Raw genomic sequence first — 225215 nt, forward strand, 5'->3', positions numbered from 1 at the left:
GCGACCGATGGCGCCGCAGAAGCGGCGGAATTGCGCGTCGTTGCCCACGGTGACGATGACGTGACCGTCGCGGGTGGCGAAGTCCTGGTACGGGACGATGTTGGGGTGGGCGTTGCCCAGGCGCGCGGGTTCGCAGCCGCTGGCCAGGAAGTTCATGGCCTGGTTCGCCAGCGCGGCCACCTGCACGTCCAGCAGGGCCACGTCGACGTGCTGGCCCTCGCCCGTGCGGTCGCGATGCGCCAATGCCGCCTGGATGCCGGCGGTGGCGTACAGGCCGGTCAGGATGTCGGTCAGCGCCACGCCGACCTTCAAGGGGCCGGCGCCGGGCTGGCCATCGCCTCGGCCGGTGATGCTCATCAGGCCGCCCATGCCCTGGATCAGGAAGTCATAGCCCGGCCGGTTGGCATAGGGCCCGTCCTGGCCGAAGCCGGTGATGGAGCAATACACCAGCCCGGGATGGCTGCGCTTGAGCGTGTCATAGTCCAGGCCATAGGCCTGCAGACCGCCCACCTTGAAGTTCTCGATCAGCACGTCGCATTGCGCGGCCAGCGCCGCCACCAGCCGCTGGCCATCGGGCGTGGCGATGTCGACCGCCACGGACTTCTTGTTGCGGTTGGCGCCCGCGAAGTAAGCCGACTGCGCCACGTCGCCCCATTGCGGATCGCTGATCCATGGCGGGCCCCAGCCGCGCGTGTCGTCACCCTGGCCGGGCCGCTCGATCTTGATGACCTCCGCGCCCAGATCCGCGAGCAGCTGGCTGGCCCAGGGGCCCGCCAGCACGCGCGAAAGGTCCAGCACTCGCAAATGCGATAGTGCGCCCATCGTTCTGTCTCCCGTTGTCGCCGCGCCGTCGGCCGCGGCGCCTGAGACGCCGCCTCGGCGGCCGCCGTTATTGCAGCTCTACGCGGACCTGCATCGGCGCCTTCGTGCCCAGCCACACCTGTTGCGCCTGCTCCTTGATCTGGACGACGCGCTGCGCCACTTCTTCGGCGGTGATGGAACTGACCGGGTGCGCGATCACGACGGGCTCCAGCGCCTTCATGCCGATGGCCTGCCGCGTCAGCTCCGTCTCGCGGGCGAACTCGGTCGTGATGATCACTGCGCTGGGAACGCCCAGCCGCTCCAGCGCGATCGAGTCGCGCACGCAGGCCGAGCAGCAGGAGCCGCAATCGCCGATGGCGGTCAGCACCACGTCGTTCTCGGCCGCGATGCGCTCGATCAGCTCGGGCGCAGCATCCTTGGAGAAGCTGTGCTTGACGTAGTAGTTCACCTCGGCGAATTCGATGTCCTCGCCCAGGGCCGCCGCCGCGCCGCGCAGCAGCTTATTGGCGTTCCATTTGGAGTTGTCGAGGATGCCCAGCCGCAATCCGGCCAGGTCCTTCTTGCGCGCCGATACCGGCACATCTTCGAAGCGCAGCGCGCCGCGCGGGTCGTACACCGCGATTTTTTCCCCGTTGTTCATCAGCATTTCCAATCTCCTGGTTGTCGTATCCGGATGACGCGTCAGATGGCGCAGGCGCCGCTGGTGCAATCGCCGCTATCGGCGCTTGCTCCTTCGATCGACCGCAGCACCGGCGTGCTCATATGCCCCCAGCCGGGTATCAGCACGGAAAAGCGGCCGGCCTCGCCGCCCATCACGAACAGATGGATGTGGTCCGGGCTGTGCACGATGGGAATGCGGGTGTCGTCGTTGCGCTTGTAGTACTTGGGCAGGTTGCGGTTGTAGACCTTGCCGTAGCGGTGGCCATAGGCCAGGTCGATGAAGCGGTTGCCGTGATTGACGTACAGGTAGTTGCGCACGTCGGCGCGCGACCAGCCGTGCTTGCCGATGGTCTGCGCGTGTTCCAGGCCCAGCACCACCGCGATATGGCCGCCTAGCACCGCGCTGTTGGACGCGATGGTGCTCATGGCCGAACACATGGTGTCGAGGATGCCTTCGGGGTCGTTCGAGATGTGGTTGGTGACGCTGTGCGGGGCTTCGGCAGCCATCGCGAAGACGGTGGAGTCTTCGGCCTTGTAGCCGTGTTCCACGTGATACGGCGCCAGCGGACTTTGCAGTTCGTTTTCGCAGACGCAGTAGGTGTATTTGCCGGGGTGCCCCAGCGTGCTCTTGTCCAGGTCTCCCGGCCAGCCGCCGCCCACGTTGAGCATGATCAGGCGCAGCGCCCGGCCGATGGTGGCGTTGGCGCGATTGCCGGAGCCGAACGCGTTGACGCCGCCGTTCATGCCGATTTCGCGCGCTATCGGCCCGTTCACAACCAGCAGCGGCGCGGCCACGTGCGTGGTGGCTTGCACGCCATTCAGGTTGAAAGCCTGGTCGGTCACGGCCTTTACCGCTGCCAGCACCACCGGGGCGTACTCGGGCTTGCAGCCGGCCATCACCATGTTGATGGCCAGCACTTCGCGCGTCAGCTCGCCCCAACGCGGCGCCACCCGCGCTTCGACAAAGTGGGCATCGCCGCCCAGCCGGGCCACGATCTCGTCGATCTTCTCCTGGGTCGGCGGCACGACGGGCAACCCGTCGGTGAAGCCGCGCTCGTAGTAGTACTCCACCAGGTCCACGCCGGCCGGCACCATGTTTGCCGGCGATGCCTTCGCTTGCAGAACCGCACTCATCAGAATCTCCTCGTGGCTGTCGAATGACGTTACGAGGAGGATAGGAGTCCTTGCTTATTTATAACAAGGACAATCTATTTCGATAAATGATTGCGAAAAATGCATAAATGAATGGGGCGGGCGCGCGCTGCCGCTACACCTTCGGCCAATACGTCCCGAAGCTCCACAGATTGCCTTCCGGATCGCGGCAGGCGAACTCGCGGCTGCCGTAGGCGGTGTCATAAGGCGGGGTTTCGATGGTGGCGCCGCTAGCCTGGACCTGCGCGTGCAGGGCGTCCGGATCGTCCACGGCCAGGTACAGCGCGTCGGTGCGGCGTCCTTGCAGATCGCCGACCAGCTTGCCATGGGCGTCGTCGCGGTCCGGGCCCAGCATCAGGAGGGAGCTGCCGTAGGCCAGTTCCGCATGCTGCACAGTGCCGTCGTCGCGGTAGACGGCATGTTCGGTGAAGCCCACCACGCCGGTAAGCCAGCGGATCATCGCCTCCGCGTCGCGGCAGCGCAGGGTTGGAAACAGGCGGGGCGCCGCCTGTTCGGATGGCATTGAACTCATCATGGGTACTCCCGTGGATAAGCAGGAGCGCCCATGATGAACCCGCAGGCGGCGAGGCGGGTGACGATTTTGTTACGGCGCGCTTGGCTACTCGCCGATGGCGACCAGCTCGGCCCCTTCCGTCACCTGATCGCCCACGCCGTAGAACACTTCCGAGACCTTGCCGTCGGCGGGCGCGGAAATGGTGTGCTCCATCTTCATGGCTTCCATCACCAGCAGCGGCTGGCCCTTTTCCACGGTGTCGCCGGCCTTGACCGAGATCGAGATGATCTTGCCGGGCATGGGAGCCGTGAGGCCGCCGCCGTGTTCGCCCTGCGTGTCCTGGGAGTGCGCCAGCGGATCGTACAGGTCCAGCACGTGTACGCCGGCTTCGCCGAAGACGTGGGCGCGGTCGGCGTGCAGCACGACGGTGCCGGCGCTTTCATGGCCGTCCAGCGTGATGCGCAGGCCGTAGGCCAGGTTGGGGTTGGCGCTGGCGTGGGCGCGCCACAGGAAGGCTTGCGGACCCGCGCCGGAATCCAGCGTCCAGGCGCCGCCCTGGCGGGCGACGGTGACGCGGCGGGTTTCGCCGTTGTCGACCCATTGCAGATGCCGTTGATAGCGGTTGCCCAGGCGCCAGCCGTCGCGCGCGTCCCAGGGATCGGCAGGGTGCTTGCCGCTGGTGACGCCCGGCTGCGCCAGGCCTTGGCGCACCAGCACGGCGGCGCAGGCCAGGGCCAGCGTGGCAGGACTGGCGGCTTGGGGTTCGGGCAGCAGCGTGGCGCGCTGGCGTTCGATCAGGCCGGTGTCCAGGTCCGCCGCAGCGAAGGCGCTGTCCTGCATCAGGCGCGACAGGAAGGCCACGTTGGTCTGCACGCCCACGGCCTGCGTCTGGGCCAACGCTTGCAGCATGCGGGCGCGGGCCTGGTCGCGGTCGGCGCCGTGCACGATCAGCTTGGCGATCATGGGGTCGTAGAACGGCGTGATGGTGTCGCCCATGCGCACGCCGCCGTCGACCCGGATGTCGCCATTGGCGAACGCGGTGTGCGCAGGCAGGCCCAGGTAGGCCAGGGTGCCGATGGACGGCAGGAAGCCCTTCTCGGGGTTCTCTGCGTAGATGCGGGCCTCGATGGCGTGGCCCTGGATGCGCAGGTCTTCCTGGCGCGCCGGCAGCGGCTGGCCGGCGGCCACACGCAGCTGCCATTCGACCAGGTCGTGGCCGGTGATCATTTCGGTGACCGGGTGTTCGACCTGCAGGCGCGTGTTCATTTCCATGAAATAGAAACGGCCGTCGGGCTCGGCAATGAATTCCACCGTGCCCGCGCCCACGTAGCCCACGGCGCGCGCGGCGGCCACGGCGGCTTCGCCCATGGCGCGGCGGCGCTCTTCAGTCATGCCGGGGGCCGGGGCTTCCTCGATCACCTTCTGGTGGCGGCGCTGCACCGAGCAATCGCGTTCGAACAGGTAGACGCAGTTGCCATGCGTGTCGGCGAATACCTGGATTTCAATGTGGCGCGGCTTCTGCAGATAGCGTTCGATCAGCACGCGGTCGTCGCCAAAGCTGGACGCGGCTTCGCGTTGGCAGGACGCCAGCGCATCCAGAAACGCGCCCGACGATTCGACCACGCGCATGCCCTTGCCGCCGCCGCCGGCGCTGGCCTTGATCAGCACGGGGTAGCCGATGGCGTCGGCCTGGGTCTTGAGGAATTGCGGGTCCTGGTTGTCGCCGTGGTAACCCGGCACCAGCGGCACGCCGGCTTTTTCCATCAGCGACTTGGCGGCGGACTTGCTGCCCATGGCGGCGATGGCGGAGGCCGGCGGTCCGACGAAGGCGATGCCGGCCTTTTCGGCGGCTTCGGCGAAGGCTTCGTTTTCCGACAGGAAACCATAGCCGGGGTGGATGGCGCCCGCGCCGGTATCGCGCGCGGCTTGCAGGATGGCGTCGGCGCGCAGGTAGCTGGCACGCGGCTCCGAGCCGCCGATGTACACGGCCTGGTCGCAGGCGGCGACGTGGCGGGCGTTGGCGTCGGCGTCGGAATACACCGCCACGGTGCGGATGCCCATGCGGCGGGCGGTGGCGGCCACGCGGCAGGCGATTTCACCGCGGTTGGCAATCAGCAAAGTGTCGAACATGGATGTCATCCAGGCTGAAATTATTCTTGGGCTGCAATGGGGGCGGCTGTGCCGCCCTACATGCGGAACACGCCGAACTTGGTGTCCTCGATGGGCGCGTTCAAGGCTGCCGACAGCGCCAGCCCCAACACGCGCCGCGTGTCGGCCGGCGCGATGATACCGTCGTCCCACAGGCGCGCGGTGGCGTAGTAGGGATGGCCTTCGCGTTCGTACTGTTCGCGGATGGGCGTCTTGAAGGCGGTTTCCTCGTCGGCGGACCATTGGCCGCCGCGAGCCTCGATACCGTCGCGCTTGACCGTGGCCAAGACGCTGGCGGCCTGTTCGCCACCCATGACCGAGATGCGGGCGTTGGGCCACATGAACAGCATGCGCGGCGAATAGGCTCGGCCGCACATGCCGTAGTTGCCGGCGCCGAACGAGCCGCCGATCAGCACGGTGAACTTGGGCACGTTGGCGGTGGCCACCGCCGTCACCATCTTGGCGCCGTGGCGGGCGATGCCTTCGTTTTCGTACTTGCGGCCGACCATGAAGCCGGTGATGTTCTGCAGGAACACCAGCGGGATCTTGCGCTGCGCGCACAGTTCGATGAAGTGCGCGCCCTTTTGCGCGGACTCCGAGAACAGGATGCCGTTGTTGGCCACGATGCCTACGGGCATGCCTTGGATGTGTGCGAAGCCGGTGACCAGCGTGGGGCCGAAACGCGCCTTGAACTCGTCGAACTCGGAGCCGTCGACGATGCGCGCGATGACTTCGCGCACGTCATAGGGCTTGCGCGTGTCGGCAGGGATGATGCCATTCAGTTCGCTCGGGTCGTAGCGCGGCTCGCGTACCGGGATGGTGGCCAGCGGCTGCGGCTTCTTGCGGTTCAGGCGCGCGACGGCGTTGCGTGCCAGTTGCAGCGCGTGCATGTCGTTGGCGGCCAGATGGTCCACCACGCCGGACAGGCGCGTGTGCACGTCGCCGCCGCCCAGGTCTTCGGCGCTGACCTCTTCGCCGGTGGCGGCCTTTACCAGCGGCGGGCCGCCCAGGAAGATGGTGCCCTGGTTCTTGACGATGATGGACTCGTCGCTCATGGCGGGCACGTAGGCGCCGCCGGCGGTGCAGGAGCCCATCACTACGGCGATCTGCGAAATGCCTTGCGCGGACATTTGCGCCTGGTTGTAGAAGATGCGGCCGAAGTGTTCGCGGTCGGGGAATACCTCGTCCTGCTGCGGCAGGTTGGCGCCGCCCGAATCCACCAGGTAGACGCAGGGCAGATGGTTCTGCGCGGCGATTTCCTGCGCGCGCAGATGCTTCTTGACCGTCATCGGGTAGTAGGTGCCGCCCTTGACCGTGGCATCGTTGCAGACGATCACGCATTCAGTGCCGGCCACGCGGCCGATGCCGGTGATGACGCCGGCGCCGGGGGCTTCGCCGCCGTACATGCCGTGCGCCGCCATCGGCGACAGTTCCAGGAACGGCGTGCCCGGATCGATCAGGTGTTCAACGCGGTCGCGCGGCAGCAGCTTGCCGCGCGCCACGTGCTTGGCGCGCGCGGCTTCGCTGCCGCCCAGCGCGGTATGGGCCAGTTGCTGGTCCAGATCATCCAGCTGCGCCTGCATGGCCTGCGCATTGTCGGTGTAGTCCTGCGACCGCGGATTGATGCGGGATTCGATGATGGGCATGGGGTTCCACCCGTCCTGCTTGTTGGAAATTTGAAGGCGCTCGTGGAGCGGTTTGTCTCGCTGCCCGGTGGGCCGGGCATGCTTATAGGCTATCGGTATCGAAGAGGGATTTCGTTGCGCCTTTCCTGCACGGCGCGCGACCGACCCGTCGCGCTACGACGCCATGCAAAAAAGGCGCAGCGGAATCCATCGAAAGCCGGGAGGCCGAAGCCTCCCGGCGTTGCGTCAGATCATTTCAATCGCCATTGCCACGGCTTCGCCGCCGCCGATGCACAGCGTGGCCACGCCGCGCTTGCCGCCGGTCTTGCGCAGCGCGCCGACCAGGGTGGCCATCAGGCGGGCGCCGGACGCGCCGATCGGATGGCCCAGGGCGGTGGCGCCGCCGTGGATGTTGACCTTGTCATGCGGCAGCTTGAAGTCGGTCATGGCGGCCATGGTGACCACCGCGAAGGCTTCATTGATTTCGTACAGGTCCACGTCCTCGGCCTTCCAGCCGGTCTTGGCGAACAGGTTCTTCAGCGCGCCCACGGGGGCGGTGGTGAACCAGTTCGGCTCTTGCGAGTGCTGGCTGTGGGCGACGATGCGGGCCAGCGGCTTTACGCCTAGCTTTTCAGCGGTGGAGGCGCGCATCAGCACCATGGCGGCGGCGCCGTCGGAGATCGACGAGGAGTTGGCGGCGGTGACGGTGCCGTCCTTTTTGAAGGCGGGCTTGAGGGTGGGGATCTTTTCCGGCATGGCCTTGGTGGGGGCCTCGTCGGTGTCGATCACCGTGTCGCCCTTGCGGCCGGCGACCGTCACGGGGGCGATTTCCCACTTGAAGCTGCCGTCTTCGGACGCGGCGCGGGCGCGGCGCAGCGATTCCAGCGAGAACGCGTCCTGCTGTTCGCGGGTGAAGGAATATTTGGAGGCGCAGTCTTCGGCGAACACGCCCATGGCCTTGCCCTTGTCGTAGGCGTCTTCCAGGCCGTCCAGCGCCATGTGGTCATACACGGTGTTGTGGCCGTAGCGGTAGCCCTGGCGGCCCTTGAGCAGCAGGTAGGGAGCATTGCTCATGCTTTCCTGGCCGCCGGCGACGACGATGTTGGCGCTGCCCGCGGCCAGCAGGTCATGGCCGAACATGGCGGCTTTCAGGCCCGAACCGCAGACTTTGTGGATGGTGGTGCAAGCCACGCCCAGCGGCAGGCCCGCGCCCAGCGCGGCCTGGCGCGCCGGGGCCTGGCCCTGGCCGGCCTGCAGCACGTTGCCCATGATGACTTCTTCGACTTGCTCGGGCTTGATGCCGGCGCGTTCGACGGCGGCCTTGATGGCGATCGAGCCCAGCTCGTGCGCGGCCAGGCCGGACAAGGCGCCCAGCATGCCGCCCATGGGCGTGCGGGCAACGGAAACGATGACGATGGGATCTGACATGGCTAGCTCCTGTGAGGGTCGGGACAGCTCTGGGGTTACGAGGCCGCGTGGTCGCCTGGAGGGCATTCCGGACGCAGGCGTCTGTCCGTATCGTAAGGGAAAAATTCTTCAATCCGGCCTTGCGCTACATGGGTGCGGCAGGCCTGCCACCAGTCCGGTTCCAGCAGCTCGGCATGGTGACGCATGAAGGCGCCGCGCACGCGCGGGTCGCCCAGCAGGAAACGTCCGAATTCCTCGGGGAATACATCATTCGGACCAATGGCGTACCAGGGTTCGGACGCCAGTTCCGCCTCTTCGTTGGGGGCGGGCGGGATGCGCCGGAAATTCATTTCGGTCATGCGCTGGATTTCGTCGTAATCGTAGAAAACGACGCGGCCCAGGCGCGTGACGCCGAAGTTCTTGTACAGCATGTCCCCGGGGAAAATATTGGCCGCGGCCAGCTGGCGGATGGCATCCCCGTATTCGCGCACGGCCGGGTCCAGCAGCGCGTCCGAAGCCTGGCGCAGATAGATGTTCAAGGGCGTCATGCGCCGTTCGATGTAGACATGGCGGATGACCACCGTGTCGCCGGTTTCCTCTATCAGGCTGGGTACCAGCCGGCGCAGTTCTTCCAGCAGGGCCGGCGCGAAGCGCGCGCGCGGCAGCGCCACCTGCGAGTATTCCCAGGTGTCGGCCATGCGGCCGACGCGGTCGTGCAGCTTCACCATCTGGTACTTGCGGCGCACGGTGGCATGGTCCATGCCGTCCTTGTCGATGCGGTCCTTGATGAGCTTGAACACGTAGGGATAGGACGGCAGCGTGAACACGCACATCACCATGCCCTTGATGCCGGGGGCGATGTCGAAGGCGTCGCGCGAATGGGCCAGGTGATGCAGGAAGTCGCGGTAGAACAGCGTCTTGCCCTGCTTCTGCAGGCCGATCATGGTGTAGAGCTCGGCCTTGGGCTTGCGCGGCAGCAGGCTGGACAGGAAGTTCACCACCGCGGCCGGCGTTTCCATGTCCACCAGGAAGTAGGCGCGGGTGAAGCTGAACAGCGTGCTCAGGTCGTCCGCGCCCAGCAGCAGCGCGTCCAGCACGACCTGGCCCGCCGGGTTGCGCATCAGCGCCACCGCGAAGGGATACACCGTACCCTGGTTGATCAGGCGGCCGACGATGTAGGCGCCCTTGTTGCGGAAGAACAGCGAGCCCAGCGCGTGGATCTGGCAGTCGCTGGCGATGCGGCGGCCGACGTGGCGCGGCAGTGTCGCGCGCAGTTGCTTGACCGCGGCGCGCGCCAGCAGCCGCGTGTCGCGCGGCAGGTCTTCAAAGGGCAGCGCCAGACCGAAGTCCGCCACCATGCGGATCAGGCTTTTCTCCAGCCCGTCGGTGGCTGGGTAGTACACCCGGTACGAGGGGATGCTGCTGTCCAGGTAATCGGTGGCGATGGCCGGACGGACGAACAGGAAGGCGTTGTGGAAATAGTCGCGGTGCAGGATGCGGCAGGAGACCGAGTTGAAGAAGGTCTCGGCGCATTCGGGCTGGCGGTGCTCGCCCAGCAGTCCGACGAACTCCTGCTTGATCTGCTGCCAGAACGCGGTTTGCTCGTCGCTCAGGGTGGGGGCTGCGCTGCCATTGGCGCCTACCGCGCCTTCCGGGCGGCCGCGCAGCACGCCTTCCAGCTGGGTGGCGCATTCGCGCACCCGCATGTCGTAGTACTCGATGCGCTCGCGCGACAGGCGCTGGATGCCGTGCCAGTCGCCGGATTCGAACAGCGCCTTGGCACGCTGGGCGCTGTAGCGGAATAGCGCGTAGTGGCGGTCGAAGCCCGCCAGGATCAGCCGCGCGACGTCCAGCGGCGCAGGGCCCGGCGCGGGCGCCTGTTCGATGTGCTGGACGTCGGACATGCGGATCATGGAGGCGCGCTCAGGCGGTTTCGTTGAACAGTTCGCGGCCGATCAGCATGCGGCGGATTTCGCTGGTGCCGGCGCCGATCTCGTACAGCTTGGCGTCGCGCCACAGGCGGCCCACCGGGTATTCGTTGATGTAGCCGTTGCCGCCCAGGATCTGCACGCCCTCGCCCGCCATCCAGGTGGCTTTTTCGGCGGTGTACAGGATCAGCGCGGCGCAGTCCTTGCGTACCTGGCGCACGTGCTCGGCGCCCAGGCGGTCCAGGTTCTTGCCGACCTGGTAGCAGAAGGCGCGGCTGGCCTGCAACGTGGTGTACAGATCGGCGACCTTGCCCTGGATGAGTTGGAATTCGCCGATGGCCTGGCCGAACTGCTTGCGGTCATGGATATAGGGGACGACCACGTCCATCACGGCCTGCATGATGCCCACCGGGCCGCCGGACAGCACCGCGCGTTCGTAGTCCAGGCCGCTCATCAGCACCTTGACGCCGGCGTTGACCTGGCCCAGCACGTTCTCTTCGGGGATTTCGCAGTCCTGGAACACCAGTTCGCCGGTGTGGCTGCCGCGCATGCCCAGCTTGTCCAGCTTCTGCGCCACGGAAAAGCCCTTGAAACCCTTTTCGACCAGGAAGGCGGTGATGCCGCGCTGGTGGGCTTCGGGGTCGGTCTTGGCGTAGACCACCAGGGTGTCGGCGTCGGGGCCGTTGGTGATCCACATCTTGGTGCCGTTCAGCACGTAGCGGTCGCCCTTCTTGTCGGCGCGCAGCTTCATGCTGACCACGTCGGAACCGGCGCCCGGCTCGCTCATGGCCAGCGCGCCCACGTGTTCGCCGGAAATCAGCTTGGGCAGGTACTTGGCCTTCTGGGCCGCCGTGCCGTTGCGATTGATCTGGTTCACGCACAGGTTGGAGTGCGCGCCATAGGACAGGCCGACCGAGGCGCTGGCGCGGGAGATTTCCTCCATCACGATCATGTGGGCCAGATAGCCCATTTTTGCGCCGCCGTATTCCTCGTCGGCCGTCATGCCCAGCACGCCGAGCTCGCCGAATTTGCGCCAGAGGTCCATGGGGAACTGGTCGCTGCGGTCCACTTCTGCGGCGCGCGGCGCGATCTCGGTCTGCGCGAAATTGCGCACCGCGTCGCGCAGCATGTCCAGATCTTCGCCCAGGTCGAAGTTCAGGCCGGGAAGGTTCATCGCTGTCTCCGTGATAGTAGGTACTTACTATTTTGTGGGCGCCTGGCTCCGGCGCCGGATTGCCGCGCGTGGCTCATGATGCGCCGATCGGCCATCGCTAGGCAATGATGCACTGCAAATATTACGTTTACGTAAACGTAAATTGGAGTCGGGTTATCCCTAGGTAATTGCGTGTTACCGGGGGAGCGGCCCTGGGTAAGATTCCAGCCGATCCTTGAATCCTGAATTATTGCGATGGAGTTTGCCGTGCTCGAACTGACCAATCTGGACGAAATTGTGGCGCTGCGGCGCGACATCCACATGCATCCGGAGCTTTGCTACGAAGAGCACCGCACGGCCAAGGTGGTGGCGGACACGCTGCGCGGCTGGGGCATCGAGACCCACACCGGCATCGCCAAGACCGGGGTGGTCGGCGTGATCAAGCGCGGCGCGTCGGATCGCGCCATCATGCTGCGCGCCGACATGGATGCGCTGCCCATGCAGGAAGAGAACCAGTTCGACCATCGTTCGCGCCATGACGGCAAGATGCACGGCTGCGGGCACGACGGCCACACCGCCATGCTGCTGGCTGCCGCGCGCCACTTGCAGGCCGAGGGCGGCTTCGACGGCACGGTGTACCTGTGCTTCCAGCCAGCCGAGGAAGGCGGTGCCGGCGGCCGCGCCATGATCCAGGACGGCCTGTTCGAACGCTTTCCCTGCGAGGCTGTGTTCGGCATGCACAATTGGCCGGGGTTGGCCGCCGGGACCTTCGGCGTCTGTGCCGGCCCGATGATGGCGGCCGCCAACGGCTTCAAGATCACCGTGCGCGGCAAGGGCGGCCACGCCGCCGCGCCGCAGGATTGCAGCGATCCGGTGCCCGCGCTGTTCGCCATCGGCCAGTCCCTGCAGACCATCCTCACGCGCAGCAAGCGTCCGCTGGACGCCGCGGTGCTGTCGATCACCCAGGTGCAGGCCGGCGGCAGCGTGATCAACGTCATTCCCAATAGCGCCTGGCTGGGCGGCTCGGTGCGGGCCTACAGCACCGACGTGGTCGACCTGATCGAACGCCGCATGAACGAGATCGCCGGCAACATCGCGGCCGCGCACGGCTGCGAGGCCGACGTGTTCTTCGAGCGCCGCTACCCGGCGCTGGTGAACACCGTGGCCGAGACCGAGTTCTGCATGGAAGTCATGCGCGAGGTGGTGGGCCAGGACAAGGCATTGGTGATCGAGCCGGCCATGGCTTCCGAGGATTTTGCCTTCCTGCTGCAGGAAAAGCCTGGCTGCTACGTGTTCCTGGGCAACGGCGACGGCGAGCACCGCATGGCGGGCCATGGCCTGGGGCCTTGCATGCTGCACAACGCCAGCTATGACTTCAACGATTCCCTGATTCCGGCTGGCGCGTCGTACTGGGTACGCCTGGCGCAACGCTATCTGGCCTGATGTGCTTCATGCTTTCCGTTTTATCTGACGCAGTGCCACGCAACATTACTAGGACGATATGAAAAAGAAGACATTGCTGATCAAGGCCGCGGGGGCGGCCTTGGCAATCATGGCCAGCGGCGCAATGGCGCAGAGCTGGCCGGCCAAGCCCGTCACGCTGGTGGTGCCCTACACCGCCGGCGGCAGCGCCGACGCGATCGGACGCCGCCTGGGCGACGTGCTGCGCAAGGAAAGCAACGTAACCGTGATCGTCGAGAACAAGCCGGGCGCGGGCGCGTCCGTAGGCACCGACTTCGTGGCGCGCGCGCAGCCGGATGGCACCACCTTGCTGCTGGCCTCCACCAGCCCGCTGACGATCTTCCCGCATTTGGCCAAGACCAACTACGACCCGATGAAGGACCTGACGCCGGTGGCCAGCGTGGCCGTGGCGCCCGTCGCCATCGTCGCCACCAAGGCGCTGCCGGTGAAGGACTTCGCCGGCCTGATCGACTATGCCAAGTCGCACCCGGACGGCGTGCGCTACGGCACGCCGGGCCAGGGCACCGTGGCCCACATCGGCATGTCGGCCGTCACGGCCCAGACCGGCACCAAGATGTTGCACGTGCCCTACCGCGGCAACAGCCAGGCGCTGACCGACGGCCTGGGCGGCGTGGTCGAACTGCTGGTGGTCAACAGCGATGTGGTGCTGCCGCACGTTGCCAACGGCGCGCTCAAGCCCCTGGCCGTGATGGCGCCCGAACGCCTGGCCGCCTGGCCGGACGTGCCCACCATGGCCGAGCTGAAGATGCCGCAGGCGCAGTACTACTCGAACTTCGGCGTGTTCGCGCCCGCCAATCTGCCGGCCACGGTTGCGCAGCCGCTACAGGCCGCCTTGGCCAAGGCCGTCGCCAGCGCCGAGTTCCAGGACTTGCTGGCCAAGTCCTACCTGCAGCCGGGCACGGCCGTGGGTGACGCGTTCGCCAAGCAGGTGCAAGCGGAATTCGCGAACAATGCGCGGGTCATCAAGGAAGGCAATATCAAGGCTGAGTAAGCCTTGTCCAACAAGAAACGCGCGACCCTCTGGGGTACGCGCGTTTTTTTTAGCCGTCCCAAGGCCGCGGCGTTTCGCGGCGCCTTTCTTGGACGCGCCGCGGCCTACGCGCTGCGCGGTCCGAACATGATGACCAGCATGCCAGCCAGGCACAGGCCCACGCCCAGCCAGTCGCTCGTGCTGGGGCGCACGCCGTCCACGGCCCACAGCCACAGCAGCGCCATGCCGATGTACACGCCGCCATACGCCGCATAGACGCGGCCCGAAGCCGTGGGGTGCAGCGTCAGCAGCCAGGCAAACAGCGCCAGGCTGGCCGCCGCGGGCGCGAGCAGCCAGATGGAGTGGCCCTTGCGCAGCCACAGGTAAGGAAGATAGCAGCCGATGATCTCGGCCAGCGCCGTCAGGATGAACAGCGCAAGGGTTTGCAAAGCGCCCACGCCCACGTTCCTAGGGCTTCTGCGCGAGCAGATCGCGGCATTGCTGTTCCTGCTGCGAAATTTCGTGCAGGGTATCCTCGATGTCGCGGCGCTGCTGTTCCAGGGTGCTGCGGTGCTGTTCCAGTACGCTCAAGTATTGGCGCAGCTGGACCTCGGTGTCGCCCGGCCCGTCATACATGTCGATCAGGGTCAGGATCTCGGACAATTGCAGGCCCAGGCGCTTGCCGCGCAGGGCCAGCTTCAGGCGCGTGCGGTCGCGCGGCCCGAAGATGCGGTTGCGCCCTTCGCGCGCCGGGCTGACGATCCCCTGGTCTTCATAGAAGCGGATCGTGCGGGGCGTGACGTCGAACTCGCGGGAGAGCTCTGAGATAGTCCAGGTTGACGGGGACATGCGAGATATGGCAGTTTACGTAAACGTAAATTATGATGACTTGACCCGATCGTCAAGCGTGGAGGAGAGGCAATGAACCCGAACGAACAGAAACTGCAATATCCCTGGACTGATTTCCAGCCCGAACCCGGCCGTTCGCACGTGGTGGCGGAAGGGGTCAAATGGATCAGGATGCCTCTGCCGTTCGCGCTGGATCATATCAACCTCTGGCTGCTGCGCGACAACATCGACGGCCGCGACGGCTGGACCATCGTCGACTGCGGCATCACGCGAGATGAAGTGAAGACGTTGTGGGAACGCGTGTTCGAGACCGAACTGGAAGGCCTGCCGGTGCTGCGCGTCATCGTCACCCACATGCACCCCGACCACATCGGCCTGGCGCACTGGCTGTGCGAACGCTGGAGTGCTCCTTTGTGGATGACGATGACGGACTTCGTGGTGGCCTCGCTGTGGTCCTCGCGCCGCGGCGACGCGGGCGGCGGCCCGGGCGGCCAATCGGCGGTGGACCACTTCGCCCGCCACGGCCTGACCGACCTGGACGCGCAAGAGCAGATTCGGCAGCGCGCCAACTACTACCCCAATCTGGTGCCGGCCGTGCCCGCGCGCTATACCCGCATCATGCACGGCGATGACGTGCGCATCGGCGGGCGCGATTGGCGCGTGATCGTGGGCTATGGGCATGCGCCTGAGCACGCTTCGCTGTTTTCACCGGATCTCGGCGTGCTGATCTCGGGCGACATGGTGCTACCGCGCATTTCCACCAACGTCAGCGTGTTCGACTACGAGCCCGACGCCAATCCCCTGCCCCTGTACCTGCGTTCGCTGGATGGTTACGCCGACTTGCCCAGGGACACCTTGGTGCTGCCCTCGCACGGCCGGCCCTTCAAGGGCCTGCATGAGCGCATCGCGCAACAGCATGAACACCATCGCGACCGCCTGGCGGAAGTGCTGGAAGCTTGTGCCATCCAGCCGCAATCGACCACGGATATCGTGCCGGTGCTGTTCAAGCGCAAGCTGGACCTGCACCAGCTGACCTTCGCCATGGGCGAGGCGCTGGCGCACCTGCATGCGCTGTATTTCGAAGGCAAGCTCAAGCGCGCGCTGGGCGCGGACGGCATCGTGCGGTTCTCGGCCGTCTGAGCGTGGCAGGCAGAAAGGCGGCGCGCATGGGCCGCCGCGCCGCCTAACGCGTGGCCGTAGCCAACCGCACGGCCAGCCCGATGAACACCAACGCGGCAATCCGGTTCAGCCAGCGCTTGGCGGTCACCGAGCGCTGCAGCAGTTCACCGAACGCGCCCGAGAAGAACGCAATGGCGCCGAACACCAGCAGCGTGACGACCATGAAGACCGCGCCCAACTGCATGGTCTGCAAACCCACGGGACCCAGCGCCGGCGAGGTGAACTGCGGCAGGAAGGCGAAGAAGAACAGCAGCACCTTGGGGTTGGTCAGGTTCATCACGATGCCGCGGCGGTACAGCGCACCGGGCCGCATGGGTTCGGGCCGCTTGCCGGCTTCGGATTCGACCGGCGCGCGCAGGATCTGCCACGCCAGATAGGCCAGGTAGGCGGCGCCCGCCAGCTTGAGCACGGTGAAGGCCATGGGCGAGGCCGCAAACACGGCTGCCAGTCCCACGGCCACGGCGGCTGTATGCCCCAGCAGCCCCGTGCACAGCCCCAGCACCACGAACATGCCGGCCTTGCGGCCCCAGATGGCGGACTGCATCAGCACGAACAGATTGTCCGGCCCCGGAGTCAGGGCCAGCAGGACGGCAATGCCGAAGAATGCGATCAGGGTGTCGATGGGCAGCATGAGTGGTCGCCTGGAACGGTTCGGCCGGCTCTAGGCGGCCGGAAGTGGCATCATAAAGGCAAAGACGTGCCCATCATGCATGCCCCATGCGTCCCTTGCGGGACCAGCCGGGCCGACCAGGAGAGACAACCGCCATGCCCCCCACCGCCATGCCGCAATCCCCGGAACCCTTGCAGGGCGCCGATGCGCGCCCCGACGCCTCGCTCGAGGCGTGGCTGCAGGCCCGCCACAGCTGCCGCGCATTCCTGCCCGAGCCGGTGGCGCGCGGCACCATCGAACGCGTCCTGGCCCTGGCGCAGCGCACCGCCTCCTGGTGCAATTGTCAGCCCTGGCAGGTGACGATCACCGAAGGCGCGGGCACGGAACGCCTGCGCGGCGCGCTGCAACGCCGCGCGGAACAGTCTGGCTTCACGCCGGATTTTCCGTTTCCGCGCGAATACCAGGGCGAGTACCTGGCCCGACGGCGCGAATCGGGCTTCCAGCTGTATGGCGCGGTCGGCGTGGCGCGCGGCGACCGCGAGGCCTACCGGCGCCAGGAAATGCGCAATTTCCAGCTGTTCGACGCGCCGCACGTGGCCATCGTCACCACCGACGAGGCGCTGGGCGAATATGGCGCAATGGATTGCGGCGGCTATGTGGCCAATTTCCTGCTGGCAGCCCAGGCCAACGGCGTGGCCACGGTTGCCCAGGCATCCCTGGCCATGTACCCGGAAGTGCTGCGCGAGGAACTCGGCATCGCCGCGGACCGGCGCGTGGTCTGCGGCATTTCCTTCGGCTATGCGGATACGGCGCACCCCGCCAACAGCTACCGCACCAGCCGCGCCTCGCAGTCCGAAACCGTCACCTGGATCGGCGGATAGGGACAGGCCGCGCCTGGCCTGATATGGTTCATCCTGATCGCCTTTATTCCGCCCCTGTCCATACGCAAGCAGTCCACTGAAGATGCCCACCAAACACATCGATACGCTTCTGCAGCACGCAGGCACCGCCCCGTTCAACCCCGAAACCGGCACGGCGCCGGTGCCCCTGCCGCCGATGCGCGCCAGCACGGTGCGCTTCGAGAACCTCGCCGCGCTTGAAAAGGCTCAGCGCAGCAAGGCGGCAGGCGGCCGCGCCTCCACCTACGGACGCATGGGTATGGACACGCATGCGGCGCTGGAAGAGGTCTTCACCCAGCTCGAAGGCGGCACGCACTGCTACCTGGCGTCCTCGGGCCTGTCGGCCATGACCATGGTCATGATGGCGCTGTGCTCGGCCGGCGACCACGCGCTGATCTCGGATTGCGTCTATGGCCCGATGCGCGAGCTGGACGACGCGGTGCTCAAGCGTATGAACATCGAGATCACGTACTTCGCGGCCGGCGAGGACCTGGAAGAGTTGGTGCGTCCGACCACCAAGCTGTTGTACGTGGAGTCGCCCGGATCCCTGCTGTTCGAGATGCTGGACATGGGCGCCATGGCCGCCTTCGCGCAGCGTCGTGGCCTGGTGCTGGCCACCGACAATACCTGGGGCTCGGGCTACATCTACCGCCCGCTGACGCTGGGCGCGCAGGTGTCCGTCATTGCAGGCACCAAGTACGTGGGCGGACACTCCGACCTGATGCTGGGCGCCGTCGTCACCAATGACGAAGAGATCGCCCGCAAGCTCAACCGCACGCAGTACGCCATGGGTTATTCCATCAGCGCGGATGACGCCTGGCTGGCCCTGCGCGGCGTGCGCACCATGCCCATCCGCATGGCGCAGCATGCGCGCCACGCCTTGCAGGTGTGCGAATTCTTCAAGAGCCGTTCCGAGACGGTGCGCTTGTTCCACCCGGCCTGGCCGCAGGATCCCGGCCACGCGTTGTGGCAGCGCGATTGCACCGGCTCCAACGGCATGCTGTCCGTCGAACTGCGCCTGTCGCCGGCGGCGGCGCGCGTGTTCGTGGATTCGTTGACGCTGTTCGGCATCGGCTTTTCCTGGGGCGGCTACGAAAGCCTGGTGCAGCTGGTGTCGGGCAAGGACCTGTCCAAGCACCGCTATTGGGGCGAAGGCGACAACGCCCTGGTGCGCCTGCACATCGGCCTGGAATCGCCGGACGACATCATCGCCGACCTGACCCAGGCGCTGGAAAAGGCCGCGGCCGTCCAGGGCTGAGCTGCGCGAGGCGAGGCCGCCTCAGGCGGCCGTGCCGCGTATCCAGACGCCGATGCGCGCGGCGATGTCGTCGCTGTTGTCGTCCATCATGGGCATGTGCGAATTGCCGGCAATGCCCATGTCGGCCAGGCGCCAGGTCTGCACGCGGGCGCCCTGGCGCGCCAGCTCATCGGCATAGGCCTGTCCGGTGATGCACAGCTTTTCCCACAGCGGCGTGGCGTCCAGGTAGTCGCCATAGACGAACAGGAATGGCTTGTCCGCCACGGCCTGGGCCGCAACCTCGGGCGAGAAGCCCGAGGGTTCGATGCCGATGACGCCGCGCACCAGATCCGGCCGCGCATGCAGCGCGCGGTAGGCGACCTCGCCGCCATGGCTGTGCGCCATTACCAGGCACGGCCCGATGCGGTCCAGCACCGCGCAGAACCCCCTCAACGCCGCATCGTTATTGCCCAGCCAGCGCGGCACTGCATGGCGGATGAAGTCGTCGAACACGGCGACCGGAAAGCGCTGGCCCTCGAAAGCGCGCCGCGCCGCGTAGTCCTCGGCGCGCCCGAAGCGGAACAGCGTCCAGCTCTCTTCGGCATTGCGGATGATGGGCGGCTCGGGCCAGACTTCCTTGAACGGCGCCCAGCCCGCACGGCCGCGCTCGACGTTGTCCACGACATAGACCGCGTGGCCCTGGCGCAGGAAATGCTGCATCCAGCCCGGCCTTCCATCCGGCGTCTGTTCCCACATCGCGCCCGTCATGCCGCCGCCATGCAACAGCACGATGGGCAGCGGATGCGCGAGCCGCGCCGGGATGAAGTACTGCACGTAGGCCTGCTCGAAGTGGTACAGGCCGTTGGGGTCGTAGGCCAGCGACGCGCTCTGCGTGAACGCGATGTCGCGCTGTGGCTGGCCGTCGATGCGTACCTGCCGGCCACCCGCGTAAAAGCTGCCGAAGTCGGACAGGGTCACTGCCGCCGGGCTAACCGCTTGCGTCATGGTTTGACCAGCGGGCATTGGCTTTCCGACAAGGGCCAGGCCAGCGTGGCGCCGGGGATGTTGCGCACGATGTTGTAGTAGTCCCAGGGCGCCTTGGACTGCGCCGGCGTCTTGACCTGCGCCAGCATCATGTCGCGTACCACCAGGCCGTCCTCGCGGATACGCGCATTCAGGCTGAAGGGATCGTCGATGGGCAGCGATTTCATCTTGGCCATGACGGCATCGGCGTCCACCGTGCCGGCGGCCTTCACGGCTTGCAGGTAATGGCGCACCGATCCGTAGACGCCGGCCTGCAGGAAGGTGGGCGGACGCCCCACGCGGGCCTCGAACTTCTTGGCGAAGGCGCGCGTGCCGTCGTTCATGTCCCAGTAGGACGGAACCGTCAGATAGGTTTTCTGCGCGGCCTGCAGGCCCAGGCTGTGCACGTCCGTGATCAGCAGCAGCATGGCGGCCAGCTGCTGCGCGCCGCCGATGCCGAATTCCGCCGCCTGCTTGATGGCCGAGATGGTGTCGCCGCCCGCGTTGGCGATGGCGATGATCTGTGCCTTGGAGGCTTGCGCCTGCAACAGGAAGGACGCGAAATCCGAGGCGTTCAGCGGGTGGTAGACGGTGCCGACGACCTCGCCGCCGTTGGCCTTGACCACGGTTTCGGTGTCCGCCGCCAGCTGCTTGCCAAAGGCGTAGTCGGACGCCAGGATGAACCAGCGTTTGTTGCCTTCGTTGACCACCGCGGTCGCCGTCCCGCGCGAGAGCGCGTAGGTGGTGTAGGTCCATTGCACGCCGTAGGGCGAGCATTGTGCCTGGGTCAACGCGGTGGTGCCGGGGCTGGAGAACAGCACCAGCTTTTTCTTGTCGCGCGCGATGCCCTGCACCGCCAGCGCCACCGAGGAATTGGGCACGTCCACGATCACGTCCACGCCATCGGTGTCGTACCACTTGCGCGCCATGCTGCTGCCGATGTCGGGCCGATGCTGGTGGTCGCCCGATACCAGCGAAATGGGCTTGCCCAGTAGGGTGCCGCCCATTTCCTCGATGGCCAGGCGGGCGGCTTCGACCGAGCCCTTGCCGGTGGCGTCGGCGGTGACGCCCGCCATGTCCGTGAGTACGCCGATCTTCACGCCATCGGCTTCATTGGCCTGGGCCAGGCTGGCGGCCAGCGCCAGGCACAGGCCCAGCATCGCGCGGCTGCGCGGGAATCGCTGCTTCATTTGTCTTCCACCCGTTATGTGCCGCTATCGCGGCGAATTGTTGTGCGGAAAGTGTAGCGCGGGCCCGGGCGCCAACGGCAAAGAAAAACGCCCCGGCCTGGCGGCTCGGGGCGTTGCGTATTCTGGCTGAAAAGTATCAGTTGCGCGTCAGCGGGATCAGGCGGGTCACTTCCTTCAGTGCGCCTTCGTAGCTGTTGCCGGCCATGACGGGCGAGGTCATGAACTTGCCGCCGACAGCGAACGACGGGGTGCCGTCGATGCGGTAGGCCTCGGCCAGCTGGTTGGCGCGCTGCACCTGCGTCTGCACGCTGAACGAATCGAAGACCGAGTCGAACTTCTCGCGGTCCACGCCTTGGGTCGCGGCCCATTCACCCATCGCCTTCTTGTCGAACAGGCGCTTGTGTTCGCCGTGGATGGCGGCGAAAACCTTGGGGTGCAGGTCCGGGCGGTCCAGGGCCAGCAGCGTGTAGTAGAGCTGCTGCAGCGGCTTCATGCCGGCGTTGAAAGCGATCGGAACCTGCTTGAGCACCACGTCCGGCGGTGCGGTCTTGGCCCAGTCTTCAACCATGGGCTCCATGGCGGCGCAGTGCGGGCAGGTGTAGGCGAAGAATTCCAGGACCTCGATCTTGCCCGGGGTGTCCGACGGCAGCGGTGGATTGATGGCGATGGATTGCTGCGCGCCTTGCGCGTGGCTTGCCGGGCTGAAGAAAGCCGTGGCGGTCAGCGCGGCCGCGGCCAGGATGCGGATTATCTTGGGGGACAGCATGGATGAGAGGTTCCTGAGTAAAAAGTTACAGACAGGCCCGGGGCCGGATAAGTTCAATGCTGGCGGGCGCGGCGGCGCGCATTACTGGCGCACCACGGCGGTTTCGATCTTGTTCTCGCCCAGGCGGCCGCGGGCCCGGTTCATGTCGTCCAGGCGGGCAAAGGGACCCACCCTGACCCGGTTGATGGCCTTGCCGTTTACTTCGGCCTTTTGCACCGCCACCGGCAGGCCCAGCAGGATGATGCGGGCCTTGAGGGATTCCGCGTCGTTTTCACCACGGAATGCGCCGGCCTGCAGGTAGTACGTGCCGTTGGCCGCGGACGCGCTGGCGGCCGGCTTGGGAGCCGGCGCGGGCGCGGCCTTGGAGATCGGCGTGGGCGCCTGGCTGGGGGCGGCGGACGGCGCGGCGGAGGCTACGGCAGGCCCCTTGGAGGTGGGCAGGGTGGCAATCAGCGCGCCCAGGTCGTCCAGCTTGGCGGGGGTGTCGTCGCCCTTGGTGGGGGCGGGGCCCGTGGCCGGGCCGGTGGCCACGCCTGCGCCCGGCAGCGGCGCGGGCGCCGTGGCGGTCGGGCCGGTGGACGGGACGCCGGCGGCGCCGTCGCGGCCGTACAGGCCGGCGTTGGGGTCCGGCGCCTGGCGCGGATCCGGCAGCTTGCCATTGTCGCCCTGGCGGCTGGCCCGGTCGACGAAGGGTACGGGCGCCTTGGTGACGTAGAAGGCGACGACGGCGGCCACGATCAGGCCGAGGAGCAAGCCGGCCAGCGCGCCGTACAGGGTGCTGCCGCTTTCGCCGGAGGAACGGCGGGTGGTGGTTTTGCGCTTGGTTGCCATGAACCGATGTTACATCCGCTCGGGCGCCGACACGCCCATCAGCTCGAGGCCGTTGGCCAGCACCTGGCGCGTGGTCGAGGCCAGGCGCAGGCGGGCCAGTTTCAGGGCGGTGTCATCGATCAGCACGCGCTCGGCGCCGTACCAGGCGTGGAAGTCCGAGGCGCAGTCGCGCAGCCAGAAGGCGATATGGTGCGGCGACAGTTCCTGCGCCGCCAGCGCCACCACGTTGGGGAATTCGGCCAGGCGCTGCATCAGCGCGAATTCGGTCGGGGCGGTCAGCAGCGCGGCATCGGCCTGGGCCACGTCGGCGGCCGGCATGGCGGCATTGTTGATCACCGAGCAGATGCGGGCGTGCGCGTACTGGATGTAATAGACCGGGTTCTCGTCGCTCTTGGACAACGCCAGGTCCACGTCGAACACGAATTCGGTGTCGGCACGGCGCTGGATCAGGAAGTAGCGCACGGCGTCGCGGCCCACCCAGTCGATCAGGTCGCGCATGGTCACGTAGCTGCCGGCGCGCTTGGAGATCTTGACCTCTTCGCCGCCGCGCATGACCTTGACCATCTTGTGCAGCACGTAGGCCGGGTAGTCCTTGGGGATGCCCTCTTCCAGAGCCTGCAGGCCGGCGCGCACGCGCGCCACGGTGCCGTGGTGGTCGCTGCCCTGGATGTTCACGGCGCGATGGAAGCCCCGCTCCCATTTGGCCTTGTGGTAGGCCACGTCCGGCACGAAGTAGGTGTAGCCGCCTTCGCTTTTGCGCATGACGCGGTCTTTGTCGTCGCCCGTGCCCAGTTCGGTGGTGCGCAGCCACAGCGCGCCGCCTTCCTCGTAGGTATGGCCGCCGGCGACCAGCGCCTTGACGGTCGCTTCGACCCGGCCGGAGGTATAGAGCGAGCTTTCCAGGTAGTAGTTGTCGAACGCCAGGCCGAAGGCCTGCAGGTCCAGGTCCTGCTCGCGACGCAGGTAGGCCACGGCGAAGACGCGGATGTCGTCCAGATTGTCGACGTCGCCCGTGGCGATGACGTCCACGCCATCGGAGTGGACGGTCGCGCCGGCCTGGAAGTCACGCGCGATGTCGGCGATGTAGTCGCCCTTGTAGCCGTCGACGGGCCAGTCGGGCGATTCGGTCGTCAGGCCGCGGGCGCGGGCCTGCACGCTGATGGCCAGGTTGTGGATCTGGTTGCCGGCGTCGTTGTAATAGAACTCGCGGGTGACGTCCCAGCCGATGGCGTCGTACAGGCGGCAGAGGGCGTCGCCCAACGCGGCCTGGCGGGCATGGCCCACGTGCAGCGGACCGGTGGGGTTGGCCGACACGAACTCGACCAGGATCTTCTCGCCGCTGCGGGGCGAGCGGCCGAAGGCGGCGCCCTGCTCGGCCACGGCGGCGATGACGGCCTGGCGCGCGGCGGCGGTGATGCGCAGGTTGATGAAACCCGGCCCGGCGATTTCAGCGGACTCGATCAGGCCGGCGGCGCCGGGCTGCGCCATCAGGGCGTCGACGATGGCCTGGGCCAGTTCGCGCGGGTTGCGGCGGGCCGGCTTGGCCAGTTGCATGGCCACGTTGGTGGCGACGTCGCCGTGGGCGGCAACCTTGGGGCGCTCCAGCAGCACATTTGCCACGGCGTCGGGCAGGCTTTGCGCGACGGCGGCCTGGATCAGGGAGATAAGCTGTTTTTGTTGCTCGAGGAGCATGGGCGTCTGGAGAAGTTCTGAGTTAGTGACGGACGCGCCCGTACAGGCCGGGCCTGTCGGGCGGAGCGGACAGGGGGCGGCGTAGCCGGGCGGACCGCGCGCGCCGCATTCATGGCCGCGTCAGGTCCCGCTGTCACGGGAATCTCCTGAATCATAGCTTGATTTGGCCATTGGACCGGCCTGCGCCCAGGGCGGGAACCTTGCGCCGGAGGGTCTGGGGGGACGGATGGCGCCCGGCCATCGGACCTGCTGCCCCGGGCCAGTTGGCAGCCCCCGGGTGTTGCGGTAGTGTATGTAAGTAATCAATGTGGGAGACTGGAATATGCTGATCACCTTTCATTCCAAGGTCGTGGCCGAGGTTCTGATGCTGACCGACCATGCGGGCGCGCTGTTGCAGGCGGCCGGCAAGTCCTTCGGAGACAAGATCCCGGAGCGTGGCGTTTTCACCGTGGAACAGCTGGGACCCGCCATCAGCGGCATCGAGCGCGCCATCGACGACTATCAGAGTTCCCATGACAAGAGCGACGAAGAAGACGACGACAAGGCGCCTGCATCGCCCATGGCACGCATGGTGGGCCTGAAGGAACGCGCTTTCCCCCTGCTGGATATGATGCGCCAATCCCTGGCGGCAAATGCCGAAGTCACCTGGGAGGTGTCGCGCGGCTGGTAAGCCGGCAAGCCCAATGTCGCCGGGCGGACAATCTGCCCGGTGATTTTTGCCTACGCTTCTCGCCTGACGCCACCTTAAGGAATCACACCATGCGCAGCGATATCACCGTTGTTTTCGACTCCCGCCGTTCGGTCGACCTCTCGGCCAACGTCGAGCCCTCGCCGCAGCGCCAGAGCGACGCGCGCGACTGGTTCGACAGCGCCTGGGAAACGCTGGGCTGCGAGCCGCTGCGCCCCAGCGGCAAGGTCCTGCTGCTGGACAAGGTGCTGGGCGTGGCCGACGCGCTCGGCTATGACACCCTGTCCAGCGACGAAAAGGAGGCCCGCGAGTTCGCCGAGCACCTGGCGCTGGCGCTGGAGCGCCCGCGCATCACCGTGGACCTGCCGGGGTTGACGGTCGGCTATTGAGAAAGCCGCGGGCCCTTAGCGGATGCCCGCGCGCATGAACGACTGCACGAACTGGCGCTGGAACAGCAGGAAGGCGATCAGCAGCGGCGCAGCCGACATCAGCGTGGCGGCCGTGATGACCGACCAGTCGATGCCCTGGTCGGTCGACGAGAACACCTGCAGGCCCACCGTCAGCGGCCGCGATTCGACCGAGTTGGTGATGATCAGCGGCCACAGGAAGTTGTTCCAGTGGTGGCTGACCGACACCAGCCCGTAGGCCACGTAGATCGGCTTGGCCAGCGGCACATACACCTTCCACAGCACCTGTAGCGCGTTGGCGCCCTCCATGCGGGCGGCCTCTTCCAGTTCGCGCGGCACCGTCTTGAAGGTCTGGCGCAGCAGGAAAATGCCGAAGGCCGACGCGAAGTAAGGCAGGCCGATGGCGAACACCGTGTCGCGGATGCCCAGCTGGCTCATGGAGCGGTAGTTTTCCACCAGCAGCACGTCCGGCATGATCATCAGCTGCAGCAGCACCAGCATGAAGACGAAATCGCGGCCGCGGAACTCGAAGCGCGCGAAGGCGTAGCCGGCCAGCGTCGACAGCACCAGTTGCGCCGCCAGCACCATGGTGACCAGCAGGAAGGTGTTGAGGAAGTAGCGCGGGAACGGCGCGGCATTCCAGGCGCGCACGAAGTTGTCCAGCGTCAGCGGCGCGAACAGGTCGAAGCGGGTCGCGTAGGCGGGCGGGTGGAACGCCGCCCACATGGCATAGGCCAGGGGCAGGATCCACAGCAGGCCGAGCGCCCAGGCGCCCAGGGTATCGAGCTTGTCTTTCATTGATAGTGCGTCCTGCGGTCCAGCCAGCGGAACTTGATCAGCGCGGTCAGCGCCAGCACCACCAGCAACACGACGGTCAGCGTGGCGGCGTAAGCCGTGTCCCAGAAACTGAAACCCACCTGGTAGATGTAGTACAGCAGCAGCGTGCTGGCGTTATCCGGCCCGCCGCGGGTCATGACCACCACGTGGTCCACCAGCCGGAACGCGTTGATCAAGGCGTTGATCAGCACGAAGAGCGTGGTGGGCATCAGCAGCGGCCACAGGATGCGGCGGAAATACTGCCAGCGCGACGCGCCTTCCAGCATCGCGGCCTCGCGCAGCGACGGCGATACTGTTTGTAGCGCGGCCAGGTAGAAGATCATGAAGAAGCCGGCTTCCTTCCAGACCGTCACCAGCATCAGCGCGGGCAGCGCGGTCTCGCGGTTGCCTAGCCAGTTGGGGCCGGGCGAGCCGAACAGCTGCATCACCTGCGCGATCAGGCCGTACTGCGGCGTGTAGAAGAACAGCCAGATGTTGGCCACCGCCACCATGGGCAGCACCGTGGGCGTGAAGTAGGCCATGCGCAGGAAACCGCGCCCGCTCAGGTTGCGGTTGACCCATAGCGCCATGATCAGCGCGATGCCGATGGACGTGGGAATGGTACCCAGCGCGAACCACAGATTGTTCCAGAGCGACTGCCAGAACACCGGGTCATCGCGCATGACGGCGTAGTTGTCCAGCCCCACGAAGCGCGCGGGACGCGCGCCCTTGGGGGTAGAGAAAAAGCTGTGCCATAGCGTCGCCACCGCCGGGTAATGCGTGAAAGCGGCGAGCAGCACGATGGCTGGCAGCAATAGCAGCCAGCCATAAAGCGCGTTTAAAGAGCGGCTCATCGTGCTTGTCGGATTACTTGTAGGGACGCAGTATGCGGTCGGCCTCGCGCTGGGCGTCGGTCAAGGCCTGCTGCGGCGTCTTGGAGCCGGTCAGGGCGGCTTGCAGGGCGTCGTTCAGGGTCTTGGTGACGCGCTGGTTCTCATGCGTGGAGAACTCTGCCACGCTGACTTCCAGCTGGTCGCGCGCGACCGCGGCGGCCGGCACTTCCTGCGCGTACTTTTTCATTTTTTCGGTTTGCCAGGCGGCCGGGGTCACGGCCACGTAGCCCGTGGCGATGCTCCAGTCCGCGGCGCGTTCTGGCGTGGTGACCCATTGCGCGAACTTCAGCGCGGCCTGTTGCTGCGCCGGCGTGCCGCTCTTGAAGATATAGAAGTTGCCGCCGCCGGTGGGGCTGCCGCCGCGCTTTTGCTGCGGCATCATGGCCACGCCGAACGGGAAGTCGGCGTTCTTGCGGATGTTGGTCAGATTGCCCGTGGTGGTCCAGACGATGGCGGCCTTCTTTTCCAGGAAGTCCTTGGGCGTGGTGCCCCAATCGATCGTGCCGGTCGGCATGATCTTGTGCTTGGCTGACAGGTCGCGCCAGTACTGCGCGGCTTCCACCACGGCCGGCTTGTCCAGATAGACCTCATTGCCGGCTTCGTTCATCAGGATCGCGCCGTTGGGCGTGGTCAGCGCCTGGAACAGCCAGTAGGCGAATGCGCCGCCCGACGGGATCTCGATGCCCCACTGCGTGGTGTTGCCGGACGCGTCCTGCTTGGTCAGCTTCTTGCCGTACTCGACCAGTTCGGCCCAGGTCGCGGGCGCGCGCTCGGGGTCCAGCCCGGCGGCCTTGAACAGGTTCTTGTTGTAGTACATGACGATGGTCGAACGCTGGAACGGCACGCCCCAGGTATGGCCGCCGCTGCGGCTGTTCTGCATGAAGGCGTCATAGAAGCCGCCCAGCCATTTCTTGTCGGCGTCGCTCTTGGCTAGGCTGTCGATCGGCACGATGGCGTCCTCGTCGATCAGCGTGAACATATCGGTGGACAGCAGCACCGCCAGTTGCGGCGGCGTGCCGCCCTTGAGCGCGGTCAGCGCCTTGGCGATCGAGTCCTGGTACGAACCGGCGTAGATCGGCTTGATCTTGATGTCGGGATTTTCCTTCTGGAAATCCGCCACCATGTCGTCGACGATCTTGGTGATCGGGCCGCCGACCGCGACGGGGTAATAGAACTCCACCTCGACGGGCTTGTTCTGCGCCTGCGCAGGCAGCGACAGGCAGGCGGCGGCCAGGCTGGCGGCCAGGGTTTTCAGTACGATGCGACGCATGTTGTTTTCCTTTCCTGTGTACGGGCCCTAGCGGCCGGCGGAGTTGATGACCGCCGAATCGGCGGCAAAGAAGTGCTGCTGGCCGTCCTGCCAGGACAGGCCCAGTGTTTCGCCCGCGCTGGCGCGCAGATGGCCGCCCACGCGCACGGCCACGCCGCTGGTGTCGCCCACGCGGCAAACCACGATGGAGTCCGCGCCGAAGTACTCCACGCTTTCCACCTTGGCCGCAATGCCGTTGGGGTCGATGCGGATGTGCTCCGGACGCACGCCCAGTTTCATGGCGCCCGCTGGGGCGCCGGCAATGGCGGGGCCATGCGTGCCGGCGATGACCGTGGCGCCCTGCAGGGAAGCCAAGCCGATCAGGTTCATGGGCGGCGTGCCGATGAAGCGCGCCGCAAATTCGGTGGCGGGCCGCGCATACAGTGCGTCCGGCGTGTCGTGCTGTTCGATCTTGCCGCCACGCAGCAGCACCACCTGGTCGGCCATGCTCATGGCCTCGGTCTGGTCGTGCGTGACGTAGACCATGGTGATGCCCAGGTCCTGTTGCAGGGCGCGGATCTCGCGGCGCATTTCATGGCGCAGCTGCGCGTCCAGGTTGGACAACGGTTCGTCCATCAGACAGACCGGGGCTTCGGAAATCACGGCGCGGCCCAATGCCACGCGCTGTTGCTGTCCGCCGGACAATTGCGAGGGCTTGCGGTCCAGCAGATGGCTCAGGCCCAGCAGGTCGGCCACGCGCTGCAGGCGACGGTCGTAGTCGCGGGCCGGCTCCTTGCGAACCTTGAGGCCGAACAAAATGTTCTCGCGCACCGACAGGTGCGGAAACAGCGCGTACGACTGGAACACCATCGAGATGCGGCGCTTGGCGGGCGGCAATTGGGTGACGTCGCGGTCGCCGATGTGGATGGTGCCCGAGGTCGGCGTGTCCAGCCCGGCGATCATGCGCAGCGTGGTGGACTTGCCGCAGCCGGACGGACCCAGCAGGACCGTGAAACTGCCGGCGGGAACCGTAAAGCTCACGCCATGGATCGCGGCGGCGTTGCCGTACTGTTTGGTGAGGTTATCCAGGACGATGGATGACATGCTGTCTCGAAGATCTAATAGTTAGATCCGCATTGTTGCCTGTTATGAAAACCTTTTCATTGTGCAGCGCAAACATGACGGATGTATGGCAGAACAAACTTTCGTAGTCTAGCTTTGGCCTCAGGCGAATGGGTACGGGCCGGGGTAATCCCCGATGACCGCATGATGCGTGACCAGGTTTTTCCCTTGCCACCAATGCAGCTGGTAGCCCGGCGGTTCCATGATGTACTGCAGCGTCGGCCGCGGTCCCAATTCCAGGGCGAGCTGGTGCGCGGTGCCCGGACAGGTGGAGGCGATGGTGCCGCCGAAGCGCTGGAAGATCGTGCGGTGCAGATGGCCGCAAAGCACGCGCTCCACGTTGGGAAAGCGCGCCACGATGCGTTCGAGTTCGGGCGCGCCGGCCAGCAGGCCGATGGCGTCCATGTGTTCGATGCCGGTCAGGAACGGCGGATGGTGCATCAGGACCAGCGTGGGCCGCTCGGGCTGTTCGGCCAAGCGCGCGGCCAGCCAGTCCAGGCGGTCCTGGCAGAGCTCGCCATGGCTTTTCATGGGCACCACCGTGTCCAGCGCCAGCATGCGCAGCGGATAGGTTTCGATGGCGTATTGGATGAACGGGCCCCCGCCTTGCAGGTAGCCGTGGTCCGGAAAGGCCGCGCGCAGCTGGGCGCGGTCGTCGTGGTTGCCGGGCAGCAGGAAGTAGGGAATCTCCAGCGCCTGCAGATGTTCGCGCAGCACCTGGTATTCGTGCGGGCGGCCCAGATCGGTCAGGTCGCCCGTGATCAGCACGCAGTCGGGGCGCGGGGTCAACGCGTTGAGCGCGCGCACCGCGGGCGCCAGGAAGGCCGCCGGATCGATGATGCCGTAGGCCTTGTCGCCGGGGGTGCGCATGTGCAGGTCGGTGATTTGTGCGATGAGCATGACGCGTGTACTGATGAAGGATTGTTGTAGGAAAGGGCCTTAGCGGCGCACCGGCGCGGCGGTGCCGCCGACCACGATGCAATGCGGCAGACGGTCGGAATGCGGCGGCTGGCCCTGGATCTGCGCCAGCAGGTTCGAGCAGGCGGTTTCGCCTATGCCGTCACTAGGCTGGGCCACGGTGGTCAGGGGCGGCGTCAGCAAGGCGCCGAAGCGCATGCCGTCGAATCCGCAAACCGAAATGTCGGCAGGCACGGACAGGCCCAGGCCCACCAGGTCCGCAATGACGGCGGTGGCCAGCAGGTCGTTGGAACAGAACAAGGCGGTGGGCGCCTGCTTGCCGCGCAGGGCGGCCTTCAGGGCGTCCAGATCGCTGCCCGTGTGCGAGCTCATGGAGATGTGCTGGATGGCGTCCAGGCCCAGGCGCTTGGCGCAGGCGCGCGCTCCTGTCAGCCGGCGGCGGGCGCGGTCCGAGGCGGTCAGCGGGCCCGTCACCAGGGCGATGCGGCGATGGCCCAGCGCGGCCAGGTGGGCCACCATGTCGCTGGCGGCCGCGCGATTGTCGACCGACGCGAAGGGATGGGCGCCGGACTCGTTGTAGACCAGCACGTAGGGAATGCCGGCGTGGTCCAGGTCGTCCAGCGTGGCGCTCTTGGCGGCGTCCGCGACCGTCAGGATCAGGCCATCGACCTGGTGGTCCATCAGGCCCTGGACCGCCGCGGATTCCACCGCCGGATCGTAGCCGGTGGCGGTCAGCATGACGCTGTAGCCCGATTCCCGCGCGCGCCGTTCCGCGCCTTCGAAGCACTCGGCGAACACGGGGTTGGATAGCGTGGGCAGTATCAGGCCGATGGTGCGCGTGCTGCCCGAGCGCAGGCTGCGGCCGACGCGATTGGGCCGGAAGCCCGCGCGTTTGGCGACGTTGCGGATATGCGCGAGCGTGTCGGGATGCACGATCTCGGGCTGGTTGAACGCGCGCGAAACCGTCGCCGGGGAAACCCCGGCCTTGCGGGCCACTTCAATGATGGAAAAGCGGGGCGACGAGCGCGAGGCCATGGCGGGATTGCTGCCGGGTTTTCTGAAAACGATTTCATCTTACTCGACAAATATGACCTTTGTATTGCACGGGTTTGCGCTATGCTGATGCCGACGCAACAACAAATCGCCATGGCGCGGCATGCGATTTTCCCGGGGAAAAACGGCTTTTTTCGGTGTTTATCCCAATTGACGCAGCGCGCACAATGGCAAGAGTCGGTCCATCCGGACTGTGCGGCAAGACGCCGTGCACAAGGCGGATCCTCGGTCAAAGGGGACCGGGTGCGTATTTTGCTGCCGCGCGAGACGCGCGGTACCGGTAAAGAGGAAAGGACCATGTCTACTGCCTTGAACAGACTTGGCGCGCTGGAAGCCGCGCGCAAGCTGCAACGGCGCGAATTGACCGCAGAGCAACTGGTGCGCGCCTGCTTTGCGCGCATCGAACAACGCGAAAGCACCATCCATGCGTGGACCGCGCTGCAAAAGCAGGCCGCGCTCGACCGCGCGCAGGCGTTGGACCGCGGCGCGCTGCAGGGCGTGTTGCATGGCTTGCCGATGGGCGTGAAAGACTTGTTCGACACCGTCGACCTGCCCACGCGTTACGGCTCGCCCATCTATGAACGTCACCATCCGGGCCTGGATGCGGCCTCGGTGGCGTTATGCCGGGGCGCGGGCGCAATCGTCGTCGGCAAGACCGTGACGACCGAATTCGCTACCTATCAGGCAGGCCCCACGCGCAACCCGCGCAACGAGGCCTACTCGCCTGGCGGCTCATCCAGCGGCTCGGCCGCGGCGGTGGCCGACGACATGGTGCCCTTCGCGTTGGGCACGCAGACCGCGGCCTCCATCATCCGCCCCGCGTCTTATTGCGGCATCGTGGGCTTCAAGCCGACCTTTGGCAGCATTTCCCGCGCCGGCGTCAAAAGCGTGGCGGAGTCGCTGGACACCATTGGCGGCTTTGCCCGTTCGGTGCCGGACGTGGCATTGTTTGCTTCGGTGCTGATGCGCGATCCCCGCATGCTAGACCTGGCGTACGACGGCAAGCCGCGCATCGGCATGTACCGCAGCCTGCAATGGCGGCATGCCCTGCCCGAAACCAAGGAAGCCTACGCGCAGGCAGCAGCCATCCTGTCGCGCGCCGGCGCCGTGGTCGAGGAAGTGCCGCTGCCGCCCGAGCATTGCGTCCTGGTGCAGCTGCATGCCGACATCATGGCATTTGAAGTCTCGCAGGCGCTGGCCTACGAGCGCCTGGAGCATGCGGCGCAGCTCAGCCCCAAGATCCAGGCCATCCTGGAGGCGGGCTCGCGGATCACTGCTGAAGAGCACCAGAAGAACCTGATGCGCGCCGCCGAATCCCGCGCGCGCGTGGATGCCTGGTTCGACAAGTACGATGTGCTGCTGGCGCCCAGCGCGAGCGGCGAGGCGCCGTTCGCCGACCTGGGCACGGGCGATCCGCAGTTCTCGCGCGCTTGGACGGTGTTCGGCCATCCCAGTCTGAGTCTGCCGTTCGCCACTGGCCCGCAAGGCCTGCCCGTTGGGCTGCAACTGGTCGGCGCGCGCTACAGCGACCACCGGACGCTGGCGATGGCGGCGTGGGTCCACCAGCGGCTGCTGGCCGCCACCGCGCCGGATATCGGCGCGTCCGACATGTGGCCGCGCGGCTGAGCGTCAGCCGCCCGCGCGCGGGCTGAAGCCGCGTTGGCGCGGCGGCGTTCAAAGAAAAAGCCAGCCCGGTAAGGCTGGCTTTTTTACGCCGGGTTGCGGATCACGCGGTCTCGGCGGTTTCCTTACGCCGGGTTGCGGATCACGCCGTTTCGGCCGTTTCTTGTTCGGTTGCCGCCACGGCGCCCGCATTGATATGGCGGTTGACGGCGCTCAGCACGGCCTGGAACGAGGCCGTCACGATGTCGCGGTCGATGCCCACGCCGAAGCCGGTGCTGGATTCGCCGACGCGCAATTCCACATAGGAAGCGGCGCGCGTGTCGGTGCCGGTGCCGATGGCGTGCTCGTGGTAGTCCATGATGCGCACGGGCACGTCCAGCGCGGCCACGAAGGCCGAGATGGCGCCATCGCCCTTGCCCGTCACGATGCGGCGCTCGCCGTTGTATTCGAGTTCGGCTTCGATGCTGAAATGCTGGCCTTCGCCGGCCGACGGATTGCCGTCGATGCGGTGGCGTACCAGCTTCCACGGCGATTTCTGTTCGAGGTATTCGCGGTTGAAGATCGTGTGCACGTCGTCAGCCGTGACTTCGCGGCCGGTCTCGTCGGTGACGCGCTGGATGGCGCGGCTGAATTCGATCTGAAGGCGGCGCGGCAACACCAGGCCATGTTCCTGTTCGAGCAGGTAGGACACGCCGCCCTTGCCCGATTGGCTATTCACGCGGATGACGGCGTCGTAGCTGCGGCCGAGGTCGGCCGGGTCGATCGGCAGGTACGGCACTTCCCAGACGGCGTCGGCTTGCTGCTGCGCGAAACCCTTCTTGATGGCGTCCTGGTGCGAGCCCGAGAATGCGGTGAAGACCAAGTCGCCCGCGTACGGATGGCGCGGGTGGACCGGCAATTGGTTGCAGTATTCGGCGCAGCGGCGCACTTCGTCGATGTCCGAGAAGTCCAGGCCCGGGTGCACGCCTTGCGTGTAGAGGTTCAAGGCCAAGGTGACGAGGTCGACGTTGCCGGTGCGCTCGCCGCTGCCGAAGAGGCAGCCTTCGATGCGGTCGGCGCCGGCCATTACGGCGAATTCGGCGGCGGCCACGGCGGTGCCGCGGTCATTGTGCGGGTGCACGCTGAGCACGATGCTGTCGCGGCGCGCCAGGTTCTTGTGCATCCATTCGATCTGGTCGGCGTACAGATTGGGGCTGGTGGCCTCGATGGTGGCGGGCAGGTTCAGCACCATCTTGCAATCGGGCGTGGGCTGCCATACGTCAGCCACGGCGTTGGAGACTTCCAGCGCGAATTCGGGTTCGGTGGTGCTGAAGACTTCGGGCGAGTACTGGTAGCGCCATTGCGTTTCCGGGTGCTGCGCCATGTACTGCTTCACCAGGCGCGTGCCGGTGGTGGCGATGTTCTTGATCTCGTCCTTGCTCATGTTGAACACGACCTTGCGGAACGCCGGTGCGCAGGCGTTGTACAGGTGGACGATGGCTTGCTTGGCGCCGGCGGCGGATTCCACCGTGCGGCTGATCAGGTCTTCGCGCGACTGCGTCAGCACGATGATGGTGACATCGTCCGGGATACGCTTCTCGTCGATGAGCTTGCGCACGAAATCGAAGTCGGTCTGCGAGGCGGACGGGAAGCCCACTTCGATTTCCTTGAAGCCGATCTTCACCAGCTGTTCAAAGAAGCGGACCTTGCGCTCCACGCTCATTGGTTCGATCAGCGCCTGGTTGCCGTCGCGCAAGTCCGTGCTCATCCAGATCGGCGCCTTGGTGATGCGGCGGCTGGGCCAGGTGCGTTCGGAAAAGTCGCGGGTAAAGGGCGCGAAGGGGACGTATTTGGTGGCGGGGTTGGCAAGCATCATTACTACACCTCGATCGGTTTCTTTTGAATCCCGGGAATGCTTCCCTGGGCGGCTACGCGACCGGATGGCGGTCTTGTGCCAGGATTTGCCGTGATTGACCGGCAGGATTCAGAGATAAAAGGGGGAAATCGCGTGTGGCAAGCGTGGTTGCCGAGCTACCACGGGGACACTAGGCCCGGCAACCGATCGGTAGGTATAGCGATAGCGCGTAGGAGGAGAAACGGGCGCGCAGGCCGGCAACCGGAGCGTCGTAGCGTCCGGTGGCAATCGCGAAGGGGGTGCGGTGAGCGGCCATAGGTTGCTAGTCAAACATATTTTCTTCGCCAGCGCAACTGAATGTGCTTTTGTATCGAGGCGGGTTGCGGGCTTGAGACAGCGTATTTTGCTGAAGAATATTCGGCAAAAATGGGGTTGGATAGGGGAAGGCCGGGTCGCGTTACAGCGTTGCCTGGCCGGCGAGGGACTGAAACAAACAGGCCGCCTGTCGGCGGCCTGCTATGGCAATGGTGAGGGGGGGGGGCTTACCGGGCCGGGCCGATGCGCGGTTCCACGTAGCGGTCGCTGCGTCCTTCACTGCGCGCTTCGTGGCGGACTTCGTCGCGCGGGTCGCGCGGCTTGCGGTCGGACGATTCAAGGACGCGGGCCTGCTCCGCGACCATCGCGATCTTGCTGGCGCGGTTGTGGCGGATTTCAGACAGGGAGCGGCGCAGGTCGCCCACCGTGAAGGGCTCCTGGCGGTCGCCCCAGGTCCAGCGCAGCACGCCCAGGGATTCCTCGGACAGGTTGGGCGCCAGGTCGGCCAGCACGCTGGTTTCGACGGGAGTGGCGCTGCCGGAGGCCAGGCTGGCGGACAGCCAGGCGCGCAGCGTGAAGAACACGATCAGGGTCCAGATGCCGGCCACCGCCCACCAGATGTAGGGGTTGACCTTCTGCACCATGTCCATGGTCGGTTGCCCCAGGGAGTGCAGGAACTCGTAGTTCATGGTGCGGCCGAAATTCAGTATCCAGTTGGCGGCCAGATACCAGATAACCACGGCGACGGCGATGACGATCGCGCGCACGATGAGGCGGGGAAGCGCCAGTTTGAGCAGGGTCTGGCCAATGAGGCGGCAGTCCTGGCGGACGCTTGCGGGCGAAGTCAGATTCATCATGCAAAATATTGTACCTATGACCCGTCCAATTTTAGAACTGCGACCTGGTCAGCATTTGACGCTGACGCCACAACTGCAGCAATCGATCCGATTGTTGCAGCTGTCCACGCTCGATCTCGAAGCCGAGATCTCGCAAGTGCTTGCGGAGAACCCGCTGCTGGAGCGGCAGGACGAAGCGCCGTCGGCCGAGACGCCGGCGGAGTCCGACCGCGAGTCCTCCGTGCAGGACGACGAACCCGCCGCCGAACGCGAGACCCCGGTGGACGAAATGCCGGGCTCGGGCGGGGTCTACCCCGACGAAGATTCCAGCCGGCCCGAGGCCGCAAGGCCGGACACGCTGCGCGAGCACCTGCTGGGCCAACTGATGCTGACGCGCGCTGCGCCGCGTGACGTCGCGTTGGCGGGCCTGCTGATCGACGAGCTGGACGAGAACGGCTACCTGGGATCGCCGCTGGAAGAAATCCTGGGCTGGTTGCCGGCCGAGCTGGAGCCGGACATCGACGAGCTGAAGGCGGCCCTGTCGCTGCTGCAATCGTTCGACCCGCCCGGCATTGGCGCCCGCGACATGGCCGAATGCCTGTTGTTGCAGCTGCGCAACCCCGATCTGGGCCAATTGCCCGAAGCGGCGGATGCCGCGGTGCTGGCCTGTGCGCGGCAGATCTGCGCGCAACACCTCGCGCTGCTGGCGACAGGCAACGCTGCGCGCCTGTGCGCGGCGGTGGGCTGCGACGACGCCACGTTCCGTTCGGCGCATTCCCTGATCCTGCGGCTGGAGCCGCGTCCGGGGCGCGCCTGGACCGTGCCCGCGGCCGACTACGCCGTGCCCGACGTCATCGTGCGCAAGGCCCGTGGCGGCTGGCAGGTCACCCTCAACAGCGCCGCCGTGCCCAAGCTGCAGATCAATGGGTTGTACGCCCAGATGTTGGGCAACCAGAAGGAGTCCGCGCATGCGGGGCTGCACTCGCAGTTGCAGCAGGCCCGCTGGATGATCCGCAACGTGGAGCAGCGCTTTGACACCATCCTGCGGGTGGCCCAGGCCATCGTGCAACACCAGACGGCTTTCTTCAGCCAAGGACCTGCCGCCATGCGGCCGCTCATCCTGAAGGACATCGCCGGCGAACTGGGCTTGCACGAATCCACTATTTCACGGGCCACAACGCAGAAGTACATGCTCACTCCGTTTGGCACATTGGAGCTCAAGCGCTTCTTCGGCACGGGCGTGTCGACGGACGGCGGGGATGCCACCTCGGCCACGGCGGTGCAGACCTTCATCCGCCAGATGGTGGCCGATGAGAACCGGGCCAAGCCTTTGTCCGACAGCCAGATCATGCAAAAGCTGGCCGATCAGGGGATAGTCATCGCCCGAAGGACGGTGGCAAAGTATCGAGAAGCGCTGCGGATTGCCCCGGCGGCGTTGCGCAAGGCGCAGGCGGCCGCCCGCTGATCGTACTTGAGTAATCAGGGACGGACTTGCGGAAATTCGTCCCTGATTTCAAAGACTTGCGTGACACTTTGGTTGCAAATTTATTTGCGCGCGGGACTTGCCAGTAGCGGAATAATTTTCGATAATTATTCTCATGTACATTTGCGTATGTAATGCCATCACCGAACGCCAAGTCCGCGCCAGCGTGGACGGGGGTGCGACGACGCTTTCCGACCTGCAATTCGAGCTGGGCGTGGCCACGTGCTGCGGCTGCTGTGCGGCCACCGCCGCCGAATACCTGCCGGGCGGCCGCTGCTCCAGCGTGTGCGACGTGCGCTCCATCGCCGTTCCGGTCAATCCTCCGGCCGCCCTGGTCGAATCGGGCGCGCCTGCTGCCAACAGCAGCTTCCCGATTCCCCTGGTCGCCATCGCCTGAGGGCAGTCGTCTCTTTCCGGCTCGCTGCCGTCATGCAGCGGGCCGCGTTGCTTCTTTCCCGCAAAATTCCCGGATAGCCATCGCCAGTTGGCGCGCGGGCTCGCGTACCGTGTCGGCCAGGCATAGCGCCAGTTCGGTCGGCGGCACCGGGGGCAGTTCCGCGTCGATAATCTGGTGGTCCGGCAGGAGGCAGCGCCGCTCCAGCAGCGCCACGCCCAATCCTCCCGTCAATGCCGCCTGCAAGCCCATCAGGTTCGGGCTTTCGTAGGCGATGCGCCAGTGGCGGCCGGCCGCTTCCAGGGCGTGGATGGCGCGGTTGCGGTAGATGCAGCCCTGCGGAAATGCGACCAGCGGCACGGGCTCAGCCAGCGGAACCTCCACCCCTGGGGCGCCGATCCAATGCAGTTGCTCGGGCCAGGCGGCCAACGCGGGGCCCGCGCCGGGCTCGCGCTTGAGCAGCGCCACGTCCAGGTCGCCCCGTTCCAGTGCGCGGGTGAGCGCGGAGGTCAGGTCGCAGCGGACCGATAGCCGCACGCCGGGGCGGGTCCGTGCAAACTCCGATACCAGGATGGTCAGCGTGTCGGCCGCGAAATCGTCCGGGATGCCTAGCCGGATTACGTCCACGCGCTTGCGCCCGCTGACCGCTTCCCGGACTTCGGTCGACAGGGCCAGCATCCGTCGCGCATAACCCAGCAGGCGTTCGCCGTCCTCGGTCAGCGAGACCTGACGGCCCTCGCGGATGAACAGGGCGCATTCCAAGGTTTCTTCCAGCTTGCGGATTTGCTGGCTGACGGTGGACTGGCTGCGATGCACGCGTTCGCCCGCAGCCGTGAAGCCGCCCGCATCCACGACGGAGACGAAGCTGTGCAAAAGGTCGAGGTCTGGCATCGGCGCCTCCAAGCATTCATTTTTTAAATACTTTCGATCCGAATAAAGAGTTTGTCAATGGATGGGGGCCCGCGCAGAATCCCTACATCCGCTGCATCCGCGGCTTGGCCGCCCCACTTTCGGATTCATCATGAAGGTCTCCTCGACTCTGTCTGCCGCCGCCCTGCCAGTCCAAGCCTCGCCAGGCATCAGTTGGGCGCCCATCGCGGCGTTCTGCTTTCTGTGGAGTTCGGCGTTCGCTGCGGCCAAGATCGCGGTGCGGGACTGCCCGCCGCTGACCTTGCTGACTATCCGCTTCCTGATTGCGGGGGCCTTGATGCTCGGACTTGCGGCGGCCAGCGGCGGCTGGAAAATGCCGGCGCGCCGCGACTTGATTGCGCTGATCCTGCTGGGAGCGCTGAACAATGCCCTGTACCTGGGCCTGAGCTGGTCGGGCATGACGACCGTGTCGTCCGCGTTCACTGCGGTGCTGATCAGTACCAACCCGCTGCTCATCGGCGTGCTGGCCGGGCCCGTGCTGGGCGAACGCCTGGGATGGCGCAAGCTGCTCGGGCTGTGCCTGGGATTGGCGGGCGTGGCGCTGGTGCTGCGCTCGCGGCTGACGGGCATGCAGGAGGATCTGCATGGCACGCTGCTGGTCACGGGAGGCCTGCTGGCGCTGGTCGCGGGCACGCTGCTCTACAAGCGCCTGAAGCCGTCCTCGGGCCTGTGGACCTCAACAGGCATACAGTCGCTGGCCGGCGCGATGGTCATGCTGCCCTTTGCATTGACGTACGAGAGTATCGGCGATGCGCACATGACGGCGAGCCTGTTCTGGAGCATGGCCTACATGATCGTCGCCGTGTCGATGGGCGGCTACTACCTATGGTTCATGATCCTGGGGCGCGCAAGCGCCACGGCGGCCAGCGCGCTGCACTTCCTGATGCCCCCGCTCGGGCTGCTGTTCGGATGGCTGGTGCTGGGCGAGCACGTGTCGTGGCTGGACCTGCTGGGTATCGTCCCCATCGCATTCGGCATCTGGCTGGCCACGCGGCGCGCCGATTAGCGTGCAACCGTGGCCGGGGTTGCCGATCCGCAACGAATCGACGCCGGCCGCTTGCCGGCGTGTTTCGTGCAGCCCGAGGGCGCGTAGCCGCATGTGATTGCGCGGCGTCGTCGGCGAATTCCGGTGCGCGGCGCGTCGTCAGGCCGCGCGGGTGTTGATGCAGGCATGCAAGGCATCACGCACGCATACTCATTCTCATTAGCTTGTCGCTTTCTTGTAGCGCTCCTAAAGCGGTTTACCAAATGCAGCGCAAGGCTAGGCGCGGCCCCGCGCCTGGTGGTAGTCTGCCGGGGTTGCGTACGCGCGGCATCGTGCGCTCCTTTGTCGCGATGCATCTGCGTCGCGCCTGACTGCAAGGAGTCCATCATGAAAGGCGACAAAACCGTCATCCAGTTTCTGAACAAGCAACTGACCAATGAACTGACGGCCATCAACCAGTATTTCCTGCATGCCCGCATGCTGAACCATTGGGGCTTCGATAAGCTGGGCAAGCACGAGTACGAAGAATCCATCGGCGAAATGAAGCATGCGGATCGTCTGATCGCGCGCATCTTCATGCTGGACGGCCTGCCCAACCTGCAAGACCTGCACAAGCTGCTGATCGGCGAAGACGTGCCGGAATTGCTGGCCTGTGACCTGAAGCTGGAGCAAGGCGCCCAGGCGACCGTGAAGGAAGCGATCGCGCATTGCGAATCGGTCCGCGACTATGTTTCGCGCGATCTGTTCCAGGACATCCTGGACGATACCGAAGAGCACATCGACTACCTGGAAACGCAGATCGACCTGATCGACAAGGTCGGCATCCAGAACTACCTGCAAAGCCAGATGTCCGTGCCGGAGTAATGTTCCGGTCATGAAAAATGGCGCCCCGCGGGGCGCCATTTTCTTTGGTACTGCCGGGCCTGCATCGCAGGCCCAGTTATTTACTGCGGACGGGCCGGACACTCGGCCATGGTGCCCCAGGCGCGGTTGGGACCGCAGTACTTGTTGCGCGCGGCCCAGGAGCACGAGGGGCGCTCGAAGAAACCTTGCGTGGCGCATTGCGCGAGCTCGCGCTTGAGCGCGTCCTGCCAGCCCAGGGCGCCGGGCGCTTGCGCGGTGTTCGGGGGCGGCGGAGGCGCCTGCACCATCTGCGGGGTGCCATAGCCGCCAGCCTGGACCTGGCCGCCGTTGATGGCCGTGGAGGTGCCCGGCGCTTGCAGGTCCAGCGTGCTGACGTCCGAGGCGCCCGAAGGCAGCGGCACGTGCGAGGCCGCCGCGATTTCGCGGGCCTGGTCCGGGCTGATGCGGTCGCGCGAGATCTTCACCGCGGGATCGCTGACGCTATCGAACAGCGAGACGGTGTTGACCTGCCATTCGCGGTCGGACGGCTTGTCGGGCACGCCCAAGGTGCCGTCGATGCGCGGTTGCGGGGGCTGGGCCACATAAGGACGGCCATTGGCGTCCAGTACGGGCTGCTGGGATGCCGAGGCATCCTGGCCAGGAGCAGGCGCGGCCACCGGCGCATGCGCCACCAGCCAATCACCCAGTTGAATTCCGCCCCAGGCCGACGCGCCAAGCGCGATCAGGAGCGTTGCGAATAAAAAACGCCAAGACATTGCTACCCTCATCTGCCGTGCGGAACCCGAACGGGTCTACGCTTTGTCTCCGAAAACCTTGCCGCCGTGCTCCCGCATGGCATGGAATTTCACATCGGGATACAGTTCCTCGGCCACGCGCAACTGCGCGGGAGAACCGATCAAAAACGCCGCCGCATCCACAACATCATAGGCGATATGGGCGGCATTGGCATCCATGAACTTGCGCAGCGCCTTGGGGTTTTCAGACGTAATCCAACGTGCCATTGTGTAGCGGGACGGCAGCATCCGGGCGTCCACGCCGTACTCGGTCTTCAGGCGATGGGCGACCACTTCGAACTGCAGCTGGCCGACCGCGCCCAGCAGCAGGGAGCCGCCGGCAGCCTCGGGACGGAACACCTGAATGGCGCCTTCCTCGCCCAATTGGGTGAGGCCGGTGCGCAGCTGCTTGGTGCGCAGCGGATCCTTCACTTCCACGGCCTGGAACAGCTCGGGGGCGAAGAACGGCAGGCCGGTGAACTGCAGCGTCTCGCCTTCGGTCAGCACGTCGCCCAGTTGCAGCACGCCGTGGTTGGGAATGCCGATGACGTCGCCGGCATAGGCCTCGTCCAGCAACTCGCGCCGCTGCGACAGGAACGACACCACGTTGTTGGGGCGCATTTCCTTGTTGGTGCGCGCGACTTTCAGGCGCATACCGCGCTCGAAGCGGCCGGAGCTGACGCGCACGAACGCGACGCGGTCGCGGTGCGCCGGATCCATGTTGGCCTGCACCTTGAACACCACGCCGGTGAACTTGGGTTCCACGGGCTGCACCAGGCGCTGCATGGAGACGCGCGGACCCGGAGGCGGCGCCTGTTCGACCAGCGCGTCCAGCACTTCCTGCACGCCGAAGTTGTTGATGGCGGAGCCGAAGAACACCGGCGTCTGCTTGCCGGCCAGGAACTGCTCGCGGTCGAAGGCAGGAGCGGCTTCATTGATGAGTTCGATCTCGCCGCTGGCCTGCTCGAAAGCCGAGCCGAAACGGCGGGCGATTTCGGGATTGCTCAAGCCTTCGATGAAGTCGTCCTTGTCCGAGCGGCGCTCCTGCCCGGGGCGGAACACGCGCATGCGGTCCTGGCGGATGTCGAACACCCCGCCGAAGGCCTTGCCCATGCCGACCGGCCACGAGAACGGCACGGCGTCCATGCCCAGGTGGCCTTCGATTTCGGACAGCAGTTCGAGCGGCTCGCGCACTTCGCGGTCCATCTTGTTGATGAACGTGATGATGGGCGTGTTGCGCGCGCGGCAGACCTGCAGCAGGCGGATGGTCTGCGGTTCGACGCCGTTGGCGGCGTCGATCACCATGAGGGCCGCGTCCACTGCCGTCAGCACCCGGTACGTGTCTTCGGAGAAGTCCGCGTGGCCCGGGGTGTCGAGCAGGTTGATGACGCAATCGCGGTATTCCATCTGCATCACCGAGGACGCCACGGAAATGCCGCGCTGCTTTTCGATTTCCATCCAGTCGGACGAGGCATGGCGCGAAGCCTTGCGCGCCTTGACGCTGCCGGCGATCTGGATCGCGCCTGCGAACAGCAACAGCTTTTCGGTCAGTGTCGTCTTGCCCGCGTCGGGGTGGGAAATGATGGCGAACGTACGGCGCCGCGCTACTTCGTGAGGGATGTTCATGATCGGAAGGATTTTACTTGGCGCCGCTTTTGGGCCCGGCGCGGTCCGGTATCGGGCATGAAAACGCGCGGGGCATGCGCCGTCGCCGGCGCATGCCCCGCGCATGGGATTCAGGAATGGCGGCGGAACGACGCCAGGAATACGCCAGCCAGGATGAACAGCGAGCCGAAGGTCCGGTTCATCCAGCGGATGTGCTTGGCGCTGCGAAGCAGGCGCAGCACGCGCGCCGCCAGCAGCGTGTACACGCCCATGGCCACCAGGTCGGTGAAGGCCAGCGTGGCGGCGATCGCTGCATATTGCTGCGTCAGCGGCAGCGCGGTATCCACGAACTGCGGCACCACGGCCAGCAGGAACACCGTGCCCTTGGGGTTCATGGTGTTGATCAGGAAGCCGCGCAGCACCAGTTCACGGATCGTGGCGGCCTTGGGGTCGCCGGAGTCCACCGTGACCGGCGCGGCATCCGTGCGGATCTGGCGCACGCCCAGATAGATCAGGTAGGCCACGCCCAGGTACTTGACTACGTTGAAGGCCATTTCGGACGTGGCCAGCACGGCGCCCAGGCCTACCGCCACCACCACGAACTGGAACAGGATGCCCATGATCAGGCCGGCCGTGTTCCAGTAGCCGCGCGCGAAGCCGTATTTCAGGCCGGAGGACATCGCCGAGATCGCTCCCGCGCCAGGCGAGAACGAAATGGCCGAGGAGGCCAGGAAGAACGTCAACCAGGTAGATAAGGGCATGGCGCGGGTCCGTGGGTGGCGGTTGCGGTGATATTACTTGCTCAGCAGCGCAGCGCGCGGCGCGCCCGAGGGGCGTCCGGAGCCGCCGTTGCCTGCGGGGCGGCCGGAGCCTTCCGGACGGCGATGGTTCTGCTGCGGGCGGCCCTCGTTGCGGCCGGCGTGGGCCGGATGGTCGGCAGGCTTGCCGTCGCGCGAGCCGTGGCTGGCGCGGCCTTCACCGCCAGCGCGGGCCGGAGCGGGAGCGCGGCCGCCTGCCGCGGCGCGCGGCTGGCCCTGGCCTTGTGCCGGACGCGAGCGGCCGCCATTGCCGTTGCCGCCACGGCCGCCATTGCGGCCGCCGCCGCCGCGCGGACTGCGGTTGTCTTCATCGCGTTCCTGGCGGTCGAAAGCCGCGGCGCTGGTGGCGGGCGGGGTCCAGCCTTCCACGGGCTTGCGCTCGATGGTCTTCTTGATCAGGCGCTCGATGTCCTTCAGCAGCTTGATTTCGCTGTTGTCGACCAGCGAGACCGCGGCGCCGGTGGCGCCAGCGCGGCCGGTGCGGCCGATGCGGTGCACGTAGTCTTCAGGCACATTGGGCAGTTCGAAGTTGACCACCTGGGGCAGCTGGTCGATGTCCAGGCCGCGGGCGGCGATGTCGGTCGCCACCAGCACCGTCACGGTGCTGTCCTTGAAGCCGGCCAGCGCGCGGGTGCGGGCCGATTGGCTCTTGTTGCCGTGGATGGCGGCGGCGGTCAGGCCGTCCTTGACCAGCTTTTCGGCCAGGCGGTTGGCGCCGTGCTTGGTGCGGGTGAACACCAGCACCTGGTGCCAGCCGCTTTCGCGGATGATGTGGCTGATGAGGTCGCGCTTGTGGTGCTGTTCCACCATGTGCACCGTCTGGGTGACCAGCTCGGTGGCGGTGTTGCGCGGGGTGACCGAGACTTCGCCCGGGTTGTTCAGCACGCCGCGCGCCAGGGTGCGGATCTCGTCGGAGAAGGTGGCCGAGAACAGCAGGTTCTGACGTTGCTTGGGCAGCAGCGCGAGGATCTTGCGGATGTCGCGGATGAAGCCCATGTCCAGCATGCGGTCGGCTTCATCCAGCACCAGGATCTCGACGCCGGACAGGTCCACGGTCTTCTGGCCGCAGTGGTCCAGCAGGCGGCCGGGGGTGGCCACCAGGATGTCCAGCGGCTTGCGCAGCGCGGAGATCTGGGGATTGATATTGACGCCGCCGAACATCACCATGGAGTTCAGCGGGGTGTACTTGCCGTAGGTCTGCACCGATTCTTCGACCTGCGCGGTCAATTCACGCGTCGGGGTCAGGATCAGGCAGCGCGGGCGGCCGGGCTTGCGCAGCTCGGGCTTTTTCTGCATCAGCAGGTGCAGGATGGGCAGCGTGAAGCCGGCGGTCTTGCCGGTGCCGGTCTGGGCGGCGGCGAGCAGGTCGCCACCCTTGAGAACCTGGGGAATGGCCTGGGCTTGAATGGGCGTGGGTGCGGTGTAGCCGGTTTCGGCAATGGCGCGCAACAGGGAATCAGCCAGCCCGAGGTCGGCAAAAGGGGTAGAGGTAGTCAAAACAACTCCAGCGGCAGCCCGTCGCTCAAGTTGAGAGACTCCAATCCAGGCGGACGAATAAAGGAGAAAGGGAAGCGCCCTGATGGGCGAAGCTTGGCAGCGAAGGGCCTAGCGGACGTGCGCAGATTGGCAAAACGCACTGGCGGATTGTAGCTGATGTGGCGTTGCAGCACCTGCTGGCCGGGACGGTTCTGTATCAATAAGCAACACATTGCAGCGCCTTTGCACTAAATAAGTGTTTTCCCTAGGCTGCAATCCCTATAATCCGTCCGCTTTCATCCATTTGAAGAATAAAGGATCGCAATGAAAAAATCGGCAATAGTGGGCGTAGTCGTCGCGCTGGGCGCAGTGTGGACCGGCACGGCTTGGTATACGGGCCAGAAGGCCGAGGCTTTCGTCAAGCAATCGATCGAGCAGGCCAACCTTGAACTGAAGAAGGTCGGCGAAAAATGGGGTGTGACCCCCGTAGTTGAGCTGGTTTCGTTCGAGCGCGGCGTGTTCACGTCCACCGAGCGCTATCGCGTGAAGGTCACCGAGCCCGCCGCCGATGGCAAGCCGGCCATCGAACACGAAATCGTGTTCGTCGAGCACCTGGATCATGGTCCTTTCCCGCTGTCGAACCTGAAGTCCGGTTCGTTCGCGCCGGCTATGGTTGCCAGCCGCTTCCAGCTGGAAGAGACGCCCCTGGTCAAGGAATGGTTCGCCGCCGCCAAGGGCGCGGTGCCGCTGTCCGGCGCCTATAGCGTCAGCTATGCCAAGAACATCACCGGCAACTTCGACATGGCTCCCGTCGAGTTCGCCAAGGACGCCAACAGCCTGAAGTTCTCGGGCATGAAGGGCGACGTGACCTACGCCACCGGCAGCAAGCACGGCACGGTCGCGCTGAAGGCCGACAGCCTGACGCTGGCAGGCGAGTCCGAAGAAAGCGACATCGTCAGCATGGCCATGACCGGCCTGACCCTGACCAGCGACATGACGCCGGCCTCGAACGACATGTACGTGGGCAGCCAGAAGGTCGCGCTCAAGAACTGGACCATCACGTCCAAGGAAAAGCCGCCGGTCCAGCTCAAGGACACCGCCATCACCGTCGACATGACCGAAGCCAACTCGCTCATGGGCGTGAAGATGGCCATGGATTTCGGCATGATCAACGTGCAGGAAAAGGACATGGCCGGCGTGAAGCTGGTGCTGGACGCGCAGAAGCTGGATTCGAAGGCCTTCAAGGCGCTGAACGACGTTTATGAAGCCGCTTCGCGCCGCATGATGCAGAGCAAGGGCGAAGAGCAGTCGCCCCAGTTCACGGACGAAGAAATGCAGGTCGTCAAGACCAACGTCGACTTGCTGCTGGCCGGCAACCCGACGCTGGCTGTGTCGCCGCTGGAAGTGCGTACCGCCAACGGCACGTCGACCTTCAACCTGGACCTGGACATGGCCAAGCCGGCATCGCTGGACGGCGAGTTTGCCGACACGCTGAAGCAGGCGATCCGCAAGCTCAACGCCAAGCTGGTGCTGTCCAAGGGCAACCTGAGCGACCTGATGGCCATCGAACCCCAGGTGCGCGGCGTGCCGGCCGAGCAGGCTCAGCAGACCGCCAAGGGCCAGGCTGAAATGGTCGGCACCATGGCTACCGCCATGGGCATGGCCAAGGTTGAAAACAACAACATCGTGACCTACCTGAACTACGCCGACGGCCAGGTCGACTTCAACGGCAAGAAGATGCCGGTTGAGCAGTTCCTGATGATGGTCATGAGCGGCGCGATGGGCGGCGCCCGCTAAGCCGGACGCATCAAGCTCATCCGCTAGCATCGAAGGCCGCCGCGCCCTGGGCGCGGCGGCCTTTTTCATTGCCGGCTTCGGGCTCGCGCGGCAGGCCCGTCGCGGTTCAGAGCGGCAAGGCGCCCGCCGCCACCTCGCCGTTGCGCAGCACGGCCACATGGAAGCGTTTGTCGGCCGCCTTCATGATGTCTTCGGTAGGGTCGCCCTGCACCAGCAGCAGATCGGCCACGTTGCCGTCAGCGATGGCGCCGTGCTGGTCCATGCCCATCAGGTCATGGCCGCGCGAGGTGCCAGCGATCAACGCATCCATGGGCGTCATGCCGAACTCCACCATGTAGGCGAGCTCCATGGCGTTCTCGCCGTGCAGGTTGAACGGCGTGCCGGCATCCGTGCCCAACGCGATGCGCCCGCCCGCCTTGTAGTACATCTGGAACGACTCGCGATGGCGCTGTTCCACCGCCCGTGCTTTCTCGACCGCGTAGGCGGGGATGCCGTTGTCGGCGTTGGCGACGATGTTGCGGACCGCGGCAATGGTCGGCACCAGATAGGTCTGGGCGTCCAGCATCTCGCGCAGGCACTCGTCATCCATGAAGATGCCGTGCTCGATCGAATCGATGCCGGCGCGCACGGCATTCAGGATGCCCAGCGTGCCTTGCGCATGGCTGGCGGTGCTCTTGCGGAAGCGCTTGGCCTCGTGCACGCCGGCCTTCATTTCGTCGAAGCTGTAGTGCGCGTCCATGGGGCTGACGCCCGGCGTCATGACGCCGCCGGTGGCCATGATCTTGACCAAGTCGCAGCCGGCATGAACCTGTTCGCGCACGGCCTTGACGACATCCTCGCAGCCGTCGGCGACGCGGCCGATGCGGTTGCCGTGGCCGCCCGTCATGCAGATGATGCGGCCCGAGGCCTTGATCGTGGGGCCCGGGAACACGCCGCGCGCGATGGCGTCGCGCACGCCGAATTCCAGATAGTCCTTGCCGCCGCAATCGCGCAGCGCGGTGACGCCGCCGCGCAGGCTGGCCTGGGCGTTCTCCAGCGCCGTCAGCGTGATCTGCGCCGGGCCCTGCTTGCTCAGTTGTGCGTTGGGGTCGGCGCCGCCGGTGTAGACCAGGTGGACGTGACAGTCGGCCAGGCTGGGCATCAGGGTCATGCCGTCGGTGCGCACGGTCGCGCCGGCGTAGCCGGAGAATTCGCCGGCCGGCGCCACGCGCGCCACGTGCCGGCCTTCGACCAGCACGCCGTGATTGGGCAGCAGCTTGCCCTTGCCGTCGAAAACCTGGCCACCTATGAACAGGGTCTGTCGTGTCGCCGTCATGTCTCGCTCCGGGTTGCGCCTGGCGCTACCCCGCCACATCCAGTCCCTCGCGGGACATGGATTGCAGGCGGGGCATGAGGCCAAGCAGGTGTTGGCTGTAGGGATGCTGCGGACGTTCGAAGAGGTCTTCGGTGTTGGCTACTTCCAGCAGTTCGCCGTAGCGCATCACGCCCACGCGGTCGCACATCTGGCGGATCACCGGCAGGTCATGGCTGATGAACAGCATGGTCAGCCCCAGTTCCTCTTGCAGGTCCTTCAGCAGGTTCAGGATCTGCGCCTGGATGGACACGTCCAGCGCCGAGGTCGGCTCGTCGCAGATCAGGAAGCGGGGGCGCGTGGCCAGCGCGCGCGCGATGCAGATGCGCTGGCGCTGTCCGCCCGAGAACTCGTGCGGAAAGCGCTCGGCGGCGCGGTCGCCCAGGCCGACCACGTCCAGCAGGTCAGCGACGATGCGGCGCGCTTCCGCCTCGCTGGCCGCCAGCTTGTGGAAGCGGATCGGCTCGGCCACGATGTCCAGCACCCGCATGCGCGGATTGAGCGAAGAGAACGGGTCCTGGAAGATCATTTGAATCTGCCGGCGGAACGGGTTCAGCTGCTTTTCGCCCTTGAGCGCGGTCAGGTCGGTGCCGCCGAAATTGACCGAGCCTTCGCTGGGCGTATAAAGGCCGGAGATCAGCCGCGCCACCGTGGACTTGCCGGAACCGGACTCGCCCACCAAGCCGAAGACTTCGCCTTCGCCGATGGAGAAATTGACGCGCTTGACGGCGTCCAGCGTGCGTTGGTTGCGCTTGAGCAGCGCGCTCTTCAGCACGAAGCGCATGCTCAAGTCGTTGACCTGCACCAGCGGGCCGCCGCTACGCGCGCCGAAGTCGCGGCGCTGTCCCAGCCAGTGCGTGGCCAGATCCAGCGGCTGCGTTGGCTTTTTCACGTCCTCGATGTAGGTCACCAGCGGAAAGCGCCGCAGCTTGATGTCGGGACGCGGCACCGCCGAGATCAGGCTGCGCGTGTAGGGATGGTCGGGGTCGCCCAGGATCTTGGAGGTGGGGCCCTGTTCAACCAGCTTGCCGTGGTACAGCACCGCCACGCGGTCCGTCACGTCGGCGATCACGCCCATGTCGTGCGTGATGATGATCATGCCTACCTGCTCTTCGCGGCACAGTTTCTTGAGCAGTTCCAGGATCTGCGCCTGGATCGACACGTCGAGCGCGGTGGTGGGTTCGTCGGCGATGATGACTTCGGGCTCGCAGCACAGCGCCAGCGCGATCACCACGCGTTGCCGCATGCCGCCGGAGAACTGGTGCGGGTACTGCTTGACGCGCAGTTCTGGCTGGTCGATGCCGACCTGCGCCAGCAATTGCACCGCGCGCTTCTGCGCCTCGGCGTGGGACAGGTCCAGGTGTACCTGCATGGTTTCCACCAGCTGGCTTTCCACCGTCTGCAGCGGGTCCAGCGAGGTCAGCGGATCCTGGAAGATCATGCCGATGCGGCGGCCGCGCACCTTGCGCTTCTGCGCCGGGTTCAGCGTGTCGATGCGTTCGCCGTTGAGCAGCACGGCGCCGCCGGCGAGCCGGCCGGGCGCTTCCAGCAGGCCGATCACGGCATTGCCTATGGTGGACTTGCCGGCGCCGGACTCGCCGACCACGCCCAGGATTTCGCCTTTTTCCAGGGATAGCGAGACGCCGTCCACGGCCACCAGCGTGCCGCGGCGGCTGGGGAATTCGATGCGGATGTCTTCGATGTTCAACAGGGCCATGGCATCCTCAGCGCAGCTTGGGGTTGAGTGCGTCGCGCAGCCAGTCGCCCAGCAGGTTGACCGACAGCACCAGCGCCACCAGCGCGATGCCGGGGAAGATAGAGATCCACCACATGCCCGAGAACAGGTAGCTGTTGCCGATGCGGATCAGCGTGCCCAGCGACGGCGCCGTGGGCGGCACGCCCACGCCCAGGAACGAGAGCGTGGCTTCGGTGATGATGGCGATGGCCAGGTGGATGGTGGCGATGACCAGCACCGGTCCCATCACGTTGGGCAGGATGTGGCGGCGCAGGATGGTGAACGGGCCAATGCCGATGAGGCGCGCCGCCTGCACGTATTCCTTGTTGCGCTCCACCAGCGTGGAGCCGCGCACGGTGCGGGCGTATTGCACCCAGCCGGAGATGCCGATGGCGAAGATCAGCACATACAGCGCGAGCTGGTCATGCATGTCGCGCGGCAGCAGGCCGCGCGCCACGCCGTCGATCAGCAGCGCCACCAGGATGGCCGGAAACGACAGCTGCACGTCGGCGATGCGCATGATGAAGCTGTCCACGCGGCCGCCGGCATAGCCGCTGATGAGGCCGAGCGTCACGCCCAGCACCATCGAGAACAGCACGGAAGCGAAGCCCACCAGCAATGACACGCGCGAGCCGTACAGCACCGCCGACAGGATGTCGCGGCCCTGGTCGTCGGTGCCCAGCAGGAAGTCGGGGCTGCCGCCCTCTTCCCAGGATGGCGGCGTGTTGGCGTCCATGATGCTCAGGGACGCCAGGTCGAAGGGGTTGTGCGGCGCGACCACGGGCGCGAACAGCGCGCCCAGCAGGATGGCCAGCGTGACGATCGCGGCGATGATGGCGCCGGGCGAACGCTTGAAGCTGTGCCAGAGGTCGCTGTCGGCCGCGCGGGCGAAGAAGGGAGCGATGCGAGCAATCATGATGAGTCCTTTACTTGCTCTGCACGCGCAGACGCGGGTCCACGGCGAAGTACAGCAGGTCCACGACCAGGTTGATGACCACGAACATGAAGGCGATCAGCACCAGGTAGGCCGCCATGACGGGAATGTCCACCATGCTGATGGCCTGGATGAACAGCAGACCCATGCCGGGCCACTGGAACACGGTTTCCGTGATGATGGCGAAGGCGATGATGGAGCCCAGTTGCAGCCCGGTAATCGTGATGACCGGCACCATGGTGTTCTTCAGCGCATGGCGGAAATTGATCAGCCGTTCCGGCAGGCCGCGGGCGCGCGCGAACTTGATGAAGTCGGCGCGCAGCACTTCCAGCATTTCGGCGCGCACCAGCCGCATGATCAGCGTCATCTGGAACAGCGCCAGCGTGATGGCGGGCATGATCAGCGCCAGCCAGCCTGATTTGGTAAGGAAGCCCGTGGTCCACCATCCCAGGCTGACCACGTCGCCGCGTCCGAAGCTGGGCAGCCATCGCAGCTGCACGCCGAAGAACAGGATGAGCAGGATGCCGATCAGGAAGGTGGGCAGCGAGATGCCGGCCAGGGAGATCGCCATGAAGGCCTTGGACAGCACGCCGTGGCGCTTGAGGGCGGTATAGATGCCCATGGGTATGCCCAGGGCCAGCGCCATCACGGCGGACACGAAGGACAGTTCCAGCGTGGCTGGCATGCGCTCTTCGAGCAGCTCGCTGACCGGCCGGCGATGGCGGTACGACATGCCGAAGTCGCCGCGCACGGCGTTGGCGACGAAGTGCGCGTACTGCACCACGAACGGGTCGTCCAGGCCCAGCTGTTCGCGCAGTTGCACGCGTTGTTCAGGGGTGGTGTCCTGGCCCACCATGCTGGCTATCGGGTCGCCCACATAGCGGAACATGGCGAACGCGATCAGCGCCACCGTCAACATCACCAGCACCGACTGGATAAGCCGTTGCGCAATAAAGGAAAGCATTATCGGGAGCCCTCGGTTTCAGATAACGCCGGGCCGCGTTTCCCGCGGATGGCGGGAACCGGGGCTGGGCCGGGCGCGCCCGGGCGGCATGCGCCGCCCGGGGCTCGCGCGTCGCTGGCCGCTTACGGCAGGACGACGTCGCGCAGGTCGAGCACGTCGTCGGCGCGCTGGATGACCTTGATGTTGTCCTTCACGCCCCAGGACATGGGTTGCTGATGCAGGGGCAGGTAGCCATAGTCGTTGCGCACGATCTCGAAGGCTTCCTTGATCATGGCGTTGCGCTTGGCCTGGTCGGTTTCGACGCCGATCTTGTCGGTGAGCTCGTCGACCTTCTTGTTGCAGTAGCCGCCCAGGTTGAACTGGCCCGCGGCCGTCTTGGCATTGCGGCAGGAGGTCAGGTTCAGCAGCGTGTTGTGCGCGTCGGTGGAGCTGGGCGTCCAGCCCAGCATGTACATGCTGGTCTGGTTGCCGGCCTGCAGCAGGATCTTGCCGAAGTACTTGGACTTGGTCTGGGCCAGCAGGTTGATCTTGATGCCTACGCGGGCCAACATGCCGGCCACGGCCTGGCAGACCTTTTCGTCGTTGACGTAACGGTCGTTCGGGCAGTCCATGGTGACCGTGAAGCCCTTGGGATAGCCAGCTTCGGCCAGCAGCTTCTTGGCGCGTTCGGGATCCGGCTTGTACGGCGCGCCGAAGGATTCGTCATAGCCGTTGATGGCGGTGGCGATGAGCGAGCCCAGCGGCTTGGCCGCGCCGCGCATGATCTTCTCGTTGATGGCCTTGGTGTCCACGGCCAGCACCACGGCTTCGCGTACCTTGGGATCCTTGAAGGGGTTCTTGCCCTTCACGTCCGAGAACAGCAGTTCGTCGCGGTCCTGGTCCATGCCGATGAAGATGGCGCGCGCTTCGGGCGCGGTCAGCGGCTTGACGCCCTTGGCGTCTTCGAGCCGCTTCCAGTCCTGCACGGGCACCGGCTGCACCAAGTCCATTTCGCCGGAGATCAGCGCGGCCACGCGTGTCGCTTCCTGCGTGATCGGCTGGAAGATGACCTCGTCGACGTTGGTCTTGATGTTCTTGTTCCAGTAGCCGTCGTAGCGCTTGAGCACGGTCTTCACGTCGGGCTGGCGCGAGGTCAGCATGAAGGGGCCGGTGCCGTTGGCGTTCAGGTTGGCGTAGTTGCCCTGGTTGTCGCCCTTGACGTTGGTGGCTTCGGTGGTCTTGTTCTTTTCCGACCACGACTTGCTCATGATGTACAGGAACACCCATTCGCGCGGCAGGATGGGGTTGGGCGTGGGCGTGATGACTTCGATGGTGTAGTCGTCCACCTTCTTGATGTCGGACGCCTTGGCGCCATAGCCCTTCATATCGGAGCCCGGGGTCAGGCTGCGCTTCCAGGAGAAGATGACGTCGTCGGCCGTGAACGGCGAGCCATCATGGAACTTCACGCCCTTGCGCAGTTTGAACACCCATTTGTTGGGTTCGGGGTTTTCCCAGCTTTCCGCCAGCAGCGGCGTCAGCTTCAGGTTGCCGTCGTAGCCGGCCAGCGTTTCGTAGATGTTGCCCTGGAAGCCCAGCGTGAACGTTTCGTTCAGGGCCATCGGATCCATGGACGTCGCATCGCCTTGGTAGGACCAGTGTAAGGTCTTGGCGGCCGCGCCGGCGCTGAATGCCAGAGAGGCGGCGACGGCAGCCGCGAGCGCAGCTTGCTTCAGGTGGGGAAAAGTACGCATAGCCCTCATGCTCCGTGTGGTGCGCGGATAGCGCGACAGAAGTGACAGGGCCCCGGCCCCATGGGGAACCGGGGCATGGCGTTGCTGCTTACGACGAAAGACGGATTGGGGTCTGGCGATACGCAGCGCGAACCGCGCGCGGGCCGCCTGTGTTGGCGCTGCCGGGAATCACTGCGCAGGACTTCGACTTCACGATAGACCCAACCCCTTGTGATTATCATGACGGGGACGGACCCGCGCCGATGCAGAACGAATGTTATAGATCCATTCGTTTAAGCGTCAATCGGTTTGGATTGGGGTTAGTACTTGCTTGCCGGCAGCGTGGAATGGTGCGTGCGGCGCAGGCGTGGGGTTCTGCGTTCAAGCGCCGGGAGGCGGCGCGTCGGCAAGGGTTTTCGCCAATTCGCGTACCACGCGCTTGCGGCGGTCGCTGTCTTCGTAGGGCGCGCCCAGGGCCGACCATTCGGGCCGGCTGCGGGCTTCCTTCAGCGCCTCGGGCAAGGGTCCCTTGCGCCAGGCGTCATCCTCCGGATGATCTAGCCTCAATGGCTCGCGCGCGGCGTGGCCGCGGCGCTCAAGCGCTTCGATCAGTTGCCGCTGGCGCAAGGCCAAAAGCCGCAGCACCGCGTCGTCGACGCTGATCTCGCGCCAGCCGCGCAGCTTGCCGGCCACGCGCTTGCCCAGCTTTTCCACGCCTTGCCACAGGCCGCCCGCGGCGGCGCCGATCAGCATGCCGGTGCCCAGGCTCAAGCCCGCGCTGAACAGGTCCACCGCCGCGCCGGCCATGGCGCCCGCGGCGGCGCCCATGCCTACCTGCACGCCCATGTCCTTTAGCGCCTGGGGATGGAACAGGTCCATGCCCCAGCGCTCGCCCTGCAGCGGCAGCGCGTCGTCGGTGAAATCGGCTGCGCGGAAGTTGTAGAGCGCCAGCAAGGCGTTGACGCAGGTCTGTTCGCGTTGGCGCACCTGGTCGCGCAGTTTGCTTGAGGCGGCCGTGAGAGCCGCTTCGTCGCTGGCGCTGGCGACGTGCAAGGCGGCTACGTCCACCAACAGGTCGGCCAGCAGTTCGTAGGCCGAGCCGCGACGCGTCCGACGCTGCTCGGCCAAGCTGGCGGACAGTCGGGCCAGCGCGGCGGCGTGGCGGTCCAGCAGCACGCCGAGCTTGGCGTAGAGTTGCTGCTCGCCATCCAGCGGCGGCGCGACGGTGTCGAACTCCACCACGGCATGCAGCCCCAGCCGCGCCATGGCGGCGCGCCATTCATCGGCGCGGTGCGCGGGTGCGTTGACGAAGTTCAGCACCGGCAGCAGGGGCCGGCCACAAGCGGCCAGGATGGCGAGTTCGTCGCGGTGCTTACCCAGCACCGGATCGCGCGCGTCGATGACGTACAGCGCGGCGTCGCAGTCCAGCATCTTGGCCAGCACGCGCGCCTCCTGCTCATAGCGGCCATGCGCGGCGGGCGTGTCGAGAAAGCGGCGGATGCGCGCGGGGCCGTCCAGGCGCTCTTGCGGGCTGTCCAGCTTTTCCAGGTACTCCAGCAGCGAGATGCTGTCTTCCATGCCTGGCGTGTCGAACCATTCCAGCACGGCCCGTCCTTCCAGCCGCAGGCGCGCGCCTTCGACGTGGCGGGTGGTGCCGGGGCTGTCGGCGACTTCGCCGAAGCGGGTGTCACGCGTCAGCGTGCGCAGCAGCGAGGTCTTGCCGGTGTTGGTGTGGCCGACCAGCGCGATCCTGATGATGTCTTCAGCCATGGCCGGACTCCAGCCACGAGAGCGGGGCAATGGGCGCTTGCAGCACCGCGTCGGCAGGCAGGCCGAGGGCAAGCAGGCGTTCGCGCCATAGCGGCGCGCGGGTGGCGGGGGCAACGGTGTCCGCATGCGGCGTGATCAGCCAGATGCGCGTCTGTTCCGCATGCGCGGCCAGTTCGGCGATCAGCGACAGCGTGCCGCGGTCGGGAGTCTGGCGCGCGTCGCAGGCGATCAGCAGACGCTTGGCGGCCTTGCCGGCCAATGCGTCCAGCACGCGGTTGCGTTCTTCGCGGTTGTCCAGATTGCCGGCCTGCTGGATGCCCGCGGGCATGTCCGCGGGCGGCCAGGCCAGGTCCGCCGGCAGTTCCAGTCCCAGCAGCACGGGCTGGCCGCCCAGGCCCGCGAGTGGCGGCGCGCCGACCCGGGGTTCGTGCAAGGGATCGACCGGGCGGTCTATGCCGGTGGACAGGGCGGGCGGTTCCAGGCGGTCGCGCAGAGCGGAGAAGCCGGGCAGCGCGGGATCGATGCGCAGGCCGCGCAAGGCGCGCAGCGAACCCGCCACGCACAGCGCGCCGGCCAGCAGACGGGGCAGGATGCCGTAGACCACCAGCACGCCGATCAGCCAGAGCGACCACTGCACCTGCGCTTCGGCGGGCAGGGCCTGGGCGCCGTCGCTGGCGCGGATCATGGCAGCGTCTGGCATCGGAAAGCCCAGTTGGGCCGGCAGCCAGCCCAGAGCCTGCGTCAGGCGCACGAAGGTGTCGGGCGCCAGCAAGGTGGTGGCCCAGATGAAGCGGTAGCTGGCGGTGGACAGCACGGCCAGCAGCACCGCCAACGCCGCGCACAAGGCAGTCAGCCACAGCAGATGGCTGATGCTGCCGAACAGCCAGCGCAAGGCGCCGGCGCGGGCCAGCAGGTTGAGGAAGGCCTGCGGCACCAGCGCGCTGTCGGGGCCGCGCGCCAGCTTGCGGGTGGCCCACAGCCAGACCCGTCCCAGTCCCGTGACGGAGGACGCCCGCAGCAGGAAACTGGCCAGCCAGAGCAGGAAGGTGAGCGCATGCAGGCCCAGCAAGGCGCCCAGTGCCCACAGCACGTTGACTGCGCGGGAGCCGTCGCCCAACGCGCCCAGCGCCGCGCCCGCGCCGGAAAGCGCGGCCAGCAGGAATAGCAAGGCCAGGATGGCGAGCGCGCTGCGGCGCCATGTTTCGACCAGGGAGACGAGGTTCTCGCGTTGTGCCAGCAACTCGGCGCGGGCCAGGATGCGTGACGGCAGATCGCCGTCCTGCTGGCGCACGCGGCGCACCGTGTCTGCGTCTTCCAGCGGCCCCCAATGCGCTTCACGCAGGCGGATCAATTCTGCCAGCCAGTGCGCGCGCACGGGGCCGGCGCCGAGGGGGGCAGCCGTGGGGGAGGAATCGCGAGAGGTCGTAGACGGCATCGCGTCGGGCGGCGGTACGGTCAGGCCCTGGGGGCGGTGGGCCATTGTAGACCGGGCGGGCCGCGAAACGGGGCCGCAGCGCTGCTCAGTGCCTGGTGCGCGCGCTGCGGTATTGTCCCGGCGTGACGCCGACGGCGTCGCGGAAGACCCGCGCCAGATGGCTGGCGTTGCCGAAGCCGCTGGCTTGGGCAATGCCGGCCAGATCGCCCTTGCCGGCCGCCAGCAGCTTGCGTGCGTGCGCCAGCCGCCGTGTCCGTACCCAGGCGTGCGGTGGTTCGCCGAAAGAGGTGTGGAACATGCGGGCGAAGTGGTAGGTGGAGAGCGCCGCCACGCCCGCCAGCTCGTCCAGCGTCAACGGTTCGGCCAGATGCGCGTCGACGTAGTCCATGATGCGCCGGCGCACCACGGGCGCCAGGCCGCCGCGCAGCGTTGCCGCAGGCTTGCGCGCCACGCCTTGGTTCAGCAGATGGTGCAGCACGGTCTCGGCCGCGCTGCTGGCCGCCAGCCGGTCGGCGGGCTGGTTCCAGTCGGTCTCCAGCAGTTGCCGGCATACGTCGATCAGCGAGTCGTCGTGGATGTACGTGCGGTCGCGCAGTTCCAGCGTGCGAGGCTCGCAGTCCAGCCGCATGACGGCTTCGCGGGCCAGGCGTTCCGGCGCGATGTAGAGATGCAGGAAGTGCACGGAGTCGTTCATGCTCCAGCGCGAGTAGTGCTCCGAGGGCAGCACGCAGAATTTGCCGGCGCCGCCGTGCAGCCGGTCCTGGCCCAGGCGGAACGACTTGTCGCCGCCGTGCAGATAGAGCGACAGGGTGTGATGGCCGGGGTTGTCGTAGCCCATGGTCTCGTGCGCGCTGCGCGACCATTGCGAGATGGCGATGCCCTCGCCCAGCGCAGCGGCCCGCCCCAGCGTCGCGGTGGAGCTCGCCAGGGTGCGGAAGACGGAGAAATCGGCTGGAGCCGAAGCGACGGTAGGCATATGAGTGGAATGCTACTGCGATCCCGCGCGCGCCGCGTGCGCGCGAAGAAGAAAACCGCAAGAACCGGCAATCCTCGCTGGCCGGGCGGGCGCAAACTGGATTCCTGGGCGGTTTTCCGGACCGCCGTTCCCTGTTTCGGCACCGCATCGTGAATCTTTTCCTGTATTTCCTCACTGTCGTCATCTGGGGCACTACCTGGATCGCCATCAAGCTGCAGCTGGGCGTGGTGGCCATACCCGTCTCGATCTTCTATCGGTTTGCGCTGGCGGGCCTGATCCTGTTCGCGGCCCTGGCTCTGACCCGCAAGCTGCAAAAAATGGACCGGCGCGGCCACTGGCTGTGCGTGGGCCAGGGCCTGTGCCTGTTCTGCCTGAACTTCCTGTGCTTCTATACGGCAACCCAATGGATCCCCAGCGGCCTGGTGTCGGTGGTGTTTTCGGCGGCCACGCTGTGGAACGCGCTGAATGCCCGCCTGTGGTTTGGCACCCGCGTCGCGCCGCGCGTGATGGCGGCCGGCGCCTTGGGTTTCTCGGGTCTGGTGCTGCTGTTCTGGCCGGAACTGGCCGGGCAGCAGGCCAGCCACGAAACCTTGCTGGGCCTGGGCTTCGCCTTGTTGGGCACGTTCTGTTTTTCCACCGGCAACATGCTGTCGTCGTTGCAGCAGCGCGCCGGCATCCGGCCCTTGACCGGCAATGCCTACAGCATGCTCTATGGCGCGGCCATCCTGCTGGCGGGTTGCGTGGCGGCGGGCCTGCCGTTCGAGTTCGATAGTTCCGCCTCGTACGTGGGCGCTCTGCTCTACCTGGCCATTCTCGGATCCGTGGTCGGGTTCACGGCCTATCTGACGCTGGTGGGGCGCATGGGGCCGGCTCGCGCCGCCTACTGCACGGTGCTGTTCCCGGTCGTGGCCCTGAGCGTGTCCACGTTTGCCGAAGGCTATCAGTGGACAGCGCCGGCCCTGCTGGGCCTGGCGCTGGTGATGTTGGGCAACTTGCTGGTCTTCACGAAGTGGACGCCCTTCGCGCGGCGCGCGGCGGCTTGAGCGCCGCCTGGAGCCCTGTGCAAGGCTGCTTGGGGTGAACAGGCCCTAGCGGGCCAGGGCGCGCAGCCCTTCCAGCAGGCGGTCGATTTCTTCGTCGTTGGTCAGATAGCTGACCGATGCCCGCGCAATCTGCGTCAGGCCGCGAGCCTCCATGTCCAGCGGGGTATAGGGCACGCCGTTGCTGCCGATGGTGATGCCCTGCGCCGCCATGGCGCGCTGCACCGATACCGCGTCCTGGCCGGCCAGGTTGAAGGACACCAGGCCAGAGCGTTCGTGGCCCTGGTCCAGCACGGTGATGCCGGGGATGGCTGCCAGTTCCGTCCGCAGGGCCCGGGCTGTGGCGTCAATGCGCGCGCGGATGGCCGGCAGACCGATGTCCAGCGCCTCCTGCAAGGCATTGGCCAGACCGCAGCGCAGCGCCAGTGAAGCCTCCGCCGATTCCAGGCGAGCGGCGTCCTGGCGCAGCACGGGCTCGCCGTCCGCGCCCAGGGGAGCGGAATGGGTGTCGACGAAGGCCGGCGTGAGCCGGTCCAGGAAGCCGCGCCGCACGTACAGCAGGCCGGTGCCGCGCGGGCCGCGCAGCGCCTTGCGCCCTGCCCCGCTCAGCACGTCGCAGCCGATCTGCGCCACGTCCACGGGCAACTGGCCGACCGCCTGCGCCGCATCCACGAAGTACGGGATGCGATGGCGGCGCGCCACGTTGCCGATGGCGGCGGCGGGATTGATCAGGCCGCCGTTGGCCGGCAGCCAGGTCAGCGCGATCAGGCGCACTCGTTCGTCCAGCATGGCCTCCAGCGCTTGCGCGTCGGTGCAGCCGCTATCGTCCGAAGGGATGACTTCCAGCGTGGCGCCGGCGCGCTGCGCCCTGAGCCGCATGGCGGCCAGGTTGCCGCCCCATTCGTGGCGGCCCACCAGAATGCGATCGCCGGGGCGCCACGGTTCCAGCGCCGCAAAAGCCGCGCCCCAGCCGGGCGAGTTGCCGCCCGTCAGCGCGATTTCGCTTGGGTCCGCGTTAAGCAGCCGGGCCGCCAGCGTGCGAGCGTTCTCAATCAGCTCGCGGGACCTCACGCCGGCTTCCATCGGCCCTTGAGTGGCTTCGCGTTGCAGGTGCGCGTGGATGGCCTGCAGCGTCGCCGCCGAGGGCAGCGACGCGCCGGCGTGATTGAAATGGACCGTGGTGTGGGCGCCGGGAGTCTGGGCGCGCAACGCTTCCACGACGCTGGGGGTCAAGGGGGCGGACATGGCGGCTCCGGCAGGGATCAGGCTTGCGTGAGCGCGATGACCGCTTCGACTTCGACTGCCACGCCCTGCGGCAGGGACGCCACGCCGACGGCGCTGCGCGCGTGACGGCCGGCATCGCCGAAGACCTCGACCATCAGGTCCGAGGCGCCGTTGGCGATGGCGCTTTGGCGGTTGAAGTCGGGCGTGCTGGCCACGAACACGCCCAGGCGCACGACGCGGGCCACGCGGTCCAGCTTGTCGCCGGTGGCGGCCGCGATCTGCGACAGCAGGCCCAACGCGGACAAGCGCGCCGCCTCTACGCCGTCGGCATCCGAAATCTGGTCGCCCAGGCGTCCCAGATAGGCTGCCTTGCCGTCCTTGCGGGAAATCTGGCCGGAGATATACAGCAGGTTGCCTTCCTGCACGAAAGGCACGTAGTTGGCGGCGGGCGCGGAAGCGGCTTCGAGGGTCAGGCCAAGTTCGGCTACGCGGCCGGAGATAGAACGGGTCATGAGGGACTCCTGAATGGGAAAAGAAGGGCAAGCCTCATGCTATCGGCCGCTGCCGACCCTGACCAATCAATTTTTGCGCAGTACACATGAGCAAAACTAATGCGTATCGCCCTGCGCCTGCGCTTCCTGCAACAGCCAATCAAGGAAGCGTTGCGCGGCCTCGCCCAGCGCGCCGCGCGGCGTCACGAACCACCAGCCGATGCGCGGCGCCTCCAGCGTAGTACCCGGCAGAGCATGCACCAGCGCCCCGCTGGCGAGCTGGGCGCTGATCAGGCGGTGGCGGCCCATCGCCATGCCTTGGCCGGCCAGCGCAGCCTCCACGACGATGTTGTAGTCATGCAGGCGCACGGGTTGCACGCCGCCCAGGTCCACGCCATGATGCCGCGCCCACGCGTCCCATTCGAAGGGATGGCGCGCATGCGAGGCCAGCAGCGGAAAGCGCAGCAGGTCTTGTGGCGTGCGCGGGCGCTTCCTGCCCGCGATCAGCGCGGGCGCGCAGACGACCGACAGCCGCTCCGCCATGATCAGCCGGGAGCGCACGCCAGGCCACACGCCGCGGCCGTAGCGGATGGCGACGTCGACCTCTCCGCCCGCCACGTCAGCCAAACCGATGTCGGGCTGCAATTGCAGATCGACGTCCGGATGGGCCGCGCCAAACACCGCCAGGCGCGGCGCCAGCCAGCGCGTGGCGAAAGACGCCAGCAATCCGACGCGCAGCGTCTGGCGCGGCGTTGCGGGCGCGCGGAGTTCGTCGGTGCCCTGGCGCAGCAGTTCGAAAGCCGCGTGCACGCGTTCGTAGTAGGCCTGTCCTGCCGCAGTCAACGCCACGGCGCGCGTACGCCGTTCGAACAACGCCACCCCCAACTCGGCTTCCAGGCGCTGGATATGGTGGCTGACGGCGCTTTGCGTCACGAAGAGTTCCTGCGCGGCCAGCGAAAAGCTCATGCGCCGCGCGGCGGCTTCGAAAGCGCGCAGGGAAACCAGGGCGGGCAGGGATCGCGCGGAACGCATGGAGACGTGGAAAACCGTGATGATGGAATGCGCATCATCGTACGCCGCGCGCCGCCCGGCAAATGGGCTGGATAGCCGCTTTCAAATGCAAAAGGCCCGCAAACAAGTTGCGGGCCCTTCAGTACTGCATTCTTTGGCTCCCCGAGCTGGGCTCGAACCAGCGACCTGCGGATTAACAGTCCGTCGCTCTACCGACTGAGCTATCGGGGAACAGGTAGAGGGGGCGAATTATGCACAAAAAAACGGAAGAATGCAAAACGGGGTGGGCGCGGGAGGTCGACGCGGCGAATATTTGCCTGTCTTACCAACGCGCGGGCGCATGCAGCGGGCATTTGCCGTACCAAAACGCAGTCCGGGTGGGGCAGTACCAACGGGGTCAGGCGGGAACCATTCCCTTCAGCGCCGACGGCGGGCCAGCGTCTTCAATGGCTCCTTGCCGGATACCCGTGCTGCCACTTGTAATGGCGCGCAACCCGTAGTCCGTGAGTATCAGTTCCCGAACCTGGATTACCGCGCCCGGCCTGGAAATGAGTCGGGATCCCTTGAAGAAGGCTTCAGGTTTCTTGCTGGCGGCAGTGGTCATATCAATACCTTTTGGTGACGAAGTCGCTGATGGCTTTGGCGCCGGCGCCTACGATCTCCGCGACATCGTTGCGTTCGAAAAGCGCACGGTCGCTCGAGTCCATATAAATCACGCCTACGGGATGCTGGCCTGAACGGTCCAGGACAGGCACCGCCATTGCCGAATAGCGCCCCGGCCCAAGCCGGCGGGCTTGGGTCGCCGTATAACCCCATTCAAGCACCAGCTCCGCACGGAGTTGATCTTCCGTTCGGTGCTGGCTGGACATGACCAGCGGTGTTTTGCTGCGGACGGCCCTGCCCGCGATGCCGGTGTGCACGGGAAAGGTCCGCCCTGCGCCCTCGCCGCCTGCGCCCGCGTAGTTGATGATCTGCTCGATTTCCCGCGGTTCATGAACGGGAGGAACGACACGGTGGAAGGTGGTGCGCAGGTCGGCTCCGCACTTGCGCTTGTTGCACCATTCGGCAAGCATGGTGTGCATTGTGGAAACCGCTGCACCCAGACCTTCGTGGACGACGTCCGGCCCGTCCATGTCGTCTTCGGCGCGTGCCACAGCCACGCGAACCAGCGCAGCCAGAATCAGCCAGACGCCAGTAGCCGCCGTCAGGCCGAACATCCATGATTCCAAGAGCGGTTCGCGCCAGCTCTTCACTGCGGCGGTTCCGGCAACGAGGATGGGCGGGCCGTTGAACAGGACTTCCCTGGGCCACCGCTTTTGCCAGAGGCGCTTTTGCCGCACGCCGGGGAGATGATTGATATGCATGGAACCGTGCCTTCTGGGCGGAACTTGGCGCGATTGTAGTCAGCGATTTCGCGTAAAGGCCTGGTTGCAGAGTCCGGCGGCGCGTTAATAGGACCAAGTGCCATGAGCGGGTTCAGAGCCGGGCGTTCAGGGCCGGATTCGGGCAATAAAAAACCCGCGCCGTCATAGCCGGTGCGGGTTTTTCAGATCGTCTCTGGACGGATCTGCATCTGGAATCTGGTGCCGGTGAAAGGAATCGAACCCTCGACCTTCTCATTACAAGTGAGCTGCTCTACCAACTGAGCTACACCGGCGCTGCGTGCCAGGCGCACGCGAAGGGCTGCATTGTAATGAAAAAAATGCAGACCTTGCGTGGAGGCCTTATTTGACGATGGTCAGGCGCGGACGCTTGGGTTCGTCGTCGTCTCCGCCGTCGTCGCCGGGGGCGGCGTCGGCGTCGGAGCCTTCGGGCGCGGCGGGGACCGTCGCACCCTGGGCGCCTGCTTCCGGCGGTTCGTAGGGCTGCACTTCGAAGCCCATGCCGGCGCCGGTTTCGCGCGCGTAGATGGCGCTGACGGCGCCCACGGGAACGTAGACGTTTTCGGTCACGCCGCTGAAGCGGGCCTGGAATTCGATGAATTCGTTGCCCAGCGTCAGGCGGTTGGTGGCCAGCGTGCCTACGTTCAGCGTGATCTGGCCGTCGCGCACATGGGCGACGGGCACCATGGTGTGCTCGTCGACCTGCACGGTGATGTAGGGCGTGTAGCCGTTATCGGTGCACCATTCGTGCAGCGCGCGGATCAGGTACGGTTTGGTCGAAGTTTCACCCATCACGCAACAGCCTTAGCGACGCATCACTTTTTCCGAAGGCGTCAGCGCTTCGATGTAGGCCGGACGCGAGAAGATGCGTTCGGCGTACTTTTGCAGCGGCGCCGCGTTCTTGGGCAGTTCGATGCCGTAGTGGTCCAGGCGCCACAGCAGCGGAGCCACGGCCACGTCGAGCATGGAGAATTCCTCGCCCAGCATGTACTTGTTCTTCAGCAGCATGGGGGCCAGCTGGGCCAGGCGGTCGCGGATGTTCTGGCGGGCGTTGGCCAGCTTCTTTTCGTCGGGCTTGGCGCTGCGGTCTTCCAGCGTCGAGACGTGAACGAACAGTTCCTTCTCGAAGTTGTAGAGGAACAGGCGGGTGCGGGCGCGCATGACCGGGTCGGCGGGCATCAGCTGCGGATGCGGGAAGCGCTCGTCGATGTACTCGTTGATGATGTTCGACTCGTACAGGACCAGGTCGCGTTCGACCAGAATGGGCACTTGACCGTACGGGTTCATCACCGAGATGTCTTCGGGCTTGTTGTACAGGTCGATGTCGCGGATCTCGAAATCCATGCCTTTCTCGAACAACACGAAGCGGCAGCGTTGCGAAAACGGACACGTGGTTCCGGAATAGAGCACCATCATGGCGGTAAGTCCTTTATTGAAAAACGAAAGGCCAGCGCCTTAATCTAGCAGGCGCTGGCCCCAATTGCCAGGCGGGATAGGCGTACAGCCCTATCCGCCAATTCCGTCCCTAATTGCAATCGGGGACGGATAAAACCTGGCGGGGCGTTGCGGTTAGCGCACGTGTTTCCAGTACGAGGCATTGAGGCGCCAGGTAACCAGGAAGAACAGCAGCAGGAACAACATGACACCGACGCCGAGACGGACGCGGAATGTCTGGACGGGTTCGGCCATCCAGGACATGAACGCGGTCAGGTCGGCGACGTCGTTGTCGTATGTTGCGACTTGGGCCGGGTTGGCGGCCTTAAATTTGGCATCGAAGGTGGCATGGCCGTGGTAGTTGGCTACCGGTTCGGCCTTGACCGTGGAAAAACCCTGTGCATCGTACACCGTGGTGACGCGTTCCCAGGTTTTGGGGGCGTCACCCTTGCTTTCGACCTCGTGCATGGCGACGGTCGTGAGCTCGCGCGGACCCTGCACTTCCCAGAGGGCGTGGGGCATGCCCACGGCCGGGAAGACCAGGTTGTTCCAGCCCGTGGCGCGCGACGTGTCGCGGTAGAAGGTGCGCAGGTAGGTGTAGATGTAGTCGGCGCCCGAGGGGCCGGCGTTCACGGATTTGGCGCGCGCGATCACGGACAAGTCCGGGGGCGTCGTGCCGAACCACTGCTTGGCATCCTTCGGGGTCATGGCGACGTTCATCATGTCGCCGACCTTTTCGCCGGTGAACAGCAGGCTTTCCTTGATCTGCTGGTCGGTCAGCCCGATGTCCTTGAGCTTGTTGTAGCGCATCGAGGACGCGCTATGGCAGTTCAGGCAGTAGTTGACGAACAGCTTGGCTCCGTTCTGCAGCGACGACATGTCGTTGACGCGGTACGGGGCCTTGTCCAGCGGGTAGCCGCCGCCGGCGGCGAGGGTAACGGTACACGTGAGCATCAAGGCCACGGCACCAATCAGCTTCTTGATCATGGTTAATCCGTTATCTGGTGGGCTCAGTGGGCGTGGAACGTGACGCGCTCGGGCACTTGCTTGAAAGTGCCCAGGCGGCTCCAGACCGGCATCAGGAAGAAGAATGCCAGGTACAGCAGCGTGCCGATTTGCGACGTGATGTTCAACGGCGGACTGGGCGGCTGCGTACCGATGTAGCCGAGCACCAGGAAGTTGACCATGAAGATGCCGTAGATCCATTTGTGCCAGGTCGGGCGGTAGCGGATCGACTTGACCGGGGAATGGTCCAGCCACGGCAGGAAGAACAGGATGACGACCGTGCCGCCCATGGCGACCACGCCCCAGAACTTGGCGTCGATCACGCGCAGCAGCACGGCCACGACGATCAGGATGCCAGGGACGGCGATGCGCATGAAGCCCTTCAGGTTGCTCTTGACGAGCAGCGCGATGGCGCCCAGCACGGAAGCGCCCGCCAGCACCCAGGTGAACTCGTCGGTGGTGGCGCGCAACATCGAGTAGAACGGCGTGAAGTACCAGACCGGGGCGATGTGCGGAGGCGTCTTCAGCGAGTCGGCAGGGATGAAGTTGTTGAACTCGAGGAAGTAGCCGCCCATTTCCGGCGCGAAGAACACGATGAACGCGAACACCAGCAGGAAGCCGGCCACGCCCATCAGGTCATGCACGGAGTAGAACGGGTGGAACGGGATGCCGTCCTTCGGGCGGCCGTACTTGTCCTTCGGGCCTTGCTTGATCTCGATGCCGTCCGGGTTGTTCGAGCCGACTTCGTGCAGCGCCACCAGGTGGGCCGCGACCAGGCCCACCAGCACCAGCGGGATGGCGATGACGTGGAAGGCGAAGAAGCGGTTCAGCGTGGCGTCCGACACGACATAGTCGCCGCGGATCCAGATGGACAGCTCAGGACCGATGAAGGGAATGGCCGCGAACAGGTTCACGATCACCTGCGCGCCCCAATAGGACATCTGGCCCCAGGGCAGCAGATAGCCGAAGAAGGCTTCCGCCATCAGACAGAGGAAGATCGCGACGCCGAAGATCCATACCAGTTCGCGCGGCTTGCGGTAGGAACCGTAAAGCAGCCCGCGCAGCATGTGCAGGTACACGACGACGAAGAACATCGACGCGCCGGTGGAGTGCATGTAGCGCACCAGCCAGCCCCAAGGGACTTCGCGCATGATGTATTCGACGGACTGGAACGCGCGTTCGGCGTCCGGCTTGTAGTGCATGACCAGGAAGATGCCGGTCACGATCTGCAGCACCAGCACCAGCAGGGCCAGTGAGCCAAAGAAGTACCAGAAGTTGAAATTCTTCGGTGCGTAGTACTCGGACAGATGGGCTTTCCAGGTGGAGGTCACCGGGAAGCGCCGGTCCAGCCAGCCCAACAGGCCTGTCGTCTCGACGGTTTTCTCGCCAGCCATGTAACGGCTCCTTCTCTAATACGTGGCGTATTTGTTTTACTTACGTAATTCGGGAAAAAAGCGCGACGCGAGCGTCAGGCCTTGTTGTCTTCATCGACGCCCACGATGATGCGGGTGTCGGTGAGATATTGGTACGGCGGGACTTCGAGGTTGTCGGGCGCGGGCTTGTTCTTGTAGACACGGCCAGCCAGATCGAACGTGGAGCCGTGGCAAGGACAGAGGAAACCGCCTTGCCAGTCGGCGCCCAAGCCACCGCCGCCGCCTGTTTCGAAGTGCGAGGTAGGCGAGCAGCCCAGATGGGTACAGATGCCGACGCAGACGAAGAGCTCGGGCTTGCGCGAACGGCCTTCGTTTTCGGCGTATTTGGGCGTGAAGCCGGGGCGTTTGGAGTCAGGATCGGCCAGCAAGGCGTCCTGGGTCTTCAGACCGGCGAGTTGTTCAGGAGACCGGTGGATGATCCAGACCGGCTTTCCGCGCCATTCAACCGTCTTCATGGTGCCGACGGGAATGTCGCCAATATCCACTTCTACGGGAGCTCCGGCCGCGCGGGCTTTTTCGGAGGGAGAAAACGTGCTCACAAGCGGCACTGCCGTTGCGACACCTGCTACGCCACCCACAGCACAGGCGGTGGTAACCCAGAAACGTCGCGAAGGATCAGGTGGCAGGTTGGGATCAACCGCACCGTCATCATCGTGCACCAGCGTATCCTGACTCATCTTCCTATCCTTGTTGATGCGCCCGCTCTACGAGTAGCATCACTTCTGCGGCATCGGCTTCGCGGGAATTTGTAACAACATAGCAACCGCGTATTATAGCGCCAGCCCACTCACGGGCGTATCACGAAGGGAGTGCTTTTATGAGCAAAGCGACTGGTTTCGTCAAAGAATTCCGAGATTTCGCTGTCAAAGGCAACGCAGTGGACCTGGCAGTCGGTGTCATCATCGGCGCGGCGTTCGGCAAGATCGTCGACTCGCTGGTCAAAGACATCGTCATGCCGCTGGTCAACTTCATACTCGGCGGCTCGGTCGATTTTTCGAACAAGTTCCTGGTTCTGTCGATGCCGGCCGGCTACAACGGCCCCATGACCTACGCCGACCTTACCAAGGCTGGCGCCAACGTTTTCGCGTGGGGCAACTTCGTCACGATCATCATCAACTTCGTGTTGCTGGCCTTCGTGATCTTCTGGATGGTCAAGGCCATCTACAAGGCCCGCGCCAAGGCCGAGGAAGCGCCGGCCGCACCGGCCGCGACGCCCGAAGATGTGGCGCTGCTGCGCGAAATCCGCGATCTGCTCAAGAAGCCCTGATCCGACACTGCCGCAGGTCCGGGATCCGCGCAGCAGCGGATCGCGGGCCGCGGCAGGCGGACGTTCCCGCCGGCGCATGCCGGCCCCCGCTGAACGATCCGCCGCTTGTTCTCTCCCCCGATAGCCCTATTCCGCAGCCATTTGCCGTTCGACCCGCCGCGCAAACATGGCGAAGCTCGCGCGCACGATGCTGGGCTTCAACAGGAAGTCGTGCGATTCGGCCGCCAGCGCGTCATTCACCGGTTTGACTTCGCCGTATGCGGCCGCGGCCTGCAGCTGATTGCGGGCCGCGCGTTCGATCAGCACCGACAGGTACAGCGCCTCCTCGACGCAGGAGCCAGCGGCCAGAAAGCCGTGGTTGGCCAGCAGGATGCAGCGCTTGTCGCCCAGCGCCGCTGAAATGATCTCGCCTTCCTGGTCGGCGATGGGCAGGCCGGGCCATTCCTTCAGGTGGGCGCAGTCGTTATGGAAGGGCGTTGCGTCCATGTGCGCGACGACCAGCGGCTGGCCCGTCATGGACAGCGTCGACACATACGGCGGGTGCGTGTGGATGATGCATTGCACGTCGGGACGCTGACGGTAGACCCAGAAGTGGAAGCGTACGGCGGGGTTGGGCGTGCCCGGGCCGTCGAGTACTTCCATGTTGTCGTTGATGCGGATGACCGAGGCCGGGACGATTTCGTCGAAGGCCTGGGCCATGGGCGTGGTCAGGAACGTGCCGTCTTCCTGGCGCACGGTGATCTGGCCCGCCAGGGTTTCCGAATGGCCTTCGCTGGCGAGAATGCGGCAGCTCAGGGCCACCTTTTCCTTCTCGCTCCAGTTCCCGAAGTCGAGCTTGTTCGCGGAGCGCGCAAAGAAGGCGTCGGCATGGGCTTGTTTTTCCAGCATGGGGTCTCCTTGGGATAATGGCTCAATTACACGCCCGCCGCTGCCGCCAGCGATTGACCGATCACGAACGAGGGTTGACTCAATGCGACAGGAAGGCAGGCGCTTTTCGGCCAGTGTTGGCCAGCCCGACAGAGTGTTCCCAGCATGCCACGCGCCAGCCAGACAGTGAATCCATCCGCCCGGCCCGCCTGTTCCGAGGCGGATCTCAATTTCGCGCCGCAGTTCCGCCCTTTCTATGCGCAGGAGATCGCGGGCTACGAGCGAGAGCTGGACAAGCTGGTCCTGCCAGGGGAGTTCCGGGCCTTGACCGAACAGCCCAGGCTGCAATTGCAGGCCTGTCGGTTGCGGGCAGGCGGGCTGGTGGTGAGCCTGGAATCCACGCCGATCAGCGTGCACCACCGCGCGGAGCACGCGGCCGACCTGGCGCATGCGGAGTTCCTGGCGAGCTTCGTGATCGCGGGGCACGGCGTCATCGTGCAGAACGAGGCCACGCTGCCGCTGGAACCCGGCGACATCATCTTCCGCACCACCGCGCTGCCTTCCGAAATCCGCATGTACACCGACTCGCGCATCGTGGTGGTCAAGGGGCCGCTGTCGCGCCTGCTGGGCGCGCACAGCCTGGCGATGTCGCAGTTCACGGCGCAGCGCGGCGTGGCCGCCTTGCCGATGGTGCAGACCGCGCATCGCTGCCTGCATCACGTGTTCTTCGACAAGGCGGAATCCAATCCCACCTCGTCGCTTTTTGCGGAGCAGGCGCTGCTTGCGCTGCTGGCTTCGATCTATACCAGCCAGGCCTTGGAGAAGATACCGGGCGATGCGCGCGCGCCCGCCGACAATTGGCAAGTGCTGGCCAGCTACATCGATGCCCACATCACCGATCCGGAGTTGTCGGTGCAGGCGGTGGCGGATGTGCTGCGCGTCACTACGCGCTGGGTGCACCGGCTGTTCAAGATGCGCTCGTTGCAATACACCAGCTACGTGCGCGAACGCCGCCTGCAGCTGGCCAGGGAAGCGCTGGAGGATCCGCGGCGCGCGCACGTCGAGGTCAAGGAGATTGCGGCGTCTTGCGGCTTTCAGCATGCCAGCCATTTCATCCGCCGTTTTCATGAACGCTTCGGCATGTCCCCCGCCCTGTACCGCAAGACGGCCAGAAGCGGCGACGGCGCATAGGTCCGTGCCGCCTGCTCGTGGCTGGTTGCGGCGTGTCAGCCGCGCCGCAAGTCCTGCGGCGTGGGCTTCATGAGAAACGCCGAGGTGCCCGCGACGATGCCGAGGAACGCCAGGTAGACGCCGACCGGAAGAATACTGTCGAACTTCTGCACCAGCGTGGCCGAGATCAGCGGCGCCAGGCCGCCGCCGATGGCCGCCGAGAACTGGACCCCGATGGACAGCCCGGAATAGCGCAGCTCCGCAGGGAACTGGGCGCTGTAGAGGCTGGATTGGGGCGCGATCATGATCGCGTAGTTGAAGGCCATGGCGACGAAAACGGCGAGGCTGTATGCCATCAGCGAGCCGCTGCCCACCGCGAGAAAGATCGGGATGGCCATGAGCCCCAGGAACATGCCGCCCCAGCCACAGACGCGGCGCGCGCCGATGCGGTCGGCCAGCACGCCGAACAGCGGAATGGTGAACATCAGCAGGCCGGCGCCGTAGAGCAAGGCGTGCAACGCGTCGGCCCGGCTGAAGCCCAGCTTCGAAACGGCATAGGACACGGAGAACACCAGGAAGGTGTAGATCAGGGTGACCTCGGCGATCTTGCAGCCTATGCAGAGCAGCAGCGACTTGCCGTGCTTGCGCAGCAGCTCGCCCAGGGGCATCTTGTCTTCCAGGGGCTGCCTGGCCAGCGCCTTTTCGCGCTTGACCTGTTCGAACTCCGGCGACTCGTCGATGCCGTGGCGGATGAACAGGCCGACGACGATGAGCACGGCGCTGGCCAGGAACGGCAGGCGCCAGCCCCAGGACAGGAAATCCGCTTCCGGCAGCCGCGTCACCAGCGCGAAGGAACCCACCGACAGCAGGATGCCCAGGGGCGCGCCCACCAGCGGCAGGCTGCCGAAGAACGCCTTCCACTTCGGTGGCGCGTGCTCGACAGCCATCAGCATGGCGCCGCCCATCTCGCCGCCGAACGACAGCCCCTGGCCGATGCGCAGCACCACCAGCAGCACCGCCGCCGAGATGCCGATCTGTTCATAGGTCGGCAGCAGTCCGATGAGCACGGTGCATATGCCCATCAGCAGCAGGCTCAGCGTCAGCATGGACTTGCGGCCGATGCGGTCGCCGAAATGGCCGAACAGGATGCCGCCGATGGGCCGCGCCAGCATGCCGCTGGCGAACGCGCCGAAGGCCGCCAGCGTGCCGGTTACCGGATCGAATTGCGGGAAGAATATCTTGTTGAATACCAACGCCGCGGCGGTGCCGTAGGCGAGGAAGTCGAACGCTTCCACGGCGGTGCCGATGACGGTCGCGACGGCGACCCGGAACAGGTTCGGTTTCTTGTGTGATTGGGTAATAGGCTGCGCGGCCTGTATGGCGTCCATGTGGTTCCCTCTTGTCTTGTAGTAATAGTTTTTGTGTTTGTGGTCGCGCGCGGGCTCAGGGGCCCGGCGGCACGTATCCCGGCAACTGCTGTATGCGTTTGCGCCATGCCTCGATGGCGGGATAGGCGGCCATGTCGATCGCGGCCTCCTCGGCCAGCGCCAGGTAGCCGTAGCAGGCAATGTCGGCCACGCTCGGCGCATCGCCGCCTGCCAGCCATGCGTTTTCCGCAAGGCGCTTGTCCAGGCGTTGCAGCACGCGGTCCGTGCGGGCTTGCATGCCGGGCACGTCGAGCAGCGCCTCGCTCACGCCCAGGTGGTGCGCGGCTTCGGCGTTGCTGACCACGCGCGTCAAGCGCAGCGGCTGCAGGCTGTTGGCGATTTCATTGGCGGATACCGATATCCAGGCGTGCATGGCGCCGATGCGCGCGGGCGGCGCGAGCCATTCGGGGGCATAGTGGTGCGCGAGGTGCAGCAGGATGGCGTGGCTGTCCCAGATGGCGGTGTCGCCATCGGTCAGCGCGGGGATCTGCTGGAAGGCGCTGATTTGCTCGAACTCCGCCGTCTGGTTCTTGCGGGCCAGCACGTCGATGAATGCGCTTTGGTAGTCCCGGCCGATGAGCGCAAGAAAGAGGCGGACCTTGTAGCAGTTGCCGGAGCGCGGGTGGTCGTAGAGGGTCAGCATTCCATGGCTCCGTGTGTAGGAGGCCCAGCCGGAAAAGGCCCGGCCGCGGGCGATTGGATGGAATGCTAGGGCTGTGGGCTGCGCCCGGAATTGACAGGGAGAGAACCGCGATTGACCAGATGCGACGCACAGCCGCCGCCTTGATCGCGCCCTCTGGTTTTCCCCTAGGCAAGTCCGGCCGATTCGGACGCTGGCGGCGTGTGCGGTTGCCGCCGCCGTGAAACGAAAACGCCCCCTTGCGGGGGCGGATGGCGGGGCGTAGCGGCGGCTATGCCGGGTTGTCGATGTCGACGAATTCGACCTTGATGCCGAAGCGTTCCGCGACCGCTTGCCCTAGCGCCTGCACGCCATAGCGTTCGGTGGCGTGGTGGCCGGCGGCGATGAAGCCCACGCCGGTCTCGCGCGCCAGGTGCACCGTGGATTCGGAGACTTCGCCGGTGATGTAGGCGCTGGCGCCAGCGTCCACGGCGTCGCCCAGCATGCCTTGCGCGCCGCCCGTGCACCAGGCCACGCGCGTCAGCGGCAGGTCCGGATCGCCCACCACCAGCGGCTGGCGGCCCAGGCGCTCGGCCACGCGCGCACCCAACTGGCCGAGCGTCGCCACACCTTCGGCGACGCCCAGCCAGACCAGGTTGTCGGGGCCACAGGTTTGCGGTGCGCCGTCATCGCGCAGCGCGGGCGTCAGGCCCAGCACGCGCGCCAGCTGCGCGTTGTTGCCCAGCGTGGGATGCGCGTCCAGCGGCAGGTGGTAGGCGTACAGGTTCAGGTCGTTTTTCAGGGCCAGGGCCATGCGCGCGCGGCGGGTGCCGATCACGCGGCGGTCCTCGTTGCGCCACATCCAGCCGTGGTGTACCAGCACCGCATCGGCGCCGCGTTCGACCGCCACGCGCAGCAGGGCTTCGCTGGCCGTGACTCCGGCGATAATGTGTGCGATTTCGGATCGGCCTTCCACCTGCAGCCCGTTGGGGCAATAGTCCTTGAAGCGCGCCGCTTGCAGGGTATCGTCCAGCCAGTTGGCCAGGACGTGGGAGTCCACTTTACTCATAGCTAGTCCTATCAGAATCATGCGCCGATATTGGCTGATCTTTGCTCAGGCCGTCACGGTCTGCCTGGGTATTCTATTCGTGGTGACGACCTTGCGGCCCGACCTGCTGCGGCTGGCCGGGCCGGCGGCAGGGCCTCAGCCCGCAGCTGCGGCCGCCACACCGCCGGCGGCACGCGCCCAGGCCACGGTGTCCTATGCGGATGGCGTGGCCCGCGCCGCGCCGTCCGTGGTCAACGTATACACCACCAAGCACGTGAACGTGCCGCTGATTCCGCTGCCCGACGATCCGGTGCTGCGTCAGTTCTTCGGCCAGGTGCCGGGCGTGACACGGCGCCAGGCCTCGACCAGCCTGGGGTCCGGCGTGATCGTGAACCAGGACGGCTATGTGCTGACCAACTACCACGTGGTGCAGGCCGCGGACGCGATCGAGGTCGCGCTGGCGGACGGCCGCCGCGATGCCGCCAAGGTGGTGGGCGCGGATCCGGACACCGATCTGGCCGTGCTGAAGCTGGCCACCTTGCGCGCGCTGCCCGCGGCCACGCTGGCGCCGGACCGGGGCTTGCGGGTGGGAGACGTGGTGCTGGCTATCGGCAATCCGTTCGGCGTCGGGCAGACCACGACGCTGGGTATCGTGTCGGCGCTGGGCCGCAACGGGCTGGGCCTGAACACCTACGAGAACTTCATCCAGACCGACGCCGCGATCAACCCCGGCAATTCGGGGGGCGCGCTGATCGACGCCGCGGGCAATCTGGTCGGTATCAATACCGCCATCTATTCTGAATCGGGCGGGTCCATGGGCATAGGCTTTGCCACCCCGATCGAGATCGCGCGCAAGGTCATGGACGAGATCGTCAGGACCGGCGGGGTCAAGCGCGGCTGGCTGGGCGTGGAGCCGCAGGACGTGACGCCGGAACTGGCGCGGGCGTTCGGGCTGGACCGCGACACCCGCGGCGTGATCATCGCCGGCGTGATGCGCGATGGACCTGCCGCGCGCGGCGGCTTGAAGGTGGGCGATATCGTGCAGTCGGTCAACGGCAAGCGCATGGGGGACACCACCAGCCTGCTGTCGGAGATCGCGCAGCTGCCGCCGGGCCAGAGCGCCAAGCTGGGCATACTGCGTGGCGGCAAGCCGGCAGAGCTGGCGGTGGTGGTGGGTACGCGCCCGGGCAAGCCGCGCTAGGAACGGGCCGGGATTTCGCACGGGGCGCGGCTGGAAGTCAGGTCGCGGCGGGGTCTTTGGCCATCAGGCGCACCGCCGATACGATGGCCTTCTTGGTGCTTTCGGATTGATTGCGCAGCAGCGCCCAGATTTCCGTGCAATAGCCGTCCGGGGCGCCTTCCGGCGGGCCGACGCTGCCAGGCGGCGCATCCCCGCCCGGCCCCACGCCATCAGTCAGCCAGGGCACGCTGGTGTCCAGTGCGCGCGCCAACCGCAGCAGGGTGGCGCGAGACGGCGAATAGCAATCTTCGCGCATGAGGATGCGATGGATGCAGGATTGCGGCACGCCGGAAATGCGCGCCAGCTGGTTCTGGCTTTTGATGCCGCGCCATCGCATCAGGGTGTGCAGTCTTTGGGCGAGTGACATGAGGGCAATGTAGAGTTGCCGCGTGTCGCCCACAAGGTGAAACGGTCCTGCTTTGTGGGCAGGACCGTCCAGAGGAAGATCAGTGGCGTTCGGTCAGCGAATCCGAGCTGGCTTCGCTTTCCGTTCCTTGTTTTGGCGTGACCATGCGGGCGCAGATCAGTCCGACCTCGTACAGCAGGCAGAGCGGCACGGCCAGCATGAACTGGCTCACCACGTCGGGCGGCGTGACCACGGCGGCGATGATGAAGGCCCCCACCACCACGTAGCCGCGGGCGGCCTTCAGCTTGGACAGTTCGACCACGCCCATCTTCACCAGCAGCACCACGGCCACGGGTACTTCGAAGGTGATGCCGAAGGCCATGAACATCGTCATGACGAAGCTCAGGTAGGCCTCGATGTCCGGCGCCGGCGTGATGGACTGCGGCGCGAAGGTGGCGATGAAGTGGAAGACCGTGCGGAACACCACGAAATAGCAGAATGCCATGCCCGCGATGAACAGAAAGGTGCTGGAAATGATGAGCGGCAGCGCCAGGCGCTTTTCGTGCCGATACAGGCCGGGCGCCACGAAGGCCCAGGCCTGGTACAGCACCACGGGCAGCGCCACGATGAACGCGGCCATCATCGTGACCTTGACCGGCACCATGAACGGCGTGATGACGCCGGTGGCGATCATGCGGGTGCCTTCCGGCAGCGAAGCCAGCATGGGCTGGGCCAGCACGTCATAAATGGCCGACGCGCCGGGGTAGATGAACAGCACGATGAACACGACGACCACGGCGCCAACGGCGCGCAGCAGGCGAGTGCGCAATTCGACCAGGTGGGAGATGAAAGTCTCCTGCTGGCCTTCTTCTTGGGTGGCGTCCTGGGTCACGTCGGTGTTCCGGAGGGCGCGACGGGCTTGGCGGCGGGCGCGGCGTCGTCGGCCTTGGGCGCGCTGGGCGCGGGTTGTTGGGTTGCGGCGGGGGCGGGTACGGCCGCCGGCGGCAGGTCCAGGTCCAGGCTGTGGTTCTGGCCGGGGGGCGGCGCGATGCTGCGCTCGGGCTCGGCAGGCGTGTCGCTGGCGGCGGCCGATTCGGCTTTGATGCTGGCTTCGCGCGCGACCTCGTCGAGTTCGGCGCGGAACTGCTGCACGGGTTCCTGCAGCGAGGCCTGGGTTTCGTTCAGCGACTGTTGCACGCCCTGGGCGGCATCTTCCATTTCGCTCTTGAACTTGCGCAGTTCGTCGAGCTCGATTTCGCGCTGGATATCGGATTTCACGTCATTGACGTAACGCTGCGCGCGCCCGAGCAGGTGGCCGACGGTGCGGGCAACCTTGGGCAGGCGTTCGGGGCCGATGACGATCAGGGCGATGACGCCGATCACCATCAGTTCAGTGAAGCTGACATCAAACATTCGACGGCCGCTCGGGAGTGGATGCAATAAGGGCCGGCCTTTTCAGGACGGCCCGGGAGCCGAGCAGGCGCTCAGGAGTTGGATTTTTCCTTGGCCTGCACGTCGATGGTGTCGCCGGAGACGCGCTGCTGCGCGATCGGTTCGGCCGGCTTGTCGCCGTTGGCGTCCTTCATACCTTCCTTGAAGCCCTTGACCGCGCCGCCCAGGTCCGAGCCGATGTTGCGCAGCTTCTTGGTGCCGAAAATCAGCGCCACGATGACCAGGACAACCAACCAATGCCAGATGCTGAAACTACCCATGATGTTTCTCCGAATTACGCGTTGGGGGCCACGCGCCCTTTCCAGGGTCGCGAACCGCCGATGATGTGGAAATGCAGATGCGGGACTTCCTGGCCGCCTTCGACGCCAGAATTGATCATGATGCGAAACCCGCCATCAGGGCCCGGACGGCAACCGTTTTCAGCGGCTAACCGCGGCGCTAATGACATCATTCTACCCAACCATTCTGCGTCCTCCCCCTTAATATCCTGCATGGATGTGACATGACGTCGAGGGATCAGCAATAAATGTACCGGCGCGGCCGGATTGATGTCGTGGAACGCAACAAAGTCCTCGTCTTCGTAGACTTTCTTGGACGGGATGTCGCCAGCGGCGATCTTGCAGAAGAGACAGTTGTCGCTCATTTTTCCGGGTTCCGTGGTCAGTCTTGCGGGCGGCTCGCCTTTTCCGCCAGGCCGGACAGGCCTTCGCGGCGGGCCAGTTCGGCCAATACGTCTTCGGGCCGCAGCTTGAAATGCGTCAAGGCCACCAGGCAATGGAACCACAGGTCGGCGGTTTCGCTGACGATGCGGTCGGGCACGCCGTCCTTGGCGGCCATGACCAGTTCGGTGGCTTCCTCGCCGATCTTCTTGAGAAAGGCGTCCGGGCCCTTGGCCAGCAGCTTGGCGGAGTAGGAGGCTTGGGGATCGCCGCCGTTTTCGGGGCGGCGGGTTTCCAGGGTATCGGCGATGCGCGCCAGGATTTCTGCGGCGCTTGCGGCTTGAGCGGTCATTTGTAGATCAGTTCGGGGTCTTTCAGGACGGGGTCCACCGTGGTCCAGGAGGCCTGGTCGGACTGGCCTTCCAGGCGGCGGTAGAAGCAGCTGGCGCGCCCGGTGTGGCAGGCGATGCCGCCCTGCTGGTGGATCTTGAGCAGGATCACGTCGCCGTCGCAGTCCAGGCGCAGTTCGTGCACTTCCTGGGCGTGGCCGGACTCCTCGCCCTTGCGCCACAGGCGCTGGCGCGAACGTGACCAGTAGACGGCGCGCCCGGTGGCGGCCGTTTCGGCGAGCGATTCGCGGTTCATCCAGGCCACCATCATGATCTGGCCGTTTTCGGCGTCCTGCGCGATGGCGGGTATCAGGCCGTTTTCGTCGAAGACGACATCGGCCATCCAGGCGGGTTCGTTGCTCATCTCATTCATCCATTGTCCTCGCGCGGCAGCTTGCGGACCGCCACTGTCGCGTGGGGACTCATAATCTTACGGCAATACCTTGTTGCACGCCTGACCGGGGTTCCCCGAAGCGCCGCAGGCGCCCGGGGCAGGGACTACATCCGGACTGGGATGCCCTGATCGGCCATGAAGCGCTTGCACTCGCCCACGGTGTGCTGGCCGAAGTGGAAGATGCTGGCGGCCAGGACCGCGCTGGCGCGGCCGGTGGTGACGCCGTCGGCCAGATGCTGCAGGTTGCCCACGCCGCCCGAGGCGATGACGGGCACCGGCACGGCGTCCGAGACGGCGCGCGTGAGTTCCAGGTCGAAACCGGACTTGGTGCCGTCGCGGTCCATGCTGGTCAGCAGGATTTCGCCGGCGCCGTAGGCGGCCATGCGGCGCGCCCAGGCCACGGCGTCCAGCCCGGTGGCCTTGCGGCCGCCGTGGGTGAAGACTTCCCAGCGGGCGGGTTCGCCGGCGGCCGACACGCGGCGCGCGTCGATCGCCACCACCACGCATTGCGAGCCGTGGTAGTCCGAGGCCGCGCGCACCAGTTCCGGATTGGCCACGGCGGCGCTGTTGATGCTGATCTTGTCGGCGCCGGCATTCAGCAGGCGCTGGATGTCGGAGACCTGGCGCACGCCGCCGCCCACCGTCAGCGGAATGAAGACCTGCGAGGCCACCTGCTCGATGATGGGCAGGATCAGGTCGCGGCCGTCGCTGGTGGCGGTGATGTCGAGGAAGGTGAGTTCGTCGGCGCCCTGCTCGTTGTAGCGGCGGGCGATCTCGACGGGGTCGCCTGCGTCGAGCAGGTTGACGAAGTTCACGCCCTTGACGACACGGCCCGCGGTGACGTCAAGGCAGGGGATGATGCGGCGGGTCAGCGCGCTCTGTGCGGGCGCGCCGGCCCCGGGGGGGCTGCTGGAGGTGGTCATTTTGCCAGTTCGTCGGCGCGCGCCTGCGCTGCCTGGAAGTCGAGCGTGCCTTCGTAGATGCTGCGGCCCAGGATGGCGCCTTCGACGCCCTCTTCTTCGACGGCGCAAAGGGCTTCGATGTCCTGGATGCCGGCGATGCCGCCCGATGCGTAGACCGGGATGCGCACGTGCTGGGCCAGGCGGACCGTGGCTTCGACGTTGACGCCGGACAGCATGCCGTCGCGGCCGATGTCGGTGTAGATGATGGCTTCGCAGCCGTAGTCCTCGAACTTCTTGGCCAGGTCGAGCACGTCGTGGCGGGTCAGCTTGCTCCAGCCGTCGGTGGCGATCTTGCCGTCGCGGGCATCCAGGCCGACGATGATCTGGCCGGGGAAAGCGCCGCAGGCGTCCTGCAGGAAGCCGGGGTTCTTGACCGCGGCGGTGCCGATGATCACGTAGGAGATGCCGGCGTCAAGGTAGCGTTCGATAGTGTCGAGGTCGCGGATGCCGCCGCCGATCTGCACGGGGATGTCGTCGCCGACAGCGTCCAGGATCGCCTTGATGGGGGCTTCGTTCTTGGGTTTGCCGGCGACGGCGCCGTTCAGGTCGACCAGATGCAGGCGGCGCGCGCCTTGGTCGAGCCAACGTGTGGCCATGGCGGCGGGGTCTTCAGAGAACACCGTTGCATCGTCCAGGTCACCCTGGCGCAGGCGCACGCAGCGCCCGTCTTTGAGATCGATGGCGGGGATCAGCAGCATGGTGGGCAGCGAATAAATATAGGGGTTGAAAGGGCTGGCGGGCGTGGGCTTGGAGCCTACGGCTGCCAGTCTACAAAATTGCGATACAGGCGCAAACCGTGCTCGGCGCTCTTTTCGGGGTGAAACTGCACCGCGAAAATGTTAGCTGCCGCCACCGCGCAGGTAAAGGCGAGGCCATACTCGGTTTCACCAACAGTCAGGTCCGGATCTTCCGGATCGGCGTAGTAGCTATGGACGAAATAGAAGTGCGTGTCGTCCGGAATGCCGGCCCAGATAGGATGAGAGCGCGTCTGGCGCACTTTGTTCCATCCCATGTGCGGGACCTTGAGACGTTCGGGACGGGTGTCGGCCAAGCCGGCGGCGCCGGTATCGGCCAGGCAGGCGTCGTCATCGCTGACGGGGTCCGCAAAGCCAGGGCCCGCGAAGCGGCGCACCACGCCGGGGAACAGCCCCAGACAGGCGGTGCCGCCTTCCTCGCTGGAATCGAACAACATCTGTTCGCCCACGCACACGCCCAGCAGGGGCTTCTCGCGCGCGGCGCGCACGACGGCCTCGCGCAGGCCGGATTCGTTCAGGGTACGCATGCAGTCGGCCATGGCGCCCTGGCCGGGAAACACGACGCGGTCGGCCGCGGCGATTTCCTGGGGCTGGCTGCAGATGCGGATGTCGGCATCGGGGGCGGCGTATTTCAGGGCGCGGGCGACGGAATGGAAATTGCCCATTCCATAGTCGACGATGGCGATAGTGGTCACTTCTTTCTGCCTGCTGCGGGGTGGAGGGCGGAGGTTACAGCACGCCCTTGGTGGAGGGCACGACGTCGCCCATGCGGGGATCGACTTCCATGGCCATGCGCAGGGCGCGGCCACAGGCCTTGAAGACCGTTTCCGCCTGGTGGTGGGCATTGACGCCGCGCAGGTTGTCGATGTGCAGCGTGATCAGGGCATGGTTGACCAGGCCCTGGAAGAATTCGCGGGTCAGGTCCACGTCGAAGTCGCCGATGCGGGCGCGGGTGAAGGGGATGTGGTATTCCAGGCCAGGACGGCCCGAGAAATCCACCACCACGCGCGACAGCGCTTCGTCCAGCGGCACGTAGGCGTGGCCGTAGCGGCGCAGGCCGGCCTTGGTGCCGACCGCCTTGGCGATGGCCATGCCCAGCGTGATGCCCACGTCTTCGACGGTGTGGTGCGCGTCGATGTGCAGGTCGCCTTCCGCCTTGATGTCGAGGTCGATCAGGCCGTGGCGCGCGATCTGGTCCAGCATGTGGTCCAGGAACGGCACGCCGGTGTCGATCGTCTGCTTGCCGGTGCCGTCGATATTGACGGCCACGCGGATGCGGGTTTCGTTGGTGTTGCGGGTGATCTCAGCGGTACGCATGTTAAGCACTCAAAATCTCTTGCAGGGCGGATAGCAAGGCGGCGTTTTCAGCCGGGGCGCCCACCGAGATGCGCAGGCAGTTGGCCAGTAGCGGATGGGCGTTGGAGAAGTTGCGAATCAATATTTTGCGCGTTTTCAGGGCAAGATGCACGGCGTTGCCGTCCAGCTTGCCGGAAAAGCGGGCAAGAACGAAGTTTCCGGCGGAAGGGAATACCCGCACCCCGGGCAACTGGGCCAGCGCGGCGGCCAGCGGCTCGCGGTCCGCGCGCAGGCGGGCGGCCTGTTCGTCCAGCACCGGCTTGTGGCGCAGCACGGCCGACAGCGTGGCCTGGGTCAGCACGTCCAGGTTGTAGGGCGGGCGGACCTTGTTCAGTTCCGCGATCCAGGCGGGGTGTCCGGCCAGGTAGCCGAAGCGCAGGCCGGCCAGGCCGATCTTGGACACCGTGCGCATGACGACCACGTTCGGCGCGTCCAGCACCTGCGGCATCCAGGTGCGGTCGGCGAAGGGCTGGTAGGCCTCGTCCAGCACCACCAGGCCGGGGGCGGCGGCGATGATGGCCGCTACGTCCTCGTCGGACCAGAGGCCGCCGGTGGGATTGTTGGGCACGGCCAGGAACACCACCTTGGGCTGGTGTTCGCGGATGGCGGCCAGCATGGCCGGCAAATCCAGGGTCAGGTCGGCCGTCAGCGGCACGCCAACGAAGCGGGCGTGGTCGAAGCGCGCGGCCATGTCGAAGTAGACGAACGACGGCCAGGGCGACAGCACCGCGTCGCCGGGGTTGCAGCAGGCCTGCACCACGATGTGGATGAGTTCGTCCGAGCCGTTGCCGAACAGCACGTCCGCGGCGTCCGGCACGCCAAAGGCCGTTTTCACGGCCTCTTGCAGCGCAGACAGGTCGGCTGCGGGATAGCGGTTCAGCGGCGTGTCGCGCACGGCGCGGGCGATGTCCTCGCGCGCCGCCTCGGGCAGCTCGTAGGGGCATTCCATGGCGTCGAGCTTGATGCAGCCCTCCGCGTTGGCCACGGGATAGGCGGCCAGTTCGCGGATGTCCGCCCGGACCGTGCCGGCAATGCGGCCGGCAACGCCTGCGGTAGTAGCCACGCTTGCGGGATTGCCTTCGGGGCGGTCCGGCAGGCTCATGGCTGGTCGATCCGGTACTGGGCGCTGGCGGCGTGCGCCTGCAGGCCCTCGCCCAGCGCCAGTTCGGCGGCGATGCGGCCCAGCTTCTGGGCGCCCTGGTGCGAAACCTGGATCAGGCTGGAGCGCTTCTGGAAGTCATAGACGCCCAGCGGCGACGAAAAACGGGCCGTGCGCGAGGTCGGCAGCACGTGGTTGGGGCCGGCGCAGTAGTCGCCCAGGGATTCGGAGCTGAAGCGGCCCATGAAGATGGCGCCGGCGTGGCGGATCTGCGCGGTCCACTTCTCGGGCTGCTCGGTGGAGATCTCCAGGTGCTCAGGCGCGATGTCGTTGGCGATGCGGCAGGCTTCTTCGAGGTCCTGGACCAGGATCAGCGCGCCGCGGTTGGCCAGGCTGACGCGCAGGATGTCGGCGCGCGGCATGGTGGGCAGCAGGCGTTCGATCGAGGCTTGCACCTCTTCGATGAAGGCGGCGTCCGGACACAGCAGGATGGATTGCGCGAGTTCGTCGTGTTCGGCCTGCGAGAACAGGTCCATGGCGATCCAGTCGGCCGGCGTCTTGCCGTCGCAGATGACCAGGATTTCGCTGGGGCCGGCGATCATGTCGATGCCGACCACGCCGAACACGCGGCGCTTGGCGGCGGCGACGTAGGCGTTGCCCGGGCCGACGATCTTGTCGACGGCCGGTACGGTGGCGGTGCCATAGGCCAACGCGCCCACGGCCTGCGCGCCGCCGATGGCGAAGACGCGGTCCACGCCGGCGATGGCCGCGGCGGCCAGCACGATGGGGTTGCGCACGCCGTCGGGCGTGGGCGTGACCATGACCAGTTCCTGCACGCCCGCGACCTTGGCCGGGATGGCGTTCATCAGCACCGAGGACGGGTAGGCGGCCTTGCCGCCAGGCACGTACAGGCCCACGCGGTCCAGCGGGGTGACCTGCTGGCCCAGCATGGTGCCGTCGGCGTCGGTGTAGGTCCAGGTCTCGGCGCGCTGGCGTTCGTGGTAGCTGCGCACGCGCTCGGCGGCGGCTTCCAGCGCGTTGCGCTGGGCGGCCGGCAGCGCGGCCAGGGCCGCATGCCAGTCCGCCTTGGGGATCTCCAGCGTCTGGGCCGATGCGCCGGGCATGCGGTCAAAGCGCTGCGTGTATTCCACCAGCGCGGCATCGCCGCGGGCGCGCACGTCGGCCAGGATGCCGGCTGCGGCGCGGTCGATGGATTCATCCTCGGTGGCCTCGAAGGCCAGCAGCGTGGACAGGGCGGATTTGAATCCGGGATCGCGGGAGTCGAGACGATTGATCAGGGCCATGGCGTCATGCAGCAAGCAGGTAACGGCCGCCGCGGCGTCGCGGCGGGCGAGGGTCAGGCGTTGCGGGAGGTAGCTCTCTCGAAGGCGTCCAGCAGCGGTTGCAGGCGGGCGCCGCGGGTCTTCAGCGCAGCCTGGTTGACGATCAGGCGCGAGGAGATCGGCATGATGTCTTCCACCGCGACCAGATCGTTGGCGCGCAAGGTGCCGCCGGTGGACACCAGGTCCACGATGCAGTCGGCCAGGCCCACCAGCGGCGCCAGTTCCATCGAACCATACAGCTTGATGATGTCCACGTACACACCCTTGGCCGCGAAGTGTTCACGGGCTGACTGCACGTACTTGGTGGCCACGCGCAGGCGCGCGCCCTGGTGGACGGCGCCTTCGTAGTCGAAGCCCTTGCGCACGGCCACGGCCAGGCGGCACTTGGCGATGTTCAGGTCGATGGGTTGGTACAGGCCGCCGGGCTGTTCCTTGGCGTGCTCGATGAGCACGTCCTTGCCCGCGATGCCGAGGTCGGCCGCGCCGTACTGCACGTAGGTGGGCACGTCCGAGGCGCGCACGATGATCAGGCGCAGGCCGGGATCGCTGGTGGGCAGGATCAGCTTGCGCGAGCTTTCGGGGTTCTCGGGGACTTCGATGCCGGCCTCGGCCAGCAGCGGCATGGTCTCTTCGAAAATGCGCCCTTTGGACAGCGCCAGGGTCAGGGGGGGGACGACGGTGGCATCGTTCATGCCTGTTCCTTGGTAACGCGTTGGATGTTCGCGCCCAGGGCGCGCAGTTTGACTTCCATCTGGTCGTAGCCGCGGTCCAGGTGGTAGATGCGGTCGACCAGGGTTTCGCCTTCGGCCGCGAGGCCGGCGATGACCAGGCTGGCCGAGGCGCGCAGGTCGGTGGCCATGACGGTAGCGCCCGACAGCTTCGGCACGCCGCGCACGATGGCGGTGTGGCCGTCGATGTCGATGTCCGCGCCCATGCGGCGCAGTTCCTGCACGTGCATGTAGCGGTTTTCGAAGATGGTCTCGACGACGACCGAGGTGCCGTCGGCCACGGCGTTCAGCGCCATCACCTGGGCCTGCATGTCGGTGGCGAAGCCGGGGTACTCCAGCGTGCGAAAGCCCACGGCGCGGGGGCGCGAGGACATGGCGCAGCGGATCCAGTCGGGGCCGGTCTTGATGGTGAGGCCGGCCTCGGTCAGCTTGCTCAGGGTGGCGCCGAGGATGTCCGCGTCGGTGTTGCGCAGGACGATGTCGCCGCCCGCCGCACCCACCGCGCACAGGAAGGTGCCGGCTTCGATGCGGTCGGAGATGACGCGGTGTTCGGCGCCGTGCAGGCGGTCCACGCCGTCGATCACGATGCGGCTGGTGCCGTGGCCCTGGATGCGCGCGCCCATCTTGATGAGCAGTTCGGCCAGGTCCACCACTTCAGGTTCGCAGGCGGCGTTCTCCAGCACGGTCTGGCCTTCGGCCAGCACCGCGGCCATCAGCAGGTTCTCGGTGCCGGTGACGGTGACCATGTCGGTGCGCACCGAGGCGCCCTTCAGGCGCTTGGCGCGCGCCACCACGAAGCCGTGTTCGATGCTGATTTCCGCGCCCAGGGCGGCCAGGCCCTTGATGTGCTGGTCCACCGGACGCTGGCCGATGCTGCAACCGCCAGGCAGGCTGACGCGGGCTTCGCCGAAGCGCGCCAACAACGGCCCCAGCACCAGGATGGAGGCCCGCATGGTCTTGACCAGATCGTAGGGGGCTTCCAGCTTGTCGACTTGGTTGGCCTGCAGCGTGACCGTGCCGTCCGCGTCACGCTCGGCGCGCATGCCCATGCGGCCCAGCAGGCGCAGCATGGTGGCCGTGTCGTTCAGGTGCGGCACATTGCTGAGGGTCAGCGCGTCGGCGGTCAGCAGGCCGGCGCACAGGATGGGCAGGGCCGAGTTCTTGGCGCCGGAGATGGAGATTTCGCCGTGCAGGCGCGAACCTCCGGTGATGCGTAGCTTGTCCATTACTTGCCTGCTTGCTGGTATTCGGCGGGCGTCAGGGTGCGCATGGACAGCGCATGGATCTCGGCCTTCATGCGGTCGCCGAGCGCGGCATAGACCAGTTGATGGCGCTGGATCAGGCGCTTGCCTTCGAAGGCGGTGCTGACGATGACGGCGTCGAAATGCGAGCCGTCGCCTTGCACGTCGAGATGTTCACAGGGCAGGCCGTCCGCAATGTATTGGCGGACTTGCGCGGGAGTGGGAAGCATGGACGTCAGTTCCTGAGTTTGTAGCCGCTGGCCAGTAGCCGCAGCGCATAGAGCGATAGCGCGAGGAACACCCCCGTCACCACGGCCAGGCTGCGCCAGGGGGAGACGTCCGACACCGAGAAGAATCCGTAGCGGAAGCCGTCGATGGTGTAGAAGATGGGGTTCCAGTGGGATACGCTCTGCCAGAAGGCGGGGAGCGTATGGATGGAATAGAACACGCCAGACAGGAAGGTGGCCGGCATGATGAGGAAATTCTGGAAGGCCGCGAGCTGGTCGAATTTTTCGGACCAGAGGCCTGCGATCAGGCCCAGCACGCCCATGATGCCGCAGGCCAGCACGGCGAAGACGGCCAGCCACAGCGGGTGGGCGGGGATCAGCGACACGAAGAACAGCGCCACCACCCACACGCACAGTCCGACCGCGAGGCCGCGCACGATCGCCGCCAGCACGTAGGCGGCAAAGATGTCGCGGTGCGACAGCGGCGGCAGCAGCATGAAGACCAGGTTGCCCGTGATGCGGCTCTGGATGAGCGATGACGAGGGATTGGCGAAGGCGTTCTGCAGCATGCTCATCATCATGAGCCCGGGTATCAGGAACGCCGTGTAGGGCACGCTGCCGTACACCATGACGCGCCCTTCCAGCACATGAGCGAAGACCAGCAGGTACAGCAGCGCGGTGATGACGGGGGCGGCGATGGTCTGGAAGCTGACCTTCCAGAAGCGCAGCAATTCCTTGCGCAGCAAGGTCGGGAAGCCGGAGCCCGCATCCAGGCGGGGCTGCACCAGCGGCTGGCTGGCGGTCGCGGCGGGCTGGGTCATGACGAGATCTCTTCGGGTTGCAGGGCGGGCGCGGGCTGCTCGTCGCCTGCGTGCATGATGCGCACGAAGGCGTCTTCGAGGTCGACCCCGCCGACGCGGGCCATCAGGGCCTGGGTGGTGTCCAGCGCCACGATGCGGCCGCGCTTGAGCATGGCGATGCGGCCGCACAGGGCTTCCGCTTCTTCCAGGTAGTGGGTGGTCAGCATGATGGTGTGGCCGGCCTTGTTCAGGCGCGAGATGAATTCCCACAGCGTGCGCCGCAGGTCCACGTCCACGCCGGCGGTGGGTTCGTCCAGCACGATTACCGGCGGGCGGTGCACCAGCGCCTGGGCCACCAGCACGCGGCGCTTCATGCCGCCGGACAGAGCCCGCATATTGGAGTTGGCCTTGTCGGCCAGCCCCAGGTTGAACAGGATTTCGTCGATCCAGTCGTCGTTCTTGCGCAGGCCGAAATAGCCGGACTGGATGCGCAGGGTCTCGCGCACCGTGAAGAACGGGTCGTAGACCAGCTCTTGCGGCACCACGCCCAAAGCTCGCCGCGCCGACTTGTAGTCGGCCACGACGTCGTATCCACAGACCGTGGCGCGGCCCGAACTGGCGTGCGCCAGGCCGGCCAGGATCGAGATCAGCGTGGTCTTGCCGGCGCCATTGGGGCCGAGCAGGCCGAAGAACTCGCCGTGTTCAATATTCAGGCTGACATTGTCCAGCGCCTGGAAGCCGGCGGCGGGCGCGCGCCCGAGCAGCTTCTGCCAGCCGCGCTGGCGCGGGGAGTAGACCTTGGAGACGTTTTCTAGACTGACGGCGGACATGACGGGGGGAAATGGCCCGGAAAGAGCGAATTGATCATTATATAAGCGCGTCGCTGCGGGCCGGGTCGGTACCCCTGGCATCTCGCCGGGTATCCGATTGGTCTGTCCCTAAAACAATCGGCCCGGCGGGCCACAAGGGCGCGCCGGGCCGCGATAGCCGCAAGGCCGGTCATTGATTGCGCTGGTTCAGCGCCTGGATCAGGCCGTCGATGCCGTTCTGATTGATCTGCTGGGCGAACTGGTTGCGGTAGTTCTCGATCAGCCAGATGCCTTCGACGTTCATGTCGTAGATCTTCCAGCCCTGGGGCGTCTTTTCCAGGCGGTAATCGACGCCGGTGGGCTGGCCGTTGGCCTGGCTGATCAGCGTGCGCACGACCACGTCGTCGGCCTTGGGATCGCCGCGGAACGGCAGCGCGGTGACGTTGGTGCTGGGCGTGACGCGGGTCAGCGCGCCGCTGTAGGTGCGCACCAAGGTGCCGCGGAAGGCCTCGGCCAGCGCTTTTTTCTGCGCATCGGTAGCCTGGCGCCAGTAGCGGCCGGTGGCCAGCCGGGTGGTCTTCTGGAAGTTGACGTAAGGCAGGATGTGCTCGTTGACGACCTGATTGATGCGGGCGGTGTTGCCCGCCTTGACGGTGCCGTCGGCCTTCAGCACGTCCAGGGCCTCATTGGCCGTGGCGAGCACGAACTGGTCGGGAGAACCGTTGGGGTCGGGTTTGGCCTGCGCGCCGGCGGTCAGGCCCAGGGCCAGGAGGCCCGTGAAAACCAGACGCTGCAGCAGGGAAACAAAGGAAACTCGCATCAAAACTCCTTACTTGTACTGAGGGCGCAACGCGGCGGATTACTTGGCCGCAGGTTGCGCCGCGGGTTGCGCAGCGGGCTGTGCCGCCGGCTGCGCGGCGGGGGCGGCATCGTCCTCGTCGTCTTCGTAGTTGGGCAGCGCGGACTCGTCGTCCACCTTCTGGCCCAACACCATGGCGGCACGGCGCTGCAGGTAGGCGTCGCGCACGAAGCTGTAGGGATCGAGTGCGACGCGGTCGATGGTGTCGGTGGCGCTCAGCAGGCTGGCGCGCGTATCGACCACGCGCAGGCCCCACAGCGAGTTGCGCAGGCGGACGTTGTCGATGGAATCCACGCCCATGTAGCCGTAGGTCGTGCCGGCGTAGTCGCCGATCAGGCCTGCGCCGTCGCGCACCGACGACGAGCCGAAGAACGGCAGCACCAGGTACGGGCCCTGGCTGAAGCCCCACACGCCCAGCGTCGTGCCGAAGTCGTTCGGGATGCGGCGCGCGCCATTGGCCGAGGCGACGTCGAAGCAGCCGCCCACGCCCATGGTGGTGTTGAACAGGAAGCGGCCCAGCGTGTTGACGAAGTCGTGGCCGCGGCCTTGCAGGAAGCTGTTGGCGCCGGACCAGAGGTCGCCGACGTTGCTGAAGATGTTGTGCACGCAGCTGCGCACCGGCTGCGGCGTGACGAAGGTATAGGCCTGCGCCACCGGCTTGAAAACGGCGCGGTCGACCGTGTCGTTGAACTTGTAGACGCCCCGGTTGAAGCCTTCCCAGGGGTCGCGCGGATCCGGGTTCTGCGGCGCGGCGCAGCCTGCCATGAGCGCGCCCGCGGCGGCGACGGTGGCAATCCTGCTAATAGCTTTCTTGTTCATGATCAGGACATCCCTATCAACGATTCTTATCATATTGCGTACTGCGGACGCGCTGCTGTTACCGCGTCTGTCGCATTGTCTTTAATTTGGCGTTTTCGCGGCGGGTTCCGGCGCGTTCGAGCCTTGCTTCTCCGCCGACCCGTACAGGAACTGGCTGATCAGTTGTTCAAGCACCACAGCGCTTTGCGTGTAGCGGATCTTGCCGCCGTCGGCAAAGTTTTCCTCTTCGCTGCCCGCGCTCAGGCCCAGGTATTGTTCGCCCAGCAGGCCCGACGTCAGGATGGACGCCGAAGTGTCCTTGGGGAACTGGTAGGCCGTTTCCAGGTTGACCGAGACGACCGCCTGGAAGGTCTTGTCATCGAACGAGATGCCGGCAACCCGGCCCACGACGACCCCGGCGCTCTTGACGGGCGCGCGCACCTTGAGGCCGCCTACGTTATCGAAGTTGGCCGTCAGCGTATAGGTCGGGGCGAAAGAAAAGGTGCTCAAGTTGCCGGCGCGCAACGCCAGGAACGCCAGCGCGACCGCGCCCAGCAATACAAACAGGCCTACCCAGAAGTCGGTTTTTTCGCGAGACATGATCGATCCGTATCAATTTCCAAACATCAAGGCGGTGAGCAGGAAGTCCAGCCCAAGTACCGCCAGGGAGCCCACCACCACGGTGCGCGTGGTCGCGCGGGCAACGCCTTCAGGGGTGGGCTTGGCCTGCCAGCCCTCGTAGAGCGCGACCAGCGTCACCGTGACGCCGAAGACCAGGCTCTTGATGACGCCGTTGGCCACGTCTTTCCAGACGTCGACGCCGTTCTGCATTTGCGACCAGAACGCGCCGGCGTCCACGCCGATCAGCAGCACGCCCACGACCCAGCCGCCCAGGATGCCCACCATGGAGAACACCGCCGCCAGAATGGGCATGGCGATGATGCCGCCCCACAGGCGCGGCACCAGCACGCGGCGTATGGGGTCGACGGCCATGACTTCCATGGCCGCCAGTTGTTCGCCGGCCTTCATCAGGCCGATTTCGGCGGTGAGCGAAGTGCCCGCGCGGCCGGCGAACAGCAGCGCCGTGACCACGGGCCCCAGTTCGCGCACCAGCGACAGGGCCACCAGCAGGCCCAGCGCTTCTTCGGAGCCGTAGCGGTTCAGCGTGTAATAGCCCTGCAGCCCCAGCACGAAGCCCACGAACATGCCGGACACGGCGATGATCAGCAGCGAGTAGTTGCCGATGAAGTGGACCTGCTGCGACACCAGGCGCGGACGCGACAGGGCAATGCCGCTGCGCGCCAGCATGGCGCCGAAGAACCGGGTGAAGTAGCCGATGCCGGAAACGCGGGTGCGCACCCAGCCGCCCAGCGCGCCGATGGCGTTGTTGGATCCGCTCATGCGCGGCGTCCCTCCTGTTGCGAAAGCCACTTCTTGAAAGCGGGCGTCTCGGGGTATTGGAACGCGACCGGGCCGTCGGGCTCCCCTTTGAGGAACTGCTGCACATAGGGGTCCTGCGACGCCGACAGCATTTCGGGGGTGCCGGCGGCGGCAAGCTTGCCCTGCCCGACCAGGTACACCTGGTCCGCGATGGCAAACGATTCGTGCACGTCGTGCGTGATCAGCACCGAGGCGCAGCCGAGGCGGTCGGCCAGGCTGCGGATCAGGCGGGCGGTAATGCCCAGCGAGATCGGGTCCAGCCCGGCAAACGGTTCGTCGTACAGAATGAGTTCAGGTTCCAGCACCACGGCGCGGGCCAGTGCCACGCGCCGGGCCATGCCGCCCGAGATTTCGGCCACCTTCAGGTGCGCGGCCGCGCGCAGGCCGACGGCGTCGAGCTTGTCCAGCACGCGCTCGGTGACTTCCGGTTCCGCCAGCTTGGTGTGCTCGCGCAGCGGGAAAGCCACGTTCTCGAACACGTTCAGGTCAGTGAAAAGCGCGCCCTGCTGAAATAGCACGCCCATGCGCGTGCGCAGCGATTCCAGTTCGGCGCGGTTGACGTGGGCCATGTCCTGGCCGAAGGCCAGCACCCGGCCTTGCTGCGCGGTGAGCTGGCCGGTGGCCGCGCGCAACAGCGTGGTCTTGCCCGAACCCGATCCGCCCATGATGGCGACCACCTGGCCGGCGCGCACGTCCATGGAGATGTCGCGCAAGACGGTGAAATCACCATAGCCTAGCGCCACACCTTCCAGGCGCAGGGCGAATTCCGGGGTCTTGCTGGTTTGAGCGGGCATGGGCAACGAAAGGGTGTTTCGGCGGCGGAGCTTGCCCTGCTGTCCGGTAGGCGCATCCGGCAATACGTGGGGCCGGCGCGGCTAAGACAGGCGGCGTCGGGAAGCGCCCTGTTACTCATATGCCGGGGGCGAGATGGTGCCTGGGCTCCCGGCGGCGAGGCGCCATTGTAGCCCGACGCTTTGTAATCACAACGCGGGACCCCGCAAGTGGAACAGTGTTTTCGGTTCAGGGAACAATACGGGTCAGCGCCGCGCCTGTGCCGCTGCGGTTTCCCGGGCCAGCCGCGCGACCAGGTCGGCGGTGGTCTCGCGCCGAGCGAGCGGCGCGCCCTGGCCGGCCCACAGGGACAGCACGTCGGTGTCGCCGGCCTTGCCGCCCGCCGTGCGCATGGGGCGCGTCAGCGCGTTCTGCAGGGGATACGGCAGGATGTCGGCCGCGATGGCGTCGGCCTCGCGCATGAAGGCGTTTTCGATGCCGCGGGCGGGCCGTCCGGAAAACGCCCGGGTCACCCGGGATTGTTCTGCCCGGGAGGCGGGCAGGAGCGCCTTGTAGGCCTCATTGATGCCGGACTCCTGGGTGGTCAGGAAGGCCGTCCCCATTTGGGCCAGGTCGGCGCCCAGCGCCAGCGCGGCGGCAATGCCGCGGCCGTCCATGATGCCGCCAGACGCAATAACAGGGACCGATACTGCATCGGCCACCTGGGGCACCAGCGCCATGGTGCCGATCAGCGACTCCTCGAAACCGTCCAGAAAGGTGCCGCGATGGCCGCCCGCCTCGGCGCCCTGCGCCACGATGGCGTCCACGCCATCCTGTTGCAGCGCGACCGCTTCGCGCACGGTGGTCGCGGTGCCCACCGTCAGGATGCCCAGCTCGCGGCAGCGCGCGATGGCCGCGGCCGGCATGCGGCCGAAGGTGAAGCTGAAGACGGCCGGACGCACGCGCAGAATGGCCTCGATCTGTTGCGGCAGCGGATCGGCCTGCGGGCCGGGGGCGGCGGGCGCCGGGAGGCCCAACTGCTGGTGATAGCGCGCCATCAGGGCCAGCATGCGGTTGGCGTCGCCGCGGATGGGCTCTTCCGGCACGGATGCGAATAGATTGATGGCGAACGGCAGCGGCGTGCGCGCACGGATGTCGCGCGCCGCCGCCTCGATCTGCTCGGGACTCATATAGGCCGCCCCGAGCGAACCCAGGACGCCCGCCTTCGATGATTCAGATACCAGCTCCACCGTCGTGGCGCCGCCGGCCATGGGGGCCTGGACGATGGGATGGTGCAGCTTGAGCAGATCAATCAGACGGGAAGCCATGGAAGTCTCCTGGAAGGTTACTGAAGCTGGATGTTCCCAGCCTTGATGACGTGGGCCCACTTCTCGGTTTCGCTCTTGATGAAGGCGCCGAATTCCTCGGGCGTGCCGCCGCCGGCCTGGCTGCCGGTGTCGGCGATGGCCTTCTGCACGTCCGGTTCCTTCAGGATGCGGTTGAACTCGGCGTTGAGCTTGGCGATGATGGGCGCGGGCGTGCCGGCGGGGGCGACGATGCCCTGCCAGTTGTAGGACTCGAAGCCCGGCAGGCCGGATTCGGCCATGGTCGGCACGTCGGGCAGCACGGCCAGGCGCTTGGCGGACGTGACGGCAATGGGATGGATCTTGGCGCCCTGGATTGCGGGCAGCGCGGAATAGCCCATTTCGAACATCATCGAGATATGGCCGCCCATGAGATCGGTCGCGGCCAGGCTGCCGCCCTTGTAGGGCACGTGGACGATGTCGATCTTGGCCTGTTCGCGGAACATTTCGCCGGACAGGTGGTGCGCGCCGCCCACGCCGGACGAACCGAAGGACAGCTTGCCGGGCTGCTTCTTGGCCAGCGCGATCAGGTCCGCCAGGGTCTTCACCGGCAGTTCGTTGTTCACGCTCAGCACCAGCGGGCTGTTTTCGATCAGGATGATCGGGGCCAGATCCTTCTGCGGGTTGTACGGCATGTCCTTCATCAGCGTCGGATTGACCGCCATGGGTGCCAGATTGCCCGTGCCGATGGTGTAGCCGTCCGGCGCGGCGCGCGCGATCAGGTTGGTGCCGACCACGCCGCCCGCGCCCGCCTTGTTCTCGACCACGATGGGCTGGCCCAGCGAATCCCCCAGCTTGCGCGCCAACAGGCGCACCCGGGTGTCGGCGAAGCCGCCCGGCGCGTAGGGCACGATCATGGTGATGGGCTTGGCCGGCCAGTCGGCGGTCTGGGCCTGGGCGGCGCCGCTGAAGGCGGCGGTGGCTGCCAGGGCGGCAATAAGGGGACGCAATGCTTTCATATAGATGACTCCTGGTTTTGTTTTTTTAATGTGAACGGGCCCGCGGGCCGATCGCATTATGCCCAGCGCCAGCGTCATCTGTCGTGATCTTTCCCAAACGCCATGCGGACAGCGCCAGCAGCGCCGCGCTGGCCGCCAACACTTGCGGCAGGCCCGCGCCCCAGCGCGCCGCGTACGACGCCAGCAACGGTCCCAGGATCTGCCCCGCGGCGAACGCCGCGGTCATGAGAGCCGCCGCGCGCGGCGCCGAGGCGCCGGCCGAACGCCTGGCGGCGATCATGCCCGCCTGCGTGATCACCATGAAGGTGCCGCCCACCAGCACCGCGGCCAGGATCACGGCGGCAATGTGATGCCACAACGCCACGGCCACCATGCCCAGCGCCATCAAGGCCTGGGCGGCGCGCCAGACCTGCACGCTGTCGCGGCCCCGGGCCAGGCGTGGAACCAGCAGGCAGGACACGGCCGCCGCCAAGCCGAACAGGGGCCAGGCCCAGCCGAAAATGGCCGGGTCGGGAATGATCTCCTTGGCCATCGCCGGCAGAAAGGTGGCGGGAATGATGTAGCCCACGCCGAAGACGCCGTAGTGCAGCGCCAGCCGCGGAATGTCGCGCGGCAGCCGGGCGGCGGACGCCGCGCTCGCCGTCGACGTGGCGGCCGCTACTGACTGGCGGCGCAAGCCTGGCCAGGCGATGGCGGCCAGCGCCAGCGCCAGACCGCCCAGGGCCATCCAGACCGTGTCGGCGCGCGCGTTCCACGCCGCCAATGCCAGGCAGGCCAGTCCCGTCAGTGCGATGCCCGCGCCCACGCCGGCAAAGGTCACGGCGGAGGCGTCCGCTTCGCGCGGGTCGCCCGCGGGCACCGCCCGCCACGCCGCCACGCAGATGAAGGCGCTGGCGCTGGCGTAGCCGGCGGCCAGGCGCAGTGCGCACCAGACCGCCATGCCGTGCCAGAGCGGCATGGCCAGGGTCAGCAGCGCCACCGCCAGCAGGCTGGCCGCCAGCGTGCCGCGCAGCCGGCGGATGGGCCAGACCACGGCGGCCAGCGCGCCCAGCAGATAGCCCGCGTAGTTGGCCGAGGCCAGCCAGCCGCCCTGCGCCAGCGACAGGCCGTCCTCCTGCGCCATCAGGGGCCAGACCGGCGTGAAGGCGAACCGGCCTATCCCCATGGCGGCGGCCAGGGCCAGCGCCGCCGGCCAAGCCAGGGCGGCGGCGCTGCGCGACGCGGAGACGGAAGGGTAAATGGGCGTTGACATAGCCCTACTCTACGGCTGTACTAATATCTTTAGTAGTGAATAATTAAGATAGTGAGTTCTCAAAATGAGAAACTTGGACCTCGATGCGCTACAGATCTTCAAGGCGGTCGCCGACCAGGGCGGAGTGGCGCGCGCCGCCGCGCACCTGAACCGCGTGCAGTCCAACGTGTCGACGCGCCTGAAGCAGTTGGAGGCCTCGTTGCAGGCGCCGCTGTTCCGGCGGCAGAACCGCCGGCTGGTGCTGTCGGACCAGGGCCGCGTGCTGCTGTCCTACGCCGACCGCCTGCTGCGCCTGGCGGATGAAGCCCAGGCCGCGGTTCGTGACGGTTCCCCGCAGGGCGTGCTGCGCATCGGCACCATGGAAAGCACGGCGGCCGCGCGCTTGCCGCCCATCCTGGCGGCCTATCACGCGGCCTGGCCGCAGGTGCGGATCGAACTGGTGACAGGCACGTCGGCCGCGCTGGCGGCCAAGGTGCGCAACTACGAGATCGAGGCCGCGTTCGTGGCCCAGCCCTTTCCGGCCGAGGGCCTGGCGGCGCTGGATGCGTTCAAGGAAGAGCTGGCGCTGATTTCGCCGCTGGCCTGGGATCCGATCGACAGTCCCAGGGATCTGGGCGACCGCAGCGTCATTGCCTTCGCGTCGGGATGCTCGTACCGGCGCATCCTGGAATCATGGTTGAACCAGGAAGGTGTCGCGCCTGGCAAGGTGATGGAGTTCGCTTCGTACCACGCCATCGTCGCCTGCGTGGCCGCGGGCTCGGGCGTGGCCATCGTGCCGCGCTCGGTGCTGGCGGTGCTGGGAGCGGAGCACACGGTGCGCGTCGGCGGGCTGTCCGGCTCGCATGGCCGGGCCCTGACCCAGCTGGTCTGGCGCGCCGACGACGATACGCCGGCGTTGCAGGCCCTGCGGCACAAGCTGGCGGCGCCGCAAGGCTGAGGCAGGCCGCGCTCTGCTTGCTTTAGAAGCGGTAGCCGACGCCGATGGTCGCGACCCACGGGTCGATGCGCGCGGTGCCGATGTGCTGGCCGTCCAGCTTCACCTTGGAGCGGATGTCGATGTAGCGGATATCCGCATTCATGAACCAGCGCTCGTTGATCTTGAAGTCCGCGCCCAGTTGCGCCGCCACGCCCCAGGAGTCACCCAGCTTCAGGTTCGAGCCCTTCAGCGCGCCTTCCGCCTTGGTGTCGAAGAAGTGGGTGTAGTTGATGCCCACGCCGATGTAGGGCTGGATCATGCTGTCGGGCAGGATGTGCCATTGCAGGCTTAGCGTCGGCGGCAATTGCTTGGTCGAGCCGATCTTGCCCAGGCCGCTGCCGCTGACGTCATGCTGGAACGGCCAAGCGCCCAGCAATTCGATGCCGATGTTGCGCGTGGCCATGTAGGTCAGCGTGAAGCTCGGGCGCACGTTGTTGTTCACGTCCAGCCCGACGCTGCCATTGAGCACGGTGCCGTTGTTGGACGAGGGGCGGACCTGCGTAACGCCGACCTTGAACAGCACGTCGCCCGCTTCGTGGGCGTGCGCGGGGGCGGCGAGCGTGCCAGCGGCGATCAGGCCGGCGATGGCGGTGGCGCGGATACGGCCGTTCAGCGAAAACATTCTCTTCTCCGATCTTTCCATTGGGTGAGACGACAGGTTCTCAAACCTGGCGTCCGGCCCGCTTGATGTGTGTCAAATCGTGAAAAGACCGCAATTGAAAAGTGGTTATGTTGCAACACGCCGGCGTGCAGACAAAAAAATCGCCGCCGGCGCAAAGCGCTCGGCGGCGATCTGATTAAGCCTGATCGGGGTGATCAGCGCGGCAGTTCGCTGCTGCCCATGAGGTAGGCGTCCACCGAGCGCGCGCACTGGCGCCCTTCGCGGATGGCCCAGACCACCAGGGACTGGCCGCGGCGCATGTCGCCGGCGGTGAAGACCTTCTCGACGTTGGTGCGGTAATCATCGGTATTGGCGCGCACGTTGCCGCGCGCGTCGCGGTCCACGCCAAAGGCGTCCAGCACCGTCTGCACGGGCGACACGAAGCCCATGGCCAGCAGCACCAGGTCGGCCTTGATCTCGAACTCCGAGCCCTCGACCTCGCGCATCTTCATCTGGCCGGTGGCTTCGTCCTTGAACCATTCGACGCGCGCGCCGACCAGCTTCTCGACCTTGCCGTTGCTGCCCTGGAGCAGCTTGGTGGTCACGGACCAGTCGCGCTCGCAGCCTTCCTCGTGCGAGGAGGAGGTGCGCATCTTGAGCGGCCAGTACGGCCAGGTCATGGTCTTGTTTTCGCTCTCCGGCGGCTGGGGCATCAGCTCGAACTGCGTGACCGAGGCCGCGCCGTGGCGGTTGCTGGTGCCGACGCAGTCGGAGCCCGTGTCGCCGCCGCCGATCACCACCACGTGCTTGCCCTTGGCCAGCGTCTGATTGGTGAGGCGATCGCCCGCCACCGCCTTGTTCTGCTGGCGCAGGAAGTCCATGGCGTAATACACGCCCGACAGCTCGCGGCCGGGTACCGGCAGGTCGCGCGGGGTTTCGGAACCGCCGCTCATCACCACCGCGTCGAACTCGGCCAATAGCGAGTCCGGCGTGCGCACCGTCAGGCCGTCGGCCACGGGATCGCTGGGGTTGCCGATGTAGGTCGACGGCGCGAACTCCACGCCTTCGGCTTCCATCTGCGAGATGCGGCGGTCGATCTGGTGCTTTTCCAGCTTGAAGTCGGGGATGCCGTAGCGCAGCAGGCCGCCGATGCGATCGCTCTTCTCGAACAGCGTCACCGAGTGGCCGGCGCGCGCCAGTTGCTGCGCGCACGCCATGCCGGCGGGGCCGGAGCCCACCACGGCGACCTTCTTGCCGGTCTTGCGCGCCGGCACCTGCGGCGACACCCAGCCCTCGGCCCAGCCCTTGTCGATGATGGCGTGCTCGATGGACTTGATGCCGACAGCGTCGCTGTTGATGTTCAAGGTACAGGCGGCTTCACACGGCGCCGGGCAGATGCGGCCGGTGAACTCGGGGAAGTTGTTGGTGGAGTGCAGCACGTCCAGCGCGCGCTTCCAGTCCTGGCGGTACACCAGGTCATTCCAGTCCGGGATGATGTTGTTGACCGGGCAGCCGTTGTTGCAGAACGGGATGCCGCAGTCCATGCAGCGCGCCGCCTGCTGCTTGGCTTGGTCGTCGCTCAGGTGCAGCACGAATTCGCGCCAGTTCTTCAGCCGCTTCTGCGGGGCCTCGGAGGCCTCCTGCAGACGCTGAAATTCCATAAAGCCGGTTATCTTTCCCATGGTATCCCTCACGCAGCCAGTTGTTGCGGGTTGGCTGCACGCCACATTTCACCCAATGCGCGGCGGTAGTCCGTCGGCATGATTTTCACGAATTTGCCGCGCGAGGCTTCCCAGTCGCCCAGGATTTCGCGGGCGCGGAAGCTGCCGGTGTAGCGGAAGTGGTCTTCCACCAGGCGGCGCAGGATGGTTTCGTCCGTTTCGCGTTCGCCGCCGCGCTGCGCGCTGTGCCAGACGTCGATGTTGTTCTGGGCAAGCTGTTCCGCGTGCGGCACGATGCTCTCCAGTTCGACCATGGACAGGTTGGCGCGCTGCTTGAGCGTGCGTTCCGGATCCCACACATAGGCCACGCCGCCCGACATGCCGGCCGCGAAGTTGCGGCCGGTGGCGCCCAGCACCACGACGGTGCCGCCGGTCATGTATTCGCAGCCGTGGTCGCCGGTGCCTTCGACGACGGTGGCCGCGCCCGAGTTGCGCACCGCGAAGCGTTCGCCGGCCACGCCGTTGAAGAACGCCTCGCCCGCCAGCGCGCCGTACAGCACGGTGTTGCCGGCGATGATGTGGTCGGGACCGAAGCCGCGGAAGTCGTTGGGCGAGCGCACGATGATGCGTCCGCCGGACAGGCCCTTGCCGACGTAGTCGTTGCCTTCGCCCACCAGGTCCATCGTGATGCCGTGGGCCAGGAACGCGCCGAAGCTCTGGCCCGCGGTGCCGTTGCACTGGATGTGGATGGTGTCGTCCGGCAGGCCCTCATGGCCGTAGCGCGAAGCCACCGCGCCCGACAGCATGGCGCCGATGGTGCGATTGCGGTTGCGTACGGGGACGATGAACGAAACCTTCTCGCCGCGTTCCAGTGCGGGCTTGCTGCGCTCGATCAGCTGGTGGTCCAGCGCGCCGGCCAGGCCATGGTCCTGCTCTTCGGTCTGGCGCACGTCGGCGTCGGACTGGGTTTGATGGAATACGCGGGCAAAGTCCAGGCCCTGGGCCTTCCAGTGTTCCACGCCCGAGCGCATGTCCAGCAGGTCGGCGCGGCCGATCAGGTCGTCGAACTTGCGGATGCCCAATTGGGCCATGATTTCGCGCACTTCCTCGGCGATGAAGAAGAAGAAGTTCACGACGTGCTCGGGCTTGCCCTGGAATTTTTTGCGCAGGACCGGGTCCTGCGTGGCCACGCCCACCGGGCAGGTGTTCAGGTGGCACTTGCGCATCATGATGCACCCTTCCACGACCAGCGGCGCGGTCGCGAAGCCGAATTCGTCGGCGCCCAGGAGCGCGCCGATGACGACGTCGCGGCCGGTCTTCATCTGGCCGTCGGCCTGCACGCGGATGCGGCTGCGCAGGCGGTTGAGCACCAGCGTCTGCTGCGTCTCGGCCAAGCCCAGTTCCCAGGGCGTGCCCACGTGCTTGATGGACGACACCGGGGACGCGCCCGTGCCGCCGTCATGACCAGCGATCACGACGTGGTCGGCCTTGGCCTTGGCCACGCCCGCAGCCACCGTGCCCACGCCCACTTCTGACACCAGCTTGACCGACACTGAGGCCTTGGAATTGACGTTCTTCAGGTCGTGGATCAGTTGGGCCAGGTCTTCGATCGAGTAGATGTCGTGGTGCGGCGGGGGCGAGATCAGGCCCACGCCCGGCACCGAGTAGCGCAGCTTGGCGATGTATTCGGACACCTTGTGGCCGGGCAGCTGGCCGCCTTCGCCGGGCTTGGCGCCTTGCGCCATCTTGATCTGGATCTGGTCGGCCGACGACAGGTACTCGGCGGTCACGCCGAAACGGCCCGAGGCCACCTGCTTGATCTTCGAGCGCAGCGAGTCGCCCTTCTTCAGTTCGACGTCGGCTTCGATGCGGTCCGTGCCCAGCACCGAGGCCAGCGTGTCGCCGTCCTTGATGGTGCTCTTGCCTTCGCGTATTTCGGCGCGGTAGCGCAGTTCGTCCTCGCCGCCTTCGCCGGTGTTGGACTTGCCGCCGATGCGGTTCATGGCCACGGCCAGCACCGAGTGCGCCTCGGTGGAGATCGAGCCCAGCGACATGGCGCCGGTGGCGAAACGCTTGACGATGTCCTTGGCGGATTCGACGTCGTCCAGCGGAATGGCGCGCGACGGGTCGAAGCGGAATTCGAACAGGCCGCGCAGGGTCATGTGGCGACGGCTCTGGTCGTTGATGATCTGCGCGTATTCCTTGTACGTGCGGTAATTGTTGGCGCGCGAAGCGTGCTGCAGCTTGGCGATGGAGTCCGGCGTCCACATGTGCTCTTCGCCGCGCACGCGGTAGGCGTATTCGCCGCCCGCGTCCAGGTCGTTGGCCAGGACCGGATCGGTGCTGAAGGCGGCGCGGTGCTGGCGCAGCGCTTCCTCGGCCACCTGGAAGATGCCGATGCCTTCGATGTTGGAGGCGGTGCCGGTGAAGTACTTGTTCACCAGGGCGGTCTGCAGGCCCACGGCTTCGAAGATCTGCGCGCCGGTGTAGGACATGTAGGTGGAAATGCCCATCTTGGACATGACCTTGTTCAGGCCCTTGCCGATGGCCTTGATGAAGTTCTTGACCGCCTTTTCGGGGTCGTTCATCTTGCCCAGCGATTCCAGAGCCAGGTAGGGGTGGATGGCTTCCGCGCCGTAGCCGCCCAAGAGCGCGAAGTGGTGCACTTCGCGCGCCGAGCCGGTTTCCACGACCAGGCCGGTATTGGTGCGCAGGCCGGCGCGGATCAGGTGCTGGTGGACCGCGGACGTCGCCAGCAGCGCGGGGATGGCCACGCGCTCGCTGTCGACCAGGCGGTCGGACACGATCAGGATGTTGTAGCCGCTGCGCACCGCGTCGACGGCGCGCGCGCACAGCGCAGCCACGCGGGCTTCGATGCCCTCGGGGCCCCAGGCGGCGGGATAGGTGATGTCCAGCTCAAAGCTGCGGAACTTCTTGCCCGTGACCTGCTCGATGTCGCGGATCTGCGCCATGGCGGCGAAGTCCAGCACCGGCTGGGACACTTCCAGGCGCAGCGGCGGATTGACGTTGTTGATGTCCAGCAGGTTCGGCTTGGGGCCGATGAAGGACACCAGCGACATCACCAGCTGTTCGCGGATGGGGTCGATCGGCGGGTTGGTGACCTGCGCGAACAGTTGGCGGAAGTAGTTGTAGAACGGCTTGGCGCGGTCGGACAGCACGGCCAGCGGGGCGTCGTTGCCCATCGAGCCGATGACTTCCTCGCCCGTCGAAGCCATGGGTTCCAGGATGAACTTGTAGTCTTCCTGGGTCCAGCCGAAAGCCTGCTGGCGGTCCAGCAGCGACACCGGCGATTGCGTGGCAACGGCGGCCTGGCGCGGCGCCGGCAGCGATTCCAGCTTGATCTGCAGGCGTTCGATCCACTGGCGGTAAGGCCGGTTGTTGGCCAGTTGCAGCTTGATCTCGGCGTCGTCGATGATGCGGCCCTGTTCCAGGTCGATCAGGAACATCTTGCCCGGCTGCAGGCGCCACTTCTTGACGATGCGATTTTCGGGGATGGACAGCGTGCCGGCTTCGGACGCCAGGATGACCATGTCGTCATCGGTGACCAGGTAGCGCGCCGGACGCAGGCCGTTGCGGTCCAGCGTGGCGCCGATCTGGCGGCCGTCGGTGAACGCGACCGCGGCGGGACCGTCCCACGGCTCCATCATGGCGGCGTGGTACTCGTAGAAAGCGCGGCGGCTTTCGTCCATCTGCGTGTGCTGTTCCCAGGCTTCCGGGATCATCATCATCATGGCGTGGGCCAGCGAGTAGCCCGAATTCACCAGCAGTTCCAGGCAGTTGTCGAACGTGGCGGTGTCCGACTGGCCTTCGTAGACGATGGGGTACAGCTTCTTCAGGTCGTCGCCCAGCACGGCCGACTGCATCATGCCTTCGCGCGCGCGCAGCCAGTTGAAGTTGCCCTTGACCGTGTTGATTTCGCCGTTGTGGGCAATCATGCGGTACGGGTGGGCCAGCGGCCAGGCCGGGAAGGTGTTGGTCGAGAAGCGCTGGTGCACCAGCGCCAGGGCGGACACCGTGCGGGTATCGGCCAGGTCGCGGTAGTAGCGGCCGACCTGGTCGGCCAGCAGCAGGCCCTTGTAGACCACGGTGCGCACCGAGGCCGAAGGCACGAAGTATTCCTTGCCGTGCGCCAGATGCATGTTCTGGATGGCGTGGCTGGCGGTCTTGCGGATCACGTACAGCTTGCGCTCCAGCGCGTCCGGCACCATCACATCGGCGCCGCGGCCGATGAACAGCTGGCGGATCACGGGTTCGCAGGCGCGCACGGTGGGCGACATGGGCATGTCCACGTCCACCGGCACGTCGCGCCAGCCCAGGACGACCTGGCCCTCGGCGCGCACGGAGCGTTCCAGCTCCTGTTCGCAGGCCAGGCGCGAAGCCGTTTCCTTGGGCAGGAACACCATGGCCACGCCGTACTCGCCGGGAGGCGGCAGCGTGATGCCTTGATGGCCGAGTTCGTCGCGGTAGAGCGTGTCGGGGATCTGGATCAGGATGCCGGCGCCGTCGCCCATCAGCTTGTCCGCGCCGACCGCGCCGCGGTGGTCCAGGTTTTCCAGGATCTTCAGGCCCTGCTGGATGATGGCGTGGCTTTTCTTGCCCTTGATGTGGGCCACGAAACCGACGCCGCAGGCGTCATGTTCGTTCTTGGGGTTGTACAGACCCTGGGCGGAAGGCAGCCCGATGCGGCTGGCATCGATGGGGGTCGCCTTGGGCGGGGGACAGGAGTCGATCGGGGTAATTTGGGGCATGGCGCGCTCCGCAGTGGGCCTGCGTCGTAATGTTGCAGTGCAGGAGACGGACAATACCCCCGGTGGGAGTAGGGTGCAATAGGAATAAATAGGGTGTGTCCCTATTTATATATAAGATGTGTCATCCTGAGTTAATTCGGTGACGCATCAAAAGCCGCGCCACACGGGGCTTGCCGCAGGGGTATGCACCAGGAGGGTGCCTCCACGCCTGGGAAATGGCCATTTTTCCAATTATACGTCCCCAATTTAATGGGGAATTTTGCAGGTATGAAGCGATGCTTGGCGTTGCGGAAATGCAAATGCATCCGCCGGCCTGCGCTGCCGCGGCCGGCAAAAAAGAAGAACCCGCCATTCAGGCGGGTCCGCAATCAGGAAGAGGTCGACGTAGGCGTCGTGGTGGGAGGCGCGGAACTCGACTCAGCGTCGGACGATGCGGCGGCAGGTTTCTTGCGCGGACGTCCGCGCTGCCCCGGGGCGACCCGGCGGCTGGCCGTATGAGCCAGGCTGGCGATAAAAGCGGGACCGCCCAGCGCCCATTGTCCGGAGACCGCCTGGTCGATGCGCTGCGTTTCCTCGCGCGACAGGCCGTCCTGCAAGCGCTTGCGGTAATTGGCCTGGCGGTCGAACGGGGTATTGCCACAGGCCCAATAGTCCGCGTGATCCGACTGCCACTGCGCTGGAGCCGCGGTGGTATTGCCGGTATGGCTGGCGGCGGAGGACCAGGGCCAGGAATCCGGATCCTGCGATGCGCCGCTGCGCACCGGATAGGTTTCCAGCCAGACCAGGGATGGCAGCACCCAGGCGCCCGGCTCCAGCAAGGCCGAGCGGTAGCGGCCCGCGAAGACCCGGCCGCCGCGCAGACGCGCCGCCAGGTTGCGGCCCAGCGTTTGCATGAGGCGGGGCAGGCCTTCCTCGTCCGCGGGCGTGGCCAGCAGCAGGATGCGGTCGTTGGCCAGCAGCCAGCCGTGAACCGAGACGCGGTGGCGTTGGGCGGATTCGCCCAGCCACGTAGCCAGTTGGTTCAGGATGTCGGCCGGCGCGGGTTGCGACGGCGCCGCCAGCGGCTGGATGAAGTTGGCCTGCACCAGTTGGGGCAGCCCAGGGGCGTACAGACGGGGCAGACGGGCCATAGTGTCAGGACTTGCGTATCTGGAAGAACGGGTTGTCTTCGCTCACGGTATATAAATAGTGCCACGGTGGGCGCTGGTCAAGTCCCGTGATCATGTCGGGGCAGGAAATCGCTTTTTTTTCTGTCGTTCGTACCCCATAAAGCCCAGGTTAACATTCGGCGACGGAACGTCGCACCGTGGGTATCCCCTAATCCGCGGGCGTTTTTTCCGACCCCTACGACCGGAGGAAAGCAATGGCAGTCGCCCTGGAACTCATTTCGCAGCATCGCTGCTTCGGCGGCTGGCAGCGCTATTACCGCCACGAGTCCGCGGAGATCGGCCTGCCCATGCGCTTCTCCGTCTACGTGCCGCCGCAGGCAGAACAAGGTCCAGTGCCGGTGCTGTTCTACCTGGCCGGCCTGACCTGCACGGAAGAAACCTTCATGATCAAGGCGGGCGCGCAGCGCTTGGCCGCGGAGCTGGGCGTCATGCTGGTCGCTCCGGACACCAGCCCGCGCGGCGCCAACGTGCCTGGCGAGGAAGAAAGCTGGGACCTGGGTTCCGGCGCGGGCTTCTATGTGGACGCCACCACGCCCGCCTGGCGCGGCCACTACCGCATGTACAGCTACGTGACGCAGGAACTGCACGGCATCGTCACGGGTGAGGCGCTGCCTGGCGACGCGTCGCGCACCGGCATCTTCGGCCATTCCATGGGCGGCCATGGCGCGCTGGTGCTGGCGTTGCGCAATCCCGGCAAGTTCCGTTCGGTGTCGGCGTTCGCGCCTATCGCCGCGCCCAGCCAGTGCCCCTGGGGCAAGAAGGCGTTCGGCGCCTACCTGGGCAACAAGGTCGAGGACTGGGCCGCCTACGACGCGTCCGCGTTGATGCGCGGCGCCGCCAACCCATTCCCCGCCGGCATCCTGATCGATCAGGGCGAGTCGGATCAGTTCCTGGCCGAACAGTTGTATCCCGAGGTATTCGAGGCCGCCTGCGCCGTTGCCGGACAGCCGCTGGACCTGCAGCGCCACCCGGGCTACGACCACGGCTACTACTTCATCTCGACCTTCATCGAGGATCACATCCGGTTTCACGTCGAGCGGCTTGGAAAACCGGCGCCCTGAGGGGGCGCTTCTATACTGGCGAGCCTGCCGCGGCAGGCCTATATCGCGCCCCGGGGCGCCGCCTGCGGTCTGTGCTCAATAGGAACGCCTGATTTGGTCAACGGAATCGCTCCCTTCGTCTGGATACTGCTGGGCGCCGTCGTCGTCCTGCTGCCTGGCATTGCTATGCTGCTGGGCCGCGGCGGCCCGCGCGACGAGCGGGGCCGCAGGATCTTCCAGTTCCGGCCGGTGCGGCGTCTGTTCGGCCTGATGCTGGTGCTGCTGGGCTGCGTGTCCGGCCTGCTGGCGCTGTCGTTGGTGCAGTTCTTCCGCCTGACGGCCGACGAGCCGGTGGCGCACATTGAAGTCCGCCAGGTGGCCGACGGTCAGTTTCAGGTCAGCGCCAGCGCGCCCGGCACCGGGACCAAGCAGTACGTCCTCTATGGAGACCAGTGGCAAATCGACGCGCGGGTGGTGCGCTGGCGCCTGCCGGCGCTGATGGCCGGCGTGCCGCCGCTGTACCGGCTGGAGCGTCTGTCCGGCCGCTATAGCGACGCGGCGCGAGAGGCCTCGGCCACGCGTTCGGTCCATGCGCTGGACGACTGGCCGGCGCCCGACCTGGCATCGCTGAAGAAGAATTTCCCGAACTGGTTCCCGTTTGTCGATGTCCAATTCGGCAGCGGCGCGTATATGCCGATGTTCGACGGTGCGCGTTACCAGGTGCTGATGGATCCGCGCGGGGCGCTGTTCGTGCGGCCCGACGGCGAGGCCACAGCCGAGGGGCTCAAGCGCCTCGGATGGTAGTGGTGCCCCGACGCTGCCCTTGCCGCGCGGGCTAGCTGTCCCAGACGCGCTTGCCCTTGGGCAGCCCGGCGGAGAGATGGCCTTCCCATTCTGCTAAAAAATAAACGGGGACGCATATCGTCGAAGGAAACTTTGACGCGCCGCAATAGTCGAATTAGCACTCCCAATACTAGAGTGCTAACATCGAATCCATGTCGTTATCCCTTCGCCATCCGGAGACCCTCGCTATGAAGCAACCCAGTACCTCGTTGGCCGCTTCCGGCAACGCCCTGGCGTTGGCCATCGCCAATCCGGGCGCACTTGGCACGATCGACGCTTATATCTCCTCGGTCAACCGCTTGCCGGTCCTGTCCGCGGAACGTGAAACCGAGCTTGGCCGCCGCCTGCGCGACCAGGAAGACCTGGGCGCCGCGCGCGAACTGATTCTGTCGCACCTGCGCCTGGTGGTGTCGGTGGCTCGCCAGTATCTGGGCTACGGCCTGCCGCATGCCGATCTCATCCAAGAAGGCAACGTCGGCCTGATGAAGGCCGTCAAGCGCTTCGACCCCGAGCGCGGCGTGCGCCTGGTGTCGTTCGCCGTGCACTGGATCAAGGCTGAAATCCACGAATACATCATCCGCAACTGGCGCCTGGTGAAGGTCGCGACCACCAAGGCCCAGCGCAAGCTGTTCTTCAATCTGCGCAGCATGCGTCCCGACGGCCAGACGCTGGATCCGGACCAGGTCGACCATATCGCGCGCGAACTGAACGTGCGCCGCGAAGACGTCAGCGAAATGGAAGTGCGCCTGTCCGGCCGCGACATGTCGCTAGAAAACCAGGACGACGACGATGACAGCTACGCGCCCATCGCCTACCTGTCCGACGAAGGCCGCCAGGAACCCACCCGGGTGTTGGAACGCGCCGCCCGCGACCAACTGCAAAGCGCCGGCCTGACCGACGCGCTGCAAGCGCTGGACCCGCGTTCGCGCCGCATCGTCGAGGCCCGCTGGCTGCAGGATGACGGCGGCGCCACGCTGCACGAACTGGCGCAGGAGTTCGGCGTGTCGGCCGAGCGCATCCGCCAGATCGAAGCGGCTGCCCTGAAGAAGATGCGCGGCAATCTCGCTGCTTGAGCCTGCTTGACCACGCAAAGGGCCGCTGATCGCGGCCCTTTTGCTTTTCCGGCGCAGCGCGGCTGTGCGTGAATAAATTGATACAAATTCGGACGGAAATTTTGCGCGGCGCAAGAAACTTAATGCGGATCGCCCCGCCTAACTTCATGTAGACCGCGAACTTCGGTTAGCAGTCTTGTCATCCGTCTCGGCTTCTCCTCTTTCCCCTCCCCTATGAGACGGATGCTTGCGGGGCACCATGCATATCTGGTGCCCCGTTTTTTATGCGCGTCCGATTTGGGATGGCGGATGGCGGGCTCGGCGTACGCCATGCGCCGCCGGCGCCACAAGTGCGGCCTGCCTAGGCCGCCTGAGCGTTGTCCGCAGCCGCCTTGGCGCCATGCCACAGCGCGTCCTGCACGCGCCGCACGCCGGTGGCCATTGAACCGTCCTGGTACAGCTTGATCCAGCGATAGCCGGGCGCCATGTTGTCCACGACATGCTTGCCGTCGCGGATGCTGAACTGAAAGCAGGTCGACGGCGTGGCCAGCATGCGCAGGTTGTGGCGGCGGCGGTCGAACTCGTGGTGCACGTGGCCCCACAGCAGCACGCGGACCTGCGGCCAGCGCGTCAGCAGCTTGAAGAGCGCTTGCGGGTTGTCGATCATCATCGAATCGTGCCAGTGGCTGTCGATCTGCATGGGGTTGTGATGCATGGCGAGCAGCGTGTGCCGGCCCGGCGTCTCGGCCAGCGCGGCTTCCAGCAGGTCGAGCTGGCTCGCGGGCAGATGGCCGGCGTTGGAGCCGGGCACGGTGGTGTCCAGCGCCACCACGCGCCAGGCGCCCACGTCGGTCACCGGAGCCGACCATTGCGGCAGTTCCTGGCGCATCACGGCCGGCAGGTCATGGTTGCCCGGCAGGCAGCGGATGCTGGCCTGCGCCAGGGCGGGCGCCTCGGACAGGACGCGCGCCAGCCGGCGATAGGCCGCGGCCTCGCCGTCCTGGGACATGTCGCCGGTGGCCAGCAGCAGATCGGGGTGCTTGCCGTCCGCCTCGATCTGGCGCAGCACCGCGCGCAGGCTGGCGTCCGTGTTGACGCCCAGCATCGAGGTTTCGGGCTCGCCGAACAGATGGCTGTCGGTCAGCTGGACCAGCATGGCGGGCGCGTCGTCGCGCCGGGTCAGGGAATGGATCCGGGCCAAGTGCCGCTCCTGCAAAGTTTTTGTGCGATTCCACATTACCCAAAAAACACGGCGCGACGCGTATCGCTTGTCCGCATTGGGGTAACGAAACGTGCATTCTCCACGATTCCTGACGATCTCCGGCCCGGTCGCGGGGGAAAAAGCCGCTATTCTTGTGGAACTTCACACAAGCTCCGCTAACAGAACATGGATGTAGGTTTTCTCGTATTCGGCCTGGCAGGTTTGCTGACGCTGGTCTGTTTCATGCCGCCTCTGGCGGGCCGTCTCAAGCTGCCCTACTCGGTGCTGCTGGCCATTGTCGGCTGTCTGCTAGGCATCATCGTGCACGTGCACGGCTGGGCGCCCAGCTGGATCGGTGACTTCCTGGACTCGCTGGAACGCTTCGAGATTTCATCCGAAACCTTTCTGATGGTGTTCCTGCCGGTGCTCCTGTTCGAGACCGCGCTGTCCATGAACGTGCGGCGCTTGATGGACGACATCGGCCCCATCCTCATGATGGCCATCGTGGCCGTGGTGGTCTGCACCGTAGTGGTCGGAGTGACGCTGGACGCCATTTCGCCTTACGGTCTGGTGGTCTGCCTGCTACTGGGCGCCATCGTCGCCACCACCGACCCCGTGGCCGTGGTGGGCATCTTCCGCGAAGTGGGCGCGCCCAAGCGCCTGACTACTCTGGTCGAAGGCGAAAGCCTGTTCAACGACGCGGCCTCCATCGCCCTGTACTCGGTGCTGCTGGCCGTCCTGGGCGGCCATGGCGAACTCACCGCCAGCGGTATCTTCAACGACTTCATCGTGCACTTCATCGGTGGCGGCCTGGCCGGCTTCGCCATGGGCCGGCTGGCCTGTTTCCTGTTCGCCTGGCTGCGCGGCTTTCCCACCGCCGAAATCACGCTGACGCTGACGCTCGCCTACCTGTCCTTCTTCATTTCCGAGCACTACCTGAACGTGTCGGGCGTGGTCGCCACGGTGATCGCCGGCCTGGTGGTCGGGTCCACCGGCCGCACGCGCATGTCGCCCACCACCTTCGAGTACCTGTCCAGCGCCTGGGAGCAGTTTGGGTTCTGGGCCAACTCGCTGATCTTCCTGTTCGCGGCCATGCTGATTCCCAAGCTGATGGCAGCGGCCGATTGGCAGGAACTGGCGCTGGTGGCGGTGGTGTTCGTGGCGACGCTGGTGGCGCGCGCCATCGTCGTCTTCGGCCTGCTGCCGCTGCTTGGGCTGACCCGGCTGGGGACCAAGGTCAGCAACCCCTACAAGGTAGTCATGCTGTGGGGCGGCCTGCGCGGCGCCGTGTCGCTGGCGCTGGCGCTCGCCGTGACTGAGCAGACCGGCGTGGCCGAAGAGGCGCGGCAATTCATCGCGGTCGCGACCACCAGCTATGTGCTGCTGACTTTGTTCATCAACGGCATCAGCCTGCGGCCGCTGATCCGCATGCTGGGCCTGAACCAGTTGTCGCCGGTGGAGCGCACCATCCGCAATCAGGCCCTGGCGGTGGCGCTGGAAGACCTGCAAGGCAAGACCGAAGAGGTCGCTAAGACCGAGCATATCGGCACCGAAGTCCGCGACCGCATCCGCGCCGTGTTCGACGCCAGCCTGACCAGCGTGCACGACGGCCAGGTCAGCCAGATGACGGACGAGCAGCGCGTGGCGGTGGGCCTGGCCATCGTGGCCCAGCGCGAAGAGGAAATGTTCTTCGACATCCTGAAGGCCCAGATCGTGGACTGGCGCATGGCCGAAACCCTGCTGGCGCGGGCGGAACGGCTGGAGGATGCGATCCGGCTGGGCGGCATACCCGGCTTCGAGCGCGCCATCGTCGCCGACGTGCGCTATTCCACCGGCTTTCGCCTGGCCCTGCGCCTGCACTATCTGTTCGGTTTCCAGGGCTGGCTGGCGCGCGAACTGGGCCAGCGCTTTGCCAACCTGATGAGCAAGCGGTCGGTGGCGCAACGCCTGATCGCGTTCGCGCGCGAACAGATCACGCCGCTGCTGGGCGAGGAAGCCACTCAGCGCATCGTGTCGCTGCATCAGCGCCGCCTGGACCTGATCGAAAACGCCATGCAGGCCCTGAACCTGCAATACCCGTCCTACGCGCAGTGGCTGCAGGAAAGCTATCTGGGCCGCGTGGCCCGCGAAATGGAGCGCATCCGCTACCGCGACATGCTGGAGCAGTTCCTGATCAGCGGCGAGGTGTACGCGGACCTGATGGCGCAGTTGAAGAGCCGCTGGGCCCATATCGACAAGCATCCGCCGCTGGACATCGAAATGAGCGCGGCCGAATTGATCAAGCGCGTGCCGCTGTTCGAGGGCCTGTCCGCGGACTCCTTGCGCGCGATCAGCAAACTGCTCAAGCCGCGCCTGGCGCTGCCGGACCAGCGCGTCCTGACCAAGGGTCGCCATGGCGAAGAGATGTGCTTCGTGGCCTCGGGCGCCGTGGCCGTGCATCTGCCCGACAACACCATGATCGAGCTGGGCAGTGGCGAATTCTTCGGCGAACTCGGCCTGTTGGGCGAACAACAGCTGATGCCGGAGGTGACCTCGCTGGGCTACAGCAAGCTGCTGATGCTGTCCTCGCGCGATTTCCATGCCCTGCTGGCGCGCGACGAGCATCTGCGCGAACGCATCCAGGTCGTGGCCAAGCAGCGCTTGCGCGCGATCGAAGTGTGGAAGCAGTTTTCGCAGGCCAATGCGGCGCCCGCTCCGGTCCCCGCGCCGGTGTCGGTGCCTACACCGGCGCAGGCCGCCGAGGCTGCGGAAGCGGCGGGCGCTGCGTCGGGCTCCGATGTGCTTGCGACTCGCGAGACCCGGGACGCGGACGCGCCGGTCGCAAGCGATTCTTTGGGTAACCCTGCGGATAGCGCCGCAGGCAATCCGGCGGACAACCCCGCGAACCATCCCGCGAACAGCCCGGCTCTGGGCGAGCCGGGAATCCTTCCGCGCTAACGCCGGACCCCGGGGATGCCCGCGCATCCGCGGGACGGGATGCTAGGCCGGGATTTCGCCTGCCGCGCGGCGCTGCATGATGTCTTCGATGATCACCAGCGCCGCTTCCAGCGTAAATTCGCCTTCCGCGATCTGACGCACGGCCGTGGCCGCGTCGATGGTGGCGATCTCCATCACCTCGCCGTCCCGGTTGGCCGGGCGCACATCCGCCGCGAGCACGCAGGTGCTGGTCAGGACATCTTCCACCTGGTAGCCCTCGGGCAGGCGGCGATGGATGCGCAGGATGGTGCGCAGGGGCGAGCGCCGCTGCAGGTCGGGCTCGTCCAGTCCCGCTTCTTCGCCGCATTCGCGCACCAGTGCCAGTTCCAGGTCTTCGCGGCTGCCGGCCAGGCCGCCGACCAGTGTGTCCCACATACCGGGATCGGTCGACTTGCTGAGTGCACGTCGCGCGACCCACAGGCGGCCATCCGGCGTCCAGGCATTCAGATGCACGGCCTTGGTAAGCAGGCCCAGCGGCCGCACCGCCGCGCGTTCGATCACGCCCAGCGCATCGTCGCCATCCAAAACATCCAGCAATTCGTCGCGCCAGCCGCGCAGGCAGTTGGCTTGGCGCAACAGTTGCGCGGCTTGTTCGAGCACGCTGTTCAGGTCTGCGCCGGGTTGCAGGTCCGCACCGATGCGCAAGGATTCACCGTCCGTCGCGATGCCGGGCGCGTCGCGCAACGCATCGCAAGCAGCATGCGTGGCCCAGCCGCAGCGGCGCCCCGCTATATATAAAGCGCGCGCGCCTTCCGGAGCGGGCTCTTGCGCGCGGGCGCGCAGGTCGGCGTACAAGTCGGACAACTGCTTGGGCATCGTGGAACCGTGGTGATGATGTTGCCGACGATTTTATGCCACCCTGTTTTACGGCGCGCGGTCAAGAGGCGCGGCCAGATGGGGGCAGGGCCGATGAATTCAAGGGCACTAACTTACATCTGTTTGCGCGTCCGCTATAATCCGGCAGTTTCTTTGTGATTTCGAGTGGGAACGACAGGGGCCGCTCTATCTCCCTGCCACGCCCTACCATCTAATAATTGCGCGTTGCCCGGTTCCGGCGACTTCCGCCACTAGCGAACGGACCTTCGCGCCGTGTTTCGAGGTAAGCATGAAGAAGTGGAGAGGGATACTGGGGGCTTGTGCGATGCTGATTGGCAGCGTGGCAGGTGCTCAGGTGCAAGACATGCCCGGCGGCCCGAAGGTCAATCAGCTCAACCTGCATGAAGGTGTCACGGCGATCTCGCGCGACATCATGTGGTTGCATTGGATGTTGCTCACGATCTGTATCGTGATCTTCATCGGCGTCTTTGGAGTGATGTTCTACTCCATCTGGGCGCACCGCAAATCCAGGGGCCACAAGGCCGCGACCTTCCACGAGCATCTGGGCGTGGAAGTGGCCTGGACCGTCATCCCGTTCATCATCGTCATCGCCATGGCGTTGCCCGCCACCAAGACGGTGGTCGCGATGAAAGACACCTCCAGCGCCGACCTCACCGTGAAGGTCACCGGCTACCAATGGAAGTGGGGCTACGAGTACCTCGACGGTTCGGCCACCGGCATCAAGTTCCTCTCCACGCTGTCCACGCCGCGCGCGCAGATCGAGAACCGCGAGCCCAAGGGCGAGTTCTACCTGATGGAAGTGGACAACCACCTGGTCGTCCCCGCGAACAAGAAAGTCCGCATCGTGCTGACCGCGGCCGACGTCATCCACTCCTGGATGATTCCGGACTTCGGCGTGAAGCAGGACGCCATCCCGGGCTTCCTGCGCGACACCTGGTTCAACGCCGACAAGCCCGGTATCTACCGCGGCCAGTGCGCCGAACTGTGCGGCAAGGATCACGCATTCATGCCCATCGTCGTGGAAGTCATGGCGCAAGCCGACTACGATAAGTGGGTTGAAGACCAAAAGAAGAAGATGGCGGCAAACGCCGACGATCCCAATAAAGAGTGGACGGAAGCCGAACTGGTTGCCCGCGGCGAAAAGGTCTTCGCGGCGAATTGCGTGGCCTGTCACCAGGCCAACGGCAAGGGCATCCCGGGCAGTTTCCCCCCGCTCGACGGAGACAAGGTTGTTCTGGGCCCGAAGGCGGAACAGATCAACACCGTGCTGAAGGGCAAGCCCGGCACCGCGATGGCGGCATTCGGCGGGCAGCTCAACGATGTCGAGATCGCAGCGGTCATCAGCTATACGCGCCATGCCTGGAGCAATGCAGGCAAGGGGCAGGACCCGACGGTTCTACCGAAGGACGTGGCGGCTGCGCGCTGATTGCGCGCGCCGGGTCACACCCTCGCAGAACCGGTTCCGTTTAGTTAGAGATACCCTGCCGGCCCCGTGAATCGGGCCCGGCACTCAGCAGGAAGGAGTCCATCATGAGCAGCGTCACTGTAGACCACGTGTCGCCGGGCCACGGCCACGGTCACGATGACCACCACCACGCCATCCCCTCCGGTTGGCGCCGCTGGCTTTTCGCCACGAACCACAAAGACATCGGGACGATGTATCTCATCTTCTCGTTCGTCATGCTGCTGGAAGGCGGCACGCTGGCACTGCTGCTGCGCACCGAGCTCTTCGAGCCGGGCCTGCAGTTCTTCCGCCCCGAACTCTTCAACCAGTTCACCACCATGCACGGCCTGGTCATGGTGTTCGGCGCGGTCATGCCGGCCTTCGTGGGCTTCGCCAACTGGATGATCCCGATGCAGATCGGCGCCTCCGACATGGCGTTCGCCCGCATGAACAACTTCAGCTTCTGGCTGCTGCCGGTGGCCGCGATCATGCTGACCGCGTCGTTCTTCGTGCCTGGCGGCGCTACCGCGGCCGGCTGGACGCTGTACGCGCCGCTGTCGCTGCAGATGGGCCCGGGCATGGATCTGGCGATCTTCGCGCTGCACATCATGGGCGCTTCGTCCATCATGGGCGCGATCAACATCATCGTCACCATCCTGAACATGCGCGCGCCCGGCCTGACGCTGATGAAGATGCCGCTGTTCTGCTGGACCTGGCTGATCACCGCCTTCCTGCTGCTGGCCGTGATGCCGGTGCTGGCCGCCGCCATCACCATGGTGCTCACCGACCGCCATTTCGGCACGGGCTTCTTCAACGCGGCCGCCGGCGGCGACCCGGTCCTATACCAGCACGTGTTCTGGTTCTTCGGGCACCCCGAGGTCTACATCATGATCTTGCCGGCGTTCGGCATCGTGTCGGCCATCGTGCCCGCGTTCGCCCGCAAGAAGCTGTTCGGCTACGCCTCGATGGTCTACGCCACCGCCTCGATCGCCGTGCTGTCCTTCATCGTCTGGGCGCACCACATGTTCACCACCGGCATGCCGGTGACGGGCCAGCTTTACTTCATGTACGCCACCATGCTCATCTCCATCCCGACCGGGGTGAAGGTGTTCAACTGGGTGGCTACGATGTGGCGCGGCTCCATGACGTTCGAGACGCCCATGCTGTTCTCGATCGGCTTCATCTTCGTGTTCACCATGGGCGGCTTTACCGGGCTGATCCTGTCGGTGGCCCCGATCGACATCCAGGTCCACGACACCTACTACGTGGTCGCGCACTTCCACTACGTGCTGGTGGCGGGCTCGCTGTTCGCCCTGTTCGCCGGCGCCTACTACTGGGTGCCCAAGTGGACGGGCCGCATGTACAGCGAAAAGCTGGGCAAGCTGCACTTCTGGTCGACGCTGATCTCGTTCAACGTCACCTTCTTCCCGATGCACTTCCTGGGCCTGGCAGGCATGCCGCGCCGCTACGCCGACTACGCCGGCCAGTTCACGACCTTCCACCAGATGGCGACCATTGGCGCGTTCTGGTTCGGCCTGTCGCAACTGATCTTCCTGTGGGCGATGCTGCGTTGCTACCGGGGCAAGGGTGACGTCGCCGCGGCCAAGCCGTGGGAAGGCGCCGAAGGCCTGGAATGGACCGTGCCCTCGCCCGCTCCTTTCCACACCTTCGAAACCCCGCCCGAAGTGAAGTGAAGCAGCCTTTCATTTTCCAGGTAGCACAGCAATGACACCCGAGCAGCGCCGCCGCAACAAGATCGCAGGTCTGGTCCTGCTGGCATTCGTCATTGCCGTGTTCGCCTGGACCGTGTTGCGCGGCTCGGCGCTGTTGTCCGGCGTCGCGGTCAGTTAGGCGCGGGCCATGAGCGACGACCTGCGCGAAACCTCCCAGCGCAAGCTGAGTTTCCTTCAGACCATGAAGGCGGTGGCGTGGGGGTTTTTCGGGGTGCGCAAGGGGGCAGGCCACCGGGAAGACGTCGCCAAGCTCAACCCGGTCCATGTGATCGTGGCGGGGCTGCTGGCAGCGGCCATCTTCGTTACTGTGCTGGTATTAATTGTGCGTTGGGCCGTTTCCAGCCTGACTTGAATCACTTAATTCTATAAATCTGTACCAGGGAGAAAGCCATGAGTGCAAGCCACTCGGTTCAAGGTAAAGAGGCACCGTACTACTTCGTGCCCGCCGATTCGGGTCATCCCGTGCGTACGGCTGTGGCGCTGTTGTTCATGGGCCTGAGCGCCGCGGCCTGGATCAACGGCGTCAGCTGGGCCAAATGGACCCTGCTGGGGGGCTTCATCGGCTTGATCGTGGTGCTGTACTACTGGTTTGGCGACGCCATCCACGAATCCGAGATCGGCCTGAACAGCAAGCGCATCGACGGTTCCTACCGTTGGGGCATGAGCTGGTTCATCTTCTCGGAAGTCATGTTCTTCGCGGCGTTCTTCGGCGCCCTCTGGTACACGCGCACCATCACCACGCCGTGGCTGGGCGACATGGATCACCGCCTGATGCTGTGGCCCGACTTCCAGGCCGTGTGGCCGAACTTCGGCCCTGCCGGCGTGGTCGAGCACTTCCAGACTGTCGGTCCCTTCTGGCTGCCCACCATCAACACCGCGCTGTTGCTGAGCTCCGGCGTCACGCTGACTATCGCCCACCACGCGCTGCGCGAGAACCATCGCGGCAAGACCATCTTCTGGCTGCTGGCCACGGTCGTGCTGGGCTTCCTGTTCGTGACCTGTCAGGCTTACGAATACCACCATGCCTATACCGAGCTGAACCTGAAGTTCAATTCGGGCGCCTACGGTTCGCTGTTCTACATGTTGACGGGCTTCCACGGCTTCCACGTGCTGCTGGGCGCCACCATGTTGACGGTCATTCTGGTCCGCCTGATCCGCGGCCATTTCACGGCCGATCATCACTTCGGTTTCGAAGGCGCCGCCTGGTACTGGCACTTCGTGGACGTGGTGTGGCTGGGCCTGTACCTGTTCGTGTACTGGTTCTGATCGGTACGCGGAACAAATGAAGCGCGCCAGTTCTTGTGTGAGAACTGGCGCGTTTTACTCATCTGCGATCGTCATGCATTTCCGGGAACCCGCGTCCCGGATGCCTATCTAAGGCCTGTGCTCTCGATCCAGCCCATGTGGTGGGCGAACAGCACGAACAGGAACAGGGCCACCGATAAGCCGATGCGTACCGTCAGCGCGTTGACCGTGCGGCTGGTGGTTCCCTTGTCCCGCATCAGGTAGACCAGGGCCGATGCCAGGCTGGCCAGAATCCCGATGAAGGCCAGGACGACGAAAACGCGCATGGTGGTCTCCGGACGAATCAGAGTAGTTAGTGTAGATATATGGCCCGACCGCATTCAACCCGATACACGGTAGCCGCCTTGCTGTTGCTGGGCGTCGCCGTGATCATCCTGGCATCGCTGGGGCAATGGCAATTGCGCCGTGGCGATGAGCGACGCGCCATTCTGGCCGCTATCGAAGCAGGCCGCAAGCAAGCGCCGCTGCCCTTGACCCCGGCTACCGACCCCGCCCAGATGACCGCCTGGCGTTCGGCCCAGGCCTCCGGGGTCTGGCTGCCGCAATTCAGTGTACTGCTGGACAACCGCAACCACGACGGCAAGCCCGGCTACTGGCTGGCCACGCCGCTGCTGCTGGACGCCGATGCGCGCCGCGCCGTGCTGGTGTTGCGCGGCTGGATTCCGCGCGTCATGGGGACCCAGGGGCAAGGCCCCGCGCAGCCGCCGCTGCCGGCCACGCCTGCGGGGCCGCAGACGGTGACGGGCGAGCTCTCGCCGCGCGTGCCGCGCCTGTTCGAGATCTGGACGCTGGGCGGGGCGGAACAGTCCGCCTTGCCGGCGTCGCTGCCGGCGGCGGATGGCGTCTTGCCCCAGGTGCAGAACCTGCCACTGGACGCATACGCCAAATCCACCGGCCTGGCCCTGCTGCCCACGGTGCTGTCGCAATCCGCCGGCAATGCGGACGATGGCCTGGTGCGGGACTGGCCGCAGCCGTCCGTGGACTTCCAGCAGAACACGTCCTATGCCGTACAGTGGTTTGCTTTTGCCTCGATTGCCGCCGTTGCATGGTTGGTGGTGCTGGGGGGCGCCGTCCGGCGTATGCGGCGCGCACAGAACGCGCCCGGGGCCTGACCGGGGCGCCAACTCTTAACCCGCAAGACGACGACAGGATACATAGTGGCTCGCGATCTTTCCTCTACCAAGCCCGCACGCAAGCGCTCCTTGATGCCGATGCTGCTGGTGTTCCTGTGCTCGCTGGCGCCTATCGTCGCGGCGATCGTGGTGTACATGAATCCGCAGTGGTGGCCCGATGAGTCCAGCAACTACGGCACGCTGCTCAGCCCGCAGCGGCCCATGCCCGTGGCCGAGGAATTGCGCCTGACGACGCTGGACGGCAAACCCTTCGATCTGCAGAGCTTGAAGGGCAAGTGGCTGCTGGTGGCCGCCGATGGCGGCGCTTGCCCGGAAAGCTGCGCCCGCAAGCTCTTCATCGCCCGCAACAGCCACGCCAGCCAGGGCAAGAACGTCGACCGGTTGGCGCGCGTCTGGTTCATCACCGACGATGCCCCGGTGCCGGATAAGGTGCTGGAGGCCTACAAAGGCACGGTCATGGTGCGCGTCAACCCCGACCAGTTGGCGCGGTTCCTGCTGGCGCGCGATACTGCCGCCGGCCAGCCTGGGTTGGAGGTGCCGATCTGGGTGATCGACCCGCTGGGCAACCTGATGATGCAGTACCCTGCCGAAGCTGATGGCGTGAAGGTGCGCAAGGACATCAGCAAGCTGGTGTACAGCTCAAGGATAGGTTGATGGGCCCACCCCCGAAGCGCCTGTGGCGCTTCCCCCCTCGGGGGGGCCGCGCATGGACCGGCAAAGCCGGCTCCATGGCGGCCCGGATCGGGGCGCATAGTTTTATCGCGTCGTGCGCATTGTGCGCGGCGCCGCAGAGTGGATGTTTATGGAAATCGAACGCATCAAAGCGCGTTATCGCAAGCTGGTCTTCTTTACCTGGTTCCTGACGCTGGACCTGATCATGTTCGGCGCCTTCGTGCGGCTGACGGATTCGGGCCTGGGTTGTCCCGACTGGCCCGGCTGCTACGGCAGCGTGACGCCGCTGGGCGCGATGGGCGATATCCACGAAGCGTCGCAGGCCATGCCGTTCGGCCCGGTCACGCTATCCAAGGCCTGGATCGAAATGATCCACCGCTATGTCGGCACCATCCTGGGCATGCTGATCATCGGCATCGTCTACATGGCGTGGCGCTACCGCAGCCAGCTGGGCCGCTCGCCCAGGTTGGCGGTCGTGACCCTGATCGCGGTTTGCGTGCAGGGCGCGTTCGGCGCCTGGACCGTGACGCACAAGCTGATGCCCGTGGTCGTGACCGCGCACCTGGTGTTCGGCCTGTCGGTGCTGGCGCTGATGACCTGGCTGTCCGCCCGCGAGCGTCCGCATCTGGCCATAGCCGCGGCGGCCGCGCGCTGGAAGCCCTGGGTGGCCGGGGGCTTTGCCCTGCTGCTGGTGCAAGTGACGCTGGGCGGCTGGGTCAGTACCAACTATGCCGCGCTGGCCTGCATGGATTTCCCCATGTGCCACGGGGCCTGGGTGCCGGAAATGGACTTCCATGGCGGCTATTCGATCATCCGCGCCCTGGGCGAGCTGCCGTCGGGTGAGATGATTTCCCAGCCGGCGCTGACCGCGATCCACTGGGTCCACCGCAACTTCGCCTTCGTGGTGTTCTTGTATCTGGGCATATTGGCCTGGCGCCTGCGCGCCGAGCCCGGCCTGCGCGGCCCGGCCACGCTGATGCTGGCACTGCTGGGCGCGCAACTGCTGACCGGCCTGACCACGATCTTTTTCCAGTGGCCGCTGTTGATCGCGGTGCTGCACAATGGAGGCGCCGCCGGCCTGACCCTGGCCGCGGTGGTTTTGATGGTGCGTTTGTCCACAGCTGGACGTGCGCCTGCCTGGGACTACGGCCCCAATTCGGTGCGCGTTTAAAATAGGGCCCACTATGACCAGTATTGCCGCTCCTCAGCCCGGATTGTTCCGCCAGTATTTCGTCCTCACCAAGCCGCGTGTGACGCAGCTGGCGGTGTTTTGCGCCGTGATCGGCATGTTCCTGGCGGCGCCGGGCATTCCCGACATGCGCCGGGTGCTGTTCGGCACCCTGGGCATCTGGCTGCTGGCCGCGGCCGCCTTCGCCATCAATTGCCTGATCGAACAGGAAATCGATGCCCGCATGCTGCGCACCGCGCGCCGCGGCACCGCGCGCGGCACGATTTCGTCGTTCCAGGTGCTGAGCATGTCCGGCCTGCTGGGCGGCGCCGGCATGTTCGTGCTGTATCACATGGTCAACCCGCTGACCATGTGGCTGACCTTTGCCACCTTCGTGGGCTACGCGGTCATCTACACCGTCATCCTCAAGCCGCGCACGCCGCAGAACATCGTCATCGGCGGCCTGTCGGGCGCCATGCCTCCGGCCCTGGGTTGGGCCACCGTGGCGGACTCGGTGCCGGCCGAGGCCTGGATCCTGGTGCTGATCATCTTCATCTGGACGCCGCCGCACTTCTGGGCGCTGGCGCTCTACCGCAACCACGATTACGCCAAGTCTGGCCTGCCCATGCTGCCGGTGACGCACGGCAACCAGTTCACGCGCCTGCACATCCTTTTGTATAGCGTGGCGCTGGTCGCCACCACGCTGCTGCCTTACGCCATCCGCATGAGCGGCGAACTTTACTTGCTGTCGGCACTGGTGCTGGGCGGCATGTTCGTTTCCTATGCCTGGCGGCTGTACCGTGCCTACAGCGACGAACTGGCGCGCAGCATGTTCCGTTTTTCCATACTCTACCTGGCGCTGCTGTTCGGCGCCCTGCTGGTGGACCACTGGGTCGGCCTGCTGCGCTGACTCCCTGGAGGTTGTTGATGTCCGTGTTTTCCGCCAGCCGCCGGCTGGTCCTGCGCGCGAGCGCAGCCGCCGCTTTCACCGTTGCCCTGGCCGCCTGCGGCGACAACGCGCCTGTGTTCAAAGGCAGCGACATCAGCGGCACCCAGCTGGGCCGCGGCATGGAGCTGGTCGACTACAACGGCAAGACGCGCCAGCTGTCCGATTTCGCCGGCAAGGTGGTGGTCGTGTTCTTCGGTTTCACGCAGTGTCCGGACGTGTGTCCGACCTCGCTGGCCGAACTGACTGAAGTCATGAAGAAGCTGGGTCCGGACGCCGACCGCGTGCAGGTGCTGCTGATCACGGTGGACCCCGAGCGCGACACGCCTGAAGTCCTCAAGCAGTACGTCACCGCCTTCGATCCGCGCTTTCTGGGGCTCACCGGCACGCCGGATCAGGTCAAGAAGGCCGCTGCGTCCTTCAAAGCCTATTACGCCAAGGCGCCTACCAAGGACGGCAACTACACCATGGACCACACGGCCGCGTTCTACCTGCTGGACGGCAAGGGCGAATCGCGCGTGCTGGCCAACAACAACATCGGGGTGGACGCCCTGACGCAGGACATCAAGGCCCTGCTCAAAGGTTGATCAGGCGGGGGCCGCCCAGGCGGCGGCCAGGCTTACTTGCCGGCCGCGGCCCAGCCTGCCAGCGCGGCACGGGCTTTGTCGCTCAGTTCGGCGGCGGGGATCTCGCGCTGGTGCGCCATGATCATCAGCGCGTAAGGCGTGGCCAGCGCGGCAGCCTCGGGGCACAGGCGGGATTCTTCGCCCACTGACGGCGAAATATTGCGCCAGTAGTTGATGGCCTGTTCGAGCTGGGGCAGGGTGATGGCATCCATCCGGCTATTGTCCACGAATGGGCAACGCTGTCCACCAGCGCAGATCCTGCAAAGAAGCGTCACCATCGCAACACGCCGAAACCGCGCCAGGGTGCTATACCACTGCCGGTTAGTAACGATGGAGCATCGTCATGAGTACATCCGCCAAAATCGAATCCGCGCGCCGCGCCATCCATCCCTTGGTTGCCGCGGCAGCGATCGCCGTCATCGTCATGTGTACGGTGGGCGTGGCCGCCGTGATGGGCTGGCTGCCCTCGCCTTCGGCCAATCCGCATGCGGACGAGCCGGTGGCCGAGGCCGGCCCGGAAGGCGCCAACCTGGCGCCCGCGCCACAGGCCGCCGTGCCACCCGCGCCAGCCCAGCAAGGGGCCCAGGCGTCCGCCGCGCCGCGTTCCCAGGCTCAGACCCAGGCGCCAGCACCTGCCCAGCGTCCCGCGCCGCAAGCCTGCGCGAGCTGCGGCGTGGTGGAATCGGTCCGACAAGTGCAGGTACCCGTCAAGGACAATAGCGATCACCTCATCGGCACCATCGGCGGCGGCGTGGTCGGGGGCGTCGTGGGCAACCAGTTCGGCGGCGGCAGCGGCAAGACGGCACTGACCGTGCTGGGCGCGGTGGGCGGCGCTTTGGCAGGCCGTGAAGTTGAGCGTAATATCAGACAGCAACAAACGGTGACGCACTATGAACTCACGGTGCGCATGAACGACGGCAGCACGCGCCAATTCCGCAGCGCGCAGCCGTTCGCCTTTGCGTCCGGCGATCATGTGCGCGTGGAGAACAATCAGCTGCTGCGCGGATGATCCCGCCTGCCGGCGACCATCATCTGTCTTAGGGGAGACCAGGAATGAGCGACCAACACACCAACCCGTTCGTTCTGCCCGGCATGGGCCAGCATTCCGACCTGTCGGGCAACCCGCTACTGGCCAGCATGGAAATGATGCGCCAGGCCTGGGCGGGCCTGACCGGACCCGGAGGCCTGGCCAGCAGCCTGCCCATGGCTCCCCCGATGAACCTGGAAGACCTGGATCGCCGGATCGCGGAATTGCGTTCCGTGGAAAACTGGCTGCGCATGAACCTGTCCATGCTGTCCAGCACGATCCAGGGCATGGAAGTCCAGCGTTCCACCATCAGCACGCTGCGCGCCTTCGTGGACAGCGCAGCCAACCTGGATATGGGCGCCTTCCAGGACAGCGGCGCGGCCTCCCCGCTGGAAGTGGTGCTGGGCCTGAAGCCCGGCCCTAAGTCCGCACCCAAGCCGGCCCCTGCCGCCGAAGGCGCCAAGGCCAAGGGCGAAGAGGCCGCAGGGCAGCAGCAAGCCGCCGCGCCGGGCATGAGCGAGCAGATGGGCGCCGCGGCGCAATCGGCTTCCAAGGCCTGGTGGGATCTGCTGCAGCAGCAGTTCAATCAGATCGCCGCCGCCACCGCGGCCTCCATGCCGGCGGCGCCTGCCGATGCCGCGGCCAAGGCCGGGCCTAAGACTGGCGAGTCCAAAGCCGCAGCCGCGCCCGCAGCCAAGGCGTCCAAACCCGCGGCCCGCAAGTCCGCGGCGCCTCGCAAGGCCGCCAAGAAAACCGGACCGGACGCCAGCTAGCGGCGGTCCTCTCTTTAAATCGTCGGGCGAGATGGCCGCAAGGCCTCTCGGTCGCCACTCAACATACTGGAACCTATGCTTAACGTAGTAATTCTTGCCGCCGGACTGGGTAAACGCATGCAGTCCGATCTCCCCAAAGTGCTGCACACGCTGGCTGGCAAACCGATGTTGGGCCACGTGCTGGACAGCGCGCGCCAACTCAAGCCGGCGCGCATCATCGTCGTGGTCGGCCATGGCGCGGACCGCGTCAAACAGGCTTATGAAGGCCAGTCGGACCTGCACTTCGTGTTGCAGCAACCGCAGCAAGGCACCGGCCACGCCGTGCAGCAGGCCGTGCCGCTGCTCGAAGGCGATGGCAAGGATGACGTGACCCTGGTGCTGTATGGCGATGTGCCGCTAGTGCAGCCCGAAACCCTGCAACGCCTGCTGGACGCCCGCGGCGCTGGCGCCGCCGTGTTGACCGAGGTGCTGGCGGATTCCACCGGCTACGGCCGCATCGTGCGCGACGCCAGCGGCAACGTGTGCCGCATCGTCGAACACAAGGACGCCTCGGACGCCGAGCGCGAGATCCGCGAAGTGAACACCGGCATCCTCACGGCGCCGACCGCGCAGCTGAAGGACTGGCTGTCCCGCATCGACAACAACAACGCCCAGGGCGAGTACTACCTGACCGACGTGGTCGGCCTGGCGGTGGTCGACGGCGTGCCGGTGGGCGCGGCCCAGCCGGGCGCGTCCTGGGAAACGCTGGGCGTGAACAGCCGCGTGCAGCAAGCCGAACTGGAGCGCCGCTGGCAGGCCGAGCAGGCCCGCCGCCAACTGGAAGCCGGCGTCACGCTGGCCGACCCGGCGCGTTTTGATGTGCGCGGCTCGCTCACCTGCGGACGCGATGTGTTCATCGACGTGGGCTGCGTGTTCGAAGGCCAGGTATCGCTGGCCGACGGCGTGCGCGTGGGCCCGCATTGCGTGCTGCGCGACGTCAGCGTCGGCCCGGGCACGCATATCGAGGCCTACAGCCATCTGCAGCAGGCACAGGTCGGCCGCGATGCGCGCGTCGGTCCCTACGCGCGCCTGCGCCCGGGCGCGGAACTCGGCGACCGCAGCCACGTCGGCAACTTCGTCGAGATCAAGAAGAGCGTGCTGGGCGCGGACAGCAAGGCCAACCACCTGGCCTACATCGGCGACGCCGACATCGGCGCCCGCGTGAACGTGGGTGCCGGCACCATCACCTGCAACTATGACGGCGTGAACAAGCACCGTACCGTCATCGAGGACGACGCCTTCATCGGCTCCGATACGCAGCTGGTGGCGCCGGTGCGCGTCGGCCGCGGCGCCACGCTGGGCGCGGGCACCACCCTGACCCGCGATGCGCCGGCCGAGAAACTGACGGTGTCGCGCGCCAAGCAGGTCACCGTCGACGGATGGCAGCGCCCGGTCAAGAAATCGTGACGGGGCAGAGCGGAGAGGCGCCCGCAAGCGGCGCCAAGCCCGCCCCGCCCGACGGTCTGCCCACGCCGCGCCGCTACTGGGCGGCGGCAACAGTGATGACAGGCATCAGCCTGTCGGTCCTGGACACCACCATCGCCAATGTGGCGCTGCCCACGATCGCCGTCGACCTCAATGCGTCGCCGGCCCAGGCGGTCTGGATCGTGAACGCCTACAACCTGGCGGTGGTGATGATGCTGCTGCCCTTGTCGGCGCTGGCCGAGCGCATCGGTTTTCGCCGCATGTTCACCTTCGGCCTGATGCTGTTCACGCTGGCCTCGCTGGGCTGCGCCCTGGCCGGCACGCTCTGGCAGCTGACGGCGGCGCGCGTGTTCCAGGGCATAGGCGCGGCTTCGCTCATGTGCATGTTTGGCGGGCTGGTGCGCAACATCTATCCACTGAAACTGCTGGGACGCGGCATCAGCCTGAACGCCACCACCGTGGCCATCATGTCGGTGCTGGGGCCGACTATCGGTTCGGCCATCCTGTCGGTGGCGCCCTGGCCCTGGATCTTCGCCGTCAACCTGCCGATCTGCGCGCTGGCGATGCTGGGCCTGCGCCATTTGCCGGAAGTGCCGCGCAACGATGTGAAGCTGGACTGGATCAGCGCCCTGCTGTGCATGCTGACCCTGGGCGTCTTTATTTCGGGCGTGGACATGATGGGCATGGATCTGTTGCGCGGCATCGGCCTGGTGGCGATCGCCACGGCCATCGGCTTCGTGCTGGTGCGCCGCGTCGGCAAGCAGCCGGCGCCGCTGGTGCCCGTGGACCTGCTGCGCATCCGCCCGCTGGCCTTTGCGGTGGGCGCCTCGGCCTGCACCTTCGCCGCGCAGATGGCGTCCTATGTGTCCCTGCCGTTCTATTTCCAGCAGGTGTTGGGCCGGCCCTATCTGGAAGTGGGCATGCTGATGGGCGCCTGGCCCGTGGGCACCGCCATCATCGCTCCGCTGGCGGGCCGGCTGTCTGACCGCTATTCGGCCGCCACGCTCAGCGGCATAGGCGCGGCCGCCATGGTGGTCGGCATGCTGTGGCTGGCGGCGCTGCCGGCCACGGTCTCGAACTGGCCCATTGTGGCGGGCATGTTCGTGGCGGGAATGGGCTTCGGCTTTTTCCAGACGCCCAACAACCGCGCCTTGTTGTCGGCCGCGCCCCGCTCGCGCAGCGGCGCGGCGGGCGGCCTGCAAGCCACTACCCGGGTATTCGGCCAGAGCTTCGGCACGGCGCTGGTCGCCATCGCGTTCAGTATCAGCCTGGCGCATGGTCCGGGCCTGGCGCTGGTGCTGGGGACCGTCTGCGCCGCCCTGGCGGTGGTGGTGAATACCGTCCGCTTCAGCAAGCTGCGGACCTAGGGCCTGTCCCAAAGGACAGCTATTGCGGCGCGGCGGGCCCGGGCCCCCCGGCCGCTTCTATAATGACGGCCGGCACCGGGTTTCAGTCATCCGGCGCAACGATTACCTATTTTGAAGGCGTTCAGGCATGAAGATCACGGTCGTGGGTACCGGTTACGTGGGGTTAGTGTCGGGGGCGTGCCTGGCCGACATGGGCAACGACGTCATGTGTCTGGATGTGGACGCGGCTAAGATCGCCCTGCTAAGTCAGGGCGGCATCCCCATCTACGAGCCGGGCCTTGAAGACCTGGTGCGCCGCAACGTGCAGGCAGGACGGCTGCACTTCACCGATGACGTCGCGCAAAGCGTGGCCTTCGGCGACGTGCAGTTCATCGCCGTGGGCACCCCGCCTGGCGAAGACGGTTCCGCCGACCTGAAGTACGTACTGGCCGCCGCTCGGAACATCGCGCGCCACATGACGGCGCGCAAGCTGATCGTGGACAAGTCCACCGTGCCGGTAGGCACGGCCGACAAGGTGCGCGCCGTGGTGGAGCAGGAGCTGGCGGCACGCGGGGTGGATATTCCCTTCAGCGTGGCGTCCAACCCCGAATTCCTGAAGGAAGGCGCCGCCATCAACGACTTCATGAGCCCGGACCGGGTCGTGGTCGGCGCGGACGACGACTACACCATTGGCGTCATGCGCCGCATCTACGAGCCCTTCCAGCGCACCCATGATCGCCTGATGGTGATGGACGTGCGCTCGGCCGAGCTGACCAAATACGCCGCCAACGCCATGCTGGCCACGCGCATTTCCTTCATGAACGAAATGGCGAACCTGGCCGAAGCGCTGGGCGCGGACATCGAACAAGTGCGCCGCGGCATCGGCGCCGATCCGCGCATCGGCTATCACTTCCTGTATCCCGGCGCGGGCTACGGCGGTTCCTGCTTCCCCAAGGACGTGCAGGCATTGGTCAACACCGCCGCCGAGAACGCCCTGCCCATGCGCGTCATCGAGGCCGCCGAGGCTGCCAACCACGCGCAGAAATTCCGCCTGTCCGAAAAAGTGGTCGCACGTTTTGGCGAAGACCTGAAGGGCCGCAAGATCGCGCTGTGGGGCCTGTCCTTCAAGCCCAACACCGACGACATGCGCGAAGCGCCCAGCCTGACCGTCATCGCCGAACTGACGCGCCGGGGCGCCGAAGTGCGCGCCTACGACCCCGTCGCCATGCATGAGGCCGGCCGCGTGCTGGCCGGCAAGCCCGGCATCAGCTTCGCCACCGATATGTACGACGCGCTGGACGGCGCCGACGCGCTCCTGATCGCGACCGAATGGAAGGTCTTCCGCGCGCCCGACTTCGATCGCGTCAAAGCCCTGCTCAAGACCCCGCTCATCATCGACGGCCGCAATCTCTACACGCCCGCGGACGTGCGCGGCCTGGGCTTCGAGTACTCGGGCATCGGCCGCGCATGAAGATCCTGCAGCTGAACTTCGAGAAGGGCTGGCGCGGCGGCGAACGGCAGACGCTGTACTGCATGCGCGCATTCCGCAAGGCCGGCCACGACGTCGAAGTGATGTGCCGCGAAGGCGCGCCCTTGGCCGAGCGCGCGCGCCAGGAGGGCTTCGTGGCCCATACCTGCCGCAACGTGCCTGGGCAGCTGGCCTTCCTGGCCGGCGCCGGCCGCTACGACATAGTTCATGCCCAGACCGCCAACACCATCACCTGGGCGGTCCTGACCAAATGGCTGCACCGCCGGCCGGTGGCGTTTTCTCGCCGCACGTCCTTCGTGGTCAAACCCGGCGATGAATGGAAGACCGGCTTCAAGTGGCGCCACGCCGACCTGTTCGTGGCGATCAGCGAGATGGCCGCGGGCGAGCCGCGCCGCCTGGGAATCGAGCCCGTCATCATCCGCAGCGCCGTCGAGCCGCACCAGATCGACGCCGAGAATGTTGCCCAACTGGTGCGCGAATTCGATCTGGCCGGCAAGAAGGTCATGGCCACGTCGGCCGCGCTGATCCGCGACAAGGATCCGGTCACGCTGGTGCGCGCCGTGGCCGAATTGGCCAAGACGCGCCGCGACTTCGTCTTCCTGCACTTCGGCGCCGGCGGCGACCGCGAGCAGCAGGCCAAGGACGAGGCGCGCAAGCTCGGCATCGAGGACGTCTACCGCTTTGCCGGCTTTCGCAAGGGCGTGGAGGATTTCTACAGCATCCTCGACGTATTCGTCATGAGCTCCGAGGAAGAGGCCCTGGGCAGCAGCGTGCTGGACGCCTTCCTGCAACGCGTGCCGGTGGTGTCCACCGATGCCGGCGGCCTGAAGGAAAGCCTGGCCGACGGGCGCGGCGTGTTGTGCGCCGTGGGCGATTTTCAGACCATGGCCCAAGGCATGGCCCGCTGCCTGGACGACGCGGCCTTCCGCCAGGAAGTCACCGAACGTGCCTACGAATACGTGCGCAACGAGCACGACGTGCAGAAAATGGGCAACCGCTACCTGGCGCAGTTCGAGCGCCTGATCGCCCGCCGCTGACCCTCGCGCGCGTCAGGCGCGCACGTCGATCCGGGTCTCGAACTTGGCGCGATGCACCGAGAAGAACGTGCGCACATTGCGCACGTTGGCCTGCGCGGTGAAGGCCCGGTGCACCAGCGCGTGATAGGCCGGCATGTCCTTCACCTGCGCGATCACCACGAAATCCGGCCCGGGCGACACCCGATAGCACTGCAGCACGGCGGGTTCGGTCAGCATGCTCTGCTCGAACGCGTCCAGGCTTTCCGCCGCCTGCACGTCCAGCGTGATCTCGACGATGGCGGTCAGCGTGCTGCCCAGCTTTTCCGCCGCCAGGATCGCCACCTGCCTGTCTATCACCCCTTCATCGACCAGTCGCCGCACCCGCCGCAGGCAGGTTGGGGGCGAGGCATGGACCCGTTGCGCCAGCTCCTGGTTGGTCAGGGAACTGTCGTCTTGTAACTGTTCAAGAATGCGCCGGTCCAGATCATCCAGCTCCGGTAGTGGAATCTGTGCGTTTTGCATGATTAATTTCAAAAAAATGATCTATAAGAAATATTATTTAATCACAATCATGTAAGGGAATTAACTTCCATTTCTTGCCACATAAAGAAATCAAATTTCTTGAAGGCACAAGCACAATGCGTCGGTACACGAACTTACCGGAGCACCCTCCTATGTGCGGCATTGTTGGCGCCGTCGCCCAGCGCGACATCACCCCGATCCTCGTTGAAGGCCTCAAGCGCCTTGAATACCGCGGCTACGACTCTTGCGGCGTCGCCGTCTACGCCGACGGCCATCTGCGCCGCACGCGCAGCACGCAACGCGTGGCCGAACTGGCCGAGCAGGTCGCGCAGGACAAGGTGCAGGGCTTCACCGGCATCGCCCACACCCGCTGGGCCACCCATGGCGTGCCGGCCACGCACAACGCCCACCCGCACTTCTCGCGCCTGGGCAACGACGAGCCGCGCATCGCCCTGGTCCACAACGGCATCATCGAGAACCACGACGAACTGCGCGCCGAGCTGCAGGCCGTGGGCTACGTCTTCGAAAGCCAGACCGACACCGAAGTGATCGCGCACCTGGTCAACCACCTGTACGCCGGCGACCTGTTCGAAGCCGTGCAGAATGCAGTGCGCCGCCTGCATGGCGCCTACGCCATCGCCGTGTTCTGCCGCGACGAGCCGCACCGCGTGGTCGGCGCGCGCCAAGGCTCGCCGCTGGTCGTGGGCGTGGGCCAGAACGAGAACTTCCTGGCTTCCGACGCGCTGGCCCTGGCCGGCACCACCGACCAGATCATCTATCTGGAAGACGGCGACGTCGTCGACCTGCAACTCTCGCGCGTCTGGATCGTGGACGCCAACGGCAAGAACGTGGACCGCGAAGTCCACACCGTGCACGTGCATACCGGCGCGGCCGAACTTGGCCCCTACCGCCACTACATGCAGAAGGAAATCTTCGAACAACCGCGCGCCGTCGGCGACACGCTGCAGGACATCGAATCCATCACGCCCGAACTGTTCGGCGACCAGGCCTACAAGATCTTCAAGGACATCGATTCCCTGCTGATCCTGGCTTGCGGCACCAGCTACTACGCCGGCCTGACCGCCAAGTACTGGATCGAATCCGTTGCCAAGATCCCCGTGGCGGTGGAAATCGCCAGCGAATACCGCTACCGCGACAGCGTGCCCAACCCGCGTTCGCTGGTGGTCACCATCTCGCAGTCTGGTGAAACCGCCGACACCCTGGCCGCGCTGAAGCACGCCCGTTCGCTGGGCATGGAAAACACGCTGACCATCTGCAACGTGTCCACCAGCGCCATGGTGCGCGAGTGCAAGCTGTCGTACATCACGCGCGCCGGCGTCGAGATCGGCGTGGCCTCCACCAAGGCCTTTACCACCCAGCTGACGGCCCTGTTCCTGCTGACGCTGACCTTGGCCCAGGTGCGCGGCCACCTCACCGAAGAGCAGGAAGCCGAGCACCTGAAGGCGCTGCGCCACCTGCCCGTGGCCATCGGTTCGGTGCTGGCCCTGGAACCGCAAATCATGGCCTGGGCCGACCGCTTCGCCTCCAAGGAAAACGCCCTGTTCCTGGGCCGCGGCATGCACTATCCGATCGCCCTGGAAGGCGCGCTCAAGCTCAAGGAAATCAGCTACATCCACGCCGAAGCCTACCCGGCCGGCGAACTCAAGCACGGCCCGCTGGCCCTGGTGACCGAGCACATGCCCGTCGTCACCATCGCGCCCAAGGACGAGTTGCTGGAAAAGCTGAAGTCCAACATGCAGGAAGTGCGCGCCCGCGGCGGCGAGCTGTACGTCTTCGCCGACGCCGACAGCAAGATCCAGAGCGCCGAAGGCATGCACGTGATCCGCATGCCCGAGAACTACGGCAAGCTCTCGCCCATCCTGCACACCATCCCGCTGCAGCTGCTGTCGTATCACACGGCATGCGCGCGGGGCACGGACGTGGACAAGCCGCGCAATCTGGCCAAGAGCGTGACGGTCGAGTAAGGCCGCCTGCAATTGAGCAAAAAAGCCCACCGCGCGCGGTGGGCTTTTTTCATTTGCGGGGCCGCGTGTGCGAATACTTACTATGGCGGTAGCGGGAGTCAGGCTTTGTTATGTCTGAATAATGACTGTATCCAGGCTGTTTTGGAATATGACATGCCCCTGGGTCATTAATAAATAACTCCTTGTGGCTATTATGTTTTTTCATTTTGGTTAAACCGGACCAAGAAAAACCCTTTTATATATTTGCTAACATTCTCAAGATCGCCCCATGTTGCGGTCCATGTAATGAATGTAATTGTTTGAGGGATTTCCCTGGGTTTATTGCGGCGAATCTGATTTATTTCAACAGCGATAAAAATATTTAGAAAGAAATTCGCTGTCTACGCCCCGTACGATTCGTTGGCTCGTCGTTTGGCACGTCTAAACACGTATCGAGCTGTAAACATTCTTAAGCAATACGCCCGCCCGAACCGGGGCAAACATATTCGATTTCGCATCGATTTCCTGTCCCCGGGCGTCAATTTCTAGTGTCCACGACACGACGAAACAGTGAGGTCCCCCGTGGTAAAGAGAATCGCAGTGTGTGGCCTTGGATATGTCGGCCTGCCCGTAGCCGTCGCATTTTCCAAGCGCTTTGATGTCATCGGCTTTGACGTGGACAAGCGCAGAATCGCACGGCTGAAAGAGGGTGATGACTGGACCGGCGAGATCGAACGCGACGTGTTGCTTGCCTCTCCCATGCAGTTCACCGATCAGGTATCGGAGCTGGAAAACTGCGATTTCTTCGTAGTGGCCGTTCCGACCCCCGTCGACGAAAAGAACAACCCGGATTTTTCGCTGCTGGTGCGTGCGTGCCGTTCGATCGGCCCCGTGCTGCGTCCCGGTTGCATTGTCGTTTTCGAATCCACCGTCCATCCCGGTGCCACCGAGGAAATCTGCGGACCGGAACTGGAGAAAATCTCCGGCCTGCGCTGCGGCGTCGATTTCAAGCTGGGCTACAGCCCCGAGCGGATCAACCCGGGCGACCGTGAGCATCCGCTGGAGAAGATCGTCAAGATCGTGTCCGGCCAGGACGAGGAATCGCTGGAAATCATTGCCGGCGTCTACGAGAAGATCATCGACGCGGGTGTGCACCGCGCGTCCTCCATCAAGGTCGCCGAGGCGGCCAAGGTGCTGGAGAACACGCAGCGCGACATCAACATCGCGCTGATGAACGAAATGTCGAAGATCTGCGATCTGGTCGGCATCCGCACCTCGGAAGTGCTGGCGGCCGCCGGCACCAAGTGGAACTTCCTCAAGTTCTCGCCCGGCCTGGTGGGCGGCCACTGCATCGGCGTCGACCCGTACTACCTGACCTCCAAGGCGCAGGAACTGGGCTATCACCCCGAGGTCATCCTGTCGGGCCGCCGCATCAATGACGGCATGGCCAGCCACGTCGCCTCGCGCGTGGTCCAGACGCTGGCCCGCAACGGCCGTCTCAATGCCACGACTCGCGTCGGCATCCTGGGCATGACGTTCAAGGAAAACGTGCCCGATATCCGCAACTCCAAGGTGGTCGATCTCTACAAGGCCCTGGGCGCATACGGCATCACTCCGGTCGCCTGCGACCCGATGGTCGATCCGGAGCAGATGGAGCACGAGTACGGCATCAAGCTCGTGGAACGCGACCAGTTCCGCGACATGGACGTGCTGATCCTGGCGGTGCCGCACCGCGAAACCATGGACTCCATCTGGGACGACATGCCGGCTCTGGTCAAGAGCGGCGGCATGGTGTGCGACCTGAAGTCCGTGCTGGACAGCAAACGGCTTCAGTCTGACCTCCTGTACTGGACTCTTTAAGTTCAGGCTCACTATCGATCACTAGAGGAGAGCCTCCGAATGGCTGCTTTTACCACCGCTCCGATTGGAACCTGCCGCATCCATACGCCGCTGCGCGATGCCGTGGGCCGCTACCCGATCAAGCTGCAACTCGGGCGCAACTACGGTTTCGTGCACACCAGCGCCGAGGCGCTGCAGCAGGCGCGATTCATGTTCGGCCAGGGCGACATCCCTGCCGACGTCCAGCGCGTGATCTTCCGGCCCTCGAATGGCGAGCAGGCGCGCAAAGGCGCCCACAAGCCGGCTGACCTCTATGTGGTCGAACTGTCGTCGCGCAAGCTGCTGGCCATAGACGGCTATCCGATCCAGTCCAATTACCTGGTGCGCTACTTCAGCGAGTTCTTCGCCGACCGCACGCGCACCCGGATGTTCTGGTCCATGGCCCATGCCGACCGCCTGGCCGAGCGGCGCGCGCTGCTGGATCAAGACCCGGTCTTCAAGGGACTCACGCCGGAAGACCGCGACCTGCTCGCCCGCATCGTCAAGCGCGATCAGACGGACGAGGAGATCGAGCAGGAAATGAACCAGCTGGTCGAACTGCTGGGCCGCGACAAGGTGGTGTTCGTCACCCACGTCAATGCCCTGACGCCGGACAATGCGCCCATCGAACAGCGCCAGCAGCTGATCGCCGCGGTGGCGGCCAGCGCGCAGCGCATCGGCGTGCCTTGCTACGACCCCACGCCGCTGATGAACAAGATCGGCCAGGGCGACGCGATGGAAAATGGCGGACTCGACCTGACCCATTACACGCCGGCCTTTGCCGAACGCCTGTGCGCCGAGTGGTTCAAGACCTATATGCGTCCGCGCATGGATGCCTCGACGACGCAGCCTTCCGCGCCCAAGCTTGCCGCCGACGAAAGCGCGGACCGCATCGAAAAGCTCTGGGACTCGGGACAACTGCGCGAAGCCTCGCGCCGTGTGCGCGAAGTGCTGCGCCGCCACCCCGGCCTGCCGGACCACACGCTGCTGTTTGCGCGCATCCAGGAAGAACTGGGCGACTATGAAGGCTCGCTGGCGCTGCTGGGCAGCGCCGATGGTGCGATGGCTTCCGGCAGCAAGGCCGAGCAGATCCTGATGCGCAACCAGTTCAAGCTGGGACGCCATGACGTCGCGTACTCGCTCGCCGCCGGCCTGCTGGGCGATGAGATCGAAACCCCGGAAATCGTGCGCATCGCGGCATTTTCCGCTGGACATCTGGGCTACGTGGACGAGGCCCTGGGCAATTGGAAGCAGCTGTTCCGCATTTCTTCCCCGCAAGATGCGGTAGCCGTGGAAGCCGCCGACACGGTGCTCGCGCTGCTGCAGGCCAGTGGCGACATGGAAGCCGCCATACGCTGGGTCAACGAGGTACGCGCGGTCATGCCCACGCACGGCCGCGGCTTTGCGATGCTGTGGCGCGACCGCCTGCTGGCAGGCGACCGCGTCGGACTGCGCAACATGGCGTCCGAATCGCCCGCGCTCAATGACATCCAGGTGCTCGAACTCGTCAAGGAAGCGTCCTGGCGCGGCTGCATCATGGCAGCGGCCACGCTGGCCGTCTCGTGCAAGCTGGCAAACAGCGAGCAGGAGGATATCGGTTCCTGGCTGAAGTCGCAGTCGCAGGCATGGGCCGACGAAGGCGATCGAGCCCTGGAAGAAGGGCGTTTGCGTGACGCCGCGGAGCGCATCTGCGCGCACCGTCTGCTGACGCCGGATGCCCTGGCCGGTGTGCGCGCACAACGTGCATTCGAGCGCGCCATGCGCCTGGGCGTGCGCGCCGCGCTGGTAGCGGGCAATCACAAGGAAGTCATCGACCTGACGGATATCGCGCTGGACACCCAGATCGATTTCCCCGAACTGCACGCCATGCGCGGCCGCGCGGCTGACGCATTGGGAGACAAGCAGACCGCCATGCGGCACCTCGAGCAGGCCGCGGCAGGCGATGCCGCCCCGTTCAGCACGAAGCTGCATTTTGCGCGTGTGGCCTTCAATGGCGGCTGGTACGGCGAAGCCATCGACGCCTACAAGACGGTGCTGGGCCACGAGGGCGCCGACCAGAGCGCCCGCGACGAGGCCGAGCGTCAGCTTGGCAGGCTCGGACCGCGCGCCATCCGGGGCGCCCGCGAGATCCTGTCCGCGGGCGATCACCAGGCTGCCTGGAACCTGCTGGACCGCGTGGCGCAATCGTGGCCCGCAATGACGGAAGTCGACCACGAGAAGCGGCGCATCCTCGCCGTGCTGTACGCGGAATCGCGCGCGCTGGATCCGGCGAGCACGACCGAGCGCCTTGCCCTGGGCGAACGCATCGTGAAGCTGGTGCCGGATGATCCCATCGGCTTGCGCCTGGCCGCCGTGGGCGCCATGCGCCTGCACCGCTTCGAACAGGCCCTGCCGTACTGGCGCAAGCTGCAGGAACGTTCGGACAACCCGTCGCAGTTCGACCACTACATCCAGCGCTGCCAGGTGTGGATCGAAAAGATCAACCGGAGGAAGGCTGCATGAATCCGCCATTGATTACCGAGCTAGCGGAGGCGGTGTCCGACCTTAAAGCGGTGCAAGCCCTCCTGGAAGAGATCGTGACGGCGTCGGTGCGGGTTCAAGTCGCCCAGGAAAACCTGCCCCGCGCCCAGGCGCTGGCGCGCGACCACATGGCAGACTCCAAGGTCCGCTTCCTGCTGCTCAGGCTGAAGGAAGCGGCCGGCCTGAACGAAGGCATGGCCCAGCAGTGGGCCACGCTGCTGGAAGAGTGCCCGGACGACTTCCTGATCGTCCGCTATTGCGCGACCCGGCTGGTGAAGGAACGGAAGATCGATGAGGCGTTGTCCCTGGTCGATCGCCATCTGCCGCCGTCGACGCAGAACCCCGAACGCTTGTTCTCGCGCGCCAAGCTGCTTAGCGACATCCGTGCGCACGAGCAGTCCGACGCGCTGTTCCGCCGCTTGATATCGGAGAACACCGATCGCAACATGCGCGTCGAGTTCGCCAAGCGCCTGCGCAAGCGCGGCCTGCTGGCCGACGCGTTCGACGCCATCGCGCCCGTCATGAAGCACTTGACGCCCGGCAGCAAGGCGGCGGAACTGGCCAACGAGCTGGCCAGCGACTATGCCTTCTACCAGCGCTTCGAGTCTGAAGAGGGACTGATCGGCAAGGACGTCAGGATCGTGTCGATGAAGCATGCGATCCTGCACTTCCGTGACCGCCAGATCGTCGAGCACTCGGCGGAGAAGCCGGTGTCGGTGGCACTGGTAACGGGCAGCCTCGGGCCCGGCGGCGCCGAGCGCCAGCTGACGCGGCTTGCAGGCGAATTGACCCGCCTGGCGGAGTCTCCCGAGCGCCGTCCGGCCGATGTCATCATGATGCCGAAGAAAGTGGAAGTCATGGTGAAGCAGCACACCGAACCCGCCGGCTCCACCAAGAAGCAGGGGTTGGACTTTTTCCTGCCTGTGCTGGTGAAGGCGCAGATCCAGGTCACGGAAATCAACAAGCTGCCGGCGGTCTCGGTCGCGCATCAAGCTGTTCCCGAGGGCAGCCTGAGCCGTCTGCTGGAGCAATTGCCGCCTCCGGTGCACTACGGCGTCACGCGCCTGGCGCCGGTGCTGCGGGCCAACCCCTTCGATGTGGTGAGCTTGTGGCAAGACGGCACCTGCCTGTTCGGCGCGCTGGCCGCGCTGCTGGCTGGCGCCCCGACCATACACCTGGTCTTCCGCGGGCTGCCGCCCAACATCCGCAAGGACCGATTCCGCGAAGAGTATCCCGAGCTGTACCAGGCCCTGGCCCAGGTGCCCGGCGTGGTTTTCGTCAGCAATAGCTGCAAGGCCGCGGAAGCCTACGCGGAATGGCTGGGCATCCCGATCACGCGTTTCCACATCCTGTACAACGGCGTGCCGGATCTGGCGACCGACGCTTCGGCGGCCGACGAGGAAAAGTGGAAGGCTTTCCACGAAAGCACCACCGATGCCACGGAGACCATCGGCGGCGTGTTCCGCCTGGAGCCGGACAAGCGGCCTCAGTTGTGGATCAAGCTGGCGGCGATGTACCTGAAGGATAGGCCGCAGGCGCGCTTCGTCATCGTGGGCGACGGACGCCTGCGCGAGAACATCGAGGCGCTGGCCGAAGAACTCAACGTGACGGACAGGCTCTTGCTGGTCGGCCTTTCCAACCACGTGGGCTATTGGTATTCGCAAATGGACGCCAGCGTCCTGCTGTCGCGCTACGAAGGCCTGCCCAACGTGCTGATCGAAGCCCAGTTGGTGGGCGTGCCGGTGATCTCGACGCCCGCGGGCGGCGCCGGCGAGTGCTTTGTGGAGAACGAGACCGGCCACCTGCTCAGCTGCGTCGATCACCCGGATCTGCACGAGGCATGCGAGAAAGTCGCCTCCATGGTGGACCAGGTGCGCGACAACGAGCAATTGAGGGAGCACAGCCGCCACCGGGCGCAGAAGCTGTTCTCGCTCGATGCCATGCTGACCAAGTTCATGGGCTTGTGCATGCCCGTGGTGTCCGAGAACGATGAACGCATGGATATCGAGCCCATGCGCCTGATGCAAGCTTGATTGGCATTCGGCCAATCAAGCTGCTGAAACGAAAGGATCCTATGCATATGTACGTCCCGGGTTCAGGGCTGCGGCGCAAAGCAGCCCTGACCATGGTGGTTCTTGCCACGTTGACTCTTGCGGGGTGCCAGCTGCCCCGTTCCGGCCCCATGTTGAGCGAAATGACGGGCGCGCACGACGACAAGGATGTCATCGTGATGCCCGCGTCGCGCGAACTGGTGCAGGCCAGCCGGGTGCCCGACGTGGCCGACTTTCCGGTGCGTTACCGCGATCTCACGCAGGCCGGATTCGACCGCCTGGTTCCCGGCGACGGCATCAACGTGAAAGTGTGGGAACGCGGTGGGCTGGGCGTGTTCGCGGCGGATCCGTCCGGCGTGAGCGACCTGGGCAACCAGGAGATAAATTCGGCGGGGAACGTGAGTTTCCCCATCCTTGGAAAATTCCAGGCCGCCGGCATGACCCTGGCGCAGCTGCATGACGCCGTCGTGGCGCGTCTGGCCAGGCTGGTGGTCGGCGCCGACGTCAGCGTGACGCGCGCCGCGGATGCGCGCGGGCAAATGGTGACCGTGCAGGGCAACCTGACCAAGCCCGGCATGTATGCCATCACGCAGACCTCCCAGCGCCTGAGCAGCGCGCTGGCGCAGGCCGCGCCGGTGCAGACGAATCCCGAGCAACTCGTCATCAGTCTGCGCCGCGACAACCAGGTGGCGTCGGTGCGGCTGTCGGATATCTACCGCAACCAGAACAACGACATCCTGCTGCGAGCCGGCGACGTCATCACCGCCTATGACTCGAAGGAGTATCTGACCGTGTTGGGCGCGGCTGGCAACCAGGGGCGCGTGGCCATCAGCAAACGCAACTACAGCGTGCTGGACGCGCTGGCGGATTCCAAGGGCCTGGACGACAAGCTGGCGGATCCGCGTTCCGTATTCCTGTTCACGCCCGCCAAGGCCGGTGTCGAGGGCAAGCCGGACCTGCTGCCGGTGGTCTACCAGTTCGACCTGACGCGTCCGGAGCAGGTGGCGCTGGCGCGCGAGTTCACCGTGCATGAAGGCCAGGCCATCTACATCTCCGATGCGCCGTTCACGCAGGTGCAGAAGGTCTTGTCGGCGTTCCGCGTCACGATGAGTGCCGGCTTCAGCGCCACGCGTGCCATCGACAGCGATTCGGGCGGCTCGTCCGGCATAAGCCAATAGCGTGTCGATGAGCAACGAGGACAGGATCAAGGGCTGGCGTTCGCGCCGGAAGGACAGCAGTTACGCAGTGGGATCCGGCGTTGCGGCCTGGCGCCTGGATCCGGCGGCATTGTTTGAAGCAAAGGCCCCGCCGGCCGTTCTGCTCAAGCCGCTGGTCGCGCGCCTGGAGGGCGAGCCGCACGATTCCGTGGCGGCCCGGCGGGCGGTGTACGAGGCGGTGCAGGCGGAGCTGGATGCGGAAATCTTGCGCGGCGATGTCGACGAGACGCTGGCCGATTTTTCGCGGCGGCGTTTGCGCGTCATCGTGCGTCTGCTTGAAATGGACATCCGCGACGGCGTCGATGTGTTCGCGCCGGGCTACATGCCGGCCAAGCTGGTGGCGGAAGACGAACGCCTGGCCGCGGCGCATGCGCGGCGCGTGGAGCGCAGGAAGCAGGATGAGGCGCGCGAAGCGCGCCGCCACGCCTCGCGCAACGACATCGCGCTGGAAGTCGAGGTTTCGCAGGACGAGGCCGGTGATCTCGCGATATTGCGGGATCGCCTGCAAGGCCTGCATGAGGGGCATGATCCGAGCCACTCCGTGAAGGTCCGGCCAGTCGGCCGCACGCTGTTGGCGATGTTCATCTACCAGCTGCGCGTGATGCACGGCGAGAGCCGGATCGCGCTGGTTTGGGCGCTGGTAGGCCCGGTCGTGCTGCTGACGCTGATCTCGTCGCTGTACATCCTGATGGGCACGCACTACATCATGGGCATGGATGTGCAGACATTCTCGCTGCTGGGCGCGACGACCTGGATCATGTTCCGCCAAATCGTCTTCCGCAGCAGCACGGCCTATGTGTCGGCGCGCGGTTTGCTGAATTTCCAGGGCGTCACGCCATTGATGTGCGCGCTGGTGCAGGCGTTCATCTACGTGTCGGTGTATCTGGTGGTGTTCCTGGTGCTGATCAGCGCAGGCCATGCGTTGGAGCTGATCACGCTGCCGAAGAGTTGGTCCGGGTTCCTGCTTTACGTGGTGCTGATGGGGTGTTTCGGGGTCGCGCTGGGCCTGCTGTTCGGTTCGATCGCGACCTACTGGCATTTCTTTCTCAGGCTGGCGCCGATCATAGAACGCTTTCTGCAGATCTTCGCAGCCGTGTTCTTTGTCTCGGAGCAGTTGCCGGAGAACCTGCGTCCCTGGATGCTGTGGCTGCCGTTGGCGCATGGCATGCAGTTGCTGCGCTCGGCCTATTTCGAGGCCTACACCTCGCATGATGCGAGCCTGGGGTATTTCCTGACCTCTTTGGTTTTCTTGATGGTGCTTGCATTGGCGGCCGAACGTCTGGCCCGTCCCAATGTCCAGCCGATGTGAGGCAAGTAGATGATCCATTTCAATGGCGTCACTGACGAGCCCTATGCATTCGGAAGCAGGCAAGCGCTGCTTTCCAATGTCGATCTCGCGATCCCGGTCGGGCGCTATGCGCTGCTGTCGCCCGCGCCAGAGCTGCATCGCCAGATCGTCGACGTGTTGTGCGGGCTGCGTCCGCCGCGCCAGGGCTTCGTCAAGCACGACGGCAACGTCTCGTGGGCGATAGGCCGGCAGGGCTTCATCCGGGGCAAGGCCAACGGCCTGAGCATGATCGACTTCGTCAGCGAGATGTACGAGATCGACGCGGATGCCACGCACGAACTGGTCGCCGACCTGGTCAGCGATCCCAGGACCCTGGCCAAGCCCATGGAGCATTGGCCGCTCTACGCGCGGCAGGAATTCTCCTTTGCGCTGGCGTTGGCGCCAGCGTTCGACGTCTATGTGATCGAAGGGGCCATCCCCTTCGAGCCTTGCCGTTTCACCCGCCTGTGGCTGGCTCTTTTCGAAGAGCGGCTGGTTGGCCGGACACTCATTCTTTCCAGTTATCGCCAGAATCAGTTGGCGGACTATTGCTTCAAGGGTTTGATTTATGAACGAAGCGCGCTCAGCATCGAAGACGACCTCGACCAGTGCATCCGCAAGTATCCTCCGCGACGATCAAGGAGCGAATCCGGCACAGGCGACGACGTCTTCGGAGGCGGCTTCGATGAGGGCGGAATCGGCCTCTGAGGGCAGGTCCGAAATCGAACGCCGCCGCCGCGAGCGCCAATCGGCGCTGCGCGAGCGGCGCCGCCATCGCTGGATCAACACGCTCATGGTGCTGGCGCCGGTGGTGTGCGCCCTGATCTATGTTTCTCTGTTTGCCACGCCGCGCTACGAGGCCGAGTCGCGCTTCTTCGTGCAGTCAGCCTCCGGCCAGCAAGGCGGCGGTGGCGCGGCGGCCAGCCTCCTGACCACGGGCAACGCGGGCGGCATGCTGGGCGGCTTCGTGGACGGATGGGCGGTCGCCGATTTTCTCAAGTCGCGCGACGCCATGCAGCAGCTCGACAAGAAGGTCGGGCTGCGCCAGTACCTGATCCGCGCGGGCATGGATCCGATAAACCATCTGGCCGAGGATTCCAGCGAGGACGATCTTTTCCGCGCCTACCAGGCTTCGGTGAAGGTGTCCTTCAACGCGCTGGAGCAGATCGACGTGCTGCGCGTGAGCGCATTTTCGTCGGAAGACGCCGCGATTCTGTCCAGGGCGCTCATCGAGCTGGCCGAGAACTTCGTCAGCTCCATGAACGAAAAGGGCGTCGCCGACAAACTGAAAGTGAGCGAGGAGGCAGTGAAGCTCGCGGAGCAGAAGGCACTTGCCGCCAGAGAGACGCTGACCGCGTGGCGCACCACCCATGGCAACATCGACCCCACCGCGACGGTGACGATGCTGCTGAACCTCTCCAGCCAGTTGGAAGGTGAGCTCAACACCGCGCAGATCAATCTCGACAAGATACGCGCGCTGGGCAACAAGGACCATTTCATGCTGCGGCCCGCCGAGATGCAGGTGACGTCCTTGAAAAAACGGATTGCGGCGGTGCGTCAGCGCCTGAGCGGCGGTGGCAACACGGAAGCCAAGCAGCTCAAATCCTACGAAGCGCTGAGGAATGCCCAGGTGTTCGCGGATTCGAACCTGACCCTGGCGCAGCAGACCTACCAGCAGGCCATGACCGACACGCTGCGCCTGCAGCGCTACCTGTCCATCATTGCGCAGCCGGTGCCGACGGACCGCCCGAGCAGTCCGCGCACGGGAATCCTGTTGCTGCAGGCGCTGGCGCTGGGCTTTGTGCTGATGTTCATCGCGCGTGTGGCGATGGCTTTGTTGAGGGGATTGCGTCATGGTTGATATGGCAATTGCGGATCGTCCCGTCGGAGTCGACGCCACGGCGCGCCTGCGCGATGTGATCAAGCAGATTCATTCGTCGGCCGAGCCGCTGAATGAAATGCCCGCGCTGGAGCCGGCGCTGCGGCAGGCGGCCGACGGCTGGCGCGACGCGCGCCGCCTGCTGGTTTCCCCCTTGGTGCGGGAGGGCAAGCTGGCCGCGGCCATTGCCGCGTTGGAGATCATGGTCGCGGTCTATCCGGCGCGCGCCGACGAGCGTCGCCTGCTCGCCAGCCTCTTTGGCCGCACCGAGCAATGGGATCGCGCCATCGCCGAGGCGGACGCCGCCGCCGGCATCGAACCCGGCGCCGCAGCCCTGCATGCAGCGCGCATCCAGTTGCGCGTGCAGGCCGGCCGGACGGCCGAGGCCGCCGAGGTCGCCCGCGCGACCAGGAGCATGGCGCAAAGCGAGCCCGGCGAAGCCTATGCCTGGCTGATGGCCTTCGTGCGCAATGGCGACGCCGCAGAGGCGGCGGACATGGCGGCGGCGCTGGACCCGCGCGAACTGCCCAACGAGCGGGTGGCGACAATGGCCGTGCGCGCCCTGCTTGAGGATGGCAGGGTGGAGGCGGCGATCCGGTTCGGCGATGCGGCCTTGGGCGCGGGTCACGACTGCGCGGTGCTGCGCTCGTCCCTGGGGCTGGCCCATTTGCGGCGCGGCAACGAGGACGACCGCAAGGTGCATGCGCTGGCGCATTTCGAGGCCGGCCTGAACGCGGCGCCTGCGGACGTAAGGCTCTTGACGCTGCATGGCGAGACCCTGCTGCGCGCTGGACGCTACAAGGAGGCCCTGGCGCCGCTGAAGCAGGCCGTTGACCTGGCGCCGGATCTGGAGCAGACGCGGGCCTTCTATGCGCGCGCCTTGCGCTATACGCTGCAGTACGACGCCGCGGCCGACCAGATGATGCATCTGCTGGAGAAATCGCCGGAGAAGCCGCTTTGGCAGCGCGCGACCATCAGCGCGCTGTCGCAGGCCGGGCGCAAGCAGGAGGCCGAGACGCTGTTCGGGAAATACGTTGCGCAACGCGGCCAGCGGCTGCCGGCGACTTTCCAGGAGGCCATGGCGCAGCTGGAGGAGCGGCTGCCGACCGCCCCTATTCCGCAGGCGCGCCTGGACTGGGCCTGGTCGATGCGCGGCGACACCAGCATCGACCGCGCGCAATGGGAGCGTCGCGCGCGCTGGGGTCATCTGGTGGACCACCTGCTGTTCGACTGGCTTGAATGCCGCGAAGAGAGCGTCGAAGAGGCGATGCAGGTGTTGGGAGAACTCGATACCGGCGAGCGCTTCTTTGCGCCGCTGCTGGCCGCCGGCAAGGGCGTGGTGGTCGCCACTGCGCACGTCGGCCCCATGTATGCCGGACTGATGGCGCTGGAACTGGTGGGCATCCCGTCGCGCTGGCTGGCGACCGCGCCCAGCATTGCGCAGAGCAGTTATTCCGCTGCCCTGATCTCCACGGCGGACCAGACCGAGGCGCAGGTCGCCAAGGCCTGCATGCGGGCGCTGAGCTCGGGCTATGTGCTGTGCCTGGCCATAGACGGGGCCGCCAATCCGGCGGCACCGCGCACCACCTTCGAAGGGCAGGAAGTAACGTATTCCAGCTTCGCGTCGCACCTGGCGCATCGCATGGGCGTGCCCTCGGTGTTCTACGCGCCGCGCTGGGAGAACGGCCACGTCGCCTATACGCTGGAGATGCTGCCCGCACCCCAGCCCGGCGAGGACGCCGATGCGTACTCCCTGCGCTGGCAGCAGGCCTATTTTGAACGGCTGAGGGAGCACGTGGCCGGTCCCCCGGAAAACCTGCGCCTGAGCGGAGGCATCTGGCGCCACGTCACCGCCGCGGACCGGTCCGCGCAGCAATAGGAGCCAATGCTGATGAAGGCTGCAATCAAAACCGCGCATTGGCTGTTCGCCCTGGCTGTTCTGTACGGCGGGGCGGCCGCTGCCAGCGAAGCGTGCAAGAGCCCGGACGAGCACTGTCCGTCCATTGCGGCGCTGCTGCAGCAGCGCGAGGGCTACGGTGCGCAGGCCACGGGCGGCTTGGGCGGCAAGTTCATCGACGTCACGTCCGATCAGGACTCGGGCCCTGGAACGCTGCGCGCCGCGCTGGCGCAGGCGAAGAAAGGCCCCACGTGGATCCGCTTCGCGTCCGACATGACCATCGTCCTGGATACGCAGCTGCGCGTGCCGTCGAACACGACCATAGACGGGCGCGGCAAGCGCGTCACGCTGATCGACGACGGGCTGGGCGTGTATGGCAGCAAGAACGTCATCCTTACGCATCTGACGATAGACGGGCGCCTGTCGCGGCTGACGCAAGCCGTGAACGTGGCCAACAACAGCCGCGACGTGTGGGTCGACCACATGGATCTTTCGCGCATGTCGGACCGGCTGCTGAACGTGAAGAACGGTTCTACCGATGTCACGATTTCATGGACCAAGTTCCATAATTCGAACAAGGTCATGCTGCTCAACAACATTACCTCGAAGAACCTCTACGCCAACTACGACCGCGATTCGATTGCGCGAGTGACACTGCACCACAATTATTTCCTCAACACCGTGCAGCGCAATCCCCGCGCGCAGTTCGGCACTTTCCACCTCTTCAACAATCTGCTGGAAGACTGGGATTTCTACGGCATGAGTTTCAGCCTGGAGGCCCGCGCGCTGGTCGAAGGCAATATCTTCAAGAACTCCACGCAACGCAAATGCGTGGAGCCCGAGTTCTTTCCGACGGTGGAAGGAATCAACGTGAACTACTGCCACTACATTCCCATCGCCGCCAAGCGCAGCGCGCTGGAAAACGGTGAATCCGACCGCGGCGCCTACGAGAAACTGAAGTCCGAGCATGGCTACACGCGCGATTACAAGGCCTTCCTGCGCTTGAAGGACAATCTGTATCTGGGCGATGCGAAGCCGGTGCTGCAGGATTACCGGGCCGAGTCCGCGCCGACGCCGCCGTATTGCTACGGCTATGAAAAGCCGACGCCGGAGCTGGCGGAGAAGATCCGCAAGTTCGCGGGGAATACGGGCGGCGATACGCCGTTGCCAGCTTCCAGGCTCGGATCGGGTTGCCCTGGCTGAGCTTGCCTGGATTGCGGGCCTGCGCAGAGCGGCGATGAGTACGGCCTGGGATTTGTATTATCGAAATACAGCCTGTGGTTTGTAAGCTGGGGCAAGATACCGCCCCGGCGTCTTCCCCGTCATCTGGCGGAAGTACGCAATGAACGCGCTGTCGCTGGCAAAGCCCAGATCGAACGCCACCGCGGTCACGCTCTGGCCCGCGGCCAGCAGATCCACGGCGCGCAGCAGGCGCCAGAGCTGGCGCCAGGCCTGATAGCTCATGCCGGTTTCGCGCTGGAATATCCGGGTGATGGTGCGCGCGCTCGCGCCGACGCGCCCGGACAGCGCGTCGAGTTCGGGCGGAAGTTCCTCCAGGTCCAGGCCGGCCAGGCGGCGGTCGGTGGGCACGGGCAGCAGCATGGGCTCCTGCCGCGCCATGCGCAGTTCGTCCATGCAGACGGCCAGCAGGTTGCGCGGCGCGTCCGCGGACCAGTCGGTATCGAAGGGTTCCAGACTGATGCGCTCGAATACCTCGCGCAACAGCGGGGTCATCGAAAGTATGGCGGGGTTGGCGGCGGGTGCGGCGATACGCGCCGGGTCCAGATAGATCGAACGGTATTCGACTTCGCCGCGGATCAGGACGCGGTGCTCGGTTGCTGGCGGGATCCAGGCCACGCGGATGGGAGGCAGCACCGCGATCAGCCCCGGCATCGCAAGGCGGATCGATCCCGCATGGGCGAACAATAGCTGACCCCGGCCGTGGCTATGCAGTCCGGAGTCGTGCTGTATCAAGCGCGACGCAATGCCCGTCACGGGCTGCGCCATGGTGTCGGGGTTGAACGCGTCGGTGGGGGCAAGCCTGGCCATTTGTCCGAGTTCCGATGTTTTTTGTCTTCCGGGCGACAACGGCGGCGGCAGCGTCCGGCTAAAAAACGGACTCCCTGTTTACCGACGCTGCCATGTACCGCCGCCCGCCTCTTCCGCTTGTCATCCTGCTGCTGAGTTTTCCGCAGATAGTCGAGACGATATACAGCCCTGCTTTGCCGCTGATCGCGACAGCCTATCAGGCCGCGCCCGAGGAAGCGGCGCAGACGCTGTCGCTTTGGTTTGTGGCCTTCGCCTTCGGCGTGGTGGCGTGGGGACGGCTCTGCGATTTATGGGGCCGCAGGCCGGCATTGCTGGCAGGGCTGGCGATCTACGCGCTGGGCGCGGGCTGGGCCATGGCGGCGGGCGATTTCACACAGTTGATCGCCGCCAGGCTGGTCTCCGCTTTCGGCGCTGCCGTGGGCTCAATCGTAACGCAGACCGCCCTGCGCGATAGCTATCGGGGCCTGGAGCTGGCCCGCGTTTTTTCGATTCTGGGTATGGCATTGGCTGTGAGTCCTGCCGTCGGCATGTATGCCGGGCAGGAGATCGCGGCGGCGGGCGGGGTCCATGGCGTATTCCTCGCGCTCGCCTTGCTCGCCGTCGCGCTGCTCGGCGCCAGCGCGCTACGCTGGCCCGAAACCCGGCCCCAGCCGCACTCGACGCCACCCTTCGGGCCGACATTGCGCGCCATGTTGCAGGACCGCGCAATCTGGCGCAGCGCGGCGCTGATTGCCATCTTCAATCTCGCGATCTTCGGCTACTACCAGCTGGGCCCTTTCCTTTTCGCTCGCCTGGAGAATTCCTGGCTTGGTTTCGGCGCAAGCGGCGTGGCGCTGGCCGCGGCCTCGCTATGCGGCGCCTTCCTCAACACGGTGTTGCTGCGGCGCGGGTGCGCACCCGAACGCCTCGTCCTGCTGGGCATCGTGCTGCTGGCGCTAGGGGCCGGGCTGGTGGCGGCGCTTAGTCAGAGTTCCGCGTTCCTCGTCGGCATGGCGTTGATTGCAGCGGCATACGCGATTGCCATTCCCAATATCCTGGCCCACGCGCTGCGGGCCTATGCGAACGCTGCCGGCACGGCGGGCGCAATCCTGAGTCTGATCTACTACAACCTGCTGGGGGCTGGGCTGGTTCTTGCCGGGCTGGGGCAAAGGCTGGATCTGCTGCTGGCCTGCTGTGCTGCGCTTGCGGTGGCTGCGTATGCGATGAAGGCGCGGGGTATCTGAGAACATGGGCGAGACCGCAGCCAGTGGAGCATGTGGTTCCGCCCCTACCAGGCCACTGGCTGCTTAGCTGAGATGCACGGAAGACGCGATGCCCTGATCCGCCATCTTCGAATACGGGCAGATCGTTTCGGTTTCGTGGACCAGCGCCAATGCCATGTCCTTGGCCATCCCAGGCAAGGAAATCTCCAGCCTGGCCTTGATGCAGAACAGGCCGTCAAACGCTTCGCGCGCGAAAGTGGTGGTGCAGTGGATGGCGAAATCTGCCGGCAGCGGGACATTGTTTTTCATGGCGACCAGTCTCATGGCGCCATGAAAGCACGCGGCAAAGCCCGCCGCGAACAATTGCTCGGGATTGGTGCCGCCGCCATTGCCGCCCAGTTCCTTGGGCAGCCTGAGTTCGAGCTCCAGTTCGCCGTCATTCGAGACGGCCTTGCCGGACGCGCGGCCGTGTCCGGACGCGCCGCCGGTCACGGAGACGGTAGTCGTGTACAGAGGCAGATCATCTGTGCCGACATAGGGATCCAGGAGCGAAACGGGCGGCGCGTACGGGGTTTTCAAGGCAGACTCCTCAGGTGCGGAAGGGCGGTTTGTTGTTTTAGCCGCGGCAACTATAGAGTCGTCCCCATCGTGCGAAAAGACAGAATTTCTGTTCTGCGCGGTATCTTTTCTTATACCGCTGGGTTCGGTTTCTTAGGTGCTCCGCTTGACGTCGGCCAGCCTGTGCAGCTCGTCCACGTCGAGGATGGCCAGCCCGCCATAGTAGGTTTCCAGCACACCCGCTCGGGCGAGCCTGGCGAGCGCTGCATTGCAGCGTTGCCGCGAAATGCCGCACAGGCCTGCGATTTCCTCTTGGGAAACCTTGAGACGGCCATTCGTGCCGGAATGCCTTTCCGCGTTGAATTGCGCCGCGACGGCGCGCGCGACCGTGGTGTCGACGTCCAGCAGCACATTGGAGGTGAAGCTGCTCATCAGCCAGTCCACCCGCTGCGCCAGGTGCGTCATCAGCGCCTTGGTGAATTCGATATTGTGGTTCCACAGGCGTTCACAGGTCTCGCGCGGCAGTATCACGATCTGGCTGGGCCTGAGGGCGACCACCTCGTATTCAAACCGCTGGCGGCGGATCATGGTGGCTTCGCCGAACCAGCTGCCGGTGCTGAACCCGGCCAGGGACAGCGTCTTGCCGTCGGCGCCGGGCGAGGACCATTTCACCAAGCCCTGTACCACGCCATACCATCCCGGCGAACGGCTGCCCGCCCGGAACAGGAATTCGCCGGCCGCCAGCGATACAACTCGCAGTTCCGCGCGGATCATGGTGCGTTCGAGTTCCGGCAGGCCCTTGTACCAAGGAACCACGTCGAGCATCTTGTCCACCGCGCCCTGCGCGCGCCGCCGCGTCGCGCTCAAGCGTTCGTTGCCGGCATCGGCTGGCGGTTCGCGCATCGTCTTCCTCCTTCGTCGCTGTTTTGTGGCGTCGCTCAGGTAAACCCTAGGCCGCTTTGTCACCATGATGACTGTCCGCCGCCGGCGCCCAGCACCAGAATAGCCGAGGTTCCAGACGCCAAAACCCACAAGAGGAGACAAGCATGTTGCCCATGCAAGGCATGATGTGCCGCAGCGCCCTGGCCTGCGGTCTGGCCGTGTCGCTGCTGCACGCCCCTGCGGCCCAGGCGCAGATTTCTGACGATGTTATTCGAATCGGCTTCATCACCGACATGTCCGGCGTGTACTCGGGGCCGGATGGCCCCGGCGGCGCCGAGGCCATCAAGATGGCGATCCAGGAGATGGGCGGCGAGATCAACGGCAAGAAGATCGAGCTGCTGACGGCCGACCATCAGAACAAGGCGGACATCGCTTCGGCCAAGGCGCGCGAATGGTTCGACCAGGCGGGCCTGGACATGCTGATCGGGGGCACCAATTCCAGCACGGCGCTGGCCATGTCCAAAGTGGCGGCCGACAAGAAGCGGCCCATCATCGTGGTGGGCGCGGGCGCCCCGGCGTTGACCAACGAGCAATGCACGCCCTACACCCTGAACTACGCTTACGACACCGTGGCGCAGGCGCGCGGCACCGGCGCGGCGGTGGTCAAGGCAGGCGGCAAGAAATGGTACTTCCTGACCGCGGATTACGCGTTCGGCAATGCCTTGCAGGCCGACACGACGAAGGTGGTCGAGGCCGGCGGCGGCACCGTCGTCGGATCGGTCAGGCACCCACTGGCGGCCAGCGACTTTTCGTCCTTCCTGTTGCAGGCGCAAAGCAGCAAGGCGGATATCCTCGCCTTGGCCAACGCCGGCGCGGACGCGACCAACTCGATCAAGGCCGCCAATGAATTCGGCATCACCAAGACCATGCGTCTGGCGGGGCTGATCATGTTCATCAACGACATCCACGCCATGGGGCTGCCGGCTTCGCAAGGCATGTACCTGACGGACAGCTGGTACTGGAATACGTCGGACGAAACCCGCGCCTGGGGCCGCGCCTTCTTCGAGCGGCGTAAGGCCATGCCTTCCTCGCTACAGGCGGCCGATTACTCTGCGGCGCTGCAATACCTGCGGGCGGTCAAGGCCACGGGCACTGACGACGCCGACCGCGTGCTGGCCTATCTGCGCGAAAACAAGCTGAACGACGTCTACATCAAGAACGGCGTGGTGCGGCCGGACGGGCGGGTCGTGCACGACATGTACCTGCTGCAGGTCAAGACGCCGGAACAGTCCAAGGAGCCCTGGGACTACTTCAACGTCGTGCAGACCATCGACGGCAACCAGGCCTTCACCACCAAGGAAGAGAGCCGCTGCGCGCTCTGGAAGTGAACCTCATGAGCAAACGCAAAGTCATCGTCACCATTGCCCCGACCGGGGGCATGGCATTCAAGAGCCAGAACCCGCACCTGCCCACGCAGCCGCTGGAAATCGCGGAGGACGTATACCGCTGCTATAACGCCGGCGCCAGCGTGGTGGCGCTGCACGCGCGCCGGCCGGACGACCAGGCGACCTGCGACGCCTCGGTATACCGGGAAATGAACCGGCTCATCCGTGACCGCTGCGATATCGTGCTGAACAACTCCACCGGCGGCGGGGTGCATGGCGACATGGTCAAGGAGACCACGCCGGGCACATGGGAGATCCTGTGGGAAGAGCGACTCAAGGGCATGGACGCTGGCGCCGAGATGTGCACGCTGGACGCCACGACCTTGAACCTCGCGTTCGGCGACCGCGAATACCTGATGAACACGCCGCTTAGCAAGGCCCGCGAACTGGCCGCCGGCATGCAGGCGCGCGGCATCAAGCCAGAATGGGAGGTCTTCAGCCCCACGCACATCCTGCAGGACGCCACCACGCTGATCGAAGAGGGGCTGGACGAAGGCCCCCATTTCATCAACCTGGTCATGAATGTGCATCGCAACTTCCAGAACGCCATGCCGTTTTCGGTACGGCACCTGCAGATGATGGTGGATCTGCTGCCCAAAAACAGCATCTTCTGCGTCAGCGGCATCGGACCGGCGCAGCTGGAGGCCAATATCGCCGCCCTGTTGCTGGGCGGCCATGCGCGGGTCGGCCTGGAGGACAACCTGTACTACCGCCACGGAGAGCTGGCCACCAACGTCCAGCTGACCGAGCGCGTCGTGCGCGTCATCCGCGAAATGGACATGGAGCCTGCCACGCCCGCGGAGGCGCGCGAGATCCTGGGCCTGCCGCTCAAAAGTGGAATCCGGCCCGAGTTCGCGCTCTGACAAGGAAACGCCATGAGCAATTCACTGCAAGGTAAACGCGTCCTCATCACGGCGGGCGCGCAAGGGATAGGCCTGGCGATCGCGCGCAGGTTCCTGGAGGCGGGCGCCGAGGTACATGTCTGCGACGTGGACGAAGCGGCGTGCAAGGCGGCCGCCGCCGAGCATCCGCGCCTGGGCGTCAGCGTGACGGACGTGTCCAGCGAAGCGCAAGTCCAGGCCATGTTCGGCGAGCTGACGGAAAAATGGGGCAAGCTCGACGCCCTCGTCAACAATGCGGGGGTGTCCGGTCCGACCAACCGGCTGGAGGAAACCACGCTGGACGCATGGCAGCGCACGCTGGACGTCAATCTGACCGGAACCTTCCTGTGCGCGCGCAGCGCGGTGCCGCTGCTGCGGGCGGCAGGCGGCGGCGCCATCGTCAATATCTCGTCTGTTGCGGGGCGCCTGGGCTTTTCGTTGCGCACGCCCTATAGCGCCAGCAAATTCGGCTTGGCCGGCTTGACGCAGACCTGGGCCATGGAGCTGGGGCCGTCGAACATCCGCGTCAATTCCGTGCTGCCGGGCGTCGTCTCGGGCGACCGGGTCGAACGGATCATCGCCGCCCGCGCCGCCGCCAGCGGCGTGAGCAACGATGCGATGCGCGAGCAGCTGGTGGACAAGGTGTCGTTGCGCCGCATGACCAGTCCGCAGGACATCGCCAATCAGGTGGCCTACCTTTGTTCCGACGAGGGCGCCATCATCAGCGGCCAGAGCATCTCCGTCTGCGGCAATGTGGAGTATCTGGGCTGAGGCGACAGCACCCCTGGCGAACCGTCGGCGACGGTTCCAGAAAACCTGAGCGTCAGTTCGATCCAGGCGAATTGTTCGCCGTGTCCGGAAGTTCTAGACTGGACTCGTACATGCTTTGTGTACCGCTGGCCGTCGCATAGCGGTCTTGCAGCGACGGCGGGAGGTCCTGATGACTCAGGTCGAGACCTTTGCCACCCTGCCGATGTGGGCGGGGTTCGTCGGGTTTGTGCTGGTCGTGCTGGCGCTGGATCTGTACGTGCTGGGCGGCCGCCATGCGCACCGCGTGCGGCCCCGCGAAGCCCTGTTCTGGGTGGGCGTATGGATGGCGCTGGCAGCCTTGTTCGGCGCCCTGATGTGGTGGTATCTGGATGCCACCCTGGGGCGAGCCGTTGCGCACCGCAAGACGCTGGAGTTCTACACCGGCTATCTGATCGAACTGTCCCTGTCCGTGGACAATATGTTCGTCTTTTCGCTGATCTTCGGCTACTTCGTGGTGCCGCTGGAATTGCAGCGCCGGGTGCTGTTGTATGGCGTGCTGGGCGCCATCGTGATGCGGGTTTGCATGATACTCGCCGGCGTATGGCTGCTGTCGCGCTTCGACTGGCTGTTTTACGTGTTCGGCCTGCTGCTGGTGGTAACCGGCGCCAGGATGCTGGCCCGGGCGGATCATCAGCCTGATATCGCCCGCAATCCGCTGGTGCGCATGCTGCGGTCTTCCATGCGCATTACCAAGGACTACCACGGCGAATCGTTCTTCGTGCGCATTGGCGGCCTGCGGTATGCCACGCCCATGTTCGTGGTGCTGCTGATGATAGAGGCGAGCGACGTGGTGTTCGCGGTCGACAGCATCCCCGCCATCTTCGCCGTCACTACCGACCCGTTCCTGGTCTTTACATCCAACATTTTCGCCATCATGGGCCTGCGGGCGCTGTATTTCCTGCTGGCCGACATGCGGGAGCGTTTCCGCTACCTCAAGCACGGACTTGCCGCGGTGCTCATCATCATCGGCGGCAAGATGCTGGCCGCGCCATGGTTCCATGTGCCGGTGCAGTGGTCGCTAGTAGCGGTAGGCTTGATCTTGCTGGCATCCGTGGGCGCCAGCATGTTCCTGCCCAGACGGGCCGCGGCCAAGGCCGCGGGTCCCAAGGGCTGAGTCCCACGAACCGGAGATCTGTCATGAACACGATCATTCTTGCCACCGATGGGTCCAGTCACAGCGACGCCGCCGCGCGCTATCTGGTCGAAGGCTCTTTGCTGAACCGGGACTTCACGGTGCACGTACTGCATTGCGAGGCCGACGTGACTGGCGATGTCAAAGCCTTCATCGGCCAGGCCGACATCGACGCCTGGCATCACGAAGAGAGCGACAAGGCAATGAAGTCCGTGGTCGACATCCTGCGTGCGGGGAATGTCAGCTTCGAATGCCATGAGCTCACGGGACACACGCCGGACAAGATCGTGGCGCATGCGATCAAGGTCGGCGCATCGGCCATCGTGATGGGCTCGCACCATCGGGCGCCGTTTCTGGATGCTTTGCTGGGGTCGGTGTGCGCGCGGGTCATTGCCCATGCGCCCTGCCCGGTGCTGCTGGTCTGAGGGGCGGCGGGCGTCGCCAGGCCGGGCGGTGGTATCTTCTGCGTGTTTCTTCGCAATACGCAGTGTTTCTTCATGCCCGACGACGTTCACAACCCTTCCGATACTCCGCCTGCCGGCGCGCCGGCGGCGCATTTGCGGCCTTTCGTCCAGAATTCCGGCACCCGGCGCACCCTGCATTTCACGCAGCAGGAAATCCAGAGCAGCATGTCCACGCTCAATCCTGACGCGCTCGAACTGGAGTACACGCGGATGATGATGGGCTTCGTGCTCTTTAATCCGGATCCAGAGCGCATCCTGATGGTGGGGCTGGGCGGCGGCTCGCTGCCCAAGTTCTGCCATCGCTATCTGTCGGGCAGCGCTGTCGAAGTGGTCGAGATCGATCCCGCCGTCATCGCCCTGCGTGACACGTTCATGGTGCCGCGCGACGGGGAGCGGTTCCGCGTGATCCAGGCCGACGCGGCCGAACACATGCGCGGACTGTCGGACCATGCCGACGTGATATTCCTGGACGGGTTCGGCGTCGGCGGGATTCCCGGCCCGCTATGTTCGGCCGGGTTCTACGCCGACTGTTTCAGGGCCTTGCGCGAGGACGGCATCCTGGTGATCAACTTCCATGTGAACCACCCGGACCACCATGAATACATGGAGCGGGTGCGCGCATCGTTCGGCGCGTCCATGTTCGAAGTGGTGGACGATGATATGACCAACAGCATCGTCTTCGCCTGCAAGGGCGATTTGCTGGACGATCCCGCCGCGGCCCAGCTGCGGCGGCCGGCGTCCATGCCCAAGGACGCCTGGCGCCAGCTGATGCCGACGATGAAGGTCATCGGCGCGACGTTGGTGCAGAGATAGCACTCTAAGTGGACCAGCAGGCGTCGGGAAAGGCGTCAATGCTGGCGCCGCCTTCGCCGATGGCCTGCCGCAAGGCGCCGGACTGGACCAGCAGATTGCCTGCATAGAACTGGGCGCTGGCTTGGATTGCCTGCAGCGCGGCGCCATCGGCCCCGCCGCCTAGCGCTGCGCGCAGGCGCAGCCCTTGCATCCAGGCGCCCGCCACCAGGCCCCAGAGCTCAAGATAGGACACGGCGCCCGCATGGGTGGCGCGCGGATCGGCGGCATGGCGTTCCAGCAGCCAGGCGATGGTTTCGCGCAAATGCGTGCAGCCCTGCCGCAGGCTGCGGCCGAACTCGCGGGCCGGCGCCGCGCCCGCAAGCATCGCCTCGGCCAGTTGGGAAATTTCATCGAGCAGCAGCGTGGCTTGCGCGCCGCTGTCCCGGACTGTCTTGCGGCCCAGCAGGTCGTTGGCCTGGATCGCGGTGGTGCCTTCGTAGATGGTCAGGATGCGCGCATCCCGGTAGTACTGGGCCGCGCCGGTTTCCTCGATGAAGCCCATGCCGCCGAAGACCTGGACCGCGTCATACGTGATCCGTTGGGCGGTCTCGGTGAACCAGCCTTTCATGACGGGTATCAGTAGGTCGATGCGGGCCTGGGCGCGGCTGCGGACTTCGAGGTCCGCGCCGGCATGGGCCAGATCCCTCTGCATCGATAGGTACATGCCCAGCGCGCGCATCGATTCAATGCGGCTCTTCATGGAAAGCAGCAGGCGACGTACGTCCGGGTGGCGCAGGATCGGAAGTGCCGCGCCCTCTTCGCCGACGACCTTGCCCTGGCTGCGTTCCCGCGCATACCAGACCGCATGCTGGAAGGCGCGTTCGGCAACGGCCAGGCCCTGGTTGCCGACGGCGCAGCGGGCTTCGTTCATCATGACGAACATGTTCATCAGGCCCTGGTTCAGCTCGCCGACCAGGTAGCCGGTGGCGCCCTGCCCGGCGCCGAACTGCATGACCGCGGTGGGGCTGGCGTGGATGCCCAGTTTGTGCTCCAGGGCCGAGCAGTGCACATCGTTGCGCGCGCCCGGCGAGCCGTCGTCCTGGATCAGGTATTTGGGCACGGCGAATAGCGACAGGCCTTTTGCGCCGGCGGGCGCATCGGGCGTGCGGGCCAGCACCAGATGGATGATGTTGGACGCGAGGTCATGGTCGCCGTAGGTGATGAAGATCTTCTGGCCGGATATCGCATAGGATCCGTCTTCCAGCGGGGTTGCCCGGGTGCGCACGGCGCCAAGGTCCGAGCCTGCCGCAGGTTCCGTCAAGTTCATGGTGCCGGTCCATTCACCGCTGATCAACCGGGGCAGCAGCTGGTCCTTCAAGGCCGGAGACGCCGCATGCAAGAGGGTTTCGATGGCGCCGCCGGTCAGCATGGCGCAGAGGGCGAAGCTGGGGTTGCAGGCGTGCCAGATCTCTTCGGTCAGGGTGGACAGCACGCAGGAAAGCCCCTGGCCGCCGTACTGCTCGGGCTGGCGCAAGCCATTCCATCCGCCTTCGCAGAAGGCGCGGTAGGCCTGCTGGAATCCGGCGGGCGTGGAAACGCCGCCTTCATGCAGGCGGCAGCCCTGCTGGTCGCCGACGCGATTGAGGGGATCCAGCAAGCCTTGCGCGAATTTCTCGGCTTCGAGCACGACAGAGCGCGCGAGTCCCGCGTCCAGGGCGGACCCGCAGCGTTGTAGATGCGGATCCAGGGGAAACACCGCGGTCGTGAGGAAGTCGATGTCATGCAATGGCGCTTGATACTGGCTCATGGAGTGCCTATTCAGAAGTGGAGAGTGACTGCGCCGGACCGGCAAAGATTCTGGGGCCCAGGCCCGCATACCAGGGGCCGCCGAGGCGGCAGGCAGGGTCGAGCAGCGAACCATCGATGCGGCCATCGCTCATGCAGTGCTCGGCGATGCTGAAATGGATGACCTCGCCCACCAGCAGGCGTGCGGACTGGATGCCGAAGGTGAGCGCCTGCGCCAGCTTGCATTCGAGCCGGATGGGGCTGCGTGCGACGCCGCGCGGCCTGACCCGCGTGCTTGCGACCATGTCCACGCCCAGCAGCGCGGCCTCGTCGACATCCGCCGGGTAGCGGCCCGAGGACGCGTGCATGGGAGCAAGCTGTTCCAGCGTGACGAAGTTGACGACGAATTCTCCCGTTTCCAGGATGTTGGCCGCAGTGTCCTTATCCTGGCCCTGGTGCTGGCTGATGCTCAGGGCGATCAGCGGCGGTTCCGTCGACACCATGGTGTAGAAGCTGAAGGGGGCCAGATTGCCCTGGCCCATCGCGTCCACGCTGGATACCCAGGCGATGGGCCGGGGTACGAGGCAGGAGGTCAGCAGCCGGTAGGTCTCGCGCGTGCTCAGCTTTTTCGCGTCCAGGCCGATGTGCGCGGCCATTCAACCCTCGTCCATGTGGGCCAGCCTTACCGGGTAGCGGACGTACCGCGCCTCGGCATGGCCGTCGAAGAGACCGCGGGCGCGCGCATGGGGCGTGCCGCGCAGCGCCAGGGGCTCTTCCACCAGCGATACCGGCACGTCCGCGGCCTCCAGGCGGGCGATGATGTCCGGCGCATCCAGGCCGGCCACGTGTCCGGCGATCGCGTGGTTGATGTCCGTGGCCAGCGTTACGCGCTGGTGATAGGACGAGGTTTCCGCAGTGCTCAGGTCCAAGGCAAAGGCTTGCACCAGGCGTAGCCAGAAGTGGTCCTCCAGTGCGGCAATCGCGACGCAGGCGCCATCGCGCGTGCGGAACACGCCATAGGCAGGCTTGTTCAACACGTCCTGGCGCTGCGCGGCCAGGCTGGCGAGTCCGGCCGATGAGAACTGGCCCAGGCGCGGATTCATCCAGTGGGCCACGCAGTCCGTCAGCGACACGTCCAGATGTTGTCCGCGGCCCGTATGCTGGCGCTGCATCAAGGCCGCCAGGATGCTGGACAAGGCATACATGGCGCCGCAAAGGTCGGCGACGGGCAAGCCGGCGCCTGGCGCAGGCATGGCGGGATCGCTGCCCGCCAGCGCCAATGCGCCCGCCGTGGCGAGATAGTTGATGTCATGGCCTGGCCGCTGGGCATTGGGGCCGTGCTGGCCGTAGCCGCTCAACGACACGTAGACCAGCCCGGGATTGATGGCGGCAGCCTCGTCGTAGCCCAGGCCCAGACGCGCCATGACGCCCGGACGGAATCCCTCGACCAGGACATCGCTGCGCGCGATGATTTCGCGGGCCGCCTGCACGCCTGCCGGCTGCTTGAGATCAAGCATGACGCATGGCTTGCCGCGGTTGACGGCATCGAACACGCCGGGGTAGAGCCGGCGCGCATTGTCGCCGTGCGGAGGGCGCTCGATCTTCGTGACGGCGGCGCCCAGTTCCAGAAGGTTCTGGGTCAGGAACGGCCCTGGCAGCAGTTCGGAAAAGTCGGCAACCGCGATGCCGGACAGGGGAAGGGGGGGCGGGTGAGGCATGGCGAGGCTCCTAGTCCAGCTGCACCTTGGCTTCCTTGACCACATTGCCCCACTTGACGGATTCGTCCTTCACGAAAGAGGAGAAATCCACGCCGGATTTCTTCAACGGCACGCCGCCGAAGGCGATCAGGCGCGAAGCGATCTGCGGATCGTCGATGGCCTGGGCGAACGCCTTTTCGAGTTTGGCGCTCACTGGCGCGGGCGTGTCGGCGGGCACGAAGAGGCCCATCCAGGACACGGAGGTGGCGCCCGGATAGCCGAGTTCCGCGAGCGTGGGCACTTCGGGGAAGGACGGCAGCCTGGCTTCTCCGGTGACGGCGAGCGCGCGGATCTTGCCGCTCTTGATGAAGGATTCGGTCGAGACCGGGTAGTCGAAGGAAATGTCGACCTGGCCGCCGATCAGCGCGGTGATCGAAGGCGCGCTGCCCTTGAACGGGATATGGCTGAATTTCACGCCAGCGACGGACTGGAACAGCTCGGCCGCAAGGTGCGTGCCGGTGCCGGCGCCAGCGCTGGACGTGTTGAGCTTGCCCGGATTGGCCTTGGCATAGGCGACGAGCTTCTCCAGCGTGTTGTACGGGCGGGATTCGTTGACGACAAGGATATTGGGAATGGCCGTCAGCCCCTGCACGGCGACCAGGGCCTTGTCAGGCTTGCTGGCGTTCTTGTAGATCAGGGGATTGGTGACCTGGGTGCCTTGGGTGCCGAGAAAGATCGTATAGCCGTCCGGCTTGCTGTTGGCCGCGTATTCCGCGCCGATGTTGCCGCCCGCGCCGGCGCGATTCTCGACGATGATGGGCTGCCCCAGCAGTTCGGAGGCGCGCGCGCCGACCGTGCGCGCCACATTGTCCGTGATGCCGCCGGCGGTGAACGGGACGATGAACCGTATCGGGCGGTCCGGAAAGGCGGCGTCGGCCGAGGCGTTGAGCGGCGCGAGCGCCATGGCGGCGGCGAGCACGCCCGCCGCGGGTCCGAAGAGCTTGTTGAACATGGGTAGTCTCCTGTTGTATGGGTCCGCCATCTGGAGCGGCGGATGTTGAAGTGCGCTATCGCGCGGATGCGATCAGCACGGCGTCCAGCGCGACGGCGCCGTCCGGGCTGACCAGCACGGGATTCAGATCAAGTTCCTGGACCTCATAGGGGCCGCGCGTCACGAAGTCGGACACGGCCAGCAGCAGTTTTTCCAGGGCGCCGATATCGGCCGGCGCCTGGCCGCGGCACCCGGCAAGCAGCTGATGGCAGCGGGTCTCGGCGATCATGGCGCGGGCCTCGGCGGGCGTGAGCGGCAAGAGGCGGCGGCTCACGTCCCTGAAGACCTCGACATAAACGCCGCCGAGGCCGAAAGTCAGGACGTGGCCGAACAGGTCGTCACGGTGCACGCCCACCAGGGTCTCCACGCCGCGTTGCGCCATCATTTGTTCGATCAGGATGCCCTCGATGTCCGCCTGCGGATACGCCTCTCGCGCCCGCGCCATGATCAACTCCCATGCGTTGCGGATTTCCTCGGCCGTGCGCAGTCCGACGATGACGCCGCCGATGTCCGACTTGTGGAGGATCTGCGGGCTGACGATCTTGGCCACCACCGGGCCGTCGCATTGCGCGGCCGCGGCGACGGCGTCATCGGCCGTCCGGCAGACGCGCCCGAAGGGCACGGCGACTCCGGCCTCGCTCAGTAGCTGCTTGGCGGCGCGCTCGGCGTAGGCTTGCGGCGCCGGCGTATCGCGCTGGGGCGCCGCGTGCATGATGGAGGGCTCCCATGCTGGATCGAAGGCGCGGGCGGATGCGCCATGGCTGTTCCATTTCGCCAGCGCCTTGATGGCCTTGCCCAGAGTCCGGATGGGCGCAATGCCTGCGTCCACCAGGCATTGATAGCCGGTTCCCAGCTTGTCGCTCATCCAGACCGGCACGATGGGGATATCGATCTCGGCCTGTACCTTGACCAGGTTCTGGCAGGCGGCCAGTGTGGTGTCGCCGTATTCCATGGGGATGGGATAGAGCACGACGTCCACATTCGGGTCCTGGGCGACGCGCAGCAGCGAACCATAGCTGATGTCGCTCTGGACCAGGATCTCCGCAGTGGTGTCGACGGGATTGTCGATGGCCGCATAGCTGGGAAGCAGCTCCGCCAGGGCCTGGCGGGTCCGCGGTTCGAACTCGGCCAGCGCCAGGTCCGCGGAACCCAGCATGTCCGCGGCCAGCGCGACGGTGCCGCCCGAGAACGAGTACACGGCGGTGCGAATGGCGCGCGCAGGCACGCCGCGGGCCAGCAGCGCGGCGGTATCGATCAGTTCATCGATATCGTCGACCTCCACGATCCCCAGTTGTCGGAAGGCGGCGCTGTTGATGTCCGCACTGCCCGACAGCGCGGCGGTATGGGATTGCGTGGCCTTGACGCCGTAGGCGGACTTGCCGACCTTCAGGGCCACGATGGGTTTGCCCTGGCGCGCGGCATTGAGCGCTGCGGCAGCGAAACGGGGCGCGTCGTTGATGCCTTCCAGCAGCGTGACGATGACTTTGATTTCGGGCATCGCGGCCATGTGGTTGATGTAGTCGCTGGCGGTCAGGTCGACCTCGTTGCCGCTCGAACACCACAGGCCGATGCCGATGCCGCGGCCGCTGGCTTGCAGGAATGTGCGGCCCAGTCCGCCGCCCTGCGTGACCAGGCCGATCGGGCCGGGCATGCGGTCGTACTGGAAGGCCGGCGAGAACGTGAAGCCCAGGCCGCGGTTGTTGTTGTTCATGCCGGGGCAGTTCGGTCCGTAGATCCGGATCCCGGTTTCGCGGACGATGGCGCGCATCTGTTCTTCGAGCTGGCGGCCCGCCTCGCCTGTCTCGCCGAAGCCGGAGGTCAGGACGATGGCGAACTTGACACCCTTGCGGCCGCATTCCGCCAGCACGCTGACTGCCGCCGGCGCCGGCACGACCACGATCGCGGTCTGCGGCGCATTGGGCAGATCCATCACCGAGCGATAGGCGCGCCTGCCCATGACCGTGTCCTTGGTGGCGTTGACCAGGAATAGTTCGCCGGTGTAGCTGGAGTGCTCGACGATATTGGTCAAGGCGCGCTGGCCGATGCTGGCGGGCCGGTCCGAGGCGCCGATCAGGACGAGGGAGCTGGGATCGAACAGCGGGGCAAGGTCTGAAAACATTCGAGGTCCTCCGGGCATGTCGCGCATGCCCGCCTGGCAATGGTTGATGGCGCAATTAATACAACAGGTCGTATACTAATTCGAGATACCGCATAGGTCAATCGGAAATAAATTCGACATTTCGTTGTTTGATACGATATTATGAATTTAATAAGCCCTCCCGCAGGGGTCGGCACTGCCCCGGAACGGGGTGGCGCGCCCAGGGGAATTGCGTGATGGCACGCACGGCCGCCGGCCGTTCCATCCACACAGGAAAGAGTTACGCATGGATTTGAAAATTGCGGGAAAAGTGGCGCTGGTGACCGGATCGGGTCGCGGCATCGGCGCCCAGACGGCGCGGGTGCTGGCCGAAGAAGGGGCGCGCGTCGTCATCACCGACATCGACGGCCAGACCGCCGCCGCGACGGCGCAGCGGCTGCGGGATGAGGGCCACGAGGCGATCGGCGTCCAGTGCGACGTCTGCGAGCGCGACGCCGTCGCCGCCATGATGGACGCTGCGGCTTCTGCCTTCGGCGGCGTCGACATCCTGGTCAACAACGCGGGTTTCACGCGTGACAAGTATCTGGGAAAGATGGCCGAGTCCGATTGGGATTCGGTGGTCGACACCATCCTGAAAGGCGCCTTCCATTGCACCCGCGCCGTGCTGCCGGGCATGATGGAGCGCAAGTGGGGGCGCATCATCAATATCGCCTCGCGTTCGGTGTTCGGCAACCCTGGCCAGACCAACTACACCACCGCCAAGCTGGGCCTGGTGGGCTTCACCCGCGCCCTGTCGCTGGAACAGGCCAAGTTCGGCATTACCGTCAACGCCATCGCACCCGGCTTCGTCGAGACCGAGCTGATCCAGTCCCTGCCGTCCTATCCGGCATTGCGGGATGCGGCATTGGCCAAGAATCCGGTCGGCTTCCTGGGCCAGCCGGACGATATCGCGTCATCCGTCGCCTTCATCGCTTCGGAGCGCGCCCGCTACATCACCGGCGTCACGCTGTACGTGACGGGCGGACGTTTTTCGTCTTGAGACGCACACCCCATATCTTGAATTGGCCGCCTGGAGGACAACATGGATTTTGATTTCGATACCGATCAACTGGCCCTGCGCGACAGCATCAGGCGCTATATGAAGGCCGAGGTGGGTCCGCGCATCGCCGCCTGCGAAGCCGACAGGCGCATACCTTCGGACGTGCTGGAGGGGCTGGCGCCATTCGGCTACATCGGCGGACTGCTCCCCGAGGACGATGGCGGCTTCGGCCTGGATTTCGTCACGTGGGCGATGATGGTCGAAGAGGCCGGGTATTGCTGGGGATCGTTGCGCACCATCCTCAACATCACGAATATCTTCCTGCGCCTCGTCAATGCCTACGGTACGCCGGCCCAGAAAGAGAAATTCCTGCGGCCCGTGCTGGCGTCGGCCAAGAATGTCTGCGTGGCGATCAGCGAACCCAATCACGGCTCCAACGTGGCGGGCATCGAGCTCAAGGCGGAAGACCAGGGCGACCACTATGTGCTGAACGGCAGCAAGCTGTGGATTACCAACGGGGTCAACGCCGACTACGCGATCGTCCTGGCGCGTACCTTCAGCGCCAGCTGCGACGGCAAGCTCTCGCTGTTCCTGGTCGAACGCGAACAGTCGCCCTACGAGGCGCGCCTGGTCGACAAAATGGTCCTGAAAGCGTCCGGCACCGCCGAGCTGCGTTTTGACGGCGTGCGCGTACCCAAGGAGAACCTGCTGGGCGCCGAGGGCACTGCGCTCAAGACCATGCTGACAGGCCTGAACTATGGCCGCCTGAACATCGCAATGGGCGCCGTGGGCGCGGCGCAGGCCGCACTGGATCTGTCCATTGAATACGCCAAGACCCGGCGCCAGTTCGGCCGCCCCATCGGCGAATTCCAACTCGTGCAAAAGCATATCGTCGACATGATGGTCCGCACCGAAGCGGCGCGGGCGTTGGGCTACAAGGCGGCCGTGGCCGTGCAGAAAGGCCTGCCCGCGCGCGTCGAATGCTCCATCGCCAAACTGTACGGCGCCGAAGCCGCGCACGAAGTCGCCAAGATTGCGCTGAGCGTCCATGGCGGCCTGGGTTATTCGACCGAATACCCGTTGGAGCGCATCTTCCGCGATACCAGCGGCGGCACGATACCGGAAGGCACGGCGGAAGTGCAGACGCTGATCGTGGGCCGCGAGGTGCTGGGCCTGTCCGCGATCAACGCGGCGGAGACGGCGAAGTGATGGCAGCGCAGATTGCAGTCGAGACGCCCGCGCCCGGCGCGCTGGCGGACTTGCGCTATTACTGGGACGACCTGCCGCCGGGCCTGGCGGTCGAGACCGCGGCGCGCACCATCACCGAAGCCGACGTCGTCGCCTTCGCCGGCCTGAGCGGCGACTACAACCGCCTGCATACGGATGCGGTCTACGCGGGCCAAAGCAAATTCGGCCGGCGCATCGCGCACGGCATGCTGGTCGGCTCCATCATGTCCGGCCTGAACACCCGCACAGTGCTGAACCAGTGCCTGGAACCGTCGATCCTGGGCCTGCTGGAGATGTCCTATCGCTTCGCCAAGCCCACGTTTGTCGGCGACACGATCAAGGTCAGGATCCTGGTGGCCGGCCGGCGCCTAGCCAGCGATACCAGCCGGGGCGTGGTCGAGTTCGAACGGCAAGGCATTAATCAAAATGGGGAAACGGTATGCGTCTGCAGCGTGAAGATGCTGGTCGCCTGCCGCGCGTCGCAGTCCATTGAACAGATAGTGGAGAAATGAATTGATCAAGACCGAAATCGGGTACACCACTCCGGAAGTCATTACCGTGCGCGGCAAGAACCTGGCCACTGAACTGCTGGGGAAAGTCGACTTCGTCGACATGATGCTGCTGGTGATCTTCAACCGCACGCCCAGTGCGGCCGAGAAGACCATGATCAACCATATCCTGGTCACCGCCTGCGACCACGGCTTGACCCCCAGCGCCATGAGCGCCCGGCTGACCTACCTGGGCGCGCCGGAAGCGATGCAGGCCGCCGTGGCCGCCGGCCTGCTGGGCGCGGGCAGCGTCTTCCTGGGCACTACCCAGAACTGCGCCGAGATGCTGGCCGCCGGCGCCGCCGGCCTGTCCGATGACCCGGACGACGCCGAGTGCGACGCCGCGGCGCGCGCCATGCTCAGCGCCAGCAGGGAAAAGAGGCAGCCTGTCTACGGCATCGGTCATCCCATACATGTGAATGGCGACCCGCGCGTGCCGACGCTGCGCCAGCTGGCGCAGGAGCTGGGTTTCCACGGCAAGCACTGGCGCCTGATGGACGCCGTGCACCGCGTGCTGCTGCAAGACCGGAACAAGAACCTGCCCATGAACGTGGTCGGCGCGATCGGCGCCATCATCTGCGACATGGAGCTGGATCCGATGATCGCGCGCGGCCTCATGCTGGTCGGGCGCGCGGGCGGTTTGCTGGCCCATCTGTACGAAGAGCGCGAGCATCCTATCGGTCAGCACATATGGGATCTGGTGCTGGCGCAGGACGAGCGCAATGTTGCCCCTGTTCGTTGACATGGACTACACTGCCGACGCCGTTTAACCACGCCTTTTCAACTTGCTGCGCTTGTGTCGCAGGCCGATGGCAAACTCCAGGTAATTGAGCGTCATATGCCGACCTTTGTTAGCGCCGCCGCCCGTGCCATGGCGGTATTTGAAGTCTTCGCGCGAGAGAAAAGAGAACTCTCAAATTCCGACCTGGCCCGGCTGCTGGATCTGGCCGACAGCAGCTGCCTGGACCTGCTGCACACCTTGCATCAATTGGGCTACCTGTTCCGCACGCAGTCGCGGCGCTACTACCCTACCGGCAAATTGTTGCTGGCCGTCCAGCAGATAAGCACGGTCGATCCCATCATCCATGCCACGCGCGAAGCGCTCGAGCAGTTGTCCGAGCGTACCGGGGAAACCGCCTACATCGGGCGCATCGACGGCGCCGCGGTCAAGATCGTCGCCGTGCGCGATGGCAAGTATCCGCTGCGCTATATCCTGGGCCTGGGCGAGCGCATTGCGCTGCATGCGTCCGCCATGGGCAAGTCCTTGCTGGGCGGCTTGCCGCCGGAGGCGGCGCGCAAGCTGCTGGCCGCCAAGCCGCTGCGCAAGCTGACGTCCGCCACGGTTACCGAGCCCGATGCGCTCCTGGCCGAAATCGACAAGAGCCGCGAACGCGGCTGGTATCACACTCATGGTGAAGGCGGGGACGGCGCGGACGCGCTGGCCGTGTCGGGTTGGCTGGGCGAAGAATGCGTCGCCATGGCCATCTCGGGCCCTTCCGACCGCTTCCAAAGCAAGCGTGACGAGTACGTCGAGGTCCTGCGCGGCGTCGCCGGGAAAGTCTTCACGCGCGAGCCGTAGGCGGCATCGCGCGGTCGCTGGCCGGCCGCTAGGACGATTCTCCCAGTATTGCCGACAGCATTTCCCGGGAGGCTCCGGACAAGGCGGCGGGCGGTGCGCCGGGCTTGCCGTTTGCGCCGGGTTGCAGCGTATCCAGCAGTGCGGAAAGCGCCAGCGTCAACGAAGCATTGTCTTGCCCGGCGGGGGGCGTGCCCGCGCCTGCCGCCGCCGATTTCGCCAGCAGGAGCCTCGCGGCGTCCAGCGGTTGCGCAACGGGACTGTTCCTGGCGGCCGCGGCTTTCTGCCTGTCCGCCACCGCGGACGCGATGTTCTGGCCCTTGCCGTCGCCGGCAGCGGATTTCAGGGACTTCTTCCTGGCCTTCCACTTTTCCCTTTCGCTGGAGTAGGCCGCCAGCAGCGCGAAACGGTCGCGTTCGATCAGCAGCGGCGAGCCTGCGATGTCGACCGCCAGCGACTGAAACGCGGCGCGCGCGGCCACGGCGTTGTCGCTCAGCAGGGCCGTGGTCGTCTCGGTCCATTTGCGATGGAACGGCAGGGCCGCGGCGGCGCTGAACATGTCCTCTCCCAGCGTGGCGCGCTGCTCGAAGGCCAGCACTAGGTAGTCCACGTCGTTCACGGGCTCCAGGCCGCCGCTTCCATTCTGCCGGTGCAGCACGCCGTCCACCAGTTGCAATCCTTGCAGCCTGTCTTGCGAGTCGGTGCCCGCCAATACGCGATAGCCGCTGCGGCGCAGCGCCAAGCCGTCGAAGACGCCGAAACGGATGCTGACGCCATCGGTACCGAAAAGCTTGCTTAGGGGCTTGAGCAGGCCTTCGCCGGCCTTGACGACGGCGCCGCCCACCGCGCCGCCGAACATGCTGACCGTGGTCGCGACGAAGTCGAGTATGCCGCGGGTGAGGCTGCTGTCGCTGAAGCGGCACAGCGCGGCGAACATCTCCAGCCCGTCGCTGTTGTAGGGTACGTTGCGGGCGATATAGACGTCGCGGAACACGACCCTGCCTGCGCCTGATTGCGGCGCCGCCGCGCCCATCGCCTGCTGGATCGCGTCATAGCCTACGACGTATGGAATTTCGCGCTGCGCGCCGGCCTCGGTGTAGCGCAGGAAAAAGGCGCACAGGGGCAGGAAGGCGGCAATGTAGTTGCCGGCATCGGTCAGGCGCATTTCGACCATGCGGACGCTGAAATAGCACTGTCCCGGAATGAAGGCTTCGCCGTTCAGTCCTGCTTCGCCCGCAGCCGCGCCGCCGGGCGGCGGATCGATCTCCGCATAGAAGTTGCGGCCTGCTGGCACGGTCGCCATCAAGGCGCCCACGCCGTCCGCCGAGGTTCCCAGGTCGCCTATCTTGCGCAGCATGCCGAATATGGAAGCCATGATGTCCGTTCCTGATTGCGGTGTCAGTCGCGCACGACCGCCAGCGCGGAAGCCCAGGTGGGCGAGCCCCGGGATTCGTCGTGCGAACCGGCGCAGGCGCGCCGGTAGGCTTCCGCAAATCCCTGGGTATTGGCGGGATCGAAATAGGCGGCATAAAAGCGCCTGATGAAGCGCGCGCAGGTTTTTTCCTCGACCTGCCAGCGGAAGGCCAGCACGCCCATGGCGCCAGCCCGCATGACCTCCAGCGCCGTCCGCACCGAGGCGCCGCGGCATGACGACAGCACCAGCAGCTTGCAATTGCCGGCCTTCATCCAGCGGCCCACCAGGCGTATGGACAGTTGCAGGCCCTCGCCTTCCCTGCTGCCCGGCAAGACCAGCATGGTGCTGTCGCGCACCGAGTGGGCGTGGCCGGAGAAATGCAGGATGTCGTAGCCGCCGCCAGTCACCTTTTCTTCCAGATAGTCCTGCAGCGCGTATCCGGTCAGGGGCGGCACGTCCTCGACCACCAGGCGGCCGTCCAGGCGCTTGGCCAGGGCCTGCAGGTTCTCGAGTTCGTCGGCGACCGACTCCAGCGGAGGCAGCGTGACGCTCGGGATATCGTCTCCGCCATCTTCCGGCTGGAACGAAATGGTGCCGCTGAAGTTCGCGCCGATGAAAAGCAGGCGAACGGGGCCGGCTGGCCGGGACGCCGTCTGCTCCCAATCGCTGGCGGAGTCCATGCCTTCCATGTGCAGGCGGCGGGCCATGGGAATGCGCTGGCACAGGTAGCGCCTGTCATTGGCCTTGAAATCGGCATTGCAGCTCAATTCGAACGGCAGGCTGAAGAAGGCTGCGCTCTGATGGTCCGACACATTGAAATCGAATCGCAGGTCCATCCAGGCGAGCCCGTCGCCGGACGAGACGCCTTCCTGGTCGCGGGCGCGCTGGATCAGCGTGGCGATGGGCGGCCCCACGGTTTCGGCCACCATCACGTCGAACGCCTGCCTGCCCATGTCGCTGAGCGACTCCAGCCAATCGGCCACTCTCTGATTGTCGAGATAGGGCGAGAACTTCTCGACGCGCGTCAGCAGCGCGGCGATATCAGGTTGCCGCTTGTAGGGCATTTCCGGTGACCTGAAGTCGTGCGGGCCGAACTGGATCCGGTAGCGGACCGATTTTTCGGCAACTTCTATGACCAGCCGGCGGCGTTGCGTAGCGGCCGCCACGCTGTCCAGCACCACGGCGAGGTCTGCGCCACCGTCCCGCTTCTTGCCGATCTCGTTGCTCCACATCAGCCTTTCGGGCCGTTCCAGCACGCAACGCTGCACGGCTTCGGAGGGGGCTTCGGTCACGACCAGCACGGGTACGGGTGCGTGTTCGGCCAGCCAGTTGAGCAGCTCGACAGCCGCCGCGCCGCTCTTTTTCTTGGTGGCTTGGGGCGCCGGCTTGGCGTCGATGATCATCAGGCCCGGCAGCGTTCCGCAACGCTCGATCTCCTGCCGCGCGTTCTCCAGGTTGAAGACGTGCCGGAAAGGGGCGCCGACGAAGGGCTTGATGCGCGGGTACTTCTGCTCATGCCGCTGCAATTGCTGGATGCGGTCCGCCCAGCATTCCTCGTCGACATCGTCGCCGCCAGCAAGCAGGATCCAGTTGTTGTTCTGTGCAGGCTGTTCCATCGCCGCCTCCATCAACCCGACCGGGCAGGAAAGCGCAGGGTGAACGAACGCCATGGCGGCAGGACCGATTCATATGCCTCCGCGGGCGGCATCGCCGACTCGGCCAGGGGCGGCTGCGTCGCCAAGGTGCCGCCGTGGGCCTGCATGGTGCGCACGATCTGGGCGATGGCCAATCCGGCGCCATCATGCGCCGCGCGCTCCGCGTTCAGCAGCGCGTCGTCGGGCACTGCGTGCGCGCGCTGGTCCGTGTCCCAGTTTTGCGCGGCGCTCAGCCCCAGTTGTACCGAGCAGCCATCAGGGTCGTCGCTGATGTCGATTTCCACCCGGGCGTCATCGGAGCGGCAGCGCAGCAAATAGGCAAGAATGGAGCGGAAGGCCGCGGACAGTGTCTCGGCGTCGGCATGCACCATGGGTCCGCTGGCGGCACCCACTTGCGCCAATGGCGCGATGCGGCCTTGGTCGCGCTGCGGCAAGGCGGCGATGATCCGGGTCAGCAACTCATGCAGCGCGACGCGGGCATGCTCGGGCGGAGCCTGCTGGCGCGCTTCGCTGGCGCTGGCCAGCCGCTCGAAGGTGATGTCGGCCTTGCCGATTTCCGCCACGATGCGTTGGCTGAGGGCGTGGGCCCGGGTGACGATGGCCTCGGGCTGTTCGCCGCGTGCCGCGTCCTCGTGCAGCAGTGCGGTCTGCGTCGTCAGGCTGCAGGCCAGCGCCAGCGACGTCCGGGTCTGGTCGGCGATCTCGGCCACGGTTTCGCGCAGGAATCGCATGTCGCGCGCCCATTTCATGTCGGCGATGTCGGTGAAGAACCAGATGGCCATGTCCAGGCTGGGATCCAGGTCCGTCCGGGTCGCCAGCACCGAGCGCGGCTGTCCGCCCGCGCCGCGCAGCTCGATGCGTTCGCGCCGGACGCCGGCATCTGAAGTCAGCAGCGTGTGCGCCGACGCGTCGTCGGGCAGCGCAAACGCCGTGATCGACACCGGCGTCTCGCCTTCGAGGCAGCGGCCGGGCTCGGTGCCCAGCATGTCGGCCGCGACGCGGTTCATCTCGATGATGGAGCCCTCGCGACCCACGAACACGACCGCTTGTTCGGTTTCGGCCATCAGGCTCTGCTTGGTCTGCCTGAGCAGATGCTGGTCCAGCCCTTCCTCCAGCGACTCTATGATCTCCAGCAGATCGTCGGCGTCGGGTCCCTTGAACGCATGCGATACCGAGGACTCCACGTCCAACAGCCAACGGATCCGGCCGTTCAGGCGGATCGGCACTGTCATGGCCGAGCGCAGCGGCCGCGGCGGACCGGTGTAATCGTTCCTGGGATCCCCAGGGTCGCCCACGTCGTCCAGCGACAGCAGTTGGCGCTGGCGCAGCGTCTGGCCCAGCATGCCGCGCTCGATGGGCTGCAGGTAGTTCGCAGGCAAGGCGTATTCGGGCGCCAGGCTGTGCTGGGTGACGATCTCGTAGCGGCTTTCCTTGCGGTTGACGCGGAACAGCGCCACGTAGTCCCAGGAGAAGAACTGCGCCAGTCTGGGCACGATGTCCTCCGCCGCCCGGCGCAAGGAAGCGGCCGTCATGATCGTCTCGCGCAATGATTCGGCGAAGGTGACGCGCTCGTCGTCGCGCTCTTTCTCGAAGCGCATCAGTACCGGCTCCAAGTCCAGGGCGCGCAGGATCTCCAGGTGGCGTTGCCCGTACTGCGCCGGTTGGCGCGAACACAGACTCAGCGCTGAGCTGTAGCCGCCCGGACGCGTGACGGGCAGGGTGACGCTGGCCTGCATGCCCATGTCGCGGTAGCAGCGTACGACCTCGTCGCCTGGCTCGAAGCGCTGGTCGCTGACGAAGCGGTCCATCTCTTCGACCCAGGTCTGGCCGGAATCCAGGAACGGCCGGATCGCAGGGGGCAGCTCCATCCAGCGCGCCGGCCACAGTTCCACCCCTTCGGGCCGTACCGCGATCGCGCGGAACAGCGACACCTGCCTGTCGTAGATGCCGAACACCGCGTGCTCGAACGGCACCAGCGGACGGATCTGTTCCAGGATGGCGTCGAGCTTGAGACGCCAGCCGTTGATGGACGGATCCAGCGCGATGCGCCGGATCTCGTCGCGGGCGGACTCCAGCGCCCGCGACTGGATGACGGCGATCACGCCCAGCAATTCGCCGTTGGGCGCGGGGTCTGGCGTCATTACCAGCTGGAACAGTCTTTCTTCGCCTTCGCGTCCGGGCATGGTGACGATCACGGCCACCATGGAATCGCCCTCCTGGTTGCGGGCGCAGCAGCGGATGGCATCGGCGATGCGGGGCGCGTCGCTTTTGCGGAAATGGCGGGCCAGTGGCTCGCCGCAAACCTCGTCGAGCTTTTGGCCCAGCGCGCGCGCGGCCTCGCGGTTGGCGAAGCGCACCACACCGTCCAGATCCAGGCGGAACACCGCATAGGGCGTGCGTTCAAAGCGGCGCGATTCCGCTTTCCTGAAGGGCGTGCCGTCGTTGACCAGCACGACGATCTTGCCGCTTTCCAATTCGCACAAGGGCACCAGTTGCGCGGGCACGGGCGCGCCGTCCGCGGCCTGGTAGATGCCGCCGACCGCGCCGCTGCCCATGGTCAATGGTTCGCCCAGGCCGTAGGCCTCGGCGGCGGCGCGGCCGCGGAACGCCTGGGCGCTGGGCGCGAGCGTATCGCTGATGTCGATGATGACGCCGTCACGGTCCAGCAACAGGCAAGGCACGCCCGCCCGCGACATCACCCGCAGCATTGCCGCGGGATCGCCCGGGATGGAGGCGGATGCTGGCACGCGTACTTGCGCGCCAGCATCCAGGTCCGTCTGCGCCTGAGGAAACTCAAACATATCGAAGCCCTCCCTGCTTGCCGCCCTTGCGGGCGCGGCTGCCGGCTCAACGCTTGATGAATGCAATGATCTGCTGCTGGGTGCCTTTGTCGTTGTCGAATCCGCCGTGCGTGCTGGCCGCCACCGGCGGGTTGGTGGAGCCGGGCGCGGGGCTGCCTGCGGGCGAGACATGCACGGCGTCGCACGCAATGCCGGCATCGCGGAAATAGCGCTCCATGCCGAGCAGCGGCGTGGTGGTGCCGCCTTCGAAGGACTCGCTCACCAGGTAGAGCAGCGAGCGCCGGTACGGGCCGCAAGTGGGATCGTCTTCCTCGGCCCGGTCGGAAAGATGGAACTGTTGATAGCGCTTTACCCGTGTCTTCAGGTTCGGCACGACCAGCTTGCGGAAGGTGTCCAGCGTGACCGCCGGGGCCATCAGGTTGAGCGATTCCAGTTCGCCGCCGTCGGCCGCCAGCCGGTGTACGAAGTGGCTGGCGACGATGGCGCCGGCCGAGTGGCCGACGATGTGCAGGCGCACGCGTCCCTGGCTGACGTGCGCCTTGAAATGCTTGTACAGCATGATCATCGCGGCTTCTTCCTGCGCCATGCCCTTGGGAACGGGTGCGCTCATGGCCTGGGCGTTCTGCTTCATTTCGCCCCAGATCACCGTGCCCGGTCGCGCCAGCCAGCGTTCCAGGCGCTGGTTCCACCAACGCTCCAGCCGCTCGCCCAGGCCGCCGGTGGTGCGTGGAACGCTGTGGGCGGCATCCTGGATGATGTTCTTCACGGTGGTGATGACGTCCGTCTCCCACATCAGGAAGACCGGGAAGATCTGCTTCTCGTAGAGCAGCGGTATCCATTCGGCGGCGGCCTCCGCCGCATCCTCTTCGCCGACCAGGCCGCCGTGCGCGTACACGCATACGTCCATGGGCTTGTCCTTCAAGCCCCATTTCTCGCGCGCGGCGTTCATGTGCACGTCGACGATGGCGCGCAGATCGTCGGGCGTGGTCCGGAACGCGCCGCTGTTGCTGAGCTTGCCGTTGTTGCCCACGTTGACGATGAAGGGCGAGATCTCGCGGTTGCGCAGCACAGTGCCCGCGGCCAGGGTGACCCGCTTGCCTTCGGTGCGCAGCGTGATGCTGTTCGAGATCTTGGTGTGCTCATGCGTGACCACGCCCAGCTGCACCACCCAGCAATCCATGGCGTTGCGCATCCAGTCGTCGTAGGTCAGCACCGCCATGCCGTGGGTGCCCCACTCCTCGCCCCAGGAGTTCTGGACCAGGAAGCCGTCCTGGGTATAGCCGACGATGACGAAGGCGTGGCCGTCGGTGGCGGAATCCTGCGGGTCGGGCGGGATGATCCAGAACGGCTGGGCTCCCGGCGTGGACGGCGCCTTCAGCGGGGTGACGCCATGGCCGTCGTCCCAGCCGGCGTGGCAGCCCGCGCTGGCGTACAGAATGCCGACCTCGTTGAGCGCAGCGTGCATTTCGACGATGTTGCGCGTGTCGATGCGGTAGTAGGCGCCCAGCGGACGCTTGACGGCATCCAGCCACCAGTCGTCGGCGGTCTCGTTGGCCGCCGCCGGCATGTTCAGGGTCGGAAACAGATCCTGGGCGCAGGCGCCGTGCTTGAACCAGCCTTTGAGCGCGCCGCGCAGGCTCGATCCCGTGTCGTCGACCGAACCCGGGAACTCGTCGTAGCGCCTGGCCATGGAATACAGCATGAACGGCGAGATGGCTGGACGCGGTTCGCGCTCCGACTTGCGCAGCAGGTACTCGACCACCGTGGACAGGGCGAATCCGGTGCAGGCCGAGGTGTCTTCCTGATGCTTCACCGTCAACCCCATGGCGGGAATCATCTCGGTCTTGGGCGTGACCGAGATGTTAGGGTGGAACGGAATGTCGCGGACATCGAAGGCATCGGGCTTGGCCGTGCGGCGAAACGGCAGCGCCGGCGGCAGGCTGCGGCTTTTACGCTTTGGAGCGGATCGGGGCGTCTTGCCGGCGGCGGGCTGCCGCGTTGCCACCGTCTTGCGTGCCGGGGCGGCACGCCCCGCTTGCTTCTTTGCAGCCATGGCGTACTCCAGTGGAGACAGGCTTTCAGCGCGAGGGCGGCATTTGCAGGCAAGACGACATGACGACAGTAATGATTGCGCCCGTAGCTGCGATATATAGGCGCGCCTAAACCAGTTCGCTAGTATCCGAAAGTATTACTCCTTGGATTTGAAATAGTGCATTTTCACTATTCGAGGCTTAATCCCACTGCGCCGCCAGGCCTTCCGGGCTGACTTCACGGCCGTTGCGCTCCAGCGCCGCGATCTGCGCCATGTCCGCCTCCGTCAGCCGCAGGTCCTGGGCCAGCAGGTTGCTGGCCAGGTTTTCGCGTTTGGTCGACGACGGAATGACGGCATAGCCCAGTTGCAGGGCCCAGGCCAGCGCCACCTGCGCGGGCGTGGCGTCGTGGCGTTGGGCGATCTGGCCGATGACCGGATCCTTCAGCACCTTGCCGTAGGCCAGCGTCATGTACGAGGTGACCGGGATGTCTTGTTCCTGCAGGAAGGCGGCGAGCTTGCGGTTCTGCAGGTAGGGGCTGAGTTCGATCTGGTTGGTGGCGATCTGCTCGCGGCCCACGGCGGCGATGGCGGCGCGGGTTTCGGCGATGGGGAAGTTGGAGATGCCGATCTGGCGGGTCAGGCCCCGCGCCTTGGCCTCAGCCAGCGCAGTCATGAATTCCTCGACGGCGACGCCGTTGCCGGGCGCGGGCCAATGGATCAAGGTCAGGTCCGCGTAGTCGCTGCGCAGCTTGGCCAGGCTGTCCTGCAGACTGGGTATGAGCTTGCCGCGGGCGTAGTGGGGAACCCAGATTTTGGTCGTGACGAACAGTGCATCGCGCGCCACGCCGGATTCGGCGATGGCCTGGCCGACCTCGGTTTCGTTTTCATAGATCTGCGCGGTGTCGATGGCGCGGTAGCCGAGGTCCAGCGCGTTGCGCACGGAATCGATGACGGCCTGGCCTTGCAGGCGGAAAGTGCCGGCGCCGAAGACGGGAATGCTCATGGGTAACTCCTTGGGGGATTCAGGGCTGCGGACGCAGGCGTCCGGGAATGCCTGCAGTGTGCCCGTCGGATACTTGCGGAAAAAGTCCGGTATGCACGAAAGACTTTTGATATAAATGCAAGAATGAAGACGACGCTAGACGAAATGCAGGTCTTTATCGCCATCGTGGACAGCGGCTCGATCACTGCCGCCGCGGATGTGCTGGGACAGACTGTTTCCGCCGCCAGCCGGACCATGAGCCGGCTGGAAGAGAAGCTACAGACCACGCTGATGCGCCGGACCACGCGTCGGCTGGAACTGACCGAGGAAGGCCGGGCCTATCTGGAGCAGGCGCGCAAGATCGTGGCCGCAGTGGAGGAAAGCGAGGAACTGATGAGCCTGCGCCGCAACCAGCCGGCAGGACGCTTGCGGGTGGATGCGGCATCGCCCTTCATGCTGCACGTGATCGCGCCGCTGGTGCCGGGCTATCGCCAGCGCTATCCGCAGGTGGAGCTGGAACTGAACAGCAACGAAGGCAATATCGACCTGCTGGAGCGCCGCACCGACCTGGCCATCCGCATCGGGCGCCTGAAGGACTCATCGCTGCACGCGGTGCCGCTGGGCCATAGCCGCGTGCGCGTGCTGGCCAGTCCCGGCTATCTGGCCAAGCATGGCACGCCCAGGCGCGTGGCCGATCTGGCTTCGCATGTCCTGCTGGGCTTCAGCCAGCTGGAAGCGCTGAACGAATGGCCGCTGCTGGAGGCCGACGGCCAGGCCCTGCACATCAAGCCCCATGTGCGCGCGTTCAGCGGCGAAACCTTGCGGCAGTTGGCCTTGAACGACGGCGGCGTCGTCTGCCTGTCGGACTTCATGACGCGCGGCGACCGCGACAGCGGCGCCTTGCAGCAGCTGCTGGTGAAGCAGACGCAGGACGTGCGGCAGCCGATCAACGCGGTGTACTACCGCAACACCGCGATCTCCTCGCGCATCAAGTCCTTCATCGACTACATGGTCCAGGCGTTGGGTCCGCGCGGCTTCGAATAGCGCCGCAGGCGCCGCGCGCTCAAGCGCGTTCGCCGCTGACCGACTCGTACACCAGCGTTGCCAGCGTCAGGTCTTCGAGTGCGCTGCCCACGGCTTTGAACACGGTGATTTCCTGGTCGCCGCGGCGGCCCGGCAGTTCACCGGCGGCCAACTGGTGCAGGTCGCCGCGGATGTCCTCGTGTTTGAGCGTGCCGGCCTCGAAAGCGGCCAGCAGGTCGCCGGACTTGGTGGGCGCTTCGCTGGTGTCCACATAGACCGAGGTACCGTCGAAGCAGGCCGCGTCGGTCTCGCGCATTTCGGGTTTGAAGCTGCCGATCAGGTCCAGGTGCACGCCCGGACGCAGCCAGGCGCCGTGGATCAGCGGCACGGTGGACAGGGTGGCGCAGCTGATGATGTCGGCCTGACGCGCGGCGGCTTCCAGGTCGCTGGCGGCCTCGGCATCGAAGCCCTGCGCGCGTAGCTCGCCGGCCAGCTTCTCGGCGCCGGCCGCGCGCACGTTCCAAACCAGCACGCGCTGGATGGGGCGCACGCTGCGCATGGCCTGCGCCACCAGGCCGGCGATGCGGCCGGAACCGACGATCAGCAGCGTGCTGGCGTCGGCGCGCGCCAGGTAGTCCGCGCCCAGCGCGGCCGCGCCCGCCGTGCGGTAGGCGGTGACGATGTCGCCGTCCACCTGGGCGATGGGCACGCCGGTGGTGGCGCTGTACAGGTTGTAGGTGGCGTGCAGGCCCGGCAGGCCCAGGTGCGTGTTCTCGGGGAAGATATTGATGATTTTCACGCCGAAGTAGCCGCGGTCGCTCCAGGCCGGCATGATCAGCGAGGTGCCGTGTGCATTGCCCGACTGGATGGCGTGGACATGCCGCGGCGGCACGGTGGCGCTGCCGCGGAAGGCTTCCCGCAGGGCGGGAATGACGGCGTCGAAGGACAGGGCGTTGCGGGTTTGTTCGGTGTCGATGAAGCGCATGGGTTCTTGCCTGCTGCGGGTCGGTCAGTCTGAGGGCCAGCAGGCAGTCTAGCAGCGCGGGCGGCGTCCGCCCGGGCTGCGTCGCGGCTGAGTGCAGCGTCTAGTCGATGGCGGCCGTGGGCAGCGGATCGCCGGCGCCGGTGCGTTCGACGATGAGCTTGTAGTGCTGCGGGTTGCGGTGCTTGGCGAAATTGAACACGTGGTCGCGGAAGGCCTGGCCCATGGCCAGGTCGATGTTGGCGGTGATCACTTCGTCTTCTTCGCCGCTTGCGCGCGCCACGATCTCGCCGGACGGCGCGACGATCATGGAGCTGCCTATCATGTGGTGGCCGTCTTCGTGGCCGCACTTCGCGGCGGCGCCGACCCAGACCGCGTTCTGGTAGGCGCTGGCCTGCAATACGATCTCGTGCGTGGTGGTGCGCAGATGCGCGGGCTCGTTCCAGTGGATGTTCAGGGACGGCGTGTTGTAGCCCAGCACGATCAGCTCGGCGCTTTGCAGCGACATGACGCGATAGGTCTCGGGCCAGCGGCGATCGTTGCACAGGCACATGCCGATCTTCACGTCGTTGGTTTCCCAGACGCCAAAGCCCAGGTCGCCGACTTCGAAGAACTTCTTCTCCAGGTGCTGGAACGGCGCGCCGACCTTATGGCCCGAGTGGCCCGGCAGGTGGATCTTGCGGTACTTGCCGATGACTTTGGCGCTGCGGTCCACCAGGATGGCGGTGTTGAACTGGCGGCCTTCGGGCGTCAGTTCGGCATAGCCCAGGTAGAAGCCTATGCCCAATTCGCGCGCGGCGTCGAACAGCGGCTGCACGTCGGCGTTGGGCATGCTTTTTTCAAAGTAGCGCTCGACGGCTTCGGCGTCTTCCATCCAGTAGCGCGGGAAGAACGTGGTCAGCGCCAGCTCGGGGAAGACGACGAACTCCGCCTTGCGGGCGGCGGCCTCGCGCATCATTTCCACCAGGCGGCGGACCACGGCGGCGCGCGTATCGGCAAGGTTTACTGCGCCCATCTGGGCGACCGCCAGGCCCATCTTGCGGGCGGGGTATGCATTACTCACGATGTGGATCTCCAGGCTGAAGGCGCAAGCATGCATCCGCGGGCGGAAATCGGGAACCGCTGTCCGGGCTGGCGGCGCGCGCCGCCGGATGCGACGGGATTCACTCCAAGGCCCTGATTCAGCGGGGAATTTCACCGTGACGGCAGAGACCGTCCCGGCCTCATGCATAACGCGGCGTCATGGAGTCCATGCAAAGTTTTATATCGGGTTTCCCCGTATGCCGGCGCTCAGAGGGCCTTGAAGGTCTTGAGATGGATGCTGGTTTCGGTGGCGGCGATGCCCTTGAGCGTACGCAGGCGGTCCAGCACTTCGGACAACTGGTCGATGGTGGGCACGCGCAGCTCGGCCAGCAGGTCCCAGCGGCCGTTGGTGTCGTGCAGGCCCGCCACGCTGGGCTCGCCCATCAGCAGGCTCACGATCTTGCGGGTTTCATGGCCTTCGACGGCGATGCTCATCCAGGCGACGATGTCCTCGGTCTCGACTTCGGGGCGCAGCCGCACGGTATAGCCGCGGATGATGCCCCGCTCTTCCAGTTTGCGGATGCGGTTGTCGATGGTGCCGCGCGAGACATCGAGCTTCTTCGCCAGGGTGGCGACCGACATGCGGGCGTCGGCGCGCAACAGGCCGAGCAAGTTCTGATCCAGCGTGTCCATTGTGAAAAATGCTATTTATGGCTATCAGAATGGCAGAATCTTAGCGTTTTGTGTGGATTGTTGTCACTATTAATTGGTTTGCCCATCCCCCAGAATTTCTGTTCCATAACTCGGGGAGAACAAATTGACGACGCTGCTTTCAACTTCCGACGTGGCCAAAATCGTGGCCCTGCAAGGTCCGCAACAGGTCTTCGCCGGCCTGCTCGACTACTTGCTGGCGGACTTTCTGCGATGGCAGGAGTTCGACAAAAGTGCGCGGGTGGCCAGCCATTCGGCGACCGGCGTGATCGAATTGATGCCCACCGCCGACAGCGAGTACTACACCTTCAAGTACGTGAACGGCCATCCCGGCAATCCGCAGGCCGGCCTGTCCACCGTGATGGCGTTTGGCGCGCTGGCGCAGGTCAGCACGGGCGAGCCGCTGCTGATCAGCGAACTGACCCTGACCACGGCGCTGCGCACTGCCGTGACCTCGGCCCTGGCGGCGCGCGCGCTGGCCCGGCCGGACTCGCGCAAGATGGCATTGATCGGCAACGGCGCGCAAAGCGAGTTCCAGGCGCTGGCCTTCCATTACCTCCTGGGCATCGACACCCTGCACGTCTATGACGTGGACGCAGGCGCCACACGCAAGCTTGAAAGCAATCTGGCTTCAGTGCCCGGCTTGCGCGTGGTGCGCTTCGATAGTGCGGCAGAGGCGGTCAAGGGCACGGACATCGTCACCACGGTGACGGCGGACAAGGCCTACGCCACCATCCTGACCGCGGACATGGTCGAACCGGGCATGCACATCAACGCCGTGGGCGGCGATTGCCCGGGCAAGACGGAGCTGCACGCGGACGTGCTGCGCGCGGGGCCGGTGTTCGTGGAATACGAGCCGCAGACGCGCATCGAGGGCGATCTGCAGCAGATGCCGGCCGATTTCGCAGTGACGGAACTGTGGCGGGTGTTGACGGGCCAGGCCGCTGGCCGCAAGCAGCCGGCGGAAGTGACCATCTTCGATTCGGTGGGTTTTGCACTGGAGGACTTTTCGGCGCTGCGCTGGCTGCGCGATGCCGCCATTCGCCATGGCGTGGGCGCCCGCATCGAGGTCGCGCCGCAATCGCCCGATCCGAAGAACCTGTTCGAGGTGGTGCGGGCGGCTACGCCGGTGCTGGCGCAGGCTTAGCGCTCACGCGCCGCGGCGTCGGCGCGGTTCGTGCAAAGCGCAAGCGCCGGCGTGGTGGAACGCGCCGGCGCCAGTACGGTGGCGGCCGCGAATGCGGCCGCAGTCATGTTCACGCCCGGCTGGGCGTTTCAACCGGCGGTGTGCCGTCGTGGAACAGCGACTTCAGTTGCGATCGCAGCTCGGGCGTGTCGGCATGCTTGTGCACCGTGGTTGCATGCTGCACGGCCGCCTCCAGCAATTCGCCTTCGGAATCCGCCGCGAGGGCTACCGAGCAGTTCATTTCACTGGGGTACTCGCGGCAATCGATGTATTTGCGAGTCATGTGGGGTCTCCCTGCGCGCAGGCTGGCTGAGCTCTGCGCAAGAGCATCCGGCGCGCGGCGCGGGACGTCCGGGCCGTTGGCGCGTCGCAGCGGCGGGGGCGGTCTGAAAAGTATAGATCTGGCACCGCCGGTCCGGCGCAGTTCGCAAGACGCGGTTCGCACTAGTGCGCGGGCACTGGTGCGAGGGCAGCGCGCTTCAGAACGTGACGCGCTGCTTCAAGCCCTTGGCGATCATCGCGATGTCGATGTCCTTGCCCGGATTCTTCAGGCAGAAGTCGTACAGCACGGCCACGTAGGCATTGCCCAGCAGCTTGGTGATGGTGCCGGCCGTCGTGGCGGCGATGGTGCCGCCCACCGCGCTGCCTGCGCCGGGGATGAACTTCAACAGGCCGGAAACGACCGAGCGCCCGATCAGCGTGGCGGCGGATGCGCCCAGGGTGGACGTGACCAATGTGGTGATGGCGGCGGTGTCCAGTTCCATGCCGAAGGTGATGCCGATCTTGGCGATCATGCCAACCTGGATGGGCACCAGCGCGAATGCGTCCGAAAACGGAATGGGGGCGGCGGCGGCCGACGCGGCCAGGCCGGCGGCCACGTTGACCTCTATCTCAGCCCGCTTTTTTTTTACTTCCAGGGCCTTCTTGTTGCGGGTGGACAGCGCGTTGGCATAGGCCCGCTGCTGCGCCTCGGGGATATGCAGGGCGGTAGCCTCGATCAGGTTGTCCAGGCCCATGGGCGGCAGTTCCGCGTCCAGTTCCTCGATCCATTCCGGCAGCGCGCGCACCGCCACCACCTGCTTGGCGCGCGGCAGCAGCTTGCGCGCTTCGTCGACGAAGGGGCTGTTCTTGCGCGCCTTGGTCAGTACCGCCACGACGGGGATGCCGGCGTTGGACAGCATGTCGCACAGTTCGATTTCCGCGTCTTCGACGCGGTGGCTGCTGTCCTGGATGCAAAGCCAGGCCACGTGCAGGTGCTTGTCCTGGTCGTCGGAGGCGGAGCGTTCCCGGATCAGGTCGGCCAACTGCTGGCGCGAGCGTTCGTAGTCGCCGACTTCCAGGCCGCGCGTGTCGATGATGGTGAGCGGATGGCCGGCGCGGGTGAATTCCTGGGTGGACTGGGTGACGGGTTTGCCCGCGCCCGTCTTGGCCAGGTCGCCCCGGAACACGGCATTGAGCAACGTGCTCTTGCCCACGCCGGTCTTGCCCGCGACCAGGATGTTCACGCGCCCGGCGCCGCGCGTGGCGGTGCTGATGGCGTCCGCGATGGCGTCCTGCAATTGGGGCGTGTCCATGCGGGGCGTGCTCATGAGGTGTGCGGGAAGATAGGCATGGGGATGATTCTATCGAGAAACGCGCGCGGCCATCAGGCGCCGCCGGAGACGCCGTAAAGATGGGCCGGTTCGGGGAAGGTCCGCGTCCGGACTTCGCCCGCATAGGCTTGCGCTGCCTGCTGGATGCGGCCGGCCAGGTCGTCGTAGCGTTTCACGAAGCGCGCGGTGCGGTCGAACATGCCCAGCATGTCGTCCACCACCAGCACCTGGCCGTCGCAGCGGCCGGACGCGCCTATGCCTATGGTCGGGCAGGCGACGGCCTCGGTGATCGACGCCGCCAGCGGCTCGACCACGCCCTCGATCACCAGCGAGAACGCACCGGCATCCGCCACCGCGGCGGCATCGGCGGCGATGCGGGCATATTCGGCTTCGCCGCGGCCGCGCGCGCCGTAGCCGCCCAGGATGTTCACGGCCTGCGGCGTCAGGCCCACATGGCCCATCACCGGGATGCCGCGCGCGGACAGGTAGGCGACGGTCGGCGCCATGCTCTGCCCGCCTTCCAGCTTGACCGCAGCCGCGCCGGTTTCCTTCAAGATCCGCGCGGCGGACCGGAAGGCCTGTTCGGGGCTTTCTTCATAGCTGCCGAAGGGCATGTCGATGACGATCAGCGCGCGTCGCGAGCCGCGCACCACGGCGGCGCCGTGCGCAATCATCATGTCCAGCGTGACGGGCACCGTGGTAGGTAGTCCGTAGATCGTCTGTGCCAGGCTGTCGCCCACCAGCAGGGCGTCGCAATGCGGGTCCAGCAGCTCGGCCATGCGCGCGGTGTAGGCCGTCAGCATCACCAGCGGCTCCTGGCGCTTGCGCGCACGGAATGCCGGCACGCTCAGGCGTGGCGCGCTGGCCGCAGCCGCAGCGGCGTTCAGGGTGGCGGTCGTAGACATCGAAATCCTTCCTATCCAGGGTTGAGTGCTTGAATCGGGACCTTGCGATACCCGCATCGTAGCGGAAGGCCGTGGGGGCTCGCTTAGCGCAAGGCGTAGCCGCGCAGGCAAATCTTTGCGGCAAAACGTAATCGAAATTTTTGCGGCGCGTGACGCCATGCCCTGTGGAAAACGTTCGCAACTAATTTGGGGACGTTTTGGCGTTTACTCAAAAGCGTTACATCTTCATGGGTTCACTCGCTTTTTCGATAGGTCCGGCTGCGTAGAATTCGCCGCTTACAAGCTTATTTCGCGGCTTCCGCGCAACATCGCTCATGCCTAGCCCCGGGCTTATTCCACGCTTGCTGCGTTCGCGTCCGCTGACCAAGAGCCTGCGTTACTTCTATCGCCACACCCGGCCCGCCGCATACCGCCACAACGAAACCCTTTGGCCTTTCGTGGCCCTGCAGCGCGATGCGGAGGGGCGGCTGACCGGCTGCGAACTGCGCGGCGTGCAGGGCCCTGCCATCACGCCCCTGGATCGGCTGCCGCGCGACATCGGCGCGGACGCCCATTTGATACTCAGCGGTCCATCCGTTGCCCAGATCGACTACGCGCGCTGCCGGCTGGACGTGGCGATGGGCGTCAATGGCTCGATCGCGTTGCGGCGCCAGCACCCTTCCCTGCGCTTCGATTACTACGCGATGCTGGATGCGGGTTTCGTCAACCGCAGGCGCGAACTGGTGGCGGAAGTGCTGGCGCAGGACCTGACGCTGTTCGTCACGCCCGAGGTCTACCGCTGGATCGGCTTCCTGTTCGACCGCCGTTCCGTGCGCTGCCGCATCGCGCTGTTCGAAGAGGTGCACCAGCGCGCGCTGCAACCGCGCGCCCGTCCCGAGGAACTGGAAGCGCGGCTGGCCGACGATCCCGGCCTGGTGCTGTTCGACGCCCGCAATCCGGTGCATGCGCATGGTTTCAGCCTGGACCCGACGCGCGGCCTGTTCGGCGGCGGCACGGTGGCCTACACGGGCTTGCAGCTGCTGGCGTGGCTGGGCGCGAAAACCATCTACCTGCACGGCCTGGACCTGACGGCCGCGGCAGGACCCCGATTCTATGAAAGCGCGGCAACGCAGCTGTCCACCGCGCTGGACCGGCAATTCTCAGGACATATCGAACCCGCGTTCCGGCAAGCCAGCCGGCTGCTTGGTAAACGCGGGGTCAAGGTCTACAACCTGTCTCCCGCCAGCCGGCTGGGGGATGACGTGTTCGAGAAGCGCGACTGGAGCTGCCTGCTGCCCGAGCAGCCGATTTCGAGTATGACCCCATGAAGATTCTGTACACCAATTTCCACCAAGGCGATGGCGGCGGTCACACCACCTACGTGATGTCGCTGGCGCGCATCCTGTGCGAGAAGTCGCAGGTGACCGTGGCCGCGCCTGCCAGCAGCCGTCTGCTGGCCGAGGCCGCCGCCCTGCCCGGCGTGCGCACGCTGGCCCTGGAGTTCAAGAGCCGCCCGTTGCAGCAGCTGCGCGCGCTGCGCCAGCTGCGGGCCCTGCTGCGCGAGCAACAGTTCGATGTGATCCACGCCAACGGTTCCGCCGATCACCGCCTGTGCATGCTGGCGACCGTGGGCCTGGGCGCGCGGCGCCCTTTCATGGTCTATACCCAGCACACCGACCGCAGCGCCAATAGTCTGGGCGCGCGGGTACGCGCCAAATGGGGCACCAACCGCGTCATCTGCGTGTGCAGCCACACGTTCCGCCGCATGAAGCAGTCGGTCTTCCGCAACGAGGACCTGCGAGTGGTGCACAACGGCGTGGATACGGAAAAATGCAGCCCCGCCTCGCGGCGCGAGACGGCGCAGGCGCGCGACAGCCTGCTGCCCGAGGGCATGCAGGGCCGGCTGGTCATCGGCAGCAATGCCGGCACCGCGGTCTACAAGAATTGGATGGACATGGTGACCGCCGTGTCCATGCTGCCCGAAAATCAGCGGCGGCAGGTGGTGGTGCTGATCGCCGGCAAGCTGCCGGACGCGGAGCAGATGCAGCGCGTCCTTGAACTGGGCATGTCGGATCAGGTGGTGTTCACCGGCCTGCTGGACGACGTCGGCCCTTTCCTGTCGGCGTTGGACGTGGGCTTCGTGCTGTCGTCCAAGCTGGAGACGATTTCCTTCGCCTGCCGCGAGATGATGGCGGCGGGCAAGCCTGTCATCGTGAGCGCAGTGGGCGGCCTGCCCGAAAACGTCACCGACGGCCGCGACGGCTGGGTGGTGCCGCCGGCCTCGGTAGACAGCATCGTGCAAGCGCTGTCGCAGATCCTGGAAAATCGCGACGCCCTGGGTGTGATGGGCGCCGAAGCCCGCAGCACGGCGCTGCGGGAGTTTTCGCTGACCACGTTCGTCGGCAAGACCGAGCGCGTCTACCGCGAAAGCCAGGCGCAGCCGGCCTGACGGCCGCGCCCGGCGTTCACCCTTACTCGCTGTACGTCTTGGTGCTGTACAGGCTCGCTGGCAACAGATTCAGCACCGGCAGACCGCTGGCCGGATCCTTGGCCTGCTTGTCGATGTAGGCCTGGAGCACGTCGGCGTCCAGCACGCCGATGTCCTGGCGGCGCGAGGCAGGCACGTTGGCCAGGGTCTTGTAGCCGTCGCCGCCGGTGGCGTTGAAACTCAGCACGAACAGCTTGTAGCTGCGGCTCGCGTCCAGCGGCAGCCAGTTGCCGCTGGCCTGGTCCCGCACTTCGATGTTGGACACGCGGTTGCCCTGGGCCTGGGCCGCATTCACGTCCCAGCGCAGTCCGCCGGCATACGGATAGGGGCCGGTGGAGCCGCCCGCGCCGTAGACTGCCTGCATGCCGTCTTCCAGCATGCTCTTGACCTCGGCGCCGGTCACGTCCAGGCGCCAGAGCATATTGCCGAAAGGCACGACCTCGATCACGTTGGCTGCGGTCACGTTGCCCAGCAGCGGCACGCGCACGCCGCCGCCGCTTTGCAGCGAGATGTCGGCGCCGCCGTAGCTGGCGTTGGCCACGTCCAGATAAGCCTGCGCCACCAGTTGCTGGATGTCGCCGCCGCGCAGGCTGACGCTGCCCAGGGTGTTGCAGGCGGCGCTGGAGCGGCTGTAGTCGCGCGAGCCGGGACCGCCCGGCACGCGCCGGGAGCACAGCTCTTGCGGCACCGATGCGACCAGGCTGCGGCTGAACTGGTCAACCTTGGCCTTGAACGGCTGCAGCACGGCCGTGGCCTGCGCGTCCGGCGCCTGCATGCGCAGGAAGCCGCTGGCCAGAACGTCGGCCTGGATCGCCGCCTCGTCCGCGGCCGAGGGCGCGGCGCCGGCCACTTTCAGCGGGCCGTCCATCAGCACGTGCGGCGTGCCGGCGCAGGCGGTGACGTCGCCGTTGGCGTCGAAGCTGACCTTCAGCTCGCCCACCACTTGCGAGTACTCCCAAGCCTGCACCAGGCAGACGCGCTTGCCGTCCTTGTCTTGCAGCACGGTGGGATAGGCGCCGGCTGGCGAACCCACGCCATAGTCCGCCATGGACGCGGGACCCAGCAGCGTGTGCGAGTCGCCGCCCACCACCACGTCCACGCCGCTCAGTTGCGCGATCACCTGCTTGTCGTAGTCGTAGCCGATGTGGCTCATCACCACGATTTTGTTCACGCCCTGCGCGCGCAGCGCGTCGATCTGCTGTTGCGCCGCCGCGGTCTCGTCGGAGAACACGGTGCCGGCGTCCGGGCTGGAGGATTGCTGGGTCTTGGCGGCGATGGTCAGGCCGACCAGGCCGATGTCCTGGCCGTCGCGCTTCAGGACCACGGCGGGCTTGACCATGCCGGGGGCGCGCGACGGATTCAAGGCCGAGCCCGCGGCGAACGTGACGTTGGCGCTCAGCACGGGCGTCTGGCAGGCGCCCGCATGCAGCAGGTCGATGAAGCGCTTCAAGCCGCTGTCGCCCTTGTCGAACTCGTGGTTGCCCAGGGTCATGGCGTCGAAGCAGACGGTGTTCATCATCGCCGCGTCGGCCTCGCCGGGCTCGCCGGCGCGGTTGAAGTACAGCGTGCCGGTGGTGGCGTCGCCCGCGTGCAGCTTGAGCACGTTGGCGGACTGCGAGGCCAGCGCATTGATCGCGCCGGTCACCCGCGGGAAGCCGCCGGTGTCGGCGTTCACAGCCACGCGCGAGCCGGAAGCGGTCTTGAGCTTCAGGTCCTTCTTCTTGCTGTCCAGGTTGGAATGATGATCGTTGATGTGCAGGATCGTCAGTTCCATTGCCCGGCCAGGGACCGGCTGTTCAGGCTGTTCGACGGGCTTGTCGTCATCGTCGTCACCGCCGCCGCAGCCGGCCAAAAGCGCCAGGGCGCTCAGCATGGCCGCGCCCGCGTTCCTCTTCCACGTGTTCATTCGCGTGTACCCCTCTGTCATCGGAGGGCGAATGGTCGCGGGTCAAGATGACGCGGAAATGAATGACAGTGTTGTCATGTGGCGGAGCGACATGTCGCATGCCTGTCATGGAAAAGCAAGGGGCCCGGCGCATGGTGCGCCGGGCCCGTCGTTGCCGCAAAGGTTCGTGCTTAGTAGTGGATGACCGTGCGGATCGACTTGCCTTCATGCATCAGGTCGAAGGCTTCGTTGATGCGTTCCAGCGGCAGCGTGTGCGTCACGAACGGGTCCAGATCGATCTTGCCGCTCATGGCGTCTTCGACCATGCCCGGCAGCTGCGTGCGGCCCTTGACGCCGCCGAAGGCCGAACCGCGCCAGACGCGGCCGGTGACCAGCTGGAACGGACGGGTGCTGATTTCCTGGCCGGCGCCGGCCACGCCGATGATGATGCTCTCGCCCCAGCCCTTATGGCAGCATTCCAGCGCGGCGCGCATCACGTGCACGTTGCCGATGCACTCGAACGAGAAGTCCACGCCGCCGTCGGTCATCTCGACGATGACGTCCTGGATCGGCTTGTCGTGGTCCTTGGGGTTGACGCAGTCGGTGGCGCCCATGGCGCTGGCCAGCACGAACTTGTTTGGGTTGGTGTCCACGGCGATGATGCGGCCGGCCTTGGCCTGCACCGCGCCCTGGATCACGGCCAGGCCGATGCCGCCCAGCCCGAACACGGCGACGGTATCGCCTTCCTTGACCTTGGCGGTATTGTGCACGGCGCCGAGGCCGGTGGTGACGCCGCAGCCCAGCAGGCAGACCTTTTCATGGGGGGCGGCCGGGTTGATCTTGGCCAGCGAGATCTCGTTGACCACCGTGTACTCGCTGAAGGTCGAGCAGCCCATGTAGTGGTAGAGCGGCTTGCCGTCGTAGCTGAAGCGCGAAGTGCCGTCGGGCATGACGCCCTTGCCCTGGGTGGCGCGCACCTTCTGGCACAGGTTGGTCTTGCCGGACAGGCAGAACTTGCATTCGCGGCATTCGGCCGTGTAGAGCGGAATGACGTGGTCGCCCGGCTTGAGCGAGGTCACGCCTTCGCCGACTTCGACCACCACGCCCGCGCCTTCATGGCCCAGCACGGCGGGGAACAGGCCCTCAGGGTCGTCGCCGCTGAGGGTGAAGGCGTCGGTGTGGCAGACGCCGGTATGGGTGATCTTCACCAGCACCTCGCCGCGCTGCGGCGGCGCGACGTCGATTTCAACGATTTCCAGCGGCTTGCCGGGTCCGAATGCGACTGCTGCGCGTGATTTCATAGCTAGGGCTCCACGTATGTCAGATAGCGTTATTTCAAGTAGGAACGGACCAGGCGCATCAAGAGGTCGATCTCCGCTTCGGGTTCGATCGTGGCGTCCTGGCGTCCGCCCTGGGCGGATTGGAGGAAGGTTTCACGCAGATGGCTTTCCAGCACCTCGGCCATCAGGCCGGTGGCGGCGCCGCGCAAGGCGGCCAGCTGCTGCAGCAGCGCGCCGCATTCCGTGCCTTCGTTCACGGCCCGCTCCAGCGCCAGCGCCTGGCCCTGGATGCGTCGCAAGCGAGTGACGACGCGTTTTTTTTCTTCCGGGGAGTGCGGCACGGCAGGCTCCGATAAATACAGGGGGGGAGTATAGGGAATCTGGCGGCTCCCGTCTACCAACATACTCCGGGGCGGCGGTCCATGCCTAGGGCCGCCAGCGGCTGCGGCTCGCGCGGCGCCGCGGCGCAAGCGATCTGTACCTGTCTATACTAGGCGCTGTCCGCTACCGGCCGCCCCGCGCCGCACTACAGGATTTTCCGTGGCCTCGAACCCTCCCAAATTGCCCATCCAAGCCAATGCTCCCCCTGCTCCGCTCTATGCGCAGGTCAAGCAGATGATCGCGCAGCAGATCCGCAGCGGCGCATGGCCGGAACACTACCGGGTGCCCTCGGAAAGCGAACTGGTCGATGAGCTGGGGTTCAGCCGCATGACCATCAACCGCGCCCTGCGCGAGTTGACGGCCGAGGGGCTGCTGGTGCGCATGCAGGGCGTGGGCACCTTCGTGGCCCAGCCCAAGGCGCGCTCGGCGCTGTTTGCCGTCAACAACATTGCCGACGAGATCGCGGCGCGCAAGCATCGCCACCACAGCCGCGTGGTCCGGCTGGCCGAGGAGCCCGCGGGCGCGGAACAGGCGCTGGCGCTGGACATCCGCGCCGGGCAGCCGGTGTATCACTCGATCATCGTCCACTATGAAGACGACGTGCCGATCCAGCTGGAGGACCGCTATGTGAATGTGCGCCTGGCGCCGGACTATCTCAAGCAGGATTTCACGCAAAGCACGCCATACGAATACCTGACGCGCGTGGCGCCGCTGAGCGAAGGCGAGCATGTGGTCGAAGCCATCCTGGCCAAGCCGCGCGAATGCCAGCTGCTGCAGATCGAGCGCGATGAGCCCTGCCTGCTGATCAGCCGCCGCACCTGGTCCGGCGACCATGCCGTCACGCTGGCCCGTTTGATTCATCCCGGTTCCCGGCATCGCCTGGAAGGCAAGTTCACCTCATGACGCAACCTGAAGTCCATCTTTACCGCGCTGCCGACTATCCGCGCATGCCCTGGCGCAACGGCGGCGGCACCACACAGGAAGTCGCCTGCAACCCGGGCGGCAGCGCCGCTGCGTTCGATTGGCGCCTGTCCATCGCCGATGTGGCCCAGGACGGCGGCTTTTCGGCTTTCACGGGTTGTCAGCGCATCATCACCGTGCTGGAAGGCCAGGGCATCCAGCTGACCGTGGACGGTAGCGAGCAGGCGCCGCTTGGGCCGCGCCAGGCTTATGCTTTCGCGGGCGACGCACGGGTGCAGTGCCGCCTGTTGGACGGACCGATACGCGACTTCAACCTGATCTATGCGCCCGCGCGCTGGCATGCGCGGTTGCAATGGGTGGCGGGCGCGGGACCGTGGACCTTTCACAGCGCCGCGCGCGACGTTCTGGTGATGACCGCCGGTGGTGCGCTTACGGTGCGCATCAATGGCGCGCCGCACGCGCTGCCGGCGCGCTACGACTGCCTGCACGCCGTTTCCACGGACGGCCTGGCCGAGTACCGGCTGCAAGCCGATGCGCCGCTGGACGCCTGCGTGATCGAGCTGCTGCCGCGCGCCGCCGCGATGTAGTGCTGTATTGGGCTGTTTCGAAGCAAAGCCGGGACGCTCGTTCCGGCTTTTTTATTACGGGTAATCCCTGATAAAAATTCGACCCTTGCTAGCTTGTATATACAAGCATAGGCATCCTATGATGACGGCATGCGCAGCGCCCGTATCGGGCGCGCAGCCGAACCGATCAAGGAGAGCCTCTTGGACAACTCGAACCGATACCGCGATGTCGTCATCCGCGCGCCCCGCGGCAAGCAACTGAACGCCAAGAGCTGGCTGACCGAAGCCCCCTTGCGCATGCTGATGAACAATCTGGACCCCGACGTGGCCGAGAACCCCAAGGAACTGGTGGTCTACGGCGGCATCGGCCGCGCCGCGCGCGACTGGGACTGCTACGACAAGATCGTCGAGTCGCTCAAGAACCTGAACGAGGACGAAACCCTGCTGGTGCAGTCGGGCAAGCCCGTCGGGGTCTTCAAGACCCACGCCAACGCGCCGCGCGTGCTGATCGCCAATTCCAATCTGGTGCCGCATTGGGCCACCTGGGAACACTTCAACGAACTGGACGCCAAGGGCCTGGCCATGTACGGCCAGATGACCGCGGGCAGCTGGATCTACATCGGCAGCCAGGGCATCGTGCAGGGCACCTACGAGACCTTTGTCGAGGCGGGCCGCCAGCACTACGACGGCAACCTCAAAGGCCGTTGGGTGCTGACCGCGGGCCTGGGCGGCATGGGCGGCGCGCAGCCGCTGGCGGCCACGCTGGCCGGCGCCTGCTCGCTGAACATCGAATGCCAGCAGGCCAGCATCGACTTCCGCCTGCGCACCCGCTACGTGGACGAGCAGGCCCGCGACCTGGACGACGCGCTGGCGCGCATCGCCAAGTACACGCAGGAAGGCCGCGCCGTTTCCATCGCCCTGTGCGGCAACGCCGCCGAGGTGCTGCCCGAGCTGGTGCGCCGCGGCGTACGCCCCGATATGGTCACGGACCAGACCAGCGCGCACGATCCGCTGAACGGCTATCTGCCGGCGGGCTGGACCTGGCAGGATTACCGCGCGCGGGCCAAGCGCGAACCGGCCGCCGTCATCAAGGCCGCCAAGCAATCGATGGCCGTGCACGTGCAGGCCATGCTGGCGTTCCAGCGCCTGGGCATCCCCACCTTCGACTACGGCAACAACATCCGACAGATGGCCAAGGAAGAAGGCGTGGCGGACGCGTTCGATTTTCCCGGTTTCGTGCCGGCCTACATCCGGCCGCTGTTCTGCCGCGGCGTGGGCCCGTTCCGCTGGGCCGCGCTGTCGGGCGATCCGCAAGACATCTACAAGACCGACGCCAAGGTCAAGGAACTGATCCCCGACGATGCGCATCTGCACCGCTGGCTGGACATGGCGCGCGAGCGCATCAGCTTCCAGGGCTTGCCGGCGCGCATCTGCTGGGTGGGCCTGGGCCAACGCGCCAAGCTGGGCCTGGCGTTCAATGAAATGGTGCGCTCGGGCGAGCTGTCGGCGCCCATCGTCATCGGCCGCGATCACCTGGATTCCGGCTCCGTCGCCAGCCCCAACCGCGAAACCGAATCCATGCGCGACGGCTCGGACGCCGTGTCCGACTGGCCCCTGCTGAATGCGCTGCTGAACACCGCCAGCGGCGCCACCTGGGTGTCGCTGCACCATGGCGGCGGCGTGGGCATGGGCTTCTCGCAGCATGCCGGCATGGTCATCGTGTGCGACGGCACGGACGAGGCCGCCGCGCGCATTGGCCGCGTGCTGACCAACGATCCGGGAACGGGCGTCATGCGCCATGCCGATGCCGGCTACGAAGAGGCCATCGAGTGCGCCAAGGAGCAGGGCCTGAACCTGCCCATGCTTGCGGGCAAGCGCTGATACGAAGCCGCCCATACCAGCGGGTTGCTGTTGCGCCCGCGACCGTAGACTAGCCATGACCGAGACAACACGATGACTCAGGACAGCCAGGCAGCAAGAGGGCCGCTCATCGAGCGGCGCTCGATAGATTTCATTCCCGAAGACGAGCGCCACGGCAAGCTCTACAGCCAGTTCACGCTATGGATGGGCGCCAATCTGCAGATCACCGCCATCATCACCGGGGCGCTGGCCGTGGTGCTGGGGGGAGACGTGTTCTGGTCGTTGATCGGGTTGTTCGTCGGACAAATCTTCGGCGGCGCAGTCATGGCGCTGCATGCGGCCCAGGGGCCCAAGCTGGGGCTGCCGCAGATGATCTCCAGCCGCGTGCAGTTTGGCGTCTACGGCGCTGCCATACCCATCGCGCTGGTGTGCCTGATGTACCTGGGATTCACGGCCACGGGCACGGTGCTGTCGGGACAGGCCCTGGGCCAGTTGTTCGGCGTGAGCGATACCGTCGGCATCCTGATCTTCGCGGCGGTGATCGTGGCGGCGACGCTGTTCGGTTACCAGGTGATCCACATCATCGGGCGCATCGCGACCGTGCTGGGCATCATCGCCTTCTTTTACCTTTTCAGCCGGGTGATCGCGCTGGGCGACGTGGGTCAGCTGCTGCAGATCCGCCATTTCACATGGAGCTCCTTCCTGCTGGCGGTGTCCCTGGCGGCCTCGTGGCAGATCGCCTACGGCCCCTATGTGGCGGATTACTCGCGCTATCTGCCGAGCCGGACCTCTTCCTTCAAGACCTTCCTGGCGGTGGGTCTGGGTTCCGTGCTGGGCGCGCAGATCGCCATGGTGCTGGGTGTGCTGGCCGCAGCCATGGCGGCCGGCCAGTTCGCCGGGCGCGAGGTTGCCTACATCGTGGGACTGGGCGGCACGGGAACCATGGCGGCGTTGCTGTATTTCACCATCGCCTTCGGCAAGGTCACGATTTCCACGTTGAACTCGTATGGCAGCTTCATGTGCATCGCGACCATCGCCAGCGGCTTTCGCGGACATGTGGATATTTCCCGCCGGCAGCGCGCGCTGCTGGTGCTGGTCATCGTCGCCGCGGCCACGGCCGTGGCGTTGATCGGGCAGCATTCCTTCCTGAACGCGTTCAAGTCCTTCATCCTCTTTCTGCTGGCGTTCTTCGTGCCATGGAGCGCGGTCAACCTGGTGGACTATTACTTCGTCAGCCGCGGGCAATACGACGTAGCGGCGCTGTCGGATCCGAACGGCCGCTATGGCCGTTGGAACTGGCCGGGCATCCTGGTCTATGTGTTCGGGGTGCTGGTGCAGATGCCCTTCATTTCCACCAAGCTCTACACTGGTCCGATGGTCGAGCGCCTGGGCGGGGTGGATATCTCGTGGATCATCGGACTGGTCGTGCCCAGCATCCTGTATTACCTGTTCGCGCGCCGGGAAGCCCCGCCACAACATCGCGGCGCCGCCCGCGCGCCGATATCGACCCCCACGCCATGACGCCGGAACGTGCCTAGGAGACCCACAATGGAATTGCATCTGAAACCCGGCCACATGACGCTGGCCGACTTGCGGCGCGTCTATCAACAGCCGGCGCGCGTGACGCTGGACCCGGCAGCGGCCGGGCCTATCGAGGCCAGCGTGGCCTGCGTCGAGCGCATCATCGCCGAAGGCCGCACGGCCTACGGCATCAACACCGGCTTCGGCCTGCTGGCCACCACCCGGATCGCCCGCGAGGACCTGGAGTCCTTGCAGAGTTCGTTGGTGCTGTCGCACGCGGCCGGGGTCGGCGAGGCGCTGGACGACGCGATGGTGCGGCTGATCATGGTGCTGAAGATCAACAGCCTGGCGCGAGGCTATTCGGGCATCCGCCGCAAGGTTATCGACGCGCTGATCGCGCTGGTCAATGCCGAGGTCTATCCGCATATTCCGTTGAAGGGATCGGTGGGCGCGTCGGGTGACCTCGCGCCGCTGGCCCATATGTCGCTGCTGTTGCTGGGCGAGAGCAAGGCGCGCCATCGCGGCGCCTGGCTGCCCGCGCGCGAAGCACTGGCCCAGGCGGGGCTGGAGCCCCTGACGCTGGCGGCCAAGGAAGGCCTGGCGCTGCTCAACGGCACCCAGGTTTCGACGGCCTATGCGCTGCGCGGCCTGTTCGAGGCCGAGGACCTGTTGGCGGCTGCGCTGGTTTGCGGCAGCCTCAGCGTGGAGGCCATGCTGGCCTCGCGCGCGCCGTTCGACGCCCGCATCCACGCCGCGCGTGGTCAGCCAGGTCAGATCGACGTGGCCGCCGTGTACCGCGACCTGTTGACCGAGGACAGCGAGGTCGGCCATTCGCACGTGAACTGCGACAAGGTGCAGGATCCCTATTCGCTGCGTTGCCAGCCGCAGGTGATGGGCGCCTGCCTGACGCAGATACGCCATGTGGCGCAGGTGCTGGAGATCGAGTCCAATGCGGTCTCCGACAATCCGCTGGTGTTCGCGGAACAGGGAGACGTGGTTTCGGGGGGCAACTTCCATGCCGAACCGGTGGCGCTGGTGGCCGATAATCTGGCGCTGGCGCTGGCCGAGATCGGCGCGCTGTCGGAACGCCGCATCTCGCTGATGATGGACAAGCACATGTCGCAACTGCCGCCGTTCCTGGTGAGCAACGGCGGCGTCAACTCGGGCTTCATGATCGCCCAGGTGACTGCGGCGGCGCTGGCCAGCGACAACAAGGCGCTGGCGCACCCGGCCAGCGTGGACAGCCTGCCCACCTCGGCCAACCAGGAAGACCATGTGTCCATGGCGCCCAATGCCGGCAAGCGGCTCTGGCCCATGGCCGAGAACGTGCGCGACATCCTGGCGATCGAGTGGCTCGGCGCCTGCCAGGGCCTGGATTTCCGCCAGGGCCTGAAGACCGCGCCCAAGCTGGAGCGCGCCCGCAGCCTGTTGCGCGAGAAAGTGGCGCACTACGAGCGGGACCGGTTCTTCGCGCCCGACATCGAGGCGGCCAGCCAGCTTATCGCGGCGCGCGGGCTGACGGAGCTGGTGCCGGCGGGCCTGCTGCCCAGTCTTTGAAGCCGGCGCGCAACAGGAGCAAATGCATGAGACAGGTCTGGCGCAATTGCCACGCGGCCACCATGGCCCAGGGCCAGTATTCCGTGATCGAACGGGCCGCGGTGGTGACGCGGGATGATCGCATTGAGTGGATCGGCCCCGAGGCGCAATTGCCGCCGGCCGACGCCGCGCGCGAGCACGACCTGGGCGGCGCCTGGCTGACGCCCGGCCTGATCGACTGCCACACCCATCTGGTGTTCGGCGGCAACCGCAGTCAGGAGTTCGAGCAGCGCCTGCAAGGCGTGGACTACTCGACCATTGCCGCGCAAGGCGGCGGCATCGCCAGCACCGTGCGCGCCACCCGCGCCGCCAGCGAAGACGAGCTCTACGCCAGCGCGCGCCAGCGGGCCTTGCACCTGATGCGCGACGGCGTGACCACGCTGGAGGTGAAGTCCGGTTATGGCCTGGATCTGCCTAACGAGCGCAAGATGCTCAGGGTGGCGCGGCGCCTGGGCCAGACGCTGCCGCTGACCGTCAGCGCGACCTGTCTGGCCGCGCACGCGCTGCCGCCGGAATACGCGGGGCGCGCCGACGACTACATCGACGAAGTCGCGCGCCGCATGCTGCCGGTATTGGCGGCCGAGGGCCTGATCGATGCGGTGGATGCGTTCTGCGAGCATCTGGCATTCACGCCGGGCCAGGTCGAGCGGGTGTTCCAGGCCGCGCGCGAACTGGGCCTGCCGGTGAAGCTGCACGCCGAACAGTTGTCGCCGCTGCACGGCGCGACCCTGGCCGCACGTTATGGCGCCTGGTCGGCAGACCACCTGGAACACTTGACCGAAAGCGATGTGCTGGCAATGGCGGGGGGCGGCACGGTGGCGGTGCTGCTGCCCGGCGCGTTCTACGCCCTGCGCGAGACCAAGCTTCCTCCCATCGACCTGTTGCGCCGCCATGGTGTGCCCATCGCCATCTCCAGCGACCTGAATCCCGGCACGTCGCCCGTGCTGTCGCTGCGGCTCATGTTGAGCATGGCCTGCACGCTGTTCCGGCTAACGCCTGAAGAAGCGCTGGCCGGGGTGACCGCGCATGCGGCGAAAGCGCTGGGGCTGCAGGCCACGCACGGCACGCTGGAAGCAGGCAAGTACGCGGACTTCGTGGCCTGGCAGGTGCAGCATCCATCCGAATTGGCCTACTGGATAGGCGGCGACCTGCCCAAGCGCGTGGTGCGCCACGGCGCGCCGGTCGACGCCGCAACGCTGGTCTGAGACAGGCAGATCCGGACAGGATCGCGCCCGCAACGGACGGCTTGAGCCGGTCCGCGTTCGCAACCACGACAGGCGGTCTACCATGCGTGCATGCCGCGCCCATCCCGGGACGCGCGATCGGATTGGGTGTGGGTATGCGGATATGCATGATGGAAGGACCGGCTGATCTGGAGCCCACAGGTGCGACGTGGGAAGGCATGGCCGAACGCATAGGCGAGCTGGCTCCGGACTTGTTGGTCACCAATGAAATGCCCTTTGGTCCCTGGCTGGCGGCGGACCCGGCGTACGACGCCGCGCGCGCGGCGGATTCGGTGCGCATCCATGAGGCCGGCCTGGACGCCCTGGCCGCGCTGGGGGTGCCGGCTATCGTGTCGTCGCGGCCGGTGCACGCGGGCGCAAAGCTTGCGAACGAGGCGTTTGCCCTGCAGGACGGCCGCTACACGCGCTTGCATCACAAGCAATACTTCCCGGAGGAACCAGGCTACTTCGAGGCGACCTGGTTCCATTCCGCCATGGACGGTTTCGAGGTGTTCGAGGTGGGCGGCATACGCCTGGGGGTGCAGCTGTGCACCGAACTGATGTTTAACGAGCGCGCGCGCGCCTATGGGCGTGCGGGCGCGGAGTTGATCGTGGCGCCGCGCGCCAGCAGCGCGTCGACGCGCCGGTGGCTGACGGCAGGCGCCATGGCGGCGCTCGTGTCGGGCTGCTATGTGGTCAGTTCGAACCGCGCGGGGCGCACGGCGTCGGGACAGGTATTCGGGGGGACGGCGTTCGCCTTCCAGCCCGATGGCGAACCCCTGGCGCAATCCAGCGATACCGAATCCATCGTGGCGATCGAGGTGGATCCGGCCCGTTCGCGCGCGCAGCAGTCGCTATACCCGTGCTACGTCCGCGAGTAGCGCGGCGCTAGCGCGTCGAGCCGGCCTGCGCCGGCTCGGTCGCGTCAAAGCGCAGCCGCGAAAAGCTGGCGACGCAGGCCAGTGCGGCGCAGCCGCAACCCAGCCACAGCGCGGCGATGGCGCCGTGGGTGCTGGAAACATTGAAACAGGCGGCTACCAGGGCCGCGCCCGAGGACTGTCCCAAGAGTCGCACCGTTCCTATCATGCCGCTGGCGCCGCCGGCTCGCGAGGCCGGCGCTGACATCATGATGGCGCGCAGGTTGGGCGATTGGAAGAAGCCGAATCCGGCACCGCAGATGGCCATGCGCCAGCAGATGTCCCAGACCGAGGGCGCGGTGGGCATCAGCGCCAGCAGGGCGAGGCCCAGCGCCAGCAGCGCCAGGCCCACGCCACCCAGGGTGCCGGCCGCATAGCGGTCGGACAGCCGCCCGGCGATGGGCGCCATGATCGCCACCACCACCGCCCAGGGCGTGATGAGAAAGCCGGTCTGCACCTGGCTGTAGCCCAGCATGGTCTGAAGCATGAACGGCAGCGACACGAAAGCCAGCGCCTGGGCTGCGAAGGCGCAGACAGCGGTAGCGGCGGACAAGGCGAACAAGGGCCGGCGCAGCAGGTCCACCGCCAGGATGGGCGCGGGATGGCCCGCCTGCCGGCGCATCAGCAGCCACAGGCTGGCCGCGGCGACGCCCCATTCCAGCGCTACGCGCGGCAGGGGGGCGGCGTGCGCCAGTTCGTTCGCGCCCAGTACGAACAAGCCCAGCGTCAGGGCGCATAGCGCCGCTGCCAGCCCGTCGAAGCGATGCGGCGCGCGCACGGTTTCGGGCAGCTTGCGCAGGCCCAGCGCGAACGCCAGCAGGCCGATGGGCACGTTGATCAGGAACAGCCAGTGCCAGGATCCCAGCAGCAGGATGGTCGAGGCCACGGTGGGCCCTGCCGCGAAGGCGATGCCCACCACCATGGCGTTCAGGCCCAGGCCGCGGCCCAGCAGGCGCGAGGGGTAGATGAAGCGCAGCAGGGCGCCGTTGACGCTCATGACGCCGGCCGCGCCCAGGCCCTGTAGCACGCGCGCCGTCACCAGCGTGGGCAAGGACGGCGCCAGGCCGCTGGCCAGCGAAGACAGGATGAAGATGGCCAGCCCCACGATGTAGACCCGCCGGTGGCCCAGGATCTCGCCCAGCGCGGCGGCCGGCAGCAGGCCCGCCACCATGGCCAGCTGATAGCCGCTGACGATCCAGATGGAGCCCGCGTCGCTGGCCTGCAGATCGCGCGCAATCGTGGGCAGCGCCGTGTTGGCGATGGCGGTGTCCAGGCTGGCCATGCATAGCGCCAGCATGACGGCGAGGAGCGCGCCCGGGCGTTCGGAAGCCGGCAGGCCGACGCCGGCCGGGTAGACGGTATGGCGGGAAAACGAGAGCATGTGCGGGACCACTGGGGCTAGGCGTCCGGGCAGAGGGCCGGCGCGCCGCGAGCACTGATTCTAGAACGTGTTAAGAAACACGGCTGGCGGGCCTTCGAAGCGACCGGCTTTTCTTGCAGGACATTTGTCCTTATCCTGCCGCCTTGCGCGGAACCGGTCCGCATCCGCGAGGAGTCATCGAAACATGCAATTCGCCGTATCCCGGCGCCGCCGCAGGCTCTTGTCGGCGTTCGCGCTGGGCGTCCTGGGCGCCGCGGCGGCAGGACGTCTGCACGCCGTGCCCATGACGCGCATCCTGGTTGGCTTCCCGCCGGGGGGCGGGGTGGATGTGATCGCCCGTCTGCTGGCGCGGCAGCTGGAGGCCGGCCTGGGCGAAGTGGTGCTGGTCGAGAACCGGCCCGGCGCGGGCGGCATGCTGGCGGCGCAGGAGCTGTTGGCCGCGCGGCCGGATGGACACACCCTGCTGTTCACCAATGACCACGCGCTGGCCATCGTGCCGCATATTGCGAAGCAGGCCGGTTATGCCTCGCCGGGCGATTTCGCCGCCGTGGCGCAGATGACGGACCAGGCCGCCATGGCGCTGGCGGTCAGGGCGGATTCGCCTCTGCGCAGCCTGAACGACCTGCGCGCGCACCAGGATGCGCTGTTCGTGGGGGTGCCGGCGCCCGGCAGTGTGCCGGAGCTTGCCCTGGAATTGCTGGATGCTCATCTGGGCGTGGTGGCGACTGCGATCCCATACGGGGGCGGTGCGCCGCTGGTGACTGATCTGCAGGGAGGTTATCTGGCGCTGGGCCTGACCTCCCTGGCCGAATTGCTGGACCCTGTGCGTGCAGGGCGGCTGCGTCTCCTGGCGATCTCGGGTTCCGCCCGGCATCCGGATGTGGCTGACGTTGCCACCTTCGCCGAACAAGGCGTGGCCGGGCTGGAGCGCGGCGGCGTGGCCGGCCTGTTCGCGCCGCGCGGCGTGGCGCCGGCCCGCATCGAGCAATTGCAGCAGCAGGTGGCGCAGGCGCTCGAATCCGAAGAGGTTGTCGCGCAACTGCGCTTGCAGGGCTCGCGGGTGAGGTTTGGCGATGCGGCCACCCTGGCGCGCAACATGGACGCCGTCCATCAGGCTTGGGCGGAACGCGCCCAGGCCTGGCGGGCGCGGCCGGCTACAGGGACTCCGGGTCGCGTCGCAGCGAAAAGCCCTGCGCCTCGTTCATCGCCAGATAGCTGACGTTGCGCGACACCACCGGCGGCTTGTCGCCGGCATGCAGCGCGCGCACCTTGTCCAGCACCATCTTGTCCTCCAGCGTCATGCGGTCGATCATGCGCAGGTATTGCATCCAGCTTTCCACCAGGAATACTTCGCGCCAGACCCCTTCGCGCTCCAGGTCGCGGAACAGCTGCCACTGCTGCGCGCCGTTGCGCAGCCGCATGAGCCGCAGCGGATGCGCCGCGCCGATCAGCGCGGACAGCTTGTCTTTCTCGATCAGGTATTCGACCGCGACCAGCACCGCGCCGTGCTGCGTATTGAAGCCGGCCGCGGCCATGGTCGGCTCGGTGCTGTCGGCGCGCGCCAGCGATGAGGTGTCCAGGTGTTCGGGCAGGCGCGAGCGGTACATGAGCGCGACGGTGATGCCCAGCATGATGCCGGCGGTGGCCAGGGCGCCGGAAACGCCCATGGTGCCGGCAAAGTGGCCCCACATGAAGGACCCGGCCGCCAGGCCGCCGAAGATGGCCGTCTGGTACAGCGCCAGCGCGCGCGCCTTGACCCAGTCGGGCACCAGCATCTGGACGGTGGTGTTGTAGGTGGCCAGCACCCCGATCCAGCAGCTGCCCGACAGCAGCAGCGCCGGAAAGGCCACCCACAAGGTGCCGGTCAGGCCCAGCGCCAGCAGGCAGGCGGCCAGCAGCGCGGCGGCCACGCTGACCAGGCCGCCCGCGCCCCAGGCGGCCTGCACCCGCCGCACGAAGGCGCTGCCGAGGATGGCGCCCAGGCCCAGCGCGCCCAGCATGTAGCCGTACAGCAGTGCGCTGCCGCCTTCGTGTTCATGGGCCAGCAGCGGCAGCAATGCCCACAGCGCGCTGGCGGACAGCCCGAAGGCGAAGGACCGCAGCATCACCACGCGGGTCACGGTGGAATGCTGGGTGTAGCGCAGCGCCGCCACCACGCCTTCCAGGATGCCTTCGGGCGGCAGGCGGCGCAGCGGCAGCTCGCGCCTCCAGCGCCAGATGGCCCAGATCAGGCCGCCATAGCAGAAGCAGTTCAGCAGGAACACCCAGGGCGCGCCCATGGCGCCCAGCAGCAGGCCGCCGATGGCCGGCCCGACCGCGCGCGCCACGTTGAAGTTGACGCTGTTCAGCAGCACCGCGCTGCCGACGTGGGCGCGCGGCACCTGTTCGCCGACGGCGGCCTGCCAGGCCGGCGTGACGATGGCGCTGCCGATGGCAATACAGAAGACGGACGCGATCAGCGTGATGGGATGCAGCAGCCCGGCGAAGGCCAGGATGGTGATGAAGACGCCGCCCGCCAGCTCCAGCAGCATGCCGGTCAGCATGACCTTGCGGCGGTCGTAGTTGTCGGCCAGCACCCCGGTCAGGATGGACAGCGCCACCAGCGGGAAGGCGGCGGCCACCTGGATCATGGCGACCATCAGCGGGCTGCTCTGCTCGGTGGTGATGATCCACGCGGCGGCGACGGATTGCGCCCAGGTGCCCAGGTTGGCGAACAGGTTGGCGATCCAGATGATGCGGAAGGCCGGAAACGCGAAGGGGGATAGCGTGCTCACCTGCAGCACGGGGGCGGGAGCGGCCTGCGCGTCCGCGGGCAGATCGGTGTTGGCCGAAACGGGTTGCAGCATGGAGTTCTTCCGGCGCGCCGGGTGGGCGCTCCTGTCGGGCGTGGTCTGGGTCGGGTAATGGTACGCCTAAGCCAGCGATCGATGGGAGCGCGCGCGGCCCCTCAGAGCGGCTGTGCGCCGCCCAGGGAGCTTGCTGCTTGCCAGCCCTACTGCTTGGCGGCGGGGGCCGCAGCCGGGGCCGGAGGATAAGCCTGATTCAGGTACTCCACGATCAGCGGAACCTGGTCGGCGGGGATGGGGGCGCCGTAGGTGCCCACCATCTTCTTGACCTCGGCATCCCAGAAGCCCAACGGCATGGGCGGCTGGGACGACACGTAGTCGACCGAATGGCACATCAGGCACAGGGCCGCGTGCTGCGCGCCCGCGCCCGTGCCGGGGTGCAGCGTGGCGGTTTCCTGGGGCAGCTTGATCTCCAGGGCCTGGGCGGCCGGGGACAGACAGGCGCAGGCCAGCGCAAGCGCCGGCAGGCAGCGACGGAAATGGCGGTTCATGGCGCTCTCCTCAGGCGGCGGTGACGCGGACGGCTTCGACCACGTTGCGCATGTAGCCGGCCGGGTTCCACAGCGGGTCCAGCGGCTGGGTGTCGCCGGCCATGTTGGTGGCGCGGACCTTCAGCGTGTAGTCGCCGGCGGCCTTGGGCGTGAAGTCGGCATGCCATTCGCGGAAGGAATAGCGGCCCAGGTCCTTTCCCAGCTTGGCGGCCTGCCAGGTCTTGCCGTCGTCGGACGAGAACTGGACCTCGCGTATGCCCTTGCCGCCGTCGAAGGCGATGCCCCGCACCTGCACCGGCTTGCCGCGGGCGACGCGCGCGCCCGCGCTCAGGCTGGTGATGAAGCTGCGCACGTTGTAGCGGCCGATGGGGCGGGTCTTTTCCGGGGCCTTGCCCGGCGGCGTGCAGGCGCAATCGTTGTCGGGGATGCGATAGGCCTTCTGCATCCAGAAGCCGTCGAATTCCTTGTCCAGCACTTTGATGTCGGCCAGGTGCTTGACCCAGTAGGTGCCGTAGTACCCCGGCACCACCAGGCGCACGGGATAGCCGTTGAGCATGGGCAGGTCGGCGCCGTTCATGGCGTAAGCCAGCATGACCTCGCCGTCCAGCGCGTGGGCGACGTCCAGCGCCTTGACGAACTCGGGCGTGCCGGGCAGCACCGGCCGGTCCAGGCCTTCGAACGAGATCTGGCGCGCATCGGCGCGGATACCGGCTTTTTCCAGGACGCGCTTGAGCGGGATGCCCAGCCAGCGGGCATTGCCCATGGCGCCGTTGCCCGACTGCCCGCCGCCCACGCGCGGCACGAAAAAGCCGCGGCTGTTGCCCGAGCACTGGGTGACCGCCACCAGTTCCACTGGCTTGCCGAATTGCTGCTTCAGGTCGGCCAGCGACAGGTCCAGGGGCTTGTCCACCAGGCCGCTGACCTTGATGCGGTAGGTGTTCAGGTCGATCGCGGTGGGGATGTTGCCCAGGTGATAGCGCACGAAGAAGGCGTCGTTGGGCGTGATGAGGTTTTCGTTGAAGACCGAGAACGGCGTTTCCAGCTGCGGCGGGCGCGAGGTTTGGCGGATCAGGGGCCGTTTTTGCGGATAGGCGATCAACTCGCGCTCGCCATTGGCGAACGGCAGGGTGACGGTGGCCGGCGCCGCCAGGCTGGTCAGCGCATGGCCGGCCAGCGTGCCGGTCGCGCCCAGCGTACAGGCCTGGCGCAGGAAGCGCCGGCGCCCATTCGGGTCGAATGTGCTCATCTTGCTGTCTCCTCGTTCTTGTCAGCGCCCTGCCCCCGGCGCATTCACACGAGGCTACGCGCCACGGCCTGACAAATGCGTTAACGTCCGCGCTGCCCATTCCAATTTCCGCGTTTTTCGCTTCGATGATCCTGACATTCAACAAGCGCGCCTTCGCTGCGCTACTGGCCGTAACCGCGCTGGAAGCGCTGATCGCCACCCTGGGCGCGCCCTATCCCTTGCTGCGTGGCTTCGTGGGCGACGTGGTGGCGGTGGGCTGGGCCTATCTGGTGTATCGCAGCTTCATCCGCGCGGATGTGCTGCCGCTGGCGCTGGCCGCGCTGTTCACCGGCTACGCGGTGGAGCTGGGCCAATACCTGGCTCGGCATTTCGGCTGGCGGCTGGAGCAGCCGCTATTGCGCATCGTCGTGGGCAGCGTGCCCGATTGGTGGGACATGCTGGCCTACACGTTGGGATTTGTGCTGGTGCTGGCGCTGGCCGCCTGGAACCGGCGGCGGGGCGCCACGTTGCGCGGCGCCTGAGCGCTTTTCGTCTGGCCGCGAGCGCCAGGCTTTCCACCCGGAAATCAGCCTGCCTGGCAGACCGGCGCGTCGTCATGCGCGCGCGCGGCGGGCTTGGCCGCTCGCAGCGGTTGCAGCCGGGCATTGCGGAACGGCGCGAAGAGCTCGGCCCAGGACGAAGGAAACAGCGGAGTGGCATGGCGCACGGCGTCGCGGCGGGCGTAGTGCGTCAGCAGTTGTTGGCCGATCGGGGCGTCTCCCAGGGGGTGGCGGGTATTCATGGTATTTCCGTATTGCATTGAAAGTGTATTCATTGTACCTACGCGCATTCATCCGGGCAAGTGCGGTGCTTGCGAGCCAAGTCATTGATCCGTAAGTACTGTCCCTGTTTATTGAGCAAGCTCTGACCGATCTCCGGGATTGCCCTAGCAGTTCAAAATAGTAGACGGTATACAATGTTCATCATTCCCGGGCTAAGAACAGCCTGGAGTCTTCACCACTGGACCTGGAGCGCGTCATGGCTGAACTGATGAACCGAGATGAATTCCGTACCGCGTTGGAAAACGCGATCAAGGGCAAGAGCGCCAACGCCTCGCCCTTTTCCATCGCCTGGGCAGAGGGCAAGCTCAGCCGCCAGCATCTGCAGCGCTGGGCCGAGAACCACTACCACTACGTGGGTCCGTTCGCCGATTACCTGGGCTACCTGTACGCCCGCACGCCCGACTCCTACACCGAGGCCAAGGACTTCCTGCTGGCCAATATGTATGAAGAGGAAATCGGCGGCGACCGCCACACGGATCTGCTGATCCGTTTTGCCGAAGCCTGCGGCACCACCCGCGAACGGGTCGTCAACCCTGACAACATGTCGCCCACCACGCGCGCCCTGCAAAGCTGGTGCTACGCCGTGGCCATGCGCGAGGACCCCATCGTGGCGGTGGCCGGGCTGGTGGTGGGCCTGGAATCGCAAGTGCCGTCGATCTACCGCAAGCAGACCCCGACCCTGCGCGAGAAGTACGGCTTTACCGACGAGGAAGTGGAATTCTTCGACCTGCATATCGTGTCCGACGAAATCCACGGCGAACGCGGCTATCAAATCGTGCTGGAGCACGCCAACACGGTGGACCTGCAGCAGCGCTGCCTGAAGATCTGCGAGATCGGCGCCCAGATGCGGCTGCTGTACACGACCGCGCTCTACACCGACTACGTGCAGCAGGAAATCACGCTGCCCGAACTGGGCCTTGCCGCCTGAGCACATCGCGCGGCCGTCCGGTGCGTTGTGCCGGACGGCCGCGGCCCGCAGATCCCAGAGCAGAAAACCCATGCCTACCATCGTGTTTCATAAGGGCGGCCAGACCTACACCGACGTGGTGAAGGACAACACCAACCTGGTGGTGCGGGCCGGCATCAAGCAGTTTCCGTATCCGCATCTGCGCTACGAATGTGGCATGGGCAAGTGCGCCAAGTGCGCCTGCCGCGTGCTGGCCGGGGCCGAGCATTTGCCGCCGGTCAACTGGAAGGAAAAGAAGCAGCTGGGCGAGCGGATCGACCAGGGCTACCGGCTGGCGTGCCAGCTCTGGCTTACCAGCGACATCGAGCTGGTCCAGGACCTGGAGGCATAGCGGCGATGGACCCGGTGTACGTCATATTGACCAGCAAGCCTGGGGTGTTCCGTACGGAAGCGGACCAGGGTGCGGTGGACATCCTGGAAACCTACGACTACGCCTTCTACGGCCGTGCGCTGGCGGTCTACTGCATCGCCCGCCTGCATGGCGACACCAAGCTGGTCGTCACCGAGGAAACCCCGCCTTACGTGGTGAACCGCGTGCCTTCCAAATTCCTGGAAAAGTTCGCGTCAGTAGAAGCGGCCCGCAAGGAACTCGCCCACTTGACGCGCTTTGGCAGCATGGAATCGACTTTGACGCTGCGCCCGGGCGCGGTCGCAGCGGAGCATTGAACAATATGGTCCAGATCACATTCATTTCCAATGGCGGCCTGGTCGCCACGGCGCCCGAGAACAGCAATCTGCTGCGCGTGTCGCTCAAGGAAAAGGGCGGCATTCCCTTCAAGTGCGGGGGCGGCCTGTGCGGCACCTGCAAGTGCCGCATCGAGGAAGGCCTGGAAAACACCGACGCCATCAAGCCGAAGGAGCGCAAGCACCTGCGCCCGGAGGATTTCGAGGCCGGCTACCGCATGGCGTGCCAGACCTTCGTCAATGGCGACGTGAAGGTTTCGTGGGTGATCCAGAACGGCAAGGGCGTGGTGGTCGGCGCGGCGTCGGATCCTGTCGAAGCGGCGACCTGAGGGCGGCTGCCCGCCAGGACGCGGCGGGCCTCGACCGGCTTATGCGCGGTCGGCTCAGGCCACCGATGCGTGCGGCTGCTGCTGTGCTTCCGTATAAGCCTTGGCGGCGTTGTGCACGTGCTGGCTGGCCAGCAGCGCGGCCAGGTCGCCGTTGCCGGCGATGACGGCATTGAGGATCTGGGAATGCTCGTCCCAGTTCTGTTTGGCGCGCAGCATGTTGCTGGGCGCGAACAGCAGCGCTGTGCGGTCGCGCAGCGAACGCATCAGGTCGGTCAGCACCACGTTGCCGCCGATGGTGGCCAGCATTTCGTGGAACTGGGAGTTCAGCGCCAGGAACTTGTCCAGCTGCTCGCTGCGGGCGGCTTCGGTGCCTTCGCGCAGGAAAGCCTGCAGGCGTTCGACGGTCTTTTCGTCGCGGCGCTGCGCCGCGAGCTTGGCGTTCAGGCCTTCCAGCGTGGCGCGCACTTCCACCATGTCGTAGGCGACCGCGTCGGACAGCACCGACACGGACGCGCCGCGGCGCGGCTCGATAGTCACCAGGCCTTCGGCGGCCAGGGCGCGCAGCGCCTCGCGCACCGGGATGCGCGACACGCCCATTTCTTCGGACAGGCGGCCTTCGACCAGGCGATCGCCAGGCGTAAATTCGCCGCTCAGGATGCGCTCGCGCAGCTTGTCGCGGATGACGGCGAACAACTGCGGATGCTGCTCGCCGATCTTCAGCGGGGCGGAGTGCTGCGTTTCTGCGGCTTGCGGGCTGACGGGTGAGGTTGTCATGGCGAGCAGGTTCGGCTTAATGGATACAGTCTCCATTGTATTACCGGGTGTAGCCGCGTGGCTTTGGGGGCGAACCGCATCAGTGTCCCCAAAAAGCCTTGGCCAGCACACCCAGCGCGCCCAAGGCGCATACCGCCAGCAGCACGCCGCGCACGGCGCGCGGCGGCAGGCGGTGGCGCAACCGGTTGGAGACCGCAAAACCGGCCAGCAGGAAAGGCGCCAGGCTGAGCGCCAGCCCGGCGTGATAGCCCGTGTAGCGCTTGGCCCAGGCCAGCATCGCCAGCGAGAAGATCGAGCCCAGGAACAGCACCATGCCGAGCGTGGCGCGCAGGCGCGGCGGCGCCGCGTGCTGCATCACGATGGCAATGGGCGGCGCGCCCACCGAGGTCATGGTGCCCATGATGCCGGAGGCCACGCCCGCGCCGGACACGCGCCCGGGCGTGGCGGAAAAGTGCAGGCCCGCCGCGCTCAGCGCCACGGCCACCAGGATCAGCCCGGCAAATAGCACGCCCAGCGCCTGCGGCGCGAAGCGCGTCATGGCGTAGATGGCGATCAGCGTGCCGACGGCGCGGCCCGCCAGCGCGTAGGACACCGAGGGCCAGTCGATGGCGGCGCGCTCGCGCAGCGCGGTCAAGAGCGAAATGAAGCCGCCCAGTGTCAGCAGCGGCCCCGGCGCCAATTGGGGAAAGAACATGGCCGCCACCGGCGCCGCGAACATGGCGAAGCCCACGCCGCCCACGCCCTGCGCGATCGCGGCGCCGAACACCACGGCGGCCATGGTGGCGTACTGGAGAAGATCGGGGTACGGCAGGGAAGATGTCATGCCTGGATGTGTTCTTACTATGTATACGATAGTCTATTAAGGATTTTTCCGAATTTCATGAGGTGCTTCAAAAGCTAGGGTAATCCCCTGATTTTTCGACGCTATTCATGGATTTTTCAGAATTATCGCTTTCCCTAGGCGCTGCATATTTCGATTGGTATGGCCACAAACGAAATATAGTATACCGAATGTGGTGATACGACAGCCACGCATACAAGGGGAATAGCACATGCAAGCGGACGTAGTGCTCAACGCTGCTCACTGGATGTACCTGATCAGCGTGGCCGCCATCATCCTGACGATGATCTTGCGGGCCAATGTGGTGGTGCCGTCGGTCATCGGCACCTTTCTGGTGGTGCTTGCCATCACGGGCAATCCGATCAGCGCCCTGATAGGCATCTTCTCGGCCAGCTTCGTGGCGGCCAAGGAGCTGTTCAACATCTTTCTGGTGATCACCTTCATGACGGCGCTGCTCAATGCGCTGAAAACCCTGCAGGCGGACGTGCGCATGGTGCAGCCGTTTCGCCGCGTCATGCGGGGCGGGCATTCGTCCTTCCTGATCATCGCCCTCTGTACTTACGTGATCTCGCTGTTCTTCTGGCCCACGCCGGCGGTGCCGCTGGTGTCCGCCATCCTGCTGCCCGCGGCCATCGCGGCAGGCCTGCCGCCGCTGGCGGGCGCCATGGCCATTGCCATCGCCGGCCAGGGCATGGCCTTGTCCTCGGACTACGTGATCGGCGTGGCGCCCAGCATCAGCGCCAAGGCGGCGGGGGCGGCGGTCAGCGCCGCCGTGGTCGCGGACCGCGCGCTGGTGTTGTCGCTGATCACCGGCGGGGTGGCGCTGGTGGCTGCCTACCTGCTGATCCGCAAGCACATCGTGCCGGCCGACGCGGCGCTGCTGTCCGCCTGGCAGGCCCGCGCGCAGGACGGCAGCCTGGCCCGCATCGAGCAGTCTGGCTCTTTCGACAAGGCCGAACTGGCCCGCGGCACCATGGGCGCCGATCCCTCCCTGCCTAGCGGCCCGGCCCTGAGCGACGAGGAGCGCCGTCGAGTGCGCTGGTCCAAGACCTTCGCGGTCGTCACGCCGCTGGCGTTCCTGGCGGTGATCGCCGTCATGGTGCTGCCGCGCCTGTTCCCGTCCTTGCCCGCGCTACGCGGCGGCGACGCGGCGGCGCTGGTGGGCGGCGTGGCGTTCGTGGTGATGATGCTGGTGACCCTGGCCGCGGAAGGCCCGCGCAAGATGCTGGACGTCTGTCCGGAGCATGTCACCGACGGCTTCGTGTTCGCCTTCAAAGCCATGGGCTCGGTGCTGCCGATCGCTGGCTTCTTTTTCGTGGGCGCCAACGAAACCGCCGCGCAGATCCTGGGCGTGCCGCAGGCGCAGGCGCCCGGGCTGTTGTTCGAGGTGATTTCGGCGGGGCAGCACCTGATCCCGGAAAACCATTTCCTGGTGGCTTTCGGTGTGCTGCTGGTCGGCATGATCACGGGCATCGACGGTTCTGGTTTTGCCGGCTTGCCCCTGACCGGCACGCTGTCGGGCGCCCTGGGCCCGGTGGTGGGTGTGGACCCGGCGACGCTGGCGGCGGTGGGCCAGATGGGCGCGGTCTGGACCGGGGGCGGCACGCTGATCGCCTGGTCCTCGCTGATTGCGGTGGCAGGCTTCGCGCGGGTGAACGTGTTGTCGCTGGTGCGCGCCCTGCTGTTGCCGGTGCTGCTGGCGCTGTTCGTTTCGACGATCTGCGCGGTGCTGATCTGGAGTTGAACCCTGTTTGTGGCGCTGCTTTGGGGTCCCTGCGGGGACCCTTTTTTCCAAGGGCGAGGTCGATACCGGGCAGGGGTTTACACGTATCGATCCATATTGATTAAAGTATACAATGTTCATAAGTAAGCCAGCCCGCTCAGGCACTCGCGGCCAGCCGGGCGCAGACCAAGGAAGCGCTCCCGTGGACGATCTCTCGCAGCAAACATTCCTGAATCACATCGGCGGCAGCTGGATGCCCAGCGGCACCGGCAAGACGGCGCCCAATATCAACCCGGCAGATACCGCCGACATCGTCGGCCGTTTCCAGGTCTCGGACGCCGAGGATGCGCGCCAGGCGGTGGCCGCCGCCGAAGCCGCCTTTGCCGGTTGGCGCGATACGCCGATTTCCAAGCGCGCCGCCATCCTGTTCCGCGCGGCCCAGCACCTGGAAGACCACGCCAACGACATCGCGCGCGAATTGACCCGGGAAGAGGGCAAGAGCCTGAACCTGGCCAAGGACGAGGTACTGCGCTCGGCGCAGACGATCCGCTTCTATGCGGTGGAAGGGCAGTCGTTTACGGGCGAAACCTATCCCAACGACGATCCGGATATGGTGGTCTACAGCCAGCGCGAACCGCTGGGCGTGGTGACGGTGATTTCCCCCTGGAACTTTCCCATTTCCATTCCCGCCCGCAAGATCGCCCCGGCGCTCATCACGGGCAACACCGTGGTGTTCAAGCCCTCGTCCGACGCGCCCATGTCGGGCTACCGGCTGGCCGAGGCTTTCGTGCAGGCTGGCTTGCCGGCCGGGGTGCTGAATTTCCTGACCGGCCCGGCCGGCGCGGTGGGCGAGGCCATTACGGGCGCGCGCGCGGTGCGGGCGATTTCCTTTACCGGCTCCACCGCCGCGGGCGAACAGATCCACCGGACCGCTGGGCTGACCACCCGCACGCAGATGGAGCTGGGCGGCAAGAATCCGCTGATCGTGCTGGCGGACGCCGACCTGGACCGTGCCGTGGACCTGGCGGTGAAGGGCGGATTCTCGCTGAGCGGCCAGGCCTGCACCGGCACCAGCCGGGTGCTGGTCGACAAGCGCGTGCGCCAGGCCTACACCGACAAGCTGCTGGCCCGCATCAAGGCGCTGACCATAGGCAACGGCCTGGACGGCAACTTCGACCTGGGGCCGCTGGCCACCGCCAAGCAGCTGGACAACGTGCTGGGCTATGTGGCCGTCGGCAAGCAGGAAGCCACCCATCTGTACGGCGGCGAGCGCCTGACGGGCGCCGGGTTCGAGCGCGGGTATTACGTGTCGCCGGCGTTGTTCACCGACGTTACGCAGCAGATGCGCATCGCCCGGGAAGAGATCTTCGGGCCCGTGATCGCGCTGATCGAGGTGGACGGCTACGAGGACGCCATTGCCAAAGCCAACGACACCGAATATGGCCTGTCGGCCGCCATCGCCACCACCGATGCGCGCTACGCGCACCGGTTCGCCCGCGACATCCAGGCCGGCACGGTCAAGATCAACCGGACCACCACCGGCAACCTGATCAACGCGCCGTTCGGCGGGCTGAAGCATTCCAGCACCTCCACGTTCCGCGAATCGGGACGCGTGGGGCTGGAGTTTTACACGCAGATCAAGACTGTCTACCGCGCCGGCTGAGGCCGCGGTTCCTAAACGCAAGCAGAGGAGGTCATCCCCATGAAGCAGGTCTATCGTCTGGAACTTGAAGAAGCGCGCGTGATGGTGCGCGCGGCCATCGCCAAATCGGAAGAGATCGGCGTGTTGGAGACGATCTGCATCGTCGACGACGGCGGCTATCCCATTGCGCTGGAGCGCATGGACGGCGCCCGCATCACCGGCCCGCAAATCGCCTGGAACAAGGCCTTCACGGCGGCCGGGCACAAGCGTTCCACGCACTTGTTCAACACCCCGCCCAATGGTCCGGCGCTGCCCGGCAACGAAGCCTTCGGCATCCAGTGGAGCTTCGACGGCAAATTCGCCGTATTCGTCGGCGGCTTTCCCATCGTGGTGAACAACGAGGTGATCGGCGGCGTGGGCCTGAGCGGCGGCAACGGCGAACAGGACACCAAGGCCGGCCTGGCCGCCTTGGCGGCCCTGGCGACGCTGCTGGAGCCGCGCGGCATGAAGGTGCTGGTCGAGGCGGACATCAAGAAATAAGCGAGGCCGGCCATGGCATACCGCGTGCATATCCTGCAAACCGACGAGTCGTTCCAGGTCGAAGAAGGCGAATCCGTGCTGCAGGCCGCCGAACGCTCGGCGGTGAAGCTGCCGCACGAGTGCACCTTCGGCGGCTGCGGCACCTGCCGCATCAAACTGGAGTCCGGCGCCGTGGACTACGAAGAGTTCCCCATGGCCCTGACGCCGGAAGAGGCAGCCGAAGGCTATGCGCTGGCCTGCCAGGCCCGGCCCCTGGGCGATCTTTGCATCAGCGTGGCCAGCAGCCGGCAGTCGTTTCCGGAACCGCGCCGCCTGCCGGCCACCATCCACTGCATCGAAAAGTTCTGCGACGACGTCATCCACCTGACCTTGGCGCTGCCGCAAGAGGGCATGGACTATGTGCCGGGCCAGTACATGAACGTGGTGCTGCCCGACGGCGAGACGCGCAGCTTTTCCATGGCCTCGGCGCCCGCCGGCGGCCTGGTGGATTTCCACGTGCGCCGCATCCCCGGCGGGCGCTACACCGACCAGTGGCTGGGCCAGGCGCAGGCCGGCGCCGGCGTGGAGATCGAAGCGCCGCTGGGCGTGTTCAGCTATCACGAGGAAGACTGGCGGCCGCTCATCATGATGGCCACCGGCACGGGCATCGCGCCCATCAAGGCCATTCTGGAGTCGCTGCTGGACAACGAAGACTGCCCGCCCGTCACGCTTTACTGGGGCATGCGCACCGAGGCCGACCTTTATCTGCGCGAGGTGATCGAAAGCTGGGCGGGAAGACTGTACGAGTTCAACTTCGTGCCGGTACTGTCGCGCGCGGATGCGGACTGGCTGGGTCGCCGCGGCCACGTGCAGCAGGCAGTCCTGGAGGACCACCAGGATCTGTCCGAGCACGCTTTCTACCTGTGCGGCGCGCCGGAAATGATCCGCGAAGCCAAGAGCCTCCTGGCAGCGCGCGGCGCCAGCCTGGACCACATGTATTCCGACAGTTTCACCTTTCAGCACGCGCTGGCCGCCGCCTGAGCGGCCACGCATGCCTATTTAGCGGTACACCAGCACCGGCAGGCGCGTGCGCGCCAGCACGCGCTGGGTTTCGCTGCCCAGCAAGAAGCCCGTCATGCCATGGCGGCCGTGCGAACCCATGATGATCAGGTCGCAGCCCTGGTTCTGCGCCGCTTCGACGATGGCCTCGTGGGGGTGGTCGTTGACCGTGACCACGGCGTTGCATGGCACCAGCGCGTGGCGCGCTTCCATTTCCAGGTTGTCCAGGTAGGTTTGCGCGTTCTTGCGCGCCTGGTCGGTATGCTGCGCCTGCGTGGTGCCCAGCATTTCGGCCTGGTAGACCAGCAGATGGTCCTCCGGGATGGCGCGGATGAGCGTGATGGTGGCTCCCATTTCCTTGGCGAAAACAAGAGCGCGCTTGAAAGCCGATTCGGACAGCAGGGAGCCGTCCACGGCGACGAGCAGGTGCTTATACATGTTGCCTCTCCTTTAGGGAAAGGAATAGGGAGCAACTCGCCAATCCAGTATAGGCTCGCCGCCAGGCGCAATCCAGTCCTGCATACGGACGAGGTTCGCGGGCGGCCCGACTCGCATATTTCCAAAAGAAGCCGAACCCGGGCTGCAACATAACCTCATATCGACTAAGTATTTTTCCGCGCCGCGCGGCGATGACAGAATCGGTTCGACGCCTTGAACCTACTTCCGGAAACGAACTTCCATGTCATCGCCACGCCGCCAGGCTTATGCCCGCGTACTTGCCATAGCGGGCAGTCCGTCGCAACGCTCCCGTTCCTCGGTGCTGCTGCGGCACGCTGCCGGGATCCTGCAGTCGCGGGGCCTGGGCGTCGGCGAGCTGGGCTTGCGCGACATCCCGGCCGAAGAACTGATAGAAGGCAACTACGCCAGCGCCGCGGCCAATACGCTGCGCGCGCGGGTAGCTGCGGCGGATGCGGTGCTGATTTCCACGCCGGTCTATCAGGCTTCGTTTTCCGGCGGCTTGAAGGCGGTGCTCGATTTGCTGGATCCCAAGGCCCTGGCGGGCAAGGTAGTGCTGCCCATCGCCACGGGCGGCAGCCCCGCGCATCTGCTGGCGCTGGAATATGGCCTGAAGCCCGTGCTGTCCGCGCTGGGCGCGCGCCACATCCTGGCGGGCGTCTATGCCACCGATGCGCAGGTCCGCGTGGATGAATTCGGCGTGGGCGAGATCGATGCCGAGGCGCGGCGGCGGCTGGAGGATTCGGTGGAGCGCCTGTCCGAACAGGTGCTGCCGCGCGGCGCTTTTCTCAATCAATCCTACGACCTGGGCCGGCTCGCGCTTGCGGGCGGCTTCAGCGTGTGACCCATGCGCCACGCCCAGGCCCATCCCGACACGGCGATCCTGCGCTGGCTCGCGCCCGCGCTGCTGGCGGCGCTGTGGCTGGGAAGCGGCGAGACGGCCTGGCAGATTCTGCCGCCGCTGAGCCTGCTTGCGCCGCTTCTATACCAGACGGTGCGCGGCATACGCGCGGTGGACCCGGCGCTGGTCGCGGCCGGCCGTTCGCACGATTTGGACGGCTGGTCTCTTTATCGGCATGTGCTGCTGCCGGGCGCGTTGCCGTTCATCCTGACGGGCCTGCGGCAGGGGCTGGGACTTTTATGGCTGACCTTGATAGCGCTGGAACTCTACGCGACGCCGGCGGGCCCGGGCAGGCTGCCGCTGTTGGACAGCGTTCCTCCGGGCGCGGCGACGCTGTTGCTGGGGATCGCGCTGTACGCGGGCCTCAGCCTGGGCTCGGGGGCGCTGGTAAGCGCGCTCGAGCGCTGGCTGCTGCGCTGGAGGCCGCGATGATGTTCATCAATCCCAATGAGTTTGAACTGTTGCAGCACCTGGACGTGCGCGAGCGGACGGAGCCGGACGAAGCGCCCGAGCCTGCACCGCAAGCTGCGCTGCGCGTGACCTTGCGCAAGCTCGCCAAGCGCTATGGCGACCGCATTGCACTGCAGGCGCTGGACCTGGAGATTGCGGCCGGCGAGTTCGTGGCGGTGGTCGGGCGCGCCGGCAGCGGTAAAAGCACCTTGCTGCAGTTGCTGGCTGGCCAGCTTGCGCCCAGCGGCGAGCAGGGCGGAGAGCCGGGCCGCTCGCCGCTGCTGTTCGACAACTTTCCCAACTGGGCGCCCGACAGCCGTGTGCGCCTCCTGCTGCCGGACGCGCGCCTGCTGCCCTGGAAGACCGTGCTGCACAACGTGGTCCTGGGCCTGCCCGGCACCGCGCAGGCGGCAGATGCGTTGCGGCAGGTGGGTCTGGACGGCCACGGCGGCGACTGGCCCGCGCAGCTGTCCGAGGCGCGGCGTCAGCGCGTGGCGCTGGCCCGGGCCTTGGCGCGCCACCCCGGCCTGCTGTTGCTGGACGAGCCTTTCGAGGGACTGGACGCGCTGAGCCGCATCGAGGCGCAGCGGCTGCTGGCGGACCTCTGGCGCCAGCAGGGCTTTACCGCCGTGCTGGCGACCCACGACGTGGCCGAGGCCGTGGCGCTGGCGGATCGCATCCTGGTGCTGGACGAAGGCGGCTTGGTGCTGGACGAGCGTGTCGGCCTCGCGCATCCACGCGGGCGCGGTTCGGCCGCGTTCGCCGCGCTGGAGGCCCGCGTGCTGCGCGCCGCGCTGCGCCAGCAAGACACGCCAGACGCCGATCGGCCGCTGGCGCCCGTCATCCAGATCCGGCATCTGCGGCTCGCGGTCTGAGGCCGCACCCCGTGATTCACGCAGGGGCGGCATGGCGCCGCCCCATACACCAGGAGCAACACCCATGAGCATTCAATCCATCAACGCCCGCAACCAGTTCCGCGGCAAGATCAAGGAAATCATTCTGGGCCCGGTGGTGTCCGAGGTGGACGTGGATACGCCGGCCGGCATCGTGACCTCGGTCATCACCACCCGGTCGGTCAAGGAACTGGACTTGCAGGTCGGCACCGAGGTGCTGGCCTTCGTCAAGGCGACCGAGGTTTCCGTCGCCAAACTGTGAACCGGAACAGATCCGCGCCGGCGCTTCCCCTGCGTCGGCGTTAGGCATATATTGTCAGCGCGATATCCGGCAGTTTCCTCCTGGCTTGTGGCAGCATGCTTTGCGATTCACGGAGAACGGAAAATGCGTCGACTGCAACAATGGTTCATCGGCTGGTTATGCCTGGGGCTGGTTGCCTGCTTCCCCGCCACGGCGCAGACCAAGCTGGACAACGCGCAACTGGATCAGCTGATGGCGCCCGTGGCGCTGTATCCGGATTCGCTGCTCTCGCAAATCCTCATGGGGGCGACCTACCCCGACGATGTCGCGGCGGCCGCCAAGTGGTCGGCCGCGCACACCTCGGAATCCGGCGACAAGGCCGTCAAGGCTGTCGAAGGCGAGGCCTGGGATCCCAGCGTCAAATCCCTGGTGGCATTTCCTTCGGTCATGGACATGATGGGCCGCCAGCCGGACTGGGTGAAGTCCGTGGGCGACGCCTTCCTGGCGCAACCCGACGCTGTCATGGACTCGGTCCAGCGGCTGCGAGTCCAGGCGCAGAAGGCCGGCAACCTGAAGAGCACGCCGCAGCAGAAGGTCACCTCCAACACCACCAACGACAAGACGGTGGTGGTGATCGAGCCGGCCGATCCGCAGGTGGTGTATGTGCCCAGCTACAACCCGACGGTGGTCTACGGCGCCTGGGCCTATCCTTCCTATCCGCCTTACTACTATCCGCCGCCTCCGGGCTCAGTGTTCGCCACCTCGCTGGTGGCCGGCATAGGCTTCGGCTTGGGCGTGGCCGCGGTCAACTCCATGTGGGGCGGGTTCGACTGGGGGCACAACGACGTCGATATCGACGTCAACCGCTACAACAACATCAACGTCAACCAGCGCATCGACCGGACCAACATCAACAACAACAGGACCAACTGGCAGCACAATCCCGCCAACCGCGGCAATACCCCGTATGCGGACCAGGCCAGCCGGCAGCGTTTCGATAGCCAGCGCCAGGCCGGCGTGCAGAGCCGGGCGCAGGGCCAGGGCGGCCGTACGCCGGGCGCGGCGCCGGCCGCCAGTTCCCGCGATGCCGCCCGTGACCGCGCGGCGCAGTCGTTCGAGGGGCGCACCGGGCAATCCATTGCCGGCCATTCCGGACCGTCCGCGGGACGTGGCCAAGGCGCCGCCGGCAGGGGCGATGCCGCAGCCGGCCGCGGGCAAGGACAAGGGCAAGGCCAGCGAGCCGCGCAAGGCGGACAGGGCGCGCAGGGCGCCCGCGACCGGACCCAGGGCGGCGGACAAGCGCAGCACAACCGGCCTTCCTCCAGCGTGTCGACGCAGGACCGCCAGGCCGCGTCCCAGCGCCAGCGCGCGGACGAAGCGGCCGCGCGCGACAGGGGCCGTGCTTCCAATAGCGCCAATGCGCTGAGCGGCGCCGGCAACGGCGATCAGATGCGGCAGCAGCACAGCCGCAGCGAGATGAACCGCGGCGGCGGAGGCGGCGCGCGCGGGGGCGGCCACGCCGGCGGCGGACGCGGCGGTGGCGGTGGCGGACATTTCGGCGGCCGGAGATAAGCACCATGGACAAGGGAACTCTCATGACCATTGCTCGTTTGCGCGCGCTGGGCGCCGCGTCGCTGCTGACGCTGGGCCTCGCGGCCCCCGTCGCCGCGCAAAGCCTGTATCCGAGCCCGCAGGCCGCCGCCGACGCCTTCGTCGACGCCATGGCCACCAGCGACCTGGACGGACTGGCCAAGGTGCTGGGGCCGAATCACCGGAAGATCGTGCCGGGTGGCGTGGCGCAGGACGATATCTACCGTTTCCTGGCGGCCTGGTCGCGCAAGCACGAAATCGTGGCCGACGGCGGCCGTTCCTGGCTGGCGGTCGGGGATTCGGGCTGGACTCTGCCCGTACCCATTGTGCGTGCCGGGCAGGGCTGGCGTTTCGACCCGGCAGCCGGCACGGCGGAAATCCGCCGCCGCGCCATCGGTCGCAACGAACTGACCGCCATCGCGACGCTGCGGGAGTTGCAGGCGGCCCAGGGCCGTTACAAGGACAGCGTGGGCCAAGGGCGCTATGCGAGCCGCCTGGTCAGCCGTCCGGGACAACGCGACGGCCTGTACTGGCCCGAAGTGCCTGGCGCGCCTCAGCAGGCCTACGGCTTGGACGCGCTCAGCATGGGGCCGGAGGTGCCGCTGGACGACGCCTATTACGGCTATCGGTACAAGGTGATGCCGGGCGCCGACGGCAGTTCGTACCGCATCGTCGCCTGGCCGGCCCGCTACGGGCAGACCGGCATCGACACCTTTGTCATCGGTCCCGACGGGCGCGTACTGGAGTCCGACCTGGGACCCGCGTCCGCGGCGCGCGCCGCCGCCTTGCGGGAACGCGATATCAGTGCCGGAACCTGGACCGACGCCGACGCGCAACCCGTTGGCACCAAATGATTTTTCCGGCTTTCGGGGAGTAATCCGCGCACGCCTGTTGCTGGGTCGCAACAGGCGTGTCCGTTTGTCCGCATCGCGTGGCGCGACGCCCTTTTGTCAGCGCGCTGTGCCTAAAATGGCGAGCACCGGGACCCTGCCCGATACCCCTTTGCCGGACCTAGAAATTGAATCCCATGCATTTTGTCCGCTACGCCCTGTTCGGCGTAGGGATGGCGCTGAGCGCCGCGGCGGCCTCGGCCCCGATTTTCGTCCTGAACTCCCTGGACGCCAACGTCAGCATCGTTGATCCGGCCACCTACAAGGAATTGCGGCGCGTGCCCACGGGCAAAGAGCCGCATCACCTGTACCTGACCCCCGACGAAAAGTCGCTCATGGTGGCCAACGCCACCAGCGATTCGATCACGCTGATGGATCCCAAGACCGGTGAAGTGCAGCGCACGCTGACCGGCATCGTCGATCCCTACCAGCTGCAGTTTTCGCCGGACATGAAGTGGTTCGTGACCGCCGCCAACCGCCTGGACCACATCGACATCTATTCCTGGCATCCGCTGGAAAAGGGCTTCGACCTCAAGCTGGTCAAGCGCATCCAGGCCGGCAAGACGCCCAGCCACATCATGATCGACAAGAACAGCACCACGGCCTACGTGACGCTGCAGGACAGCGATCAGCTCATCGCCATCGACCTGGCCACGCAGACGCCGAAGTGGACGGTGTCGGTGGGCAAGACGCCGGCCGACGTGTTCCTGACGCCTGATCAGAAGACCCTGCTGGTGGCGCTGACCGGCGACTCCTACGTCGAGGCCTACGATGTCAGCAACGGCCCGGCCAAGCTGGTGACGCGCATCAAGACCGCCGCGGGCGCCCACGCCTTCCGCGCGCAGGGCGACCACCGCCATCTGTTCGTCAGCAACCGCACCGCCAATTCCATCAGCCGCATCGACCTGCAGACGTTGGCCGTCACCGACACCTTCCCGGTGCCGGGCGGCCCGGACTGCATGGACGTGCTGGCCGACGGCAAGACCCTGCTGGTCACCTCGCGCTGGGCACGCAAGCTCACGGTGGTGGACCTTGAGCAGAAGAAGGTCGTCAATCAGGTGCCGGTGGGCAAGTCGCCTCACGGCGTCTGGACCTTGAACCATGCTCCGACGAGGTAAGAGCCCCCACGCCGCGCCCGCTTGCGCGGGCTTGCTGCCCCCCAAGGGGCAGCGCTTGCCGGCAAAACGGCATGTGGCTGTGGCCGTGATGCTCGCGCTGGCCTTTCCCGCCCTGGGAACGGCCGCGCCTGCCACCTGCGACAAGCCGGTCTACCTGACTTTCGATACCGGCCACATGGGCGTGGCCCCGCTGATCGCCGACGTGCTGGCCCGCCACAACGTCAAGGTCACCTTCTTCCTGGCCAACGAGCGCACGCTGACCGACGGCTCCAGTCTGGATGACGTGTGGGCGCCGTGGTGGAAGGCGCGCGCGGCCGAAGGCCATGTCTTCGGTTCGCACACCTACGATCACGTCTATTGGCAGGCCGACCTGCCCGGCGGCAAGTTCCGCGTCAAGCCCAGCGCCGGTCCGGACGCGGGCAAGCGCGCCGAATGGACGCCCGAGCAGTATTGCGCCGAGATCAAGCGGTCCGTCACCCGTTTCCACCAGATGACGGGCAAGAACATGCTGCCGATCTACCGTGCGCCCGGCGGCAAGACCTCGCCCGCGCTGCTGAAGGCGGCCAAGGCCTGCGGCTTCGAGCATGTGGGCTGGGCGCCCGCCGGCTTCCTGGGCGATGAACTGCCCAGCGACAAGTATCCCAACGCCCGCCTGCTGGATCAGGCCCTGCGCACCATCAAGCCCGGCGACATCCTGCTGGCCCACCTGGGCATCTGGTCGCGCCAGGACCCCTGGGCGCCGGCCGTGCTGGAGCCGCTGATTGTCGGTTTGCAGCGCAAGGGCTATTGTTTTGCTACCTTGGACGCGCACCCGTCCTACCGCGACTGGATCGCTACTCATCATTGATCATGGATACGCTTAGTCAATTCTTCGGAGAGTGCCAGCAATGGCTCTTCGAAACGGCGATTCAGCCCGCGCTGTTCCACCTGGGCATGAGCAACTTCATCGAAGACGGCTACGACGCCACCATGTGGCTGCTGGTCGGCCTGCTGCAGATCGCGGTGCTGGTGCTGATATTCGGCCCCTTGCAGCGCCTGCGCCCCGTGGAGGCCGTGACCGACCGCCGCCAGATCGGCATCGACGTGCTGTACACGCTGATCCACCGCCTGGGCGCGTTCCGCCTGCTGCTGTTCTTCACCGTGGACCCGCTGTGGGACAGCGTGTTCGGCCAGTTGCACGTCTGGGGCTTCGCGGCCTTCCAGCTGGACCAGTACTGGCCCGGCGTCACGGACAAGGCCTGGGTCAGCCTGATCATCTACCTGCTGCTGTTCGACGCGGTGGACTACTTCTACCATCGCGCCCAGCATCGTTTCGGTTGGCTCTGGGCATTGCATGCTGTGCACCATAGCCAGCGCCAGATGACGATCTGGAGCGACGACCGCAACCATCTGCTGGACGACATGCTGCGCGACGTGCTGGTGGTATTCGTGTCGCAGCTGGTGGGCGTGCCGCCCGCGCAGTTCGTCATGGTGGTGGCCATCACCCAGCTGGCGCAGAGTTTCTCGCACGCCAATCTGCGCATGCATTTCGGCGCCATCGGCGAGCGCCTGCTGGTCAGCCCGCGCTTTCACCGCCATCACCACTCCATCGCCTACGACGCGTCTTCGCCAGGGCCGATGGGCGGCTACAACTTCGGCGCGCTGTTCCCCATCTGGGACGTGCTGTTCCGCACCGCCCGCTTCGGCGTGGGCTACGGCCCTACCGGCATCCATGACCAGCAGGCGGAACTGGGCGGGCGCGATTACGGCCGCAGCTTCTGGTCGCAGCAGTGGCTGGGCTTGAAGCGCATGGTCGGCCGCGACCGCGAGCCTGCCGCCGCGCCACCGGCGCCGCCGGCTTCCGCGGAACGCGCCTGAGAACTGCCCCACGCGCTTTCCCGGTTGGAAACGCGCAAATAAAAACGAGCCCGGTAGGGCTCGTTTTTATTTGGGAGGATCGGTCTGGAAGCCCGTTTCAGGGCTGACCGTCGTGCGTGGTCTCCCGCTTGATCTCGCCGTGCCGGCGTTCCATTTCCTGGCGCAGTTCGCGGCGCAGGCGCGCGGCTTCCATGCGTTGCTTTTCTTCCAGGTTGCGCGGTTCCAGGGGCGGCACCGCGGTCGGCGCGCCCTGCTCATCCACCGCCACCATCGTGAAGTAACAGCTGTTGGTGTGGCGCACCAGCTTCTTGCGGATGTCCTCGGTGACGACCTTGATGCCGATTTCCATCGAGGTGCGGCCGGTGTAGTTCACGGCTGCCAGGAAGGTCACCAGTTCGCCCACGTGGATGGGTTCGCGGAACACCACCTGGTCCACGGACAGGGTCACCACATATTGGCCGGCGTACCGGCTGGCACAGGCGTAGGCCACCTGGTCCAGGTACTTGAGGATGGTTCCGCCGTGCACATTTCCCGAGAAATTCGCCATGTCCGGCGTCATCAGGATGGTCATCGACAGTTGGTGGCTAAAGGCTTCGTCCATGGCGGTCGTTCAATCTTGAATAAAACACCTATGGTAGCGGCAGGCGACGGTCATGGCTGGGTCTTTTCAGTGTTTTCCGCAGGCGCTTCCACCGATTCTTCGGGCGGCACGTCACGCAGCAGGGCGGGCGGCGTCCACAATCCATCCAGCAGCGCCGGCTCGGGCGCATAGACGCGCAGCAGCAGGCTTGCCGGCCCGGCGGCGGGCAGGGGCAGCCAGTTGGATTGCTCCTCGGGCGCGGGGGGCGCGTGGCTGATGCGCAGGTCCAGCGAACCGTCGGCGTTGTAGCGCAGGGGATCGCGGTCGCCCAGCGCGTAGCGGCTCAGCGGATTGGCAAACGGCATGCCTTGCGCATCGTAGGCCGCCAGCGACCAGAGCGCCGCGGCGGGCGGCAACTGGCCGCTCTCGAAATGCAGCGTGTAGCCGTGCGCGCCATCCAGCGGCGCGCCCTGGCTGTCGGCGGCCAGCAGCAGCACGCTCAGGTCTTCGGGCAGGCCCGCGCCCGGCTGCGCTTGCGCCGTCAGGGCGCGCCGCAGATAGGAATTGCCGTAGACGCCGAGGTTGGCGGTTTCCTGGTGCCAGCCGTTCACGCTGCGCACCGTGCCGCCGGCAGCGGCCGTCATCCGCTCGCGCGCCGTTCGCAGGCCGCGGCGCATGCCTTGTTTGGCGGGGTGGCCGAGTTGAGCGAAGTCGAACGGCCGGCCGGCGATGAGACCCGCACCGCGCAGCTTGGCCAGCATTGGCTGGTCGGTGGGATGCGGCGGATTCTTGCGCAGCAGCTCGGCCGCGTACTCGAAGTAGGCGTCGGTCGGCATGGATTCAACCTGCTCGCGCACGGGGATCCGCAGATTCAGGGAAGGATCGGATTTCACCCGCTGCGCCTGCGCGGGCAAATTCCATTGCGCCAGCGGCGTCAGCACGAAGCCGTCCTGCAAGCCGTGGACTGCGGGGTAGTCCGCTGGCCCGCCCGTCTGGATCAGGTTCTTGGCCCAGATATGGGCGGTAGGCGCGTCGATGCGCGCCATGCCAGAGGGCAGCACGCCGTTCCAGTCCGGGGGCACGATCACGGTATTGCCCTTGGCCGTGCCGGTGCTGCGCTTGCCCAGCGTGGCGAACACGTCGGTCCACATGTCCAGCAGCGTCAGCGTGTAGAGCCGGCCCTGGGTATCCGGCACTGACAGCACCACCGGCCCGGAAGTCAGGTCCAGCCAGGCGGCGCTGCGCAGCATGTCGGGATTGGCCCAGGGCGTTGCGGCGCCGGGCTGCGGCAGCGCGCGCCCGTGCCGGAAGGTATTGGCCGGGGCGCCCTCGGCGCCGCGCGACGGATGGGTGAACTGGCGGCGGGTCAGGTCCATCGTGACCAGCGGATAGAAGTAGAGATAGCCTTCCATCGCCGCCTGGTGGGCTGCTTCGGTGGCGGCGGCGGCCGGGGTCGGGGCGGAGGGCGCCGCCACGACGGGCGCGGCCGGCGCCAGCGCGGCGACAGCGGCGAAAGACAGGGCCAGGGCAACAAGGCGGCGCATCGGCGCTCCTACGGACATGCGGGGAGATAAGGGGGAGAGCAGGCCGGCGCGGCGCCCCCGCAGCGGGAGCCTGCCGGCCAGTCCAGGCAGCCGGGAATGGTAGCAGTCGCGGGATCATCCAAAATCTGCGAAAAAACCCGATTTGGCATCCAAATCTCAGACATAAGGACGGGCCAGTCTTAGGACTGATCTCATGGCGCGGCCGTCGCGCAAGGCCTATACTCGGGAAAATGTCCTTGGAAGTCGTAGGGCCTTTTCGCTTCGGCGGCCTTAAGGCTTTCTTCATTCACCAGGAGAGGAGTGTTTCATGGTCAACATGAATCGCCGCCAGTTCTTCAAGGTGACCGGTGCGACGCTGGCAGGCTCCAGCCTGGCTTTGCTGGGGGCTGCCCCCGGCACGGCCATGGCCGAAGTCCGCCAGTACAAGCTTGCGCGCATGACTGAAACGCGCAACACCTGTCCCTACTGTTCGGTCGCCTGTGGACTGCTGATGTACGGCTTGGGCGACGGCTCCAAGAACGCCCGTGCCAGCATCATGCACATCGAAGGCGACCCAGACCACCCCGTCAACCGCGGCACGCTCTGTCCGAAGGGCGCTGCCCTGATCGACTTCATCCATAGCCCCAACCGACTGAAGTACCCGGAATACCGGGCGCCAGGTTCGGACAAGTGGGTACGGATGTCGTGGGACGACGCCCTGACCCGCATCACCAAGCTCATGAAGGCCGACCGCGACGCGAACTTCGTCGAGAAGACCGCGGATGGCAAAACTGTCAACCGGTGGCTGACCACCGGCATGCTGGCGGCCTCGGCAAGCAGCAACGAGGTCGGCTACATCACGCACAAGACCGTGCGCAGCATGGGGATACTGGCATTCGACAACCAAGCCCGTGTCTGACATGGCCCGACGGTGGCAGGTCTTGCCCCGACGTTTGGCCGTGGAGCGATGACGAACCATTGGGTCGACATCAAGAACGCGGACGTAGTACTGATCATGGGCGGCAATGCCGCCGAGGCCCACCCTTGCGGGTTCAAATGGGTCACGGAAGCAAAAGCCCATAACAAGGCGAAGCTGATCGTCGTGGATCCGCGCTTCACGCGCTCGGCATCCGTGGCGGACTTCTACGCGCCCATACGCACCGGCACCGACATCATTTTCCTGGGCGGCGTCATCAAGTATCTGCTGGATAAGGACAAGATCCAGCACGAGTACGTGCGCAACTACACGGACTTTTCCTTCATCGTGCGCGAAGACTTCGCGTTCGACGCAGGCCTGTATTCCGGCTACGACGCCGAGAAGCGCACCTACAACAAGGCCAGCTGGGACTACGAGCGCGGCGACGACGGCTACGTCAAGACCGATCCGACGCTGGCGCACCCGCGCAGCGTCTACCAACTGCTGAAGAAGCACTATTCGCGCTACACCGAGGACATGGTCGAGCGCGTCTGCGGCACGCCCAAGGACAAGTTCCTGAAGGTGTGCGAGATGCTGGCTTCCACCGCCACCACCAACCGCGCCGCGACCATCCTCTACGCGCTGGGCTGGACGCAGCATTCCATCGGTTCGCAGATCATCCGCACCGGCGCCATGGTGCAGCTGCTGCTGGGCAACATCGGCATCGCCGGCGGCGGCATGAATGCGCTGCGCGGGCACTCGAACATCCAGGGCCTGACCGACCTGGGCCTGATGTCGAACCTGCTGCCCGGCTACATGACCTTGCCCAACGAGCCCGAACAGGACTACGGCAAGTACATCGAGTCGCGCACGCAGAAGCCCCTGCGGCCCAACCAGCTGAGCTACTGGCAGAACTACAGCAAGTTCCACGTGAGCCTGATGAAGGCCTGGTGGGGCAAGTCCGCCACGGCCGAAAACAACTGGGCGTTCGATTACCTGCCCAAGCTGGACAAGCTCTACGACATGCTGCAGGTCTACGAGCTCATGTTCCAGGGCAAGATGAACGGCTACCTTGCCCAGGGCTTCAATCCCCTGGCCGCCGCGCCCAACAAGGCCAAGCTGAATGCCGGCTTCGCCAAGCTGAAGTTCCTGGTCATCATGGACCCGCTGGTCACCGAGACCTCCGAGTTCTGGCGCAACGCGGGCGAAGCCAACGATGTGGATCCGTCCAAGATCCAGACCGAGGTCTTCCGCCTGCCGACCACCTGTTTTGCCGAGGAAGACGGCACGCTGGTGAACTCCGGCCGCTGGCTGCAATGGCACTGGAAGGGCGCCGAACCTCCGGGCGAGGCCAAGAGCGACATCGAGATCATGGCGCTGCTGTTCACGCGCCTGCGCAAGATGTACCAGGACGAAGGCGGCAAGTATCCCGACCCCATCGTCAACCTGTCCTGGCCGTATTCCAATCCGCAGAATCCCACTGCGGAAGAGTTGGCCAAGGAATACACGGGCAAGGCGCTAGTGGAACTGACGGATCCCAAGGATCCGTCCAAGGTGATGCGCAAGGCCGGCGAGCAATTGGCCGGCTTTGCGGAGTTGCGCGACGATGGTTCCACCATCAGCGGCTGTTGGATCTTCGCCGGCGCCTGGGGCCCCGGCGGCAACCTGATGGCGCGGCGCGACAACAGCGATCCGACCGGCATAGGCCAGACCCTGAACTGGGCCTGGGCCTGGCCGGCCAATCGCCGCGTCCTGTACAACCGCGCGTCCTGTGACCTGACGGGCAAGCCGTTCGACCCGCGCCGCAGCCTTGTTTCGTGGAACGGCAAGTTCTGGACCGGCGCCGACATCCCCGACTTCAAGGGCGACGAGAACCCCGACGGCGGCATGGGCCCGTTCATCATGAATCCCGAGGGCGTGGCGCGCTTCTTCGCGCGGGCGGGCATGGCCGAAGGGCCGTTCCCCGAACACTACGAACCCTTCGAGACGCCGCTGGGCTACAACCCGCTGTATCCGAAGGCCAAGGGGGTCACCAGCAATCCGGCTGCGCGGGTCTTCAAGGACGACCTGGCCGCGATGGGCACGGTGGACAAGTTCCCCTACGTGGCCACGACCTACCGCCTGACGGAGCACTTCCACTACTGGACCAAGCACGTCCGCATCAACGCGATCCTCCAGCCGGAGCAGTTCGTGGAGATCGGCGAGGCGCTGGCCAAGGAATTGGGCATCGCCAACGGTTCGCGCGTGAAGGTGTCGTCCAACCGCGGCTACATCAAGGCGGTCGCGCTGGTCACCAAGCGCCTGCGTGCGCTGACCGTCGAGGGCAAGACGGTGCATCACGTAGGCATCCCCATCCACTGGGGCTTCGTGGGCCTGGCCAAACCCGGCTTCCTCACCAATACCCTGACGCCGTTCGTGGGCGACGGGAATTCCCAGACGCCGGAATTCAAGTCGTTCCTGGTGCAGGTCGAGAAGGCTTAAGGAGACCGTCATGTCCATGCAATCCCTAGACATCAAGCGGCGGTCCGCCACCACCACGCCGCCGCCCGGCATCCGCGAGCCCATCACGGGCTCGGTGGCCAAGCTGATCGACGTCTCCAAGTGCATCGGCTGCAAAGCCTGCCAAAGCGCCTGTATGGAATGGAACGATCTGCGCGACGAGATCGGCACCAACGTGGGCGTCTATGACAATCCGGCCGACCTGACCGAGCATTCCTGGACGGTCATGCGCTTCTCCGAATACGAGAATCCGCAAGGCGACCTGGAATGGCTGATCCGCAAGGACGGCTGCATGCACTGCGAGGACCCAGGCTGCCTGAAGGCCTGTCCCTCGCCGGGCGCCATCATCCAGTACACCAACGGCATCGTGGATTTCCACGAAGAGAACTGCATCGGCTGCGGCTACTGCATCACCGGCTGTCCGTTCAACGTGCCGCGCATCTCCAAGAAGGACCACAAGGCGTACAAGTGCACCCTGTGTTCCGACCGCGTGGCCGTCGGCCAGGAACCGGCCTGCGTCAAGGCCTGTCCCACCGGCGCCATCGTCTTCGGCACCAAGGAAGACATGACGCAGCACGCCGAGGAACGGATCGTCGACCTCAAGTCACGCGGCTTCGACAAGGCAGGCTTGTACGACCCGCAGGGCGTGGGCGGCACCCACGTCATGTATGTGCTGCATCACGCCGACCAGCCGGGGCTGTATCACGGGCTGCCCAAGGACCCGCAGATCAGTCCTATGGTTTCGC

Annotated in this window: 211 protein-coding genes and 2 tRNA genes (2 of these 213 cut by a window edge); 92 read left to right on the forward strand and 121 right to left on the reverse strand. The window is 66.0% G+C overall.

What is annotated here, in order from left to right; genetic code table 11:
• From AXYL_RS00535 to AXYL_RS00575, 9 genes are all read right to left on the reverse strand, one after another.
• Nucleotides 1-822 carry the 5' portion of a CaiB/BaiF CoA transferase family protein gene (locus AXYL_RS00535; RefSeq protein WP_013390871.1) on the reverse strand. The gene continues 411 nt to the left of window position 1, outside the view, so only the first 822 of its 1233 coding nucleotides appear in the window; the start codon lies at nucleotides 820-822; the stop codon falls past the left edge of the window.
• 67 nt (nucleotides 823-889) lie between these two features.
• Nucleotides 890-1468: a UGSC family (seleno)protein gene (locus AXYL_RS00540; protein ID WP_013390872.1), complete on the reverse strand. Its 579-nt coding sequence runs from the start codon at nucleotides 1466-1468 to the stop codon at nucleotides 890-892.
• A gap of 35 nt (nucleotides 1469-1503) precedes the next feature.
• Nucleotides 1504-2616: a hypothetical protein gene (locus tag AXYL_RS00545; protein ID WP_013390873.1), complete on the reverse strand. Its 1113-nt coding sequence runs from the start codon at nucleotides 2614-2616 to the stop codon at nucleotides 1504-1506.
• A gap of 133 nt (nucleotides 2617-2749) precedes the next feature.
• Nucleotides 2750-3169, reverse strand: a complete 420-nt coding sequence (locus AXYL_RS00550; protein ID WP_013390874.1) for a VOC family protein — start codon at nucleotides 3167-3169, stop codon at nucleotides 2750-2752.
• 84 nt (nucleotides 3170-3253) lie between these two features.
• A complete protein-coding gene (locus tag AXYL_RS00555) occupies nucleotides 3254-5278 on the reverse strand; it encodes an acetyl/propionyl/methylcrotonyl-CoA carboxylase subunit alpha (RefSeq protein ID WP_013390875.1) in 2025 nt (674 codons plus the stop codon).
• A gap of 56 nt (nucleotides 5279-5334) precedes the next feature.
• Nucleotides 5335-6942 carry a carboxyl transferase domain-containing protein gene (locus tag AXYL_RS00560; protein ID WP_013390876.1) on the reverse strand — a complete coding sequence of 536 codons (1608 nt, stop codon included), beginning with the start codon at nucleotides 6940-6942 and terminating at the stop codon, nucleotides 5335-5337.
• A gap of 225 nt (nucleotides 6943-7167) precedes the next feature.
• Entirely contained in the window at nucleotides 7168-8349 is a 1182-nt protein-coding gene (locus AXYL_RS00565; RefSeq protein ID WP_013390877.1) for an acetyl-CoA C-acetyltransferase, read from the reverse strand.
• Between the two features lie 35 nt (nucleotides 8350-8384).
• On the reverse strand, nucleotides 8385-10241 hold the full coding sequence (gene aceK / locus AXYL_RS00570) for a bifunctional isocitrate dehydrogenase kinase/phosphatase (RefSeq protein ID WP_013390878.1): 1857 nt from the start codon (nucleotides 10239-10241) through the stop codon (nucleotides 8385-8387).
• Nucleotides 10242-10251: 10 nt separating this feature from the next.
• Nucleotides 10252-11430 (reverse strand): isovaleryl-CoA dehydrogenase, encoded by a 1179-nt coding sequence (locus tag AXYL_RS00575; protein ID WP_013390879.1) that lies wholly within the window; start codon nucleotides 11428-11430, stop codon nucleotides 10252-10254.
• A gap of 246 nt (nucleotides 11431-11676) precedes the next feature.
• On the opposite strand from AXYL_RS00575, the gene AXYL_RS00580 reads away from it, so the two are divergent.
• Nucleotides 11677-12852, forward strand: coding sequence for a M20 aminoacylase family protein (locus AXYL_RS00580; protein ID WP_041654672.1), 1176 nt, complete (start codon nucleotides 11677-11679; stop codon nucleotides 12850-12852).
• Between the two features lie 58 nt (nucleotides 12853-12910).
• Nucleotides 12911-13882, forward strand: coding sequence for a Bug family tripartite tricarboxylate transporter substrate binding protein (locus AXYL_RS00585; protein WP_013390881.1), 972 nt, complete (start codon nucleotides 12911-12913; stop codon nucleotides 13880-13882).
• Between the two features lie 104 nt (nucleotides 13883-13986).
• Here the strand turns inward: AXYL_RS00585 and AXYL_RS00590 are convergent, their stop codons facing one another.
• Complete coding sequence (locus tag AXYL_RS00590; protein ID WP_013390882.1) at nucleotides 13987-14319, reverse strand: YnfA family protein; 333 nt, start codon at nucleotides 14317-14319, stop codon at nucleotides 13987-13989.
• Nucleotides 14320-14329: 10 nt separating this feature from the next.
• Nucleotides 14330-14710 (reverse strand): MerR family transcriptional regulator, encoded by a 381-nt coding sequence (locus AXYL_RS00595; protein WP_013390883.1) that lies wholly within the window; start codon nucleotides 14708-14710, stop codon nucleotides 14330-14332.
• A 72-nt stretch (nucleotides 14711-14782) separates the two neighbouring features.
• On the opposite strand from AXYL_RS00595, the gene AXYL_RS00600 reads away from it, so the two are divergent.
• Nucleotides 14783-15850 (forward strand): MBL fold metallo-hydrolase, encoded by a 1068-nt coding sequence (locus tag AXYL_RS00600; protein WP_013390884.1) that lies wholly within the window; start codon nucleotides 14783-14785, stop codon nucleotides 15848-15850.
• Nucleotides 15851-15893: 43 nt separating this feature from the next.
• On the opposite strand, the gene AXYL_RS00605 is transcribed toward AXYL_RS00600, so the two are convergent.
• The gene (locus AXYL_RS00605) at nucleotides 15894-16520 is read right to left on the reverse strand and encodes a LysE family translocator (protein ID WP_013390885.1); all 627 of its coding nucleotides are present in this window, start codon (nucleotides 16518-16520) and stop codon (nucleotides 15894-15896) included.
• Between the two features lie 134 nt (nucleotides 16521-16654).
• Here AXYL_RS00605 and AXYL_RS00610 point away from each other — a divergent pair, with 134 nt between their 5' ends.
• Together AXYL_RS00610 and AXYL_RS00615 are read left to right on the forward strand one after the other, a co-directional pair.
• Nucleotides 16655-17380: a nitroreductase gene (locus tag AXYL_RS00610; RefSeq protein WP_013390886.1), complete on the forward strand. Its 726-nt coding sequence runs from the start codon at nucleotides 16655-16657 to the stop codon at nucleotides 17378-17380.
• An 82-nt stretch (nucleotides 17381-17462) separates the two neighbouring features.
• Nucleotides 17463-18656, forward strand: a complete 1194-nt coding sequence (locus AXYL_RS00615) for a trans-sulfuration enzyme family protein (RefSeq protein ID WP_013390887.1) — start codon at nucleotides 17463-17465, stop codon at nucleotides 18654-18656.
• A gap of 21 nt (nucleotides 18657-18677) precedes the next feature.
• On the opposite strand, the gene AXYL_RS00620 is transcribed toward AXYL_RS00615, so the two are convergent.
• From AXYL_RS00620 to argS, 5 genes are all read right to left on the reverse strand, one after another.
• Nucleotides 18678-19658, reverse strand: a complete 981-nt coding sequence (locus AXYL_RS00620) for an alpha/beta fold hydrolase (protein ID WP_041652053.1) — start codon at nucleotides 19656-19658, stop codon at nucleotides 18678-18680.
• Entirely contained in the window at nucleotides 19637-20848 is a 1212-nt protein-coding gene (locus AXYL_RS00625) for an ABC transporter substrate-binding protein (protein WP_013390889.1), read from the reverse strand. The genes AXYL_RS00620 and AXYL_RS00625 overlap by 22 nt, the downstream gene beginning before the upstream one ends.
• 136 nt (nucleotides 20849-20984) lie before the next feature.
• Nucleotides 20985-21614 (reverse strand): thiol:disulfide interchange protein DsbA/DsbL, encoded by a 630-nt coding sequence (locus tag AXYL_RS00630; protein WP_013390890.1) that lies wholly within the window; start codon nucleotides 21612-21614, stop codon nucleotides 20985-20987.
• Between the two features lie 81 nt (nucleotides 21615-21695).
• Entirely contained in the window at nucleotides 21696-22445 is a 750-nt protein-coding gene (locus AXYL_RS00635; RefSeq protein ID WP_013390891.1) for an SPOR domain-containing protein, read from the reverse strand.
• Nucleotides 22446-22454: 9 nt separating this feature from the next.
• A complete protein-coding gene (argS, locus tag AXYL_RS00640) occupies nucleotides 22455-24137 on the reverse strand; it encodes an arginine--tRNA ligase (RefSeq protein WP_013390892.1) in 1683 nt (560 codons plus the stop codon).
• A gap of 322 nt (nucleotides 24138-24459) precedes the next feature.
• On the opposite strand from argS, the gene AXYL_RS00645 reads away from it, so the two are divergent.
• Together AXYL_RS00645 and AXYL_RS00650 are read left to right on the forward strand one after the other, a co-directional pair.
• Nucleotides 24460-24807, forward strand: a complete 348-nt coding sequence (locus AXYL_RS00645; protein WP_013390893.1) for a DUF1840 domain-containing protein — start codon at nucleotides 24460-24462, stop codon at nucleotides 24805-24807.
• A gap of 89 nt (nucleotides 24808-24896) precedes the next feature.
• A complete protein-coding gene (locus AXYL_RS00650) occupies nucleotides 24897-25214 on the forward strand; it encodes a hypothetical protein (protein ID WP_013390894.1) in 318 nt (105 codons plus the stop codon).
• A 15-nt stretch (nucleotides 25215-25229) separates the two neighbouring features.
• Here AXYL_RS00650 and AXYL_RS00655 read toward each other — a convergent pair whose 3' ends face one another.
• The 6 genes from AXYL_RS00655 to AXYL_RS00680 form a co-directional block, all read right to left on the reverse strand.
• Nucleotides 25230-26030, reverse strand: coding sequence for a carbohydrate ABC transporter permease (locus tag AXYL_RS00655; protein ID WP_013390895.1), 801 nt, complete (start codon nucleotides 26028-26030; stop codon nucleotides 25230-25232).
• On the reverse strand, nucleotides 26027-26902 hold the full coding sequence (locus tag AXYL_RS00660; protein WP_013390896.1) for a carbohydrate ABC transporter permease: 876 nt from the start codon (nucleotides 26900-26902) through the stop codon (nucleotides 26027-26029). Before AXYL_RS00660 ends, AXYL_RS00655 begins: the two co-directional genes overlap by 4 nt.
• A gap of 13 nt (nucleotides 26903-26915) precedes the next feature.
• Nucleotides 26916-28211, reverse strand: a complete 1296-nt coding sequence (locus AXYL_RS00665; RefSeq protein WP_013390897.1) for an ABC transporter substrate-binding protein — start codon at nucleotides 28209-28211, stop codon at nucleotides 26916-26918.
• Nucleotides 28212-28238: 27 nt separating this feature from the next.
• Nucleotides 28239-29294: an ABC transporter ATP-binding protein gene (locus AXYL_RS00670; RefSeq protein ID WP_013390898.1), complete on the reverse strand. Its 1056-nt coding sequence runs from the start codon at nucleotides 29292-29294 to the stop codon at nucleotides 28239-28241.
• A gap of 120 nt (nucleotides 29295-29414) precedes the next feature.
• Entirely contained in the window at nucleotides 29415-30212 is a 798-nt protein-coding gene (locus AXYL_RS00675; protein WP_013390899.1) for a phosphodiesterase, read from the reverse strand.
• A 39-nt stretch (nucleotides 30213-30251) separates the two neighbouring features.
• Entirely contained in the window at nucleotides 30252-31265 is a 1014-nt protein-coding gene (locus tag AXYL_RS00680) for a LacI family DNA-binding transcriptional regulator (protein WP_013390900.1), read from the reverse strand.
• A 315-nt stretch (nucleotides 31266-31580) separates the two neighbouring features.
• Between AXYL_RS00680 and AXYL_RS00685 the strand changes: the two genes are divergently transcribed.
• Nucleotides 31581-32909, forward strand: a complete 1329-nt coding sequence (locus tag AXYL_RS00685; protein WP_013390901.1) for an amidase — start codon at nucleotides 31581-31583, stop codon at nucleotides 32907-32909.
• Between the two features lie 139 nt (nucleotides 32910-33048).
• On the opposite strand, the gene leuA is transcribed toward AXYL_RS00685, so the two are convergent.
• The gene (leuA, locus tag AXYL_RS00690) at nucleotides 33049-34761 is read right to left on the reverse strand and encodes a 2-isopropylmalate synthase (RefSeq protein WP_013390902.1); all 1713 of its coding nucleotides are present in this window, start codon (nucleotides 34759-34761) and stop codon (nucleotides 33049-33051) included.
• A gap of 521 nt (nucleotides 34762-35282) precedes the next feature.
• On the reverse strand, nucleotides 35283-35912 hold the full coding sequence (locus AXYL_RS00695) for a hypothetical protein (RefSeq protein WP_013390903.1): 630 nt from the start codon (nucleotides 35910-35912) through the stop codon (nucleotides 35283-35285).
• On the opposite strand from AXYL_RS00695, the gene rpoN reads away from it, so the two are divergent.
• Together rpoN and AXYL_RS00705 are read left to right on the forward strand one after the other, a co-directional pair.
• The gene (gene rpoN / locus AXYL_RS00700; protein ID WP_013390904.1) at nucleotides 35911-37356 is read left to right on the forward strand and encodes an RNA polymerase factor sigma-54; all 1446 of its coding nucleotides are present in this window, start codon (nucleotides 35911-35913) and stop codon (nucleotides 37354-37356) included. The two genes, AXYL_RS00695 and rpoN, sit on opposite strands and share 2 nt — an antisense overlap.
• A 133-nt stretch (nucleotides 37357-37489) precedes the next feature.
• A complete protein-coding gene (locus AXYL_RS00705; RefSeq protein ID WP_013390905.1) occupies nucleotides 37490-37771 on the forward strand; it encodes a bacterioferritin-associated ferredoxin in 282 nt (93 codons plus the stop codon).
• A gap of 30 nt (nucleotides 37772-37801) precedes the next feature.
• Here AXYL_RS00705 and AXYL_RS00710 read toward each other — a convergent pair whose 3' ends face one another.
• Entirely contained in the window at nucleotides 37802-38659 is an 858-nt protein-coding gene (locus AXYL_RS00710; protein ID WP_013390906.1) for a LysR substrate-binding domain-containing protein, read from the reverse strand.
• Nucleotides 38660-38789: 130 nt separating this feature from the next.
• Between AXYL_RS00710 and AXYL_RS00715 the strand changes: the two genes are divergently transcribed.
• Entirely contained in the window at nucleotides 38790-39704 is a 915-nt protein-coding gene (locus tag AXYL_RS00715; protein WP_013390907.1) for a DMT family transporter, read from the forward strand.
• 366 nt (nucleotides 39705-40070) lie between these two features.
• Nucleotides 40071-40547, forward strand: coding sequence for a bacterioferritin (bfr, locus tag AXYL_RS00720; protein ID WP_013390908.1), 477 nt, complete (start codon nucleotides 40071-40073; stop codon nucleotides 40545-40547).
• An 80-nt stretch (nucleotides 40548-40627) separates the two neighbouring features.
• Here bfr and AXYL_RS00725 read toward each other — a convergent pair whose 3' ends face one another.
• The 4 genes from AXYL_RS00725 to AXYL_RS00740 all read right to left on the reverse strand — a co-directional run bounded on the left by AXYL_RS00725 (nucleotide 40628) and on the right by AXYL_RS00740 (nucleotide 45240).
• Nucleotides 40628-41314, reverse strand: coding sequence for a hypothetical protein (locus AXYL_RS00725; RefSeq protein ID WP_193353239.1), 687 nt, complete (start codon nucleotides 41312-41314; stop codon nucleotides 40628-40630).
• A gap of 24 nt (nucleotides 41315-41338) precedes the next feature.
• Nucleotides 41339-42946, reverse strand: a complete 1608-nt coding sequence (locus tag AXYL_RS00730) for a peptide chain release factor 3 (protein ID WP_013390910.1) — start codon at nucleotides 42944-42946, stop codon at nucleotides 41339-41341.
• Between the two features lie 110 nt (nucleotides 42947-43056).
• Nucleotides 43057-43686, reverse strand: a complete 630-nt coding sequence (locus tag AXYL_RS00735; protein WP_013390911.1) for a LysE family translocator — start codon at nucleotides 43684-43686, stop codon at nucleotides 43057-43059.
• Nucleotides 43687-43719: 33 nt separating this feature from the next.
• Nucleotides 43720-45240 carry a DEAD/DEAH box helicase gene (locus tag AXYL_RS00740; RefSeq protein ID WP_013390912.1) on the reverse strand — a complete coding sequence of 507 codons (1521 nt, stop codon included), beginning with the start codon at nucleotides 45238-45240 and terminating at the stop codon, nucleotides 43720-43722.
• Between the two features lie 303 nt (nucleotides 45241-45543).
• Between AXYL_RS00740 and AXYL_RS00745 the strand changes: the two genes are divergently transcribed.
• Nucleotides 45544-47016, forward strand: coding sequence for a YdgA family protein (locus AXYL_RS00745; RefSeq protein WP_013390913.1), 1473 nt, complete (start codon nucleotides 45544-45546; stop codon nucleotides 47014-47016).
• Nucleotides 47017-47122: 106 nt separating this feature from the next.
• On the opposite strand, the gene AXYL_RS00750 is transcribed toward AXYL_RS00745, so the two are convergent.
• The 8 genes from AXYL_RS00750 to AXYL_RS00785 all read right to left on the reverse strand — a co-directional run bounded on the left by AXYL_RS00750 (nucleotide 47123) and on the right by AXYL_RS00785 (nucleotide 57890).
• Entirely contained in the window at nucleotides 47123-48331 is a 1209-nt protein-coding gene (locus AXYL_RS00750; protein ID WP_013390914.1) for a metal-dependent hydrolase family protein, read from the reverse strand.
• A gap of 25 nt (nucleotides 48332-48356) precedes the next feature.
• A complete protein-coding gene (locus AXYL_RS00755) occupies nucleotides 48357-50084 on the reverse strand; it encodes a dipeptide ABC transporter ATP-binding protein (protein WP_013390915.1) in 1728 nt (575 codons plus the stop codon).
• 7 nt (nucleotides 50085-50091) lie between these two features.
• Entirely contained in the window at nucleotides 50092-51018 is a 927-nt protein-coding gene (locus AXYL_RS00760; protein ID WP_013390916.1) for an ABC transporter permease, read from the reverse strand.
• Between the two features lie 10 nt (nucleotides 51019-51028).
• Nucleotides 51029-52000 (reverse strand): ABC transporter permease, encoded by a 972-nt coding sequence (locus AXYL_RS00765; RefSeq protein WP_013390917.1) that lies wholly within the window; start codon nucleotides 51998-52000, stop codon nucleotides 51029-51031.
• Between the two features lie 122 nt (nucleotides 52001-52122).
• Nucleotides 52123-53730, reverse strand: a complete 1608-nt coding sequence (locus AXYL_RS00770) for an ABC transporter substrate-binding protein (protein ID WP_013390918.1) — start codon at nucleotides 53728-53730, stop codon at nucleotides 52123-52125.
• Between the two features lie 360 nt (nucleotides 53731-54090).
• Complete coding sequence (locus AXYL_RS00775; RefSeq protein WP_013390919.1) at nucleotides 54091-55479, reverse strand: GTPase/DUF3482 domain-containing protein; 1389 nt, start codon at nucleotides 55477-55479, stop codon at nucleotides 54091-54093.
• A complete protein-coding gene (locus AXYL_RS00780) occupies nucleotides 55472-56914 on the reverse strand; it encodes a DUF2868 domain-containing protein (RefSeq protein ID WP_049797890.1) in 1443 nt (480 codons plus the stop codon). Before AXYL_RS00780 ends, AXYL_RS00775 begins: the two co-directional genes overlap by 8 nt.
• A gap of 85 nt (nucleotides 56915-56999) precedes the next feature.
• A complete protein-coding gene (locus tag AXYL_RS00785; RefSeq protein WP_013390921.1) occupies nucleotides 57000-57890 on the reverse strand; it encodes a helix-turn-helix domain-containing protein in 891 nt (296 codons plus the stop codon).
• A 149-nt stretch (nucleotides 57891-58039) separates the two neighbouring features.
• Between AXYL_RS00785 and AXYL_RS00790 the strand changes: the two genes are divergently transcribed.
• Nucleotides 58040-58933, forward strand: a complete 894-nt coding sequence (locus AXYL_RS00790) for a DMT family transporter (RefSeq protein WP_013390922.1) — start codon at nucleotides 58040-58042, stop codon at nucleotides 58931-58933.
• 45 nt (nucleotides 58934-58978) lie between these two features.
• Here the strand turns inward: AXYL_RS00790 and AXYL_RS00795 are convergent, their stop codons facing one another.
• From AXYL_RS00795 to petA, 12 genes are all read right to left on the reverse strand, one after another.
• A complete protein-coding gene (locus AXYL_RS00795) occupies nucleotides 58979-60175 on the reverse strand; it encodes an aminotransferase class V-fold PLP-dependent enzyme (protein ID WP_013390923.1) in 1197 nt (398 codons plus the stop codon).
• Nucleotides 60176-60192: 17 nt separating this feature from the next.
• Entirely contained in the window at nucleotides 60193-60666 is a 474-nt protein-coding gene (locus AXYL_RS00800) for a RidA family protein (RefSeq protein ID WP_013390924.1), read from the reverse strand.
• A gap of 96 nt (nucleotides 60667-60762) precedes the next feature.
• Nucleotides 60763-61677: a transcriptional regulator GcvA gene (gcvA, locus tag AXYL_RS00805; RefSeq protein ID WP_013390925.1), complete on the reverse strand. Its 915-nt coding sequence runs from the start codon at nucleotides 61675-61677 to the stop codon at nucleotides 60763-60765.
• Between the two features lie 134 nt (nucleotides 61678-61811).
• A tRNA-Asn gene (locus AXYL_RS00810) sits at nucleotides 61812-61887 on the reverse strand.
• 166 nt (nucleotides 61888-62053) lie between these two features.
• On the reverse strand, nucleotides 62054-62260 hold the full coding sequence (locus tag AXYL_RS00815) for a hypothetical protein (RefSeq protein WP_013390926.1): 207 nt from the start codon (nucleotides 62258-62260) through the stop codon (nucleotides 62054-62056).
• Nucleotide 62261: 1 nt separating this feature from the next.
• On the reverse strand, nucleotides 62262-63020 hold the full coding sequence (locus tag AXYL_RS00820) for a hypothetical protein (protein WP_013390927.1): 759 nt from the start codon (nucleotides 63018-63020) through the stop codon (nucleotides 62262-62264).
• 217 nt (nucleotides 63021-63237) lie between these two features.
• Nucleotides 63238-63313 (reverse strand) — tRNA-Thr (locus AXYL_RS00825).
• A gap of 67 nt (nucleotides 63314-63380) precedes the next feature.
• Nucleotides 63381-63830: a ClpXP protease specificity-enhancing factor gene (locus AXYL_RS00830; protein WP_013390928.1), complete on the reverse strand. Its 450-nt coding sequence runs from the start codon at nucleotides 63828-63830 to the stop codon at nucleotides 63381-63383.
• Between the two features lie 12 nt (nucleotides 63831-63842).
• The gene (locus AXYL_RS00835; RefSeq protein WP_006388039.1) at nucleotides 63843-64454 is read right to left on the reverse strand and encodes a glutathione S-transferase N-terminal domain-containing protein; all 612 of its coding nucleotides are present in this window, start codon (nucleotides 64452-64454) and stop codon (nucleotides 63843-63845) included.
• Nucleotides 64455-64607: 153 nt separating this feature from the next.
• The gene (locus AXYL_RS00840; protein ID WP_013390929.1) at nucleotides 64608-65459 is read right to left on the reverse strand and encodes a cytochrome c1; all 852 of its coding nucleotides are present in this window, start codon (nucleotides 65457-65459) and stop codon (nucleotides 64608-64610) included.
• A gap of 23 nt (nucleotides 65460-65482) precedes the next feature.
• On the reverse strand, nucleotides 65483-66871 hold the full coding sequence (locus tag AXYL_RS00845; protein ID WP_013390930.1) for a cytochrome b: 1389 nt from the start codon (nucleotides 66869-66871) through the stop codon (nucleotides 65483-65485).
• Nucleotides 66872-66945: 74 nt separating this feature from the next.
• Nucleotides 66946-67587, reverse strand: coding sequence for a ubiquinol-cytochrome c reductase iron-sulfur subunit (gene petA / locus AXYL_RS00850; RefSeq protein WP_013390931.1), 642 nt, complete (start codon nucleotides 67585-67587; stop codon nucleotides 66946-66948).
• Nucleotides 67588-67727: 140 nt separating this feature from the next.
• Here petA and mscL point away from each other — a divergent pair, with 140 nt between their 5' ends.
• Nucleotides 67728-68177: a large conductance mechanosensitive channel protein MscL gene (gene mscL / locus AXYL_RS00855; protein WP_013390932.1), complete on the forward strand. Its 450-nt coding sequence runs from the start codon at nucleotides 67728-67730 to the stop codon at nucleotides 68175-68177.
• Between the two features lie 126 nt (nucleotides 68178-68303).
• Here the strand turns inward: mscL and AXYL_RS00860 are convergent, their stop codons facing one another.
• A complete protein-coding gene (locus tag AXYL_RS00860; RefSeq protein ID WP_013390933.1) occupies nucleotides 68304-69065 on the reverse strand; it encodes an aldolase in 762 nt (253 codons plus the stop codon).
• A gap of 144 nt (nucleotides 69066-69209) precedes the next feature.
• On the opposite strand from AXYL_RS00860, the gene AXYL_RS00865 reads away from it, so the two are divergent.
• Complete coding sequence (locus AXYL_RS00865) at nucleotides 69210-70235, forward strand: AraC family transcriptional regulator (protein WP_013390934.1); 1026 nt, start codon at nucleotides 69210-69212, stop codon at nucleotides 70233-70235.
• A 35-nt stretch (nucleotides 70236-70270) separates the two neighbouring features.
• On the opposite strand, the gene AXYL_RS00870 is transcribed toward AXYL_RS00865, so the two are convergent.
• The 3 genes from AXYL_RS00870 to AXYL_RS00880 form a co-directional block, all read right to left on the reverse strand.
• A complete protein-coding gene (locus AXYL_RS00870) occupies nucleotides 70271-71602 on the reverse strand; it encodes an MFS transporter (RefSeq protein WP_013390935.1) in 1332 nt (443 codons plus the stop codon).
• Nucleotides 71603-71657: 55 nt separating this feature from the next.
• Nucleotides 71658-72284: a glutathione S-transferase family protein gene (locus tag AXYL_RS00875; RefSeq protein WP_013390936.1), complete on the reverse strand. Its 627-nt coding sequence runs from the start codon at nucleotides 72282-72284 to the stop codon at nucleotides 71658-71660.
• Between the two features lie 268 nt (nucleotides 72285-72552).
• On the reverse strand, nucleotides 72553-73329 hold the full coding sequence (locus AXYL_RS00880) for a Nif3-like dinuclear metal center hexameric protein (RefSeq protein ID WP_013390937.1): 777 nt from the start codon (nucleotides 73327-73329) through the stop codon (nucleotides 72553-72555).
• A gap of 19 nt (nucleotides 73330-73348) precedes the next feature.
• Between AXYL_RS00880 and AXYL_RS00885 the strand changes: the two genes are divergently transcribed.
• Nucleotides 73349-74509 carry a trypsin-like peptidase domain-containing protein gene (locus AXYL_RS00885; RefSeq protein WP_013390938.1) on the forward strand — a complete coding sequence of 387 codons (1161 nt, stop codon included), beginning with the start codon at nucleotides 73349-73351 and terminating at the stop codon, nucleotides 74507-74509.
• A gap of 37 nt (nucleotides 74510-74546) precedes the next feature.
• Here AXYL_RS00885 and AXYL_RS00890 read toward each other — a convergent pair whose 3' ends face one another.
• The 26 genes from AXYL_RS00890 to AXYL_RS01015 all read right to left on the reverse strand — a co-directional run bounded on the left by AXYL_RS00890 (nucleotide 74547) and on the right by AXYL_RS01015 (nucleotide 94551).
• Nucleotides 74547-74915, reverse strand: a complete 369-nt coding sequence (locus AXYL_RS00890) for a helix-turn-helix domain-containing protein (RefSeq protein WP_041652065.1) — start codon at nucleotides 74913-74915, stop codon at nucleotides 74547-74549.
• Nucleotides 74916-74994: 79 nt separating this feature from the next.
• Nucleotides 74995-75786, reverse strand: a complete 792-nt coding sequence (gene tatC, locus AXYL_RS00895) for a twin-arginine translocase subunit TatC (protein WP_013390940.1) — start codon at nucleotides 75784-75786, stop codon at nucleotides 74995-74997.
• A complete protein-coding gene (tatB, locus tag AXYL_RS00900; protein WP_013390941.1) occupies nucleotides 75783-76307 on the reverse strand; it encodes a Sec-independent protein translocase protein TatB in 525 nt (174 codons plus the stop codon). The genes tatC and tatB overlap by 4 nt, the downstream gene beginning before the upstream one ends.
• Nucleotides 76308-76378: 71 nt before the next feature.
• A complete protein-coding gene (gene tatA, locus AXYL_RS00905) occupies nucleotides 76379-76606 on the reverse strand; it encodes a Sec-independent protein translocase subunit TatA (protein ID WP_013390942.1) in 228 nt (75 codons plus the stop codon).
• A 14-nt stretch (nucleotides 76607-76620) separates the two neighbouring features.
• A complete protein-coding gene (locus AXYL_RS00910) occupies nucleotides 76621-76989 on the reverse strand; it encodes a histidine triad nucleotide-binding protein (protein WP_013390943.1) in 369 nt (122 codons plus the stop codon).
• Between the two features lie 17 nt (nucleotides 76990-77006).
• Nucleotides 77007-77357, reverse strand: a complete 351-nt coding sequence (locus AXYL_RS00915) for a phosphoribosyl-ATP diphosphatase (protein WP_013390944.1) — start codon at nucleotides 77355-77357, stop codon at nucleotides 77007-77009.
• Entirely contained in the window at nucleotides 77354-77758 is a 405-nt protein-coding gene (hisI, locus tag AXYL_RS00920; protein ID WP_041652068.1) for a phosphoribosyl-AMP cyclohydrolase, read from the reverse strand. The genes AXYL_RS00915 and hisI overlap by 4 nt, the downstream gene beginning before the upstream one ends.
• A gap of 134 nt (nucleotides 77759-77892) precedes the next feature.
• A complete protein-coding gene (gene hisF, locus AXYL_RS00925) occupies nucleotides 77893-78711 on the reverse strand; it encodes an imidazole glycerol phosphate synthase subunit HisF (RefSeq protein ID WP_013390946.1) in 819 nt (272 codons plus the stop codon).
• Complete coding sequence (gene hisA, locus AXYL_RS00930) at nucleotides 78708-79448, reverse strand: 1-(5-phosphoribosyl)-5-[(5-phosphoribosylamino)methylideneamino]imidazole-4-carboxamide isomerase (protein ID WP_006224535.1); 741 nt, start codon at nucleotides 79446-79448, stop codon at nucleotides 78708-78710. Before hisA ends, hisF begins: the two co-directional genes overlap by 4 nt.
• Before the next feature lie 56 nt (nucleotides 79449-79504).
• Complete coding sequence (hisH, locus tag AXYL_RS00935; RefSeq protein ID WP_013390947.1) at nucleotides 79505-80200, reverse strand: imidazole glycerol phosphate synthase subunit HisH; 696 nt, start codon at nucleotides 80198-80200, stop codon at nucleotides 79505-79507.
• A 34-nt stretch (nucleotides 80201-80234) separates the two neighbouring features.
• The gene (hisB, locus tag AXYL_RS00940; RefSeq protein ID WP_013390948.1) at nucleotides 80235-80822 is read right to left on the reverse strand and encodes an imidazoleglycerol-phosphate dehydratase HisB; all 588 of its coding nucleotides are present in this window, start codon (nucleotides 80820-80822) and stop codon (nucleotides 80235-80237) included.
• Nucleotide 80823: 1 nt separating this feature from the next.
• The gene (hisC, locus tag AXYL_RS00945; RefSeq protein ID WP_013390949.1) at nucleotides 80824-81963 is read right to left on the reverse strand and encodes a histidinol-phosphate transaminase; all 1140 of its coding nucleotides are present in this window, start codon (nucleotides 81961-81963) and stop codon (nucleotides 80824-80826) included.
• Nucleotides 81960-83264 (reverse strand): histidinol dehydrogenase, encoded by a 1305-nt coding sequence (hisD, locus tag AXYL_RS00950; RefSeq protein WP_013390950.1) that lies wholly within the window; start codon nucleotides 83262-83264, stop codon nucleotides 81960-81962. Before hisD ends, hisC begins: the two co-directional genes overlap by 4 nt.
• Nucleotides 83265-83317: 53 nt before the next feature.
• A complete protein-coding gene (hisG, locus tag AXYL_RS00955) occupies nucleotides 83318-83995 on the reverse strand; it encodes an ATP phosphoribosyltransferase (RefSeq protein WP_013390951.1) in 678 nt (225 codons plus the stop codon).
• Nucleotides 83992-85257: a UDP-N-acetylglucosamine 1-carboxyvinyltransferase gene (gene murA, locus AXYL_RS00960; protein ID WP_013390952.1), complete on the reverse strand. Its 1266-nt coding sequence runs from the start codon at nucleotides 85255-85257 to the stop codon at nucleotides 83992-83994. The genes hisG and murA overlap by 4 nt, the downstream gene beginning before the upstream one ends.
• Entirely contained in the window at nucleotides 85257-85502 is a 246-nt protein-coding gene (locus tag AXYL_RS00965) for a BolA family protein (RefSeq protein ID WP_013390953.1), read from the reverse strand. The genes murA and AXYL_RS00965 overlap by 1 nt, the downstream gene beginning before the upstream one ends.
• Before the next feature lie 5 nt (nucleotides 85503-85507).
• Complete coding sequence (locus AXYL_RS00970) at nucleotides 85508-86320, reverse strand: ABC transporter permease (protein ID WP_013390954.1); 813 nt, start codon at nucleotides 86318-86320, stop codon at nucleotides 85508-85510.
• The gene (locus AXYL_RS00975; RefSeq protein ID WP_013390955.1) at nucleotides 86317-87129 is read right to left on the reverse strand and encodes an ABC transporter ATP-binding protein; all 813 of its coding nucleotides are present in this window, start codon (nucleotides 87127-87129) and stop codon (nucleotides 86317-86319) included. The genes AXYL_RS00970 and AXYL_RS00975 overlap by 4 nt, the downstream gene beginning before the upstream one ends.
• Before the next feature lie 169 nt (nucleotides 87130-87298).
• The gene (locus AXYL_RS00980) at nucleotides 87299-87928 is read right to left on the reverse strand and encodes a phospholipid-binding protein MlaC (RefSeq protein WP_013390956.1); all 630 of its coding nucleotides are present in this window, start codon (nucleotides 87926-87928) and stop codon (nucleotides 87299-87301) included.
• A gap of 39 nt (nucleotides 87929-87967) precedes the next feature.
• A complete protein-coding gene (locus AXYL_RS00985; protein ID WP_013390957.1) occupies nucleotides 87968-88786 on the reverse strand; it encodes a VacJ family lipoprotein in 819 nt (272 codons plus the stop codon).
• 81 nt (nucleotides 88787-88867) lie between these two features.
• A complete protein-coding gene (gene mlaD, locus AXYL_RS00990) occupies nucleotides 88868-89365 on the reverse strand; it encodes an outer membrane lipid asymmetry maintenance protein MlaD (protein WP_013390958.1) in 498 nt (165 codons plus the stop codon).
• 12 nt (nucleotides 89366-89377) lie between these two features.
• Nucleotides 89378-90166, reverse strand: coding sequence for a lipid asymmetry maintenance ABC transporter permease subunit MlaE (mlaE, locus tag AXYL_RS00995; RefSeq protein ID WP_013390959.1), 789 nt, complete (start codon nucleotides 90164-90166; stop codon nucleotides 89378-89380).
• Nucleotides 90163-90999: an ABC transporter ATP-binding protein gene (locus AXYL_RS01000; protein ID WP_013390960.1), complete on the reverse strand. Its 837-nt coding sequence runs from the start codon at nucleotides 90997-90999 to the stop codon at nucleotides 90163-90165. The genes mlaE and AXYL_RS01000 overlap by 4 nt, the downstream gene beginning before the upstream one ends.
• Nucleotides 91000-91242: 243 nt before the next feature.
• Nucleotides 91243-92304: an NAD(P)H-dependent flavin oxidoreductase gene (locus tag AXYL_RS01005; protein ID WP_013390961.1), complete on the reverse strand. Its 1062-nt coding sequence runs from the start codon at nucleotides 92302-92304 to the stop codon at nucleotides 91243-91245.
• Nucleotides 92305-92321: 17 nt separating this feature from the next.
• The gene (locus AXYL_RS01010; protein WP_013390962.1) at nucleotides 92322-93299 is read right to left on the reverse strand and encodes a Bug family tripartite tricarboxylate transporter substrate binding protein; all 978 of its coding nucleotides are present in this window, start codon (nucleotides 93297-93299) and stop codon (nucleotides 92322-92324) included.
• 25 nt (nucleotides 93300-93324) lie between these two features.
• A complete protein-coding gene (locus AXYL_RS01015; RefSeq protein ID WP_013390963.1) occupies nucleotides 93325-94551 on the reverse strand; it encodes a YbfB/YjiJ family MFS transporter in 1227 nt (408 codons plus the stop codon).
• Between the two features lie 64 nt (nucleotides 94552-94615).
• Here AXYL_RS01015 and AXYL_RS01020 point away from each other — a divergent pair, with 64 nt between their 5' ends.
• Nucleotides 94616-95488: a LysR family transcriptional regulator gene (locus tag AXYL_RS01020; protein ID WP_013390964.1), complete on the forward strand. Its 873-nt coding sequence runs from the start codon at nucleotides 94616-94618 to the stop codon at nucleotides 95486-95488.
• Between the two features lie 22 nt (nucleotides 95489-95510).
• Here AXYL_RS01020 and AXYL_RS01025 read toward each other — a convergent pair whose 3' ends face one another.
• From AXYL_RS01025 to AXYL_RS01040, 4 genes are all read right to left on the reverse strand, one after another.
• Nucleotides 95511-96149: an OmpW/AlkL family protein gene (locus AXYL_RS01025; RefSeq protein ID WP_013390965.1), complete on the reverse strand. Its 639-nt coding sequence runs from the start codon at nucleotides 96147-96149 to the stop codon at nucleotides 95511-95513.
• A gap of 194 nt (nucleotides 96150-96343) precedes the next feature.
• On the reverse strand, nucleotides 96344-97810 hold the full coding sequence (locus AXYL_RS01030; RefSeq protein ID WP_013390966.1) for a glutamate synthase subunit beta: 1467 nt from the start codon (nucleotides 97808-97810) through the stop codon (nucleotides 96344-96346).
• Nucleotides 97811-97818: 8 nt separating this feature from the next.
• Nucleotides 97819-102558, reverse strand: a complete 4740-nt coding sequence (locus AXYL_RS01035) for a glutamate synthase-related protein (protein WP_013390967.1) — start codon at nucleotides 102556-102558, stop codon at nucleotides 97819-97821.
• A gap of 368 nt (nucleotides 102559-102926) precedes the next feature.
• Nucleotides 102927-103688 carry a hypothetical protein gene (locus tag AXYL_RS01040; protein WP_013390968.1) on the reverse strand — a complete coding sequence of 254 codons (762 nt, stop codon included), beginning with the start codon at nucleotides 103686-103688 and terminating at the stop codon, nucleotides 102927-102929.
• Nucleotides 103689-103921: 233 nt separating this feature from the next.
• Here AXYL_RS01040 and fghA point away from each other — a divergent pair, with 233 nt between their 5' ends.
• The 3 genes from fghA to rpoH all read left to right on the forward strand — a co-directional run bounded on the left by fghA (nucleotide 103922) and on the right by rpoH (nucleotide 106683).
• Nucleotides 103922-104788, forward strand: coding sequence for an S-formylglutathione hydrolase (gene fghA / locus AXYL_RS01045; RefSeq protein ID WP_013390969.1), 867 nt, complete (start codon nucleotides 103922-103924; stop codon nucleotides 104786-104788).
• 93 nt (nucleotides 104789-104881) lie between these two features.
• The gene (locus AXYL_RS01050; protein WP_013390970.1) at nucleotides 104882-105571 is read left to right on the forward strand and encodes a hypothetical protein; all 690 of its coding nucleotides are present in this window, start codon (nucleotides 104882-104884) and stop codon (nucleotides 105569-105571) included.
• A 227-nt stretch (nucleotides 105572-105798) separates the two neighbouring features.
• Nucleotides 105799-106683, forward strand: a complete 885-nt coding sequence (rpoH, locus tag AXYL_RS01055; protein ID WP_013390971.1) for an RNA polymerase sigma factor RpoH — start codon at nucleotides 105799-105801, stop codon at nucleotides 106681-106683.
• 340 nt (nucleotides 106684-107023) lie between these two features.
• Here the strand turns inward: rpoH and cpdA are convergent, their stop codons facing one another.
• Nucleotides 107024-107863 (reverse strand): 3',5'-cyclic-AMP phosphodiesterase, encoded by an 840-nt coding sequence (gene cpdA, locus AXYL_RS01060; RefSeq protein ID WP_013390972.1) that lies wholly within the window; start codon nucleotides 107861-107863, stop codon nucleotides 107024-107026.
• A 186-nt stretch (nucleotides 107864-108049) separates the two neighbouring features.
• On the opposite strand from cpdA, the gene AXYL_RS01065 reads away from it, so the two are divergent.
• Nucleotides 108050-110800, forward strand: a complete 2751-nt coding sequence (locus AXYL_RS01065; protein ID WP_013390973.1) for a cation:proton antiporter — start codon at nucleotides 108050-108052, stop codon at nucleotides 110798-110800.
• A 42-nt stretch (nucleotides 110801-110842) separates the two neighbouring features.
• Here the strand turns inward: AXYL_RS01065 and AXYL_RS01070 are convergent, their stop codons facing one another.
• Complete coding sequence (locus tag AXYL_RS01070) at nucleotides 110843-111655, reverse strand: NUDIX hydrolase (RefSeq protein WP_013390974.1); 813 nt, start codon at nucleotides 111653-111655, stop codon at nucleotides 110843-110845.
• Between the two features lie 289 nt (nucleotides 111656-111944).
• On the opposite strand from AXYL_RS01070, the gene coxB reads away from it, so the two are divergent.
• From coxB to AXYL_RS01095, 5 genes are all read left to right on the forward strand, one after another.
• Complete coding sequence (gene coxB / locus AXYL_RS01075; protein WP_041652075.1) at nucleotides 111945-113102, forward strand: cytochrome c oxidase subunit II; 1158 nt, start codon at nucleotides 111945-111947, stop codon at nucleotides 113100-113102.
• A 104-nt stretch (nucleotides 113103-113206) separates the two neighbouring features.
• On the forward strand, nucleotides 113207-114814 hold the full coding sequence (ctaD, locus tag AXYL_RS01080) for a cytochrome c oxidase subunit I (protein WP_013390976.1): 1608 nt from the start codon (nucleotides 113207-113209) through the stop codon (nucleotides 114812-114814).
• Nucleotides 114815-114845: 31 nt separating this feature from the next.
• Complete coding sequence (locus tag AXYL_RS35255) at nucleotides 114846-114971, forward strand: cytochrome oxidase small assembly protein (RefSeq protein ID WP_013390977.1); 126 nt, start codon at nucleotides 114846-114848, stop codon at nucleotides 114969-114971.
• A gap of 9 nt (nucleotides 114972-114980) precedes the next feature.
• Nucleotides 114981-115205: a DUF2970 domain-containing protein gene (locus AXYL_RS01090; protein ID WP_013390978.1), complete on the forward strand. Its 225-nt coding sequence runs from the start codon at nucleotides 114981-114983 to the stop codon at nucleotides 115203-115205.
• A 38-nt stretch (nucleotides 115206-115243) separates the two neighbouring features.
• On the forward strand, nucleotides 115244-116119 hold the full coding sequence (locus AXYL_RS01095) for a cytochrome c oxidase subunit 3 (protein WP_013390979.1): 876 nt from the start codon (nucleotides 115244-115246) through the stop codon (nucleotides 116117-116119).
• A 104-nt stretch (nucleotides 116120-116223) separates the two neighbouring features.
• Here the strand turns inward: AXYL_RS01095 and AXYL_RS01100 are convergent, their stop codons facing one another.
• A complete protein-coding gene (locus AXYL_RS01100) occupies nucleotides 116224-116424 on the reverse strand; it encodes a twin transmembrane helix small protein (protein ID WP_006224570.1) in 201 nt (66 codons plus the stop codon).
• A 39-nt stretch (nucleotides 116425-116463) separates the two neighbouring features.
• Here AXYL_RS01100 and AXYL_RS01105 point away from each other — a divergent pair, with 39 nt between their 5' ends.
• The 5 genes from AXYL_RS01105 to AXYL_RS01125 all read left to right on the forward strand — a co-directional run bounded on the left by AXYL_RS01105 (nucleotide 116464) and on the right by AXYL_RS01125 (nucleotide 120664).
• Nucleotides 116464-117270 (forward strand): SURF1 family protein, encoded by an 807-nt coding sequence (locus AXYL_RS01105; protein WP_013390980.1) that lies wholly within the window; start codon nucleotides 116464-116466, stop codon nucleotides 117268-117270.
• A gap of 93 nt (nucleotides 117271-117363) precedes the next feature.
• On the forward strand, nucleotides 117364-117945 hold the full coding sequence (locus tag AXYL_RS01110) for a hypothetical protein (RefSeq protein ID WP_049797744.1): 582 nt from the start codon (nucleotides 117364-117366) through the stop codon (nucleotides 117943-117945).
• 154 nt (nucleotides 117946-118099) lie between these two features.
• Entirely contained in the window at nucleotides 118100-119134 is a 1035-nt protein-coding gene (locus tag AXYL_RS01115) for a COX15/CtaA family protein (protein WP_041654688.1), read from the forward strand.
• 13 nt (nucleotides 119135-119147) lie between these two features.
• Entirely contained in the window at nucleotides 119148-120041 is an 894-nt protein-coding gene (gene cyoE, locus AXYL_RS01120; RefSeq protein ID WP_013390983.1) for a heme o synthase, read from the forward strand.
• Nucleotides 120042-120058: 17 nt separating this feature from the next.
• Nucleotides 120059-120664, forward strand: coding sequence for an SCO family protein (locus AXYL_RS01125; protein WP_013390984.1), 606 nt, complete (start codon nucleotides 120059-120061; stop codon nucleotides 120662-120664).
• 32 nt (nucleotides 120665-120696) lie between these two features.
• On the opposite strand, the gene AXYL_RS01130 is transcribed toward AXYL_RS01125, so the two are convergent.
• Complete coding sequence (locus AXYL_RS01130; protein WP_013390985.1) at nucleotides 120697-120915, reverse strand: DUF3717 domain-containing protein; 219 nt, start codon at nucleotides 120913-120915, stop codon at nucleotides 120697-120699.
• A 131-nt stretch (nucleotides 120916-121046) separates the two neighbouring features.
• On the opposite strand from AXYL_RS01130, the gene AXYL_RS01135 reads away from it, so the two are divergent.
• The 6 genes from AXYL_RS01135 to AXYL_RS01160 all read left to right on the forward strand — a co-directional run bounded on the left by AXYL_RS01135 (nucleotide 121047) and on the right by AXYL_RS01160 (nucleotide 127839).
• Nucleotides 121047-121712, forward strand: coding sequence for a glycine zipper 2TM domain-containing protein (locus AXYL_RS01135; protein ID WP_013390986.1), 666 nt, complete (start codon nucleotides 121047-121049; stop codon nucleotides 121710-121712).
• 44 nt (nucleotides 121713-121756) lie between these two features.
• Nucleotides 121757-122503 carry a PhaM family polyhydroxyalkanoate granule multifunctional regulatory protein gene (locus AXYL_RS01140; RefSeq protein WP_013390987.1) on the forward strand — a complete coding sequence of 249 codons (747 nt, stop codon included), beginning with the start codon at nucleotides 121757-121759 and terminating at the stop codon, nucleotides 122501-122503.
• 75 nt (nucleotides 122504-122578) lie between these two features.
• A complete protein-coding gene (gene glmU, locus AXYL_RS01145) occupies nucleotides 122579-123949 on the forward strand; it encodes a bifunctional UDP-N-acetylglucosamine diphosphorylase/glucosamine-1-phosphate N-acetyltransferase GlmU (RefSeq protein WP_013390988.1) in 1371 nt (456 codons plus the stop codon).
• Entirely contained in the window at nucleotides 123922-125334 is a 1413-nt protein-coding gene (locus tag AXYL_RS01150; RefSeq protein ID WP_049797745.1) for an MFS transporter, read from the forward strand. Before glmU ends, AXYL_RS01150 begins: the two co-directional genes overlap by 28 nt.
• A 127-nt stretch (nucleotides 125335-125461) precedes the next feature.
• A complete protein-coding gene (locus tag AXYL_RS01155) occupies nucleotides 125462-126784 on the forward strand; it encodes a UDP-glucose dehydrogenase family protein (protein ID WP_013390990.1) in 1323 nt (440 codons plus the stop codon).
• The gene (locus tag AXYL_RS01160; protein WP_013390991.1) at nucleotides 126781-127839 is read left to right on the forward strand and encodes a glycosyltransferase family 4 protein; all 1059 of its coding nucleotides are present in this window, start codon (nucleotides 126781-126783) and stop codon (nucleotides 127837-127839) included. The genes AXYL_RS01155 and AXYL_RS01160 overlap by 4 nt, the downstream gene beginning before the upstream one ends.
• Before the next feature lie 12 nt (nucleotides 127840-127851).
• On the opposite strand, the gene AXYL_RS01165 is transcribed toward AXYL_RS01160, so the two are convergent.
• A complete protein-coding gene (locus AXYL_RS01165) occupies nucleotides 127852-128340 on the reverse strand; it encodes an Lrp/AsnC family transcriptional regulator (protein WP_013390992.1) in 489 nt (162 codons plus the stop codon).
• Between the two features lie 152 nt (nucleotides 128341-128492).
• Between AXYL_RS01165 and glmS the strand changes: the two genes are divergently transcribed.
• The 10 genes from glmS (at nucleotide 128493) to AXYL_RS01215 (ending at nucleotide 144276) form a co-directional block, all read left to right on the forward strand.
• A complete protein-coding gene (gene glmS, locus AXYL_RS01170; protein WP_013390993.1) occupies nucleotides 128493-130325 on the forward strand; it encodes a glutamine--fructose-6-phosphate transaminase (isomerizing) in 1833 nt (610 codons plus the stop codon).
• 579 nt (nucleotides 130326-130904) lie between these two features.
• Entirely contained in the window at nucleotides 130905-132164 is a 1260-nt protein-coding gene (locus AXYL_RS01175) for a nucleotide sugar dehydrogenase (RefSeq protein WP_080551036.1), read from the forward strand.
• Between the two features lie 39 nt (nucleotides 132165-132203).
• Complete coding sequence (locus AXYL_RS01180) at nucleotides 132204-134684, forward strand: hypothetical protein (protein WP_013390995.1); 2481 nt, start codon at nucleotides 132204-132206, stop codon at nucleotides 134682-134684.
• The gene (locus AXYL_RS01185; RefSeq protein ID WP_013390996.1) at nucleotides 134681-136735 is read left to right on the forward strand and encodes a glycosyltransferase; all 2055 of its coding nucleotides are present in this window, start codon (nucleotides 134681-134683) and stop codon (nucleotides 136733-136735) included. Before AXYL_RS01180 ends, AXYL_RS01185 begins: the two co-directional genes overlap by 4 nt.
• Before the next feature lie 41 nt (nucleotides 136736-136776).
• Nucleotides 136777-137931: a polysaccharide biosynthesis/export family protein gene (locus tag AXYL_RS01190; RefSeq protein ID WP_013390997.1), complete on the forward strand. Its 1155-nt coding sequence runs from the start codon at nucleotides 136777-136779 to the stop codon at nucleotides 137929-137931.
• Between the two features lie 7 nt (nucleotides 137932-137938).
• The gene (locus tag AXYL_RS01195; protein ID WP_013390998.1) at nucleotides 137939-139279 is read left to right on the forward strand and encodes an ABC transporter permease; all 1341 of its coding nucleotides are present in this window, start codon (nucleotides 137939-137941) and stop codon (nucleotides 139277-139279) included.
• A 9-nt stretch (nucleotides 139280-139288) separates the two neighbouring features.
• Nucleotides 139289-140005, forward strand: a complete 717-nt coding sequence (locus AXYL_RS01200) for an ATPase (RefSeq protein WP_013390999.1) — start codon at nucleotides 139289-139291, stop codon at nucleotides 140003-140005.
• Entirely contained in the window at nucleotides 139983-141158 is a 1176-nt protein-coding gene (locus tag AXYL_RS01205) for a sugar ABC transporter (protein ID WP_013391000.1), read from the forward strand. Before AXYL_RS01200 ends, AXYL_RS01205 begins: the two co-directional genes overlap by 23 nt.
• Nucleotides 141151-143055 carry a Vi polysaccharide transport protein VexE gene (locus AXYL_RS01210; RefSeq protein WP_013391001.1) on the forward strand — a complete coding sequence of 635 codons (1905 nt, stop codon included), beginning with the start codon at nucleotides 141151-141153 and terminating at the stop codon, nucleotides 143053-143055. Before AXYL_RS01205 ends, AXYL_RS01210 begins: the two co-directional genes overlap by 8 nt.
• Nucleotides 143056-143067: 12 nt before the next feature.
• Nucleotides 143068-144276, forward strand: a complete 1209-nt coding sequence (locus AXYL_RS01215; RefSeq protein ID WP_013391002.1) for a polysaccharide lyase family 1 protein — start codon at nucleotides 143068-143070, stop codon at nucleotides 144274-144276.
• Nucleotides 144277-144333: 57 nt separating this feature from the next.
• Here AXYL_RS01215 and AXYL_RS01220 read toward each other — a convergent pair whose 3' ends face one another.
• Nucleotides 144334-145122: a helix-turn-helix domain-containing protein gene (locus AXYL_RS01220; RefSeq protein WP_013391003.1), complete on the reverse strand. Its 789-nt coding sequence runs from the start codon at nucleotides 145120-145122 to the stop codon at nucleotides 144334-144336.
• Nucleotides 145123-145214: 92 nt separating this feature from the next.
• On the opposite strand from AXYL_RS01220, the gene AXYL_RS01225 reads away from it, so the two are divergent.
• Nucleotides 145215-146345 (forward strand): MFS transporter, encoded by a 1131-nt coding sequence (locus AXYL_RS01225; protein ID WP_013391004.1) that lies wholly within the window; start codon nucleotides 145215-145217, stop codon nucleotides 146343-146345.
• A 63-nt stretch (nucleotides 146346-146408) separates the two neighbouring features.
• On the opposite strand, the gene AXYL_RS01230 is transcribed toward AXYL_RS01225, so the two are convergent.
• Together AXYL_RS01230 and AXYL_RS01235 are read right to left on the reverse strand one after the other, a co-directional pair.
• Nucleotides 146409-146903, reverse strand: coding sequence for an Ohr family peroxiredoxin (locus tag AXYL_RS01230; RefSeq protein WP_041652077.1), 495 nt, complete (start codon nucleotides 146901-146903; stop codon nucleotides 146409-146411).
• A 132-nt stretch (nucleotides 146904-147035) separates the two neighbouring features.
• On the reverse strand, nucleotides 147036-147785 hold the full coding sequence (locus AXYL_RS01235) for a Crp/Fnr family transcriptional regulator (protein WP_013391006.1): 750 nt from the start codon (nucleotides 147783-147785) through the stop codon (nucleotides 147036-147038).
• A gap of 143 nt (nucleotides 147786-147928) precedes the next feature.
• Here AXYL_RS01235 and AXYL_RS01240 point away from each other — a divergent pair, with 143 nt between their 5' ends.
• The 6 genes from AXYL_RS01240 to AXYL_RS01265 all read left to right on the forward strand — a co-directional run bounded on the left by AXYL_RS01240 (nucleotide 147929) and on the right by AXYL_RS01265 (nucleotide 153309).
• Nucleotides 147929-149152 (forward strand): ABC transporter substrate-binding protein, encoded by a 1224-nt coding sequence (locus tag AXYL_RS01240; RefSeq protein WP_013391007.1) that lies wholly within the window; start codon nucleotides 147929-147931, stop codon nucleotides 149150-149152.
• A gap of 5 nt (nucleotides 149153-149157) precedes the next feature.
• On the forward strand, nucleotides 149158-150072 hold the full coding sequence (locus AXYL_RS01245; RefSeq protein WP_013391008.1) for a 3-keto-5-aminohexanoate cleavage protein: 915 nt from the start codon (nucleotides 149158-149160) through the stop codon (nucleotides 150070-150072).
• Between the two features lie 12 nt (nucleotides 150073-150084).
• Nucleotides 150085-150861, forward strand: coding sequence for an SDR family oxidoreductase (locus AXYL_RS01250; RefSeq protein ID WP_013391009.1), 777 nt, complete (start codon nucleotides 150085-150087; stop codon nucleotides 150859-150861).
• 169 nt (nucleotides 150862-151030) lie between these two features.
• Nucleotides 151031-152014 (forward strand): TerC family protein, encoded by a 984-nt coding sequence (locus AXYL_RS01255; protein ID WP_013391010.1) that lies wholly within the window; start codon nucleotides 151031-151033, stop codon nucleotides 152012-152014.
• 23 nt (nucleotides 152015-152037) lie between these two features.
• Nucleotides 152038-152457: a universal stress protein gene (locus AXYL_RS01260; RefSeq protein WP_013391011.1), complete on the forward strand. Its 420-nt coding sequence runs from the start codon at nucleotides 152038-152040 to the stop codon at nucleotides 152455-152457.
• Between the two features lie 72 nt (nucleotides 152458-152529).
• Entirely contained in the window at nucleotides 152530-153309 is a 780-nt protein-coding gene (locus tag AXYL_RS01265) for a fused MFS/spermidine synthase (protein WP_041652080.1), read from the forward strand.
• A 4-nt stretch (nucleotides 153310-153313) separates the two neighbouring features.
• Here AXYL_RS01265 and AXYL_RS01270 read toward each other — a convergent pair whose 3' ends face one another.
• The 5 genes from AXYL_RS01270 to AXYL_RS01290 are packed head-to-tail and all read right to left on the reverse strand — an operon-like array spanning nucleotide 153314 to nucleotide 159940.
• Nucleotides 153314-155095: an acyl-CoA dehydrogenase gene (locus AXYL_RS01270; protein WP_013391013.1), complete on the reverse strand. Its 1782-nt coding sequence runs from the start codon at nucleotides 155093-155095 to the stop codon at nucleotides 153314-153316.
• 7 nt (nucleotides 155096-155102) lie between these two features.
• The gene (locus tag AXYL_RS01275; RefSeq protein ID WP_013391014.1) at nucleotides 155103-155729 is read right to left on the reverse strand and encodes a flavin reductase family protein; all 627 of its coding nucleotides are present in this window, start codon (nucleotides 155727-155729) and stop codon (nucleotides 155103-155105) included.
• A complete protein-coding gene (locus AXYL_RS01280; protein ID WP_013391015.1) occupies nucleotides 155730-156791 on the reverse strand; it encodes a CaiB/BaiF CoA transferase family protein in 1062 nt (353 codons plus the stop codon).
• 10 nt (nucleotides 156792-156801) lie between these two features.
• Entirely contained in the window at nucleotides 156802-157782 is a 981-nt protein-coding gene (locus AXYL_RS01285) for a Bug family tripartite tricarboxylate transporter substrate binding protein (RefSeq protein ID WP_013391016.1), read from the reverse strand.
• Between the two features lie 55 nt (nucleotides 157783-157837).
• Nucleotides 157838-159940 (reverse strand): acetate--CoA ligase family protein, encoded by a 2103-nt coding sequence (locus AXYL_RS01290; RefSeq protein ID WP_013391017.1) that lies wholly within the window; start codon nucleotides 159938-159940, stop codon nucleotides 157838-157840.
• Between the two features lie 265 nt (nucleotides 159941-160205).
• Between AXYL_RS01290 and AXYL_RS01295 the strand changes: the two genes are divergently transcribed.
• The 5 genes from AXYL_RS01295 to AXYL_RS01315 all read left to right on the forward strand — a co-directional run bounded on the left by AXYL_RS01295 (nucleotide 160206) and on the right by AXYL_RS01315 (nucleotide 164312).
• Nucleotides 160206-160958, forward strand: a complete 753-nt coding sequence (locus AXYL_RS01295) for an SDR family NAD(P)-dependent oxidoreductase (protein WP_013391018.1) — start codon at nucleotides 160206-160208, stop codon at nucleotides 160956-160958.
• A gap of 42 nt (nucleotides 160959-161000) precedes the next feature.
• Entirely contained in the window at nucleotides 161001-162167 is a 1167-nt protein-coding gene (locus AXYL_RS01300; RefSeq protein ID WP_013391019.1) for an acyl-CoA dehydrogenase family protein, read from the forward strand.
• Nucleotides 162167-162697 carry a MaoC family dehydratase gene (locus tag AXYL_RS01305; protein ID WP_013391020.1) on the forward strand — a complete coding sequence of 177 codons (531 nt, stop codon included), beginning with the start codon at nucleotides 162167-162169 and terminating at the stop codon, nucleotides 162695-162697. The genes AXYL_RS01300 and AXYL_RS01305 overlap by 1 nt, the downstream gene beginning before the upstream one ends.
• A 1-nt stretch (nucleotide 162698) precedes the next feature.
• A complete protein-coding gene (locus tag AXYL_RS01310; protein ID WP_013391021.1) occupies nucleotides 162699-163475 on the forward strand; it encodes a citryl-CoA lyase in 777 nt (258 codons plus the stop codon).
• A gap of 96 nt (nucleotides 163476-163571) precedes the next feature.
• Nucleotides 163572-164312: an IclR family transcriptional regulator gene (locus AXYL_RS01315; RefSeq protein WP_013391022.1), complete on the forward strand. Its 741-nt coding sequence runs from the start codon at nucleotides 163572-163574 to the stop codon at nucleotides 164310-164312.
• 28 nt (nucleotides 164313-164340) lie between these two features.
• On the opposite strand, the gene AXYL_RS01320 is transcribed toward AXYL_RS01315, so the two are convergent.
• The 5 genes from AXYL_RS01320 to dkgB form a co-directional block, all read right to left on the reverse strand.
• Nucleotides 164341-165684, reverse strand: coding sequence for a hypothetical protein (locus AXYL_RS01320; protein ID WP_013391023.1), 1344 nt, complete (start codon nucleotides 165682-165684; stop codon nucleotides 164341-164343).
• Nucleotides 165685-165707: 23 nt separating this feature from the next.
• Complete coding sequence (locus AXYL_RS01325; RefSeq protein ID WP_013391024.1) at nucleotides 165708-167339, reverse strand: CHAT domain-containing protein; 1632 nt, start codon at nucleotides 167337-167339, stop codon at nucleotides 165708-165710.
• A gap of 11 nt (nucleotides 167340-167350) precedes the next feature.
• Nucleotides 167351-170179 (reverse strand): PAS domain-containing protein, encoded by a 2829-nt coding sequence (locus tag AXYL_RS01330; RefSeq protein WP_013391025.1) that lies wholly within the window; start codon nucleotides 170177-170179, stop codon nucleotides 167351-167353.
• Between the two features lie 46 nt (nucleotides 170180-170225).
• On the reverse strand, nucleotides 170226-172232 hold the full coding sequence (locus AXYL_RS01335) for a hypothetical protein (RefSeq protein WP_013391026.1): 2007 nt from the start codon (nucleotides 172230-172232) through the stop codon (nucleotides 170226-170228).
• Nucleotides 172233-172410: 178 nt separating this feature from the next.
• Nucleotides 172411-173214: a 2,5-didehydrogluconate reductase DkgB gene (gene dkgB, locus AXYL_RS01340; RefSeq protein WP_013391027.1), complete on the reverse strand. Its 804-nt coding sequence runs from the start codon at nucleotides 173212-173214 to the stop codon at nucleotides 172411-172413.
• A gap of 123 nt (nucleotides 173215-173337) precedes the next feature.
• Between dkgB and AXYL_RS01345 the strand changes: the two genes are divergently transcribed.
• Nucleotides 173338-174237 carry a LysR substrate-binding domain-containing protein gene (locus AXYL_RS01345; RefSeq protein ID WP_013391028.1) on the forward strand — a complete coding sequence of 300 codons (900 nt, stop codon included), beginning with the start codon at nucleotides 173338-173340 and terminating at the stop codon, nucleotides 174235-174237.
• Nucleotides 174238-174256: 19 nt separating this feature from the next.
• Here AXYL_RS01345 and AXYL_RS01350 read toward each other — a convergent pair whose 3' ends face one another.
• The 3 genes from AXYL_RS01350 to AXYL_RS01360 form a co-directional block, all read right to left on the reverse strand.
• Complete coding sequence (locus AXYL_RS01350) at nucleotides 174257-175201, reverse strand: ornithine cyclodeaminase family protein (RefSeq protein WP_013391029.1); 945 nt, start codon at nucleotides 175199-175201, stop codon at nucleotides 174257-174259.
• A gap of 100 nt (nucleotides 175202-175301) precedes the next feature.
• Nucleotides 175302-176234, reverse strand: coding sequence for an N-carbamoyl-D-amino-acid hydrolase (locus tag AXYL_RS01355; protein ID WP_193353244.1), 933 nt, complete (start codon nucleotides 176232-176234; stop codon nucleotides 175302-175304).
• Nucleotides 176235-176488: 254 nt separating this feature from the next.
• A complete protein-coding gene (locus AXYL_RS01360; protein ID WP_013391031.1) occupies nucleotides 176489-176914 on the reverse strand; it encodes an Lrp/AsnC family transcriptional regulator in 426 nt (141 codons plus the stop codon).
• 124 nt (nucleotides 176915-177038) lie between these two features.
• Between AXYL_RS01360 and AXYL_RS01365 the strand changes: the two genes are divergently transcribed.
• On the forward strand, nucleotides 177039-178079 hold the full coding sequence (locus tag AXYL_RS01365; RefSeq protein WP_013391032.1) for an ornithine cyclodeaminase: 1041 nt from the start codon (nucleotides 177039-177041) through the stop codon (nucleotides 178077-178079).
• Between the two features lie 109 nt (nucleotides 178080-178188).
• On the opposite strand, the gene AXYL_RS01370 is transcribed toward AXYL_RS01365, so the two are convergent.
• The 3 genes from AXYL_RS01370 to panB all read right to left on the reverse strand — a co-directional run bounded on the left by AXYL_RS01370 (nucleotide 178189) and on the right by panB (nucleotide 180615).
• Entirely contained in the window at nucleotides 178189-178401 is a 213-nt protein-coding gene (locus AXYL_RS01370) for a DUF1059 domain-containing protein (RefSeq protein ID WP_013391033.1), read from the reverse strand.
• Between the two features lie 196 nt (nucleotides 178402-178597).
• Nucleotides 178598-179707 (reverse strand): YcjF family protein, encoded by a 1110-nt coding sequence (locus tag AXYL_RS01375; RefSeq protein ID WP_041652082.1) that lies wholly within the window; start codon nucleotides 179705-179707, stop codon nucleotides 178598-178600.
• A 56-nt stretch (nucleotides 179708-179763) separates the two neighbouring features.
• Nucleotides 179764-180615, reverse strand: coding sequence for a 3-methyl-2-oxobutanoate hydroxymethyltransferase (panB, locus tag AXYL_RS01380; protein ID WP_013391035.1), 852 nt, complete (start codon nucleotides 180613-180615; stop codon nucleotides 179764-179766).
• Between the two features lie 314 nt (nucleotides 180616-180929).
• Between panB and AXYL_RS01385 the strand changes: the two genes are divergently transcribed.
• Nucleotides 180930-181922: a hypothetical protein gene (locus AXYL_RS01385; protein WP_013391036.1), complete on the forward strand. Its 993-nt coding sequence runs from the start codon at nucleotides 180930-180932 to the stop codon at nucleotides 181920-181922.
• Nucleotides 181919-183043 (forward strand): glycosyltransferase family 4 protein, encoded by a 1125-nt coding sequence (locus AXYL_RS01390; RefSeq protein ID WP_013391037.1) that lies wholly within the window; start codon nucleotides 181919-181921, stop codon nucleotides 183041-183043. Before AXYL_RS01385 ends, AXYL_RS01390 begins: the two co-directional genes overlap by 4 nt.
• Nucleotides 183044-183065: 22 nt before the next feature.
• Here the strand turns inward: AXYL_RS01390 and AXYL_RS01395 are convergent, their stop codons facing one another.
• The 3 genes from AXYL_RS01395 to AXYL_RS01405 all read right to left on the reverse strand — a co-directional run bounded on the left by AXYL_RS01395 (nucleotide 183066) and on the right by AXYL_RS01405 (nucleotide 186588).
• Nucleotides 183066-184988, reverse strand: a complete 1923-nt coding sequence (locus AXYL_RS01395) for a bifunctional metallophosphatase/5'-nucleotidase (protein WP_013391038.1) — start codon at nucleotides 184986-184988, stop codon at nucleotides 183066-183068.
• 170 nt (nucleotides 184989-185158) lie between these two features.
• Nucleotides 185159-186268 carry an S-(hydroxymethyl)glutathione dehydrogenase/class III alcohol dehydrogenase gene (locus tag AXYL_RS01400; protein WP_013391039.1) on the reverse strand — a complete coding sequence of 370 codons (1110 nt, stop codon included), beginning with the start codon at nucleotides 186266-186268 and terminating at the stop codon, nucleotides 185159-185161.
• A 29-nt stretch (nucleotides 186269-186297) separates the two neighbouring features.
• Nucleotides 186298-186588 carry a metal-sensing transcriptional repressor gene (locus AXYL_RS01405; RefSeq protein WP_041652083.1) on the reverse strand — a complete coding sequence of 97 codons (291 nt, stop codon included), beginning with the start codon at nucleotides 186586-186588 and terminating at the stop codon, nucleotides 186298-186300.
• A gap of 199 nt (nucleotides 186589-186787) precedes the next feature.
• On the opposite strand from AXYL_RS01405, the gene hutC reads away from it, so the two are divergent.
• The 7 genes from hutC to AXYL_RS01440 all read left to right on the forward strand — a co-directional run bounded on the left by hutC (nucleotide 186788) and on the right by AXYL_RS01440 (nucleotide 195196).
• On the forward strand, nucleotides 186788-187531 hold the full coding sequence (hutC, locus tag AXYL_RS01410) for a histidine utilization repressor (protein WP_013391041.1): 744 nt from the start codon (nucleotides 186788-186790) through the stop codon (nucleotides 187529-187531).
• Nucleotides 187528-188136, forward strand: a complete 609-nt coding sequence (locus AXYL_RS01415) for a HutD family protein (RefSeq protein ID WP_013391042.1) — start codon at nucleotides 187528-187530, stop codon at nucleotides 188134-188136. Before hutC ends, AXYL_RS01415 begins: the two co-directional genes overlap by 4 nt.
• Before the next feature lie 180 nt (nucleotides 188137-188316).
• Nucleotides 188317-189996 (forward strand): urocanate hydratase, encoded by a 1680-nt coding sequence (hutU, locus tag AXYL_RS01420; RefSeq protein WP_041654712.1) that lies wholly within the window; start codon nucleotides 188317-188319, stop codon nucleotides 189994-189996.
• Nucleotides 189997-190068: 72 nt separating this feature from the next.
• Nucleotides 190069-191496 (forward strand): purine-cytosine permease family protein, encoded by a 1428-nt coding sequence (locus AXYL_RS01425; protein ID WP_013391044.1) that lies wholly within the window; start codon nucleotides 190069-190071, stop codon nucleotides 191494-191496.
• Nucleotides 191497-191523: 27 nt separating this feature from the next.
• Entirely contained in the window at nucleotides 191524-193053 is a 1530-nt protein-coding gene (gene hutH, locus AXYL_RS01430; protein WP_013391045.1) for a histidine ammonia-lyase, read from the forward strand.
• 26 nt (nucleotides 193054-193079) lie between these two features.
• Nucleotides 193080-194297, forward strand: a complete 1218-nt coding sequence (gene hutI / locus AXYL_RS01435) for an imidazolonepropionase (RefSeq protein WP_013391046.1) — start codon at nucleotides 193080-193082, stop codon at nucleotides 194295-194297.
• Nucleotides 194298-194443: 146 nt separating this feature from the next.
• On the forward strand, nucleotides 194444-195196 hold the full coding sequence (locus AXYL_RS01440) for a carbon-nitrogen hydrolase family protein (protein ID WP_237709970.1): 753 nt from the start codon (nucleotides 194444-194446) through the stop codon (nucleotides 195194-195196).
• Nucleotides 195197-195203: 7 nt separating this feature from the next.
• Here the strand turns inward: AXYL_RS01440 and AXYL_RS01445 are convergent, their stop codons facing one another.
• Nucleotides 195204-196613 carry an MFS transporter gene (locus AXYL_RS01445; RefSeq protein ID WP_013391048.1) on the reverse strand — a complete coding sequence of 470 codons (1410 nt, stop codon included), beginning with the start codon at nucleotides 196611-196613 and terminating at the stop codon, nucleotides 195204-195206.
• A 184-nt stretch (nucleotides 196614-196797) separates the two neighbouring features.
• On the opposite strand from AXYL_RS01445, the gene AXYL_RS01450 reads away from it, so the two are divergent.
• A complete protein-coding gene (locus AXYL_RS01450; RefSeq protein WP_013391049.1) occupies nucleotides 196798-197832 on the forward strand; it encodes a tripartite tricarboxylate transporter substrate-binding protein in 1035 nt (344 codons plus the stop codon).
• Here AXYL_RS01450 and AXYL_RS01455 read toward each other — a convergent pair.
• The 3 genes from AXYL_RS01455 to AXYL_RS01465 all read right to left on the reverse strand — a co-directional run bounded on the left by AXYL_RS01455 (nucleotide 197768) and on the right by AXYL_RS01465 (nucleotide 201196).
• Nucleotides 197768-199459, reverse strand: coding sequence for an MFS transporter (locus AXYL_RS01455; RefSeq protein WP_013391050.1), 1692 nt, complete (start codon nucleotides 199457-199459; stop codon nucleotides 197768-197770). The two genes, AXYL_RS01450 and AXYL_RS01455, sit on opposite strands and share 65 nt — an antisense overlap.
• Before the next feature lie 146 nt (nucleotides 199460-199605).
• Nucleotides 199606-199950 (reverse strand): hypothetical protein, encoded by a 345-nt coding sequence (locus tag AXYL_RS01460; protein WP_013391051.1) that lies wholly within the window; start codon nucleotides 199948-199950, stop codon nucleotides 199606-199608.
• A gap of 10 nt (nucleotides 199951-199960) precedes the next feature.
• Nucleotides 199961-201196, reverse strand: coding sequence for a molybdopterin-dependent oxidoreductase (locus AXYL_RS01465; protein WP_013391052.1), 1236 nt, complete (start codon nucleotides 201194-201196; stop codon nucleotides 199961-199963).
• Between the two features lie 125 nt (nucleotides 201197-201321).
• On the opposite strand from AXYL_RS01465, the gene AXYL_RS01470 reads away from it, so the two are divergent.
• The gene (locus AXYL_RS01470) at nucleotides 201322-201717 is read left to right on the forward strand and encodes a DUF2809 domain-containing protein (RefSeq protein WP_013391053.1); all 396 of its coding nucleotides are present in this window, start codon (nucleotides 201322-201324) and stop codon (nucleotides 201715-201717) included.
• Between the two features lie 44 nt (nucleotides 201718-201761).
• Here AXYL_RS01470 and AXYL_RS01475 read toward each other — a convergent pair whose 3' ends face one another.
• Nucleotides 201762-201977 carry a hypothetical protein gene (locus AXYL_RS01475; RefSeq protein WP_013391054.1) on the reverse strand — a complete coding sequence of 72 codons (216 nt, stop codon included), beginning with the start codon at nucleotides 201975-201977 and terminating at the stop codon, nucleotides 201762-201764.
• A 236-nt stretch (nucleotides 201978-202213) separates the two neighbouring features.
• Between AXYL_RS01475 and AXYL_RS01480 the strand changes: the two genes are divergently transcribed.
• The 4 genes from AXYL_RS01480 to AXYL_RS01495 all read left to right on the forward strand — a co-directional run bounded on the left by AXYL_RS01480 (nucleotide 202214) and on the right by AXYL_RS01495 (nucleotide 203997).
• Entirely contained in the window at nucleotides 202214-202945 is a 732-nt protein-coding gene (locus AXYL_RS01480) for a TenA family transcriptional regulator (RefSeq protein WP_013391055.1), read from the forward strand.
• 70 nt (nucleotides 202946-203015) lie between these two features.
• A complete protein-coding gene (locus tag AXYL_RS01485; RefSeq protein ID WP_013391056.1) occupies nucleotides 203016-203315 on the forward strand; it encodes a 2Fe-2S iron-sulfur cluster-binding protein in 300 nt (99 codons plus the stop codon).
• A gap of 5 nt (nucleotides 203316-203320) precedes the next feature.
• On the forward strand, nucleotides 203321-203650 hold the full coding sequence (locus AXYL_RS01490) for a hypothetical protein (protein WP_013391057.1): 330 nt from the start codon (nucleotides 203321-203323) through the stop codon (nucleotides 203648-203650).
• On the forward strand, nucleotides 203647-203997 hold the full coding sequence (locus AXYL_RS01495; protein WP_041652092.1) for a 2Fe-2S iron-sulfur cluster-binding protein: 351 nt from the start codon (nucleotides 203647-203649) through the stop codon (nucleotides 203995-203997). Before AXYL_RS01490 ends, AXYL_RS01495 begins: the two co-directional genes overlap by 4 nt.
• Before the next feature lie 54 nt (nucleotides 203998-204051).
• On the opposite strand, the gene AXYL_RS01500 is transcribed toward AXYL_RS01495, so the two are convergent.
• Together AXYL_RS01500 and AXYL_RS01505 are read right to left on the reverse strand one after the other, a co-directional pair.
• Nucleotides 204052-204771, reverse strand: coding sequence for a GntR family transcriptional regulator (locus AXYL_RS01500; RefSeq protein ID WP_013391059.1), 720 nt, complete (start codon nucleotides 204769-204771; stop codon nucleotides 204052-204054).
• Between the two features lie 79 nt (nucleotides 204772-204850).
• Nucleotides 204851-205594, reverse strand: coding sequence for a sulfite exporter TauE/SafE family protein (locus tag AXYL_RS01505; RefSeq protein ID WP_013391060.1), 744 nt, complete (start codon nucleotides 205592-205594; stop codon nucleotides 204851-204853).
• Between the two features lie 229 nt (nucleotides 205595-205823).
• Here AXYL_RS01505 and AXYL_RS01510 point away from each other — a divergent pair, with 229 nt between their 5' ends.
• From AXYL_RS01510 to AXYL_RS01525, 4 genes are all read left to right on the forward strand, one after another.
• Nucleotides 205824-207356, forward strand: coding sequence for a hypothetical protein (locus tag AXYL_RS01510; RefSeq protein WP_013391061.1), 1533 nt, complete (start codon nucleotides 205824-205826; stop codon nucleotides 207354-207356).
• 232 nt (nucleotides 207357-207588) lie between these two features.
• On the forward strand, nucleotides 207589-208998 hold the full coding sequence (locus tag AXYL_RS01515) for an aldehyde dehydrogenase family protein (RefSeq protein WP_049797894.1): 1410 nt from the start codon (nucleotides 207589-207591) through the stop codon (nucleotides 208996-208998).
• Between the two features lie 39 nt (nucleotides 208999-209037).
• The gene (locus tag AXYL_RS01520) at nucleotides 209038-209517 is read left to right on the forward strand and encodes a GlcG/HbpS family heme-binding protein (protein ID WP_013391063.1); all 480 of its coding nucleotides are present in this window, start codon (nucleotides 209038-209040) and stop codon (nucleotides 209515-209517) included.
• 12 nt (nucleotides 209518-209529) lie between these two features.
• Nucleotides 209530-210537, forward strand: coding sequence for a 2Fe-2S iron-sulfur cluster-binding protein (locus tag AXYL_RS01525; RefSeq protein ID WP_013391064.1), 1008 nt, complete (start codon nucleotides 209530-209532; stop codon nucleotides 210535-210537).
• A gap of 18 nt (nucleotides 210538-210555) precedes the next feature.
• Here AXYL_RS01525 and AXYL_RS01530 read toward each other — a convergent pair whose 3' ends face one another.
• Entirely contained in the window at nucleotides 210556-210993 is a 438-nt protein-coding gene (locus tag AXYL_RS01530) for a universal stress protein (RefSeq protein ID WP_013391065.1), read from the reverse strand.
• A 241-nt stretch (nucleotides 210994-211234) separates the two neighbouring features.
• Between AXYL_RS01530 and ssuE the strand changes: the two genes are divergently transcribed.
• The 9 genes from ssuE (at nucleotide 211235) to AXYL_RS01575 (ending at nucleotide 218951) form a co-directional block, all read left to right on the forward strand.
• The gene (ssuE, locus tag AXYL_RS01535; RefSeq protein ID WP_013391066.1) at nucleotides 211235-211855 is read left to right on the forward strand and encodes an NADPH-dependent FMN reductase; all 621 of its coding nucleotides are present in this window, start codon (nucleotides 211235-211237) and stop codon (nucleotides 211853-211855) included.
• Between the two features lie 3 nt (nucleotides 211856-211858).
• Nucleotides 211859-212344 (forward strand): ABC transporter permease, encoded by a 486-nt coding sequence (locus tag AXYL_RS01540; protein WP_013391067.1) that lies wholly within the window; start codon nucleotides 211859-211861, stop codon nucleotides 212342-212344.
• Nucleotides 212341-213237 (forward strand): ATP-binding cassette domain-containing protein, encoded by an 897-nt coding sequence (locus tag AXYL_RS01545; protein ID WP_013391068.1) that lies wholly within the window; start codon nucleotides 212341-212343, stop codon nucleotides 213235-213237. The genes AXYL_RS01540 and AXYL_RS01545 overlap by 4 nt, the downstream gene beginning before the upstream one ends.
• A 64-nt stretch (nucleotides 213238-213301) precedes the next feature.
• Nucleotides 213302-213517 (forward strand): TOBE domain-containing protein, encoded by a 216-nt coding sequence (locus AXYL_RS01550; RefSeq protein WP_006227327.1) that lies wholly within the window; start codon nucleotides 213302-213304, stop codon nucleotides 213515-213517.
• Between the two features lie 123 nt (nucleotides 213518-213640).
• Nucleotides 213641-215068 (forward strand): DUF3300 domain-containing protein, encoded by a 1428-nt coding sequence (locus tag AXYL_RS01555; RefSeq protein WP_013391069.1) that lies wholly within the window; start codon nucleotides 213641-213643, stop codon nucleotides 215066-215068.
• Between the two features lie 23 nt (nucleotides 215069-215091).
• Nucleotides 215092-215940: a DUF2950 family protein gene (locus tag AXYL_RS01560; protein ID WP_148260574.1), complete on the forward strand. Its 849-nt coding sequence runs from the start codon at nucleotides 215092-215094 to the stop codon at nucleotides 215938-215940.
• A gap of 173 nt (nucleotides 215941-216113) precedes the next feature.
• Nucleotides 216114-217094, forward strand: a complete 981-nt coding sequence (locus tag AXYL_RS01565) for a beta-propeller fold lactonase family protein (protein ID WP_013391071.1) — start codon at nucleotides 216114-216116, stop codon at nucleotides 217092-217094.
• An 88-nt stretch (nucleotides 217095-217182) separates the two neighbouring features.
• Nucleotides 217183-217941, forward strand: coding sequence for a polysaccharide deacetylase family protein (locus tag AXYL_RS01570; RefSeq protein WP_049797895.1), 759 nt, complete (start codon nucleotides 217183-217185; stop codon nucleotides 217939-217941).
• Nucleotides 217942-217943: 2 nt separating this feature from the next.
• Nucleotides 217944-218951, forward strand: a complete 1008-nt coding sequence (locus AXYL_RS01575; RefSeq protein ID WP_013391073.1) for a sterol desaturase family protein — start codon at nucleotides 217944-217946, stop codon at nucleotides 218949-218951.
• Between the two features lie 97 nt (nucleotides 218952-219048).
• Here AXYL_RS01575 and AXYL_RS01580 read toward each other — a convergent pair whose 3' ends face one another.
• On the reverse strand, nucleotides 219049-219552 hold the full coding sequence (locus AXYL_RS01580) for an acyl-CoA thioesterase (RefSeq protein ID WP_013391074.1): 504 nt from the start codon (nucleotides 219550-219552) through the stop codon (nucleotides 219049-219051).
• Nucleotides 219553-219602: 50 nt separating this feature from the next.
• The gene (locus AXYL_RS01585; protein ID WP_013391075.1) at nucleotides 219603-221075 is read right to left on the reverse strand and encodes a DUF1254 domain-containing protein; all 1473 of its coding nucleotides are present in this window, start codon (nucleotides 221073-221075) and stop codon (nucleotides 219603-219605) included.
• A gap of 307 nt (nucleotides 221076-221382) precedes the next feature.
• On the opposite strand from AXYL_RS01585, the gene fdnG reads away from it, so the two are divergent.
• Together fdnG and fdxH are read left to right on the forward strand one after the other, a co-directional pair.
• Nucleotides 221383-224451 (forward strand): formate dehydrogenase-N subunit alpha, encoded by a 3069-nt coding sequence (gene fdnG / locus AXYL_RS01595; RefSeq protein WP_148260575.1) that lies wholly within the window; start codon nucleotides 221383-221385, stop codon nucleotides 224449-224451.
• A gap of 10 nt (nucleotides 224452-224461) precedes the next feature.
• Nucleotides 224462-225215 carry the 5' portion of a formate dehydrogenase subunit beta gene (gene fdxH / locus AXYL_RS01600; RefSeq protein WP_013391078.1) on the forward strand. The gene runs 146 nt beyond the window's last position, so only the first 754 of its 900 coding nucleotides appear in the window; it begins with the start codon at nucleotides 224462-224464; its stop codon lies off the right edge, out of view.

Source organism: Achromobacter xylosoxidans A8 (assembly GCF_000165835.1).
In the GTDB taxonomy this organism is placed as follows: Bacteria; Pseudomonadota; Gammaproteobacteria; order Burkholderiales; family Burkholderiaceae_B; genus Achromobacter; species Achromobacter xylosoxidans_B.

Coding starts and splice junctions, on each gene's coding strand:
- glmS (WP_013390993.1), top strand. CDS start 128,493: ATGTGCGGCATTGTTGGCGCCGTCGCCCAGCGCGACATCACCCCGATC.
- AXYL_RS00615 (WP_013390887.1), top strand. CDS start 17,463: ATGCCCACCAAACACATCGATACGCTTCTGCAGCACGCAGGCACCGCC.
- AXYL_RS00840 (WP_013390929.1), bottom strand. CDS start 65,459: ATGATCAAGAAGCTGATTGGTGCCGTGGCCTTGATGCTCACGTGTACC.
- AXYL_RS01385 (WP_013391036.1), top strand. CDS start 180,930: ATGCCTAGCCCCGGGCTTATTCCACGCTTGCTGCGTTCGCGTCCGCTG.
- AXYL_RS00680 (WP_013390900.1), bottom strand. CDS start 31,265: ATGGCCTCGCGCTCGTCGCCCCGCTTTTCCATCATTGAAGTGGCCCGC.
- ctaD (WP_013390976.1), top strand. CDS start 113,207: ATGAGCAGCGTCACTGTAGACCACGTGTCGCCGGGCCACGGCCACGGT.
- AXYL_RS01180 (WP_013390995.1), top strand. CDS start 132,204: ATGGCTGCTTTTACCACCGCTCCGATTGGAACCTGCCGCATCCATACG.
- AXYL_RS35255 (WP_013390977.1), top strand. CDS start 114,846: ATGACACCCGAGCAGCGCCGCCGCAACAAGATCGCAGGTCTGGTCCTG.
- dkgB (WP_013391027.1), bottom strand. CDS start 173,214: ATGAGCATTCCCGTCTTCGGCGCCGGCACTTTCCGCCTGCAAGGCCAG.
- AXYL_RS00575 (WP_013390879.1), bottom strand. CDS start 11,430: ATGAACCTTCCCGGCCTGAACTTCGACCTGGGCGAAGATCTGGACATG.
- ssuE (WP_013391066.1), top strand. CDS start 211,235: ATGTCATCGCCACGCCGCCAGGCTTATGCCCGCGTACTTGCCATAGCG.
- AXYL_RS00780 (WP_049797890.1), bottom strand. CDS start 56,914: ATGCCGTCTACGACCTCTCGCGATTCCTCCCCCACGGCTGCCCCCCTC.
- murA (WP_013390952.1), bottom strand. CDS start 85,257: ATGGACAAGCTACGCATCACCGGAGGTTCGCGCCTGCACGGCGAAATC.
- AXYL_RS01165 (WP_013390992.1), bottom strand. CDS start 128,340: ATGCAAAACGCACAGATTCCACTACCGGAGCTGGATGATCTGGACCGG.
- AXYL_RS00820 (WP_013390927.1), bottom strand. CDS start 63,020: ATGCATATCAATCATCTCCCCGGCGTGCGGCAAAAGCGCCTCTGGCAA.
- hisB (WP_013390948.1), bottom strand. CDS start 80,822: ATGCGTACCGCTGAGATCACCCGCAACACCAACGAAACCCGCATCCGC.
- AXYL_RS00845 (WP_013390930.1), bottom strand. CDS start 66,871: ATGGCTGGCGAGAAAACCGTCGAGACGACAGGCCTGTTGGGCTGGCTG.
- AXYL_RS00835 (WP_006388039.1), bottom strand. CDS start 64,454: ATGATGGTGCTCTATTCCGGAACCACGTGTCCGTTTTCGCAACGCTGC.
- AXYL_RS01440 (WP_237709970.1), top strand. CDS start 194,444: ATGATGGAAGGACCGGCTGATCTGGAGCCCACAGGTGCGACGTGGGAA.
- AXYL_RS01485 (WP_013391056.1), top strand. CDS start 203,016: ATGCCTACCATCGTGTTTCATAAGGGCGGCCAGACCTACACCGACGTG.
- AXYL_RS00880 (WP_013390937.1), bottom strand. CDS start 73,329: ATGAGTAAAGTGGACTCCCACGTCCTGGCCAACTGGCTGGACGATACC.
- AXYL_RS01335 (WP_013391026.1), bottom strand. CDS start 172,232: ATGGCTGCAAAGAAGCAAGCGGGGCGTGCCGCCCCGGCACGCAAGACG.
- AXYL_RS01260 (WP_013391011.1), top strand. CDS start 152,038: ATGAACACGATCATTCTTGCCACCGATGGGTCCAGTCACAGCGACGCC.
- hutH (WP_013391045.1), top strand. CDS start 191,524: ATGGAATTGCATCTGAAACCCGGCCACATGACGCTGGCCGACTTGCGG.
- AXYL_RS01000 (WP_013390960.1), bottom strand. CDS start 90,999: ATGCCCGCTCAAACCAGCAAGACCCCGGAATTCGCCCTGCGCCTGGAA.
- mscL (WP_013390932.1), top strand. CDS start 67,728: ATGAGCAAAGCGACTGGTTTCGTCAAAGAATTCCGAGATTTCGCTGTC.
- AXYL_RS01275 (WP_013391014.1), bottom strand. CDS start 155,729: ATGGCCGCGCACATCGGCCTGGACGCGAAAAAGCTGAGCACGCGCGAG.
- bfr (WP_013390908.1), top strand. CDS start 40,071: ATGAAAGGCGACAAAACCGTCATCCAGTTTCTGAACAAGCAACTGACC.
- AXYL_RS01150 (WP_049797745.1), top strand. CDS start 123,922: ATGGCAGCGCCCGGTCAAGAAATCGTGACGGGGCAGAGCGGAGAGGCG.
- AXYL_RS01530 (WP_013391065.1), bottom strand. CDS start 210,993: ATGTATAAGCACCTGCTCGTCGCCGTGGACGGCTCCCTGCTGTCCGAA.
- AXYL_RS01255 (WP_013391010.1), top strand. CDS start 151,031: ATGACTCAGGTCGAGACCTTTGCCACCCTGCCGATGTGGGCGGGGTTC.
- AXYL_RS00770 (WP_013390918.1), bottom strand. CDS start 53,730: ATGCGTACTTTTCCCCACCTGAAGCAAGCTGCGCTCGCGGCTGCCGTC.
- AXYL_RS00730 (WP_013390910.1), bottom strand. CDS start 42,946: ATGAACATCCCTCACGAAGTAGCGCGGCGCCGTACGTTCGCCATCATT.
- AXYL_RS00660 (WP_013390896.1), bottom strand. CDS start 26,902: ATGAGCCGCTCTTTAAACGCGCTTTATGGCTGGCTGCTATTGCTGCCA.
- AXYL_RS01550 (WP_006227327.1), top strand. CDS start 213,302: ATGAGCATTCAATCCATCAACGCCCGCAACCAGTTCCGCGGCAAGATC.
- AXYL_RS01425 (WP_013391044.1), top strand. CDS start 190,069: ATGACTCAGGACAGCCAGGCAGCAAGAGGGCCGCTCATCGAGCGGCGC.
- AXYL_RS01465 (WP_013391052.1), bottom strand. CDS start 201,196: ATGAGCACATTCGACCCGAATGGGCGCCGGCGCTTCCTGCGCCAGGCC.
- hisA (WP_006224535.1), bottom strand. CDS start 79,448: ATGCTGCTGATCCCCGCCATCGATCTCAAAGACGGGCGCTGCGTGCGC.
- AXYL_RS00885 (WP_013390938.1), top strand. CDS start 73,349: ATGCGCCGATATTGGCTGATCTTTGCTCAGGCCGTCACGGTCTGCCTG.
- AXYL_RS01040 (WP_013390968.1), bottom strand. CDS start 103,688: ATGGCCCGTCTGCCCCGTCTGTACGCCCCTGGGCTGCCCCAACTGGTG.
- AXYL_RS00655 (WP_013390895.1), bottom strand. CDS start 26,030: ATGAAAGACAAGCTCGATACCCTGGGCGCCTGGGCGCTCGGCCTGCTG.
- AXYL_RS01500 (WP_013391059.1), bottom strand. CDS start 204,771: ATGACAACCTCACCCGTCAGCCCGCAAGCCGCAGAAACGCAGCACTCC.
- AXYL_RS01095 (WP_013390979.1), top strand. CDS start 115,244: ATGAGTGCAAGCCACTCGGTTCAAGGTAAAGAGGCACCGTACTACTTC.
- AXYL_RS01455 (WP_013391050.1), bottom strand. CDS start 199,459: ATGCTGCAACCCGTTTCGGCCAACACCGATCTGCCCGCGGACGCGCAG.
- argS (WP_013390892.1), bottom strand. CDS start 24,137: ATGCTCCTCGAGCAACAAAAACAGCTTATCTCCCTGATCCAGGCCGCC.
- AXYL_RS01135 (WP_013390986.1), top strand. CDS start 121,047: ATGAGTACATCCGCCAAAATCGAATCCGCGCGCCGCGCCATCCATCCC.
- AXYL_RS01330 (WP_013391025.1), bottom strand. CDS start 170,179: ATGTTTGAGTTTCCTCAGGCGCAGACGGACCTGGATGCTGGCGCGCAA.
- AXYL_RS01305 (WP_013391020.1), top strand. CDS start 162,167: ATGGCAGCGCAGATTGCAGTCGAGACGCCCGCGCCCGGCGCGCTGGCG.
- gcvA (WP_013390925.1), bottom strand. CDS start 61,677: ATGCGTTCCGCGCGATCCCTGCCCGCCCTGGTTTCCCTGCGCGCTTTC.
- AXYL_RS01005 (WP_013390961.1), bottom strand. CDS start 92,304: ATGGCTTCCCGTCTGATTGATCTGCTCAAGCTGCACCATCCCATCGTC.
- AXYL_RS00550 (WP_013390874.1), bottom strand. CDS start 3,169: ATGATGAGTTCAATGCCATCCGAACAGGCGGCGCCCCGCCTGTTTCCA.
- AXYL_RS00675 (WP_013390899.1), bottom strand. CDS start 30,212: ATGCTCATCGCACAAATCACCGACCTGCACATGCGCACCCCCGGCGAC.
- AXYL_RS01100 (WP_006224570.1), bottom strand. CDS start 116,424: ATGCGCGTTTTCGTCGTCCTGGCCTTCATCGGGATTCTGGCCAGCCTG.
- AXYL_RS01315 (WP_013391022.1), top strand. CDS start 163,572: ATGCCGACCTTTGTTAGCGCCGCCGCCCGTGCCATGGCGGTATTTGAA.
- AXYL_RS00975 (WP_013390955.1), bottom strand. CDS start 87,129: ATGTCCGCCGTCAGTCTAGAAAACGTCTCCAAGGTCTACTCCCCGCGC.
- AXYL_RS01225 (WP_013391004.1), top strand. CDS start 145,215: ATGTACCGCCGCCCGCCTCTTCCGCTTGTCATCCTGCTGCTGAGTTTT.
- AXYL_RS00585 (WP_013390881.1), top strand. CDS start 12,911: ATGAAAAAGAAGACATTGCTGATCAAGGCCGCGGGGGCGGCCTTGGCA.
- AXYL_RS01065 (WP_013390973.1), top strand. CDS start 108,050: ATGGATGTAGGTTTTCTCGTATTCGGCCTGGCAGGTTTGCTGACGCTG.
- AXYL_RS01395 (WP_013391038.1), bottom strand. CDS start 184,988: ATGAACACGTGGAAGAGGAACGCGGGCGCGGCCATGCTGAGCGCCCTG.
- AXYL_RS00625 (WP_013390889.1), bottom strand. CDS start 20,848: ATGAAGCAGCGATTCCCGCGCAGCCGCGCGATGCTGGGCCTGTGCCTG.
- AXYL_RS00595 (WP_013390883.1), bottom strand. CDS start 14,710: ATGTCCCCGTCAACCTGGACTATCTCAGAGCTCTCCCGCGAGTTCGAC.
- AXYL_RS00860 (WP_013390933.1), bottom strand. CDS start 69,065: ATGCTGGAAAAACAAGCCCATGCCGACGCCTTCTTTGCGCGCTCCGCG.
- AXYL_RS00560 (WP_013390876.1), bottom strand. CDS start 6,942: ATGCCCATCATCGAATCCCGCATCAATCCGCGGTCGCAGGACTACACC.
- AXYL_RS01285 (WP_013391016.1), bottom strand. CDS start 157,782: ATGTTCAACAAGCTCTTCGGACCCGCGGCGGGCGTGCTCGCCGCCGCC.
- AXYL_RS00870 (WP_013390935.1), bottom strand. CDS start 71,602: ATGGACGCCATACAGGCCGCGCAGCCTATTACCCAATCACACAAGAAA.
- AXYL_RS01030 (WP_013390966.1), bottom strand. CDS start 97,810: ATGGGAAAGATAACCGGCTTTATGGAATTTCAGCGTCTGCAGGAGGCC.
- AXYL_RS00765 (WP_013390917.1), bottom strand. CDS start 52,000: ATGCTTTCCTTTATTGCGCAACGGCTTATCCAGTCGGTGCTGGTGATG.
- AXYL_RS01445 (WP_013391048.1), bottom strand. CDS start 196,613: ATGCTCTCGTTTTCCCGCCATACCGTCTACCCGGCCGGCGTCGGCCTG.
- AXYL_RS00715 (WP_013390907.1), top strand. CDS start 38,790: ATGAAGGTCTCCTCGACTCTGTCTGCCGCCGCCCTGCCAGTCCAAGCC.
- AXYL_RS00970 (WP_013390954.1), bottom strand. CDS start 86,320: ATGACCCAGCCCGCCGCGACCGCCAGCCAGCCGCTGGTGCAGCCCCGC.
- AXYL_RS00635 (WP_013390891.1), bottom strand. CDS start 22,445: ATGGCAACCAAGCGCAAAACCACCACCCGCCGTTCCTCCGGCGAAAGC.
- AXYL_RS01185 (WP_013390996.1), top strand. CDS start 134,681: ATGAATCCGCCATTGATTACCGAGCTAGCGGAGGCGGTGTCCGACCTT.
- AXYL_RS00890 (WP_041652065.1), bottom strand. CDS start 74,915: ATGTCACTCGCCCAAAGACTGCACACCCTGATGCGATGGCGCGGCATC.
- rpoN (WP_013390904.1), top strand. CDS start 35,911: ATGCAAAATATTGTACCTATGACCCGTCCAATTTTAGAACTGCGACCT.
- mlaD (WP_013390958.1), bottom strand. CDS start 89,365: ATGTCTCGCGAAAAAACCGACTTCTGGGTAGGCCTGTTTGTATTGCTG.
- AXYL_RS00745 (WP_013390913.1), top strand. CDS start 45,544: ATGAAAAAATCGGCAATAGTGGGCGTAGTCGTCGCGCTGGGCGCAGTG.
- cyoE (WP_013390983.1), top strand. CDS start 119,148: ATGACCAGTATTGCCGCTCCTCAGCCCGGATTGTTCCGCCAGTATTTC.
- AXYL_RS00695 (WP_013390903.1), bottom strand. CDS start 35,912: ATGATGAATCTGACTTCGCCCGCAAGCGTCCGCCAGGACTGCCGCCTC.
- AXYL_RS00735 (WP_013390911.1), bottom strand. CDS start 43,686: ATGCCCTTATCTACCTGGTTGACGTTCTTCCTGGCCTCCTCGGCCATT.
- AXYL_RS00915 (WP_013390944.1), bottom strand. CDS start 77,357: ATGACCGCTCAAGCCGCAAGCGCCGCAGAAATCCTGGCGCGCATCGCC.
- AXYL_RS00910 (WP_013390943.1), bottom strand. CDS start 76,989: ATGAGCGACAACTGTCTCTTCTGCAAGATCGCCGCTGGCGACATCCCG.
- AXYL_RS00600 (WP_013390884.1), top strand. CDS start 14,783: ATGAACCCGAACGAACAGAAACTGCAATATCCCTGGACTGATTTCCAG.
- AXYL_RS01525 (WP_013391064.1), top strand. CDS start 209,530: ATGGCATACCGCGTGCATATCCTGCAAACCGACGAGTCGTTCCAGGTC.
- AXYL_RS01190 (WP_013390997.1), top strand. CDS start 136,777: ATGCATATGTACGTCCCGGGTTCAGGGCTGCGGCGCAAAGCAGCCCTG.
- AXYL_RS00540 (WP_013390872.1), bottom strand. CDS start 1,468: ATGCTGATGAACAACGGGGAAAAAATCGCGGTGTACGACCCGCGCGGC.
- AXYL_RS01070 (WP_013390974.1), bottom strand. CDS start 111,655: ATGCCCAAGCAGTTGTCCGACTTGTACGCCGACCTGCGCGCCCGCGCG.
- coxB (WP_041652075.1), top strand. CDS start 111,945: ATGAAGAAGTGGAGAGGGATACTGGGGGCTTGTGCGATGCTGATTGGC.
- AXYL_RS00645 (WP_013390893.1), top strand. CDS start 24,460: ATGCTGATCACCTTTCATTCCAAGGTCGTGGCCGAGGTTCTGATGCTG.
- AXYL_RS01110 (WP_049797744.1), top strand. CDS start 117,364: ATGCCGATGCTGCTGGTGTTCCTGTGCTCGCTGGCGCCTATCGTCGCG.
- AXYL_RS01555 (WP_013391069.1), top strand. CDS start 213,641: ATGCGTCGACTGCAACAATGGTTCATCGGCTGGTTATGCCTGGGGCTG.
- AXYL_RS01300 (WP_013391019.1), top strand. CDS start 161,001: ATGGATTTTGATTTCGATACCGATCAACTGGCCCTGCGCGACAGCATC.
- AXYL_RS01125 (WP_013390984.1), top strand. CDS start 120,059: ATGTCCGTGTTTTCCGCCAGCCGCCGGCTGGTCCTGCGCGCGAGCGCA.
- AXYL_RS01360 (WP_013391031.1), bottom strand. CDS start 176,914: ATGGACACGCTGGATCAGAACTTGCTCGGCCTGTTGCGCGCCGACGCC.
- AXYL_RS00965 (WP_013390953.1), bottom strand. CDS start 85,502: ATGCTTCCCACTCCCGCGCAAGTCCGCCAATACATTGCGGACGGCCTG.
- panB (WP_013391035.1), bottom strand. CDS start 180,615: ATGTCTACGACCGCCACCCTGAACGCCGCTGCGGCTGCGGCCAGCGCG.
- AXYL_RS00755 (WP_013390915.1), bottom strand. CDS start 50,084: ATGGCCCTGTTGAACATCGAAGACATCCGCATCGAATTCCCCAGCCGC.
- AXYL_RS01320 (WP_013391023.1), bottom strand. CDS start 165,684: ATGGCTTCCATATTCGGCATGCTGCGCAAGATAGGCGACCTGGGAACC.
- AXYL_RS01510 (WP_013391061.1), top strand. CDS start 205,824: ATGCAAGCGGACGTAGTGCTCAACGCTGCTCACTGGATGTACCTGATC.
- hisD (WP_013390950.1), bottom strand. CDS start 83,264: ATGGCCCTGATCAATCGTCTCGACTCCCGCGATCCCGGATTCAAATCC.
- AXYL_RS00650 (WP_013390894.1), top strand. CDS start 24,897: ATGCGCAGCGATATCACCGTTGTTTTCGACTCCCGCCGTTCGGTCGAC.
- AXYL_RS01480 (WP_013391055.1), top strand. CDS start 202,214: ATGGCTGAACTGATGAACCGAGATGAATTCCGTACCGCGTTGGAAAAC.
- AXYL_RS01390 (WP_013391037.1), top strand. CDS start 181,919: ATGAAGATTCTGTACACCAATTTCCACCAAGGCGATGGCGGCGGTCAC.
- tatB (WP_013390941.1), bottom strand. CDS start 76,307: ATGTTTGATGTCAGCTTCACTGAACTGATGGTGATCGGCGTCATCGCC.
- AXYL_RS01470 (WP_013391053.1), top strand. CDS start 201,322: ATGATCCTGACATTCAACAAGCGCGCCTTCGCTGCGCTACTGGCCGTA.
- petA (WP_013390931.1), bottom strand. CDS start 67,587: ATGAGTCAGGATACGCTGGTGCACGATGATGACGGTGCGGTTGATCCC.
- AXYL_RS01325 (WP_013391024.1), bottom strand. CDS start 167,339: ATGGAACAGCCTGCACAGAACAACAACTGGATCCTGCTTGCTGGCGGC.
- AXYL_RS00670 (WP_013390898.1), bottom strand. CDS start 29,294: ATGTCATCCATCGTCCTGGATAACCTCACCAAACAGTACGGCAACGCC.
- AXYL_RS01130 (WP_013390985.1), bottom strand. CDS start 120,915: ATGGATGCCATCACCCTGCCCCAGCTCGAACAGGCCATCAACTACTGG.
- AXYL_RS01020 (WP_013390964.1), top strand. CDS start 94,616: ATGAGAAACTTGGACCTCGATGCGCTACAGATCTTCAAGGCGGTCGCC.
- AXYL_RS01520 (WP_013391063.1), top strand. CDS start 209,038: ATGAAGCAGGTCTATCGTCTGGAACTTGAAGAAGCGCGCGTGATGGTG.
- AXYL_RS00785 (WP_013390921.1), bottom strand. CDS start 57,890: ATGCCTACCGTCGCTTCGGCTCCAGCCGATTTCTCCGTCTTCCGCACC.
- AXYL_RS01565 (WP_013391071.1), top strand. CDS start 216,114: ATGCATTTTGTCCGCTACGCCCTGTTCGGCGTAGGGATGGCGCTGAGC.
- AXYL_RS01515 (WP_049797894.1), top strand. CDS start 207,589: ATGCCCAGCGGCACCGGCAAGACGGCGCCCAATATCAACCCGGCAGAT.
- AXYL_RS00705 (WP_013390905.1), top strand. CDS start 37,490: ATGTACATTTGCGTATGTAATGCCATCACCGAACGCCAAGTCCGCGCC.
- AXYL_RS01540 (WP_013391067.1), top strand. CDS start 211,859: ATGCGCCACGCCCAGGCCCATCCCGACACGGCGATCCTGCGCTGGCTC.
- AXYL_RS01570 (WP_049797895.1), top strand. CDS start 217,183: ATGCTCGCGCTGGCCTTTCCCGCCCTGGGAACGGCCGCGCCTGCCACC.
- AXYL_RS01240 (WP_013391007.1), top strand. CDS start 147,929: ATGTTGCCCATGCAAGGCATGATGTGCCGCAGCGCCCTGGCCTGCGGT.
- AXYL_RS01015 (WP_013390963.1), bottom strand. CDS start 94,551: ATGTCAACGCCCATTTACCCTTCCGTCTCCGCGTCGCGCAGCGCCGCC.
- AXYL_RS00610 (WP_013390886.1), top strand. CDS start 16,655: ATGCCCCCCACCGCCATGCCGCAATCCCCGGAACCCTTGCAGGGCGCC.
- AXYL_RS01415 (WP_013391042.1), top strand. CDS start 187,528: ATGACGCAACCTGAAGTCCATCTTTACCGCGCTGCCGACTATCCGCGC.
- AXYL_RS01580 (WP_013391074.1), bottom strand. CDS start 219,552: ATGGACGAAGCCTTTAGCCACCAACTGTCGATGACCATCCTGATGACG.
- AXYL_RS01270 (WP_013391013.1), bottom strand. CDS start 155,095: ATGAGCCAGTATCAAGCGCCATTGCATGACATCGACTTCCTCACGACC.
- AXYL_RS01460 (WP_013391051.1), bottom strand. CDS start 199,950: ATGAACCGCCATTTCCGTCGCTGCCTGCCGGCGCTTGCGCTGGCCTGC.
- AXYL_RS01025 (WP_013390965.1), bottom strand. CDS start 96,149: ATGTTTTCGCTGAACGGCCGTATCCGCGCCACCGCCATCGCCGGCCTG.
- AXYL_RS00750 (WP_013390914.1), bottom strand. CDS start 48,331: ATGACGGCGACACGACAGACCCTGTTCATAGGTGGCCAGGTTTTCGAC.
- hisC (WP_013390949.1), bottom strand. CDS start 81,963: ATGAGCCTGCCGGACCGCCCCGAAGGCAATCCCGCAAGCGTGGCTACT.
- AXYL_RS01215 (WP_013391002.1), top strand. CDS start 143,068: ATGAAGGCTGCAATCAAAACCGCGCATTGGCTGTTCGCCCTGGCTGTT.
- AXYL_RS01505 (WP_013391060.1), bottom strand. CDS start 205,594: ATGACATCTTCCCTGCCGTACCCCGATCTTCTCCAGTACGCCACCATG.
- AXYL_RS01105 (WP_013390980.1), top strand. CDS start 116,464: ATGGCCCGACCGCATTCAACCCGATACACGGTAGCCGCCTTGCTGTTG.
- AXYL_RS01575 (WP_013391073.1), top strand. CDS start 217,944: ATGGATACGCTTAGTCAATTCTTCGGAGAGTGCCAGCAATGGCTCTTC.
- AXYL_RS01560 (WP_148260574.1), top strand. CDS start 215,092: ATGACCATTGCTCGTTTGCGCGCGCTGGGCGCCGCGTCGCTGCTGACG.
- hisI (WP_041652068.1), bottom strand. CDS start 77,758: ATGAGCAACGAACCCGCCTGGATGGCCGATGTCGTCTTCGACGAAAAC.
- AXYL_RS00555 (WP_013390875.1), bottom strand. CDS start 5,278: ATGTTCGACACTTTGCTGATTGCCAACCGCGGTGAAATCGCCTGCCGC.
- leuA (WP_013390902.1), bottom strand. CDS start 34,761: ATGATGCTTGCCAACCCCGCCACCAAATACGTCCCCTTCGCGCCCTTT.
- AXYL_RS01265 (WP_041652080.1), top strand. CDS start 152,530: ATGCCCGACGACGTTCACAACCCTTCCGATACTCCGCCTGCCGGCGCG.
- AXYL_RS00775 (WP_013390919.1), bottom strand. CDS start 55,479: ATGGCTGAAGACATCATCAGGATCGCGCTGGTCGGCCACACCAACACC.
- AXYL_RS01295 (WP_013391018.1), top strand. CDS start 160,206: ATGGATTTGAAAATTGCGGGAAAAGTGGCGCTGGTGACCGGATCGGGT.
- mlaE (WP_013390959.1), bottom strand. CDS start 90,166: ATGAGCGGATCCAACAACGCCATCGGCGCGCTGGGCGGCTGGGTGCGC.
- AXYL_RS01010 (WP_013390962.1), bottom strand. CDS start 93,299: ATGAAAGCATTGCGTCCCCTTATTGCCGCCCTGGCAGCCACCGCCGCC.
- AXYL_RS01220 (WP_013391003.1), bottom strand. CDS start 145,122: ATGGCCAGGCTTGCCCCCACCGACGCGTTCAACCCCGACACCATGGCG.
- AXYL_RS01355 (WP_193353244.1), bottom strand. CDS start 176,234: ATGGGCCTGGCGGTCGCCCAGATGGGCGCAGTAAACCTTGCCGATACG.
- AXYL_RS01475 (WP_013391054.1), bottom strand. CDS start 201,977: ATGAATACCCGCCACCCCCTGGGAGACGCCCCGATCGGCCAACAACTG.
- AXYL_RS01450 (WP_013391049.1), top strand. CDS start 196,798: ATGCAATTCGCCGTATCCCGGCGCCGCCGCAGGCTCTTGTCGGCGTTC.
- aceK (WP_013390878.1), bottom strand. CDS start 10,241: ATGATCCGCATGTCCGACGTCCAGCACATCGAACAGGCGCCCGCGCCG.
- AXYL_RS01205 (WP_013391000.1), top strand. CDS start 139,983: ATGAGGGCGGAATCGGCCTCTGAGGGCAGGTCCGAAATCGAACGCCGC.
- AXYL_RS00830 (WP_013390928.1), bottom strand. CDS start 63,830: ATGGGTGAAACTTCGACCAAACCGTACCTGATCCGCGCGCTGCACGAA.
- AXYL_RS01585 (WP_013391075.1), bottom strand. CDS start 221,075: ATGCGCCGCCTTGTTGCCCTGGCCCTGTCTTTCGCCGCTGTCGCCGCG.
- AXYL_RS01375 (WP_041652082.1), bottom strand. CDS start 179,707: ATGAGCACGCCCCGCATGGACACGCCCCAATTGCAGGACGCCATCGCG.
- hutI (WP_013391046.1), top strand. CDS start 193,080: ATGAGACAGGTCTGGCGCAATTGCCACGCGGCCACCATGGCCCAGGGC.
- AXYL_RS01290 (WP_013391017.1), bottom strand. CDS start 159,940: ATGTTTTCAGACCTTGCCCCGCTGTTCGATCCCAGCTCCCTCGTCCTG.
- AXYL_RS00815 (WP_013390926.1), bottom strand. CDS start 62,260: ATGACCACTGCCGCCAGCAAGAAACCTGAAGCCTTCTTCAAGGGATCC.
- AXYL_RS00685 (WP_013390901.1), top strand. CDS start 31,581: ATGTCTACTGCCTTGAACAGACTTGGCGCGCTGGAAGCCGCGCGCAAG.
- AXYL_RS00865 (WP_013390934.1), top strand. CDS start 69,210: ATGCCACGCGCCAGCCAGACAGTGAATCCATCCGCCCGGCCCGCCTGT.
- AXYL_RS00725 (WP_193353239.1), bottom strand. CDS start 41,314: ATGAGGGTAGCAATGTCTTGGCGTTTTTTATTCGCAACGCTCCTGATC.
- AXYL_RS00795 (WP_013390923.1), bottom strand. CDS start 60,175: ATGTCCGCCCCCTTGACCCCCAGCGTCGTGGAAGCGTTGCGCGCCCAG.
- AXYL_RS01545 (WP_013391068.1), top strand. CDS start 212,341: ATGATGTTCATCAATCCCAATGAGTTTGAACTGTTGCAGCACCTGGAC.
- AXYL_RS00985 (WP_013390957.1), bottom strand. CDS start 88,786: ATGAACAAGAAAGCTATTAGCAGGATTGCCACCGTCGCCGCCGCGGGC.
- hisG (WP_013390951.1), bottom strand. CDS start 83,995: ATGAACGATGCCACCGTCGTCCCCCCCCTGACCCTGGCGCTGTCCAAA.
- AXYL_RS00710 (WP_013390906.1), bottom strand. CDS start 38,659: ATGCCAGACCTCGACCTTTTGCACAGCTTCGTCTCCGTCGTGGATGCG.
- AXYL_RS01195 (WP_013390998.1), top strand. CDS start 137,939: ATGAGCAACGAGGACAGGATCAAGGGCTGGCGTTCGCGCCGGAAGGAC.
- AXYL_RS01035 (WP_013390967.1), bottom strand. CDS start 102,558: ATGCCCCAAATTACCCCGATCGACTCCTGTCCCCCGCCCAAGGCGACC.
- AXYL_RS01350 (WP_013391029.1), bottom strand. CDS start 175,201: ATGCGCTTCATCGACACCGAACAAACCCGCAACGCCCTGTCCTTCGAC.
- tatA (WP_013390942.1), bottom strand. CDS start 76,606: ATGGGTAGTTTCAGCATCTGGCATTGGTTGGTTGTCCTGGTCATCGTG.
- AXYL_RS01090 (WP_013390978.1), top strand. CDS start 114,981: ATGAGCGACGACCTGCGCGAAACCTCCCAGCGCAAGCTGAGTTTCCTT.
- AXYL_RS01345 (WP_013391028.1), top strand. CDS start 173,338: ATGAAGACGACGCTAGACGAAATGCAGGTCTTTATCGCCATCGTGGAC.
- AXYL_RS01160 (WP_013390991.1), top strand. CDS start 126,781: ATGAAGATCCTGCAGCTGAACTTCGAGAAGGGCTGGCGCGGCGGCGAA.
- fghA (WP_013390969.1), top strand. CDS start 103,922: ATGGCAGTCGCCCTGGAACTCATTTCGCAGCATCGCTGCTTCGGCGGC.
- AXYL_RS00620 (WP_041652053.1), bottom strand. CDS start 19,658: ATGCCCGCTGGTCAAACCATGACGCAAGCGGTTAGCCCGGCGGCAGTG.
- AXYL_RS01200 (WP_013390999.1), top strand. CDS start 139,289: ATGATCCATTTCAATGGCGTCACTGACGAGCCCTATGCATTCGGAAGC.
- AXYL_RS01490 (WP_013391057.1), top strand. CDS start 203,321: ATGGACCCGGTGTACGTCATATTGACCAGCAAGCCTGGGGTGTTCCGT.
- AXYL_RS00665 (WP_013390897.1), bottom strand. CDS start 28,211: ATGCGTCGCATCGTACTGAAAACCCTGGCCGCCAGCCTGGCCGCCGCC.
- AXYL_RS01235 (WP_013391006.1), bottom strand. CDS start 147,785: ATGCGCGAACCGCCAGCCGATGCCGGCAACGAACGCTTGAGCGCGACG.
- AXYL_RS00565 (WP_013390877.1), bottom strand. CDS start 8,349: ATGTCAGATCCCATCGTCATCGTTTCCGTTGCCCGCACGCCCATGGGC.
- AXYL_RS00760 (WP_013390916.1), bottom strand. CDS start 51,018: ATGATTGCTCGCATCGCTCCCTTCTTCGCCCGCGCGGCCGACAGCGAC.
- hisF (WP_013390946.1), bottom strand. CDS start 78,711: ATGACCACCTCCAGCAGCCCCCCCGGGGCCGGCGCGCCCGCACAGAGC.
- glmU (WP_013390988.1), top strand. CDS start 122,579: ATGCTTAACGTAGTAATTCTTGCCGCCGGACTGGGTAAACGCATGCAG.
- AXYL_RS01155 (WP_013390990.1), top strand. CDS start 125,462: ATGAAGATCACGGTCGTGGGTACCGGTTACGTGGGGTTAGTGTCGGGG.
- AXYL_RS01280 (WP_013391015.1), bottom strand. CDS start 156,791: ATGCCTCACCCGCCCCCCCTTCCCCTGTCCGGCATCGCGGTTGCCGAC.
- AXYL_RS01210 (WP_013391001.1), top strand. CDS start 141,151: ATGGTTGATATGGCAATTGCGGATCGTCCCGTCGGAGTCGACGCCACG.
- AXYL_RS00980 (WP_013390956.1), bottom strand. CDS start 87,928: ATGCGAGTTTCCTTTGTTTCCCTGCTGCAGCGTCTGGTTTTCACGGGC.
- AXYL_RS01250 (WP_013391009.1), top strand. CDS start 150,085: ATGAGCAATTCACTGCAAGGTAAACGCGTCCTCATCACGGCGGGCGCG.
- AXYL_RS01140 (WP_013390987.1), top strand. CDS start 121,757: ATGAGCGACCAACACACCAACCCGTTCGTTCTGCCCGGCATGGGCCAG.
- AXYL_RS00605 (WP_013390885.1), bottom strand. CDS start 16,520: ATGCTGCCCATCGACACCCTGATCGCATTCTTCGGCATTGCCGTCCTG.
- AXYL_RS01400 (WP_013391039.1), bottom strand. CDS start 186,268: ATGAAATCACGCGCAGCAGTCGCATTCGGACCCGGCAAGCCGCTGGAA.
- AXYL_RS01370 (WP_013391033.1), bottom strand. CDS start 178,401: ATGACTCGCAAATACATCGATTGCCGCGAGTACCCCAGTGAAATGAAC.
- AXYL_RS00630 (WP_013390890.1), bottom strand. CDS start 21,614: ATGCTGTCCCCCAAGATAATCCGCATCCTGGCCGCGGCCGCGCTGACC.
- AXYL_RS00875 (WP_013390936.1), bottom strand. CDS start 72,284: ATGCTGACCCTCTACGACCACCCGCGCTCCGGCAACTGCTACAAGGTC.
- AXYL_RS00800 (WP_013390924.1), bottom strand. CDS start 60,666: ATGACCCGTTCTATCTCCGGCCGCGTAGCCGAACTTGGCCTGACCCTC.
- AXYL_RS00545 (WP_013390873.1), bottom strand. CDS start 2,616: ATGAGTGCGGTTCTGCAAGCGAAGGCATCGCCGGCAAACATGGTGCCG.
- AXYL_RS01245 (WP_013391008.1), top strand. CDS start 149,158: ATGAGCAAACGCAAAGTCATCGTCACCATTGCCCCGACCGGGGGCATG.
- rpoH (WP_013390971.1), top strand. CDS start 105,799: ATGAAGCAACCCAGTACCTCGTTGGCCGCTTCCGGCAACGCCCTGGCG.